This window comes from Gibbsiella dentisursi, assembly GCF_039539505.1.
Classification (GTDB): Bacteria; Pseudomonadota; Gammaproteobacteria; order Enterobacterales; family Enterobacteriaceae; genus Gibbsiella; species Gibbsiella quercinecans.
The window spans coordinates 1,779,948-2,008,253 of sequence record NZ_BAABDG010000002.1 but is presented as its reverse complement, the minus strand read 5'-3'; the positions used below and the strand labels follow the sequence as shown (position 1 = coordinate 2,008,253).

At 56.0% G+C, this 228,306-nt stretch carries 213 protein-coding genes, 4 tRNA genes, 1 other RNA gene, 2 pseudogenes, 1 riboswitch and 1 other annotated feature (1 of these 222 cut by a window edge); of the genes and pseudogenes, 133 read left to right on the top strand and 87 right to left on the bottom strand.

The window, feature by feature from the left end; all coding sequences use genetic code 11:
* The 12 genes from ABFX35_RS09630 to ABFX35_RS09575 all read left to right on the top strand — a co-directional run.
* On the top strand, window positions 1-583 hold the end of the coding sequence (locus ABFX35_RS09630) for an EpsG family protein (protein ID WP_346080545.1). Its footprint begins 671 nt before the window's first position; only the last 583 of its 1,254 coding nucleotides appear in the window; the start codon falls outside the window, past its left edge; its stop codon occupies window positions 581-583.
* Between the two features lie 18 nt (window positions 584-601).
* On the top strand, window positions 602-2,605 hold the full coding sequence (locus ABFX35_RS09625) for a hypothetical protein (RefSeq protein WP_346080543.1): 2,004 nt from the start codon (window positions 602-604) through the stop codon (window positions 2,603-2,605).
* Between the two features lie 321 nt (window positions 2,606-2,926).
* Window positions 2,927-6,688, top strand: a complete 3,762-nt coding sequence (locus tag ABFX35_RS09620; RefSeq protein ID WP_346080541.1) for a nitrate reductase subunit alpha — start codon at window positions 2,927-2,929, stop codon at window positions 6,686-6,688.
* Window positions 6,685-8,229 (top strand): nitrate reductase subunit beta, encoded by a 1,545-nt coding sequence (gene narH, locus ABFX35_RS09615; protein ID WP_279023470.1) that lies wholly within the window; start codon window positions 6,685-6,687, stop codon window positions 8,227-8,229. The genes ABFX35_RS09620 and narH overlap by 4 nt, the downstream gene beginning before the upstream one ends.
* Window positions 8,226-8,948, top strand: a complete 723-nt coding sequence (narJ, locus tag ABFX35_RS09610) for a nitrate reductase molybdenum cofactor assembly chaperone (protein WP_346080539.1) — start codon at window positions 8,226-8,228, stop codon at window positions 8,946-8,948. Before narH ends, narJ begins: the two co-directional genes overlap by 4 nt.
* A 1-nt stretch (window position 8,949) precedes the next feature.
* Complete coding sequence (gene narI, locus ABFX35_RS09605; RefSeq protein ID WP_279023475.1) at window positions 8,950-9,627, top strand: respiratory nitrate reductase subunit gamma; 678 nt, start codon at window positions 8,950-8,952, stop codon at window positions 9,625-9,627.
* Between the two features lie 610 nt (window positions 9,628-10,237).
* A complete protein-coding gene (locus tag ABFX35_RS09600) occupies window positions 10,238-11,449 on the top strand; it encodes an aspartate aminotransferase family protein (RefSeq protein ID WP_279023478.1) in 1,212 nt (403 codons plus the stop codon).
* Window positions 11,450-11,503: 54 nt separating this feature from the next.
* The gene (astA, locus tag ABFX35_RS09595; RefSeq protein WP_346080536.1) at window positions 11,504-12,538 is read left to right on the top strand and encodes an arginine N-succinyltransferase; all 1,035 of its coding nucleotides are present in this window, start codon (window positions 11,504-11,506) and stop codon (window positions 12,536-12,538) included.
* A complete protein-coding gene (gene astD / locus ABFX35_RS09590; RefSeq protein WP_346080534.1) occupies window positions 12,538-14,010 on the top strand; it encodes a succinylglutamate-semialdehyde dehydrogenase in 1,473 nt (490 codons plus the stop codon). Before astA ends, astD begins: the two co-directional genes overlap by 1 nt.
* A 104-nt stretch (window positions 14,011-14,114) precedes the next feature.
* The gene (gene astB / locus ABFX35_RS09585) at window positions 14,115-15,455 is read left to right on the top strand and encodes an N-succinylarginine dihydrolase (protein ID WP_346080533.1); all 1,341 of its coding nucleotides are present in this window, start codon (window positions 14,115-14,117) and stop codon (window positions 15,453-15,455) included.
* A gap of 14 nt (window positions 15,456-15,469) precedes the next feature.
* Window positions 15,470-16,453: a succinylglutamate desuccinylase gene (astE, locus tag ABFX35_RS09580; RefSeq protein WP_279023486.1), complete on the top strand. Its 984-nt coding sequence runs from the start codon at window positions 15,470-15,472 to the stop codon at window positions 16,451-16,453.
* Window positions 16,454-17,035: 582 nt separating this feature from the next.
* Entirely contained in the window at window positions 17,036-18,115 is a 1,080-nt protein-coding gene (locus ABFX35_RS09575) for a porin (RefSeq protein ID WP_346080530.1), read from the top strand.
* Between the two features lie 114 nt (window positions 18,116-18,229).
* Here ABFX35_RS09575 and ABFX35_RS09570 read toward each other — a convergent pair whose 3' ends face one another.
* Entirely contained in the window at window positions 18,230-18,421 is a 192-nt protein-coding gene (locus ABFX35_RS09570; protein ID WP_095848431.1) for a YdfD/YebW family protein, read from the bottom strand.
* A gap of 216 nt (window positions 18,422-18,637) precedes the next feature.
* Here ABFX35_RS09570 and lysM point away from each other — a divergent pair, with 216 nt between their 5' ends.
* The 3 genes from lysM (at window position 18,638) to ABFX35_RS09555 (ending at window position 19,526) form a co-directional block, all read left to right on the top strand.
* Complete coding sequence (gene lysM / locus ABFX35_RS09565; protein ID WP_279023492.1) at window positions 18,638-19,078, top strand: peptidoglycan-binding protein LysM; 441 nt, start codon at window positions 18,638-18,640, stop codon at window positions 19,076-19,078.
* Between the two features lie 120 nt (window positions 19,079-19,198).
* Window positions 19,199-19,339, top strand: coding sequence for a hypothetical protein (locus ABFX35_RS09560; protein ID WP_279023495.1), 141 nt, complete (start codon window positions 19,199-19,201; stop codon window positions 19,337-19,339).
* A 22-nt stretch (window positions 19,340-19,361) separates the two neighbouring features.
* Window positions 19,362-19,526 (top strand): hypothetical protein, encoded by a 165-nt coding sequence (locus tag ABFX35_RS09555; protein ID WP_346080527.1) that lies wholly within the window; start codon window positions 19,362-19,364, stop codon window positions 19,524-19,526.
* 780 nt (window positions 19,527-20,306) lie between these two features.
* On the opposite strand, the gene ABFX35_RS09550 is transcribed toward ABFX35_RS09555, so the two are convergent.
* Both ABFX35_RS09550 and ABFX35_RS09545 read right to left on the bottom strand, forming a co-directional pair.
* Window positions 20,307-20,693, bottom strand: coding sequence for a helix-turn-helix domain-containing protein (locus tag ABFX35_RS09550; RefSeq protein WP_095848433.1), 387 nt, complete (start codon window positions 20,691-20,693; stop codon window positions 20,307-20,309).
* A 480-nt stretch (window positions 20,694-21,173) separates the two neighbouring features.
* Window positions 21,174-21,386 carry a YccJ family protein gene (locus ABFX35_RS09545; RefSeq protein WP_279023501.1) on the bottom strand — a complete coding sequence of 71 codons (213 nt, stop codon included), beginning with the start codon at window positions 21,384-21,386 and terminating at the stop codon, window positions 21,174-21,176.
* Between the two features lie 196 nt (window positions 21,387-21,582).
* Here ABFX35_RS09545 and ABFX35_RS09540 point away from each other — a divergent pair, with 196 nt between their 5' ends.
* Complete coding sequence (locus ABFX35_RS09540; protein WP_095848435.1) at window positions 21,583-21,822, top strand: DUF2766 family protein; 240 nt, start codon at window positions 21,583-21,585, stop codon at window positions 21,820-21,822.
* 37 nt (window positions 21,823-21,859) lie between these two features.
* On the opposite strand, the gene ABFX35_RS09535 is transcribed toward ABFX35_RS09540, so the two are convergent.
* On the bottom strand, window positions 21,860-22,093 hold the full coding sequence (locus ABFX35_RS09535; protein WP_346080524.1) for a YobH family protein: 234 nt from the start codon (window positions 22,091-22,093) through the stop codon (window positions 21,860-21,862).
* 186 nt (window positions 22,094-22,279) lie between these two features.
* Here ABFX35_RS09535 and mgrB point away from each other — a divergent pair, with 186 nt between their 5' ends.
* The 4 genes from mgrB to ABFX35_RS09515 all read left to right on the top strand — a co-directional run bounded on the left by mgrB (window position 22,280) and on the right by ABFX35_RS09515 (window position 24,752).
* Window positions 22,280-22,402 (top strand): PhoP/PhoQ regulatory lipoprotein MgrB, encoded by a 123-nt coding sequence (mgrB, locus tag ABFX35_RS09530; RefSeq protein ID WP_095848437.1) that lies wholly within the window; start codon window positions 22,280-22,282, stop codon window positions 22,400-22,402.
* 97 nt (window positions 22,403-22,499) lie between these two features.
* On the top strand, window positions 22,500-22,772 hold the full coding sequence (locus tag ABFX35_RS09525; protein WP_095848438.1) for a YebO family protein: 273 nt from the start codon (window positions 22,500-22,502) through the stop codon (window positions 22,770-22,772).
* 108 nt (window positions 22,773-22,880) lie between these two features.
* A complete protein-coding gene (locus ABFX35_RS09520; RefSeq protein WP_279023507.1) occupies window positions 22,881-23,195 on the top strand; it encodes a phage protein NinX family protein in 315 nt (104 codons plus the stop codon).
* 189 nt (window positions 23,196-23,384) lie between these two features.
* On the top strand, window positions 23,385-24,752 hold the full coding sequence (locus tag ABFX35_RS09515; RefSeq protein ID WP_346080522.1) for an amino acid permease: 1,368 nt from the start codon (window positions 23,385-23,387) through the stop codon (window positions 24,750-24,752).
* Window positions 24,753-24,802: 50 nt separating this feature from the next.
* Here the strand turns inward: ABFX35_RS09515 and ABFX35_RS09510 are convergent, their stop codons facing one another.
* Window positions 24,803-25,087 carry a hypothetical protein gene (locus ABFX35_RS09510; RefSeq protein WP_346080520.1) on the bottom strand — a complete coding sequence of 95 codons (285 nt, stop codon included), beginning with the start codon at window positions 25,085-25,087 and terminating at the stop codon, window positions 24,803-24,805.
* 206 nt (window positions 25,088-25,293) lie between these two features.
* Here ABFX35_RS09510 and ABFX35_RS09505 point away from each other — a divergent pair, with 206 nt between their 5' ends.
* The 3 genes from ABFX35_RS09505 (at window position 25,294) to cspE (ABFX35_RS09495) (ending at window position 27,147) form a co-directional block, all read left to right on the top strand.
* On the top strand, window positions 25,294-26,292 hold the full coding sequence (locus ABFX35_RS09505) for an MBL fold metallo-hydrolase (RefSeq protein WP_346080518.1): 999 nt from the start codon (window positions 25,294-25,296) through the stop codon (window positions 26,290-26,292).
* Between the two features lie 487 nt (window positions 26,293-26,779).
* Complete coding sequence (locus ABFX35_RS09500; RefSeq protein ID WP_002211058.1) at window positions 26,780-26,896, top strand: DUF2627 domain-containing protein; 117 nt, start codon at window positions 26,780-26,782, stop codon at window positions 26,894-26,896.
* 41 nt (window positions 26,897-26,937) lie between these two features.
* The gene (cspE, locus tag ABFX35_RS09495) at window positions 26,938-27,147 is read left to right on the top strand and encodes a transcription antiterminator/RNA stability regulator CspE (RefSeq protein ID WP_002221949.1); all 210 of its coding nucleotides are present in this window, start codon (window positions 26,938-26,940) and stop codon (window positions 27,145-27,147) included.
* 74 nt (window positions 27,148-27,221) lie between these two features.
* Here the strand turns inward: cspE (ABFX35_RS09495) and pgeF are convergent, their stop codons facing one another.
* Window positions 27,222-27,941, bottom strand: coding sequence for a peptidoglycan editing factor PgeF (pgeF, locus tag ABFX35_RS09490; protein ID WP_346080490.1), 720 nt, complete (start codon window positions 27,939-27,941; stop codon window positions 27,222-27,224).
* Between the two features lie 239 nt (window positions 27,942-28,180).
* On the opposite strand from pgeF, the gene rlmA reads away from it, so the two are divergent.
* Window positions 28,181-28,999: a 23S rRNA (guanine(745)-N(1))-methyltransferase gene (gene rlmA, locus ABFX35_RS09485; protein WP_346080488.1), complete on the top strand. Its 819-nt coding sequence runs from the start codon at window positions 28,181-28,183 to the stop codon at window positions 28,997-28,999.
* Between the two features lie 70 nt (window positions 29,000-29,069).
* Here rlmA and mntP read toward each other — a convergent pair whose 3' ends face one another.
* From mntP to manX, 5 genes are all read right to left on the bottom strand, one after another.
* Window positions 29,070-29,639: a manganese efflux pump MntP gene (mntP, locus tag ABFX35_RS09480; protein WP_346080487.1), complete on the bottom strand. Its 570-nt coding sequence runs from the start codon at window positions 29,637-29,639 to the stop codon at window positions 29,070-29,072.
* An 11-nt stretch (window positions 29,640-29,650) separates the two neighbouring features.
* A riboswitch (yybP-ykoY riboswitch) is annotated at window positions 29,651-29,832 on the bottom strand.
* Window positions 29,833-30,031: 199 nt separating this feature from the next.
* The gene (locus ABFX35_RS09475; protein ID WP_346080485.1) at window positions 30,032-30,502 is read right to left on the bottom strand and encodes a DUF986 family protein; all 471 of its coding nucleotides are present in this window, start codon (window positions 30,500-30,502) and stop codon (window positions 30,032-30,034) included.
* A 51-nt stretch (window positions 30,503-30,553) separates the two neighbouring features.
* Window positions 30,554-31,399 carry a PTS mannose transporter subunit IID gene (locus tag ABFX35_RS09470; RefSeq protein ID WP_095848447.1) on the bottom strand — a complete coding sequence of 282 codons (846 nt, stop codon included), beginning with the start codon at window positions 31,397-31,399 and terminating at the stop codon, window positions 30,554-30,556.
* A 15-nt stretch (window positions 31,400-31,414) separates the two neighbouring features.
* Window positions 31,415-32,215: a PTS mannose/fructose/sorbose transporter subunit IIC gene (locus ABFX35_RS09465; protein WP_279023543.1), complete on the bottom strand. Its 801-nt coding sequence runs from the start codon at window positions 32,213-32,215 to the stop codon at window positions 31,415-31,417.
* 55 nt (window positions 32,216-32,270) lie between these two features.
* Window positions 32,271-33,233, bottom strand: coding sequence for a PTS mannose transporter subunit IIAB (gene manX, locus ABFX35_RS09460; RefSeq protein WP_279023544.1), 963 nt, complete (start codon window positions 33,231-33,233; stop codon window positions 32,271-32,273).
* 555 nt (window positions 33,234-33,788) lie between these two features.
* Here manX and ABFX35_RS09455 point away from each other — a divergent pair.
* On the top strand, window positions 33,789-35,336 hold the full coding sequence (locus ABFX35_RS09455; RefSeq protein WP_279023546.1) for a TerC family protein: 1,548 nt from the start codon (window positions 33,789-33,791) through the stop codon (window positions 35,334-35,336).
* Between the two features lie 74 nt (window positions 35,337-35,410).
* On the opposite strand, the gene ABFX35_RS09450 is transcribed toward ABFX35_RS09455, so the two are convergent.
* The 4 genes from ABFX35_RS09450 to pabB form a co-directional block, all read right to left on the bottom strand.
* Window positions 35,411-37,045: an EAL domain-containing protein gene (locus ABFX35_RS09450; protein WP_279023548.1), complete on the bottom strand. Its 1,635-nt coding sequence runs from the start codon at window positions 37,043-37,045 to the stop codon at window positions 35,411-35,413.
* A gap of 267 nt (window positions 37,046-37,312) precedes the next feature.
* Window positions 37,313-38,677, bottom strand: a complete 1,365-nt coding sequence (sdaA, locus tag ABFX35_RS09445) for an L-serine ammonia-lyase (RefSeq protein ID WP_346080482.1) — start codon at window positions 38,675-38,677, stop codon at window positions 37,313-37,315.
* A gap of 445 nt (window positions 38,678-39,122) precedes the next feature.
* Complete coding sequence (locus ABFX35_RS09440) at window positions 39,123-39,701, bottom strand: CoA pyrophosphatase (protein ID WP_346080480.1); 579 nt, start codon at window positions 39,699-39,701, stop codon at window positions 39,123-39,125.
* Complete coding sequence (gene pabB, locus ABFX35_RS09435; protein ID WP_346080478.1) at window positions 39,698-41,071, bottom strand: aminodeoxychorismate synthase component 1; 1,374 nt, start codon at window positions 41,069-41,071, stop codon at window positions 39,698-39,700. Before pabB ends, ABFX35_RS09440 begins: the two co-directional genes overlap by 4 nt.
* A gap of 168 nt (window positions 41,072-41,239) precedes the next feature.
* Between pabB and ABFX35_RS09430 the strand changes: the two genes are divergently transcribed.
* Window positions 41,240-41,488, top strand: coding sequence for a YoaH family protein (locus ABFX35_RS09430; RefSeq protein ID WP_279023557.1), 249 nt, complete (start codon window positions 41,240-41,242; stop codon window positions 41,486-41,488).
* 65 nt (window positions 41,489-41,553) lie between these two features.
* On the opposite strand, the gene purT is transcribed toward ABFX35_RS09430, so the two are convergent.
* Complete coding sequence (gene purT, locus ABFX35_RS09425) at window positions 41,554-42,732, bottom strand: formate-dependent phosphoribosylglycinamide formyltransferase (RefSeq protein ID WP_279023559.1); 1,179 nt, start codon at window positions 42,730-42,732, stop codon at window positions 41,554-41,556.
* 248 nt (window positions 42,733-42,980) lie between these two features.
* Between purT and cspE (ABFX35_RS09420) the strand changes: the two genes are divergently transcribed.
* From cspE (ABFX35_RS09420) to ABFX35_RS09390, 7 genes are all read left to right on the top strand, one after another.
* Window positions 42,981-43,190: a transcription antiterminator/RNA stability regulator CspE gene (gene cspE, locus ABFX35_RS09420; RefSeq protein ID WP_279023561.1), complete on the top strand. Its 210-nt coding sequence runs from the start codon at window positions 42,981-42,983 to the stop codon at window positions 43,188-43,190.
* A 148-nt stretch (window positions 43,191-43,338) separates the two neighbouring features.
* Complete coding sequence (gene dbpA / locus ABFX35_RS09415; RefSeq protein ID WP_346080475.1) at window positions 43,339-44,721, top strand: ATP-dependent RNA helicase DbpA; 1,383 nt, start codon at window positions 43,339-43,341, stop codon at window positions 44,719-44,721.
* A gap of 86 nt (window positions 44,722-44,807) precedes the next feature.
* On the top strand, window positions 44,808-45,131 hold the full coding sequence (locus ABFX35_RS09410; RefSeq protein WP_279023565.1) for a YebG family protein: 324 nt from the start codon (window positions 44,808-44,810) through the stop codon (window positions 45,129-45,131).
* A gap of 39 nt (window positions 45,132-45,170) precedes the next feature.
* Entirely contained in the window at window positions 45,171-45,479 is a 309-nt protein-coding gene (yqfB, locus tag ABFX35_RS09405; RefSeq protein WP_279023567.1) for a N(4)-acetylcytidine aminohydrolase, read from the top strand.
* 52 nt (window positions 45,480-45,531) lie between these two features.
* Window positions 45,532-45,897 carry a protein YebF gene (gene yebF, locus ABFX35_RS09400; RefSeq protein ID WP_121553897.1) on the top strand — a complete coding sequence of 122 codons (366 nt, stop codon included), beginning with the start codon at window positions 45,532-45,534 and terminating at the stop codon, window positions 45,895-45,897.
* Window positions 45,898-46,058: 161 nt separating this feature from the next.
* Entirely contained in the window at window positions 46,059-46,700 is a 642-nt protein-coding gene (locus ABFX35_RS09395) for a tellurite resistance TerB family protein (protein ID WP_346080472.1), read from the top strand.
* Between the two features lie 71 nt (window positions 46,701-46,771).
* Window positions 46,772-48,811, top strand: a complete 2,040-nt coding sequence (locus ABFX35_RS09390; protein WP_346080470.1) for a S9 family peptidase — start codon at window positions 46,772-46,774, stop codon at window positions 48,809-48,811.
* A gap of 58 nt (window positions 48,812-48,869) precedes the next feature.
* Here ABFX35_RS09390 and exoX read toward each other — a convergent pair whose 3' ends face one another.
* Window positions 48,870-49,538 (bottom strand): exodeoxyribonuclease X, encoded by a 669-nt coding sequence (gene exoX / locus ABFX35_RS09385; RefSeq protein ID WP_346080468.1) that lies wholly within the window; start codon window positions 49,536-49,538, stop codon window positions 48,870-48,872.
* Window positions 49,539-50,158: 620 nt separating this feature from the next.
* Between exoX and pip the strand changes: the two genes are divergently transcribed.
* A complete protein-coding gene (gene pip / locus ABFX35_RS09380; RefSeq protein ID WP_121553901.1) occupies window positions 50,159-51,112 on the top strand; it encodes a prolyl aminopeptidase in 954 nt (317 codons plus the stop codon).
* 37 nt (window positions 51,113-51,149) lie between these two features.
* Here pip and ABFX35_RS09375 read toward each other — a convergent pair whose 3' ends face one another.
* Complete coding sequence (locus ABFX35_RS09375) at window positions 51,150-51,380, bottom strand: DNA polymerase III subunit theta (RefSeq protein ID WP_121553902.1); 231 nt, start codon at window positions 51,378-51,380, stop codon at window positions 51,150-51,152.
* Window positions 51,381-51,785: 405 nt separating this feature from the next.
* Here ABFX35_RS09375 and ftnA point away from each other — a divergent pair, with 405 nt between their 5' ends.
* From ftnA to ABFX35_RS09355, 4 genes are all read left to right on the top strand, one after another.
* Window positions 51,786-52,304 carry a non-heme ferritin gene (gene ftnA, locus ABFX35_RS09370; protein ID WP_095848468.1) on the top strand — a complete coding sequence of 173 codons (519 nt, stop codon included), beginning with the start codon at window positions 51,786-51,788 and terminating at the stop codon, window positions 52,302-52,304.
* 375 nt (window positions 52,305-52,679) lie between these two features.
* Entirely contained in the window at window positions 52,680-53,063 is a 384-nt protein-coding gene (gene copC, locus ABFX35_RS09365; protein ID WP_346080923.1) for a copper homeostasis periplasmic binding protein CopC, read from the top strand.
* 3 nt (window positions 53,064-53,066) lie between these two features.
* A complete protein-coding gene (copD, locus tag ABFX35_RS09360) occupies window positions 53,067-53,948 on the top strand; it encodes a copper homeostasis membrane protein CopD (protein ID WP_346080466.1) in 882 nt (293 codons plus the stop codon).
* 71 nt (window positions 53,949-54,019) lie between these two features.
* A complete protein-coding gene (locus ABFX35_RS09355; RefSeq protein ID WP_279028911.1) occupies window positions 54,020-54,361 on the top strand; it encodes a YebY family protein in 342 nt (113 codons plus the stop codon).
* Between the two features lie 318 nt (window positions 54,362-54,679).
* Here the strand turns inward: ABFX35_RS09355 and ABFX35_RS09350 are convergent.
* Window positions 54,680-55,437, bottom strand: a pseudogene (locus tag ABFX35_RS09350) (tyrosine-type recombinase/integrase); the annotation flags it as partial.
* Between ABFX35_RS09350 and ABFX35_RS09345 the strand changes: the two are divergent.
* From ABFX35_RS09345 to ABFX35_RS09325, 4 genes are all read left to right on the top strand, one after another.
* Window positions 55,328-55,627, top strand: a complete 300-nt coding sequence (locus ABFX35_RS09345; protein WP_346080921.1) for a helix-turn-helix domain-containing protein — start codon at window positions 55,328-55,330, stop codon at window positions 55,625-55,627. The pseudogene ABFX35_RS09350 and the gene ABFX35_RS09345 overlap by 110 nt on opposite strands.
* A 110-nt stretch (window positions 55,628-55,737) precedes the next feature.
* Complete coding sequence (locus ABFX35_RS09340; protein ID WP_279028917.1) at window positions 55,738-56,199, top strand: toxin YdaT family protein; 462 nt, start codon at window positions 55,738-55,740, stop codon at window positions 56,197-56,199.
* A gap of 18 nt (window positions 56,200-56,217) precedes the next feature.
* On the top strand, window positions 56,218-56,460 hold the full coding sequence (locus ABFX35_RS09335) for a cell envelope biogenesis protein OmpA (RefSeq protein ID WP_346080463.1): 243 nt from the start codon (window positions 56,218-56,220) through the stop codon (window positions 56,458-56,460).
* A 190-nt stretch (window positions 56,461-56,650) separates the two neighbouring features.
* Window positions 56,651-57,067, top strand: coding sequence for a tail fiber domain-containing protein (locus ABFX35_RS09325; protein WP_346080919.1), 417 nt, complete (start codon window positions 56,651-56,653; stop codon window positions 57,065-57,067).
* Window positions 57,068-57,287: 220 nt separating this feature from the next.
* On the opposite strand, the gene ABFX35_RS09320 is transcribed toward ABFX35_RS09325, so the two are convergent.
* The 5 genes from ABFX35_RS09320 to ABFX35_RS09305 all read right to left on the bottom strand — a co-directional run bounded on the left by ABFX35_RS09320 (window position 57,288) and on the right by ABFX35_RS09305 (window position 62,833).
* Window positions 57,288-57,560, bottom strand: a complete 273-nt coding sequence (locus ABFX35_RS09320) for a colicin immunity domain-containing protein (protein ID WP_279025407.1) — start codon at window positions 57,558-57,560, stop codon at window positions 57,288-57,290.
* Window positions 57,557-59,704: a colicin-like bacteriocin tRNase domain-containing protein gene (locus ABFX35_RS09315; RefSeq protein WP_346080461.1), complete on the bottom strand. Its 2,148-nt coding sequence runs from the start codon at window positions 59,702-59,704 to the stop codon at window positions 57,557-57,559. The genes ABFX35_RS09320 and ABFX35_RS09315 overlap by 4 nt, the downstream gene beginning before the upstream one ends.
* Before the next feature lie 110 nt (window positions 59,705-59,814).
* Window positions 59,815-60,975: a tail fiber domain-containing protein gene (locus ABFX35_RS09310; RefSeq protein WP_346080459.1), complete on the bottom strand. Its 1,161-nt coding sequence runs from the start codon at window positions 60,973-60,975 to the stop codon at window positions 59,815-59,817.
* A 1,380-nt stretch (window positions 60,976-62,355) separates the two neighbouring features.
* Complete coding sequence (locus ABFX35_RS24160) at window positions 62,356-62,424, bottom strand: DUF1493 family protein (RefSeq protein ID WP_428832185.1); 69 nt, start codon at window positions 62,422-62,424, stop codon at window positions 62,356-62,358.
* 139 nt (window positions 62,425-62,563) lie between these two features.
* Window positions 62,564-62,833, bottom strand: a complete 270-nt coding sequence (locus ABFX35_RS09305; protein WP_279025400.1) for a hypothetical protein — start codon at window positions 62,831-62,833, stop codon at window positions 62,564-62,566.
* 405 nt (window positions 62,834-63,238) lie between these two features.
* On the opposite strand from ABFX35_RS09305, the gene aqpZ reads away from it, so the two are divergent.
* A complete protein-coding gene (aqpZ, locus tag ABFX35_RS09300; RefSeq protein ID WP_279025398.1) occupies window positions 63,239-63,934 on the top strand; it encodes an aquaporin Z in 696 nt (231 codons plus the stop codon).
* 259 nt (window positions 63,935-64,193) lie between these two features.
* The gene (locus tag ABFX35_RS09295) at window positions 64,194-65,135 is read left to right on the top strand and encodes an alpha/beta hydrolase (protein ID WP_346080457.1); all 942 of its coding nucleotides are present in this window, start codon (window positions 64,194-64,196) and stop codon (window positions 65,133-65,135) included.
* 217 nt (window positions 65,136-65,352) lie between these two features.
* Here the strand turns inward: ABFX35_RS09295 and ABFX35_RS09290 are convergent, their stop codons facing one another.
* Window positions 65,353-66,414, bottom strand: a complete 1,062-nt coding sequence (locus tag ABFX35_RS09290) for a glycosyltransferase family 9 protein (RefSeq protein ID WP_346080455.1) — start codon at window positions 66,412-66,414, stop codon at window positions 65,353-65,355.
* A gap of 249 nt (window positions 66,415-66,663) precedes the next feature.
* On the opposite strand from ABFX35_RS09290, the gene ABFX35_RS09285 reads away from it, so the two are divergent.
* Together ABFX35_RS09285 and cho are read left to right on the top strand one after the other, a co-directional pair.
* Window positions 66,664-68,244, top strand: a complete 1,581-nt coding sequence (locus ABFX35_RS09285; RefSeq protein ID WP_346080453.1) for an FAD-NAD(P)-binding protein — start codon at window positions 66,664-66,666, stop codon at window positions 68,242-68,244.
* A gap of 91 nt (window positions 68,245-68,335) precedes the next feature.
* Window positions 68,336-69,208 (top strand): excinuclease Cho, encoded by an 873-nt coding sequence (gene cho / locus ABFX35_RS09280; protein WP_346080452.1) that lies wholly within the window; start codon window positions 68,336-68,338, stop codon window positions 69,206-69,208.
* A 416-nt stretch (window positions 69,209-69,624) separates the two neighbouring features.
* Here cho and cspE (ABFX35_RS09275) read toward each other — a convergent pair whose 3' ends face one another.
* A complete protein-coding gene (gene cspE / locus ABFX35_RS09275) occupies window positions 69,625-69,837 on the bottom strand; it encodes a transcription antiterminator/RNA stability regulator CspE (RefSeq protein WP_121554847.1) in 213 nt (70 codons plus the stop codon).
* A gap of 1,138 nt (window positions 69,838-70,975) precedes the next feature.
* Between cspE (ABFX35_RS09275) and ABFX35_RS09270 the strand changes: the two genes are divergently transcribed.
* Window positions 70,976-71,056: transfer RNA gene (locus tag ABFX35_RS09270), tRNA-His, on the top strand.
* 97 nt (window positions 71,057-71,153) lie between these two features.
* Here ABFX35_RS09270 and ABFX35_RS09265 read toward each other — a convergent pair.
* Complete coding sequence (locus ABFX35_RS09265; RefSeq protein ID WP_165907104.1) at window positions 71,154-71,324, bottom strand: hypothetical protein; 171 nt, start codon at window positions 71,322-71,324, stop codon at window positions 71,154-71,156.
* 257 nt (window positions 71,325-71,581) lie between these two features.
* Between ABFX35_RS09265 and umuD the strand changes: the two genes are divergently transcribed.
* The 6 genes from umuD (at window position 71,582) to ABFX35_RS09235 (ending at window position 77,585) form a co-directional block, all read left to right on the top strand.
* Window positions 71,582-72,004 (top strand): translesion error-prone DNA polymerase V autoproteolytic subunit, encoded by a 423-nt coding sequence (gene umuD / locus ABFX35_RS09260; protein WP_095848480.1) that lies wholly within the window; start codon window positions 71,582-71,584, stop codon window positions 72,002-72,004.
* Window positions 72,005-73,273 (top strand): translesion error-prone DNA polymerase V subunit UmuC, encoded by a 1,269-nt coding sequence (umuC, locus tag ABFX35_RS09255; RefSeq protein ID WP_279025387.1) that lies wholly within the window; start codon window positions 72,005-72,007, stop codon window positions 73,271-73,273.
* A 729-nt stretch (window positions 73,274-74,002) separates the two neighbouring features.
* Complete coding sequence (gene budC, locus ABFX35_RS09250; RefSeq protein WP_095848482.1) at window positions 74,003-74,758, top strand: meso-2,3-butanediol dehydrogenase; 756 nt, start codon at window positions 74,003-74,005, stop codon at window positions 74,756-74,758.
* 254 nt (window positions 74,759-75,012) lie between these two features.
* Complete coding sequence (gene yddG / locus ABFX35_RS09245) at window positions 75,013-75,903, top strand: aromatic amino acid DMT transporter YddG (RefSeq protein ID WP_346080448.1); 891 nt, start codon at window positions 75,013-75,015, stop codon at window positions 75,901-75,903.
* 68 nt (window positions 75,904-75,971) lie between these two features.
* Window positions 75,972-76,244, top strand: coding sequence for a hypothetical protein (locus ABFX35_RS09240; protein ID WP_279025384.1), 273 nt, complete (start codon window positions 75,972-75,974; stop codon window positions 76,242-76,244).
* A 459-nt stretch (window positions 76,245-76,703) separates the two neighbouring features.
* Window positions 76,704-77,585: a nucleoside-specific channel-forming protein Tsx gene (locus tag ABFX35_RS09235; RefSeq protein ID WP_279025382.1), complete on the top strand. Its 882-nt coding sequence runs from the start codon at window positions 76,704-76,706 to the stop codon at window positions 77,583-77,585.
* A gap of 923 nt (window positions 77,586-78,508) precedes the next feature.
* On the opposite strand, the gene hutG is transcribed toward ABFX35_RS09235, so the two are convergent.
* The 3 genes from hutG to hutC form a co-directional block, all read right to left on the bottom strand.
* Entirely contained in the window at window positions 78,509-79,315 is an 807-nt protein-coding gene (hutG, locus tag ABFX35_RS09230; protein ID WP_279025380.1) for an N-formylglutamate deformylase, read from the bottom strand.
* The gene (gene hutI / locus ABFX35_RS09225) at window positions 79,302-80,531 is read right to left on the bottom strand and encodes an imidazolonepropionase (RefSeq protein ID WP_346080446.1); all 1,230 of its coding nucleotides are present in this window, start codon (window positions 80,529-80,531) and stop codon (window positions 79,302-79,304) included. The genes hutG and hutI overlap by 14 nt, the downstream gene beginning before the upstream one ends.
* A 141-nt stretch (window positions 80,532-80,672) precedes the next feature.
* Window positions 80,673-81,389: a histidine utilization transcriptional repressor HutC gene (gene hutC / locus ABFX35_RS09220; RefSeq protein WP_428832184.1), complete on the bottom strand. Its 717-nt coding sequence runs from the start codon at window positions 81,387-81,389 to the stop codon at window positions 80,673-80,675.
* Window positions 81,390-81,570: 181 nt separating this feature from the next.
* Here hutC and ABFX35_RS09215 point away from each other — a divergent pair, with 181 nt between their 5' ends.
* The 10 genes from ABFX35_RS09215 (at window position 81,571) to ABFX35_RS09170 (ending at window position 93,457) form a co-directional block, all read left to right on the top strand.
* Window positions 81,571-82,941: a formimidoylglutamate deiminase gene (locus ABFX35_RS09215; RefSeq protein ID WP_279025374.1), complete on the top strand. Its 1,371-nt coding sequence runs from the start codon at window positions 81,571-81,573 to the stop codon at window positions 82,939-82,941.
* Window positions 82,941-83,510 (top strand): HutD/Ves family protein, encoded by a 570-nt coding sequence (locus tag ABFX35_RS09210; RefSeq protein WP_346080443.1) that lies wholly within the window; start codon window positions 82,941-82,943, stop codon window positions 83,508-83,510. Before ABFX35_RS09215 ends, ABFX35_RS09210 begins: the two co-directional genes overlap by 1 nt.
* A gap of 272 nt (window positions 83,511-83,782) precedes the next feature.
* The gene (locus ABFX35_RS09205; protein WP_279025370.1) at window positions 83,783-84,763 is read left to right on the top strand and encodes an ABC transporter substrate-binding protein; all 981 of its coding nucleotides are present in this window, start codon (window positions 83,783-83,785) and stop codon (window positions 84,761-84,763) included.
* A gap of 17 nt (window positions 84,764-84,780) precedes the next feature.
* Entirely contained in the window at window positions 84,781-85,641 is an 861-nt protein-coding gene (locus tag ABFX35_RS09200; protein WP_095849172.1) for an ABC transporter permease, read from the top strand.
* Window positions 85,638-86,417 (top strand): ABC transporter ATP-binding protein, encoded by a 780-nt coding sequence (locus tag ABFX35_RS09195; RefSeq protein WP_346080440.1) that lies wholly within the window; start codon window positions 85,638-85,640, stop codon window positions 86,415-86,417. The genes ABFX35_RS09200 and ABFX35_RS09195 overlap by 4 nt, the downstream gene beginning before the upstream one ends.
* Window positions 86,418-86,544: 127 nt before the next feature.
* Window positions 86,545-88,101 carry a histidine ammonia-lyase gene (gene hutH / locus ABFX35_RS09190; protein WP_346080438.1) on the top strand — a complete coding sequence of 519 codons (1,557 nt, stop codon included), beginning with the start codon at window positions 86,545-86,547 and terminating at the stop codon, window positions 88,099-88,101.
* Window positions 88,102-88,165: 64 nt separating this feature from the next.
* On the top strand, window positions 88,166-89,854 hold the full coding sequence (hutU, locus tag ABFX35_RS09185) for a urocanate hydratase (protein ID WP_346080436.1): 1,689 nt from the start codon (window positions 88,166-88,168) through the stop codon (window positions 89,852-89,854).
* A gap of 7 nt (window positions 89,855-89,861) precedes the next feature.
* Complete coding sequence (gene hisC, locus ABFX35_RS09180; protein ID WP_346080434.1) at window positions 89,862-90,998, top strand: histidinol-phosphate transaminase; 1,137 nt, start codon at window positions 89,862-89,864, stop codon at window positions 90,996-90,998.
* Between the two features lie 210 nt (window positions 90,999-91,208).
* The gene (locus ABFX35_RS09175; RefSeq protein WP_279029144.1) at window positions 91,209-92,294 is read left to right on the top strand and encodes an iron-containing alcohol dehydrogenase family protein; all 1,086 of its coding nucleotides are present in this window, start codon (window positions 91,209-91,211) and stop codon (window positions 92,292-92,294) included.
* Between the two features lie 161 nt (window positions 92,295-92,455).
* On the top strand, window positions 92,456-93,457 hold the full coding sequence (locus tag ABFX35_RS09170; RefSeq protein WP_121554832.1) for a LacI family DNA-binding transcriptional regulator: 1,002 nt from the start codon (window positions 92,456-92,458) through the stop codon (window positions 93,455-93,457).
* A gap of 32 nt (window positions 93,458-93,489) precedes the next feature.
* Here ABFX35_RS09170 and ABFX35_RS09165 read toward each other — a convergent pair whose 3' ends face one another.
* The 10 genes from ABFX35_RS09165 to ABFX35_RS09120 all read right to left on the bottom strand — a co-directional run bounded on the left by ABFX35_RS09165 (window position 93,490) and on the right by ABFX35_RS09120 (window position 104,866).
* Window positions 93,490-94,932 (bottom strand): glycoside hydrolase family 32 protein, encoded by a 1,443-nt coding sequence (locus ABFX35_RS09165; protein ID WP_346080431.1) that lies wholly within the window; start codon window positions 94,930-94,932, stop codon window positions 93,490-93,492.
* Window positions 94,929-96,188: an MFS transporter gene (locus tag ABFX35_RS09160; RefSeq protein ID WP_279027297.1), complete on the bottom strand. Its 1,260-nt coding sequence runs from the start codon at window positions 96,186-96,188 to the stop codon at window positions 94,929-94,931. The genes ABFX35_RS09165 and ABFX35_RS09160 overlap by 4 nt, the downstream gene beginning before the upstream one ends.
* Before the next feature lie 195 nt (window positions 96,189-96,383).
* Complete coding sequence (locus ABFX35_RS09155) at window positions 96,384-97,166, bottom strand: SDR family NAD(P)-dependent oxidoreductase (RefSeq protein WP_346080429.1); 783 nt, start codon at window positions 97,164-97,166, stop codon at window positions 96,384-96,386.
* 9 nt (window positions 97,167-97,175) lie between these two features.
* Window positions 97,176-98,165: a zinc-dependent alcohol dehydrogenase gene (locus ABFX35_RS09150; protein ID WP_346080427.1), complete on the bottom strand. Its 990-nt coding sequence runs from the start codon at window positions 98,163-98,165 to the stop codon at window positions 97,176-97,178.
* Window positions 98,162-99,499: a hypothetical protein gene (locus tag ABFX35_RS09145; protein WP_346080425.1), complete on the bottom strand. Its 1,338-nt coding sequence runs from the start codon at window positions 99,497-99,499 to the stop codon at window positions 98,162-98,164. The genes ABFX35_RS09150 and ABFX35_RS09145 overlap by 4 nt, the downstream gene beginning before the upstream one ends.
* 22 nt (window positions 99,500-99,521) lie before the next feature.
* Window positions 99,522-100,844 carry a histidinol dehydrogenase gene (gene hisD / locus ABFX35_RS09140; RefSeq protein ID WP_346080423.1) on the bottom strand — a complete coding sequence of 441 codons (1,323 nt, stop codon included), beginning with the start codon at window positions 100,842-100,844 and terminating at the stop codon, window positions 99,522-99,524.
* Window positions 100,845-100,848: 4 nt separating this feature from the next.
* Complete coding sequence (locus ABFX35_RS09135; protein ID WP_279027286.1) at window positions 100,849-101,625, bottom strand: ABC transporter ATP-binding protein; 777 nt, start codon at window positions 101,623-101,625, stop codon at window positions 100,849-100,851.
* A complete protein-coding gene (locus tag ABFX35_RS09130; RefSeq protein ID WP_279027285.1) occupies window positions 101,625-102,497 on the bottom strand; it encodes an ABC transporter permease in 873 nt (290 codons plus the stop codon). Before ABFX35_RS09130 ends, ABFX35_RS09135 begins: the two co-directional genes overlap by 1 nt.
* A gap of 113 nt (window positions 102,498-102,610) precedes the next feature.
* Entirely contained in the window at window positions 102,611-103,612 is a 1,002-nt protein-coding gene (locus ABFX35_RS09125) for an ABC transporter substrate-binding protein (protein WP_279027284.1), read from the bottom strand.
* A 330-nt stretch (window positions 103,613-103,942) separates the two neighbouring features.
* Window positions 103,943-104,866, bottom strand: a complete 924-nt coding sequence (locus ABFX35_RS09120; protein ID WP_279027283.1) for a LysR substrate-binding domain-containing protein — start codon at window positions 104,864-104,866, stop codon at window positions 103,943-103,945.
* Window positions 104,867-105,013: 147 nt separating this feature from the next.
* Between ABFX35_RS09120 and ABFX35_RS09115 the strand changes: the two genes are divergently transcribed.
* The gene (locus ABFX35_RS09115; protein WP_279027281.1) at window positions 105,014-106,327 is read left to right on the top strand and encodes an MFS transporter; all 1,314 of its coding nucleotides are present in this window, start codon (window positions 105,014-105,016) and stop codon (window positions 106,325-106,327) included.
* Window positions 106,328-106,349: 22 nt separating this feature from the next.
* Window positions 106,350-107,540, top strand: a complete 1,191-nt coding sequence (locus ABFX35_RS09110; protein WP_346080419.1) for a M20 aminoacylase family protein — start codon at window positions 106,350-106,352, stop codon at window positions 107,538-107,540.
* 302 nt (window positions 107,541-107,842) lie between these two features.
* Here the strand turns inward: ABFX35_RS09110 and ABFX35_RS09105 are convergent, their stop codons facing one another.
* Window positions 107,843-108,052 carry a hypothetical protein gene (locus ABFX35_RS09105; RefSeq protein ID WP_095848507.1) on the bottom strand — a complete coding sequence of 70 codons (210 nt, stop codon included), beginning with the start codon at window positions 108,050-108,052 and terminating at the stop codon, window positions 107,843-107,845.
* A 320-nt stretch (window positions 108,053-108,372) separates the two neighbouring features.
* Window positions 108,373-108,444, bottom strand: a complete 72-nt coding sequence (locus ABFX35_RS09100) for a hypothetical protein (protein ID WP_279027296.1) — start codon at window positions 108,442-108,444, stop codon at window positions 108,373-108,375.
* A 360-nt stretch (window positions 108,445-108,804) separates the two neighbouring features.
* Here ABFX35_RS09100 and ABFX35_RS09095 point away from each other — a divergent pair, with 360 nt between their 5' ends.
* A complete protein-coding gene (locus ABFX35_RS09095) occupies window positions 108,805-109,197 on the top strand; it encodes an ASCH domain-containing protein (protein WP_346080917.1) in 393 nt (130 codons plus the stop codon).
* A 77-nt stretch (window positions 109,198-109,274) separates the two neighbouring features.
* On the opposite strand, the gene ABFX35_RS09090 is transcribed toward ABFX35_RS09095, so the two are convergent.
* The 4 genes from ABFX35_RS09090 to yebS all read right to left on the bottom strand — a co-directional run bounded on the left by ABFX35_RS09090 (window position 109,275) and on the right by yebS (window position 115,312).
* Window positions 109,275-109,523 carry a YebV family protein gene (locus ABFX35_RS09090; protein ID WP_095848510.1) on the bottom strand — a complete coding sequence of 83 codons (249 nt, stop codon included), beginning with the start codon at window positions 109,521-109,523 and terminating at the stop codon, window positions 109,275-109,277.
* 96 nt (window positions 109,524-109,619) lie between these two features.
* Window positions 109,620-111,056, bottom strand: coding sequence for a 16S rRNA (cytosine(1407)-C(5))-methyltransferase RsmF (gene rsmF / locus ABFX35_RS09085; protein ID WP_346080416.1), 1,437 nt, complete (start codon window positions 111,054-111,056; stop codon window positions 109,620-109,622).
* A 406-nt stretch (window positions 111,057-111,462) separates the two neighbouring features.
* On the bottom strand, window positions 111,463-114,093 hold the full coding sequence (locus ABFX35_RS09080) for a PqiB family protein (RefSeq protein WP_346080415.1): 2,631 nt from the start codon (window positions 114,091-114,093) through the stop codon (window positions 111,463-111,465).
* Window positions 114,062-115,312, bottom strand: coding sequence for a membrane integrity lipid transport subunit YebS (gene yebS / locus ABFX35_RS09075; RefSeq protein WP_346080916.1), 1,251 nt, complete (start codon window positions 115,310-115,312; stop codon window positions 114,062-114,064). Before yebS ends, ABFX35_RS09080 begins: the two co-directional genes overlap by 32 nt.
* 275 nt (window positions 115,313-115,587) lie before the next feature.
* On the opposite strand from yebS, the gene ABFX35_RS09070 reads away from it, so the two are divergent.
* From ABFX35_RS09070 to htpX, 4 genes are all read left to right on the top strand, one after another.
* Window positions 115,588-116,085: a GAF domain-containing protein gene (locus ABFX35_RS09070; RefSeq protein ID WP_279023420.1), complete on the top strand. Its 498-nt coding sequence runs from the start codon at window positions 115,588-115,590 to the stop codon at window positions 116,083-116,085.
* Window positions 116,086-116,180: 95 nt separating this feature from the next.
* Window positions 116,181-116,894 (top strand): RNA chaperone ProQ, encoded by a 714-nt coding sequence (gene proQ, locus ABFX35_RS09065; protein ID WP_346080413.1) that lies wholly within the window; start codon window positions 116,181-116,183, stop codon window positions 116,892-116,894.
* A gap of 19 nt (window positions 116,895-116,913) precedes the next feature.
* A complete protein-coding gene (gene prc, locus ABFX35_RS09060; protein WP_279023416.1) occupies window positions 116,914-118,953 on the top strand; it encodes a carboxy terminal-processing peptidase in 2,040 nt (679 codons plus the stop codon).
* Between the two features lie 319 nt (window positions 118,954-119,272).
* Window positions 119,273-120,151: a protease HtpX gene (gene htpX, locus ABFX35_RS09055; RefSeq protein WP_095848516.1), complete on the top strand. Its 879-nt coding sequence runs from the start codon at window positions 119,273-119,275 to the stop codon at window positions 120,149-120,151.
* A 72-nt stretch (window positions 120,152-120,223) separates the two neighbouring features.
* On the opposite strand, the gene ABFX35_RS09050 is transcribed toward htpX, so the two are convergent.
* Complete coding sequence (locus tag ABFX35_RS09050; protein WP_279023414.1) at window positions 120,224-121,618, bottom strand: MFS transporter; 1,395 nt, start codon at window positions 121,616-121,618, stop codon at window positions 120,224-120,226.
* A 225-nt stretch (window positions 121,619-121,843) separates the two neighbouring features.
* On the opposite strand from ABFX35_RS09050, the gene kdgR reads away from it, so the two are divergent.
* A complete protein-coding gene (gene kdgR / locus ABFX35_RS09045; RefSeq protein WP_279023412.1) occupies window positions 121,844-122,635 on the top strand; it encodes a DNA-binding transcriptional regulator KdgR in 792 nt (263 codons plus the stop codon).
* A 64-nt stretch (window positions 122,636-122,699) separates the two neighbouring features.
* On the opposite strand, the gene ABFX35_RS09040 is transcribed toward kdgR, so the two are convergent.
* From ABFX35_RS09040 to hxpB, 3 genes are all read right to left on the bottom strand, one after another.
* Window positions 122,700-124,091, bottom strand: a complete 1,392-nt coding sequence (locus ABFX35_RS09040) for an L-cystine transporter (protein ID WP_346080409.1) — start codon at window positions 124,089-124,091, stop codon at window positions 122,700-122,702.
* 153 nt (window positions 124,092-124,244) lie between these two features.
* Window positions 124,245-124,793, bottom strand: a complete 549-nt coding sequence (locus ABFX35_RS09035; protein ID WP_095848520.1) for a metal-dependent hydrolase — start codon at window positions 124,791-124,793, stop codon at window positions 124,245-124,247.
* 217 nt (window positions 124,794-125,010) lie between these two features.
* Window positions 125,011-125,676, bottom strand: coding sequence for a hexitol phosphatase HxpB (hxpB, locus tag ABFX35_RS09030; RefSeq protein ID WP_279023406.1), 666 nt, complete (start codon window positions 125,674-125,676; stop codon window positions 125,011-125,013).
* Window positions 125,677-125,857: 181 nt separating this feature from the next.
* Here hxpB and ABFX35_RS09025 point away from each other — a divergent pair, with 181 nt between their 5' ends.
* Entirely contained in the window at window positions 125,858-126,415 is a 558-nt protein-coding gene (locus tag ABFX35_RS09025) for a YniB family protein (RefSeq protein WP_279023404.1), read from the top strand.
* 20 nt (window positions 126,416-126,435) lie between these two features.
* Here the strand turns inward: ABFX35_RS09025 and ABFX35_RS09020 are convergent, their stop codons facing one another.
* From ABFX35_RS09020 to ABFX35_RS09000, 5 genes are all read right to left on the bottom strand, one after another.
* On the bottom strand, window positions 126,436-127,302 hold the full coding sequence (locus tag ABFX35_RS09020; RefSeq protein ID WP_279023402.1) for a fructosamine kinase family protein: 867 nt from the start codon (window positions 127,300-127,302) through the stop codon (window positions 126,436-126,438).
* Window positions 127,303-127,536: 234 nt separating this feature from the next.
* Window positions 127,537-128,379, bottom strand: coding sequence for a metal ABC transporter permease (locus ABFX35_RS09015; RefSeq protein ID WP_346080406.1), 843 nt, complete (start codon window positions 128,377-128,379; stop codon window positions 127,537-127,539).
* Complete coding sequence (locus ABFX35_RS09010; protein ID WP_346080404.1) at window positions 128,379-129,242, bottom strand: metal ABC transporter permease; 864 nt, start codon at window positions 129,240-129,242, stop codon at window positions 128,379-128,381. The genes ABFX35_RS09015 and ABFX35_RS09010 overlap by 1 nt, the downstream gene beginning before the upstream one ends.
* Window positions 129,242-130,135 carry a manganese/iron ABC transporter ATP-binding protein gene (locus ABFX35_RS09005; protein ID WP_279023395.1) on the bottom strand — a complete coding sequence of 298 codons (894 nt, stop codon included), beginning with the start codon at window positions 130,133-130,135 and terminating at the stop codon, window positions 129,242-129,244. Before ABFX35_RS09005 ends, ABFX35_RS09010 begins: the two co-directional genes overlap by 1 nt.
* Window positions 130,132-131,043, bottom strand: coding sequence for a metal ABC transporter substrate-binding protein (locus ABFX35_RS09000; RefSeq protein ID WP_279023393.1), 912 nt, complete (start codon window positions 131,041-131,043; stop codon window positions 130,132-130,134). Before ABFX35_RS09000 ends, ABFX35_RS09005 begins: the two co-directional genes overlap by 4 nt.
* A gap of 329 nt (window positions 131,044-131,372) precedes the next feature.
* Here ABFX35_RS09000 and ABFX35_RS08995 point away from each other — a divergent pair, with 329 nt between their 5' ends.
* The 7 genes from ABFX35_RS08995 (at window position 131,373) to ABFX35_RS08965 (ending at window position 138,473) form a co-directional block, all read left to right on the top strand.
* Window positions 131,373-132,044, top strand: coding sequence for a transglycosylase SLT domain-containing protein (locus ABFX35_RS08995; RefSeq protein WP_279023391.1), 672 nt, complete (start codon window positions 131,373-131,375; stop codon window positions 132,042-132,044).
* A gap of 305 nt (window positions 132,045-132,349) precedes the next feature.
* The gene (locus tag ABFX35_RS08990; protein WP_279023389.1) at window positions 132,350-133,075 is read left to right on the top strand and encodes a gluconate 2-dehydrogenase subunit 3 family protein; all 726 of its coding nucleotides are present in this window, start codon (window positions 132,350-132,352) and stop codon (window positions 133,073-133,075) included.
* Between the two features lie 2 nt (window positions 133,076-133,077).
* Entirely contained in the window at window positions 133,078-134,862 is a 1,785-nt protein-coding gene (locus ABFX35_RS08985; RefSeq protein ID WP_346080402.1) for a GMC family oxidoreductase, read from the top strand.
* 12 nt (window positions 134,863-134,874) lie between these two features.
* A complete protein-coding gene (locus tag ABFX35_RS08980) occupies window positions 134,875-136,212 on the top strand; it encodes a c-type cytochrome (RefSeq protein ID WP_346080914.1) in 1,338 nt (445 codons plus the stop codon).
* Window positions 136,213-136,479: 267 nt separating this feature from the next.
* Window positions 136,480-136,677, top strand: a complete 198-nt coding sequence (locus tag ABFX35_RS08975; protein ID WP_346080400.1) for a hypothetical protein — start codon at window positions 136,480-136,482, stop codon at window positions 136,675-136,677.
* On the top strand, window positions 136,674-136,868 hold the full coding sequence (locus ABFX35_RS08970) for a hypothetical protein (protein ID WP_279023383.1): 195 nt from the start codon (window positions 136,674-136,676) through the stop codon (window positions 136,866-136,868). Before ABFX35_RS08975 ends, ABFX35_RS08970 begins: the two co-directional genes overlap by 4 nt.
* A gap of 321 nt (window positions 136,869-137,189) precedes the next feature.
* On the top strand, window positions 137,190-138,473 hold the full coding sequence (locus ABFX35_RS08965; protein ID WP_279023381.1) for an SLC5/6 family protein: 1,284 nt from the start codon (window positions 137,190-137,192) through the stop codon (window positions 138,471-138,473).
* Window positions 138,474-138,564: 91 nt separating this feature from the next.
* Here ABFX35_RS08965 and ABFX35_RS08960 read toward each other — a convergent pair whose 3' ends face one another.
* A complete protein-coding gene (locus ABFX35_RS08960) occupies window positions 138,565-139,245 on the bottom strand; it encodes a MarC family NAAT transporter (RefSeq protein ID WP_346080397.1) in 681 nt (226 codons plus the stop codon).
* A 281-nt stretch (window positions 139,246-139,526) separates the two neighbouring features.
* On the opposite strand from ABFX35_RS08960, the gene ABFX35_RS08955 reads away from it, so the two are divergent.
* The 9 genes from ABFX35_RS08955 to ihfA all read left to right on the top strand — a co-directional run bounded on the left by ABFX35_RS08955 (window position 139,527) and on the right by ihfA (window position 148,078).
* Window positions 139,527-140,564, top strand: a complete 1,038-nt coding sequence (locus ABFX35_RS08955) for a CAP-Gly protein (RefSeq protein WP_346080395.1) — start codon at window positions 139,527-139,529, stop codon at window positions 140,562-140,564.
* A gap of 349 nt (window positions 140,565-140,913) precedes the next feature.
* A complete protein-coding gene (thrS, locus tag ABFX35_RS08950) occupies window positions 140,914-142,842 on the top strand; it encodes a threonine--tRNA ligase (protein WP_279023374.1) in 1,929 nt (642 codons plus the stop codon).
* Window positions 142,843-142,845: 3 nt separating this feature from the next.
* Window positions 142,846-143,397, top strand: a complete 552-nt coding sequence (infC, locus tag ABFX35_RS08945; protein ID WP_095848536.1) for a translation initiation factor IF-3 — start codon at window positions 142,846-142,848, stop codon at window positions 143,395-143,397.
* A gap of 98 nt (window positions 143,398-143,495) precedes the next feature.
* Window positions 143,496-143,693 (top strand): 50S ribosomal protein L35, encoded by a 198-nt coding sequence (gene rpmI / locus ABFX35_RS08940; RefSeq protein WP_279023373.1) that lies wholly within the window; start codon window positions 143,496-143,498, stop codon window positions 143,691-143,693.
* A 42-nt stretch (window positions 143,694-143,735) separates the two neighbouring features.
* Window positions 143,736-144,092 carry a 50S ribosomal protein L20 gene (gene rplT / locus ABFX35_RS08935; protein WP_004931417.1) on the top strand — a complete coding sequence of 119 codons (357 nt, stop codon included), beginning with the start codon at window positions 143,736-143,738 and terminating at the stop codon, window positions 144,090-144,092.
* Window positions 144,093-144,201: 109 nt separating this feature from the next.
* Window positions 144,202-144,325: a sequence feature (Phe leader region), on the top strand.
* Window positions 144,207-144,251, top strand: coding sequence for a pheST operon leader peptide PheM (pheM, locus tag ABFX35_RS08930; RefSeq protein WP_106120997.1), 45 nt, complete (start codon window positions 144,207-144,209; stop codon window positions 144,249-144,251). It overlaps the preceding feature by 45 nt.
* 66 nt (window positions 144,326-144,391) lie before the next feature.
* Window positions 144,392-145,375 (top strand): phenylalanine--tRNA ligase subunit alpha, encoded by a 984-nt coding sequence (gene pheS, locus ABFX35_RS08925; protein ID WP_346080373.1) that lies wholly within the window; start codon window positions 144,392-144,394, stop codon window positions 145,373-145,375.
* Between the two features lie 14 nt (window positions 145,376-145,389).
* Complete coding sequence (pheT, locus tag ABFX35_RS08920; RefSeq protein ID WP_346080371.1) at window positions 145,390-147,777, top strand: phenylalanine--tRNA ligase subunit beta; 2,388 nt, start codon at window positions 145,390-145,392, stop codon at window positions 147,775-147,777.
* 4 nt (window positions 147,778-147,781) lie between these two features.
* A complete protein-coding gene (gene ihfA / locus ABFX35_RS08915; protein ID WP_095848541.1) occupies window positions 147,782-148,078 on the top strand; it encodes an integration host factor subunit alpha in 297 nt (98 codons plus the stop codon).
* A 208-nt stretch (window positions 148,079-148,286) separates the two neighbouring features.
* Here the strand turns inward: ihfA and ABFX35_RS08910 are convergent, their stop codons facing one another.
* Window positions 148,287-148,427, bottom strand: a complete 141-nt coding sequence (locus tag ABFX35_RS08910; protein ID WP_346080369.1) for a hypothetical protein — start codon at window positions 148,425-148,427, stop codon at window positions 148,287-148,289.
* 233 nt (window positions 148,428-148,660) lie between these two features.
* On the opposite strand from ABFX35_RS08910, the gene ABFX35_RS08905 reads away from it, so the two are divergent.
* Complete coding sequence (locus tag ABFX35_RS08905) at window positions 148,661-149,092, top strand: DUF2502 domain-containing protein (protein WP_346080367.1); 432 nt, start codon at window positions 148,661-148,663, stop codon at window positions 149,090-149,092.
* Window positions 149,093-149,172: 80 nt separating this feature from the next.
* Here ABFX35_RS08905 and ABFX35_RS08900 read toward each other — a convergent pair whose 3' ends face one another.
* A complete protein-coding gene (locus ABFX35_RS08900) occupies window positions 149,173-150,198 on the bottom strand; it encodes a LacI family DNA-binding transcriptional regulator (RefSeq protein ID WP_279023363.1) in 1,026 nt (341 codons plus the stop codon).
* A 464-nt stretch (window positions 150,199-150,662) separates the two neighbouring features.
* Here ABFX35_RS08900 and ABFX35_RS08895 point away from each other — a divergent pair, with 464 nt between their 5' ends.
* The 18 genes from ABFX35_RS08895 to ABFX35_RS08810 all read left to right on the top strand — a co-directional run bounded on the left by ABFX35_RS08895 (window position 150,663) and on the right by ABFX35_RS08810 (window position 170,299).
* Window positions 150,663-151,859 carry an L-talarate/galactarate dehydratase gene (locus ABFX35_RS08895; protein ID WP_279023361.1) on the top strand — a complete coding sequence of 399 codons (1,197 nt, stop codon included), beginning with the start codon at window positions 150,663-150,665 and terminating at the stop codon, window positions 151,857-151,859.
* Between the two features lie 109 nt (window positions 151,860-151,968).
* Window positions 151,969-153,267, top strand: a complete 1,299-nt coding sequence (locus ABFX35_RS08890; protein WP_279023360.1) for an MFS transporter — start codon at window positions 151,969-151,971, stop codon at window positions 153,265-153,267.
* A 267-nt stretch (window positions 153,268-153,534) separates the two neighbouring features.
* A complete protein-coding gene (gene garL / locus ABFX35_RS08885; protein WP_279023358.1) occupies window positions 153,535-154,305 on the top strand; it encodes a 2-dehydro-3-deoxyglucarate aldolase in 771 nt (256 codons plus the stop codon).
* Between the two features lie 56 nt (window positions 154,306-154,361).
* Window positions 154,362-155,252 (top strand): 2-hydroxy-3-oxopropionate reductase, encoded by an 891-nt coding sequence (garR, locus tag ABFX35_RS08880; RefSeq protein WP_346080907.1) that lies wholly within the window; start codon window positions 154,362-154,364, stop codon window positions 155,250-155,252.
* Between the two features lie 173 nt (window positions 155,253-155,425).
* On the top strand, window positions 155,426-156,571 hold the full coding sequence (locus ABFX35_RS08875; RefSeq protein ID WP_346080364.1) for a glycerate kinase: 1,146 nt from the start codon (window positions 155,426-155,428) through the stop codon (window positions 156,569-156,571).
* A 154-nt stretch (window positions 156,572-156,725) separates the two neighbouring features.
* The gene (gene btuC / locus ABFX35_RS08870; RefSeq protein WP_279023354.1) at window positions 156,726-157,730 is read left to right on the top strand and encodes a vitamin B12 ABC transporter permease BtuC; all 1,005 of its coding nucleotides are present in this window, start codon (window positions 156,726-156,728) and stop codon (window positions 157,728-157,730) included.
* Window positions 157,731-157,811: 81 nt separating this feature from the next.
* Window positions 157,812-158,363 (top strand): glutathione peroxidase, encoded by a 552-nt coding sequence (locus tag ABFX35_RS08865; protein WP_279023352.1) that lies wholly within the window; start codon window positions 157,812-157,814, stop codon window positions 158,361-158,363.
* 6 nt (window positions 158,364-158,369) lie between these two features.
* Entirely contained in the window at window positions 158,370-159,125 is a 756-nt protein-coding gene (gene btuD / locus ABFX35_RS08860) for a vitamin B12 ABC transporter ATP-binding protein BtuD (protein ID WP_346080361.1), read from the top strand.
* 387 nt (window positions 159,126-159,512) lie between these two features.
* On the top strand, window positions 159,513-160,673 hold the full coding sequence (arnB, locus tag ABFX35_RS08855) for a UDP-4-amino-4-deoxy-L-arabinose aminotransferase (RefSeq protein WP_346080359.1): 1,161 nt from the start codon (window positions 159,513-159,515) through the stop codon (window positions 160,671-160,673).
* Window positions 160,612-161,640 (top strand): undecaprenyl-phosphate 4-deoxy-4-formamido-L-arabinose transferase, encoded by a 1,029-nt coding sequence (gene arnC, locus ABFX35_RS08850; protein WP_423783631.1) that lies wholly within the window; start codon window positions 160,612-160,614, stop codon window positions 161,638-161,640. The genes arnB and arnC overlap by 62 nt, the downstream gene beginning before the upstream one ends.
* Window positions 161,640-163,625, top strand: a complete 1,986-nt coding sequence (arnA, locus tag ABFX35_RS08845) for a bifunctional UDP-4-amino-4-deoxy-L-arabinose formyltransferase/UDP-glucuronic acid oxidase ArnA (protein WP_346080356.1) — start codon at window positions 161,640-161,642, stop codon at window positions 163,623-163,625. The genes arnC and arnA overlap by 1 nt, the downstream gene beginning before the upstream one ends.
* Window positions 163,622-164,527 (top strand): 4-deoxy-4-formamido-L-arabinose-phosphoundecaprenol deformylase, encoded by a 906-nt coding sequence (gene arnD, locus ABFX35_RS08840; RefSeq protein ID WP_346080354.1) that lies wholly within the window; start codon window positions 163,622-163,624, stop codon window positions 164,525-164,527. Before arnA ends, arnD begins: the two co-directional genes overlap by 4 nt.
* Window positions 164,524-166,188, top strand: coding sequence for a lipid IV(A) 4-amino-4-deoxy-L-arabinosyltransferase (gene arnT, locus ABFX35_RS08835; protein WP_346080352.1), 1,665 nt, complete (start codon window positions 164,524-164,526; stop codon window positions 166,186-166,188). The genes arnD and arnT overlap by 4 nt, the downstream gene beginning before the upstream one ends.
* A complete protein-coding gene (gene arnE, locus ABFX35_RS08830; protein ID WP_279023424.1) occupies window positions 166,185-166,529 on the top strand; it encodes a 4-amino-4-deoxy-L-arabinose-phosphoundecaprenol flippase subunit ArnE in 345 nt (114 codons plus the stop codon). The genes arnT and arnE overlap by 4 nt, the downstream gene beginning before the upstream one ends.
* The gene (gene arnF, locus ABFX35_RS08825; RefSeq protein WP_279023343.1) at window positions 166,526-166,930 is read left to right on the top strand and encodes a 4-amino-4-deoxy-L-arabinose-phosphoundecaprenol flippase subunit ArnF; all 405 of its coding nucleotides are present in this window, start codon (window positions 166,526-166,528) and stop codon (window positions 166,928-166,930) included. The genes arnE and arnF overlap by 4 nt, the downstream gene beginning before the upstream one ends.
* 167 nt (window positions 166,931-167,097) lie before the next feature.
* Window positions 167,098-167,556, top strand: coding sequence for an NlpC/P60 family protein (locus ABFX35_RS08820; protein ID WP_095848559.1), 459 nt, complete (start codon window positions 167,098-167,100; stop codon window positions 167,554-167,556).
* Between the two features lie 329 nt (window positions 167,557-167,885).
* Window positions 167,886-168,590: an EAL domain-containing protein gene (locus tag ABFX35_RS08815; protein ID WP_279023332.1), complete on the top strand. Its 705-nt coding sequence runs from the start codon at window positions 167,886-167,888 to the stop codon at window positions 168,588-168,590.
* Window positions 168,591-168,856: 266 nt separating this feature from the next.
* Complete coding sequence (locus ABFX35_RS08810; RefSeq protein ID WP_279023331.1) at window positions 168,857-170,299, top strand: protein adenylyltransferase SelO; 1,443 nt, start codon at window positions 168,857-168,859, stop codon at window positions 170,297-170,299.
* Between the two features lie 52 nt (window positions 170,300-170,351).
* On the opposite strand, the gene ABFX35_RS08805 is transcribed toward ABFX35_RS08810, so the two are convergent.
* Genes ABFX35_RS08805 through ABFX35_RS08795 form a run of 3 tightly spaced genes read right to left on the bottom strand, consistent with a single transcriptional unit; the run spans window position 170,352 to window position 172,967 of the window.
* Window positions 170,352-171,140, bottom strand: a complete 789-nt coding sequence (locus ABFX35_RS08805; RefSeq protein ID WP_346080349.1) for a heme ABC transporter ATP-binding protein — start codon at window positions 171,138-171,140, stop codon at window positions 170,352-170,354.
* Complete coding sequence (locus ABFX35_RS08800; protein WP_279023329.1) at window positions 171,133-172,137, bottom strand: FecCD family ABC transporter permease; 1,005 nt, start codon at window positions 172,135-172,137, stop codon at window positions 171,133-171,135. Before ABFX35_RS08800 ends, ABFX35_RS08805 begins: the two co-directional genes overlap by 8 nt.
* Window positions 172,137-172,967: a heme/hemin ABC transporter substrate-binding protein gene (locus tag ABFX35_RS08795; protein ID WP_346080346.1), complete on the bottom strand. Its 831-nt coding sequence runs from the start codon at window positions 172,965-172,967 to the stop codon at window positions 172,137-172,139. The genes ABFX35_RS08800 and ABFX35_RS08795 overlap by 1 nt, the downstream gene beginning before the upstream one ends.
* On the opposite strand from ABFX35_RS08795, the gene ABFX35_RS08790 reads away from it, so the two are divergent.
* Window positions 172,966-173,097 carry a hypothetical protein gene (locus ABFX35_RS08790; protein WP_279023326.1) on the top strand — a complete coding sequence of 44 codons (132 nt, stop codon included), beginning with the start codon at window positions 172,966-172,968 and terminating at the stop codon, window positions 173,095-173,097. The genes ABFX35_RS08795 and ABFX35_RS08790 overlap by 2 nt on opposite strands.
* A gap of 117 nt (window positions 173,098-173,214) precedes the next feature.
* Here the strand turns inward: ABFX35_RS08790 and ABFX35_RS08785 are convergent, their stop codons facing one another.
* The 3 genes from ABFX35_RS08785 to ppsR all read right to left on the bottom strand — a co-directional run bounded on the left by ABFX35_RS08785 (window position 173,215) and on the right by ppsR (window position 175,944).
* Window positions 173,215-173,715, bottom strand: coding sequence for a glutathione peroxidase (locus tag ABFX35_RS08785; protein ID WP_279023324.1), 501 nt, complete (start codon window positions 173,713-173,715; stop codon window positions 173,215-173,217).
* Window positions 173,716-173,851: 136 nt separating this feature from the next.
* Window positions 173,852-174,898, bottom strand: coding sequence for a 3-deoxy-7-phosphoheptulonate synthase (locus ABFX35_RS08780; RefSeq protein ID WP_346080344.1), 1,047 nt, complete (start codon window positions 174,896-174,898; stop codon window positions 173,852-173,854).
* Window positions 174,899-175,122: 224 nt separating this feature from the next.
* Complete coding sequence (gene ppsR / locus ABFX35_RS08775; RefSeq protein ID WP_279023320.1) at window positions 175,123-175,944, bottom strand: posphoenolpyruvate synthetase regulatory kinase/phosphorylase PpsR; 822 nt, start codon at window positions 175,942-175,944, stop codon at window positions 175,123-175,125.
* Window positions 175,945-176,389: 445 nt separating this feature from the next.
* Between ppsR and ppsA the strand changes: the two genes are divergently transcribed.
* Entirely contained in the window at window positions 176,390-178,768 is a 2,379-nt protein-coding gene (gene ppsA / locus ABFX35_RS08770) for a phosphoenolpyruvate synthase (protein ID WP_279023318.1), read from the top strand.
* Window positions 178,769-178,874: 106 nt separating this feature from the next.
* Here ppsA and rprA read toward each other — a convergent pair.
* Window positions 178,875-178,984, bottom strand: an RNA gene (rprA, locus tag ABFX35_RS08765) — antisense sRNA RprA.
* Between the two features lie 240 nt (window positions 178,985-179,224).
* Window positions 179,225-180,325: an AI-2E family transporter YdiK gene (gene ydiK, locus ABFX35_RS08760; RefSeq protein ID WP_095848569.1), complete on the bottom strand. Its 1,101-nt coding sequence runs from the start codon at window positions 180,323-180,325 to the stop codon at window positions 179,225-179,227.
* A gap of 466 nt (window positions 180,326-180,791) precedes the next feature.
* On the opposite strand from ydiK, the gene ydiJ reads away from it, so the two are divergent.
* On the top strand, window positions 180,792-183,848 hold the full coding sequence (gene ydiJ / locus ABFX35_RS08755; protein WP_279023315.1) for a D-2-hydroxyglutarate dehydrogenase YdiJ: 3,057 nt from the start codon (window positions 180,792-180,794) through the stop codon (window positions 183,846-183,848).
* The gene (menI, locus tag ABFX35_RS08750; protein WP_279023314.1) at window positions 183,848-184,261 is read left to right on the top strand and encodes a 1,4-dihydroxy-2-naphthoyl-CoA hydrolase; all 414 of its coding nucleotides are present in this window, start codon (window positions 183,848-183,850) and stop codon (window positions 184,259-184,261) included. The genes ydiJ and menI overlap by 1 nt, the downstream gene beginning before the upstream one ends.
* A gap of 37 nt (window positions 184,262-184,298) precedes the next feature.
* Here menI and ABFX35_RS08745 read toward each other — a convergent pair whose 3' ends face one another.
* The gene (locus ABFX35_RS08745; protein WP_346080341.1) at window positions 184,299-184,703 is read right to left on the bottom strand and encodes a hypothetical protein; all 405 of its coding nucleotides are present in this window, start codon (window positions 184,701-184,703) and stop codon (window positions 184,299-184,301) included.
* A 516-nt stretch (window positions 184,704-185,219) separates the two neighbouring features.
* Here ABFX35_RS08745 and sufA point away from each other — a divergent pair.
* The 7 genes and pseudogenes from sufA to ABFX35_RS08710 all read left to right on the top strand — a co-directional run.
* On the top strand, window positions 185,220-185,591 hold the full coding sequence (gene sufA / locus ABFX35_RS08740) for a Fe-S cluster assembly scaffold SufA (protein ID WP_095848573.1): 372 nt from the start codon (window positions 185,220-185,222) through the stop codon (window positions 185,589-185,591).
* A 14-nt stretch (window positions 185,592-185,605) separates the two neighbouring features.
* Window positions 185,606-187,105, top strand: a complete 1,500-nt coding sequence (gene sufB, locus ABFX35_RS08735) for a Fe-S cluster assembly protein SufB (RefSeq protein ID WP_346080339.1) — start codon at window positions 185,606-185,608, stop codon at window positions 187,103-187,105.
* Between the two features lie 137 nt (window positions 187,106-187,242).
* The gene (sufC, locus tag ABFX35_RS08730; protein ID WP_121525896.1) at window positions 187,243-187,989 is read left to right on the top strand and encodes a Fe-S cluster assembly ATPase SufC; all 747 of its coding nucleotides are present in this window, start codon (window positions 187,243-187,245) and stop codon (window positions 187,987-187,989) included.
* The gene (sufD, locus tag ABFX35_RS08725; protein ID WP_346080337.1) at window positions 187,964-189,250 is read left to right on the top strand and encodes a Fe-S cluster assembly protein SufD; all 1,287 of its coding nucleotides are present in this window, start codon (window positions 187,964-187,966) and stop codon (window positions 189,248-189,250) included. The genes sufC and sufD overlap by 26 nt, the downstream gene beginning before the upstream one ends.
* Complete coding sequence (sufS, locus tag ABFX35_RS08720) at window positions 189,247-190,467, top strand: cysteine desulfurase SufS (RefSeq protein ID WP_346080336.1); 1,221 nt, start codon at window positions 189,247-189,249, stop codon at window positions 190,465-190,467. The genes sufD and sufS overlap by 4 nt, the downstream gene beginning before the upstream one ends.
* 93 nt (window positions 190,468-190,560) lie before the next feature.
* A complete protein-coding gene (gene sufE, locus ABFX35_RS08715; RefSeq protein ID WP_279024262.1) occupies window positions 190,561-190,977 on the top strand; it encodes a cysteine desulfuration protein SufE in 417 nt (138 codons plus the stop codon).
* Between the two features lie 313 nt (window positions 190,978-191,290).
* Window positions 191,291-192,223: pseudogene (locus ABFX35_RS08710) on the top strand (L,D-transpeptidase family protein); the annotation flags it as partial.
* Window positions 192,224-192,349: 126 nt separating this feature from the next.
* On the opposite strand, the gene ABFX35_RS08705 reads toward ABFX35_RS08710, so the two are convergent.
* The 6 genes from ABFX35_RS08705 to ABFX35_RS08680 form a co-directional block, all read right to left on the bottom strand.
* Window positions 192,350-192,586 (bottom strand): major outer membrane lipoprotein, encoded by a 237-nt coding sequence (locus tag ABFX35_RS08705; protein ID WP_004943717.1) that lies wholly within the window; start codon window positions 192,584-192,586, stop codon window positions 192,350-192,352.
* Between the two features lie 306 nt (window positions 192,587-192,892).
* Window positions 192,893-194,305 (bottom strand): pyruvate kinase PykF, encoded by a 1,413-nt coding sequence (pykF, locus tag ABFX35_RS08700; RefSeq protein WP_279024260.1) that lies wholly within the window; start codon window positions 194,303-194,305, stop codon window positions 192,893-192,895.
* Window positions 194,306-194,865: 560 nt separating this feature from the next.
* Window positions 194,866-195,165 (bottom strand): cupin domain-containing protein, encoded by a 300-nt coding sequence (locus tag ABFX35_RS08695; RefSeq protein WP_279024258.1) that lies wholly within the window; start codon window positions 195,163-195,165, stop codon window positions 194,866-194,868.
* A 107-nt stretch (window positions 195,166-195,272) separates the two neighbouring features.
* Window positions 195,273-195,349: transfer RNA gene (locus ABFX35_RS08690), tRNA-Val, on the bottom strand.
* A gap of 194 nt (window positions 195,350-195,543) precedes the next feature.
* Window positions 195,544-195,723 (bottom strand): hypothetical protein, encoded by a 180-nt coding sequence (locus tag ABFX35_RS08685; RefSeq protein WP_121552704.1) that lies wholly within the window; start codon window positions 195,721-195,723, stop codon window positions 195,544-195,546.
* Window positions 195,724-195,856: 133 nt separating this feature from the next.
* Entirely contained in the window at window positions 195,857-197,101 is a 1,245-nt protein-coding gene (locus tag ABFX35_RS08680) for an alpha/beta hydrolase-fold protein (RefSeq protein ID WP_346080331.1), read from the bottom strand.
* Window positions 197,102-197,826: 725 nt separating this feature from the next.
* Here ABFX35_RS08680 and ABFX35_RS08675 point away from each other — a divergent pair.
* Both ABFX35_RS08675 and iroC read left to right on the top strand, forming a co-directional pair.
* On the top strand, window positions 197,827-198,942 hold the full coding sequence (locus tag ABFX35_RS08675) for a glycosyltransferase (protein ID WP_346080329.1): 1,116 nt from the start codon (window positions 197,827-197,829) through the stop codon (window positions 198,940-198,942).
* 131 nt (window positions 198,943-199,073) lie between these two features.
* Window positions 199,074-202,769 (top strand): salmochelin/enterobactin export ABC transporter IroC, encoded by a 3,696-nt coding sequence (gene iroC, locus ABFX35_RS08670; RefSeq protein ID WP_346080327.1) that lies wholly within the window; start codon window positions 199,074-199,076, stop codon window positions 202,767-202,769.
* A gap of 97 nt (window positions 202,770-202,866) precedes the next feature.
* Here iroC and ABFX35_RS08665 read toward each other — a convergent pair whose 3' ends face one another.
* From ABFX35_RS08665 to ABFX35_RS08645, 5 genes are all read right to left on the bottom strand, one after another.
* On the bottom strand, window positions 202,867-203,811 hold the full coding sequence (locus tag ABFX35_RS08665; protein ID WP_279024253.1) for an alpha/beta hydrolase: 945 nt from the start codon (window positions 203,809-203,811) through the stop codon (window positions 202,867-202,869).
* Between the two features lie 79 nt (window positions 203,812-203,890).
* A complete protein-coding gene (locus ABFX35_RS08660) occupies window positions 203,891-206,191 on the bottom strand; it encodes a TonB-dependent siderophore receptor (RefSeq protein ID WP_279024252.1) in 2,301 nt (766 codons plus the stop codon).
* 394 nt (window positions 206,192-206,585) lie between these two features.
* Window positions 206,586-206,662, bottom strand: a tRNA-Val gene (locus ABFX35_RS08655).
* 39 nt (window positions 206,663-206,701) lie between these two features.
* A tRNA-Val gene (locus ABFX35_RS08650) sits at window positions 206,702-206,778 on the bottom strand.
* A gap of 195 nt (window positions 206,779-206,973) precedes the next feature.
* Window positions 206,974-208,350, bottom strand: a complete 1,377-nt coding sequence (locus ABFX35_RS08645; protein WP_346080325.1) for an MATE family efflux transporter — start codon at window positions 208,348-208,350, stop codon at window positions 206,974-206,976.
* 236 nt (window positions 208,351-208,586) lie between these two features.
* On the opposite strand from ABFX35_RS08645, the gene ABFX35_RS08640 reads away from it, so the two are divergent.
* On the top strand, window positions 208,587-209,234 hold the full coding sequence (locus ABFX35_RS08640) for a riboflavin synthase subunit alpha (RefSeq protein ID WP_346080324.1): 648 nt from the start codon (window positions 208,587-208,589) through the stop codon (window positions 209,232-209,234).
* Window positions 209,235-209,337: 103 nt separating this feature from the next.
* Here the strand turns inward: ABFX35_RS08640 and cfa are convergent, their stop codons facing one another.
* Together cfa and punC are read right to left on the bottom strand one after the other, a co-directional pair.
* On the bottom strand, window positions 209,338-210,489 hold the full coding sequence (cfa, locus tag ABFX35_RS08635) for a cyclopropane fatty acyl phospholipid synthase (RefSeq protein WP_121552699.1): 1,152 nt from the start codon (window positions 210,487-210,489) through the stop codon (window positions 209,338-209,340).
* A 566-nt stretch (window positions 210,490-211,055) separates the two neighbouring features.
* A complete protein-coding gene (punC, locus tag ABFX35_RS08630) occupies window positions 211,056-212,261 on the bottom strand; it encodes a purine nucleoside transporter PunC (protein ID WP_279024244.1) in 1,206 nt (401 codons plus the stop codon).
* A gap of 122 nt (window positions 212,262-212,383) precedes the next feature.
* Between punC and punR the strand changes: the two genes are divergently transcribed.
* Window positions 212,384-213,325 carry a DNA-binding transcriptional activator PunR gene (gene punR / locus ABFX35_RS08625; protein ID WP_279024243.1) on the top strand — a complete coding sequence of 314 codons (942 nt, stop codon included), beginning with the start codon at window positions 212,384-212,386 and terminating at the stop codon, window positions 213,323-213,325.
* Here punR and purR read toward each other — a convergent pair.
* On the bottom strand, window positions 213,322-214,347 hold the full coding sequence (gene purR / locus ABFX35_RS08620; protein WP_279024241.1) for an HTH-type transcriptional repressor PurR: 1,026 nt from the start codon (window positions 214,345-214,347) through the stop codon (window positions 213,322-213,324). The two genes, punR and purR, sit on opposite strands and share 4 nt — an antisense overlap.
* 528 nt (window positions 214,348-214,875) lie before the next feature.
* Here purR and cydH point away from each other — a divergent pair.
* Window positions 214,876-214,965 (top strand): cytochrome bd-I oxidase subunit CydH, encoded by a 90-nt coding sequence (gene cydH / locus ABFX35_RS08615; protein ID WP_165907102.1) that lies wholly within the window; start codon window positions 214,876-214,878, stop codon window positions 214,963-214,965.
* A 55-nt stretch (window positions 214,966-215,020) separates the two neighbouring features.
* Here the strand turns inward: cydH and sodB are convergent, their stop codons facing one another.
* Together sodB and ABFX35_RS08605 are read right to left on the bottom strand one after the other, a co-directional pair.
* Complete coding sequence (gene sodB, locus ABFX35_RS08610; protein WP_095848600.1) at window positions 215,021-215,599, bottom strand: superoxide dismutase [Fe]; 579 nt, start codon at window positions 215,597-215,599, stop codon at window positions 215,021-215,023.
* Window positions 215,600-215,821: 222 nt separating this feature from the next.
* Window positions 215,822-216,637 carry a C40 family peptidase gene (locus ABFX35_RS08605; RefSeq protein WP_095849178.1) on the bottom strand — a complete coding sequence of 272 codons (816 nt, stop codon included), beginning with the start codon at window positions 216,635-216,637 and terminating at the stop codon, window positions 215,822-215,824.
* Between the two features lie 495 nt (window positions 216,638-217,132).
* Here ABFX35_RS08605 and ABFX35_RS08600 point away from each other — a divergent pair, with 495 nt between their 5' ends.
* Entirely contained in the window at window positions 217,133-217,477 is a 345-nt protein-coding gene (locus tag ABFX35_RS08600; protein WP_095848601.1) for a Grx4 family monothiol glutaredoxin, read from the top strand.
* A gap of 57 nt (window positions 217,478-217,534) precedes the next feature.
* On the opposite strand, the gene rnt is transcribed toward ABFX35_RS08600, so the two are convergent.
* The 3 genes from rnt to ABFX35_RS08585 form a co-directional block, all read right to left on the bottom strand.
* Window positions 217,535-218,215 carry a ribonuclease T gene (gene rnt, locus ABFX35_RS08595; protein WP_346080319.1) on the bottom strand — a complete coding sequence of 227 codons (681 nt, stop codon included), beginning with the start codon at window positions 218,213-218,215 and terminating at the stop codon, window positions 217,535-217,537.
* Window positions 218,216-218,284: 69 nt separating this feature from the next.
* Complete coding sequence (gloA, locus tag ABFX35_RS08590; RefSeq protein ID WP_346080318.1) at window positions 218,285-218,692, bottom strand: lactoylglutathione lyase; 408 nt, start codon at window positions 218,690-218,692, stop codon at window positions 218,285-218,287.
* Between the two features lie 407 nt (window positions 218,693-219,099).
* Window positions 219,100-219,999 (bottom strand): LysR family transcriptional regulator, encoded by a 900-nt coding sequence (locus ABFX35_RS08585; protein ID WP_279024232.1) that lies wholly within the window; start codon window positions 219,997-219,999, stop codon window positions 219,100-219,102.
* 408 nt (window positions 220,000-220,407) lie between these two features.
* Here ABFX35_RS08585 and ABFX35_RS08580 point away from each other — a divergent pair, with 408 nt between their 5' ends.
* From ABFX35_RS08580 to slyA, 6 genes are all read left to right on the top strand, one after another.
* Window positions 220,408-221,091: a nucleoside recognition domain-containing protein gene (locus tag ABFX35_RS08580; RefSeq protein WP_279024231.1), complete on the top strand. Its 684-nt coding sequence runs from the start codon at window positions 220,408-220,410 to the stop codon at window positions 221,089-221,091.
* Window positions 221,084-221,551: a YjiG family protein gene (locus ABFX35_RS08575; protein ID WP_346080317.1), complete on the top strand. Its 468-nt coding sequence runs from the start codon at window positions 221,084-221,086 to the stop codon at window positions 221,549-221,551. The genes ABFX35_RS08580 and ABFX35_RS08575 overlap by 8 nt, the downstream gene beginning before the upstream one ends.
* A gap of 103 nt (window positions 221,552-221,654) precedes the next feature.
* Window positions 221,655-222,758 (top strand): amidohydrolase, encoded by a 1,104-nt coding sequence (locus tag ABFX35_RS08570; protein ID WP_279024227.1) that lies wholly within the window; start codon window positions 221,655-221,657, stop codon window positions 222,756-222,758.
* A gap of 178 nt (window positions 222,759-222,936) precedes the next feature.
* Window positions 222,937-223,176, top strand: coding sequence for a DUF1289 domain-containing protein (locus tag ABFX35_RS08565; protein ID WP_279024225.1), 240 nt, complete (start codon window positions 222,937-222,939; stop codon window positions 223,174-223,176).
* A 100-nt stretch (window positions 223,177-223,276) separates the two neighbouring features.
* Window positions 223,277-224,173 carry an aldo/keto reductase gene (locus tag ABFX35_RS08560; RefSeq protein ID WP_279024223.1) on the top strand — a complete coding sequence of 299 codons (897 nt, stop codon included), beginning with the start codon at window positions 223,277-223,279 and terminating at the stop codon, window positions 224,171-224,173.
* 336 nt (window positions 224,174-224,509) lie between these two features.
* Window positions 224,510-224,944 carry a transcriptional regulator SlyA gene (gene slyA / locus ABFX35_RS08555; RefSeq protein WP_095848610.1) on the top strand — a complete coding sequence of 145 codons (435 nt, stop codon included), beginning with the start codon at window positions 224,510-224,512 and terminating at the stop codon, window positions 224,942-224,944.
* Between the two features lie 295 nt (window positions 224,945-225,239).
* On the opposite strand, the gene ABFX35_RS08550 is transcribed toward slyA, so the two are convergent.
* Window positions 225,240-225,704 carry an outer membrane lipoprotein gene (locus ABFX35_RS08550; RefSeq protein WP_279024221.1) on the bottom strand — a complete coding sequence of 155 codons (465 nt, stop codon included), beginning with the start codon at window positions 225,702-225,704 and terminating at the stop codon, window positions 225,240-225,242.
* Between the two features lie 351 nt (window positions 225,705-226,055).
* Between ABFX35_RS08550 and anmK the strand changes: the two genes are divergently transcribed.
* The 3 genes from anmK to pdxH all read left to right on the top strand — a co-directional run bounded on the left by anmK (window position 226,056) and on the right by pdxH (window position 228,292).
* Window positions 226,056-227,186: an anhydro-N-acetylmuramic acid kinase gene (gene anmK, locus ABFX35_RS08545; RefSeq protein WP_279024219.1), complete on the top strand. Its 1,131-nt coding sequence runs from the start codon at window positions 226,056-226,058 to the stop codon at window positions 227,184-227,186.
* A gap of 64 nt (window positions 227,187-227,250) precedes the next feature.
* Window positions 227,251-227,553, top strand: coding sequence for an MliC family protein (locus ABFX35_RS08540; protein WP_346080312.1), 303 nt, complete (start codon window positions 227,251-227,253; stop codon window positions 227,551-227,553).
* An 85-nt stretch (window positions 227,554-227,638) separates the two neighbouring features.
* Window positions 227,639-228,292, top strand: a complete 654-nt coding sequence (gene pdxH, locus ABFX35_RS08535; RefSeq protein WP_279024216.1) for a pyridoxamine 5'-phosphate oxidase — start codon at window positions 227,639-227,641, stop codon at window positions 228,290-228,292.
* Window positions 228,293-228,306: the final 14 nt, after the last annotated feature.

Below are 228,306 nucleotides of genomic sequence, written 5' to 3'. Positions count from 1 at the left end.
GAACGCCAAATATGCGCTGCCATTTATCCTGTCGCATATTACTATCTCCGGTATTGATAGCTATTCCAGCGTATACACTTCGGGGTTGTATGCCAGTGAATATCTTACCAGTGGCAATGCGAATGGGATGATTAACTTCCTGATTGTCTTATTTCCGGCGTTATTTCTTGGCATATATCTTTTGGCTTACCCTATGCGTAACCAACCTGGCGATATTAGAAATTATGCCGCGTGGTTGGTGGTGTTTATCTTCCTCTCTTCCAGTTCACTTCAGGCGGCCAGTCGTTACGCCAGTGCCGCATCGATTTTTTTGCTTTTTTATTATATTTCCTACCCAGCTTCGTTTATTCGCGGCCGCTTCAATTACTTTTTCCTTTTCCTGATGTTGATGGCAACCGGTTATAACCTGATTGAGAACATCTATGTGCCGCGGCGGCCGATATTGCTTGGGCAGATGTGGGAGTCCCTGTACAACACGCCGTTGTTGAATGTGTTTTATTGCGAAGAGCAGTATGAACGTTACTTAAACCACATCAATCGCGAAAGCGGTGAGTGGATTGGCCATGAAATGGACGGTGCTTAAAACGATAAGGAGCAGACCATGAGCGAAACAGACGTTGTTACGCCGGAAATGTATGGGGCGGGCAACGGCGGCAACGATACCCAGGCATTTATCAACATGTTCAACTTTGCCAATGCCAACAGCAAGGCGGTTATCGCCTGCGGGGTATACCACCTGGATGCGACGAAGGACGGTATCCCGGTGGAGACCAATGTCGATATGAGCCTGGCGACGATCCATTGCCAAACGCATGAAGGGTTGCCTGCTGGGGAAATTTATAATGCCAGTAAAGTAATTTTTTCTTTTCCACAGGATTTTGTCGCGGTCAACGTTACACAAAGCGCGCTGGTCAAAGGGGGCCAGACACTGGCGGGCGGTGCCCTTGGGTTGAAAGGTTATTTGCAATTCGACAGCTCGGATACTTACGTTTACCGTAATGATGCCAATGGATTGGCAACGCAACAGGCTATCGCCAAGTGTGAAACGAATATCATTGATGCTGATGGCCGCCTTAACTGGCCGATTTATATGGGGTTCGCGCAGGCGAAGGATTTCCAACTGCGCTATAAAGCTTTCCTGCATCGCTTGACCTTCAGAGCGCCGAGTTTTAACACCTATGGTGCCCAATTCAAGGCTCTGATTAGTGTGCGCCGCTGCAACGTTACCCTGGAGATGGGCGGATTGTTGGCGTTAGGGCAAATTTATACGGCGTTGCTGATTGAGCAATGCGCCAATACTATCGTCAATAACCAAATCAATCTGCAGCGTCTTGAAAAAGATACCTATTATCTGAACTATTTCATGTTGATTGAGCGCCATGCCAACCTCCAGGTTAACGGCTCGCTACAACAATCCGGCGTGGGCGGTATCGATGGCAATTATTCACGCGGCACACTCCTGCGCGGCGGTTGCTATTATTCTTTTGGCGGCCATGCGGCGATCGCGGATTTTACTGCGCAACAGGTACGCTGGCTGCATCATGCGCATATCAGTGGCTGGGGAGAATTCCATCTACTCGATTGTACCCACGTTCTGCATGAGGCGGGTTACCGAGCGTCGATCGAGATCCGGCCTGATTATGGTTCCAGCTTTGATGGCCGTATCCTGATCCGCAATTTGACGGTGCAAATATCCTCGTTGGCCACGGAATACAAACTGATTAATTGTGCCCGTGTGAAACACACACTGGGCATGCTGGCCAGCGATCCGGATATTGAGGTGGATGGGATATTCATTGATGCGCAACGTCCGCCGCAATCGGCGAATTTTATCGTGGCGCTGGTTGATTATGATGTGGGAGGTGATGGGGGCAAAACGCCGGCCTTTCTTGCCAGTAAGCAGTTGCCGCGCTGTATCTCGCTGCGCAATATTTATGTTCGCTGCAACGTCCCGGTCGTGCTGCGGCCTATTGTACAAAGCGCGGATTACAGCCTGTTGGGCGCGCAACAGATGGCCACGATAACCCGTGGTGGCCAGCCCATTAGGGTTGAGGTGAGCAAGGTGGTAGCCGAAAGCTATTACCGCTATGGCAGTTCGGCCACCGATGGCAACGCTGCCTGGCTGGCCAGTTGGAAGTTTGGCCAGGCGCGAACCAAGCAGATATTCCATCTCTCGGATACGCATTTTCTCACGGTGTGCCATCGAACCCCTTACGATACCACCATTATCTACGATCGCTGTGTGCTGCCAGGCACGTTGGCTGTGGCCGACTGGTTTGAGGAGCCCCAACAAGATGTCACCAGCAGCGATGTGACAGTACGTCATTCACAGGTTATCTCGCCCACCGTAGGCCGGAATGGTGCAGTTTGCGCCGTGCCCGTATCTTATTTGCAGTGTCGCTTTTCCCATAACAGCGAGTACAGTGGCGTATTGCCAACCACCAACACCTATATCGGCGGCGCGGTGGCTAATCAAGTGAAACAGTTCCAGGGCTGTGTTATCGATAATCCCCATAATGCCTTTGAACGGGTTGATGGCACTTTTCAACTGAACGTAGAGAAAAATTACGTAAACAATAAATTTTATCTTAACCGCAACCTTTGAATGATGCGCGCGGGGATATCCCCGCACGCTACCCCTAAATATCCCATGCCGTGTTCCCCGCAGTTCCTCTTGCCGATAATTAATAATTATTTCTTCACTATCAATAAATTAAATAAATACCACCAGATTATTCTTTGGTGGTATTTGCGCCAGTTTCATCGCTTAACGCGTCAGCTTCTCTTGATCGCAATCAACTGGCCTGCGCCAGCCCGTCATTAGGCTGGGTGCCAGATCGAGCAATGTCTATACCCGTGTCTTTCATGCTTCGTTGAAATTCATTGGGTAAACCAATAACGATAAAAGCAGTCAGGAGAAGCCCGGATGAGCAAATTTTTAGACCGGTTTCGCTATTTTAAACAACTGGCCGAGCCGTTCTCTGGTGAGCACGGCCAGACGCTGAACGCCAACCGCGACTGGGAAGACGGTTACCGCAGCCGCTGGCAGCACGACAAAGTGGTGCGTTCTACCCACGGCGTAAACTGTACCGGTTCATGCAGTTGGAAAATCTATGTCAAAAACGGCCTGGTGACCTGGGAAACCCAACAGACCGATTACCCCCGTACCCGCCCCGATTTGCCGAATCATGAACCGCGCGGCTGCCCGCGCGGCGCCAGCTACTCCTGGTATCTTTACAGCGCCAACCGCCTGAAATATCCGCTGATGCGCAAACGCCTGGTTGCACTGTGGCGCGAAGCCAAAGCCCGACACAGCGATCCGGTTGACGCATGGGCTTCCATCGTCAGCGATCCGCAAAAGGCCGCCAGTTATAAAAGTGCGCGCGGCCGCGGTGGCTTTGTGCGCGCCAACTGGCAGGAAGCGAATGAGCTGATCGCCGCCGCCAACGTTTATACCGCCAAAACCTATGGCCCGGATCGCATTATCGGTTTTTCACCCATCCCGGCGATGTCGATGGTTTCTTATGCTGCCGGTGCACGTTATCTGTCGCTGATTGGCGGCGTTTGCCTGAGTTTCTACGATTGGTATTGCGATTTGCCGCCGGCTTCGCCCATGACCTGGGGCGAGCAGACCGACGTGCCCGAATCGGCAGACTGGTACAATTCCTCGTATATCATCGCCTGGGGATCTAACGTGCCGCAGACGCGCACCCCCGACGCGCACTTCTTCACCGAAGTGCGCTACAAAGGCACCAAGACCGTGGCCGTCACGCCGGATTATGCAGAAATCGCCAAGTTGTGCGATCAGTGGCTTAGCCCGAAGCAGGGCACCGACAGCGCAATGGCATTAGCGATGGGCCACGTGATGCTGCGGGAGTTCCACCTGGATCGCGAAGTGGGCTATTTCCGCGATTATGTGCGCCGCTACACCGACATGCCGATGTTGGTTTTGCTGGAAGCGCGCGAGGGCGGTTACTACGCCGCCGGCCGCATGCTGCGCGCCAGCGATCTGGTGGCCGCCCTGGGGCAGGAAAATAACCCGCAATGGAAAACCGTCGCTATCGACAGCCTGAGCGGTGAGCTGGTCGCGCCGCAAGGGGCGATCGGCTTTCGCTGGGGCGAAAAGGGCAAGTGGAACCTGGAACAGCGCGAAGGCGGGCAGCAGCGTGAGATAGTGCTGCAGCTTAGCCTGCTCGGCGCGCACGATGAGGTTGTCGACGTCGGTTTCCCCTACTTTGGCGGCGCGCAAAGCGAACATTTCAACAGCGTGGCGCTTGATGAGATCCTGCTGCACAAACTGCCGATAAAACGCCTGCGGTTGGCGGACGGCAGTGAGGCTCGGGTCGCCAGCGTTTACGATCTCACCCTGGCCAACTATGGCCTGGATCGCGGCCTGAACGATGCCAACTGCGCCACCGATTATGACCAGGTGAAGGCCTATACGCCGGCCTGGGCAGAGCAAATCACCGGCGTATCACGCCACAATATCACCCGTATCGCGCGCGAATTTGCCGAAAACGCCGAGAAAACCCATGGCCGCTCGATGATTATCGTCGGCGCCGGCATCAACCACTGGTACCACATGGATATGACCTACCGTGGGTTGATCAATATGCTGATCTTCTGCGGTTGCGTGGGGCAAAGCGGCGGCGGTTGGGCGCATTACGTCGGCCAGGAGAAGCTGCGCCCGCAAACCGGTTGGCTGCCGCTGGCGTTCGGGCTGGATTGGCAGCGCCCGCCGCGCCATATGAACAGCACTTCATTTTTCTATAACCATTCCAGCCAATGGCGCTATGAAACCGTCGGCCCGCAGGAACTGCTGTCGCCGCTGGCGGACAAAAGCCGTTTCAACTGCAGCCTGATCGATCTCAACGTGCGCGCCGAACGCATGGGCTGGCTGCCTTCCGCGCCGCAGTTGGGCACCAATCCGCTACGTATTGCCGCCCAGGCCGCAGTGGCCGGCCAAACGCCGGTGGATTACACGGTTGCCAGCCTGAAGCAAGGCACACTGCGTTTCGCCGCCGAACAGCCGGATAATCCGCAGAATTTCCCGCGTAACCTGTTCGTTTGGCGTTCCAACCTGTTGGGATCATCCGGCAAGGGGCATGAATACATGCTCAAATACCTGTTGGGCACCGAACACGGTATCCAGGGCAAAGATCTGGGGCAGCAGGGCGGCGTCAAACCGCAGGAAGTGGAGTGGCAGGATCAGGGCGGTGAAGGCAAGCTGGATCTGGTGGTCACGTTGGATTTCCGCATGTCCAGCACCTGTCTGTATTCGGATATCGTCTTGCCGACCGCCACCTGGTACGAAAAAGACGACATGAACACCTCGGACATGCATCCGTTTATCCACCCGTTGTCTGCGGCGGTGGATCCTGCCTGGGAATCCAAGAGCGACTGGGAAATTTATAAAGGCATCGCCAGCAAGTTCTCTGAAGTGTGCGTTGGCCATCTGGGGCAGGAAACCGATGTGGTGACGCTGCCGATCCAGCATGATTCCGCCGCAGAAATGGCGCAGCCGTTCGGCGTGCAGGATTGGAAGCGGGGCGAATGCGATCTGATCCCAGGCCAAACCGCACCACACATCATGCTGGTGGAGCGTGACTACCCGGCGACCTATGAACGCTTCACTGCGCTGGGGCCGCTGCTGGATAAACTGGGCAACGGCGGCAAGGGCATCGGCTGGAACACCCAGCAGGAAGTCGACTTTCTGAAAAAACTCAACTATGTGAAAACCAGCGGCCCGGCGGCCGGCCGGCCGAAGATAGAAAGCGCCATAGACGCGGCAGAAGTGATCCTGTCACTGGCGCCGGAAACCAACGGCCAGGTGGCAGTGAAGGCCTGGCAGGCGCTCAGCAACCTGACCGGGCGCGATCACACCCACCTGGCGCTCAACAAGGAAGACGAGAAAATCCGCTTCCGCGATATTCAGGCCCAGCCGCGCAAGATTATCTCCAGCCCCACCTGGTCCGGCCTGGAAGATGAACACGTTTCGTACAATGCCTGCTATACCAACGTGCATGAGCTGATCCCCTGGCGCACTCTAAGCGGTCGTCAGCAGCTTTATCAAGACCATGAGTGGATGCGGGCGTTCGGGGAGAGCCTGTTGGCTTATCGCCCGCCGATCGACACCCGGGCCGCACAGCCGTTGCTAAACCAAAAGCCTAACGGCAACCCGGAAAAAGCGCTCAACTTCCTGACGCCGCACCAGAAATGGGGGATCCACTCCACCTATAGCGATAACTTGCTGATGCTAACCCTGGCGCGCGGCGGGCCGATTATTTGGCTAAGTGAAGACGACGCCAAATCCCTGGGCATTGTCGACAATGATTGGATCGAAGCCTTTAACGCCAACGGTGCACTGACGGCGCGCGCGGTCGTCAGCCAGCGTATCCCTTCAGGGATGACCATGATGTACCACGCGCAAGAGCGCATCATGAATATCCCCGGCTCGGAAATCACCAGCCAGCGCGGGGGGATCCACAACTCCGTTACCCGCATCAGCCCGAAACCGACTCATATGATCGGCGGCTACGCCCAACTGGCCTATGGCTTTAACTACTACGGCACCGTAGGTTCCAACCGGGATGAGTTTGTAGTAGTGCGCAAGATGAACCGTATTGACTGGCTGGACGGCGAGGGCAACGACAGCGTGCAGGGCAGCCAACAGGAGAAAGCCAAATGAAAATTCGTTCTCAAGTTGGCATGGTGCTGAACCTGGATAAATGCATTGGCTGCCATACCTGCTCGGTCACCTGCAAGAACGTCTGGACCAGCCGTGAAGGGATGGAATACGCCTGGTTCAACAACGTGGAAAGCAAGCCCGGCGTCGGCTACCCGCAGGCCTGGGAAGATCAGGAAAAGTGGAAGGGCGGCTGGATCCGTAAAATCAACGGTAAGCTGGAGCCGCGCATGGGCAACCGCGTCAGCCTGCTGTCCAAGATTTTCGCCAACCCGGACGTGCCGGCGTTGGACGATTACTATGAGCCGTTCGATTACGATTACCAAAATCTGCAGGCGGCGCCGCAGGGCAAACACCAGCCAATCGCCCGCCCGCGTTCGCTGATCACCGGCAAGCGGATGAACAAGATCGAAAATGGGCCGAACTGGGAGGAGATCCTCGGCGGCGAGTTTGAAAAGCGCGCCAAAGATAAAAACTTCGATAGCATGCAAAAGGCGATGTACGGCCAGTTCGAAAACACCTTCATGCTGTATCTGCCGCGCCTGTGTGAGCACTGCCTTAACCCGGCGTGCGTGGCGACCTGCCCCAGCGGCGCCATTTATAAACGCGGTGAAGACGGCATTGTGCTGATCGATCAGGATAAATGCCGTGGCTGGCGTATGTGCCTGACCGGTTGCCCCTACAAAAAAATCTATTTCAACTGGAAAAGCGGCAAATCCGAGAAGTGCATCTTCTGTTACCCGCGTATTGAATCCGGCCAGCCGACGGTATGTTCGGAAACCTGCGTGGGGCGCATCCGCTATCTGGGCGTGCTGTTGTACGACGCCGATCGCATCGAGCAGGCCGCGCTGGCGGAAAACGCGCAGGATCTGTACCGCAGCCAACTGGATATCTTTTTGGATCCCAACGATCCGGCGATCATCGCCCAGGCGCTGCAAGATGGGGTGCCGCAAGGGGTGATCGACGCGGCGCAACAGTCGCCGGTGTACAAAATGGCGGTGGACTGGAAGCTGGCGTTGCCGCTGCACCCGGAATACCGCACCCTGCCGATGGTGTGGTATGTGCCGCCGCTGTCGCCGATCCAGTCCGCTGCGGATGCCGGCGCGCTGGCGCACAGCGGGGTATTGCCGGATGTCGAAAGCCTGCGCATTCCGGTGCAGTACCTGGCCAACCTGCTTACCGCAGGCGACCCAGAGCCGGTGTTGTTGGCATTGAAACGCATGCTGGCGATGCGTCATTACAAACGTGCCGAGAGCGTTGACGGGCAGGTGGACACCCGTGCGCTGGAGCAGGTGGGGCTAACCGAAGCCCAGGCGCAGGAAATGTACCGCTACCTGGCGATCGCCAACTATGAAGACCGTTTCGTGATCCCTTCCAGCCACCGCGAGCTGGCGCGCGAGGCCTTCCCGGAAAGCAAAGGCTGCGGTTTTAGCTTTGGCGATGGTTGCCACGGCAGCGACAGTAAATTCAACCTGTTTAACAGCCGCCGCATTGATGCTATTGACGTGACGGCGAAAACGCCGCGCCGGGAGGACGTATCATGATGGCCCTGCGCGTGATAGCACGCCTGTTGGATTATCCGGATCCGGCGCTGTTCGCGCACCAGTCGGCGTTGATCGCCGCACTGGAAAGCGCTGATGAACTGGCGCCACACCACCGCACGCAACTGAAGGGTTTTATCCAGCGCTTTTGCGCCCGCCCGCTATTGGACGTGCAGGCGGAATACTGCGAACTGTTCGATCGTGGGCGCGCCACCTCGCTGCTGCTGTTTGAACATGTGCACGGGGAATCCCGCGATCGCGGCCAGGCGATGGTCGATCTGATGGCCCAGTATCGGCGGGCCGGGTTGGAAATCAACAGCCGTGAACTGCCGGACTTTTTACCGATGTACCTGGAATATCTGGCCAGCGGCAGCCTGGCGCAGGCGCGCGGCGGGCTACAGGACGTGGCGCCTATTCTGGCACTGCTGGGTGAGCGGCTTAACAGCCGCCAGAGCGCATACAGCGTGCTGTTCGATGCCCTGCTGGCGCTGTCCGGCAGCGGCATACAGGCCGCCGCGTTGCAGCAAAAAGTGGCCGCTGAAGCTCGCGACGATACGCCGCAGGCGCTGGACGCGGTGTGGGAAGAGGAACAGGTCAAGTTCCTTGGGGAGCAAGGGTGCGCATCTGCCCAGCAGGCGGCGCATCAACGCCGCCATGCGCACGCGGTGGCGCCACAGTATCTGGACGTGGCGCAGGCCATGCCGGGTAGAAAAGGGGGCTGACATGCAATTTTTAAATCTTTTCTTCTTCGATATTTACCCGTATCTGGCGGGGGCGGTGTTCCTGATCGGCAGTTGGCTGCGCTATGACTACGGCCAGTACAGCTGGCGCGCCGGCTCCAGCCAGATGCTGGACAAGAAAGGGATGCGGCTGGCTTCCAATCTGTTCCATATCGGCATCATCGGTATCTTTACCGGGCACTTTTTCGGCATGCTGACGCCGCACTGGATGTATGAAGCCTTCTTGCCGATTGCCGTGAAGCAAAAGCTGGCGATGATCGGCGGCGGCGCCTGTGGGGTGATGATGCTGATTGGCGGCGTGATGCTGCTGAAACGCCGGCTGACCAATCCGCGCGTGCGGGCTACCAGCAGCGTGGGCGATATCCTGATTCTAACGTTGCTGGTGGTGCAGGTGGCGCTTGGCCTGTTGACTATTCCGTTTTCAGCCCAGCACATGGACGGCAGCGAGATGCTGAAGTTGGTCGCCTGGGCCCAGGCGGTGGTGACCTTCCATGCCGGGGCGGCGCAGCATCTGGACGGCGTGGCGCTGGTTTTCAAGATCCACATGGTGCTGGGGATGACGCTGTTCATCCTGTTCCCTTTCTGCCGCCTGGTGCATATCTGGAGTGCGCCGGTAGAGTACCTCACCCGCCGCTATCAATTGGTGCGTAACCGCCGCTAAATCATCGGCCCCGTCGTCTGGCGGGGCCGATGGCCTGCCTTTCTGCCGTGTTTCCCGTATTGCCTCTGAATAGTGTAGCTCCTTTGCTCCGTTTTGGTGCGCTGTTGCACCAAAATGGTTTGCTGCGCCGTTGTTGAATAGCGTTGAGAAATTCTTTTCTGCACTGCAACCACGAAAAAATACGTTTTTTTCTGACTGAATAGTTTTTTTTGGTCAATGATGATTTTCCGCCTTATTTTCCCGATTATTCAGTATGAATGCATAAAAAATGCATAATTATGCATTATAACTTGTTGTTTTAAAGGGAAAAATTACGAAGTTGGCGCTTTTTGCCATTCTGGCACGATAGCTGCTCTACACTCTTTATCAATTAATAAGTGTTGTTATGCACACCTTGATATTTATCCGCTTTAGCGCCGGTTTTTAGTGAAATATAGGGCGATATCGCGTTTTTTTATGATGATTTTGTACGCAATTTCCGGCGATGAGGCGAATTATCGCCACGGTGAAAGGGAGCCTGCTACGGGATATTTTTGTTTTATCGCACAATATCCGCTATAGCGCCGGCGCGTACGATCAAATTCAGTATTTCTAAGATGTGAGGTCACGAATGGAACAGCCAATTGCAGTTACCCGCCAGTCTTTTGACGACTGGATGGTGCCGGTTTATGCGCCTGCCGATTTTATCCTGGTACGTGGGGAAGGATCGCAACTTTGGGATCAGCAGGGCAAATCCTACATTGATTTTGCCGGCGGTATTGCGGTCAATGCGCTGGGGCATGCTCACCCGGCCGTCACGGCGGCATTGGCCGAACAGGCGGGGAAACTCTGGCATTTGGGCAATGGCTACACCAATGAGCCGGTGCTGCGCCTGGCAAAAAAACTGATCGACGCCACGTTCGCCGACAAAGTCTTTTTTTGCAACTCCGGTGCGGAAGCCAACGAAGCCGCGTTGAAGCTGGCGCGCAAGTATGCACTGGAACAGGGCAACGCGGCGAAAAACCAAATCGTCGCTTTTAACAATGCATTTCATGGCCGCACGCTGTTTACCGTTTCTGTCGGCGGGCAGCCTAAATATTCGCAGGACTTCGCGCCGCTGCCCGGCGGCATCACTCACGCGCCGTTTAACGATCTGGCGGCGGCGGCCGAAACGATCGGCGATCAGACCTGCGCGGTGATCGTCGAGCCGATCCAGGGCGAGGGCGGCGTGCTGCCGGCAGATCCGGCCTTCCTGCAGGGCCTGCGCGAGCTGTGCGATCGCCATGGCGCACTGTTGATTTTTGATGAAGTGCAAACGGGCGTCGGCCGCACCGGCGATTTGTATGCCTATATGCATTACGGCGTGGTGCCGGATGTGCTGACAACTGCCAAAGCGCTCGGCGCCGGCTTCCCGATTGGCGCGATGCTGACCACCAACAAACTGGCGCCCACCTTTGGCGTGGGCAGCCACGGCACCACCTACGGCGGCAACCCGCTGGCAACGGCGGTGGCGGGCACGGTATTTTCCATCATCAATACCCCACAGGTGTTGGGCGGCGTAAAACAACGCCATGAATGGTTCACCACCGGGCTGAATGCCATTAATCAACAATATGGCATTTTTGCCGAGATCCGCGGTAAAGGGCTGCTGATTGGTTGCGAACTGGCCCCGGCGTTTGCGGGCAAGGCGAAACAGCTCACCAGGCTGGCTAATGAAGAAGGGGTGATTGCGCTGATAGCCGGCCCGAATGTGGTGCGTTTTACCCCTTCGCTGATTATTCCGCAGCAGGATGTGGTTGAAGGTTTAGCGCGTTTTGCCCGTGCCGTGGCACGCCTTTGTTGATGAAAGCGCGGCCGTGCCCAGCCGGGCGGCCGCATGCAAGTTGAGGGTCGCATTATGATGATTATTCGCCCAGTCGCGCGCCGGGATTTAACCGATTTGCTGGCGCTCGCCGGCAAAGGTGGCGTAGGCCTGACTTCCTTGCCGCAAGATGAAGAAACGCTGTCGGCGCGCATCGAACGGGCGCTTCAAACCTGGCAAGGCGAGCTTCCCCGCGCGGAGCAGTGCTACCTGTTCGTGCTGGAAGATACCGAATGTCAGCGGGTGGTGGGGATTAGCGCCCTTGAGGTGGCGGTGGGGCTGACCGAACCCTGGTACAGCTTCCGGGTGGGTACCCAGGTGCATGCCTCAAAGCAATTAGGGGTCTATAAATCGGTGCCGACGCTGTTTTTGAGCAACGACCATACCGGCCATTCGGAGTTGTGCACGCTGTTTCTCGATCCAGACTATCGCCACGGCAGTAACGGCAAGCTGCTTTCCAAGGTACGCTTTATGTTTATGGCCGCCTTTCGCGAGAGTTTTTCACAGAAAGTGATCGCCGAGATGCGCGGCTTTTCTGATGAAAGCGGCCGTTCGCCGTTTTGGGAAAGCATGGGCCGCCATTTCTTCTCGATTGAATTCGCCCAGGCCGACTACCTAAGCGGCACCGGACAAAAAGCGTTTATCGCCGAACTGATGCCAAAGCACCCACTGTATCTGGATTTCCTGGCCGAGGACGCGCAAAAAGCGGTGGGGCAGGTGCACCCGCATACGGCGCCGGCCCGCCGTTTACTGGAGGCGGAAGGGCTGCGCTATCAGGGCTATGTGGATATTTTCGACGGCGGGCCGACGCTCGAAGCCGAGATTGACGAGATCCGCGCGGTGAAAGACAGCCAACGGCTGGAAACCGCGATAGCCGCCGAGCCGGCACGCCCCGATGCGCCGGTTTATCTGGTGAGCAACGATCGCTATCAGGATTATCGCGCCCTGTTGGTGCGGGCCGATCGGGATGGCGATCGGCTGTTGATCGGCACGGATACCGCGGCAATGCTCAGCATCGAGCCTGGTGAGCCAGTGCGGGTGCTCCCCCTTATTCCACAGGAGAAAGCGTAATGTCACACCCTGGGTTGTTAATTAATGGCGCCTGGCTGCCAGGCCACGCCGCTGCATTTGCTAAACATGATCCCGTCAGCGGCCAACGGTTGTGGCAGGCCAACGCTGCGGATGCGGATGACGTCGCCGCGGCGTGCGCTGCGGCCCGCCGCGCATTTCCCGCCTGGGCGCGCACGCCTTTTGAGCAGCGTGAGCAGCGGGTAAAACGCTTTGCCGAACTGTTGGAACAGCATAAATCCGCGTTGGCGGAAGTGATTAGCCGCGAAACCGGCAAGCCACGCTGGGAAACGCTGACCGAAGTTCAGGCGATGGTCGGTAAAGTCGGCATTTCCCTGCGGGCTTACCAGGCCCGCACCGGTGAGAGCCATACGGCAATGCCGGACGGTGCGGCGGTGTTGCGCCATCGCCCGCATGGCGTAATGGCGGTGTTCGGGCCGTACAATTTCCCGGGCCATTTGCCGAACGGGCATATTGTCCCGGCGCTGCTGGCCGGGAATATCGTGGTGTTTAAGCCCAGTGAGTTAACACCGCACACCGCAGAGGAAACGCTCAAACTGTGGCAACAGGCCGGCCTGCCGGATGGGGTGATTAATCTGGTACAGGGCGGGCGAGCAACCGGCGAGGCGCTGGCCGCCAGCCCGGACATCGACGGCCTGTTATTCACCGGCAGCGCGGGCACCGGTTATCACCTGCATCGCCAGTTGGCCGGGCAACCGGAGAAGATCCTGGCGCTGGAAATGGGCGGCAACAACGCGCTGATCGTCGATCAGGCGCTGGATCTGGATGCCGCGGTGAACCTGGCGATCCAGTCGGCGTTTATTTCCGCTGGCCAACGCTGCACCTGCGCCCGACGCATTCTGGTTAAGCGTGGCGCACAGGGGGATGCTTTCATTGCACGCCTGGTGCAGGTGGCGGCGGGGCTGCGTATTGGCCGCTGGGATGACGAACCCCAGCCGTTTATGGGCGGCGTCATCTCGCTGTCGGCGGCTGAACATCTGTTGGCGGCGCAGCAGCGCCTGTTGGCATTGGGCGGTAACGCGCTGTTGGCGATGCGGCAATTGGCCGACAACAGCTCGCTTCTTAGCGCCGGCATCATTGATGTGACCGGGGTGCAGGAACTGCCGGACGAAGAGTATTTCGGGCCGTTGACCACCCTTATCCGTTACGACGATTTTGATCAGGCGCTACAGATTGCCAACCACACGCGCTATGGCCTGTCGGTCGGGTTGGTGTCGCCGGAGCGGGCATTGTTTGAGCGCTTGCTGATTGAAGCGCGCGCCGGCATTGTCAACTGGAACAAACCGTTGACCGGGGCCTCCAGCGCCGCGCCGTTCGGCGGCGTGGGCGCCTCCGGCAACCATCGCCCCAGTGCTTATTACGCGGCGGATTATTGCGCCTGGCCGATGGCTTCGCTGGAAAGCGAGAGCCTGGCGTTGCCGGCCAGTTTACTGCCCGGCGTGTCGTTCGATTGAGACGCCACTGTATTGTTTGCACCGGGCCGGGGGTTCCCCGCCCGAAAGCCATCAAATAAGTCGGCGGCCGGCAGCCTCGGTTGCCGGCGCCGCAGGAGAATAAAATGCCGGGATATGAAGTCAATTTTGATGGGCTGGTGGGCCTGACGCACCATTACGCCGGGTTGTCATATGGCAATGAAGCCTCTGTGCAGCACCAAAACAGCCTGTCCAACCCGAAACTGGCGGCGAAACAAGGGCTGCTGAAAATGAAAGCGTTGGCGGATCTGGGGTTCCGGCAAGCGGTGTTGCCGCCGCAGGAACGGCCGCATATTCCGACGCTGCGCCAACTGGGGTTTGCCGGTTCCGACGAAGCCGTTCTGGCACAGGCGATGCGCACAGCGCCACGGCTGTTATCCGCATTAAGCTCTGCCTCGCCGATGTGGACGGCTAACGCGGCGACGGTTTCGCCTTCCGCAGACAGTGCGGATGGCCGGGTGCATTTCACCGTAGCCAACCTGAACAATAAATTCCACCGGGCGATCGAGGCGGAAACCACCTCGGCGGTGCTGCAAGCGATTTTTCGCGACGAACAGCATTTTGCGCACCATGCCGCTTTGCCGCAGGTGGCGCTGTTTGGCGATGAAGGCGCGGCCAACCATAACCGCCTGGGCGGCGACTATGGCCAGCGAAGCGTGCAGGTGTTCGTCTATGGGCGCCAGGAGTTCGGCGGGGAAGTGGCGCCGGTGCGTTATCCCGCGCGCCAGAGCCGGGAAGCCAGCGAGGCCATCAGCCGCTTGCACCAGTTGGATGAGCGCCATACGGTGTTTATCCAGCAAAACCCCAGCGTGATCGATCAGGGGGTGTTCCATAATGACGTTATCGCCGTCAGTAACCAGCAGGTGCTGTTTCATCATCAGCAGGCCTTTTTGCACCCGGCGCAGGCGCTGGATGAAGTGCGGCGCAAAATGGCGACGCTGGAACAGGAACTGGTGGCGATTGAAGTCCCCACCGAGCGGGTTTCGGTGGCGGATGCGGTGGCGACCTACCTGTTCAACAGCCAGATCCTGACCAAGCCGAACGGCCGCATGCTGATTGTGGTGCCGGAAGAAGCACGCCAGCACAGCGGCGTGTGGGGCTATTTGAATGAAATGGTCGCATCGGGTGGGCCGATTGACGAGATTAACGTGTTTGATTTGCGCGAGAGCATGCGCAACGGCGGCGGCCCGGCCTGCCTGCGGTTACGCGTTGCCTTAACGGAGCAGGAACTGCAGGCGGTGAACCCCGGCGTGCTGATGAACGACCGGCTTTTTGCCGCCCTGAACGCCTGGGTGGATCGCTATTATCGCGATCGCCTAAGCCAGCAGGACCTGGCCGATCCGCAGCTGTTGCGGGAAGGGCGGGAAGCGCTGGATGCGCTGACGGCGATCCTGGGGCTGGGGGCGATTTACGCATTCCAACGTTAAACAAAGGTGTGCATATGCTGGATTTATTAGCCCTGACGCTGGCGGGCGAAACCCCCGCCCAGCCACAAGGGCAGAACCAAAACCTGCGGTGGCGCTGGTTGGGGGAAGGGATACTGGAGCTTTGCCCGCTGCACGGCTACCGCCAGGCAGTGGTCTTGTCGGCAGGCATTCACGGCAATGAAACCGCGCCCATTGAGCTGTTGAACAACCTGGTCAACACGCTGCTGGCCGGGCGCCGGCCGCTGGCGGCGAAGATGCTGATTATGCTTGGCAACCCCGCAGCGATGCGCGCCGGCAAGCGTTATCTGCACAACGATATGAACCGGATGTTTGGCGGGCGCGCCGAGGCGTTCCCCGCCAGCGGCGAAACGGCGCGGGTGCAACTGTTGGAACAGGCGATTGCGGCCTTTTTCGCCGGCGAAAGCGCTGAGCGTTTTCACTATGATTTGCACACCGCGATCCGGGATTCACGATTGCCACGTTTTGGCATTTTGCCTTTCCAGCCAGGGCCATACAGCCATACGCTGCTGGCGGCGCTGGACGCGGCGGCGTTGGATGGTCTGGTGCTGCACAGTGAGCCGGGGGGAACCTTCAGCCACTTTACCTGCGAGCATGCCGGGGCAGCCAGTTGCACGCTGGAGTTGGGCAAGGCGCGCCCGTTTGGGCAAAACGATCTGCAGCAGTTTGCCGCTATTGAACGCGTGCTGCAGGCGGTGACCAGCGGCGAGCCGCTGCCAGCCCGGCAGGGGGCGCCGATACGGGTGTTCCGTGTTGAGACATCGCTGATTAAACGCAGCGCAGCGTTTCGTCTGTATTTGAGCGATGACACCGCCAATTTTACCGAGTTGCCCGAGGGGATGCTGGTGTGCGAACAGCCCCAAGAGGCATATCGGGTGCAACATGCCAAGGCGTGGATCCTGTTCCCCAACCCGAATGTGGCGCTGGGGTTGCGTGCCGGGTTGGTGTTAACCGAGGTTGCGCGCAGTACGCTGTTCTGAGTCTGTGAATAGGCCTTTGTGCTATTAGGGATCGCATCTGCCATTTTATGTCTGGCCGCCGGTGCGATTCCTGTTTCATTTAACCGATAATAACCGCCTAAAATATATCCTTCTCTGTTTCATAAATCGGTAATATCATACCGCCCGACGTGCCTGTTTAAATTAAATATTCGATTAACGCTGACCGGTATTTTCCGCTTTGCCGTTTGGATATATTACGATCAGTTATAGGTAAAACGGATAGCGCCATCACTATAATTTATACTTTCAAGCCCTTAATCCTGAATGAAAAACAACCAAACGCAATGCGTTTTTGCTGCATAATCTATCGCGTAATCATGAAGTAATCATTTATTATTTCATTAATAATCAACATCTTAAATTTTATTTTTCTGGTTTTGTGATACGGCGCCAACAGGTTGCGTATGCTACCGGCGGAATTTTTTTATTTTAACTTTGGAAACATAATGATAATGTCACAGAGCTCTATGTTCAGGGCCCTATAAAAACTACAAGATCATAGCTCAACAATATAAGTTGGGCATGACGTTTGGGTATTAATTCAAAATCTAGGAATGAATAATGATGAAACGCAGTATATTAGCCTTAGCGGTGCTAGGTAGCCTCACGTCTTTTGCGCACGCAACAGAAATTTATAATAAAGATGGCAACAAGCTCGATCTGTATGGCCGGGTCAATGCCAAACACACCTTCACCGATAACAGCAGCAGCGATGGCGACACCAGTTACGTGCGCCTGGGTTTTAAAGGTGAAACCCAGATCACCGACCAACTGACTGGCTACGGGCAGTGGGAATATCATGTTGCCGCCAACCATGCAGAATCTGAAGGCACTACCGGCACCAAAACCCGCCTGGGTTTTGCCGGCCTGAAGTTCGGCGATTACGGCTCCTTTGACTACGGCCGTAACTATGGCGTGGTCTATGACGCCGCCGCCTATACCGATATGCTGCCAGAATTTGGCGGTGACTCACTGAGCAATACCGACAACTTTATGACCGGGCGTTCTAACGGCCTGGCGACCTACCGTAACCGCGATTTCTTCGGTTTGGTTGATGGCCTGAACGTTGCGTTGCAATACCAGGGCAAGAACGACGCAACCAGCCGCCCGGTGAATCGCCAGAACGGTGATGGCTATGGCTTGTCTGCAAACTATCAGGACATTGGCGGCACCGGTATCGGCGTGGTTGCGGCCTATTCGGCGGCCAACCGCACCAGCGCGCAAAAAACACTGGCCTATGGGCAGGGCGATAGCGCCACGGCATGGTCAACCGCCATCAAATACGACGCTAACCAACTCTATCTGGCGGCGATGTATGCGGAAACCCGCAACCTGACGCCAATCAACGTTCGCGGCACCACCGGCTTTGCCAACAAGGCCCAGGATATTGAAATTGTTGCCCAGTACCAGTTCGAAAATGGCCTGCGCCCGTCTCTGGCATACGTACAGTCGAAGGGTAAGGACATTGAGGGCATCGGCGATGCCGATCTGGTGAAATACGTTGAAATCGGCGCAACGTATTACTTCAACAAAAACATGTACACCTATGTTGATTATAAAATCAACCGTCTGAGCGATAACAACCCACTGAATCTTAACAGCGATGATGTGCTGGCTGTCAGCCTGACCTACCGCTTCTAAAGCGCCGGTGTCTAAACGGACCTGCTAATCACGACGGGGCTACGCATGTTGCGCGGCCCTGTATTTTTGTTGAATTGGCGGGCGATAGGGCTCAAGAGGCATCGTCGGTGGGGGTTAGAAAGGCGCGTATTCGTGCGCGGGCAGCCAGAAGCCGTCAATCCAGTCTTCAACCGGGTAACACCCCGCATGGCGCAGGTTCTGTTCTTTCATTGCGAACAGGCATTGGCGCTCATCGCGCAGTACGTCAACCACAATGTCGGCACAGCCGCCATCCAGATAGCATACAAACATCACTAATGCATACATCGCTTTCCTTCCTTACTGACACAGCCAAATGCCGCCAGGATTTGTCGGTTTCCTGAAGAAGCCGTAACGAATCTGGCCAGGGGGCGACGCATTGAGTATAGGTGAAAAATACGCTAACTGCTTAATCGCGCGGGGCTAATTGAAAAAATCACGTGTGCTGCTAAGCTTAACCTGTCTTAAATAGAGGTAACAACACAACCATCAACAGGAGTGAATATGGGACTGTTTAATTTCGTCAAAGAAGCTGGCGAAAAACTTTGGGACACCGTTACCGGTAATGCCGCCGATCAAAGCGCCAAGCTGAAAGAGCATCTGGACAAGAGTGGGCTGCCGGATACCGATAAAGTTGATGTTAAGGTTGTCGATGGTAAAGCGGTGGTGACGGGCGAAGGCATTAGCCAGGAGTTGAAAGAGAAGATCCTGGTAGCCGTCGGCAATGTGGCTGGCATCAGCGGTGTTGAAGACCATGTTGCGGTGGCGCAGGGCGCGGCTGAAAGCCAATTTTACACGGTGAAAAAGGGCGATACCTTGAGCGCCATCGCCAAAGCGGTTTATGGCAACGCGAATCAGTACAATAAAATTTTCGAAGCCAACAAACCAATGTTAACCCACCCGGACAAGATCTATCCAGGCCAGGTTTTGCGTATCCCGCAGTAAGCTCTGCCCGCATAACGTTACCAACCGGTCATAGACCGGTTTTTTTTATTCGCTTGATGACAGATGCGATATACTCCTGCGACACACACGCCGTTGGCGTGATGAATTAAGACAAACTGCGTGAAAAAAACCCGCAATACCCTAAAAGAAACCGATGACCGTGACGCGCTGGGGGATGTTCCGTTTGCCATCACCGTACTGGCAATGGCATCCTGCTCGCTGATCATTTTGGCGCTCATAGTCACGTTGTGGTTGACATAACGTCATGCACACAGGAGAAAACATGGAGCACAATCTCCACGACGAAACGAAACTGCTCGCTATCATTGGGCTACTGGTTGCTGTACTGCTCGTGGTATCGATACTGTTCGGCATCACTTATTTTTCAGATACCCATGCCGCGCATGAAGGCGTTGATGTGCAAAATTGCTACCTTAAGGCGACTTAGTGTTTGGCTAAAATATGCGCTGTCGCTCGGCTAAGCGCAGCGGCAAATATACATTTCACTGCGCATTCGCCTATTTGCTCCTTATTGGTGCAATCGGATGGTTAAATAGCGTGGCGATTTTCGCGCAAATAAAAAGCAATAAAGTAAGGGATACCAATGGCGGGGTGGGGGCTGCGGGCTGCCATTCCGGCGCATTGCTGCACCTTCCCCGTCAGAACGGGCCTGCCAGCGGGCGGGTAACCCGGTTTCGGTGATGTGATGCAGGATATTTGTACTCATGCTGCCGGCGTTATACTGGATAAGTGTGATCTAACATCCATATTTTTAATCCCGTTAGGCGGGTGCGGTTAAATAGTGATCTCCAGCAAGTAATTAACGCCAATAGGCAATTAAGATACTTCTCATGAACTGAATTACCAACACTGTTAGTTGATGCCTGTGAGGTTGTTATGAGCCAAATACTCTACCGTGCAAGATTGTCCCATGTCGTTATTGTAACGGCAGCGTTTTGGGTTTCTATCGCTACTTTATTGGTGGTGGCGCTAAACTAAGCCGGTTGTTTAAAATAATTTATTTGGCGCTGGGCCCATATTCTGTGGCCTGGCGCAATTAATGTGTATTTTATCCCTTCTTTTGGATTTCCCATCCGCCGTTAGCGATCGTCAATACCCGTCATTCCATAATGCATAGAATGCCTTTGTTCGATTTATTTTCTTTTATTTTAACGAGTTATCACGGGTTGGGGCGAGGGCTGCGCGTAGTGGCCTGGGCTAGGTGCACTCACGCGGTTTTCTGATGGATAATATGCAACGGCGGGTCGATATGCAGATCTACACTGAGATCCTGGCGGAAATCATAAGGCGTGATGTTGAAACGCTTCCTGAACATATAGGTAAAGTGCGACTGCGAGCCAAAACCAAAGTCCATGGCAATGTCGAAGATAGAGGCATCACTGCTGCGCAATTGATACACCGCTCCGGCTAAACGGCGCTCACGGATATATTTGCCCAGCGATATCCCGGTGGCTTCCTTGAACAGTTTTTGCATGTGCCACAGTGAGTAACCGGAATACGCAGCCAGTTCTTCCAGGTGAATGACTCGCCCCAGGTGGGTTTCAACCCATTTGCTGAGGGCGCAGACCAATGAGAGGTGGTGTTCTTGAATCATCAGCGCGTCTGTGTGAGATCTACATGATCGTGAAGTATACACAACTTGCGGCAGGGGACAAAAAAACCGGCCGCCGCGCGCCGTTTAATTCAGACAAATCCAGCGGGCCACCCCGGCATTGGGGGGAGCGCGTCCGCGGCCATGCGTAGAGAACCTGTTGTCAGGCTAATGTAAAAAGGGGTACTCTGAATTTGCCCGCTACCGCCTCAAGTGGTTCAGGCCGCAGTGATAACAGCCAAGACAAAAGCTAGCCGTAACAACGTAGCGTTGATGGGGTGATCGCATGTTAATGACAGTGATTATTACTTTGGTTGTGATTGTGGGCGTTGCTGCTTTTATGGCTGCCCCTACGATAATGGCAAATAATGCGGAAGGTGTGGGAGGTGAAAAACAGTGATTTTTGGCCGATTGATATGCCCCTGTGTGGGCTGACGTTCCTTTAAAGCCTGGGCGATGGCCCGGGCTTTCGTTTTCTGTGCGTTACACGTTTTTGCGTTCGACGGTTTCATCGCCCCAATAAAGCTGGTTGGCGTCGGTTTTGGCAAATGCCTTCGCCAACACTTCGTCGCTGCCTTCTTCCCAAATTTTCTGCGCTAATACTTCGTCATCGCCAGCGGCTTCGAAAATCGCTTCGGCGATTTCAACGGAGGTTTCCCGCACGCTAGCCCAGGATTTGATATTGTGGTTTGCCATAAAAAACTCCCTCTTTATGCATCAATGTGGCATGCGATATCGCAATGGATAGGTAAAGTATAGGCCAGTCCGGCAGTTTTTCCCGGCGCTGACGGCGTATTTATGCTGAAAAATCAGGGCTTGCGCGGCCAGGCGGCGGTAAAATCACGCGGTGCATGTTATTCTGTGCCGCCGCTGAATAAGAAGGAAGATTATTATGTCTACGATTTTGAGCAACGATCAGGAATTGGTGTCCGATCTGGTCGCCTGCCAACTGGTTATTAAACAGATACTGGATGTGATCGATGTGATTGCGCCGACGGAAGTCCGGGATAAAATGGCCAATCAACTGAAAAGCGTTGATTTCTCATCCAACCCGGCGGGGGCGGATCCGGTTACCCGGCGGGCGGTTGAAAAGGCCATCGCGCTGATTGAAATGAAATTCGAACGCTCGTGACACTGTAACTCACGCCGCCAGATAAGCCGTGGTGTGATCAGTCCACCACTGTCTCAATTTTTTTCAGCATCGGGCAGGATGGGGTGCCGATCACACCATTCTCGCCGTTGAGATATTGGGCCGTCACCACGTTACGGGCGCTGAGATATTTGCACTGCAGGCCCAGGCCCGCGACGTTTTTTTGGCTGCCGATGAGCACGCCGTAGCCGGAGAACAACAATGCCCCATAGAGCAGTGCCAACAGTACGCACAACTTCAGTAATTTCTTCACGTTCGCTCCTTATTGTCGATTGCAGGCACGATCTAGCCACGGCTGCCCGCGCCAGGCAACAGTAACAGTCTGAAAGATAGGATTTAACGTATCGTTAAAGTTTGTTTAGGTTGGGTGTGTTAGCATTAAGAACCTATTAACACGTTAACAATGAGGCTGCTAATTTTGTTGCGGAAAAAAATCCTCATGATAATTGCCATCCTTGCAGCATGCCTGTTCTTTTATCTGCTTGCGCTGGATAGCTACTGTGATGAAGATGGGAGCTTTGCGCTCGGTATTTGCTCCATTACCCGTTTTATTCCCTGGTGACGGTTCGGCACTATGCTCTCTTTGCAGATGATGTTGGTATCCCCTGGGGAATGCTAAGATGTGTGCTGTCTTTTTTTTGCCGTTGAAAGGGTAGTCCATGTTCGATTTAGGTGTTGGCCCGGCGGGCCTGGTTTCGTTAGCGGTGGGCATTCTGGCGGTGGCCCTGGGGCTATGGCTGTGGTTCCTGGTCAACCGTGCCAGCGTGCGGGCAAATGAGCAGATACGTCTGCTGCAGGAAATTGCGGAACAGCAGCGCCAACAAACGGCCTTGCTGAAACGCTTGGTGCAGGATGCGCCGGGGGAAGAAACCGCCTCGACGGACGAGGCCGCCCCCGGGTTGGATTTTAGCGGTTTTGTGCCCGAGCGCTGATCGCTATGTGTTTTACCTGTATGCCGCCGTGGCCCCACGGCGGCTGTCATAAATCTGTCGTATCGGCGTCGTAAGGTAGTCCAAACTACTACAGGATGGATTAAGCCGATGATTAAATGGCATGAAGAAAGCGACGCTGAGGTTAACCGCAGCATTGCGTTGCTCACCGGGGAAAACCCGGACAAATGGTACCCCTACGGCGGTATTAAAGGTAAAGACTACTGTAAGAACCCCTCTGACGCCTGGCCGATTATCTGCGCCAACAAAATTAGTCTGAACGCCGACAGCCAGGGCAAGCCCGATCGCTGGCTGGCACGCATCGCTACCCAACAGGGCGAATGGCAGGCAGACAGCAATAGCCCATTGCGGGCCGCGATGATTTGCTTCCTGCTAAGCCGCCAGGCCGAAGGCGTTGAATGCTAACGCCGCATAACGGATAACATCCCCCATTTCCGCGCTCATTTCTGCCGAAAACCGCCCCTTTTGCCTGCCAGGGGGCGCTACTCCTTGCTACCTCCGGGGTTAAATGTTAAAAAACCGCCCGCATTCACACGTGCTAACGCGCGATATTCTGCGTTAACTACGCGGGATGTTCAGTCATATGAGGATAAAATGGGCGGCCAGGTTCAGGATACCGTGCTAAAACGCGGTTTAAAAAACAGACATATACAACTTATTGCGCTTGGCGGAGCGATTGGCACCGGGCTATTTCTCGGCATCGCGCAAACCATCAAAATGGCGGGGCCATCGGTACTGTTGGGGTATGCGATAGGGGGCTTTATTGCCTTTTTGATCATGCGGCAACTGGGCGAAATGGTGGTGGAAGAGCCGGTCGCCGGTTCGTTTAGCCATTTTGCCTATAAATACTGGGGCGACTTCGCCGGTTTTCTTTCCGGCTGGAATTACTGGGCGATGTTTATTCTGGTCGGCATGGCGGAACTGACCGCTGTCGGCATTTATGTTCAGTATTGGTGGCCGGAGATCCCCACCTGGGCTTCGGCGGCGCTGTTCTTTGTGCTGATCAACCTGATTAATTTGGTGAATGTACGGATGTACGGTGAAACCGAGTTCTGGTTTGCCATTATCAAGGTGGCGGCGATCGTCGGGATGATTGGCTTTGGCGCTTATCTGCTGGCCAGCGGCAGCGGCGGGCCGGAAGCCAGCGTGCGCAACCTGTGGCAGCAGGGGGGCTTTATGCCGCACGGTATTTCTGGGCTTATCATGGCGATGGCGGTGATTATGTTTTCGTTCGGCGGGCTGGAAATGGTGGGCATCACCGCGGCAGAAGCGGCAGAACCGCGTACCAGTATCCCCAAGGCCACCAACCAGGTGGTTTATCGTATCTTGATTTTCTACATTGGTTCGCTGGTGGTTCTGTTGTCGCTGTATCCGTGGAGTAACGTTGCGGATGGCGGCAGCCCGTTCGTGTTGATCTTCCATGCGCTCAACAGCAACCTGGTGGCGACGGCCCTTAATGTGGTGGTGCTCACCGCGGCGTTATCGGTGTATAACAGCGGCGTATACTGCAATAGCCGCATGCTGTTTGGCCTGGCTAAGCAGGGCAACGCACCGCAGGCGCTGACCCGGGTGAACAAACGCGGTGTGCCGGTGTTGTCGATTGCGCTGTCGGCGTTGGTGACCTCCATCGGCGTGTTAATCAACTACGTGATGCCTGGCAAGGCGTTTGAGCTGCTGATGGCGCTGGTGGTTTCCACGCTGGTGATTAACTGGGTGATGATTTGCCTGGCGCACATGAAATTCCGTGCGGCGAAAAACCGGCAGGGCGTGATCCCAAGCTTTAAGGCGCTGTGGTACCCGTTTGGCAATTATCTGTGCCTGGCGTTCCTTGGCCTGATTCTGGTGATTATGTATTACAGCGAAGGGATCAGGATTTCGGTGCTGTTGATCCCGGTGTGGATCCTGCTGTTGTGGGTCGGGTTCTTGCTGACGCGCCGTGGTAAAGCGGCCGCGGTGAAATAAACGCCGCCTGCGGCAATAACAATGAGGCGCCCTTGGGCGCCTCTGGCGTTTTATCCGCGTGGCATTAAGGCTCCAGCCTTGTGGCTGCGGCCCAAGAGTTTGCGGCACAGCAGGAACAGGGTTGTCATAATATCAATCGCGACAACGCTGGCTATCAGCAGCCCCAGGATCAGAATGCTTAGCATCGCGCCAAACAGCGCCACCAACGGCGCAGGGATACGCGCCCGCCGCAGTTTCATGGCCAAATACATTTTGCCGTATTGAACCTGGGCCAGCAGTTTGCTGCGGATGCCGCCCTTGCGGGCAGATAATTTGCGTGTTGTAGAACGGCCCATAATTTCCCCTTCATTGAATGACCGAAACAAGTAAAACATAACGTTCTTAAGAAATGCTTAACGGGCTCTGGCGGCCCTTATTGCATGACCACAACTGTGACAACAACATAGTGCGAAAGGTCAGTGGCGATAGAGAGTTTGCCCCATTTTGTGATAATTATCTTATCCTTTGGATGAAAATGGCTGTGGGTTACCGGAGAGCGCCGATGAAGATCACTAACCGTTATTACAATGCCAGCAAGGCGCATCATACGCCGCAAGGGTTTCGCAACCTGGAACCCACCCAGCGCCAGGAGGGCGATTTACAGCGCTGGCGGGCCGAGCGCAAAAAGCTTGGCTTGCCCAAGCCGCCGCAAATGGGGTACCAGCAGTTTACTCAACGCTGGTGGCAGCAGGCCAATCTGCAGGGCAGTAACGATAGCGTATGGTGGCTGGGCCATGCTTCGGTATTGATGCGCTTGGGCGGGCGTTATGTGCTGATTGACCCCGTGCTGTCGCAGCGCGCCTCGCCGCTCAGTTTTTATGGCCCGAAACGCAAAACGCCATCGCCGCTGGCGGTGCGAGACTTGCCCGCCGTGGATGTCCTGCTGATCTCCCATAACCATTATGATCATTTGGATCGGCGCACCATCCGCCAACTGGCCCGGCGTTTCCCGCAGGCCACCTGCGTGGTGCCGTTGGGGCTGAAGCGCTGGTTTCGGCGTTATCGTTTTCAGCGTGTTGAAGAATTGGATTGGTGGGACAGCCTGGCATTGGGCGATCTGACCGTGCACGCGGTGCCCGCACGCCATTGGAGCATGCGCACCCTGTGGGATCGCAACCGTTCTTTGTGGTGCGGGTGGGTTATCCACCACCCGGCGTTGCGCTTTTATTTCTCTGGCGACAGCGGTTATTCCGACCGGTTGGCGGAGATCGGCGCGCGCCTGGGGCCGTTTGATCTGGCGGCGTTGCCGATCGGCGCCTATGCGCCGCGTTGGTTCATGCAAACGCAGCATATGGATCCGCAGCAGTCCGTCCAGTTGTACCAGCAACTGAATGCGCCGCGGGCGTTCCCTATTCACTGGGGGGTGTTCGAACTGGCCGATGAGTCGCTGGATGAACCTCCGCAGCAACTGCACCAGGCGCTGAGCGCCGCGGGCATTACGCCGCATGGTTTTCAACCATTGAAAATCGGCGAGCGGATAGATATCGTTGGCTGCCGTTAGCGGCCATGAGGTGCCTGGGCGCCAAGCCGCGTGGCTGCATAGCTATGCAGCGGTGGCGACGGGGCGCGGTGGGCTATCGCCGCTAACGTTTTGGCCTGTGCGCCTGCGCTGCCGTGCTGTTATCAGGCCACCCGGCGCGTGGCGCAGTAAGCTGATGCGGCTCACATTTATTAAAATTGTTATATGGAATATTAGATTTCATATAGATTCAAAATTTTTAACGTTTTAAGCAGTGCGCAGCCGGGTGCGTTCAGCCCGCTGAATTTGACCATTTTGTTAAAATGCAGACGGGGTGCGGAGTGTGGCGGCATACCCATGCCAAGCAGAAAACAGATAAAGCTTCAACATCTTTTAATCTGTTTAAGCTATTGTTGCGACTGACCGTTTCAAATATGTGCGACGTGTCGATCGGCGATTAAAAATGGCTTGCCATCGCATACAGAGTATGTGATAACGCAATTGGGTAAAACGAGGTACAGTTCTGTATATGTGTGGCATTTTCAGTAAAGAAGTTCTGAGTAAAGACGTTAGCGTTGAATACCGCTTCTCTGCCGATCCTTATCTTAGTGCCTCAAGCAGTAACGACTCTAGTTTGTCTATGTAACGCCTACGGGCGGTTTAAACAATCCAAAGGAAATACTCAAGATGGCAAAGATCAAAGGTCAAGTTAAGTGGTTCAACGAGTCTAAAGGTTTCGGTTTCATCACCCCGGCTGACGGCAGCAAAGATGTGTTCGTACACTTCTCTGCAATCCAGGGTAACGGCTTCAAGACCCTGGCTGAAGGCCAGAACGTTGAGTTCGAAATCCAGGATGGCCAGAAAGGTCCATCTGCAGTTAACGTAACTGCTATCTAATCAGCGTCAGCTGTATAAAAAGCCCGCCATGTGCGGGCTTTTTCGTTGTGATAAACCACCGGTTTTTAGCCTGTTTATTTCCCTTGATGCATGATAATACCGGCATATTGATTACGGCCCTTAATCCCCGGATGGTGGGGATCTGCCGCCCGGCGGTGGCTGTTGCGGCGAAAGCTGGTGTATTTGAAACGGTACGGCAATGCCGGATCCTGATTCAGGGTGCAGATAGTGCAACTGCCAGCCTGATCGACGCCGGCAAAGCCCAGATCTTGTAATTTTCTGGCGGCGATCGCCGCCAAATCCAGGTGCCGGTAGCGTGGGCTGATAAGCGGCGCGGGCAACGGCAGCGTCTGTTGGAACTGCTCCACCAGCGCTTCATCAACCTGATAGCAGCAGGCGCCGGCTGCCGGGCCGATAGTCGCCACCCAGTTGGCCGTGCTGTCTGCGCGATTAATGTGTGCGGCCATGCATTCCAGGATGCCGTTCAACAGCCCGCGCCAGCCAGCGTGCACGGCGCCAATCGCCGTGCCGTCACGGCGGCTGAACAACACCGGCAGGCAATCGGCCGTGAGCACGTTGAGCAGGATGCCCGGCTGCGTGGTGTAAAAACCATCGGCTTCGCCGCAGGCCTGGTGCGGCGCGGTAACGTCAACAATGCGTGTTCCGTGCACCTGTTTCTTTTCTGGCATAGTGTGTTGGTAGCGTGCCAAATGTTCGGGGAGCAGGGCGCCCTTGTTGCCAAAACCGTGCTCAATGGTGGGGATTGCGCCAAGCAGCGCAGAGTAATCAGCCATAAAACATTCTTGCCTGCGTCAGGGAACCAGCCCCCAGTGTAATCAGCTTTGTTCGGCGTTGACCAGCGGAATTAGGCCGTACGCAGCAAGAGGCCGTAGCGCCGTTGTTGCCCTGCGTGGCGGGATGAAACGGGATGTCGCCTTGCAACGTCATTACGCCTTCTTTAGACTAGGCACGCTCCGGCTGGAATGCCTGGGGCTTTGCCTAATGCACCTCTCTTTCTGGAATCTTCGTCATCATGTCTTATCAGTGCCCTTTGTGTCATCAACCGCTCCGTTTTGCCGCCCGCCAGTGGCGTTGCGAGAGCAACCATCAGTTTGACTGTGCGAAAGAAGGTTATGTCAACCTGATGCCGGTGCAGCATAAGCGCTCGAAACAGCCGGGCGACAGTGCGGAAATGATGCAGGCGCGCCGGGCCTTTCTCGATGCGGGATTCTACCGCCCGCTGCAGCAACGGGTGGCTGAACTGTTGGATGATGCGTTGAGCAGCAGCGCAAGCGTTCTGTTGGATATTGGCTGCGGTGAAGGGTATTACACGGCGGAGGTGGCTGCACGGCTCGCACAGCGGCGGGCGTTTAGCACTTACGGGCTGGATGTGGCTAAAGTGGCTATCCGCTATGCTGCGAAACGTTATCCTGCCGTTGCGTTCTGTGTGGCATCCAGCCACCGTTTGCCATTTGCGCAAGCCTCTCTGGATGCGGTACTACGCATTTACGCCCCTTGTAAAGCCGAGGAACTGGCGCGGGTGGTAAAACCCGGCGGGGTGGTGGTGACGGTATCGCCCGGTCCGCGCCATCTTTACCAGCTTAAAGAACAGGTTTACCAGCAAACCCAACTTCATGCCGAGGTTGATGAGCAACTGCCTGGTTTTACCTGTGAAAGCAGTGAACAGCTGAGTTACGCGATGGCTTTGCCGGGCGAACAGGCGGCAAATTTATTACAGATGACGCCGTTTGCCTGGCGCGCCTCGCCGGAGGTTCGGCAAAGCCTGGTGAGCCGTGCGGTATTTGATTGTGAGACGGATTTTACGATCAGGTTGCACCGGCGGCAGGGATAGGCGTTTCTTAAGGGAGAGGGGGAATAGCCAGAGGCCTGCGGTTGGCACCCGGGGTTGCTGGGATGCGCTGTCAGGAAAGATAACCCAGGTGCTCCAGCAAAATATTCACGCCGATGCCAATCAATACGACGCCGCCAATGACTTCCGCCCGTTTGCCAAACAGCGGGCCGATAAAGCGGCCAATCATCATGCCCAGCGTCGCCATGATCATGGTGGCGCAACCGATGGCCATCGCGGTGTGCACGATATTAACCTGCAGGAAGGCCAGGCCGACGCCGATCGCCATCGCATCCAGGCTGGTGGCGATGGCTGTCGCTACCAATACCCAAAAGCCGTGGCGGCGCACTTGTGGTTCTTCCTCGGCGCGGTGGCGCATGCCTTCAACGATCATACGCACGCCCAGAATGAACAGCAGGCTAAACGCCACCCAGTGATCCCATTCCATAATATAGCGGCTGGCATACAGACCAATGCCCCAGCCAATCAGCGGGGTAATGGCTTCGATGATGCCAAAGATAAGGCCGGTACGGAGTGCTTCACGGAAACGGGGTTTATGCAGTGTGGCGCCTTTGCCAATTGATGCAGCGAAAGCATCCATGGACATGCCAAAAGCAAGAATAAGCGTTGCGGATAGATTCATTTGAAATAACCTCGGCCGGGAGCCTCCATATACACGTAACCCACCCCCAACCATACGACGGAGTCACGTGCCTATGGTCTCGCCAACCTTTCCTGGCTACCCGCACCACGTTTTAACAACAAAACGAGTATGTTGATACGGGCGTTTCTGGCTGATACAACCCAGAAACCGGCTACTCCCCAATGACGGGCGCAACCTTATCACATTATTTTTGTTTGAGACAACCCTTAATTATACGCGGCATTTTGTGTAATTGAGACTTATTTTCATTAACGCCAAGTCATTCGAAAAATAAGGGTAATTATTACACAAAAAATAAAGGGAAGAAGCGACAGTGTTGCTGATTAATTACACAGGGTACTGCCGCAGTATAGTGATTGTTATTGTGGTTTTTATATTTTTATTTTTTGATTTTCAAGGAAAAAATGATAGATTTTTTCAAGGTCATCTAATTTCGTTACCTGAATTAATAAACGCCGCTGCTCTAAATCAATGGCCAGGATACCGTCTTCAGATAAATTCATCGCCTTAATACGTGGATATTCAATAAAGGCATTAGCATAGAAAAAACCTTGGGGTTTAAACAACAATTTCGGCCAGCGAATATAGAAAATGTAGACGCTAATCAGCGCTAATGAAATTAATAACCACGTGGTTAATGGCGAACCCTGATTGGTGATATTGCGGTAAACCAAAATGGCGAGCAGGCCGACAAAGATCAGGCAATCGATACGGTTACTGCGTTTCAGCGGCACTTTCAGCAGCGTTTGCCCCTTTATCCGTTCCATACCGAACTCATCATACAGCGCGTACAGCAGCATCAATGCGATAAAAACAACCATTGCGGCATCGGTTAACGACATCCCATCCCCATCAAAATAATAGGCCGGGGGCATGCCCCCGGCGGCTAACGATTACAGGCCCAGCAGGCCAATCCAATAACCCAGAATACCGATGACAAAGAAGCCCAGAATGATCCACAGTGCGTTGACCTTTCTGCGCAGCAGCCACATACAGCCAAAGGTCAGCAGCAGCGGAATCAAACCCGGCATCAACTGGTCAAGGATGGTTTGCACCGTGGTCACCGTGGTTTTACCGGTCTGATCGGTAATACTCGAAACCACCAGCGGCACGTTAACGTGCGTCCACTTGTTGACCAGCGCCCCCATCACAAACAGGCCGAGGATCGACGCCCCTTCCGTCAGTTTCTGCAGGAAGCCGCCGCCCATATCATTGACGATATCCGCGCCTTTACGGTAGCCATAGGCCACACCGTAATAACGCACCATCAGGCGCACCACGTTGAACAGCACGAAGAACAGCACCGGCCCGAGCAGGCTGCCGGTCATGGCGATGCCGGCGCCGAGAGCCGCGAATACCGGGCGCATGGTGCCCCAGAAGATAGGGTCGCCAACCCCGGCCAACGGGCCCATCAGGCCCACTTTGATACCGTTGATAGCGGCATCGTCAATCGGCGCGCCGTTGGCCCGTTGTTCTTCCATCGCCAGCGTGACGCCCAGTACTGGCGCCGCCACGTAAGGGTGGGTGTTGAAGAACTCCAGGTGGCGTTTAATCGCCTGCTTGCGATCGTCGTTGTTCTCCGGGTACAGGCGGCGAATGGCCGGCACCATGGAGAAACAGAACCCCAGCGCCTGCATGCGTTCAAAGTTCCACGAACCCTGGAACAGGTTGGAGCGGAGTACTACGCCGCGAATATCGGCCGGCGTGAGTTTCTTTTGCGTTGCAGTTGTATCAACCATGTCTCTCACCTATTCCTAGTCCAGTTCGTTATCAAGATCGTTGGGCTGTGCGGCACCGCCCTGAACAACCTGTGCTTTGTTGTATTTCGGGCTGAGCTGGATATACAAAATGGCCATCACTACGCCGATGACGCCCAATGCAACCAGGTTGAAGTTGGTGAACGCGGCGGTAACGAAACCCGCGTAGAAGAACGGCATCAGGTAGCCGGCGCGCATCATGTTAATGACCATGGCGTAACCGACGACAACGATCATGCCGCCTGCGATGTTCAGGCCGGTGGTGACCACTTCCGGGATGGAGTTAAGCAGCGTGTGGACGCCTTCGGTGCCGACAGAAACGGCAACGATGACCGCCGGGATGGCGATACGCATCGCCTGCAGCATCAGGGCAGAGACGTGCAGCCAACTGATGGCGCGCAGGCTGCCCCGTTCGGCCGCGCTGTCTGCGGCATGCTGGAAGGCAACGGTGATGGTACGCACGATGATGGTAAGTACCTGGCCTGCCGCCGCCAGCGGGATAGCCAGTGCGATACCGGCCCCTACGCTTTGGCCGCCGGCGATAACCAGAATGGTGGATATGATGGATGCCAGAGCGGCATCCGGTGCGACTGCCGCGCCGATATTCATCCAACCGAGGGCAATCATTTCCAACGTACCGCCGATGATGATGCCGGTTTTCATATCACCGAGGATGATGCCGATCAGGGTACAGGCCACCAATGGGCGGTGGAACTGGAATTCGTCCAGAATGGACCCCATACCGGCAATACATGCAACGATAAATACCAGCACAATCTGAAGAGTGGTAATCTCCATTGTACTTCTCCTATGACCAAATCGCTCTGAGTAAAATAATTACTGGCAGATGCTATTAATTGAGTTTATTAATCAGATCCATCATTTTCAGTTGGTTATCGCTTGATACTTTTCTCACTTCTAATTCAATACCGAGATCGTTTAATTTCTTGAACGCCTCAATATCTTTTTCATCGACTGAAACGGCATTATTTACCTGAGTTTTCCCCTGGCGGAATGCCATGCCCCCGATATTGACCGACTTAATCGCCACGCCGGCGTCAACCACCCGGCAAACGTCGGTCGGGTTAGTGAACAGCAGCATGACGCGATCGCCGGCATATTTAGGGTTATTCCAGACGCGGATCATTTTTGCCACGTCCACCACGTGAGCGGTTACGCCGGGAGGGGCAACCTGGGTGAGCAACGTTTTACGCACATGGTCGGCTGCCACTTCATCACTGATCACGATAATGCGGCTGACGTTGGTTTCTTTGGTCCAGCGGGTGGCAACCTGGCCATGGATCAAGCGGTCATCGATACGCGCCAGACCGATTTTCATATGGTCATTCGGGCCAAGCGGCGCCTGTGGTGCAGCGGCCTGCGGCTTGGGTTGCGCCGCGGGTTTGGCCGGCTCATCGGCAGGTTTTTTCAGCGCTTTAACGCCTTCACGCCCGGTTTCCAGCGCCAGGGCAACCAGCTCGTCAAAGCTTGGGTTGTCGTCGCGCGCCATAAACGTTTCCACCAGCATGGGAATATTAACCCCGGTGACAACTTCATAGTGCTCTTTATCTACGGCAATGCGGCTGGCCGCATTGAATGGACTGCCTCCCCATGTGTCAACCAGGAAAAGGACACCGCCGCTGGTATCCAACTCACTGAGTTTACTAGTATATTTTTCTATCAGGGTTTCGGCGTTTTCTCCGGGAACGAAATCGATAAAGGCGACGTTATCCTGCTCGCCTAGTAGCATTTCCGCTGTTTTCAGCAATTGTTCCGCCGCTGTCCCGTGAGTGCCGATGATAATAGCTATTGCCACTCGCTACCTCCTCATTAAACTTCAGGCACGGATTGTGCGTCTTGCCGCCTTCCTGGCAGCGATTCCTCAGTTCAGATACATTATGGTAGAAATATAAAAAAGCGCCCTTAACACTTATTATCGCAGTTTCAAAAACCTGCGCCGGCTGTGGTAGGACACTGGTAATTATTTTAGTAAGTGAAAAAATAAATTTTGTGACGGCGCTCTGCTATTGAGCGCACGGTTTGATTGAAGTGATACATTTGCAGAATTAATCGACAAGTGCCGGCTTGGGAAAACGGGCCGGGATAAAAATCCCGCTTGCCTGCCCAAAATTTCCTGATAAAGTAATTTCTTCTTTCATCACTCAGGAGTGAAGGGCATCAGCCCACCCTATGGACTGTCACCGAAGTTACTGTTTTCCAAGGTTCTACCCGCCACCTGCTGGCGTAAAATCCACGTCACGGCCGCTCGGCTATTCACCGGTAATCTCATTTTCATCCCGTACCGTATCCACCACTGGCGCCGCCATGCATCAGCACGGCTTGGCTATTCTGTCTTTTTCCGGAGTCTGATATGGAATTTTTAATGGACCCCTCAATTTGGGCAGGTTTATTGACGCTCGTCGTCCTGGAAATTGTTCTGGGTATCGACAACCTGGTGTTTATTGCCATTCTGGCCGACAAACTGCCGCCAAAGCAGCGGGATAAAGCGCGCATTATCGGTCTGTCTTTAGCGCTGTTGATGCGCCTTGGTTTGCTGTCCGTGGTGTCGTGGATGGTGACGTTAACGACGCCGCTGTTTAGCGTGGCGAGCTTTAGTTTCTCCGGCCGCGATCTGATTCTGCTGTTTGGCGGTGTGTTTCTGCTGTTCAAGGCCACCATGGAGTTGCACGAACGCTTGGAAGGGCAAGCCCATCAGGATGGCAGCAACCGCGGTTATGCCAAGTTCTGGGCGGTGGTGGTGCAGATCGTGATCCTTGATGCGGTCTTCTCGCTCGATGCGGTGATTACCGCTGTGGGGATGGTCAACGATCTGCCGGTGATGATGGCGGCGGTAGTGATTGCAATGGCGGTGATGCTGTTGGCATCGAAATCGCTGACTAACTTCGTTAACGCTCACCCGACCATTGTGGTGCTGTGCCTGAGCTTCCTGCTAATGATCGGCTTGAGCCTGATTGCCGAAGGTTTTGGCTTGCACATTCCGAAAGGCTATTTGTACGCCGCGATCGGTTTCTCGATCCTTATCGAGCTGTTTAACCAGATTGCCCGCCGTAACTTCATCAAACACCAGGCGCGCCGCCCGATGCGCGAACGCACGGCGGAAGCCATTATGCGCCTGATGGGGCAACGGCGCGCCCAGCAGCAGGAGGTGGAAGATACGCCACTGCCGGTGGAAGAGGCCTTTGCCGAAGAAGAGCGTTACATGATCAGCGGTGTGTTGACGTTGGCTTCCCGCTCGTTGCGTAGCGTGATGACGCCGCGTAGCGAAATTTCCTGGGTGGACTGCGATCGTTCGCCGGACGACGTGCGGGCTCAGTTACTAGATACGCCGCACAGTCTGTTCCCGGTGTGCCGCGATGAACTGGATGAGATCATCGGCGTGGTGCGCGCCAAGGATTTGCTGGTGGTGCTGGAACAGGGCGGTGATATTGCCGAATTTGCTGCGCATACGCCGCCGATCGTGGTGCCGGATTCGATGGATGTGCTCAAGCTGCTGGGCGTGCTGCGCCGGGCCAAGGGCAGCCTGCTGGTGGTCAGCAACGAATTCGGCGTTGTGCAGGGGCTGGTGACGCCGCTGGACGTGTTGGAAGCCATTGCCGGTGAATTCCCAGACGAAGACGAAACCCCGGAGATTGTGGCCGATGGCGACGGTTGGCTGGTGAAAGGCGGTGCGGACCTGCATTCGCTGGAGCAGGTGCTGGATTGCGGCGATCTGGTCAGCCCAACGGCGGATTATGCCTCGCTGGCGGGGTTCTTGTTGTCCTACTGCGGCCAAATGCCGGCGGTGGGTGAAGTGATTGAGTTGAACCAGCTGCGCTTTGAGATCCGTGTGGGTACCGATTACCGCATTGAGCTGGTGCACATCAGCAAAATCCCCTCGCCGGAGCCAGAAGAAGAGTAACGGGTTGGCTGTTTCAGGTAGCCGCCTGTCGTTGTGTACAAGGCCTGGCCCGGTGCCAGGCCTTGTTATTTGCACTAACGGCCATCAGGCGTGCCGAGCGGGGTATCCTGCGGTGCGGCGGCGCTCAGCCAGTCAGCCCGCATATCCTGCGAACGCAAGTGTTCTTCATAGTGTTGCAGCCATAGCGGAAATTCGTTAATCGGCATCGGTTTGGCAAAATAGAAGCCTTGCAACGCATTAACCCCGCGTGTGCGCAGATGCTCCAACTGTTCCTCGGTTTCGACGCCTTCGGCGACCAGCCTGATTTTAAGGGCGTTAGCCAGCGTGATGATGGTATCCGTCACGGTAGCGTTAATGGCATCGGTACCGATCGCGGCGGTAAAGCTGCGATCGATTTTCAGAATATCGGGGTTGAGCTTCTTCAGATAGCTTAGCGAACTGTGTCCGGTGCCGAAATCATCAATCGCCAGCATGATCCCCATTTCCTTCAATGCCTTGATTTGCTCATAGTGATCGGCCGCCAGTTCGGTGCGCTCGGTCAATTCCAATACCAGCGAAGGCATCGGTTGCGCCGGTTGCCAAAGCCGGTTGATATCCTTAAGCAGGTAGTCGGCGTTGAAGTGTTCAGCAGCCACGTTGATACTGATGTAGAACGAAGGCCGCGGTGGGAACAGGGCCAGGTTTTCTACCACGGTGCTTAACAGGTAGCGCGTCAGCGGGATAATCAACCCGTGCTGTTCCGCCAGCGGAATGAAAACATCAGGCGAAACCCAGCCCTGGCGTTTGTTTTGCAACCGCAGCAGTATTTCCACCCCCATGCAGCGCCCGGTTTCCCCATCAATGATTGGCTGGCAATACACAAGAAACTTGCGGTGGGTGATCGCATGGCTAATATAGTAAGACAGGCTCATGCGGTTGGCGCTGATTAAATAGGCCACATAAGCCGCCAGCAGGCTGATCAGCAAGGCCAACGGGATCTGGTGCGGCAGTTTTTCCAGCGCCAGAATTTCGGCGCTGGGGCCAAAGACGGTGATTGAAAACGGGTATTCGCTGGAGCTGGCGGTATAGCGCAAATCATCGGGCTGGTTTTCCCGGCGCATCAGTTCCCGTTGATTGTAACCCAGGCTAAAGTTGGCAACGTTAAGCTCTACGCGGCGGGCGTAGGGCTCCTGTGGCTCCAACAGGAAGCTGGCCAGCAGTTCGATACTGAAGACCTGCAGCACGCCGCGCGAGCGATCGGCCGGATCCGGCAGCCACATCTGTAAAATGGGGGTGCCTTTGGATACCGTCATTGATGAGCGCAACGCCAGTTTGGTTTCATTGTTGGCCATGCCGGGCAAATTGCTGTTAAACGGATATTGGCGCACGCCAAAGATGCTGGAGCAATAAACATTATCATTTTTAACCAGCAGCATGGCGCGCACCCCGGCATTTTGCACCGTACGATAGCGCAGGGTGGGAATAACGTTTTCGCAGCTTTCATTGAGCAGCGGCATTGAACGCAGCGCTTGCTGGTGTGCGGGCATCAGCACCTGATTGAGTTTTGTGACAATTCGCCCAGCCAGCACCTGCTGGCTTTGCTCGATATCCTTAACTTCCTGATAAAAGCGGCTATACAAAGAAACCAGCAGAACAACGACCCCAACAAAACTGGCCAGCAGCCAGCGATAGTAGCGGTATTTTGTCACGGAGAGCTGGGACATTAACATCCGGTAAATCCTTGTTCGCCAATCAGCCTGAGACTACGGTCAGGCAAAATGCCCACGGAATATTTCTCAATTCTAGCCTGTTGCGATGCAAAATTGATGATAACTCAACAAATTAATTTCACTCTTGCCGCAGTTACAGCGCGCAAAGGGTAAAACGGGTGAGCAGGGGAAAATAAAAAGCGCCAGTGACTATGTCACGTATCGGCGCGAATGTCTTGAAATTGGCAGAGGGAACCCCACAGAGCCTGCGGGGAACAAAAGAGGGGATCAGTCGCACTGCACTTTTATCGCCAAACCGCCGCGTGAGGTTTCACGATATTTGGCATTCATGTCTTTCCCGGTTTCGTACATGGTTTCGATAACTTTATCCAGTGATACGCGTGGTTCGCTGGTGCGCCGCATCGCCATACGGGCGGCATTGATTGCCTTCACGGCGGCGATGGCGTTGCGCTCAATGCAGGGCACCTGAACCTGGCCGGCGACCGGATCGCAGGTCAGGCCCAAATTGTGTTCCATGCCGATCTCTGCCGCCACGCAGACCTGCTCCGGGCTGCCGCCCAGCAGTTCGGCCAGCCCGGTCGCCGCCATCGAACAGGCCACGCCCACTTCGCCCTGGCAACCGACTTCTGCCCCAGAGATCGAGGCGTTCATTTTATACAGCACGCCAATTGCCCCGGCGGCCATAAAATAACGGATATAGATGTCCGTGCTGACCGGTGCGATGAAATGGTCGAAATAGGCCAGAACCGCAGGCACAATGCCGCAGGCGCCGTTGGTCGGCGCGGTCACGACGCGCCCGCCGGCGGCGTTTTCTTCGTTTACCGCCAACGCGAACATATTAATCCAGTCGATCACGTTCATTGGATCGCTGGAGTGTTTGTCGGAAGAAACCAGCATCCTGCGCAGCGCCGAGGCCCGGCGTGGCACGCGCAGCGGCCCCGGCAGCACGCCCTCGGTGTTCAGGCCGCGGTCGATACAGGCGCGCATGGTCTGCCAGATGTTGTCGAAGTAGGTTTCAATCTCTTGCCGGTTACGCAGCGAAAGCTCGTTTTTCATCACCATGCCGGACAGCGACAGGCCGGTTTGGCGGCAGTGCTCCAGCATTTCGCGCGCCGAATGGAACGGGTAGGGAACGGATACTTTGCTGAGCGCGGTTTTGCCGAAGTGCTCTTCATCGACGATAAAACCACCGCCGATCGAATAATAGGTTTTGCTGTAAACCCGCTGTTCCCCAGCGAAGGCATGGATTTGCATGCCGTTTTCATGCAGCGGCAGGTTGTCGCTGCGGAACACCATCCCACTATCACGCGGAAAATCCACTTCATGCCGGCCATTGGCCAGCATCAGGCGCTGGCGCTGTTCGACATCGCTGATAAAGCCCGCGATATGATCGATATCCACCGTATCGGGCTGGTTGCCCGCCAGGCCGAGAATAATGGCGATGTCGGTATGGTGGCCTTTGCCGGTTAACGACAGAGAACCGTAAACATCCACCGCGATACGTGTGACGGTGGGCATCAGGCCGCGATTAACCAGATCGTCGGCGAACTGTTTGCCGGCTTTCATTGGCCCCACGGTATGGGAGCTGGATGGCCCAATACCGATTTTGAACATGTCGAAAACGCTAATCACGCGGGAACTCCTTCAAACGGCATGTTGCCAGGGGCTGGCGGGTTAAATCGGCGACAGGGATTTCCGACATTCTATAAGGGCCATACGGCTTGTGTTGCTTTTTTCGCATGAAATAAAATAATCCTTGGTATTGCCAGATAAGCTAACGTCATCTGCGATGAAAGAGGTTTATGGGGTTGCTTTGCCTCATTTTTTATCGCCCGATTGTGTCGGCTCGCATTATCTTTTTTTGTTTATTCTATGAACTTCTTTCTAGTGCTTTGTTCTGCTATATGTTTTTTGAGCGAAATTTATTTATGTAAAGTAGTTGTTTTGCGGCATTTTAGAATGAATCAAGCGGGAAAGGTAGTGGAAAGTGAGCGCAAAAAAGTGATGGCGATCGCTTTCCTGGGGAAAGGTGCATCGCCACGCGGTGCGCGGTGATGAAACCGCCCACGGCCAGGCGCTAGCGGCTAACCTGTTGCGCCAGCCGGCGGATGATCGCGGCGGTTAATCCCCAAATAAACTGGCGTTGATACCAGGAAAGATAAACCCGCTGCCGGCGGTCGCCGCGCTTGATATCCAGCGGATAATAGCGCGTTAACGTCAGCGCCTCCTGCAGCGGGATTTCAAACAGTTCGGCGACTTCCCCTATGTTGGCATGAAAGTGGATATCCGGCGGCACCAGCCCAACCACCGGGGTAACCCGGTAGCCGCTGGTGCTGTCGAATGGCGCCATCTGGCCAAGCACTGTGACGGCCTGCGGGGGAATCGCGACCTCTTCCTGCGCCTCGCGCAGCGCGGTGGCGATGGCGGAACCGTCCGTTGTATCGCTCTTGCCGCCGGGGAAGGCCACCTGGCCAGCATGGTGGCGCAAGATATCGGCGCGGCGGGTGAGCAGCAAGGTCGGCTCCGGGCGGCAGATAATCGGGATCAACACCGCCGCCGGGCGCGAGTGGCGGGATAGGGGCCTGGCCTGCGGCAACTGCAGTTGGAAACGGCGGATAAACTCAACCAATTCGGCTGGATAACAGGGCTGACTCACGAAACGGTAAACTCCCCCAGTTGCGATAAAATACGGCCGACTTTATCCAGGGTTTCCTGATATTCGGCCTGCTCCTGGCTGTCGGCGACAATGCCGCCGCCGGCAGAGCAGTGAATACGGCCATTTTCAGCGATCAGTGTACGGATAGTGATGCTGGTGTCCATGGTGCCGCAGGCGCTGATATAGCCGATACTGCCGCAATACGCATTGCGCCGCTGTGGCTCCAACTCTTCGATAATTTCCATCGCGCGCACCTTCGGCGCGCCGGTAATCGAGCCGCCAGGGAAACAGGCCCGCAGCAGTGCCGTCGGCGGCGTATCGGCCGGCAAAATAGCGGTGATGGTGCTAACCAGGTGATGGACGGCCGGGAACGGCTCCACCACGAACAGCTCCGGCACGCGCACGCTGCCGGGTTGGGCGACGCGGCCAATATCGTTGCGCAGCAGATCGACAATCATCAGGTTCTCGGCCCGATCCTTCTCGGCGTTTGCCAGGCGTTGGGCCTGGCGCGCATCCTCCGCGGCATCGTCCAGCCGCGGTAGCGTGCCTTTGATGGGGCGGGTCTGAATGCGCTGGTTTTCCAGCCACAGAAAGCGCTCCGGCGACACGCTCAAGACCGCATTGTGCGGCAAACGCAGAAAGGCGGAAAATGGCGCGCGGTTACGCGCATTGAGTTGGCGGAATGCCTGCCACTCATTGCCACAGTAGTTGGCAGTGAAACGCTGCGCCAAATTAATTTGGTAGCAGTCGCCGCTGCGCAGGTATTCCTGCACGCGGCGGAACCTGGCGCCATACTGTGTCCGCGACATGTTGGCGCGCCAGGGGCTGGTGAGAGCGAACGGCGGCTGTGGCTGCGCCCGCTGTTGCTGTAGCCATTGCCAGCGTTGTTCGACGTCCCCGTAGCTCAGCAGCACCAGCGTTTTCTGCTGATGATCGGCAACCAGCGCCCAGTCATAAATGCCCACTGCCATATCCGGCAACGCCAGATCCGCCTGCGCCAACTGCGGCAGAGTTTCCACCCGGCGCCCGAGATCATAGCCAAACAGCCCTAGCGCGCCACCTTGAAACGGCAGGCTGTTATCGGGCTGCGGGTGCAAATTGAGCCCGGCCAACTGTTCGTGCAGCAGGGTGAAGGGATCCGCTGCCGAAAGTTGCTGCTGTTCGCCCTGCTGGATCGTGGTGGTTTCGCCGCGCGTGACCAGAGTGATGCGCGGTTCGGCGACCAGAATGTCAAAACGGCTATGGGCATGTTCGGCAAAGCCCGAATGCAGCAGCATGGCCCAGGGCCGCTGCGCCAGCGGCGCAAAGATGTCCAACAGGGCTTCAGGGGTATAAGGCAGTGATTTAAGGCTCGGGGTGTTTCCACTCATTGGGTCAACTAAACCTGGCTAACGGGGCTAAGACATCGTGTGCGCCATTTTGCCACACTCGCCCGGCCCGTGCATGTATTGCCGCCGCCGGGCTGATGGTAATAACAGGCATTGGGGTTCTCGGGCTTAGGGCGTATACTCACCCTCCACTTTAGCGGGGAGAAACGTATGATATCGGGTATGCCGGCTCTGACTCATCAGGAACAACAGGAAGCAGCGGAACGTATCCACCAGTTGATGCAAGAGGGCATGAGCAGTGGCGAAGCCATTGCGCGCGTTGCACAGGAGATCAGAGAACATCATCAGGGCGGCCGTGTGGCGGTGATGTTTGATGATGAAGACGAGATGAACGCAGAAAACGCAGAATCCTCAGACGAAGAGGACGACGAGAATGACGATCCCGAAAGCGCCTATTAAGCCGCGTAGCCTGTAATAGATAGAGTAGGGCTAAAGCCACGCAGCGCATGGCTTTAGCACGGGTGTTAGCCCTGGACCGCCACCGCCGCGGCGGCTTGTTTCGCTAATGCCACCGCCTGTTCCGTATCTTCTGCGGTTGCCAGCGCAACGCCGAGCCGGCGTTTGCCGCCGATCTCCGGTTTGCCAAACAGGCGGATTTGATTAAAGCCGGTCAGGGCCTGTTCCAGGCCGCTAAAGCGCAGATCGCTGCTGGTCAGCTCCGGCAGGATGACTGCGGAAGCTGAAGGGCCGAACTGGCGAATGGCGCTAATCGGCAAGCCTAAAAACGCCCGCACGTGCAGTGCGAACTCGGACAGATCCTGGGAAATCAGCGTGACCATGCCGGTGTCGTGCGGGCGTGGTGAAACTTCGCTGAAGATCACTTCGTCGCCGCAGACAAACAGCTCTACGCCGAACAGGCCAAAGCCCCCCAGCGCCTTAACCACGTTTGCCGCGATCTCCTGCGCGCGGCTCAGGGCCAGTGCGGACATCTGCTGTGGCTGCCAGGATTCACGGTAATCGCCGTCTTCCTGGCGGTGGCCGATCGGCGCACAGAAGTGAATACCGTCGATGGCGCTGACGGTCAACAACGTAATCTCGAAATCGAATTTTACCAGCCCTTCGATAATCACCCGGCCACCGCCGGCGCGCCCGCCTTGCTGAGCGTAGTTCCAGGCGGCCGTCAGTTGCGATTCGTCACGGATCAGGCTCTGGCCCTTGCCGGAAGAGCTCATGACCGGTTTGATAATGCACGGGTAGCCGATCTCGCAGACCCGCTGCCGGAAGGCTTCTTCGCTATCGGCGAAACGGTAACTTGAGGTGGGCAGGCCGAGGGTTTCCGCAGCCAGCCGGCGAATCCCTTCACGGTTCATGGTCAGGCGCGTGGCTTCCGCACACGGCACCACGCGCTGGCCCTGTTGTTCCAGTTCAACCAGCGTGCTGGTGGCAATGGCTTCAATTTCCGGCACGATATAATCTGGGCGTTCCTGTTCGATCAGCGCTTTTAACGCGGCGCCATCAAGCATATTAATCACGTGGCTGCGATGCGCCACGTGCATGGCGGGCGCATTGGCATAGCGATCGACGGCAATCACTTCCAGCCCCAGACGCTGGCATTCAATGGCGACTTCTTTGCCCAGTTCGCCGGCGCCAAGCAGCATGACGCGGGTAGCGGAAGGACACAGGGCGGTTCCAAGAGTTAGCATAGCTTCGTACCTGATTTGAAAATTAAACGGTCTGAAAACAAGCGCGCAGTATATACGAAAACGATTGCGCTGGCAGCAACCGAACCCGTGTCTGCTGGGTTAAGCCGCTGTTTTCATGACAAACGAAAAAATTTGCCCTGTCAGGATGATTATGCGTTAATAATCAGCGGCGAAAGAAGCCCCGCTGATTCAGGGGTTTCACGCTGTTAGTGCCATTAAGGCAGGTTTATCAAGTAAAGGAAAGTCAAATGACTAAGATCACTGGTCACGTAAAATGGTTCAACGAAAGCAAAGGCTTCGGCTTTATCACTCCAGCCGATGGTTCCAAGGATGTTTTCGTTCATTTTTCCGCTATCGTTAGCGATGGTTTCAAAACTCTGGCGGAAGGTCAGCAGGTTGAATTCACCATCCAAGACAGCCCACGTGGCCCGGCTGCAGCCAACGTTGTTGCTATCTAAGCAACGCGCCGCTGCTAAAAAACCCGCTCAGGCGGGTTTTTTTACGGGTGAAATCCGGAATCACCCGCCATCTCTGCTATTATCTGCCCCATATCGGCGCCCGCCACCGTGTTGCGCCGCCTTTTCATCTGCATAAAGAGTTATCGCCGTGAGCACTGTTTCCTTTTCTTCCCTGCCATTGCCGGCCGCACAGCTGGCCAACCTTGCTGAACTGGGGTATTCCGCCATGACCCCGGTGCAGGCCGCCGCGCTGCCTGCCATTTTGCAAGGGCAGGATGTCCGTGCCAAAGCGCAAACCGGCAGCGGAAAAACGGCGGCGTTTGGCATCGGGTTGTTGGATGGCATTAACGTTGCCCAGGTGGCGACCCAGGCGCTGGTCTTGTGCCCAACGCGTGAGCTGGCCGATCAGGTCAGCAAGGAGCTGCGCCGCCTGGCGCGTTTCACCCAGAACGTAAAAATTCTAACGCTGTGCGGTGGTCAACCGATGGGGCCGCAGTTGGATTCGTTGGTGCATGCGCCGCATATCGTGGTTGGCACGCCGGGGCGGGTGCAGGAGCATCTGCGCAAGAAAACGCTGCTGTTGGATGCGCTGAAGCTGTTGGTACTGGATGAAGCCGATCGGATGCTGGATATGGGCTTTAGCGAAGCCATCGATGATGTGATCGGCTATACCCCCGCGCAACGCCAGACGCTGCTGTTTTCAGCCACCTATCCGGCGGAGATTGAGCAAATCAGCGCGCGCGTGCAGCGCAACCCGTTGGTGGTTGAGGTAGAGAACGCGCAGCAAGCCCCGGCCATTGAGCAACGTTTTTATGAAATCCGCCGCGAACAGCGCCCGGCGCTATTGGTTGCCGCCATCCGCCATTATCAGCCTTCTTCCTGCGTGGTGTTCTGCAATACCAAACGCGATTGCCAAAGCGTGTTCGAAGCGCTGGAAGCCCACGGTATCAGCGCGTTGGCGCTGCATGGCGATCTGGAACAGCGCGATCGCGATCAGGTGCTGGTGCGTTTTGCCAACCGCAGCTGCCGCGTATTGGTGGCGACTGACGTCGCGGCTCGCGGGCTGGATATCAAAGAGCTGGAGCTGGTGGTGAACTACGAGCTGGCATTCGATCCGCAGGTGCACGTGCATCGTGTCGGCCGCACCGGCCGCGCCGGCATGAGTGGGGCAGCGATCACCCTGTGTACGCCGCAGGAAATGCCGCGGGCGCATGCCCTGGAAGATTACCTGCAGATAACCCTGGATTGGGCGCCGGCGGCTGAACTGCACGGCGCGCCGGAAACCCCGTTGGAAGCGGAAATGGTGACGCTGTGTATTGACGGCGGGCGCAAGGCAAAAATCCGCCCGGGGGATATTCTGGGCGCCCTCACCGGCGAAGCGGGGCTGACCGCCGCCGACGTCGGCAAAATTGATATGTTCCCGGTGCACGCCTATGTGGCTATTCGCCAGGACAGCGCCCGCCGCGCGGTGCAGCAGCTTAAACAGGGGAAAATCAAAGGCAAAAGCTGCAAGGTCCGGTTGCTAAAATAACCTGTGCCATCGGTAGCCGCTTGTATCCTGACCTGACCTTAATTATACTGTATATAAATACAGTATAATTATCGGGGAGTACGCATATGGCAGTTGAAGTTAAATATGTGGTGGTCAGGAAGGGTGAAGAAAAGATGACTTTCGCAAGCAAGAAAGAGGCGGATGCCTACGACAAAATGCTGGATCTGGCCGATAACCTCGGTGAGCTGTTGCAACAGGCGCCGGTGGCGCTGGATGACGAGCAGCGCGAGGCGCTGAGCTTCTTCCTGGCAGAGCGCAAAGAGGCGATGGCACAAATTCTGCGCGGCGCGCCGGCACAGGCCGCAGCTAAAAAAACCGGTAAGGCCACGGCGGTAAAAGCGGCTGAAACGCCGCAGGCTAATGCTGCGGCGGAAAAACAGGCGGCGTAGTTATTAATGTTGCGGTAATGTAATAAAAAAGGGTCTAGAATGATGCGTGAAATAACCTTCTTCGGCCGTTTTGAAGCGGATATTCTGGCCGACCGCAAGACGATCACCATTCGGGACGCCAGTGAATCCCACTTTCAACCCGGTGAGGTTTTGCGTGTCAGCCGCTATGAGGACGGTGTGTTTTTCTGCCTGATAGAAGTGCTGTCCGTTACGCCGGTGCGCCTGGAAGCGCTCTCCGTGCAGCACGCCGAACAGGAGAACATGCCGCTCAATACGCTGAAGCAGGTTATCAAGGAGATCTATCCGGGAGTGGATGAACTGTTTGTCATTGCCTTTATCAAACGTTGATCCTATGCCAAACCTGTGCCCCCGGATAGCGTTAAGGGTAACCGGAGGGCATATGAATAAAACAGGGTTAGGGTTGGCTGCGGCACTGCTTGCCATGGTGGGTGTGGTTGCCACGGCGCAGGCGCAAGAACAGGAACAGCGCACGGCCAAGATCGGGCAATGCGTCGGTTTAAAGGCCGCCGATGCCGGCGCCCAGGTGAAACGCGATTTCTTGCAAAACCGCATCACGCGGTGGGAAAGTGATAAACGCCTGCTGGGCACGGCTACGCCGGTCGCCTGGGTGAGCCAGGACGCCATCACCGGGAAAGGCGATGTTTGGCAGGTGCCGTTGACTGTGCGTGGCACCAAGCTGGACAAAACTTACCAGGTTACGCTGGATTGCCAAACCGGCGACATCCGCTACAGTGAACCGCAATAACGCGTGCATCTTCCGGCCTGCTGCCGGCAGGCCGGCATACCCCCACACAAGTTTTCATCTTCCATACGTTAATTGACATTCTATCCCCTAATCTGGTGGTTTAGCTGCCGGCTGCCTATGGGCGTGCCTGCCGCGTGACGTTCCCACCCAAGAGGCAAAAGATGAAAAATAACTGGATGCAGCAAATTCAATCCCTGCTGGGGCAAAAGGCTGGCTCTGAAGGCATTGGCAAACTGCTGGCGCCGACAGCGTTGGGCGGCTTGGTCGGGGTGCTGTTGGCAAACAAGTCATCACGCAAACTGGTGGGGAAATTCGGTAAAAATGCCCTGATCATCGGCGGCAGCGCGGCGGTGGGCGCGGTATTGTGGAATAAATATAAGCAGCGCGTGAAAGAAGAACACCAGGGGGAGCCGCAGTTCGGGCTACAAAGCACCCCCGTTGATGCACGTGCCAAACGGCTGGTGCAGGCGCTGGTGTTTGCCGCCAAGAGCGACGGCCATATTGATGCCGATGAAAAGCGCGCTATCGATCACAGCCTGGAGCAACTGCAGGTGGGCGAGCAGGCGCAGGCCTGGGTGCAAGAAGCGATTGAACAACCGCTAAACCCGGAGCTGATCGCCCAAAGCATAAAAAATGAGGACGAAGCGCTGGAGGTTTACTACCTGAGCTGCATGGTGATTGACGTCGATCACTTTATGGAGCGCGGCTACTTGGATGCCCTGGCGCAGGCGCTGAAGATCCCGGTGGATGTGAAACAGGGGATAGAAAACGACGTTAATGAAAAAAAGCGTGAATTGACCTAGGCGCGCCGCTTGTTAAAGCAGTGAGAGTCGTGTCACCCTTACTGTAATATTTGTAAGCGGACGATGACGTAATGATGACACCCCCGAAGGCAGAGAAGCGCCCTTATCCCATCACCACCCACGGCGATACTCGCATAGACGATTACTATTGGCTACGCGATGATGACCGCGCGGACCCGCAGGTGTTGGAGTATCTGCGGGCGGAAAATGCGTTTACCGAAGGCGTTTTGCAGCCGCAGCAGGCGCTGCGGGAAACGCTGTATGGCGAAATGGTGGCGCGTATTCCGCAGCAGGAGCATTCCGTTCCCTATGTAAAGCGCGGTTACCGTTACCAGACGCGCTACGAGCCAGGCAATGAATATGCGCTGTACGTGCGCCAGCCAGCGGCGGAGGCGGAAAGCGGGCAGTGGGATACCCTGATTGACGGCAACCAGCGGGCCGAAGGGCATGAGTTCTACACGCTGGGCGGCCTGGATATCAGCCCGGACAACCGCACCCTGGCGGTGGCGGAAGATTTCCTTTCGCGCCGCCAGTATGCCATCCGCTTCAAGAACCTGAGTGATGCTTCGTGGGCGGACGAGGTGCTGGAAAACACCTCCGGCAGCAGCGAATGGGCGAATGATTCCACGACGATCTATTACGTGCGTAAACATGCGACGACGCTGCTGCCTTATCAGGTTTATCGCCACGTCGTGGGCACCGATCCTAGTCAGGATCAACTGGTGTATGAAGAAACCGACGATACCTTCTACGTTAGCCTGGAAAAAACCACCTCCGAACGGTTTATTCTGATCCACCTTAGCAGCACCACCACCTCGGAAATTCTGCTGCTGGATGCCGATGATGCCAACAGCGCACCGCGAATGTTCCTGCCGCGCCGCAAAGATCACGAATACGCGCTGGATCACTACCGTGGGCGCTTCTACATCCGCTCAAACAAGGACGGTAAGAATTTTGGCCTGTACCAGAGTGAGCAGGCGGATGAGGCCCAGTGGCAAACGCTGATCGCCCCGCGCAGCGAGGTGATGCTGGAGGGCTTCAACCTGTTCCGTGATTGGCTGGTGGTGGAAGAGCGCCAGGCCGGGTTGACGCAGTTGCGCCAGATCCACTGGCAAAGCGGGGAAGAAAAGCGCATTGCCTTTGACGATCCCACCTATGTGACGTGGCTGGCCTATAACCCGGAGCCTGAAACGGCGCTGCTGCGCTATGGTTATTCCTCCATGACCACGCCGACGACCCTGTATGAGCTGAATATGGATAGCGGCGAACGCCGCTTGCTCAAACAGCAGCAGGTGAACAACTTCACGCCGGAAAACTACCGCAGCGAGCGGGTGTGGGTGAAGGCGCGCGATGGCGTTGAGGTGCCGGTTTCCCTGGTTTACCGAGCCGATCTTTTTGCCAAACAGACCAACCCGTTATTGGTTTATGGCTACGGCTCTTACGGCAGCAGTATGGATCCGGCATTTAGCGCCAGCCGCCTGAGCTTGCTGGATCGCGGGTTTGTGTTTGCCCTGGCGCATATTCGTGGCGGCGGTGAGCTGGGCCAGCAGTGGTACGAAGACGGCAAGCTGTTCAACAAGATGAACACCTTCAACGACTTTATCGACGTAACCGAGGCGCTGGTGGCGCAGGGATACGGTGACACCCGGCGCGTATTCGCCATGGGCGGCAGCGCCGGCGGCTTGCTGATGGGCGCCGTGATTAACCAGGCGCCGCAGCTGTTCCACGGTGTGGTGGCGCAGGTGCCGTTTGTTGATGTGGTAACCACCATGCTGGATGAGAGCATTCCGCTCACCACCGGGGAGTATGATGAGTGGGGCAACCCGCAAGATAAAACCTATTACGACTACATCAAACAATATAGCCCGTACGATCAGGTGCAGGCCCAGGCGTATCCGCACCTGCTGGTGACCACCGGTCTGCATGATTCGCAGGTGCAATATTGGGAGCCGGCAAAGTGGGTGGCGAAGCTGCGCGAGCTGAAAACGGACGATCATCAATTGCTGCTATACACCGATATGGATGCCGGGCACGGCGGCAAGTCGGGGCGCTTTAAAGCGTATGAGGATATTGCGCTGGAATATGCGTTTATCCTGGCGCTGGCGGAATAGGGCGCATCAGCGCCAGGCCGGAGGTGATGGGGCGGCGGTGTGGATACTGCCGCCGCTGTTACCCAATCAGGTAGTATTTCAGGGTGTATTGCATGTCTGGGCTGAGATCGCTAATCGATTTCAGCATCCAGCGCAGATACCGCGGATCCTCTTGCGCGACGCGCTCAATATCCTGCCCACGGTATTTGCCGAATTTGAATTTTTTCAGCAAGGTAGGCTGGGCGGTTATCTGCGCCATCTGCGCCGGCGACCAGCCGGAATCTTGCATAATGCGCTGCAGCAGCGCAGCGGTCACGTAGCAATCATACAGGGCGCGGTGCGGGTAGAGCGTGGTGTCTTGCGGCAGTTGCACATCCAGATTCAGTGCGTAGCGCAGATATTGGTTACCGTATTTGATGTCCGGGTATAGATTCCTGGCCAGCTTCATGGTGCAGATCCACTGGCCGTTCATTTCCGGCAGCACGCCGCGATCGAAGGCGGCGTTGTGCGCCACATAGTACTCACTGCCCTGATAGCGGCCAATGGCTACCGCAATGCGCGGTTTGCCGGCCACCATCTGTTCGGTAATGTGGTGGATTGCCATCGCGTCAATGCTGATTGGCCGGTCTGGGCTAACCAGATCGCTCATGGGGTTGGTCAATTGCCCATCGACGATATCGACAGACGCTACTTCCACAATGCCCCCGCTTAGCCCGCAGGTTTCGGTATCTATTACGCGTAACGCCATATGTACTCCAGGGTATCCGAAAGGCGAGCTTAACAGCTGGGCATACCCATGCCAATGCCCGGCCAATTGTCCGGCGCGCGTTACATCGGCAGCGGCGACGATGATCGGCGTTAGCCACAGGGGATTTCAGGCAACAAAAAACCCGCCGAGGCGGGCTTAACTACGAATAGAAGAACGTTTACTTAATCATTCACCGGCAGGATGTGCTTTCTTCGCACGCTTTTCCGCGCGTTTTTCTGCCTGGGTCTTCAACGGCTTTTTCTTCGCATTTTTCTTGCTATCCATTCCCTTACTCATTTTGGCCTCTCTATTACCTATGGTGGGTAGATTGCTTATCTATTAACCCCCTAAAAGAGGCCGGATGCAAGCAGGAATGATCAAAAACCCCCAATGCACTGTTAAACCCGATAATTTTTTTGGCGTTATGGCAAAAGCGCGGGTTGGCGCAATAAACGCCCGGTGGGCCATTTCACGGCAAGGTGAACGACAACCATTGCGCTCATTTTAAGCAAACAGACGCTAACCGGCCGGCAGATATGCAGATTTCCCTGTTTTGTCATTGACCTGCTCTGTTGCATGGGCTTTGATGAAGGCATGAGCCACACAGAGATGGAAGCGCCATGGAACAATTAAGAGGTTTGTATCCACCGTTAGCCGCGTACGACAGCGGTTGGCTTGATACCGGGGATGGTCATCGCATTTACTGGGAACTGAGTGGTAACCCCAACGGCAAGCCGGCGGTATTTATCCACGGCGGGCCGGGCGGTGGTATTTCCCCGCGTCACCGCCAGTTGTTTGACCCCGAACGTTACAAGGTTCTGCTGTTCGATCAGCGTGGTTGTGGGCGTTCCCGGCCGCACGCCAGCCTGGAGAATAACACCACCTGGCACCTGGTGGCCGACATTGAACGCTTGCGTGAGATGGCGGGCGTTGAACAGTGGCTGGTTTTTGGTGGCTCCTGGGGCTCTACGCTGGCGCTGGCCTATGCGCAAACCCATCCGCAGCGCGTGAGTGAAATGGTGTTGCGCGGCATCTTTACACTGCGCAAGCAGGAATTGAGCTGGTATTACCAGGATGGTGCTTCGCGTTTCTTTCCGGACAAATGGGCGCGCGTGCTTTCGATCCTGTCTGACGACGAGCGCAAAGACGTGATTGCCGCTTACCGGCAGCGGCTGACCTCGCCAGATCTGCAGGTGCAGTTGGAAGCGGCAAAACTGTGGAGCGTATGGGAAGGGGAGACGGTGACGCTGTTGCCAAGCGCCGAGTCTGATTCGTTCAGCGAGGACGATTTTGCGCTGGCGTTTGCGCGCATTGAGAACCACTACTTTACCCATCTGGGATTTCTGGAAACGGACGATCAACTGCTGCGCAACGTTCCCCGCATTCGCCATATCCCGGCGGTGATCATCCATGGCCGCTATGATATGGCTTGCCAGTTACAAAACGCCTGGGATCTGGCGCAGGCCTGGCCTGAAGCAGAGCTAAAAATCGTGGAAGGGGCCGGGCACTCCTTTGATGAGCCCGGGATTCTGCACCAACTGATGTTGGCGACCGATCGTTTTGCCGGCAAGTAGCACGCCGCCATAGCCTGCCTTGGTGGGCAGGCTCGGATTATTTTGTTTTCGGCTCGTAGGGCAACTGTGAGAATTTGTGCGATTGCGCCCGGTAGTGGGCCACGCGCTCACGAAAGTAATCCCGCAGGTATTCGGGCTGTTCCCGCTCAACCATTTCCGGGATCACCGGCATGTTATAGCGTTCTTTGAACGCCACACCGGAAGCCGCTAAATCAACGTTGACCTTGTCCATTTCTTCTTTAGACAGTTCCGCCAGGTTGTAACCCATTCTGTTCTCCTTACCGCTAATGCCACCATCAGCGCTGAAAGGTAATCCAGCCGAATCCGCTTGGCAAGTACCACGTTATCGCGCAATAGCTGTTTCGAATGCCTGCACCTGCGGCTCGACGTATGAAGGGTATAGCGCTGTAAATTGCCGCCCATACCAAAACAGGCAATGAAATTTGTTTATTTATTGAAATGGGAATCATTATTATCTTGTTTTTTAAATAAGTGATAATAATTATTATAAGCGTTAATTTGTGGCGGTAATTTATTTTTATCTCATTGAATTGTTTTGATTTTATTTTTAATGATTAACCTTGTGAATAAGGTGTTTTTATTTTGTTTTTTACAGTGCATAATGTGCCGAAATTAAGTTTTCTGCCTGCCGAAAATTAAAATAGGAATAATTATGTTAACGCAAGAAATGGTAAAAAAACTGAATGAGCAACTCAATCTGGAGTTCTATTCAGCCAATCTGTACCTGCAGATGAGCGCCTGGTGCAGCGACAAAGGGTTTGAAGGGGCAGCCGCATTTCTGAAAACCCATTCTCAGGAAGAAATGCAGCATATGCAGCGCCTGTTCGATTACCTGAGCGATACCGGGGCTCTGCCGTTGTTGGGTAGCATTGCCGCGCCGCCGGTTGAGTTTGCTTCACTGGAAGACGTATTCAAGCAAACCTATGAGCATGAACAGCTGATTACCCGCCAGATCAACGAGCTGGCGCATGTTGCAATGACCACCCATGATTATTCCACCTTCAACTTCCTGCAATGGTACGTTGCCGAGCAGCATGAAGAAGAAAAACTGTTCAAATCCGTGCTGGATAAACTGGCGCTGGTGGGCACCAGCGGTAAAGCGCTGTTCTTCGTTGACAAGGATCTCAAACAGATGGGTGCGGCTGGCGCGAGCAGCAACGGCCAAGTGTGATCGCCTGAAGTATGGGCAGCACAGCCTTCTGTTGAAACGCACCCCATTCGGGGTGCGTTTTTTGTTGGTGCGCGTTGAGCGGCGCACTTCCTGCCTCTTGCAATGTTTAAGGGGATAGGGTTATTCCCCTGATTTTATTGTGGTGATGCAGCGAGAAATGCGGTCTGCGGCGCAGATGCCAGTGATGTGCTCGACTCGCCCCATTATCACCGTTATGATTTGGCCCGATACGCTACAGGGATGGTATTGGTCAACTTAGTGAACCCGTCAACACCTTCCTTTACTCGTGGCGCAATTATTGCGGTGGGTTAAGGCCTTCGTTCTGCCATCCGGCTTTACCCCTTGTTGCCTTCATTTGATTAAAGGGATAACACCATTGTGATCGCTAAACTCCGTTCATCTTCTCGTTTGTTTCCCGCGCTGGTTGTTTTACTCGCCGGCTTATTTTCCCAGCAGGTATTGGCGCATGCGCATCTTAACGCTGCGACTCCGGCTGCCGATGCCACTGTCAGCGCAGCGCCAGGCGAGCTGGAACTGCAGTTTTCTGAAGGGATTGAGCCCAACTTCAGCGGCATTAACATCACCCGCGCCGATAATGCCGCGGTAAAAACCGGCAAATTGAAACTGGGTGAGAGTAAAACCCAGGTGAGCGTGCCGATTGATGAGCAGCTCACCGCCGGCAAGTACCACGTTTCCTGGCACGTTGTCTCGGTTGATGGCCATAAGACCAAAGGCCAATACAGCTTTACTGTAAAATAACCGATGGGTTTGGCGGCTCTGTTCGTACTGTGTCGCTTTGTGCACTTTGCGGCGGTGATGCTGATGTTTGGCGCCAGTATATTCACCGCCATATTAGCGCCGCAGCGCTTTTCGCAACGGCTTACCCCTGATGTGCGCCCGTTGCTGGTGGCTTCTGTCTGGGCTGGAGCGCTTTCCGCCGCCTGTATGTTGGCTATCCAGGAGGGCCTGATGGGCGACGGCTGGATGGATGTTTGGCAACCGAGCGTTTGGCTGGCAGTGCTCTCGACCTCTTTCGGCAAGGTTTGGTGCTGGCACCTGGGGCTGGCGGCGTTATCCCTCTTGGCGTTGTTGTTGCCGCCTGTTCGCGGCGCGCAGATCGGTGCGTTGCTTGCCGTTTTGCTGCTGGTGAGCCTGGCATTTATCGGCCATGCGGTGATGCATGATGGCGTGCTGGGTGCAGCACACCGTATTAACCATGCGCTGCACCTGTTGGCAGCGGGCTACTGGTTCGGCTGTTTGCTGCCGCTGCTGTTGTGCCTGCGCTATCTGCATCAGCCGCTTTGGCGTTATGACGCTATCCATGTGTTGATCCGTTTTTCCCGCTGGGGCCATTTGGCCGTGGCGTTGGTTATCCTCACCGGTATCGTCAACGGGCTGTTGATCACCGGCCATTGGCCGCTGAACCCGGATTCAACCTACCAGCGCCTGCTGCTATTTAAGGCCGCAGCCGTGGCGGTGATGGTTGCGATTGCCGCAGGCAACCGCTATGCCCTGGTGCCGTTAATGAAGCGCGACCCCGCGCTAGCGTTGCGTGGGTTGGTATGGGGTTGCTGGGCGGAAGTGGCATTAGGGGCTGTGGCGCTGATGCTGGTCAGTGTGTTTGCCACCTATTCACCGCGGTGACATTACGCCTTGCCCGCTACCGTGGATTACGGGAAAATCAACGAAATAGTAAATCAAATTAGGGTCATAAAATGAAACGAGCATTACTCGGTTTCGCGTTGCTGGCAGCGACCAACGCCGCGTTGGCGGCCGGTGGGCTAGTCAATGTGACTAAGCTGGAATACGGCAAACAGTGGGCATTTACTCGGGAAGAGGTGACGCTGCAGTGCCGGAAAGATGGCGCACTGTTTGTGCTGAACAACAGCACGCTGATGCAATATCCGCTAAATGATATTGCCCAGGCTCAGGTAAAAGCAGGGCAGCAACGTGCCCAGCCGCTGGATGTGATCCTGCTCGATGATGCGAACAACCCTGGCCACAAGATGAGCACAGAACCGTTCCGTGAGCGTGCGCAGCAGCTGTGCGCCCACTGATTTTTTTCAGAAAGAAAGGGTTATGGCTGGGAGCCGCTGTTGCCGGTGAAAATCAGGTGTTTGATTTCTACGGTAAACTATCACGCACCGTGCGCCACGCTGGCAAAAATAGCGGCTTGGGCTACGCTTAAAGTGCATGGCTGAATAAGCCCTGCATTAAATGCCAACTTTTAGCGCACGGCTCTCTCCCAAGAGCCATTTCCCTAGACCGAATATAGGAATCGTATTCGGTCTTTTTTTAAGTTGTTGATTTTGCTGATTTGTTTTCGTGAAACTCGAATTTACTCGAAATTTACTCGAATTTTGATATTCGGTCTTTTACAGCATTACGTACTCTTTCCCCCTCGTATTGAGATATTTCAACGTCATCATTTCTGATGTATGCCCCAGCAGTTTCTGCGCAAAATCCCTTCCTCTCTCCTTCTCATACAGCCGGCCGGCCAAACTTCGGATCTCGTGAAATGTCGGCGGATTTTCCTCGAACGACAAGCCTGAAACCTTCCGCGCCGCAACAAATTTTTTCGTTAGTCCATCAGGGTGCAGTGAGCCATCAGGGCTGTTTTTGCGGATGCCGGCGCTGATCATAAAGTCTGTTGTGCTGGCCAACCTGCAGCGTTCGATCACAGTCCCGAGGCGGAGGCCTACGATTTTCAGCTCCAGATCGAGGGGGAGGGAAATCATGGCGCCAGTTTTACCTTGCTCGACAAGCAATCTGCCGTCTACGACATGACTGAAACGCATCTGTGTCAGATCTTCGCGACGCTGGCCAGAAACCAAGGCCAGATCCATCGCCAAGCCGAACCAAGGCGGCATAGGGGCTGCTGCACCACGAATAGGCTCGTATCGCGCCAATTCCAGCCGTTCGCGCTTCACCACGACTTTTGCGGCGCGCGTGGGCGTTATGGGATTGTTTCGATATGACTTTCAACGATTGCTTCGCGGAATATATCGGAAAGTACCGATCGCATGGTGGCGGCCATTGTTTTTTTGTCCTGGGCGATCCAGAACTCTAGGAGCTCGGCGACGTGTCGAGTCGTGATTTTTGACAGCACCATGCCGCCTAAGCGCTCGCGGATATCCCAGTCTTTGCTTGCTAGCGAGATCGGTTGGAAACGCTCACGCCTTTCCAACTATGAGATCGGCCTACGCTCCCCAAGCTTGGACGAGTGCCGCCTCATTGTTGAAACAATGAATCGCTTGGGCTGTGATTGCACATTGGACAGCCTTTTCCCTCCAGAGCCTGAGCTTAAAAATCAGGAGGACTAACCATGTCATTAACCTTTCAGGATGTTATCAGGGCGGGTGGCCAGCGGCTGAGTTCAGGAAATCAATCTTCATCGCGCCTACGTGGGTCCGTAAAGCCTGATGCTGTTCGCATGGCGGTCGAAGAATGGCAGAGCACGCTGCCTGGCCGGGCGCAGGAAACCATCGCGAAGTTGATCACCGATGAATGGTTCCGGCGCGGTGGGAAAGGCCTTCAACTGGGCGATATCGAACGCAACAACCGGCAGAACATATTTCGTTGGCTGGACAACCCGAACCGTACGGAGAAATACGCAGGCTATGTCCTGCAGTTGACGCCGGTGATCGCCGACGTGATGCCGATCGAGATCACCAGAAAACACGGGCTAAAGCAGGGAAAAACCAGGTTTGAGCTGGTGGCCGATGCCATCAAAGAATGCGCGGACGCCAAACAGGCGGCGTTACTGGGCGCGCCACTGCGCGAGTTGGAGAAAGAAATCCGCGAGGGTATCGAATCGCTAGTAAGGCTGGCACCGCCGGACCGCTGGGCTGCCGTAATGGCCAGCGCCGCGGCGATGTTCAGCGGCAGTATGTAATAACCGGAGCATAAACCAATGGCTAATTTTTCAAGAGAACAAATTGAAGCGCAGATCCGCGATCAACTGGTGCGTGACGGATTTTCTGAGGATGTGGCGCGCTCGGCTGCCGGCCGCGGCGCCGATCATTACCTTTCTCGTCCGAATGCAACGATCGCCAGCAGCCTTGTAATCGCAAAGACGTACGCAAAACCGCTAAAGCGGGTGAAGAGCAAACCGGAGCGCCCGCATGTGCCTGGGCGCCGCATGGGACGCCGCTGATTATGTCCTGGGATAAATTCTTCCGCTGCTATGTCGGTGACTGCGTAGATCTCATGCGGCAAATGCCTGAAAAGGCATTCCACACCTGTGTAACGAACCCCCCGTATTTCGGGCTACGCGATTACGGTGTTGAGGGCCAGATCGGCTTAGAGCCGACGCCGGAGGAGTTTATCCAGCGTCTGGTTGAGGTATTCCGCGAAGGTTCTCCCATGCGGTATCCTGGCGGTTCAGGTCGTCTGGCAAGGCGTATGCGGTCAATGGCAGTTGGGCGAATGCGTCAGACCGAAGAATTAAAGAGGACATTAGGCCGCTTTCAGAGCCGCTTGAAAGAATGCGTCAGGTGAGGGGGTATACGTGGACGCGTCGGGATACAGGGGTTAAGCAGCAGGGTTTTATCGCCCAGGAGATACAAAAGATCTTGCCGTCGGCGGTGTTTGAGTCAGGGACATCGCTGACCATGAGAGACGGAGAGGTTATCGATAATGTGCTGGCGATAGACACAGTGGGAGCAACGGCCGCCTTGCACCATGAGGCAATTTTAGCGCTGATGGATGAAATTGAATCGCTGAAGGTGCGGTTGGGAAAATACGAGTCAATGGCCGGATAAACCGGCCAGTGCTTAACGTTTTTCCTGCCCAATCACTTTATCAGCGGCTACTCGGGACAGGAATCCGGAGCGGCTACCGTACTCTGGATGATAGTGGAAGCTTTACCGGATCCCCCTCGTCAAAGGCGAGGGGGGGAGAAGACAGAATCAGCCTTGCTTACTTAAAATAGCCAACCCCGAAAGGTTGGCTCTCTACTGATTTATGCTTTAGTTCAAAAGATTAGAGAAGATGGTATTTTTCAAGAGTAGATTTGACTTCTTTGACAAGGTCATCAGCATCCAAGTCACTTTCATCTCTGTCTGGATAAGAAGTATAACAATCTGCCAAGCTAAAAAGTTCCGCTGCACAGAGTCCAATAGTTTCGCTATCTTTACTCAATGTGCCATCATCACGCTCCTCTCTCCAAAGATTAAGATACTGGGACTCGTATTCATCAGCTGATATTTTTGATTTCAAGAGGTCTTTTGCAATATCAATTAATTTGATACTCATAGTAAAACTCCTTTCTCTATGTAATTTCTATACTGAGGTGTTCCAGGTTTTAACTTCATTCCTGTTGCGAAAGAACCATCTTTCTTTATTACTACAGCATTATTTGTTTCTGCGTTAAAATATACTTTAGATTCTTTTTCTCTTATATACGTGCCTTTTTCTTTTGTATTTTTATCAGATAGATGAGCTTCAATTGCATCCCGGAACTTGGTTAACGTTTCACTATTTATCTTTGTGTCACTGATACCAAAATCTATGGCATGTTTATACTTCTTCTGGAGTTGTCTGCGCGTGAATTTTCCCGAATCCAACGGGTCACTCAGCATAACGTAAATCGGCTCAACGCCCGTACCGGTCGCATCCGGCTGCCAGTAGATAAAATCCTGCAACGCAGGAATATCCGCCACCGGCAGGGTGGTGGTGACAATGCTGTCAGCCTGCTTAACCTCCGTCCCGGTATGCACCGGCGTCACCGGCACCGGGGAACTGTTGCCGGTATGCGATGGTGCCGCAGGTCCGACTGGCACCGGATTCACCAGTATGGTCCGCGATGGCGCACCCGCCACCGCCGGTACCGTGATTTTATCAAGTCCGGTCGCCTTGTCACGCACGGCACTCAGCACCGGTACCGTGGGGGAGATCCCGCCCGTGCCCGTCTTCACCAGGTTAACCGACTGCTGGCCGTCGCTTTCCGTGGAAATGTACCCCCGCACCGGCAGGTCCACGGTCTTCATCCCCGGTTTAATCTCCGTCTTCATGGCTGTATACAGGCTGGCCTGAGCGGCAAGCATGTCAATGTTGCGCCCGGGAACCTTATCGCTGCCTTCACCGGCCTTCGGGATATCAAGTGCAGCCCGCAGAACCGTAGCAACTATAGCCCATCCGGAAAGAGATTTGCCTATATTGGCAAGCTCGATGACGCCACGCCAGAGCGCACCGGCCTCCCATCCCGCCAGACTGCTGTTGAAAGGAAGCGTCCCCACGCCCGCCGCGGACAGCTGAATCATCCCCGGGGCGCGGTTCAGCGCTATTGAGCCTTCCGCGGACAGCGCCGTGTTTGCCGCTTTCACCATTTCCGGCGTGTAAACCGGCGTCTCCTGGATACCCACTTTTGCAAACAGCGCCTTACGGGCGTCTTCGGCTTTACGTGTTTCTTCGGCTCTGCGTGCTTCCTCTGCTCTGCGAGCCTCTTCAGCCTTGCGAGCTTCTTCGGCTCTGCGAGCTTCTTCTGCCCTGGCCGCATCCGCTTCCCCTCTGGCCCGGTTTTCCGCCTCCTGACGCCGCAGCAGCGGCCCCGCCGGCATATTCATGGTCATGGAAAAATACAGTGGCTCCTCGCCGCTGCCTTCCGGGAACCAGACGATACAGTCGCTGGTATTGGCCCCCATAGTGAACCCCGCCTCACGTACCTCACCGCCGGTCTGCGCCACGTTTCTGACAAAACGGGAGTCCTTACGGGGGGCTTTTGCGGAAAACTCAAACGTGTAGGAGCCCATAGCCCCGGGCAGACGCCCGATGGTGTAATACGCCCCGCGTACCGTGGCTTTCACCACCGGCAGGTCATACGCCGTCGGACCTGCGGATACGGCGGAAATGAACTGCGTCCCGTCATGAACATCGTCCAGAATGCGGGTATGCACCGGCACATTCTCCGGCGCTGTTGCCATCGCAGACAGGTTGCTGTCCGTCAGTGCCTGTGCGGGGAACCAGATAAACGCAGGGTCGTAAGCGTTGTTAGGACCCGGATAGTCTGGAGCCGGCGTCAGCCGCCAGATATCACAGGCGGACATGCCGCCCTTCAGGGGGGTGGACTTCACCTGATTAACGGCGTTCTGCACCACCGCCGGAACGCCTGCCGGCAGCGCCTCATTGTAGCCATCCACTTCGGGTATCCAGCCGTTGCCGGTTATGGGGTCAAAGGGCTTTTCGCCGGGGACATACCACTCTTTCACATTGGGTCTTTTCGGCCAGGTATCCTGCTTCTTCTGGGGGGTCACCACTATTCCCGGCTCACTGTCGCCGGGGCCTGGCGGAATATCATATCCGCGCGTTGGCCAGGCCCAGTGGTCCTCGTACCAGACGACGCCGGGTTCGGGCGGCACCCCGTTATTGTAGTCGTTCTCATTGTAGTTAATATCACTCATAGAAAATCCATTGTACTGACAATCTGACAGAGTCAATGACAGGCTGGGAAAATATAACCTGCATTCCCGAATACGGTATTACGTTCGCTGAAAGCTCCACGGAATACCGCTCACGATTTTTTTAACACTGAAATAACATGTTCCAGAGATGCCAGCCGTGTTTCCATTTCAAGACGGGCTTTACGCTCAGCCTTTCGCAATGAGCACTCTTCTTTGAGGGCTTCAACCAGCAGGGCGACCACGCCGTTGATATTGATACTTCGTGCGTCCGGAAGCACGCTGCCGTCATTGAGTGTCAGTTCGGTCTGCGTGACCAACTGAGGCAGTACGGCCTCGATTTCCTGGGCAATGACCCCGGCTTCCGGAACCCCCTGTTTGAGGTAGGTATAGCCGCTGATTTTTTCCAGCTTATCCAGTGCGCCGGCAATCTTCTCGACGTCGGTTTTCATCCGCGCATCTGAGCTGCTATGCCAACTCCCGTTGGTGTAGGCATGACCGTCATTACGGAATTCATACCAGCCCTGCGCGCCACCATTAGCGACATGCAATCCCAGAAAATGGTGCAGGCCGACACGTTCATAATGGTAAAAGTCTGCAGACATATCCGCCCGGGCCTGAATCCATAGGCCATTAGTTTTCCTGCCCGTATTGTTATCTACGCTGCGGTTACCCGCTGCAGTAATCCACCCCTCGGGATTGCGTTTGGTCAATTGCCCCACAGAAAGCTCGGCGTTGGGTCTGACCTGAAGTTCGTTCTGGTTCCCTTGACGATCCTGATAAGAGAGCAATCCATAATCTTCCTTGCCCGTGACAACCCGCGCGCCCATTCTCATCGAGGTAGTCACATTGCCGCCGGTGAAACTGGTGGTTATCGTTGGTGCATTATACGTTTGCCCATTGATAAGGATGGCCGGGCCGGTGGTCTTGGCTGAAATGCCCGCGTTATGCGACACCAACGCGCCACCGGAAATGTCAACGCCGTTGCGCAGGGAAACCCTACCGGTTGAAAGATTAAAAGACAGCGGCCGCAGCGTATTCCACTGCCCATCCTGCGCCTGCCCGCTAGCCGTGGTCAGGGCATAAAAGTCCTTGCCGTCATTACGCAATATTATGCCGGTATTGCCATAGGCCAGGCGGAAACCGTTTGCCGATTTGGACACCACCTCAGCATCACTGATCACACGTTTGCGCAGCGTAGACAGCGATTTCAGCTCGGTAATATCCTCATTAACGCCGTTAGTCACCTGCGCATTTTTCTTTTCTTCAGCCATGATAATTCCCTCTTTTTAACTTCCTTTTTAACGGTTAAAAGGCATTTGGCACCTCACGGGCTGCTGACAAACAAAAAAGCAGGCTACGTATCGAGGTATGACAAAAGCCGGTGAAAACACACACAAACTGTATGCATGAACAGTACTATGTTCGAGAATGGAAGAAGTGTCAAATGATAACCATTATCATTTGTTGTGTGGAGGGTGATACAAAAAAGAGTAGGGTGATTTACACTCACATTTAATGTGAACGTAGACGCAAATAAGGTGGGTGCTAAATCAAGGACAAATCAAAATCGTATGCTGCATGGAACATTATGACACCGGAGCACCTTTCAGATTTGACCAGTATGTCTGTGGTTTGGCATTGTTCGTTCGAATTATTCCCGAATCGAACCGAGATTTTTAGTAACTATTTGAATGTAAAAGGTGGTTGACGAAGGTATTTGAGGTTGTTTTTTAGGCTGGAAATGTGTTATTGTATTGATATGTAATGGTTTTTTATTTCACTTTCGATTAAAGGAATCGTATTCGCTCTTTTTTTATTTTTTGATTTTAATTGTTTTTTTGGAATTAACTCGAATTTTGATATTTGGTCTTTTACAGTATCACGTACTCTTTTTCCCACGTATCGAGATACTTGCCAGTCATCTTCTCTGATTTATGCCCCCATACTTTCCGTGCAAACTCCTTTCCTTCCTCCTTTTCATACAGTCGTCCTGATTGACTGCGGATCCCGTGGAATGTCGGTGGGCTATTCTGGAACGCGATCCCAGCACTTTTCGTGCGGCGACAGATTTTTTCGTGATGCCATAGGGATGCTGAGCGCCATTCAGGCAGTTTGTCCTGATGCCAGCGCTGATCATAAAGTCTGTCGTATTGGCCAGGCGGCAGCGATCTGTTACGGTGCCAGGCCGGAGGCTAGGCAGATATTGACGGAATTTCTAACATTCGTATCTTGAGGCTACCTGGAACGATCCGGGAATTTTGCGATAGTTTTAGTTTGTTAGCTGAAATTTTTCTGGGGCTGATTGCAGTGGTGAGAGGCCATACGATTTATTATTTTACTGGCTATGATTTTATTTTTGTATAACCATTAAGAACAGCAGAAAATCTATAGCACAGGCCGTAGGCTTGATCATAAGGATAACAAAATCGAACTTGTTCATTCCTTTTTACTATCACTATGCGTTAGCACATGATTTGTCAAAAATTCATCGATAGAGTTTGCTGGTATCAGATAGAAAATGATAATAAAGAACTACAAATATTAATATTTCCATCTTACATCACATTTACGAAAATCAGGAGCGTCGTAGATAGCCATACGCTTATAGTACAGGTGTGTCCAGGGCTATTAGTGCCTTGATATTAGAAGCTCTAATCGTACAACCAGCAGCCGGCTCCGGCAGAATCTATTAGCATTCTAACCGTCAGCGGGATCAACATTAAAGCGTTGACAAGGTAAGTCAGGCACCGAAGTTTTATAACTTTTGATTAATTAACTTTCCCTTAACTATCAAGGAATCGTATTCGGTACTTTTTGCTGATTTCAAAAGATAAAAACCCGCCTAATAGACAAACGTCTTCATTTTATAAGCGCAAGCTCTTGTTGATAGTCAATATAATCTATCCTAAGGCTTCCCCGGTATTTATGCCTGGCGATGAAATAGGGATAGGCGGAATCTCTATGATGGTAAAGGGTAATTTTCCAGCCTTTAAGGAACAGATTATTTTCGATAATGCCGCATTGTGCCTGAATTAAGATATCGCGAATTGAATCCCATGGCAATGCTGGCCGCCTCTCGCTGTAGAGCAGGGTGTATCTGGCAACGTATCGTATAATTTGTTTACGCATGTTGTCTATGGTCCCTAAAGGGAAAATGAGTTTGTTGCCCGAAATCGGCGATAAACAATGGGGCAGTAACGCGCTGAATACTGGGTCAGGCTGGTCAGATGCCAATCTGTGAAAATGATAATCATTATCATAAATGATTTCAACCCTGAATTTTATGTGCCGGCGCTAACGCGTGGCTCTTTTGGCATCTGTCGCGTGTTGGGCGTTGCCCCGGGTTTCCAATCTGATAATACCTGCTCGCTCTTATCTGAATTTACTGCGCAACGTTATTATATCCATACAAAAATAGTGTCTTTCTTGTTGTTATAAATACATAAAATTAGTTTCATTCATGGTTTCGTTGGTTATCATAAGCTCGCGATATATGAGCGCCGTTAATCGTTAACGAACAGAAGGAAGTATGAAATGTTTAGAAAAACCGCTGCTGAATTCTTCGGCACTTTCTGGCTGGTGTTTGGTGGTTGTGGGAGCGCGGTGTTAGCCGCAGCCTTCCCACAACTGGGGATTGGGTTTGCGGGGGTTGCGCTTGCGTTTGGTCTGACAGTTCTGACAATGGCATTTGCCGTGGGGCATATCTCTGGCGGCCATTTCAACCCGGCAGTGACTCTGGGGTTATGGGCCGGTGGGCGGATATCTTTCAAGGATGTTATACCCTACATCATTGCGCAGGTGATTGGTGGTATTGCTGCCGGTGGCGTTCTGTATCTGATTGCCAGCGGTAAATCTGGCTTTGATGTAACGGCCAGTGGTTTTGCATCAAATGGCTTTGGCGAGCACTCTCCCGGTGGATACTCACTGCAGTCTGCCGTTATCATCGAGCTGGTTCTGACGGCATTTTTCCTGATCGTGATCCATGGTGCGACAGACAAACGCGCTCCGGCGGGGTTCGCGCCCATTGCCATTGGTCTGGCGCTGACCCTTATTCACTTGATTAGCATTCCGGTCACTAACACATCGGTAAACCCAGCCCGAAGCACCGCCGTGGCGGTTTATCAGGGAACATGGGCCTTACAGCAACTCTGGGTATTCTGGCTGGTGCCGCTGGTTGGGGGCGTTGTCGGTGGGCTGATTTATCGCTTTCTTTTGCAGCCTAAAGACTAAACCTTGCTCACATTAAACCTATGATTCGCCCCGCCAACAGGCGGGGTTTTTGTTTGCCGCCACCATTTTATTTACCTGCCTCCTTGTTTTGTTTTATGCACGTTAACTTTTTTATGGCACATCAATGATCGTAACATTCGCGGTATTTAATAATTGCGCTGCTTTCATTGGCTTCTATGGTTAACAGATCGATAGTGATAGTTGCCTGTTTGACGAGAGCGGCAGGGAATATAACGGTTCGTAGACTAAGGTGGATTTCATGTTTTCTGATGCTCCAGTCGCCACTCATCAACTACATTCAAGCTATGAAATGGCGGCGCCAGGTCCTTTGGGTGCCCTGCGGGGAACGGCTGTTCTGCCGGCAGAAAAGGGGGCGCCGGTTATCCTGATCATCCCGGGTTCTGGGCCTACCGATCGTGATGGCAATAGCCCACTGGGCATTCGAGCAGCAACCTATAAATTGTTGGCGGAAGGGTTGGCAGCGCAAGGTGTTGCCACTATCCGAATCGATAAGCGCGGTATGTTCGGCAGCCAGGCCGCCGTGCCAGATGCCAACGCGGTAACCGTCAATGATTATGTTGACGATATCAGCGCGTGGGTGAATGTTTCCATGGCACAAACTGGCGCATCCTGCATTTGGCTGTTGGGGCACAGTGAAGGGGGGCTGGTGGCGCTGGTTGCTGTCGGAAAAATAAAAAATATTTGTGGGCTTGTGCTCCTTGCCACGCCGGCCCGGCCATTGGGTGAGGTTTTGGCCGCACAGCTACGGTCCAACCCTCATAATGCGCCGTTGATGGATACGGCTGTAAACGTGATCAACCAGCTTTCGGCTGGCCATCGTGTCGATGCCCAGAATATACCGCCATTGCTTATGCCGCTTTTTAAGCCCGCCGTGCAGGGGTTCCTAATCAGTGCTTTTTCATTGAACCCCATTAAGCTGGCTGGCAAGGTCGATAAGCCGGTTTTGATTCTGCAAGGGGAGCGCGATATTCAGGTGCCCGCCACGGCTGAACTACTTAGGCAGGTTTTTCCCCAGGCAACGCTGGCCATGCTGCCCGACACGAATCACATTTTTAAACCGGTCACGACGGATGACAAAGCCGTTAATCTGGCGACTTATACTATGGCCGATCTGCCTCTGGCGCCAGGCGTGGTGAGCGCTATCACGGATTTCGTAAAGTCCCACGGCTCATCAAAATGATTGATGGTGTGGCGCCGTTGCTGTCAGGTGGGGCGTTATCATGTGCTGTTGGCCATAAAAAATCCCGCTGGGCAGAGCACAGCGGGAAAACCGGGTAGGGCATCAATGGAATGGCAGATAATTGGATCTCGTTATCTGCAAGCACTGTACACCTTGTAATATCAATGGCAGTTAAACCATGCCGGAATTAACCCATATGCTGTTAATGCCGGCGGCGTTAATGCGCTAATTGGGTGAGTTTTTCATCCAGCGCTTGTATCAGCGTGGTTACAGGCAGATCGCGAATCGCCGGGCACGCGGTAACAATTTGTGTGGCGTGCGAATAATTTGGCGCCCATATTTTATAGCCGACTAATCCGCTGTCTTTCAGGCTGCGGGTATTGTAAACCGCCAGCAGTGGCGTATTAAAAGCACATGCGATATGCACAATCGACGTGTCGGGGCTTATCACCAGATCGGCGTTCCGCACGATCTCGATGGCGGTATTAATGGTACTGTTAGCCAGATATTCCGCTGTGGGAATTTGCAAGGATTGCAGTTTGTCGCTATGCCCAATTAAAAGGATGCGGTATTCCTGATGGTGTTGGCGTATATGCGCGATCAGGCATTGCACCTGTTCGCGGGAAAAGTCTTTGTCTTCTGCGCCGGTGAACGGATTGATGGCGATAAGCCGGCGATCCGCCGGCAGCGTTAATGCCGCGACAAGGGCCGCCGCTGCAGGATCACGCCCCAAATGATAGTGGAAGGGCGCAGGCGGCAAATTGAATAACGCCAACACTTGCCGGTGCCGTTCTGTAATATGTTGCTCGCTATTGCGCCAGTTTAACTTCGGGGAATAAATCGTCGAATTTGGCTTGTTAAAGCCAATGACATGGCGCGGCGCAAGCAGAAATAGCAGGCGTAGCCGTTCGTAGTCCACAACGTCATCGAAATCGATCACAACGTCAAAATATTGCGCCCGCAATGAACGCAATGACATCCGCTTTTCGTATAGATACGTTTGCTGAACCGCATCACAGAATGCCAGCATAGATTTGCAGACATTGCCTGTCAGCACCGAGACGTGATAGCCGTTGTCGGCCAGTTGTTTCGCCGTACCGGTGGTGACCACCATATCGCCGATTTTATCGTCCACGCGCAGCAGCAGAACCCGTTTAACCTTATCGGGTTCCCAGCGGGGTGGGCGGTACGTGATATTAAGCCAGGTGTTGAGCGTGTGCAGTTTAAGACGGCGCAAAATGGTGTTTTTAGCGCGGTTGAAACGTTTTAAAAACTGCATGGTTAGGGCGGCTCCAGTCCGCAAACAGATAGCAGCGATGTGACCATTAAGCAAAAAATACAGAGCAGCCTGCTCCGTACCAATCCGGCCAGGGTATCCGTTAACGCCACGCTAACGGCAAGAATCCCAGGTGCTTACCGCAGCGCATGTTAACTTACTTTTTAAGGGGGAGAAAGCTACCCTTTATGGAGCTGGGCGTGAGGGCCATACACCCTGATTAATGGATGCCAAAAATAACTGGAGCGCGCTATGAAACGCATTGCGATTGTGGGGACTGGCCCAACTGGGATTTATACGTTCTTTTCGCTCTTAAAAAGCGAAATGCCCCTGGCGATAACCCTCTTCGAGCAGGCAGAGCAGGCGGGCGTGGGGATGCCTTATAGCGATGAGGATAATAGCCGGCTGATGCTGGCGAATATCGCCAGTATCGAGATCCCGCCGATCACCGCCAGCTATCTGGCATGGCTGCGCCTGCAAGACGAAAAACAACTGGCGCGTTTCGGCGTTGATAAATCAAGCCTGCATCAGCGCCAGTTTTTGCCGCGGATTTTGCTTGGGCAATATTTCAGAGATCAATTCCAGATACTGCTGAAGCAGGCATCGGCGCGCGGTTTTGCGGTCACATTACATGAGTCGTGCAAAGTGACGGATATTGAAGCCTTGCCCGCAGGTGTGAAGCTGTGCGCTGGCGGCGCGCCTGTCGCCAATTTTTTTGATCTGGTGGTGATTGCCACCGGGCATGTTTGGCCTGAAAAGGAAGCCTCGACGCGCAGCTATTTTCCCAGCCCCTGGTCCGGGCTGGTGGAAACGGCGATTCCCGCCTGCCGCATTGGCATCATGGGAACATCGCTCAGTGCGATTGATGCGGCCATGGCCGTGGTGGCGCAGCATGGGCAGTTTGTTGACGACGTCGAGGGCAAACTGTGTTTCGATCTTGCCCCGGAAAGCCAGGCGTTGAGCATCACGCTGATGTCACGCTCGGGGATACTGCCGGAAGCCGATTTTTACTGCCCGATACCTTATCAGCCTCTGCACATAGCAACCGAGCAGGCGATTAAACAAGAAATCGCTGCCGGGCCAGAGGGGCTGTTGGATCGCGTGTTTATGCTCATGGTTGAAGAGGTCCAGTTTGCCGATCCCGCATGGAGTGAGCGGGTCTCGCTCGCGGCGCTGGATGCTGACAGCTTCGCCGATGCTTATTTCAGCGATCGCGCACGCTATGATCCGTTTCGCTGGGCTGAATACAACCTGGCCGAAGTTGAGCGCAACAAGCGCGGGAAGCGCACCGTGCCCTGGCGTTATGCGATCCTGCGGCTGCATGAAGCCGTGCAGGCCATCGTGCCGCACCTTGGGGAACAGGATCACCAACGCTTCACGGCCGGGCTGGCCAAGGTTTTCATTGATAACTATGCGGCAATCCCGCCGGAATCTATACGCCGGCTGTTGGCGCTGCGCGCAGCCGGAGTGATTGGCCTGCTGGAGCTTGGGTATGATTATCAACAGGAGGTGCGGGACAAAAACACACTGATCCGCGTTGATGGCGCAGAACATCTCTTTGATTTATTCATTGATGCCCGTGGCCAGCGGCCGCTCAAAACCAACGAATTGCCGTTTCCGGGGTTAAGGCGGCAACTGATGGCGTCGGGCGAGGATATTCCCGCCGTCGGCGACGATTACACCTTGCTATCGCCGGATATCGCGCGCGGGCGTATTGCTTTTGGCGCATTGCCATACCTGATGCATGACCGGCCTTTTGTGCAGGGCATTACCGCAAGCGCGGACATCGGTGCGGCAATTGCACGCGCAGCCTTATCTCGTTGGCGGCGCTGAATTGGTCAGCGGGCCATGGTTTTGCCTGTCGCCATGTAAAACGTTATTTAATGGCGCTATACTGTATGAAAAACCAGTGCAGGAGAAATCATTGGCCAGATATCAAAGCGCGCCTCGGTTGGCATTTGAAGCTGCGGCAATTTATCAATATCCAGAGCATCTGCGCCAATGGTTGGCGGGTTTGCCCTCGTTGCCAGGGGTTTATCTGTTCCACGGCGAGAGTGAAACCATGCCGCTCTATATTGGTAAAAGCGTGAATATCCGTAGCCGGGTGCTTTCACATTTGCGCGCCCCGGATGAAGCCGCGATGCTGCGCCAGGCACGGCGGATCACCTTCGTCAGAACCGCCGGTGAAATCGGCGCCTTGCTGTTGGAGGCGCAGATGATCAAAAAGCAGCAGCCGCTGTTTAATAAGCGCCTGCGCCGCAACAAACAGCTTTGTGCTTTGCAGCTTAATGCCGATAAGCCTGAAGTGGTGTATGCCAAAGAGGTGGATTTCGCCCGTAAAACGGGGTTGTTCGGGCTTTTTGCTAACCGGCGTGCGGCGCTGCAGGCGCTACAATCCATCGCCGATCGGCATCAACTCTGTTATGGGCTATTGGGGCTTGAGCCGTTGAGCCGGGGGCGCCCCTGTTTTCGCTCTGCGTTGAAGCGCTGCGCCGGCGCCTGCTGTGGCAAGGAGAGCCTGGCCGCGCATCGCCAGCGGCTGCTTGCTGCGCTTGAGGAAAGCCGCGTGGTGTGTTGGCCGTGGCAGGGCCCGATCGCTTTGCGTGAGCAGGGGCCGGATAGGGTGCAGTACCACATTATTCACCATTGGCTCTGGCTCGGTGCCGTAGACGATCTGGGCGATGCACCGGCGTTAATGGTCGCTGCGCCTGGTTTTGACAGCGACGGCTATAAAATTCTCTGTAAACCCGTGATGAGTGGGCAGTATGAGATTATAGATCTTTACGAACAGGCATGACGCCCTAGAGTCTTTATTTGGGCGTAATTCCTATTCGTATCTGTCTGGTTGGGCATTAGCCGGCTCGTTAGCTAAAAACGGTGAGGATGATGCAGTGGGCTCTGCTGAGGAACGTAACAGGTTAGAGTTCAAAAAATATGAGATTTATGAGTATAAAAAAATCATTAAATTATAGGTATCTGGCTAAAACAAAGGCGAAGAGATAAACATGGGTTGCCCTGGGGCATTTTACCGGTACTGATGGTTTTCTTTGGTCTTGTGTATCTATACACAAAATCATTCAAGTTGCAGTTATGTTGGCTTTTGCTATTTTTTACATATAAAAAAACCCGCAGCAGCGGGTTTTTATCACTATGGCTTAACTGCTCAGGCTATTGCCGTCATCGCTATTGTAAGCCTTTGCGAATTATCTGGCATTAAATCGCACAGACATTGCCGGCAGAAGGGCCTTTTGCACCATTCTCGATAGAGAATTCCACTTTTTGCCCTTCATCCAGAGTTTTGAAGTCATTACTTTGGATAGCTGAAAAATGTACGAATACATCTTTACTGCCATCTTCTGGCGAAATAAAACCAAAACCTTTACCAGCGTCAAACCATTTTACTAAACCAGTCATTTTATTAGACATAGATACTTCCTTTAATTTTTAGCCACTTAAGGTGGCAAACATGGCCTGTATTCAGATAATTACTTATTGGGCACTTAGGAGAAGGCTCATGAAGAAGGGCATCTATGGATAAACTCTTGAACTGAGAACTGCTTTACTAAAACTGCTTTCATAAGGTCTGTGTTCCAAACCGATGACGCATCATATCCTTGTCCTGCTTTATTAAGCAAGTGTTAATTTTTCTTATCTGATTTTTAAATGTTTTATTGGTGTTCATTGGCTCTTCGGCTTTGGGTTTTTCATGAGGTTTAGATTTTTATCGAATGCGAAACGCATATTTCTCAGCCTGATCAACTCTTGTGAAATCGTTTTTATCCGAGCGTTATCATCATGGCCGCATCCTAGGGCATAAGGCGCAGGAGAGCCGCGGTGCCATTGTGCCCCGGCCTGCGGTAACAAAGAAGCTGAACGGTCTGGAAACGGTGCCTGGTCATGAGCTTGCGCCGTTTGCAAATGTGCTTGAAGAGCGATCAGGAAAGGGTAGAATGTTACGCATTTCCAATGCGGAGACTACCCTGTTTCTGGTTGTATTAAACATTCTTGTGGCGCTTAGCGTGCATCTGACAATCTGCTTTGGAAGCTGTGTTTCATGAGTATGAACGTTAAGGGGGGGCATATGAACAACCCGCTTTTCATCGGCATTTTAGTGGTGCTCTGGATTTTGGACGTCTATCTTAAAAACCCGTTATAGTCCTTCCAGGGCTTCACCCTGGGGGGCTGCAACGGAGTCGCATCGTTTGGCTACCCGCCTAAAGCGCCCTTTGCCCGGAACCAAAGTCATCGCTGCAACGGCAAAATCACTGCGTCATGTTTCTTCGCTTTATCCCCGCTTGCTGGCTTGTTTAAAATATTACTCCGGCGTGTTTGGTATATATTTCCCCGTGCTGATAGTCGCGTGATATTTTTATTTATCTTAAATGACGTATTTATTTAACCGCCAATTTCCTATGGGCTATCTTCTGCGCGCATCAATGTGCGATTGCCGCTGGCGTGAGCGTACATCCCCAAGCGTTATGAACCGGTTCAACCAAGGGCGGGGCGGAACCCACGTGTTTAATCGGGTTGAACGATGAGGCTCTGGCCGATATGATCGCTCTATCCGCCATTAGCTCAACGTGGCAAGAGCATTGCTTCGTGACAGGAAGTAAGAGCCGGGGTTCGAGACCTCGATGGCGGACCAAATACGGCCGCAGGGCGCATATGAGTATGCCCCTGTGCGAATAGCCCTGGCGCCCCGGCCACCGCCGGGGTTTCGCGTTTCTGGGGCCGGCGTGCTGCTACTTTTTCTGTGATTTTTTGGCTTCGTGCTTTTCCATATTGGCCTTTGCCTCTTCTTTGGCCTTTTCCGCCAAATGCGCGATTTCCTCTTCGCTGACGAGCTCACCGGCATTGTGAACCTTGGCAAAGCCTTCATTGATCTTGGTGTCTTGCGGTTTTTTATCGTCCATTATCTGTAACCTATTTCGGTAGTTTCACGTCAGGGTAGTTAACCATAAAACGCCCGGTAAAAGTTTGATTAAGGCTGCGGCACGACCGATTCCTGTGCAGGAAGGCCGTGCGGCAAGCGCCTGGCGCTGTTTTTAGCCCGTCACTTCACACTAACTTTCTTTACCGATCAGTAGGCTAGCGTGCTTTGGCATAGCGGCCTCTCCCATTGCTAAAAATTTCCCTTTATACTGTATAAAAAAACAGTAAAGGTGAGCATGTGAGATTATTTTACCCAACGGCAAACCCCGGCAAACTCGAACTTCCGTTGTTCTCTGACAAAGTGCCGGCAGGCTTCCCCAGCCCGGCGGCGGATTATGTCGGCGCACGGATAGATCTGAACGAGTACTGCATCAGCCACCCCAACGCGACCTACTTTTTGTACGCCACAGGGGATTCGATGCTCGAAGCGGGCATCACCGAAGGCTCCATGCTGGTGGTCGATCGCAGCATCAGCGCGGGGCACGGCGATATCGTGATCGCGAGTGTTGCCGGGGAGTTCACCGTAAAACGGCTGTGCCTGCACCCTCGCCGCCAGTTGGAGCCGATGAACCCCAAATACCAACCGATAGCCCTGCGGGAAGGCCATGACGAGGTTGAGATATTCGGCGTTGTTGTCTCTGTTATCACCAGGCTCAAGTAAATGTACGCATTGGCTGATGTGAGCAATTTCTATGCGAGCTGTGAAATGCTGTGGCGCCCCGATTTGCGTGGCCGGCCGGTAGTTGTGCTGTCGAATAACGATGGTTGCGTTGTCGCCAGAAGTGCAGAGGCCAAAGCCTGCGGCGTAAAAATGGCGGTGCCTTATTTCCAGATTAAGCAACGCTTTGAACGCGCTGGCGGTATCGCATTCAGCAGCAATTATGAGCTCTATGCGGATATGTCTACGCGCGTTATGGCCATCCTGGAAGAGATGGCGCCGCACATCGAAATCTACAGCATTGATGAAAGCTTTCTCGATCTGACCGGCGTGCGCAACTGTACCGATCTGGCAACGTTTGGGCACCAGGTCAGAAGCCGGGTGAAAAAAGAAACCGGGTTAACGATCGGTGTCGGGATAGCGCAAACCAAAACGCTGGCCAAGCTGGCTAACTTTGCCGCCAAGCGGTGGCAGAAGACCAATGGCGTGGTCGATCTCTCTAACCCGGCGCGGCAACGGAGGTTAATGGCGATAGTGCCGGCGGCGGAAGTGTGGGGCATCGGCCGGCGGTTGGCGAAAAAACTCAGCGTCATGGGGATTGAAACAGCGCTGCAATTGGCCGATGCCAGTACAGCGATGATCCGCAAGCATTTCAGCGTGGTGCTTGAGCGCACGGTGCGTGAACTGCGTGGCCAGCCGTGCCTGGCACTGGAAGAGTTTGCGCCGACCAAGCAGCAGATCGTCTGTAGCCGTAGCTTTGGCGATCCGATAACGCTGTATGAGCATATGCACCAGGCCATCTGCCTGCATGCCAGCCGGGCGGCGGAAAAATTGCGGGCGGAACACCAGTATTGCCGTCATGTGAGCGCATGGATCAAAACCAGCCCCTTTGCGAATCATCGCGCCTATTACGGCAATGCGGCCAGCATACCGCTCCATACCCCCTCGCAGGATACCCGCGACATTATCACCGCGGCTATGCGCTGCCTGGATAAGATCTGGCAGCCAGGGCATCGTTACCAAAAATGCGGGGTGATACTGCAAGACTTTTTCAGCCAGGGCGTGGCCCAGTTGGGATTGTTCGATGAATACCCGCCGCGGCCTAACAGTGGGCCGCTGATGAGCGTGTTGGATCAGATCAATCAGTCAGGCGGGGCGAAGGTGTGGTTTGCCGGGCAGGGGGCGCAGCAGGTGTGGGCGATGAAGCGTGAACTGCTCTCGCCGGCTTACACAACAAGGCTGGCCGATCTGCCGCGTGCGCGGGTGTATTAACCTGGCGCGGGGGAATGGGGCGCAACCATATACCTGGTTTCTTATATAATTCCCCGAAAAAAATACTTAACAATATTAACTAATAAGTTAATTTACAGCTGTTACGTTAAAAGTGGTAAGCCAGCGAAAATGGGCATAGGCAACGGCGCTACACGATTTCACTCTGCAAATAGGTAGGGAACAACCAGTGGATAGGTTCGTGTGGTAATAAAGTCGCCAAAAGCAGAAAAAAATCCCGCCGATCTGTTGTGATACGGCGGGTTGCCAATTCGGCCAACACCAGGGAAAATATAAGTGAATCTAATTAATTTATACCCGCAAACGGGGTCCAATAGTTTGCTATACATCAATAAAACTTAATTTTTATCATGAAAACGTGGGGGAGTTAGCACATAAATTGTGTATTGATGACGATAACCATGAGAATAACAATCAGTTATTGCGCTGCACACGGCGTGAGAAAGCTATTCCACAACGCACCATCATCCAATAATTCTTAATGCTTTGCCTACGCGGTTTCTATGATAAATAAAATCGAACAAGATCGGCCGTTTGTGTAAATAAACAGCATTTGGTTGCTAATGTTGATTACTTAATAAGCATAAATACCGAATTAGTATCAAATTTCGCACGTTTTGACTGGTCGTCTCTACCCCTGCGGGCTATCCTCGTTCTAGTTTTGTATTTGTACGAATTATTAAGCAATATTTATATTCATGAGGAGGTTCTATGCGTTTTGATAATAAAGTCGTCGTGATTACCGGTGCGGGTAACGGCATGGGGGAAGCGGCAGCTCGCCGTTTCTCCGCTGAAGGCGCTATTGTCGTACTGGCCGACTGGGCAAAAGACGCCGTCGATGCCGTTGCGGCATCGCTGCCAAAGGGCAAAGCGCATGCGGTACACGTTGATGTTTCCGATCCTGCGGCCGTTGAAAAAATGATGAATGACGTTGCAGAGAAACTCGGCCGTATTGACGTGTTGCTGAACAATGCCGGTGTTCACGTTGCCGGTAGCGTGCTGGAAACCAGCGTTGCCGATTGGCGCCGCATTGCCGGTGTGGATATCGACGGCGTGGTCTTCTGTTCCAAATTCGCGCTGCCGCACCTGCTGAAAACCAAAGGCAGTATCGTGAATACTGCATCGGTTTCCGGCCTGGGCGGTGACTGGGGCGCAGCCTATTACTGTGCAGCGAAAGGCGCAGTGGTTAACCTGACCCGCGCCATGGCGCTGGATCACGGCGCAGACGGCGTGCGTGTGAACTCTGTGTGCCCAAGCCTGGTGAAAACCAACATGACCAATGGCTGGCCGCAGGAGATCCGCGACAAATTCAACGAACGTATCCCGTTGGGCCGTGCGGCAGAACCCGAAGAAATCGCCGCGGTCATGGCATTCCTGGCCAGCGATGACGCCAGCTTTATCAACGGCGCCAACGTGCCGGTCGATGGCGGGGCAACCGCCTCTGACGGCCAGCCAAAAATCGTTTAACACTGTAGTGGAAGGCAATGCATCATTGCCTGCGTAACGCATGGCGTTACGCCAATAGGGCACAGTTCGCTGTGCCCTTTTTTATACCTGCTGCCGGCTAACCGTAGACACCTCATGATCCCTGTTTGCTGCAACGATGCCCCCGCAGCCTACCGCGTCTCTCGGTGCAGCCATCAGCGCCGTGCCTTTTCTTTTCTCGTGCCGCACCGTAAAGTGAAAAAACGGATAAAAATAATCGATTGGAAGGCCTGAACATGTTTTCTTTTTTGGCCCGGCATAAAGCCACGTTGCTGGGCCTGTTGGCCATTGTGCTATGGAGCAGCATCACCGGCCTGATCCGCCTCGTCAGTGAAGGTCTGGGGCCGATCGGCGGCGCGGCGATGATCTACAGCGTCAGTACGCTGTTTTTATTGGCGGTGATGGGCTGGCCCAAACTGCGCCAATTCCCCAGGGTGTATCTGATAGCGGGCAGCGTGCTGTTCGTGGCTTATGAAATCTGCCTGTCGTTGGCGCTTGGCTATGCCAACAGCCGCACTCAGGCAATAGAACTGGGTATGATCAACTACCTGTGGCCTTGCTTCACTGTGCTGATGGCGATTGTGTTTAATGGGCAACGCGCCACCTGGTGGGTGATCCCGGGCATGCTGCTGTCGCTGGCGGGCATTGGCTGGATCATGAACGGCGGGAACGCAGGGTCGTTGGCGCAGTTGCTGCACAACGTGCGCAGCAACCCGCTCAGCTACGGCCTGGTGTTCAGCGGCGCGCTGCTTTGGGCCGCCTATTGCAACGTCACCCGGAAAAGCGCCCAGGGTCATAATGGCGTGGTGCTGTTTATGTTGCTGACGGCGGCGTCGCTGTGGGTGAAATATGCCTTCAGCAACGAAACCGGCATGCAATTTTCCCCCGCCGTCACGGCGGCGCTGCTGTGCGTGGGGGGGGCGATGGGGGCGGGTTATGCCGCCTGGAACGTAGGGATCCTGCGCGGCAATATGGCGTTGCTGGCGGCCGCCTCTTATTTTACCCCGGTGCTTTCGTCGGTGCTTGCTGCCATCGTGCTCAGCACTGTGCTCAGCATCAATTTCTGGCAGGGGGTGGCGATGGTAACCTTAGGCTCGTTGGTGTGCTGGTGGGCGACTCGCAGGTAACTAAATTGAGCACCAGGGGCGATTTCCCGCTAAGCTGTAAGTAGCCATTATACATGGAGATGTTGCTCATGAGAGACGATATTCAATTTACTCTACAGCCCAGCAGTGACGCACAGTCTTATGGCCGTGGCGACACTGTTCGCCTGACGACGGCGAATTTGCGGCACGAATACCAGCTTGACGTCAGTATCTTATTCCGTGAAGGCAATGTATTTCATGGCTCGGTCATCGCTGCGGCGCCCCGGCTGGATATCCCATTGAAAGCATGGGAAATTAACCCGGGCGAAGAGGTGGTGTTCCGTAAAGAGAACATCGCCAAAGCGTTGCCAGGCGCGCGTTAGCTTTTATGCCAGACTATCGCCGCTGCTAGATTACCGCTAGCTCATCAGCAATGCTGATGGGTTAACCCGGCGTTGGTTTCTTTAGTTCAGCCAGGTGCCTGCTCACACCAAAACCGCACTGCCGGCCGGCAACTGCGGTTTTTTTTATCCCTACCGCCAGCAGGTCAATAACCCCAAGTTGCCAGTAAATATGGCATATATCTTGCTTTAAAAATTCTTATCATGACTAAAATCACAAGAAATATGATTTTTCATGAAACAAAAATTGACAAATGTGAAGGCAATCGATTACCTATTCGCGGAATGCGTAACTGGATCACAGACTGTTGCACTTTGTGGTTCTTATAATGCGCGCGTGATTCGGTGGCATCGTTAGCCGAACGCGATACCGGGTGTCGTTGGTAGGTTTGTCATCTTTCTAACGGGCAGATAATAGCCCTTTAAGCATGTGGTAATAAAATGAAAAAAATAGCTCTCGCAGCAGGTGTACTGCTCGCGTCGTCGTACAGCGCATCATCAATGGCTGATAGCAAAGACAGTGAATATGTTTCGGATTGGTGGCACCAGAGTGTCAACGTCGTGGGGAGCTACCATACCCGCTTCGGGCCGCAGTTGAACAATGACGTTTACCTGGAATACGAAGCGTTTGCCAAACATGAATGGCTGGATTTTTACGGCTATGTCGACGTGCCGAAGTTCTTCGGCGTTGGCAACACGCCGGATCGGGGTATCTGGGATAAAGGCTCACCGATGTTCATGGAAATCGAACCGCGCTTTTCCATTGATAAACTGACCGGTGCCGATCTCAGCTTCGGGCCGTTCAAAGAATGGTACATCGCTAACAACTATATCTACGATATGGGGCGTAATAAGGCTTCCCGCCAGAGCACGTGGTATATGGGGTTGGGCACCGATATCGATACCGGCCTGCCGATGAGCCTGTCACTGAACGTGTATGCCAAATATCAATGGCAAAACTACGGCGCGGCCAATGAAAACAGCTGGGACGGTTACCGCGTCAAAGTAAAATACTTTGTGCCGATTACCGAACTGTGGGGCGGCAACCTGAGCTACATCGGCTTTACCAACTTCGATTTTGGTTCCGATCTGGGTAAGGACAGCAACTGGGTGGACGGCACCGGCAAACAGGTTCGCACCAACGATTCTATCGCCTCCAGCCATATTCTGTCGTTGAACTATGCGCATTGGCATTATTCCGTGGTGGCGCGTTACTTCCATCACGGCGGCCAGTGGCAGGATGGGGCGGATATCGGTTTGCAACAAAGCCCGATCAAATCCACCGGCTGGGGTTACTACCTGGTGGCGGGCTACAACTTCTAACGCGTCAGCCAAGCTGAAACGGTAAAAAATGCCCCTTTATTCGGCTGGATAAAGGGGCATTGCCGTTATGGTGCCACGGGGCTGCGTGCTTAGCGGTGATGGCCGTGGTGTGGCGCCGGGTGGCTATGCCCGTGGTCGAACCGGTTGGGAGCATGGCCGCCGTGGTGGTGAAGCGGGGCACAGCCCGTTAAAAAGATCATAACCGTCACTATTACTGATTTATAAATCATATTTTTCATAACGCTATTACCGTAGAGTCGTGGTATCTGCAACGGCGGGTATCATCCACTATTTCATTAATCGTTTCCCGTATTTCCCACTCTTTGTTGATATATTGTTTATATTAACGGCAGGTTATTCTGTGAGGTATTTGGATATGCTTGACAAATCGGCACTCTATTATTAGATGCACCAGGTTAGAAACGGCTTGGGTAAATAAACTACAGCGTTTTCCAGAGCGTTAAAATATAAGTGCGACGGTTTGTTTAACGCCGAGTGGCGAGCCTGCGTCTGAGCACGCGGCATTGGAGCACGTGGCGGAGACGGCAGAGGCCAGGTGACGGATACGAAAAAATATCCCGCCGACAGCGGCGGGAACTCACAGAAATATTATCTTGGATGATAAGAAAGATAAGTTTGAGATGCGAAAAAAACGGGGTAACTCTTTTTAGTTACCGGTGCCAAAAGTACTGGATTGGCTTTTTCACTGCAAGAAATATCTGAATTTAAATTCCCCTTCCGGGTATTTACTTTGGCAGGCTGTAAATATTGTTAATGCTTTGCGCTCGTTGCTTTGGCCTTGTTACCACGCTGCGTATAATACGCTGCCATTATCCGGTGCCATGGAACTTTTCTGTAAATACTCCCTATGTTGCAGGGGGGCTGGTTATTTGGCCCATCCCTGGGCCGCGCCTGGCGGTAGTTTAGCGGTACTGCTGTTCACCCCAGGCCAGTAAGGTTTCAATCAACGGCTTGAGCAGGCCTTGCAACTGCGCGGCGCGCGGCGCGTCATAGGCGAAGGGAGGCTGTTCGTGCATATAGTTCACCTGCGCCAGTTCCAACTGCACGGCATGCTGATTTTCGGCCGGTTGGCCATAGGCGCGGGTAATGTAGCCGCCTTTAAAACGCCCGTTCAGCACATGGGTGTATTGCTGTTGCTGCTGGCAGCAGGCCAGCAGGCGATCGCTCAGCGTGCCGGCACAGCTCGCGCCGCTGTTGGTGCCCAGGTTGAGATCCGGCAACGTGCCGTCAAACAGGCGGGGAATGACGGAGGCGATTGAATGCGCGTCAAAAAGCAGCGCATAGCCGTGTTTAGCCTTCAACCGTGCCAGCTCATCCTGTAGCTGCTGGTGGTAGGGCCGCCAGATGTGTTGCAGGTAGCCAGCGCGTTCTTCCGCCGACGGCGCTTGCCCGGCGGCGAAGCTTGGCCGCCCATCGAACAGCACGTCGGGATACAGGCCGGTGGTGGCGGTGGTGTAGAGCGGTTTGTCGTCGGCGGGGCGGTTGAGATCGATAACAAAGCGTGAATAGTTGCCAACCAGGATGCTGGCGCCCATGGCGGCGGCAAAATCATACAGCCGTGGAATATGCCAGTCGGTATCTGGCAGCAGGCGGGCGTCATCGCTCAAGCCGGCGTCTACCGCCGGGGTGAGCCGGGTGCCGGCGTGCGGTATGCTGATCAGCAACGGCAGGCTACCGGCCTGGAAATCAAAAGGATCATGGATGCTCATTGCGTACTTCTCCTCGGAAAATCACCGTACAAGGCAGTTGCCCGCCCAGCCAATAGGCCAGTTCAGCCGGCGTTGATAACGGCCAATGAATAAAATCCGCCACCTTGCCGGTTTCCAGCGAACCGTGGCTTTGCTGTAGCCCCAACGCTTTGGCCGCGTGCAGCGTAACCCCCGCCAGCGCCTCTTCCGGCGTCAGGTGGAACAGCGTGCAGGCCATGTTGATCATCAGGCGCAGCGACAACGCTGGCGAAGTGCCGGGGTTGGCGTCGCTGGCGATCGCCATCGTCACCCCGTGCTGGCGGAACAGTTCGACCGGCGGGCGCTGCGTTTCACGCAGCAGGTAATAGGCGCCCGGCAGCAGCACGGCCACGGTACCGGCCGCGGCCATGGCGGCGGCGTCCTGGGCCGTGGCGTATTCCAAGTGATCGGCGGAAAGCGCATGGTGTTTGGCGGCCAGCGCGCTGCCGCCGAGCGATGAAAGCTGTTCGGCGTGCAGTTTTACCGGCAGCCCGGCCCGCTCGGCGGCGGCAAAGACGGCTTCCACCTGCGCCGGGGAAAACGCCAAATGTTCACAGAAAGCATCCACGGCGTCGGCCAGGCCGGCTTCGGCCGCCTGTGGGATAATGGTGTTGCAGACCAGGCTGATATAATCGTCGGGCCGGCCGGCATATTCCGGCGGTAGGGCGTGTGCGGCCAGGCAGGTGGTTTTGACGTCGACCGGCAGGCGTTCGCCCAGTTTGCGCGCCACGCGCAGCATTTTCAGCTCGCTCTCCGGCGTCAGGCCATAGCCGGACTTAATCTCCACGCAGGTAACGCCTTCCGCCAGTAATGGCCGCAGACGAAACAGCGCCTGTTCCAGCAGCGTCTCTTCGCTCGTGGCGCGGGTGGCATGCACCGTGGCGGCAATGCCGCCGCCCTGTGCGGCAATCTCGGCATAGCTCACGCCGTTGAGCCGTTGCTCATACTCGCTGCTACGGTTACCGCCAAACACCAGATGGGTATGGCAGTCAATAAAGCCTGGCGTAATGATGCCGCCGTTGAAGGCCACCGTATTATCCGCCGTGAACGCCGGCAATGCCGCATGCTCCCCCAGCCAGACGATCTTCCCGCCGCGCACCGCTATTGCGCCATTTTTGATGGTGTGATAACGGCCATCGCGCAGGGTAACAATATCCGCCCCGTACCACAGGCTGTCGCAGTGAGTCTCAGCGGTCATGTGCTTTCCTACTCCCATATTGTTGTATATACAATTAAACACAAGCTAGCGCATTGCCGGCAAGGCGGCAACCATAACGCGTGAAATTTATGCAATAACCAGGGTAGGGGAGCCGGGGGTGAACGTTCACCCCCGAAAGGATTACCGTTCGTTGGTGAAACGGCCGAACAGCTGGTAACGGCTGCCTGGGTACAGCAGCCTGGCCGATGTGACCACCGTTTTCCCCGACCAGGTGCGGCGGTGGATCAGCAGGCAAGGCTCATGCTCCGCCAACTGCAGCAGTTCGCGCTCATGCCGGGTGGGCACCACGGCTTCGACGATATGCTCGCCGGCGGTGAGCGGCGCAGCCTGCATCAGATAGGTATAGGGGGTAACGCGGTCAAAATCCTGGATCATGTAATCCGGCGCGGCCAGCGGGTTGACGCAGCGGTTTTCAACCTGCACCGGCATGTCGTTTTCGTAATGCACAATCTGGGAATAAAACACCTGTTGCCCAGGCTGAATATCCAGCGCCGCGGCTTCTTCTTCACTGGCGGGGCGGGCGATAAATTCGACGATGTGGCTGCGGTGGCGGTGACCACGGGCGGCGATTTCGTCGGCAATGTTATGCACTTCCAGCAGCGCCGTGTGCGCCTTGGCTTCGGCGACGAAAGTGCCAACGCCCTGCATACGGATCAGGAACCCTTCGCTGGTCAGTTCCCGCAGCGCCCGGTTGATGGTCATGCGGCTAACGCCAAGCTCCGCCACCAGTTCGCTTTCCGAGGGAACGCGTTGATGCGGTTGCCAATGGCCCGAACGAATTTGGTTCACGATGGCCTGCTTCACCCGTTGATAAATCGGGGCAGGGGTATCGCTCATTGCAGCAGCCAGTTGTAGCAGGGTTTGTTGATCCACCACGGGCGTTAACCTCATCAAATAAAAAAAGCATAACACCAGTTTACTGTTGATGCTGGTGTATGTATATGTATATACAACCAAGGGCGGTTTTGTCAGCACTTATTTTGGGCCGGCCGCCACTTTTTAACGTTGGGGAACCGCTATGCCTGCATATTTTGCTTCGCGCGCTTTGCTTGCCGATGGCTGGGCGCATGATGTCCGCTTGAACGTCGACAATGTCGGCTACCTAAGCCACGTGGAAGTGGGCGCCGCTCCAGATGGTTGCACCCGCCTGGCGGGCGATGTGGTGCCGGGAATGGCCAATCTGCACTCCCACGCGTTCCAGCGTGCGATGGCCGGGTTGGCGGAAGTGGCGGGTAACCCGCAGGACAGCTTCTGGACCTGGCGTGATTTGATGTACCGCCTGGTGCAGCGCCTGGAACCGGAGCAAATAGCGGCCATCGCCGGCCAACTGTATATCGAAATGCTAAAGGGCGGCTATACCCAGGTGGCTGAGTTCCATTACCTGCACCATAGCCCGGGGGGCAAGCCTTACGCCGATGCCGGGGAAATGACCGGCCAACTAAGCCAGGCGGCGGCCCAGGCGGGGATTGGCCTGACGATGTTGCCGGTATTATACAGCTACGCCGGTTTCGGCGCCCAGCCGGCCCAGCCAGGGCAACTGCGGTTTATTCAGGATACCGACAGCTACCTGGCCCAGCAACGCACCATCGCCCGCCAATTGGCCGGGCAACCTCTGCAGAATCAGGGGCTGTGTTTCCATTCGCTGCGCGCGGTGACGCTGCAGCAAATGCAACAGGTGCTGGCCGCGTGCGATAGCGCCTTGCCGGTGCATATCCACGTTGCCGAACAGCAAAAAGAGGTGAATGACTGCCTGGCCTGGTGCGGCCAGCGCCCGGTGGCCTGGCTGTATGACCATCTGCCGGTGGATGAACGCTGGTGCCTGGTGCATGCCACGCATCTCGATCGCGATGAACTGGTGCGCCTGGCGCAAAGCCGGGCCGTCGCCGGGCTGTGCCCCACCACTGAAGCCAACCTGGGGGATGGCATTTTTCCCGGCGATAGCTATTTGCACCACGGCGGCCACTGGGGCATCGGTTCCGACAGCCACGTCTCACTTAACGTGGTTGAGGAACTGCGCTGGTTTGAATACGGCCAGCGGTTGCGCGATCAGCGCCGCAACCGCCTGGTCACCGCCCGGCAGCCGGTGGTGGGCAACCTACTTTATCAGCAGGCGCTGCAAGGGGGCGCGCAGGCCTGCGGCGTGGCGATCGGTCAGTTGGCGGTCGGCTACCGGGCCGACTGGCTGGTGCTCGACGGCAATGATCCTTACCTGGCCGCCGCCGCGGATGAGGCAATCCTTAACCGTTGGCTGTTTGCCGGCGGCCGCGAGCAGATCCGCGACGTATTTGTCGCGGGCAAGCAAGTGATTAGCCAGGGGCGTCATGCGTTGGAACAACAAAGCGCCGCGGCCTTGCAGCAGGTGCTGAAAACGCTGCGTCAGGAGGTGTGATGAGCCTGCACCGTTTTTCCTTTGCCACGCTGCCGGTCAGCCGCTGGCGCAACGGCGGCGGTGAAACCCGCGAGATCGTCAGCCAACCGGCGGGGGCGGATTTCAACTGGCGCGCCAGCATCGCCACGATCGCGCAAAGCGGTCCCTTTTCGCTGTTCCCCGGTATTGATCGCTCAATTACGCTGCTGGCAGGCGATGGCGTGCGCCTGTTCAGCGAAGGGCTGATCGATCACCCATTGGCCCATGTCGGCGAGCCGTTTGCCTTCCCCGGCGACGTCGCGCTGCATGCCACCTTGCTTGGCGGCGCCAGCCAGGATTTCAATATCATGGTGCGGCGCGGCCGCTGGGCGGCTAACGTCCAACGCCTGGCCGGGCCGGTTCAACTTCCGGCCGGCCATGACGGGGTGCTGTACGTGCTCTGCGGCCGCTGGCAGTGGGCGCAGCAGCAAACGGCGGTACTGGCCGCCGGTGAAGGCGGCTGGTGGCGGCAGGTAGCGGCGCCGGCCCGGTTTGTACCGCAGGGGAACGAACCGGCGCTCGCCCTGTGGGCCGATATTTACCCGTGCTGAAGGTATTTGCCTCCCTGGCCCGCGCCGGTGACAGGCTGTTTTCCCGTATTCCGGCCGGCGTGCTTCATCGTGGTGCGCACTTTGCACCATCGCGATCCGTTCCGGCCGCCGATGAGCCATGGCCGGCCAGTAACACCAGTATGTGAGGCCGTTTGCGTTTTTGGCGCGCATCTTGCTTGCTGTATAAACGCACTTGTATAGACAAGAATATACAGATGTATTTTCCCGCCCGTCCGGGTGGGTTTATCGGCACAGCACAACAGGAGCGCAGTATGAGCAAGACTTTTTCCGTAAGAACGGCAATCAGGAAATTTTCAGCGCTGGGAGCGGCTATCGGGTTTTCCGGGTTGTTGGTGACTGCGGCGCAGGCTGCCAATACGCCAGTGGCCATCGGCATCTCCGGCTGGACTGGGTTTGCCCCGTTGACGTTGGCGGATAAGGCCGGGATCTTCAAGAAAAACGGCGTGGATGTGGATCTGAAAATGATCCCGCAAAAAGATCGCCACCTGGCGATTGCATCCGGCGCCGTGCAGTGTGCGGCGACCACGGTGGAAACCTATGTCGCCTGGAACGCCAACGGCGTGCCGCTGACCCAAATCGTGCAGTTGGATAAATCCTATGGCGCCGATGGCCTGGCGGTACGTAATGGCATCAACAGCGTGGCGGAGCTGAAAGGCAAAACTATCGGTGTGGATGCCCCGGGCACCTCGTCTTACTTTGCGCTGGCCTGGATCCTGGATAAAAACAACATGACGCTCAAAGACGTCAAGCTGGCCACGTTGTCGCCGCAGGCGGCGGCCCAGGCGTTCAACGCCGGGCAGAACGACGCGGCGATGACCTATGAACCGTACCTGTCGACGGTGCGCCAGAACCCGGCGCAGGGCAAGATCCTGGTCACCACGCTGGATTACCCGATGGTGATGGATACCCTCGGTTGTACGCCGGACTTCCTGAAAAAGAACCCGCAGGCGGCGAAAGCGATCGTCAAAAGCTACTTCGACGCGCTGGATATGATCAAGGCCGAGCCGGATAAATCGTATGAAATCATGGGCGCCGCGGTGAAATCGAGCGGCAAACAGTTCGCCGAATCCGCCAGCTATCTGCGTTGGCAGGATCGCGAACAGAACCGCAAGTTCTTTGCCGGCGAGCTGGCTGATTTCAGTAAAGAAGCGGCGGCGCTGCTGTTGGAAATGCGGGTGATCCGCAAGGTGCCGGATATCAACACGCTGTATGACGCCAGCTACGTGCAATGATTATGGGGAAGACTGATATGAATTCAACCGTCAGCCAGCAGGCCGTAGAACGTGAACCACAGGCACTGCCGCCGGCCAAACCGCACTGGCATAACCCGATGATGGTGCCGCTGCGGCCCGTCGCGACGCGGTTGCGCTGGTTTCTTGGCCTGGCGTTCTTCGTACTGTTCGTTGCGGTATGGGGGCTGACGACCTTCGCCGGCGTGGTGTCGCCCACCTTCCTGGCCGATCCGCTCACCATGGTGCACGAAGGCATCCTGCTGTTCACCGAATATAACTTTTCGCTGGATATCGGCATGACGGTGTTCCGCGTGCTGAGCGGTTTCCTGCTGGCGGCGGTGATCGCCGTGCCGCTGGGCATCCTGATGGGATCGTACAAGCTGATCGAAGCCTTTCTGGAGCCGTTCGTCTCGTTTTGCCGCTATCTGCCGGCTTCGGCGTTTATCCCACTGCTGATCCTGTGGGCCGGCATCGGCGAAATGCAGAAAATCCTGGTGATTTTCATCGGCTCGTTTTTCCAGATTGTGCTGATGGTGGCCGTGGTGGTGGGTTCCGCCCGCCGCGATCTGGTCGAAGCCGCCTATACGCTGGGCGCGTCTAACCGCAGCGTGGTGCGCCGGGTGCTGATCCCCGGCGCCGCGCCGGAGATTGCCGAACTGTTGCGCCTGGTGCTGGGCTGGGCCTGGACCTACGTTATTGTGGCCGAGCTTATCGGCTCTTCCAGCGGTATCGGCCATATGATTGTCGACAGCCAGGCGTTGCTAAATACCGGGCAGATTATCTTCGGCATTATCGTCATCGGCTGTATTGGCTTGCTGTCCGATCTGTTATTCAAGGCGGCTAACCAGCGCCTGTTTGTCTGGAGCTCACTGCGATGAACAGTAAACTCAATGTCAGGAACGTATCGCGCATCTTCGCCGGCCCGCACGGCGAGCAGACCCAGGCGCTGCTGCCGATTAATTACCAGGTGCAGGAGAATGACTTCATCACCATTCTTGGCCCCTCTGGCTGCGGCAAATCCACTTTGCTGCGCATCATCGCCGGGCTGGACAGCCCAACCCAGGGCGAAGTGTGGCTGGACGGCCAGTTGGTCGAAGGGCCGGGCGCCGATCGCGGCATGGTGTTCCAAAGCTATACGCTGTTCCCCTGGCTGACCGTGGAGCAGAACATCCGCTTTGGCCTGCAGGAGCGCGGTGTGGGCCTGGCCCAGCAGAAAGAACGCAGCGACTACTTCATCAACAAAGTCGGGCTGCGCGGTTTTGAGCACCACTATCCGCGCCAACTGTCCGGCGGCATGCAGCAGCGCACGGCAATCGCCCGCGCGCTGGCCAACGATCCGAAAATTCTGTTAATGGACGAGCCGTTCGGCGCGCTGGACAACCAGACGCGGGTGATGATGCAGGAACTGTTGCTCAATATTTGGGAAGCGTCCCGCAAGACAGTGCTGTTCGTCACCCATGATATCGACGAAGCGATCTTCATGGCTAACAAGGTGGCTATCTTCAGCGCGCGGCCGGGGCGGATCAAAACCGAAGTGCCGGTCAACTTCCCACACCCGCGTGATTACACCCTGAAAACGTCGCCGGCGTTTATGGCCATCAAGGCGCGGGTCACGGAAGAGATCCGCAGCGAAACGCTGCAAAGCATGCATTAAGGCCCAACAGGCCAACGGGGTGGCGCCCGGCAGTGCGTTAACGCGCACGCAGGCGCCGCCAGCCGCATCAACAAGCCCGATTCGTCGGGATAGTTTTTACGTGTACTTGTATATACAGGAATAGACTATGTTGCCAACCAAACAAGAAGTAAGCGTGGTTGAACTACACCCAGGGCAGGTTGAGCTGGATACGTTGCGCGCCATCTATCGCGGCGGCGTCAAACTGGCATTGGCGGAAAGCGCCCGCGGCGCAGTCGAGCTGGCGGCGCAGGCGGTAACGCAGATCCTCGAGCAGGGCAAAGTGGTGTACGGCATTAACACCGGCTTTGGCAAGCTGGCGCAAACGCGCATCCCGGCGCAGCGGTTATCAGAACTGCAGCGCAACCTGGTGCTTTCGCACAGCGTTGGCGTGGGCAACATGCTGCCGGACAACGTGGCGCGCCTGATCATGGCGACCAAGATCATCAGCCTGGCACGCGGCCACTCCGGCATTCGCATCGCCGTTATTGATGCGCTGCTGGCACTGTTCAACGCCGGCGTGATGCCGTGCATCCCGGAAAAAGGCTCGGTGGGCGCCTCGGGAGATTTGGCGCCGCTGGCCCACCTGGCGCAGATGCTGATCGGCGTGGGGGAAGTGACCGTTGACGGCCAGCGTTGCAGCGCCGTCGAAGGGCTTGCCAGGGTCGGGCTGGAACCGTTTGAGCTGGGGCCGAAAGAGGGGCTGGCGCTGCTCAACGGCACCCAGGTGTCCACCTCGTTGGCGCTGCGCGGGCTGTTCGAAGCTGAACAGGTGTTCGCCGCCGGGCTGGTGGCTGGCGCACTGTCGCTGGAAGCGATCAAAGGTTCGGTTAAACCGTTTGATCCGCGTATTCATCAGGCGCGCGGCCAGGCCGGGCAGATTGCCGTGGCGCAGGCGGTCAGCGCATTGCTGGCCGACAGCAGCATCGTATGTTCGCACGCGGATTGCGGCCGGGTGCAGGATCCGTACTCCATCCGCTGTGTGCCGCAGGTGATGGGGGCGTGCCTGGACAATCTGCTGCACGCGGCCCGGGTGCTGCGCATTGAGGCGAACGCCGCTTCGGACAACCCGCTGGTGTTCACCGATAACGGCGATGTGATCTCCGGCGGTAACTTCCACGCCGAACCGGTGGCGTTCGCCGCCGACATTATCGCGCTGGCGGTGGCGGAAATCGGCGCCATTTCCGAGCGCCGGCTGGCGCTGCTGCTGGATACCGGGCTGTCCGGCCTGCCGCCGTTCCTGGTGAAGGAAGGCGGCATCAACTCCGGCTTTATGATTGCACAGGTCACCGCCGCGGCGTTGGCCTCCGAGAACAAATCGTTGGCGCACCCGGGCAGCGTCGACAGCCTGCCGACTTCCGCCAACCAGGAAGACCACGTCTCTATGGCGACCTATGCCGCCCGTCGCTTGGGGGATATGTGCTTCAACACCGCCGTGGTGGTGGGCGTTGAAGCGATGGCCGCCGCGCAGGGGATCGATTTCCACCGGCCATTACGCAGCTCCGCGTTGCTGGAACAGCAACTGGCGGCGATCCGCGAGCAGGTGCCTTTCCTCGAACAGGATCGCCTGATGGCGCCGGACGTGGAAGCTATGCGCCATTGGGCTACCGCCGGGCAGTGGCCGCAGGCCGTCAGCGCGATTCTGCCAAGCTACGGCGCGCTGTAATTTTCTTGTACCGCCGGCCAGGCGCTGGCGGTGAAGTCATTGACTCACTCGTTAAGGATTTACCATGAACGATACGATCAAAAATGCCGTGGCACGGGAAGTGCGTGCGCCGCAGGGCACCGAACTGCATTGCAAAAACTGGCTGATCGAAGCCGCCTACCGCATGATCCAGAACAACCTGGATCCCGACGTCGCCGAGCGCCCGCAGGATTTGGTGGTGTACGGCGGCATCGGTAAAGCAGCGCGCAACTGGCCGTGCTTTGAAGCGATCCTGGCCAGCCTACGGGCGCTTAACCCGGACGAAACGCTGCTGGTGCAATCCGGCAAGCCGGTCGGCGTGTTCAAAACCCACAGCGATGCGCCGCGCGTGCTGATCGCCAACTCCAACCTGGTGCCGCACTGGGCCAACTGGGCGCATTTTCATGAGCTGGATAAGGCCGGGCTGATGATGTATGGCCAGATGACCGCCGGCTCCTGGATCTATATCGGCGCGCAGGGCATCGTGCAGGGCACCTACGAAACCTTTGCCGAAGCGGGGCGCCAGCATTACGGCGGCGATCTGCGCGGCAAGTGGATCCTGACCGCCGGTTTGGGCGGCATGGGCGGCGCGCAGCCACTGGCTGGGGTGCTGGCCGGCGCCAGCGTGCTGGCGATCGAGTGCCAGGAATCACGTATCGATTTCCGTCTGCGTACCCGTTACCTCGATCATAAATGCGACGATCTGGACGAAGCGCTGGCGCTGATTGAACAGGCCTGCGCCAAGGGCGAAGCCATTTCGGTGGGGCTGCTGGGCAATGCGGCGGAAATTCTGCCGCTGCTGGCGCAGCGCGCGGCCAACGGCGGCCTGCGCCCGCACATCGTGACCGATCAAACCTCCGCCCACGATCCGCTCAATGGCTATCTGCCGGCCGGCTGGAGCGTCGAGCGCTGGCAAGCGGCCCGCAACAGCGATCCGCAAAGCGTGGTGAGTGCGGCGCGCCAGTCGATGGCGGTGCACGTTAAGGCGATGCTGGCGTTCCATGAGATGGGCGTACCGACCGTGGACTACGGCAACAATATTCGCCAGGTCGCATTGGAGGAAGGGGTGAGCAACGCGTTTGATTTCCCTGGATTTGTGCCGGCCTATATTCGCCCGCTGTTCTGCGAAGGGAAAGGCCCGTTCCGCTGGGTGGCGCTGTCTGGCGATCCCGAGGATATCTACAAAACCGACGCCAAGCTGAAAGAATTGTTTCCGGATAACGTTCACCTGCATAACTGGCTGGATATGGCCCGGCAGCGTATTGCCTTCCAGGGGCTGCCTTCACGTATCTGCTGGCTGGGGCTGGGCGAACGCCATCTGGCGGGGCTGGCCTTCAACGAAATGGTACGCACGGGCGAGCTGAAAGCGCCGATCGTCATCGGCCGCGATCACCTGGACTGTGGCTCGGTGGCATCCCCCAATCGTGAAACCGAAGCGATGCGCGACGGTTCCGATGCGGTGTCTGACTGGCCGTTGCTCAATGCCTTGTTGAGCACCGCGGGCGGGGCAACCTGGGTCAGCCTGCATCACGGCGGCGGCGTCGGCATGGGCTTCTCCCAGCATGCCGGGATGGTGATTGTCTGCGACGGCAGCGAAGACGCGGATAAACGCTTGGCCCGCGTGTTGTGGAACGATCCGGCCACCGGCGTCATGCGCCATGCGGACGCCGGTTACGACAGCGCCGTTGCCTGTGCCGAACAACATCAGCTGAATTTGCCGCTGCTTAACCTGTGAGGTGAGAATGGAGACGCTTTCAGCCACGGCGCAGGCGGTGCGCCGCCTGGCCCGCCAGCAGGCCAGCGCGCTCGGCGTTTATAACGCCGGGCTTTCCAGCGACGCCGTGCGTGAACGTTACGGTGTCACTGATGTCGCGCGCTTGGCGAGCAATGAAAACCCGCTCGGCGCCAGCCCCCAGGTGCAACTGGCGTTACACGTGTCGAGCCGCGACAGCGGGGTGTATCCGGATCCCAACAGCCTGGCGCTGCGGGCGGAAATCGCCGGGCAAACCGGCGTGCCGTCTGCGCAGATCGTGGTGGGCAACGGTTCGGAAAACATCCTCGAGATGCTGTGCCTAGCCTTTATCAATCCGGGCGATCGGGTGGTGACGCTGCTGCCGTCATTCGGCCTGCATGAGATATACCCGCGCATGATGGGCGCTGAAGTCACTATGGTGCCGGTCAGTGGGGCGTTGGAGTTCGATCTGGCCGCCTGGCGCCAGGCGCTGCAGCAACCGGCCAAAATGGTGGTGTTCAGCAACCCGTCGAACCCGGTGGGCTGCATGCTGGGGCGCGACGCGTTCCTGCAACTGATTGACGCGGTGCCGCAGGACTGCCTGTTGGTGATCGACGAAGCCTATTATGAGTACTGCGCACACGAGGCGGACTACCCGGACAGCCTGTCACTGTTGCCGCAGCAGCCCCGGCCGTGGATCGTACTGCGCACCTGCTCGAAGGCCTATGGGCTGGCGGGGTTGCGCGTGGGCTACGGCATGGCCTGCGATGCCGAGCTGATCGGGTTGCTGGACCGGGTGCGCACGCCGTTTAATATCAACCGTTCGGCGCAAAGCGCGGCGTTGGCGGCACTGCGCGATCGCGATCATGTGGCCTACAGCGTGGCCTGGGTCAGCACCGCGCGCAGCGCCATGGCGGCCAAACTGCGCGACATGGGGCTGAAAGTGGCGCCCTCATACGCCAACTTCCTGTTTTTTGACTGCGGCCATCCCAGCACGGAAATCGCAGAAGCGCTGCTGGCGCACGGCATTATCGTCAAACCCTGGCGTGAGCCCGGTTATCAGCAGTTCCTGCGTGTCTCGATCGGCAGCGCGGAAGATAACCGGCGCTTTCTGGCGGCGCTGGCGCAGGTGCTGGCCGCCGTCTAGCGCCAGATCAAAATGGCGTAAGGTTAACGCAGCATGGCCGGCCGGTTGTGATAGGCTGGTGGTGCCGGTGGGCGTCGCGCATGCGGCGATCGCCGAGGCGGGAAGGTACAGTATGATTATCGTTCGCGCGTGGGCGCCGCCAGGCCGGCGCCGCGTGCAGCACGCAAGCCCTATTGGCTTGCGGCCACAGGTTGGCTGGAGGGAAGTCGCATGTCTGTAACACAAATCGCTTTTCCGGCGCGCATCGTGCGCGGCGCCGGGGCGTTGGAAGAGATTGGAACACTGTGCGCGGATTACGGTTCGCGCGCCATGCTGATTGGCGGCGAACGGGCGCTGGCGGTGACGGAGGCGACCATCGGTAATTGCCTGCGGGCCGCGGCGGTGGAGTTGGTGGCCAGCGAACATTTCGGCGGCGAGTGCACTGAGCAAAACATTAACCGCCTGGCGGCGCAGGCCCGGGCTGAAAAAGCACAGGTGCTGATTATCGCCGGCGGCGGTAAAGCACAGGACACCGGCAAAGCGGTCGGTAATCTTTGCGCCTTGCCAGTGATTACCGTTCCCACCATTGCCGCCACCTGTGCGGCGGTAACGCCGCTGACCGTGCGCTATTACCCCGACGGGCATTTCCGCGACATGCTGCACCTGGCGAATTCGCCGGTGGCGGTGGTGATCGACAGCCAACTGCTGGCCCAGGCGCCGACGCGCTGGCTGGCGGCCGGGCTGGGGGATACTCTGGCCAAATGGTATGAATACCGCGCTATCAGCCGTAACGGCGCAGTGGGCGGGATGGCGCTGGCGGCGCAGGCCAATAGCCGTATCTGCTACCAATTGATTGAAACCTACGGCGCCGCGGCTAGCCAGGCGGCGGAGCGCGGGGAAACCACGCCGGAGCTGGAACAGGTGCTGGACGCCATCTTCCTGTTTGCCGGGTTGACATCGCTGATGGGCAGCGGTGCCCATGCCGCCGCGGCGCACGCGCTGTTTGAAGGTTTCACCGTCTGTGACAAAACCCGCGATTTCGGCCACGGCCTGTTGGTGGGGTACGGCAACCTGTGCCTGCTGGCGATCGAACAACGCAGCGACGAAGAGTTGCTGGAGGCGCTGAAACTGGCGCAAGCCTGTAATATCCCGCTGCACATGGCGCAGATCGCCGACGATCTGACCGCAGACGAGATCGACGCCATTGTGGCTGCGGCGGTGGATGCGCCGGATATGGCCAATATGCCGCAGCCGGTCACGTCGGTACAGGTGGCCCAGGCCATCCAGCGGGTGCACGCGCTGGCGCAGCGGCTGTAGCGTTAGCGCTTTACCCAGCTAGAGCTGCGGGCCGATTTGTGGGATTATTTCGCCCTTGATACGCGAAATAATGCGTGTTGCCGGCAGGCGGCGATGTAGTTGATCGTCAGCAGGCCGGTAACGCGCCATAGCGCGCGTGTATCCCACTTGGAGAAGGGTGAATGGCCTCGCTGAAAGACGTTGCAAAACTGGCTGGTGTGTCGTTGATGACGGTTTCTCGTGCGATCAACGAACCCGATAAGCTGCGCCCCGAAACCTATCAACGTGTGAAGCAGGCCATCGATCGGCTCGAGTATGTGCCGGATCTCTCCGCCCGGCGCATCCGCGGCGATCGCAGCCGGGTGCAAACTATCGGCGTGCTGGCATTGGATACCGCCACCACGCCGTTTTCCGTTGAAATCATCCTGTCGATTGAAAAAACCGCGCGCGAACACGGTTGGAACAGCTTTGTCGTCAACCTGTTTGCCGACGACAGCGCAGAAAAAACCATTGATTTGCTACTGGCGCACCGGCCGGATGGGGTGATCTTTACCACCATGGGGCTGCGGCAGGTGACGGTGCCGCCGAAACTGCTGGATAAACGCCTGGTGCTGGCCAACTGTACCAGCCCTGGCAACGCTATCGCCAGCTACATTCCCGATGATGAACAAGGCCAGTATGACGCGATGAAAGCGCTGATCGCCAAAGGCTATCGCGCGCCGTTGTGCATCCATCTGCCGGAAGGCATCCCGGCCGCCGGGCTACGCCGCCGCGGGCTGGAGCGTGCCTGGCGCGAGGCCGGCGGTGACGTTGCCCAGCTTAAGCAATACCATTTGGATCTTAGCGAAGGCGATGGGCACTATCTCGACAGCCTGGCGCTGTTGGCGCGCCATTTTTCGCCGGGCAAGCGTGATTGCGACGTGGTGGTGTGCGGCAACGATCGGGTGGCGTTTTTGGTCTACCAGACGCTGTTGGCGCAAGGCTGGCAGATCCCGCAGCAGGTTGGGGTGTTGGGCTATGACAATATGGTCGGCATTGGCGAGCTGTTCCAACCGCCGCTGACTACGGTGCAGTTGCCGCATTATGAGTTGGGCCGCCAGGCGGCTTTGCATCTGATCAATCAGCTTGAGCACCGGCAAACCGTGAAGGTGGCTTGCCCGCTGTTATTGCGGGCGTCGCTGTGATGGGGTTCCCGCCCATGAGGGCGGGAAAGGGATTATTCCCAGATGCTGCCGAGCGCCCAGGCGTGCAGTTCGCCGAAGGCCGCCGCGCCGCTTTCGGCAAACATACTGATGGTGCGCTCACCGTCGGCCGGGTAAATGCGGCTGGTCAGGCAGGCGCGGCCCTGATTGACGAACACCTCGACGGAAGAGCGATCGATAAACACCTGCAGCTGCATGTTTCCCGCCGGTGGCAGCGGTACGCTGCGGCAGCCGCACAGCCCCGGATCATCGCTAAACCGTTCCAGAACCAGCCGCTGCGCCTGGTTATCGATATACAACCGGGCGGCGTTGCCAATGGTGACACCGTAACGTTCCGCGTCGCTCGCCGCGGTGTCCACCGTCAGCGCCAGCTCCTGAAGCGCGGCGCCCAGCACCAGGCGCTGGTTACGCAACTGCGCAGCGCCGAATGACTGAGTTTCGCCGCGCAGCGCACGCAATTCCCGCGCTGGGTTCATTAACACGTTGCCATCCGTATCCAGCGAAAGTTCGCGCGGCAGGGTAAGCGCGCCGGCCCAGCCGTGGGCTTTGCTCGGCATCGGCGATTCCCACATATCCATCCAGCCGAACAGCATGCGGCGCCCATCGGCCGCGGTGAAAGACTGCGGCGCATAGAAATCGTGCCCGGCGTCCAGCTCGCGGAACGGCTGGTTGGGGGTGAATGCCTGCCCCGGTTGCCAATCGCCCAGCAGGTAGCCGCTCTGGAAACGGTTACGGTTATGGTAGCCCTGCGGGGCCAGCCCCTGCGGCGAAAACATCAGCAGGTGGCGTTCGCCCAGCGCGAGGAAGTCGGGGCATTCCCACATATATCCTTCAGCGGTGGTTTGCGCGCGCGCCAGCACGCGCTCGAATGTCCAGGCACGCAGATCGTGCGAGCGGTAAAGGCGAACCTGGCCCAGTTGGTTTTCCTTGGCGCCGACCACCATCCACCATTGGCCGTCCTGTTGCCAGACTTTCGGATCGCGAAAGTGCTGGATACCCTCTGGCGGCAACAGCACCGGGCCATGTTTGACGAAGTGCACGCCGTCGCTGCTGGTGGCCAGGCACTGAACTTCGCGCACCTGGTCGTCATCGCCCGCTTTGCCCAGCCAGACGTGGCCGGTGTAGATCAGCGTCAGCACGCCGCGATCGTCCACCGCGCAGCCGGAGAAACAGCCGTCTTTATCGAACTCATCGCCCGGCGCCAGTGCGATCGGTTGATGTTGCCAGTGCACCAAATCGTGGCTGGTGGCATGGCCCCAGTGCATCGGCCCCCAGTTCGCATCAAAAGGGTGGTGCTGATAAAACGCGTGGTACACGCCGTTGATGCAGATCAGGCCGTTGGGATCGTTAATCCAGCCGGCCTGCGCCGCCAGGTGAAAACGTGGATAATAATCATCCTGGCGTTGAGCATGCAGGGCTTCAACGGCATGATCGGCGGACAGTAAGGCATTTTTCATTGCATCGACTCGCTTGATTTTATCGTGGGTTGAAAGTGTGCATCCTTCCCGGCGTTTTCGCCGCGCAGCAGGAAACAGGAAAGCAGGGTGGTAAAGGCGACCATACAGCCCATCAGCAGATAGGTGGCGGCAAAGCCGATATGGTCATAGCCGTGGCCGGCCAGCGGCGACAGGAAGCTGGCCATCACCTGGGTGATGAACTGGAAGCCCACCAGATACAACGTGGAAGACAACCGGCTATCGAAGCGGGTGGCGATGTATTTGAACAGCGCGATCAGCAGGATCGGCAATTCAACGGCGTGTAACAGCTTCATGGCGGAAATCATCAGTGCGCCGCTGGCCAGCCCCGAACCGAACATCCGCAGCGCCATGACGGCGCCAGCCAGCAGCAGGCCCTGTTTAGCGCCGATGCGGTTCACCAGGAACGGCGCCAGAAACATCCCGCCGGCTTCCAGGAACACCTGCAGCGAATTGAGGAAGCCGTACATTTCGTTGCCCTGTTGGTGGGTTGGGAACTGTGAGGCGAAATAGACCGAGAACTGCTGATCGAACACGTTGTACACGCTGATGCCGAGCACAAACACCACCAACGCCCAAAATCCCGGCAGGCGCAGCAGCGCCAGCGCGTCGTTGAGCTGCAGATTTTCCGGCTTGCCGTATTCCAACCCGGCCATGGCATTGGGTTTTAGCTCACGCACCTGGCTGAGCAGCAGCAGAAACGCGACTGCCGAAGCTGAAGCCAGCCAAAAGTTGATGTTGGGGTTAATGTTGAAAATGAATCCGGCGAAGAAGGTGGCGCAGGCCCAGCCGAGCGAGCCCCACATGCGGGCGCGGCCAAATTCAAAGCCGACGATACGGCTGACGCGTTCGGTATAGGATTCCAGCGCGCCGATGCCGGCAAAAAAGGTGGCGCCGATAAACAGCCCGCCGATCAGCGCGCCCAGCAGCAGGTTCATGGCCAGCAGCGGCGCGTAAACGTAAATAAAAAATGGCCCGGTGAGCAGCAGCATCACGCCCAGGTACTGCAGCAGATGTTTGCGTAGGCCAAGCTTGTCTTGAATAAAGCCGTACAGCGGCTGGGCACAAAGGGCAACCAGCGAAATGGCCGAGAAAATCAAACCGGTTTCGGCGCCTTTCAGCCCGATTTTTTGGTTAAGCCAGATGGAAATCAGTGAAAAACTGGACGACCAGGTAAAAAAGAAAAAAAACAGCAGGCCGCTCAGGAGCACATAGTACTTTTTGGTTTCGCGGTTCATGGTGATGTTGCCCTGATGAGTGAGATTGGCTCTATTGTTAACGTTAACTTTTAACGAGATAAAGATACCATCGCGGCTGATTGCGATGTTAATCACAAAAGTTAACGTTAACATTTTTGCGATGTGATCGAAATCACGTGTTGATCATGGGCATCGCTTATCCCTCGTGGCGAGAGATAAGCGCAGGGGTGGGGTTTAGATGCTGGCCAGGTAGCCGCCGTCAACGTAAAGGATCTGCCCGGTAATATAGGCGGCTGCCGGGCTGGCGAGGAAGATAGCGGCGCCGGTGAGATCCTGCAGTTCGCCAAAGCGCCCAATCGGGATCTTGCTTTGCATGGCGCTGCACCAGTCGCTGTCCTGGTAAAACACTTCGGTCATGGCGGTTTGGAAATAGCCGGGGCCGATGCCGTTCACCCGGATGCCGTGGGGCGCCCATTCGCTGGCCAGCGCGCGTGTCATGCCCGCCAGCCCGGATTTCGATGCGCCATAAGCGGTGGCGCCCGGCACGCCAACGGCGGTGGTCAGCGAACACAGGTTGATGATGCTGCCGCTGCCCTGCGCCATCATTAAGCGTGCGGCGGCCTGCGCACAGAAAAACGCCCCCTTTAGATTGGTATTGAGGATGTTGTCCCACAGCGCTTCGTCAACCTCCAGCGACGGGCGTACCTGTTCAATACCGGCGTTGTTGATCAAAATATCCAACGGTTTGTCGGCCAGGCTGGCGAACGCCGCGCGGATCGACGCCGGATCCTGCACGTCCAGTTGCACCATCTGCGGGTGTTCGCCCCAATTGTTCAACTGTTGCGCCACCGCTTGCAGTGCGGCACGCTGGCGGCCGGCGACGATCACCTGCGCGCCGGCCTGGGCGAGCCCGATGGCCAGCGCCTGGCCGATGCCGCGCGTCGCCCCGGTTACCAGCGCCCGTTTGCCCTGCAGTGAAAACGGCGCCAGCCCAGGCGGTAAAGTTGCGTTTTGCATAGTTTCTCCTTAAGGCACCACGATGGTTTTCAACGCGGCGGCATCGCCGGCCAGCAACGCTTGATAAGCCTGCGGCAGCGCGTCGAGGGCGATCGGTGGCGACAGCCACTGCGCCAGTTTATCGGCAAGCTGCGGCAGCAGCGCGATCGCCTGTTGCTGCTCGTCGGCAAATACGCTGCATCCCACCAACGTGAGTTCACGTTCTACCAAGCGGTTGGCGTCAATCGGCGCCTGACCGTGGAACAGGCCGACCATGGCGATGCGCCCGGCGGGGGCGATATGTTCAATCAACTGATTGAGTACGCCGGCTGAGCCGGTGGCTTCCACGGCAAAAGCAACGGCCTGCGGCAGCGGGCGCCCTAATTCCAGCGCTTGCAGCGGCAGAACGCGCTGCAGCAACGCCAGGCGTTGCGGGTTGCGCTCGGCCAATAACAGCGGGCAGGCGCGCAGATGGTGCAGCAGCAGCGCGACCAGCCCGCCGATGGTGCCGCCGCCGGCGACCCATACCGGCGCGCCGGGCGGTGGGTTAAGTTGGTTTACCACCCGCAATGCGACCCCCAGCGGTTCGCAGAGGGCAGCGATCGGCGCCGGCAGCGTTGCCGGCACCTTCAGCAAGCTGGATGCCGGCAACAGGGCCAGTTCGGCAAAGCCGCCGTCACACACTTCGCCGACGAAGCCGAGCCGCGGGCACAGGTTGCTGCGCCCGGCCTGGCAAGCGGGGCAAACGCCGCAGCAGGCGCGGGAATCCGCCACCACGCGATCGCCCACCGCCAGCCCGCGCACCGCGCTGCCGATCGCCAGCACTTCACCACAAAACTCATGCCCCGGCGTTACCGGCAGTTGGGCGATCCACTGGCCGGTGCGGAAGTTGTGCAGATCGGAGCCGCAAATGCCGGCCGCCAGCACCCGCAGGCACACCCCGTCGGCGGGTGGGGCGGCGGGCGGGGGGATCTGTTCGATGCGCAGATCGCCAATGCCATAAAAACGGGCGGCTTTCATGCTTCACCGCCGTTCGCCGGATCGATAAGTTTGAACCAGCGGCTGGCGATATCCTCCCCGGCCAGCGGTTCGCTGCCCAGCATCACGGCGATGGCGAACCCCAGCGCCGAGCTGGTGGCATTGTGGCCGCCGCCGCCGCCGCCGCCGCCGCCGGCGCGCAGATCCAACACCAGCGTTGGGCAGCAGAACAGCGCCAGCCGCATCAGCCGTTGCCAGTTGGCCGGCAGCCAACCGCGGGCGTTGAGCTCGGCCAATAATGGCCGCCAGTAGCCTTCACCTTTGCTTTGCAGGAAGGGCGCGCGCAGCGGCGTCAACTGCCAGTTGTGTTCCACCAGCAGGCGGTCGCCTTGCAACTGCACGTTGATTTGGTAACGCTCATCACAGCGCTGGGGTTCATACAGCCAGAACGGATGGGCGAAGATGTTGTGAAACGTGGCCTTGATCTCCGCCAGCAGCGCCGGGATATGGCGCCCGGCGAAGGCGGGATCGAAACTCACCAGTTGCGGCTCCGGGTGTTCGGTTTCATACCACACGTTGGCGTTGTGCGCGTCGCCGTGGGCGGTGACGACGCCGTGCTGCGCCAGCCTTGCCGGTGCCAGCAGCTCGCCGGCCTGCAACAGCAATTCCCCCAGCGTATGCGGGTAAAGTATGCCGTTTATCTGCCAGCGCAGGTTTTTCAACTGCGCCCACGGCAGCGTGAGCTGCGCCAACGTGAATGTTTGGCCGACATAGAACTGCGCCGCCCGGCCACCGAAGCCGGGCGCGGCACCAGGGCTGACCAGCCGGTGGTGGAACAACTGGTGGATCGGCTCCCGTGCTACTGCGCCAGGCTCGCCGGCCTGCAGCGTCGGCAGGGTCAGCGCCAGGATTTCCCGATCGGCGCGTTGCTGGGCGGCAATCACCGGCGCGGCGGCGTCCCAGCGTTGATGCAGTTCGATCTCGCGGCAAACGTCCGCCAGGCGCCGATCGTGGCGCAGGCGGTACAGCAGGATCTGCCGCCCCGGTTCACCGCAGGCGTACAGCGGCACGTCGACGCGAAAGCCGCTGTCGCGCAGCAACTCGGCGTTGTAATACTCCTCGATGGTGTGATCTTCGCCTTCCTCATGGTGATACTTGAAGAACAGCCCGCGCCCGTCGGCCAGCGTCAGCGTGCCGTTTAGCGAGTTCAGGCTGTACTGATCGCGGTTGATGGCCAACTGGGTTACCGTCGCGCCGGTAATCTCCCCGACCAACTGGCGCAGTTTGGCGGCGGCCTGCTGCCATTCACCGGCGTGCGTCAGGGCGCGCGCCTGGGCCGCCAGCGGTTCACGCTGGGGAATGGGACTATCGGTCATCACAACCTCCCGGGGTTTGGGGTTAACGGCCGAGCAGGGTTTTGCGTAACGGAGATACCGCCAGCGCATGGCCGGTAAAACCTTCGTACACGGCAAAATCGTGCGCCTTATCCGCCAGGGAATCATAACCGCTGCGGGTAACGTAACCGACGGAAATGCGTTTCATATAGTCGAACACCGAAAGCGGCCCGGCCACTTTGGCCGCGGCGTTGGTGGGCAGCACCGCGTTCGGCCCTAGCACAAAGTTGCCCAGGGTTACCGGCGTATAGTTGCCGAGCAAAATCTCGCCGGCGTTACGGATTGTCGCCATCACCGCCAGCGGTTCTTCCGCCAGAATTTCCAGGTGCTCCGGCGCATACTGGTTGACGAACTCCACGGCGGTGGCGAAGTCGCGGGTTAACACCACGCCGCCGTGTTCGCCGCACAGCACCGCCTGGGAAAAGCCGGCGCGTTTTTCATCCAATTGCGCCCAGTAGCCGGGCAGGGCGGTGATGGCCTGTTCCGCTACCTGGCGGCTGGAGGTGACTAGCCAGGCGGAGGAGTCCGGGCCGTGTTCCGATTCGATGATCAGATCCAACGCGGCCAGGGCGCCGTTGGCGGTTTCATCCGCCAGGATAATGCTCTCGCTCGGGCCGGCGGGCACGCCGGGATCGATATGTTGCGCCAACAGGCGTTTGGCAGCAACCAGCCACGGGCTGCCGGGGCCGACGATTTTCAGGCACTTGGGCACCGTTTCCGTACCGTAGGCCACGGCTGCCACGCCCTGGGCGCCGCCGCACTTATAAATATCCTTGATGCCGACCAGGCGGGCCGCCACCAGCGTGGCGTCGTCCACCTTGCCGTCCGGGCCGGGTGGGGTGATCACCACCGGGCGCGGCACGCCGGCCACCACCGCAGGAATGGTGGTCATCAGCAGCACGCTGGGGAAAGAACCTTTACCGCGCGGCACATAGCAGGCTACGGAGTCGATCGGCACCATCCGGTCGCCGGCAAAGGCGCCGGGCTGCATCTCCTTCAACCACATTTCTTCGGGCTTTTGCGCCTGGTGGAAGGCGCGGATATTTTCCGCCGCAAAGGAAATGGATTCGATCACTTTGGGATCCAGCCGGGCAAACGCGGCTTCAAATTCGCTCTCTTCGGCGCGGATCGCCATTTGTTCAACCTGCACGCCGTCGAATTCGCGGGCAAAGCGCCGCAGCGCCGCATCGCCTTCGCTGCGCACGGCGGCGATAATCGGTTGAACCCGTTCGATGAAGAACGACAGATCCGCCTCGGTGCGTTTAAACAACGCCTCCGGCAACTGTTGGCAATCGCTAAGATCGTGAAAGGTCACTGTCTGTGTCATGCGTTTACTCCTGGGCAAATTCGTGTTGGGAAGCCTGTTCCCTGATGGATTTCAGAACCTGGCGTTGCAGCTCGATGTAGCGCATGTCGGCGCTGATCTCTTCACTGCGTGGGCGCGGCAGGTCAACCTGGAAGGTGGTGTTGATGTTGCCGGGCCCCATCACCACGATGCGATCCGACAGGTACACGGCCTCTTCAATATCGTGGGTGACGAACATCACCGTCAGGCGGTGGGTCTCCCAGATGCGCGTCAGCAACAGCTGCATCTGGTGGCGCGTCATGGCATCCAGCGCGCCGAAAGGCTCATCCATCAGCAGGATTTTCGGCCGGTATGACAGCGCCCGGGCGATCGCCACCCGCTGTTTCATCCCGCCGGAAAGCTCGTTGGGGTAGGCGTCGGCAAACGGCGTCAGGTTCACCAGCGCCAGATGGTTATCGGCGATCTCCCGGCATTCTGCCCGGGCATAGCCGGCCGCCTTGAGCGCGAATTCGATGTTTTGCCGCGCCGTCAGCCACGGCAGTAACGTGTAGGACTGGAACACCACGCCGCGATCGATGCCCGGCCCGCGGATATCCTCGCCGTCGACGCGCACGCTGCCGTCGTCAAAATCCTCCAGCCCGGCGGCGATGGAAAGCAGGGTGCTTTTGCCGCAGCCAGAGCTGCCGACCACGGAAACGAACTCGTTGTTGCCCAGCGTCAGATCGATGTTATGCAATACCTGGCGCGTGCCCTTGCCGACCCGGAAGCTTTTGTTCAGGCCGCTGATGGTTAAGGTAGCCATTATTTGCGCCTCGCGTTGTAACGGAACAGAACGCGCTCGGCGGCGCGCATCGCCTGATCGGTAACCAGGCCAAGCAGGCCGAGCAACAGGATGTAGCCGATGATGGTGTCGGTCTGGAAGAAACGCTGCGACACCACGATGCGATAACCCAACCCGGAGGTGGAGGCAACCAGTTCGGCCAGCACCAGCCAGGTCCATGCCCAGCCCAGGCTAATGCGCAGTGCGTCCCAGATTTCCGGCAGTGCGCCGGGCAGCACGATTTTGAACAGAATGTTGCGATCCGGCATGCCGAGCGTGCGCCCCAGGCCGACAAAATCACCCGGAACGCGTTTTACCGCATCGATCACCATCAACACCTGTTGGAAGAAGGTGCCGATCCAGATAATCAGGAATTTCTGGAAGTCATCGGTGCCGGTCCACAGGATGGTCAACGGCACAAAGGCGACGACCGGCATGTAGCGGATGAAGTCCACCAGCGGCTCGGTGATCGCCTTGAAAAAACCGTAGCAGCCGGCCAGTACGCCGATCACGATCGACATCACTGATGAGATCAGAAAGGCGATGGAAATACGATACAGGCTGCTGCGGATATCGCTCCACAGCGTGCCGTCCTGCGCCAGGCTGATCATGCGCTGCCAAACGTTGCCCAGCGTCGGCATAAAGATTGCCGGCACCGCGCCGCTGCGGGTTGCCAGCCACCAACTGAGCAGCAGCAGGGCGAATACCGCCACCGCAATGCTGACGAACAGTTTGCGCGAGGGCGTTTTGCCGATCACAAACAGGCCGGCTGAGCGGCGTTTTTTATGATTGGGTTGATGGGGTGGGCGCGTTTGGGCGCGCGTCTCCGGCGCATCCAATTTCACTGAACTCATCGGTGTTTCCTCTGGTGTTATCTCGCACCCTGTCGGCCCGGTATGCTGCCGGCAGGGTGGGTGTTGCACGGGCACGCGAAAACCCCTCGCCAGAAACGAGGGGCAAAACGGCCTTACAGGCCGTTAACAAACTTCGGTTCGATAATTTGTTCTGGCGTGACCGGCTTGCTTACCAGTTTGGCTTCCGTGGCCGCTTTCAGCACGTGGGCAAAGGTCACTTTGGCGAAATGTTCGCTCAATACCTGTTTATTTTCCGCCAGCGTGTAGTACTTCACGCCGTCGAAGGCGGTTTCCAGGTCTGCCGGGCTGGCGCCCACCTGTTTGGCGATGATTGCCCGGCCTTCGGCGGTGTTTTGCTGATAGCGCTGCAGGGCGGCATCCCAGCTTTTTATCATCGCGGCTACCTGGCCCGGTTTGTTTTTGATGGCGTCATCACGCACCACCAGGACGTCGCTGATCAGGCCCGGATCGGATTCACCGCTGTAGAGCAGTTTTACGTTGGGATCCTGTTTTTTCGCCATGCTCAGGTAGGGCTCGTAGGTGACGGCGGCGGTCACGCGCTTGGCGATCAAGGCGCTGCCGGCGGAATCGGCCGGCATAGGCACCGGCACGATATCACTCCACTGCATGTTGGCCGAGGCGAGGGCGCTATGCAGCAGAATGTCGCTGGTGGTGCCCTCTTCATAGGCAACCTGTTTGCCCTTCAGATCGGTCAGGGCGTTGATGCCCGCGCCGACAATCAGCGCATCGGCGGTTTGGCTCTGGTCGAGCAGCAGCACGATTTTCACCGGCAAACCGGCGGAAACCATCCCCATCGCGGTATGCGTGGCGATATTGGCCGCATCGATTTGGCCGCTGGCCAGCGCGGCGTTAATGTCTTTGTCTTCGGCAAAGTTGATGATCTCAACCTTTTCCAGCCCTTGCTGTTTAAATAAATCCAGTTGGTTGGCTACGTGCCATTGGCCATAGCCCAGCCAGGGCTCAATGCCCATTTTAAAGGTACCGGGCTCCGGTTTGGGCAGCGGGGCGTCGGCGGCGAGTGCCTGGGCCGACAGCATCCCGATACAGCAGGCGGCGGCGAGCATTTTTTTCAACGTTGTTATTGGTTGCTTCATTAGAACCCTCATCTTTCGCACTGGTGAGTTGATGTCCTCATCGGTAATGTCCGTCCATGTATATACAAGCCAAAGCAAGTTAAAGGCCAATCGCGGCGGATCGGCGAGGATATTTATCAGCTAGCTGATTTATAAAAACTTTGATTTAGTTATGGGTTGCGCGAACGGCGGTTTTGCCTTGGCTTAGCGGCGCTTGCACCACCACTGAGCCCAACTTTGGCGCGGGTGGGCAATGATGGGGCGCCGTGTGGGCACCCGAATGTTTAGCGTTGGTTGAGTGAACGCAGATGACCATTGCGGCGCAGGGTCATCCCGGTGAAGGCGTGAAGATCAATGCGTCTGATAGCGGCCATTCCCGGATCTGCCGGCAATGGAACGGCAGGTCTGATAAAGACCGTCAATCAGGCCGCCATTGCGGCTGCGCAGATGGATCATGCCGAAGGCCGGACTCCAGTAGTCCGACTCCAGCGGAATACGCACGATCGCTTCAGACAACGGTCGATTTTGGGGCGGCAGCGGACAAAGGTTGAACACCGAATAACCGAGGCCGGCGGCCACCATATTGTATGCCATCTCGCGCGAACTCACCGTATAGGCGACCTGAGGTTTGATCCCATGATGATCGAAAAGTCCCGCGTAATAGCGCCGGGCACCGTCGAAATCGAGCAGAATGTATGGCTCTTCTTCCAACTCTGATAAATGGATTGTGTTTTTCCCGGCGAGCGGATGGGCCGGGTGCAGGCCGACGTGAAGGGGAGGTTTGAACAACTCGACGAACGCCAGCGAGGGGTGGAGATCGTCATTGAAGGTAAAAGCCGCCGCGAGTTTGTCGGAACGAACCGCTTCTGAAAGTGCTTTCGAACCGTGCTCAACGAGCTGGATATGTCCGTTCAAAACAGAACGGGAGAACTGAGCGAGCAGCGCCGGCATGATAAGTGGCCCCGCGCTGGCAAGCACCCCCAGAGAAATATCGCGCTCCCAATCCAGGGGGATATGCGCCGCCGCCTGTTCAAACCCCCGATAGGCGCTGAGAAACTCTTCGGCGAGCGCGGCGAATCGTTCCCCGTCGCGGGTCAGTTTCATTCCCTTGGCCGGTTCGCTGCGGAACAGGCTGATATGCAGCTTGGCTTCGATAAGGCGAATGGCTTCACGGATCGAGGACACGGAAACCGACATGCTTTCGGAAGCTTTAGCGAGCGAACCGGTCTGTTTTACCGCGACAACATAATGCAGGTGTTTGATCGAATAGGACACGTTTTCACCTGAATATTTATGATGACAGTTTGGTTAAAACATACATTTTATGTACGTATTGTTCAATATTAATGCATTTTTTCAAATTAACTATTTTCGCTAGTCTGACCTGGAAGACAAAAATCACATGTAATCCGGGGGACAGGTATGGAAAGAACGACGGCGGCGGTTTCCGCCCGCGAGCAGCATGAAACAGAGGCTAACGCGCCGGGGAGGACGGCGAGTATTGGGGCGGTCACACTTGGAAACGCGCTTGAGTTTTATGACTTTACCATTTACAGCATTTTTGCCGCCGTTATTGCCAGACAGTTTTTTCCGGCGGAAACGCCGTTGGGCAGCCTGCTGCTTTCGGTGGCGGTGTTCGGCGTCGGATTTCTGACGCGCCCGCTGGGGGGGATCCTGATCGGCGCCTATGCCGATCGAAAAGGACGGAAAGCGGCAATGACCCTGACCATCTCCCTGATGGCTTTGAGTTCGGCTTTGCTCGCCGTTATTCCGCCTTATGCGTCGATTGGCATCGCGGCGCCTTGTCTGGTGGTGCTGGCGCGTCTTATTCAGGGATTTTCCGCCGGCGGCGAAATGGGGCCGGCCACCACCTACCTGCTGGAGCGCGCGCCCGCCAACAAACGCGGCCTGTATACCAGTTGGCAGTCTGCCAGTCAGGGATTGGCTTTCCTGTTCGCCGGGCTGATGGGTTTTCTTATGACGCAGATTTTACCGCAAGAGAGTCTGGAGTCATGGGGGTGGCGCGTGCCCTTCCTGTTGGGCGTTCTGATTGCCCCAGTCGGCATCTATATCCGTAATCGGCTGCCCGAGACGCTCAATAGCGGGCAGGCGCACCGCTCGACAAAAGCCGTGCTCGCCGATTTGTTCGCTGGTCATGGCCGTACCGTGGTGCTTGCCGGTCTCGCTATCGCCGGCGGCGCCGTCACCATGTATATTTCGAGCTATATGACCACCTACGCGCTGACGACCCTCAAGCTGCCGATGGGCGTTGCCATGCTGGCGACCTTCGTCACCGGTGCCACCATGGCGGTAATGAGTCTGGTCGGCGGCTGGCTCTCCGACCGCTTCGGCCGCAAGGTGGTGATGATTATTCCGCGCGCGCTGCTGGTGCTGACGGCGTATCCCGCCTTCCTGCTGATCACGCATCATCAGACGGGAACCATGCTGTTGCTGATGGTCGCGCTGCTGGTGACGCTGCATTCAATCAATGCCGGCGTAATGCTGGGCATGATCCCCGAGTCTTTCCCAAGCCATGTGCGCAGCCTTGGCCTCTCGTTTTCCTACGCCGTGGCCGTCACCATTTTCGGCGGAACGGCGCAGTTTGTGGTCACCTGGCTGATTGGCATTACGGGTAATCCGATGACGCCGGCCTGGTATCTGGTCATCGCCAATGCGGTCGCCGTCGTTGCCATGCTGATGATGCGTGAGACGCGGCATGTCCGGCTTAATGATTAAATCGAGTAGGGGAATGGAAATAATGAAGAACACGATATTTGATGAAATCAGCGAATACCTGCCTGAATTAATCGCCCTGCGGCAGGATATTCACCAGCATCCCGAGGCGGCGTTCGAAGAGGAAAGAACATCCGGGATTATCGCCAGAAAGCTTGAAAGCTGGGGCATCGAGGTGACACGCGGGCTTGCCGGCACCGGACTGGTCGGCACCATCGTCGGCAACCGGCCGGGGAAACGCCGTATCGGGCTCCGGGCGGATATGGATGCGCTTAACCTGCAGGAAACGACCGGCTTACCGTATTCCTCTGCATACGAAGGGAAAATGCACGCCTGCGGTCATGACGGCCACACGGCGATGTTGCTGGGCGCGGCGCGCTATCTTGCCGAACATCCCGACTTCGCCGGGAGGGTTCATCTTATCTTTCAACCGGCGGAAGAGGAAGGCGGCGGCGGGCGTGTGATGATCGAAGAAGGGCTGTTTGAGCGCTTTCCCTGCGATGCCGTCTACGGATTGCACAACGAGCCGGGATTGCCGGTCGGCCGGTTCGGCATCCGGCCCGGCCCGATGCTGGCCAGCGTGGATACCTGGACCGTCAAATTCAAGGGCACTGGCGGGCACGGCGCGGTTCCTCATCGTGCCACCGATCCCAGCATGCCGCTGGCGCATTTCCTGCTGGGGCTGCAAACCATTATTGGCCGTAACGTGCCAGCCCGTGAGACAGCGGTTCTTAGCGCCGGTTATATTTCGGCGGGGCATGAGCGTTCCGCGAATGTCATTCCCAGCGAGATCGTCGTACGCGGAACCGCCCGCTCCTATGAGGCGTCGGTCAGGGATACGCTGGAACAGCGGCTGACCGAACTGGCGCTAAACCTGGCGGCCGCGCACCAATGTACGGCGGAGGTCTGCTATGAACGGGGATATCCCGCACTGGTCAACGCCGCGCCGCAAACGGAACTCGCCGCTGCCGCCGCCGTATGCACGGTGGGTGAGAAGGGCGTCGATGCGGCTTATCCGCCGATTACCGCCGGCGAGGACTTCGCCTATATGCTGAAGGCCCGGCCGGGCGCGTTTATGCTGATTGGCAACGGCGTTAAGCCCGACGGCAGCTATCATCATGTGCATACGCCGCTGTTTGATTTCAATGATGAGATCCTGCCGCTCGGCATCGGGTATTGGATCAATATCGTGAAGCTGGAACTGGGCGCGGAATAAGTGGTTTCGCAACCCCAACCATCCTCTTCTCTGGCTGTCTTTTATACACAACGCTCAGGGTTCATCACCCGGGATTTTTTGAACCTTCGCTGGGGCGTGGCGGCGGTAGAGGGCGCAGGAATAGGCACGATATCTGTCGTGACCAAATTAAACGGCAAGTGATGAGAGAAAAATGCTGTTAATTATGCAAAAATCCGACGATTCTTATTAACGGCGCGGCCTGCGAGTGCGATAATGTGCACAGAAAGCCGGGCTTGCATACCTCGGGTTTCTAACGGATCGCCAGCCTTCGGGTTGGCGATTCATTTTTTATCCTTCAGCATATTAATTGCCGCACCGATCAAAATGCGCGATTCAATATCCCGGTTGTTGTCCCGCTGTTGCTCCAGGTGTTTTGCCAAGGTTTCTACCGATAAAACTTCACCCCGATGGCGCAGTTCCATCACGCTTTCACCAATCAAGCGGGCGACTTCATCCCATACGGGTTTGATCTCCTGCTCCGAGAAATTCATGGGTTACCTCGGTTGGGTGATTTTTGCTCAATGTAGCAATTGTACACCCATGTCGCTACTCCAGGTGGCTAATCGGGCCGAAAACAGGAAGTATAAAAATTAATTCGTCAGTATTTCTTCTGGTTATTCACCTGATAATGAAGGTACCGAATAATCAAGGGAGGGAAGCGCAATGAACCTGGTGGACCAACTGGCTGAATATTACCGCCTGAGCCAACACGCTGAAGTACAGAATGGGTTGTGCCGCTGGTGGCTGCCGCAGGGGGAAGCGCGTATTGCCTACCTGCGCGAGCTGCTTGAGCCGCAGCTCGCACGCAACCTTAGCCGAAAGCGATTGCCGCCCAGCGCAACAGCAACAACCCCAGGCAAATCAACACCAGAATGATAAACATTTTCCAGTGTTTTAGCCGCATACGTTTGGTGACCACCTGAACCTCCTTATTCGCTTAGGCGCTAATATACCAGATACATGCAATGATAATGATGATAACCGCCACCGCGATCACTTTTAATAAATCACTGAAGGTATCATCGGGATCTTTATCGGAATTCTTCATATTTCCACCTGGTGCGGCGCTGCGGCTTACGTGTGTAGCCAACCAGTATGCCTGCGTAATACTCCCGGGCAATAGCCGACGGGTAAAATAGGGTAAATCCGTATTGGCGGTGGGAGGGATTGCCAATTCTGCTTCCTCACGTTGAGAGGGCGTATTATTCTGTTGCCTCTCTAATGCAATCACGCAGGGTAAATGATGTCAACAGCGGTACCGAAGAAGTATGAAAATGCCGAGCGTTGGGCTTTTGGCGATACCGAGCAACTGGCGGATGAGTTAGTCGCGCTGGTGCTCAATGGGCAGAAAACGGCCACCTGTTCAGCACTGGATGAAGACGGTATCCCGGTGGTGGGCGACGCTTTCGTCGTTGTCGACGGCAAGGGGGAGCCGGTGTGTGCGGTGGAACTGACCGCGGTCGATCTGAAAACCTACGATCAGGTGGACGAAGCCCATGCCTACGCGGAAGGCGAAGGCGACCGTTCGCTGGCGCACTGGCGCCGGGAGCATAAACGCTTCTTCGAAGAGTACGAGATGTTTTCACCGGACATGTCGCTGATCCTGATGCACTTCAACGTGGTGGAGCGGTTCTGATCGCTGGCTGTGCCGGGGCAATAAAAAAACGCGCAGTGCCGTTGCGGATCACAGCGCGCTCCTTGTCTTTCCAGCCATTATTTCAGTTTCATCACCCAGGCATCGGCCTGGCTATCGTAGTGGTGCTTATACAGCAAAGATTGTTTCCCATTGAGCACGGCAGGGATACTGGTGTGCTCATCCCAGCCATCCAACTGCATGCATAAATCAGGATCTGATTTACAGGGAATGCTCAACGTGCTGTCTCCCTCCGCCTGCCCATTGGCGGGGGAAAGATGCGCATCGTCAATCTCGAAGGTGCCGATTTTTACTACGGTTTTGCCCATAGGAACTCCTTACTCTGTGGGGAGGGAGGTACGACCAGTCCTTTATGAGCATAGTCAACAGAGCAAAAAATGCCACCGTGGGCGCCGAAGTCCGCGCTATGGGTGAAAATCCAGCGCGCCGTCGCGCACCAGTTCACGCGGCAGATTGTTTTTGATGCGGCTACCGATGCGTTTAGCGATTCCTAGCGGCTGATGCTGATAAGTGACGATGCACTCATCGGTTGCCGGTAAGTCGGTGGGATACAGATCGCGCCCGTGATACCACTCCTGTGCCAGCTCCGCGTTCAGCTCAAAGGCCTGCCGGCCACGGCCATCGCCCAGCGCAATCACGGCTTCGTGCTGCCAGCGGTAACCTTTCGGGAAGCGTTCGGCCAGCTTTAGGCCAATGCGGGAAAAACGTACCTGGCCGAAAAGCGGCTCCAGCTCGGCGGGGAACAGCCAAATTTCCTTATCCCGTTCCCACAGGCGGCTATTTTCATCCCATGCCAGCCCGGCCGCAGCGGCGCTCTGGCACAACTGGGCGGCTGCCTTGGCCGCGAGGGGGGTGAAGGGGAATTTGCCGACCTTGTAGCTGGGTTTAGGCAGCGCCGGGGCGGAGCCGTTTTTGCGCAGGCGCGCAACGAAGAAGCCTTCGCTGTCGTAAATCTGCGGGAAGACGTGCAGGAACCCTTCCGCCGTCAGCGCTTTTTCAGCGCCGGGGAACAGATCTCCCAGCGGTTCGACGCTTACCGCTTCGGGGTAGGCGGTCAGCAGGCCGTTCACCACCTGCTGGTTTTCCTGTTCGTTCAAGGTGCAGGTGGAGTAAATCAGCACGCCGCCGGGCTTCAATGCGTGAAATGCGCTATCGATCAGCTCGCGCTGGGTGGCGGCGATGCTGGCCACGCTTTCCGGCGACCAGTTGCTCATGGCGACCGGATCTTTGCGCACCACGCCTTCACCGGAGCACGGGGCATCCAGCAGGATGGCATCGAAGCTTTCCGGCAAGGCGGCGCCGAACACTCGCCCGTCGAAATGGGTCAAGGCGACGTTTTTCACCCCGCAGCGGCTGATATTGGCGTGCAGCACTTTCACCCGGCTGGCGGAGTATTCGTTGGCGACGACGCCGCCGGCATTGTGCATCAGCGCGGCGATTTGCGTGGTTTTTGAGCCGGGCGCGGCAGCCATGTCTAGCACTCGGCCCGGTGCCGTTTCTGTGGCGAACAGCGCGCTGGGCGGCAGCATGGAGCTGGCTTCCTGGATATAGAACAGGCCGCTCAGGTGCTCGGCCGCGTTGCCCAGCCGCAGCTCTTCATCGGCGCGGCTGATCCAAAACCCTTCGGCGCACCATGGGATCGGCTCCAGTTGCCAGCCGTAGCCCTGCACCAGCGCCAGGAAGTCCGCCACGCTGATTTTAAGCGTATTCACCCGCAGGCTGCGGCGCAGCGGGCGTTGGCAGGCGGCGATGAACGCCTCCATCGACAGTTCGGCCGGCATAATGGCGCGTGTTGATGCAAGAAATTCGGGCGGTAGCAATACGGAGGCGGGTTTGGCCACGGGAAACTCTCTGGGCTGTAAAAATGAAAGGCGGGATTTTAGCATGAAAATGCCGGGCGGGGGATTGCCCTCACCCCAACCCTCTCCCAGCGGGAGAGGGAGCCGATCGCGCGCGCTGTGAAACGTGTGGCTATATTCAGCAAGCGCTGGGGGTGAAGCGAGCACCAGACGATCCCCCCTCCCTGTGGGAGAAGGCCAGGGTGAGGGTACAGGAGTTAAAGCGAACACCTGTCGGTTCCCTCTCTCTGTGGGAGAGGGCTAGGGTGAGGGTACAGGAATTAAAGCGAACACCGGCCGGTTCCCTCTCCCTGTGGGAGAGGGGCAGGGTGAGAGTACAGGAGTTAAAGCGAACACTGGCCGGTTCCCTCTCCCTATGGGAGAGGGCTAGGGTGAGGGGGCCGTGAGGTTAATTCTGTGGGATCGCCGTGCCCCAGGAACGCCAATCCTTCGGCTCTTCGGCATTGAGCAGGAAATGTTTCCCCGGCCCAGCCTTAGGCGCCAGTGGAATGCTTGGCGGTGTGGCAAAAGCAATCCCGCCGCGGATAAACTGCTGGAAGGTACCGCTTTTTATAATCCCACCGGTAAGGCCAAACTGCAGGTTGTAACCGGAAGCCTGCCAGAACACGCTGTTGTTGCGCACCAGGTTCTGATATTTCTTACTGATCCGCAGCGCCACATGCACGCGATCCGACATCGCCCCCAGATAGAATCCGGTAACCGTCCCCACCTCAATCCCGCGGAAAAGCACCGGCGTGCCGATTTGCAGCGAGCCGGTGTCGCTGGCATCCAGCACCACGTTCAGGCCGTCCAGGTAACGTGAATCGGTGATGCTGGCTTCTTGCAGCTCAAACTCACGCCGCGTGCCGCCCTGGCCTGGCTCAATATTGATATAGGGCTGCAACAACGTATCCAGGTTATTGACCCCGGCCGCGGAAATTTCGGGGGAGACGACCGAGAAACGGGTGCCGGCGCGGGCAAAGGTAGCGACGTATTCCGGATACAGCACCGCCTTGGCCAACACTTCGCTCCGCTGTGGCGAGAGCTGCAATGATTCCACCTGGCCGATATCAATGCCGAGATAGCGGATCGGCATTCCCGAAGACAGCTTGCTGGCATTGTAGGTCTTCAGCGTGATTTGGCTGCCGACGGCGCGTGCCGCGGTTTCATTGCCGTACAGCACGCGTTTGGCGCCTTTGTCCAGCGTTACCCCTTGCAGGTTATCGAAGCTGATGGCGCCCTTGAGCGCCCGGTTCAGTGGCGAAGCCTGCACCGTCAGGCCGCTGCCGTTCAACTGCACCCTGGCGCCGCCTTCGGCCCAGAAAATGCTTTGCTCGGTAAGCAGCTTGCGGTATTCCGGGCTAATGTAGACATCCACCTCGAACTCATTGGCCTTGGGGCGCACATTGACGATCTCGCCAACCTGAAACTTGCGGTACAGCACGATCGAACCGGCCTGTACGTCCGGCAGGCTGGTCGCCGTCAGCGTCAGGGTAGGCAGCGGCGCATCGCCGGTGATGCCGGCTGCGGCCTTATCGGCATTGGCATACAGCGGGTACTGGCGGGCGGGTTCGCCTTTGCCGCCGGGAATGATGAGCACTCCGCCGTCAAGCCACTCCTGGGCGCTGGCGCCTTGCACGTTCACCCCGTCCAGGCCGAGTTTAATATCAACACGGCTGTTGACGACAAACTTGCTGTCTTTATGCAGCAGATCGCGATATTGGGCGTCGATCGCCGCCTGGAAGACCACGCCGCTGCCTGTCAGGGTGCGGCCGACGATCTGGCCCACTTTGATACCATGGATCAGCAGTGGCTGGCCGGCGTCGATACCGTAGCTTTGCGGCGCAGACAGCGTAACGGTGAGCACACCCGGTTGCTGCAACAGCGTTTCATTGTTATCCAGTACGTTGAAATGCTGCTGTGGCTCACCTTCACCGGGGATCAGCTCCAGCGTATTACCGGTCAGTAGTTGGCTTAGCCGGGCATCGTTGAGGCTGATTTTCGGGCTGTGCATCACAATACGAGTACCGCTACGCATCAGATCGACCACAGAAGGATCGACCGTCAGTTCACCGCTGACCTTGTTGTCCTGTTGCAGCGTCAGTTTGGTCAGCGTACCCACCTGCAGGCCTTGGTACATCAGCGGCGTATGGTTTTCATTCAACCCGTTGCCGCTCGGCAGATCGAGCGTGATGCTCACCCCGCGCTGGCTGTGGGCCAGATCCGGGTACAGCGTGAAGTTTTGATCGGCCTTGGCTGGGGTGCCCGGTGCCGGCGAATCGAAAGCCACCGCGCCATTAATCAAGGCCGCCAGGCTTTCCATTTGCACCGACGCCCCCGCGAGGCTGACATCGCCCTTAAAGCCGGAGACGTTCCAGAAACGGCTTTCGGATTTCACCAGGTGGGTAAAGCGGCGGTCAATCAGTACGTCGATCGTCACGCCTTTATTGCCTTCGGCGACGGTGTAGTCGTAAACGCTGCCGACCGGGAGCTTGCGGTAATAGACCAGCGAGCCGGAGGTGAGAGAGCCAAGATCGTCGGCATGCAGGTGGATCATTAACTCGCCGGTATTCGGGCGGTATTTGGGCTGGGTATCAAGCGCGCTGAAGTGGTCTTGCGGTTTGCCGCTGCCGGGCAGCATGCCGATATAGTTACCGCCCACCAGGGCATCCAGGCCGGAAACCCCGGCCAACGACGCTTTCGGCGTGACCAGCCAGAACTGCGTGCCTTCACGCAGCGAGTCCGCCAGTTCGTTTTTAACGCTGGCTTCAACCAAAATGGTGCGCAGATCTTTGCTCAGGCTGATGGATTGCACGGTGCCGACGTCCACCCCTTGATAGCGCACCGGCGTGCGGCCGGCAACGATGCCCGCCGCCGACTGGAATTCAATGGTGACGGTGGTGCCGCGCTCCAGGTAGTTGCTGTAAAGCAGCCAGCCTGCGATCAATAAAGCAATAAACGGCAGTAGCCAGAATGGCGAGATGCGGTGTTTCTTGGTGACCCGTGCTTCAATCGGTGTATTCGGCATTTCCTGTGGCATGCGCATCCCAAATCAGTCGGCTATCCAGCCATTTAACGGCAAGGAGGGTTAAGATAACTGCAGAACCGAAGTAAAAGGCTGCAGGCCCCATAGTAAAAGACAATAGCTGGTCGCGGTTAACCAGCGACATCATCAACGCGATGACGAATAAATCGAGCATGGACCAACGCCCAATCCAGGTCACCAGGCGCAGCAAGCGGATCCGGGTTTTCAGGTTGTGCGCGGCTTTAAGGTGGATGCTGAGCAGCAGGGTAATCAGCACGATCACTTTGGTGAACGGTACCAGTATGCTGGCGATAAAGACAATCCCGGCAATAGGCACGTTGCCGGAGGTCGCCAGCGACACCACGCCCGAAAAAATCGTGTCCTCAAGGCGCTCGCCATTGGCATAAATCACCGAAATGGGCAACAGGTTGGCCGGCAGCAGCAGGATCATGGCCGCGATCAGCGCCGCCCAAGTTTTCTGCAGGCTATAGGGTTGGCGCCGGCACAGTGGGGTATGGCAACGCGGGCAGCGCCCCTGCGCATCGGCGGTGCCGGTAAAATGGCATGCCAGGCAAACCTGCAGGGTTTCCGGTGAGCCTTCCCGGCGTTTCTTTTGCGGATAGTAACGCGCCCAAAGCTGCTCCAGGTTCATGTGGATCAGCGTCAGAATGCTAAGCAGCGTGAGCGACAGGTAGGCCACCAATCCATTGCCGAACTGAATATCGGCATATTCCTTCACCTTGATAGCGGCGACGGCCATACCTATCAGGTAGACATCCAGCATGATCCATTCTTTCAGCCGGGCCAGCATCAGCAGCACCGGGCGTAGGTTCATGCCAAAGGTATGGCCAATGCGCAGGTAGAGCAGGGAAAGCACCAGCGTTAGCGGGGCGCCGAGGGTACAAAAAGCCACCATGCTGGCGGTGAGCGGGTTGCCCTGGCTGCTCATCTGCCAGATGCCTTGCAGCAGGCTGGCGTTGATACTGGTGCCGAGCAGGTGAATGTTGATCAGCGGTTCGGTAAAGGCGAACGGCATCAGCAGCAGCATCGCCACCGCGATGGCGGTCAGGCGCTTCATCGACCAGTCGCGGCCACGCAGGGTTTTGGCGTTACAGCGCGGGCAAAATGCCGCCTGGTTCGCCGCCAGCCGTGGTACGCAGAACAGCAGATCGCATTCGCTACAGCGTTGATAGCGCGGCTTAAGCGGCTGGCTGGTGATTGCGTGTATTTCCATCATGGAAAATGGCTCTACGGGTTGGTGATGATAAACCGCCGATAACGGTGCATATTGATTACGGCGCGGGCCTGGCATTGCTTGTTCAGCGTAGCCGGAAGTTACGCCGCCTGCCGCGATTAATGGTAAAAAAGTGTCACCTCTGCCGCAGCCAAACATACCCTGAAGCAGAGGGTTTTGTGAAGCAACGGATGATTGGCCTTGTGACGATACGCATTTAATGCTTATTTATACGGGTTATGCTTCGGTTATCTACAGAGTGTTATGGTTAATAAATGAACAAAGAACAAAGCTATGCAGAATTAGCGCGCGATTTGGCGGCGTTGCTGGATGGAGAACGCAATTTTATTGCCGCCCTGGCGAACGCCAGCGCGTTGATTAATGAACGCCTGGATGACGTCAACTGGGTGGGTTTTTATCTGATGGATGGCGCTCAACTGGTGCTGGGGCCATTTCAGGGCAAGATCGCCTGTGTGCGTATTCCCGTGGGTAAAGGTGTGTGTGGAACGGCCGTGGCGGAAAACCGGGTGCAGCGCGTTGATGATGTGCATGCTTTCCCCGGGCATATCGCCTGCGACGCGGCCAGCAACGCAGAAATTGTCCTGCCGCTGGTGGTTGGCGGGCAAATTATCGGCGTTCTGGACATCGATAGCACAGTTTATCAACGCTTCGACGAACAGGATGAGTTAGGGCTGAAGGCAGTGGTGGCGGGGCTTTGCGCGCAATTGGAGCAGTGTGATAGTGAGAAATATGTCACTACAACGGTAAGTTGATCGACAGTTAACGTGGCAATTACCGATGGCGTCATTATAATGACGCCTGTTCATGCCTGCGCTGGTTGGCAAACCCGTTGTAATCAGGAAATTTCATGGAAAATCAACCTAAGTTGAACTCTAGTAAAGAAGTCATTGCTTTTCTTGCCGAGCGTTTTCCGCTCTGCTTTAGTGCCGAAGGCGAAGCTCGTCCGCTGAAAATCGGTATTTTTCAGGATCTGGTAGAGCGTGTGCAGGGCGAAGAAAATCTGAGCAAGACACAATTGCGCTCTGCTTTGCGCCTGTATACCTCAAGCTGGCGCTACCTGTACGGTGTCAAAGTAGGCGCTCAGCGCGTTGATCTTGACGGTAACCCTTGTGGTGAGCTGGAACAGCAGCACGTCGATCATGCCCGCCAACAGCTTGAAGAAGCTAAAGCGCGTGTTCAGGCACAGCGTGCCGAGCAAAATGCCAAGAAGCGTGAGGCCGCTGGCGTCGCTGCTACTGATGCGCCACGCCGCCCACGCGCTGCCGGCAAACCACCGGTTGCACGCCGTGAAGCCGGTGCTGCGCCGGAAGGCCGCAAGCCGCCGCGCCCACAAGCCCGCCCGCAACAAACACGCCAACCTCGTGCGGCAAAAGAGGAACGTCAGCCTCGCCCAGTGCCAGTTACGGATATATCGAAACTGCAAATTGGTCAGGAAATCAAAGTCAGAGCTGGCAAGAACGCTATGGATGCCACCGTGCTTGAAGTCGCTAAAGACGGCGTACGTGTGCAGCTATCTTCCGGTCTGGCGATGATTGTGCGCGCAGAACACTTGCAGTTCTGATACGGAGGCCAACTAAGGCATGAACAAATTTGTCAGATTGACCGCAGTGGCTGGCCTGCTGTGGGCTGGCGTCAGTTTTGGTGCGGATACCGCCAACATCCGCATTGATCAACTGCCGCAGCTTCACCAGGAACCCCAGCATGCGACAGTGAGTGAGCGCGTGACTTCGCGCTTCACCCGCTCTCATTACCGCCAATTTTCCCTTGATGCAGAGTTTTCAGGCAAGATCTTCGATCGCTACCTGAATATGCTGGATTACAACCACAACGTGCTGCTGGCATCCGACGTGGCGCAGTTCGCTGATAAGCGCAGCCAGATCGGTGAAGAGCTGAAAAGCGGCAAGCTGGACACTGCCTACGCGCTGTACAATCTGGCGCAGAAACGCCGTTTCGAGCGCTACAGCTATGCGTTAACGCTGCTGGATAAACCGGTGGCATTCACCGGCAACGACACGATCGATATCGATCGCAGTAAAGCCCCGTGGCCAAAAGACAAAGCCGAGCTGGATCGCCTGTGGGATGCGAAGGTCAAGTACGACCGCCTCAACCTGAAGCTGGCGGGCAAAAACGATAAAGAAATTCGCGAAACGCTGACCAAACGCTATCAGGCAGCCATCAAGCGCCTGACGCAGAGCAACAGCGAAGACGTTTTCCAATTGATCATGAATGCGTTCGCGCATGAAATCGATCCGCATACCAACTATCTGTCGCCGCGCAACACCGAGCAGTTCAATACCGAGATGAGCCTGTCGTTGGAAGGCATCGGCGCGGTGCTGCAGATGGATGACGACTACACCCTGATCAACTCCATGGTGCCGGGCGGCCCGGCGGCCAAGAGCAAGGCAATCACCGTGGGCGATCGCATTGTCGGCGTTGGCCAGACCGGCAAGCCGATTGTGGATGTGATTGGCTGGCGGCTGGACGACGTGGTTTCCCTGATCAAAGGGCCGAAGGGCAGCAAGGTGCGCCTGGAGATCCTGCCGGCCGGTAAGGGTACTAAAACGCGCGTGGTAACCTTGACCCGTGAGCGTATCCGCCTGGAAGATCGCGCGGTGAAAATGACCATCAAAACCGTGGGCAAAGACAAAGTTGCGGTGATGGATATCCCGGGCTTCTACGTTGGCCTGACCGACGATGTGAAAGTACAACTGCAGAAGATGGCTAAGCAAAACGTGAAAAGCCTGGTGATCGATCTGCGTTCCAACGGCGGGGGGGCGTTGACAGAAGCGGTTTCGCTTTCCGGCCTGTTTATCCCAAGCGGCCCGGTGGTGCAGGTGCGTGACAACAACGGCAAAATCCGTGAAGACGCTGATACCGATGATGTCATCTACTATAAAGGCCCGCTGGTGGTGCTGGTCGATCGCTTCAGCGCTTCGGCTTCCGAAATTTTCGCCGCCGCCATGCAGGACTACGGCCGCGCGTTGATCGTTGGCGAGCCGACCTTCGGTAAAGGCACCGTGCAGCAGTACCGTTCGCTCAATCGCATCTACGATCAGATGCTGCGCCCGGAATGGCCGGCGTTGGGTTCGGTGCAGTACACCATCCAGAAGTTTTATCGCATTAACGGCGGCAGCACCCAGCGCAAAGGGGTGACGCCGGATATCCTGATGCCGACGGGTATCGATCCGGCTGAAACGGGCGAAAGCTTTGAAGATAACGCCATGCCGTGGGATAGCATCAATGCGGCAAGCTACACCCGCTTTGGTGATTTGAAGCCGTTTGAGCCGGAACTGCTGAAAGACCATGAGCAGCGTATCGCTAAGGATCCGGAGTTCCAGTACATTGCCCAGGATATTGCGCGTTACAAAGCGTTGAAAGACAAACGCAACATCGTTTCTCTGAACTATGCGCAGCGTGAAAAAGAGAACCACGATGACGACGCAACCCGGCTGCAACGGATTAACGATCGCCTGGCGCGCGCCGGCAAGAAACCGTTGAAGTCGCTTGAGGATCTGCCGAAGGATTACCAGGAGCCCGATCCTTACCTGGATGAAACCGTGCATATCGCGCTTGATCTGTGGCAACTGGAAAAACAGCCGCAACCACAGCCGGCGAAATAACCTAAAATATAACGCTCCTTCGGGGGCGTTTTTCTTTCTATTTAGGCTGTTATGCACGGCCATTTTAGCCACGTAGCGTGTTACCTTGCCGCCATCATTCCTTCCAATAATGGTTTAGTGCGATCTAATTCGCTAAATCTTACGTCTTAATGCAACAACCGTTTACAATTAGCAATCTCCAACGAAAACGCAAATTTTGTAAAGTTTCGTATTTTTAGTAGGTTAATCGCAGGTGGCTCTTGAAATTGTGACAGATGCCCATACGATCAAGGGTATCTTTGGCAGCATTTGTTAACATTTACGAGGAAGCAAACATTTTATGATGCGTATAGCTCTGTTCCTGCTCACCAACCTGGCGGTGATGTTGGTTTTCGGACTGGTGCTCAGTCTGACAGGAATCCAATCCAGTAGCGTTCAGGGCCTGATGATCATGGCCGGCCTGTTTGGCTTTGGCGGTGCGTTTGTTTCACTGCTGATGTCCAAATGGATGGCGCTGCGCTCCGTGGGCGGAGAAGTGATTGAACAGCCGCGTAATGAAACGGAACGTTGGCTGGTTGACGTGGTCGGCCGCCAGGCGCAGCAGGCGGGTATCGCCATGCCGCAGGTCGCTATCTATCACGCACCGGATATCAACGCCTTTGCCACCGGCGCACGCCGTGACGCATCGCTGGTTGCCGTTAGCTCTGGGCTGCTGCAAAACATGAGCCGCGATGAGGCCGAGGCGGTGATTGCGCATGAAATCAGCCACATTGCCAATGGCGACATGGTGACCATGACGCTAATCCAGGGTGTGGTGAACACCTTCGTGATCTTTATTTCGCGCCTGATTGCGCAGGTGGCCGCCGGCTTCCTGGGCAACCGTGACGGCGAGGGGGAAGGCAACGGCAACCCGATGATTTATTTCGGCGTATCGATGGTGCTTGAACTGGTGTTCGGTATTCTGGCGAGCATCATTACCATGTGGTTCTCGCGCTACCGCGAATTCCATGCCGACGCCGGCTCTGCCAAACTGGTGGGCCGCGAGAAAATGATCGCCGCGCTGCAACGCCTGAAAACCAGCTATGAACCGCAGGAAGCGGGCAGCATGATGGCATTTTGCATCAACGGTAAATCCAAGTCGTTCAGCGAACTGTTCATGTCGCACCCGCCGCTGGATAAACGTATTGAAGCGCTGCGCTCCGGCCAATATCTGAAGTAACGTCAGTCGGTTTGGCTTGCAGAAAAACCGCTCGCTCAGGCGAGCGGTTTTTTTTGGCCGGCGCACGCCGCGTCAGCGATGATCACCCTGGGTGCCCGCCTGTGCGGCGCGCGGCTGGGTGATCCGCAGGCTACTGACCACGGCGGCCACGGCGGCAAAGATACCGGCCAGCACCAGCGATGCGTGGGTGCCTGAATGGGGGAACAGATTGAACATCAGCGCCACCAGCGCGGCGCCGGAGGTCTGCCCCAGCAAACGCGCGGTGCCGAGCATGCCGCTGGCGCCGCCGCTGCGGTTAGGCGGTGCGGAGGAAATGATCGTGTGGTTATTTGGCGACTGAAACAGGCCAAAGCCCGCGCCGCACAGTACCATACGCCAAATGATATCGACGTTGGTCGGTTGCGCTGGCAGCAGCGCCAGCAAGAATAGCCCGAGGGCAAAGACACAAAGGCCAATGCCGCCTAACAACCCCGCATGAATATGCTCTATCAGGCGCCCGGCAATGGGCGCGACCACGATAATCGCCAGTGGCCATGGCGTCAGCAGCAGGCCGGTTTCAACCTCGGTGCGCCCCAGAGCGATTTGCATGAAGAAGGGCAGCGAAACCATCGCCAGCATCTGGGCGGCAAACGAACAGATGGAGGTGCCCATCGACAGCGAGAAAATCGGGATGCGCAGCAGATCCACCGGCAGCAATGGATACGCCTGGCTGAGCTGGCGGCGCACGAAGAAATAGCCGATAACCAGCAGCAGTGCCAATTCACCGGCGATCAGCCGCAGGCTCATGCCCTGGGCATAGCCGCTGATGGCGCTGATCAGCAGCCCGAAGGTTAATGCATTCATCAGGGCGCTGATCAGGTCAAAACGTTTATTGTTGCTCTTCTGGCTGTTGGCCGGCAGGAATCGCAGGCCCAGCAGCAGCGCCAGGATACCGATGGGCAGGTTAACGGCGAACAGCCACTGCCAACTGGCCACCGAGAGGATCGCCGAGGCGATCGTCGGGCCTGCCGCGGAGGAGAACGCGACAATCAGCGAGTTGATGGCGATACCGCGCCCCAGGATCTTTTGCGGGTAGATGATACGGATCAGCGCGGTGTTGACGCTCATGATGGCGGCGGCGCCAAACCCCTGCAGCACGCGGGCGATGGTCAGAGTGAGCAATGAGTCCGCCAGAGCGCAAAACAGCGAGGTGATGCTAAAGACCAACAGCCCGGTTTGATAAACGCGGCGGTAGCCAATCATATCGCCCAGAGAGGCCAGCGAAAGCAGTGAGATGACGATTGCCAATTGATAGGCATTCACCACCCAAATCGAGGCCGCTGGGCTGGCGTTAAGATCGCGGGCGATCGTCGGCAATGCAACGTTGGCGATGGCGCCGTCCAATACGGAAACGGTAATGCCGAGTGCGATGCACAGGATCGCGCCATAGCGCTGGGGAAGGGGAAGTCCATCGGTACAAGAACCCATATCAGTCCTGAGGTGGTTAATCCGGGGGGAAAGTTAACATGCTAATCATAATCGCCGATGAAATCACTCTTCTATAACGCGCTAATTGTAAATAGCAATGATGAGCGCCGTTATATTGGCCGCATAGGTGATGGTTGCCGGCAGCCTGATTGCTGGCGGCGGGCGATGCCCCTATACTGCACCCTGGTTTAACTTGATAAAACAGAACGTTCGTAAGGAAAAACGATGGCCAATGCACAGCCAGACAAACAACCCGACGCGGTGTCATCGGTGCTGAAAGTGTTCGGTATCCTGCAGGCGCTCGGCGACGCACGCGAACTCGGTATTACCGAGCTTGCCCAACGGGTGATGATGTCCAAGAGCACGGTCTACCGTTTTTTGCAAACCATGAAGGGGCTGGGTTATGTGGCGCAGGAAGAAGACACAGAAAAGTACTCGCTGACGCTCAAACTGTTCGAGTTGGGGGCCTTATCGCTGCAGAACGTTGATTTGATCCGCATTGCGGATGTTCAGATGCGTGACCTGTCAAAACATACCCGCGAAACTATTCACGTCGGGGCATTGGATGACGACAGCATCGTGTATATCCATAAAATTGACGCGCTGTATAACCTGCAAATGTATTCGCGCATTGGCCGCCGTAACCCGCTATACAGCACGGCGATAGGCAAGGTGCTTTTGGCCTGGCGCAGCCGGGAGGAGGCGAGCGCCATCCTTGCTGACGTGGTCTTTACGCGTAGCACGCCAAACACCCTGGGCAGCGTTGCCGAGCTGCTGCCGGCGCTGGAACAGGTGCGGCAACAGGGGTTTGCCGAAGATAACGAAGAGCAGGAAATCGGCCTGCGCTGTATTGCGGTGCCGATTTTTGATCGCTTCGGCGTGGTGATTGCCGGCCTGAGCATTTCATTCCCGACCATTCGGTTTTCAGAACAGGTTAAAGCGGATTACATTGCGCGGTTGCAGGCGGCAGGGCGGAAAATTTCTGAACAAATGGGCTACGGGGATTATCCGTTTTAGGCATGGCGCCAGTGAACGCGGAATCTCGCCTCTCCCCATCGGGAGAGGCGATTAAGCGGCAGGTTTAGCGATGGGCCAGCTCGACGTCGTCTTCGCTGTTCATCACGGTTTTGTCCGTTTGCTTCATCAACTGGCTGGTCACGGTGCCCGCCGTCATCGAGCCGCTGACATTCAGCGCGGTGCGGCCCATATCGATCAGCGGTTCCACGGAAATCAGCAGGGCGACCAGGGTGACCGGCAGGCCGAGCGCCGGCAGGACGATGAGCGCGGCGAAGGTTGCGCCGCCGCCCACACCGGCAACGCCGGCGGAACTGATGGTTACAATCCCTACCAGCGTGGCGATCCAAATCGGATCCAGCGGGTTGATGCCGACGGTCGGCGCGACCATCACCGCCAGCATGGCCGGGTACAGGCCTGCACAGCCATTTTGGCCGATGGTGGCGCCAAAGGAGGCCGAGAAGCTGGCGATGGATTCAGGCACGCCCAGGCGGCGGGTTTGGGCTTCCACATTCAGCGGGATGCTGGCGGCGCTGGAACGGCTGGTGAAGGCAAAGGTCAGTACCGGCCACACTTTGCGGAAGAACCTGGCCGGGTTCACGCCGGTGAGTGACAGCAGCAGGGCGTGCACGGCGAACATAATGGCAAGGCCCAGATAGGAAGCGACCACAAAGCTGCCGAGCTTGATGATGTCCTGAATGTTAGAACCGGCCACCACTTTGGTCATCAACGCCAGCACGCCGTAGGGGGTGAGTTTCATCACCATGCGTACCAGCTTCATCACCCAGGATTGCAGGGTGTCGATAGCGGTCAGCACGCGCTGGCCTTTGGCCGCGTCATCTTTCAACAGTTGCAACGCCGCCACGCCCAGAAACGCGGCGAAGATGACTACGCTGATGATGGAGGTTGGGTTGGCGCCGGTCAGATCGGCAAACGGGTTTTTCGGTACGAACGACAACACCAACTGCGGCACGCTCAGATCGGCCACTTTGCCCACATAATTGGTTTCAATCGCCGACAGGCGAGCGCTTTCCTGTGCTCCTTGCACCAGCCCTTCAGCGGTCAGGCCGAACAGATTGGTGACCAGCACGCCGACCAGCGCGGCAATCAGCGTAGTAAATAGCAGGGTGCCAATGGTTAGCACGCTGATTTTCCCAAGCGAAGAGGCATTATGCAGCTTGGCGACCGCGCTCAGAATCGAGGCGAATACCAGCGGCATGACAATCATCTGCAGCAGTTGTACATAGCCGTTACCGACAATGTTAAACCAACTGATAGAGGCCTTCAGTACCGGACTGCCCGCACCGTATACCCATTGCAGGCCCAGGCCAAACAGTACGCCGATAACCAGACCCACCAAGACCTTTTTCGCCAGGCTCCATTGCTTATGGCGGGTTTGCGCCAACAGCAGCAGCAGGGCGACAAAAACCAGTACGTTGACAACGAGTGGTAGATTCATCCCGATTCTCCATAATATTTACTTATTTCAATATAGCTACGCACCAAACTGTAGCAAGCCGCGTATCCTAACAGTTAGGTGTTGGCGCAGCTTATACTGGAATGGAATTAAATATAATATTTTGCTATTTCCAGGGCGGGGGCGCGTGCAGCGTTAAAACCTGAAGTTTTTTATCTGTTCGACATACGATTGAACCGGGAAGGTATAGCCGCCCTGCCAATAAAGCGCAAAAGCCACCAGGCACAGGCACAGCGCACGCTCCAGTTGATTCCCTTTTTGCGAATTCAACAGCGGCAGGCAAAAACGCCAGCGGCAGGGCCACAGCAATGGCACGCCTGCGGGCGTGAGCATATCGGCCAGCAGGTGGCTGAAATAGCCGATAATCATGGCATGCAGGGCGTCGGCTGGGATAAACCAACCGCGGGGGATATTCATGTGGAAAAGCGCGATGCCGCCGAGGATAGCCAACAGGCTGTGGGTAAAACCGCGGTGGCCGAAGGCGCGGGCAATCGGCGCCGAAACCCAGCGCAACCGCTGCCCCAGCACCGAGTTGGGGTGATCGATATCCGGCAGCAGCGACGTCAGCAAGGCGCCAGGAATGATGTGCCACCAGTCGCCGCTGGCGATATCAGGCGTCACCTCTGCCTTCTTCGCCAGGATCGCGCAAGCGACAGAGAAAATAAGGTGCCCTTCCGCGGTCATGCAATGGTTATTCCGGATGTTGAGCTGGTAATTTATCCAGTATAATGTATATTCACCGGCAGTAAAACCCGTGACGCTGTAACTAATCGTGTATTTTTAGCTGATTTTATAACGGCTTGGTGTTTTTTTGGCTGAAATAGCCTAGCGAATGAGCGATGCATGGCGGGCAGCACCACGTTGGCGCATTGGCCGTATGGTGCTTGCACGGGGGATGAGGTTAAGACAGGTGCTCAGCGGTGAGTTCGGTGAGGGCGTTCAGTTTGCTGTCGGCCAACGCCCAGCGGGCATCATGGCGGTTTTCCTCTGCGGGAACCACGATGGAGCGCATACGCGCCGCCTTAGTGGCAATCATGCCGTTGAAGGAGTCCTCCAGCGTCACGCAGCGCAGGGGATCGGTGCCCAGGCGCTCTGCGGCCAGCAGGTAGACCTGTGGATGCGGCTTGCTGTACGGCAGGTATTCGGCAGAAACCAGCTGATCGAAGTAGTTTTCCAAATCGAACATTTTCAGCACCTGCTGCTGCATATGCAGCGGGGATGCGGAAGCCAGCCCGATATTCAGATCCAGGCTGCGGCACAGCGCCAATGCCTGGCGCACGCCGGGCAACAACGGGCGCTTTTCGTTAACCAGCTCAATCACGCGCTCGATGATCCGTTTGGTCACTTCTTCTTGTGACGCCCCTTGCCATGGCATCGCCTGGTACCACAGTTTTACCACCAGATCGATACGTAAACCCAGGGTATCTGGCAGTTTGTGGCGCTCGGACAGATCCAGCCCCAGAGCGGAGAAGGTATCCAGTTCAGCCTGCAACCACAGCGGTTCAGAATCAATCAATAGACCGTCCATGTCGAAAATAGCGGTATCAATACGGTGCGAATAAGCCATTAAAGGTCAACTCCTGTGGGCTTGGTGGTGGGGCTGCTACTCTACCACCACGGCCCGCCAGACTAAACTTTTTGCCCGCTTCCGCGCCATGATCCTGCTATAAATCAAGAAAACGGTGGGCGCGGTTTGCCAACTGCGGGTAAACTTAGCCTCTCGACTGCGTCGCTAACAAGGGGAAGGAATGACGTATCAACAGGCAGGGCGTATCGCCATTGTGAAACGCATTTTGGGGTGGGTGGTTTTTATCCCGGCACTGCTCTCAACGCTGATTTCACTGCTGAGCTTTGTTTATCAGCACAGCGAAAAAACCAAGGGCATCAATGCGGTTATGCTGGATTTTGTTCACGTCATGGTGGATATGGTGCGCTTTAATACGCCGTTTCTGAATATTTTCTGGTACAACTCGCCGGTGCCGGACGTTGATAAAAGCGTATTCAGCGGTGCCAACCTGATGTTTTTTATCATCTACTTTTTGATCTTCGTCGGGTTGGCCTTGCAGGCTTCCGGCGCGCGCATGTCGCGCCAGGTGAAGTTTATCCGTGAGGGGCTGGAAGACCAAATGATCCTGGAGCAGGCGAAGGGCAGCGAAGGGCATACGCGTGAACAACTTGAAGCGCGTATTACGCTGCCGCACCACACCATTTTCCTGCAATACTTCCCGCTGTATATCCTGCCGGTGGTGGTGGCGCTGGTGGCTTATTTTGTGCTGAAACTGCTGGGCCAACTGGCCGCCGGGTAAGCACTGGGCGCGTCGGTACGTTATGCGCCGTTGTGCAGCAAGGCTTCCACCGCCCGTTGTGCCGCCACCAGGTGTTGGCCGCCAAACAGGTTGCTGCGGTTGAGCTGATAATACAGCTGGTACAGGGGCTGGCGTTCAATAAACGCCGCCGGCAGCGGCCATACGCTCTGATAACCGTCATAAATCTGAGCGGGCAGATCCGGGTATAACGGCAGCATCGCCAGATCGCATTCGCGATCGCCCCAGTAGCAAGCAGGATCAAACAGCAACGGGCCTTGCGCCGCCAGGGCGCAGTTGGCAGGCCAAAGATCGCCATGCAGCAGCGAGGGCTGGGGCTGATGGTTTTGCAGGCGCTGGTAGATGATGTCGACAATCTGGTCGATATCGCCGAAGGTCATGCCCTTTTCCGCAGCGAGCTGTAACTGCCAACCGATCCGTTGTTCCGCATAGAACTGCGCCCAGCGGCGCTGCCAGGCGTTGGGCTGCGGTGTGGTGGAAAGATCGTTATCGAAATCCAGGCCGAACTGCGGCTGCTCGCTCCACTGATGCAGGTGGGCCAACTGCTGGCCCAGGCAGTAGGCGCCGTGGGCATTCAGCGGTTTTAGCGCATGGTATTCCAGCAGAAGAAAACTGTAGTCGCGCCCACTGCCCACGCCATAGACCTGCGGCACATTCACGGTATTGCTGCGCGCCAGCAGGGCGAGCTGATCGGCCTCGGCGGTGAAAACCGGCAACAGCTCACGGGTGTCGCACTTCACAAACACCTCATGTTCACCATAGCCGACGCGCCACGCCGGGTGAATTTCCCCACCGGGGAGTTCGGTTCGTTCACGGATCTCTGCACTGCCAAGGTGTTCGCCTAACAGACGGCTAATAGCTTGCCACATGGTCTTCCCCTCCGTGTTGCCTGCTGTTTCATTAGCTTAACGTCTTTAACTGCGGTGAGAATACGAAGCGGCGCACAGACTGAGATCATCGGTAGTCTTATTTGGCCCCACGCCGTATTAGCACTGAATATATACGTGATTGGTTAAATTAAGTACAGTCCTGGCTCGCAATATTGCCCGTTAATCGTGGGGGCGTGAAAACCGGCGGCGCGGGGCCACCGGAACGCGGAAGCGTTAACTGGCTGGGTGACGTTGTAACCTACTTAAGCGATCGTAGAGTAGGGTAATGACAAACAGCACCGCCTGCACGATAACAATGCACGGGCCGGTCGCGCCATCGATATGGAAGCTGATTAACGTGCCAAGCACACAGGAGAAGACGGAAACCACCGTGGCGACGATCAGCATGCGATCAAAGCTGCGGCAGAGCAGGAAGGCGATAATGCCGGGTGCAATCAGCATAGCAATCACCAAAATAACCCCCACTGCCTGCAGCGAGGCGACAATGGTCAGCGCCAGCAGGCAAAGCAGGCCATAGTGCAGCAGCTTCACTGGCAGCCCGATAACGCGTGCATGGTTGGGATCGAAGCAATACAGCATGAAGTCCTTGCGCTTCAACAGCACCACCGCCAGCGTAATTCCGGCGATCAGTAGCGTCTGCTGCAACTCACCGTCGGTAATGCCCAGCATGTTGCCAAACAGGATATGCGCCAGATGCTGATCGGTATCGATACGGGCAAATAGCACCAGGCCCAGCGCGAACATGCCGGAAAACACAATGCCCATCACCGTGTCTTCTTTCACCCGGCTGTTTTCCTTCAGGTAGCCGGTGGCCACCGCGCAGAAAATGCCGGAAAGAAAGGCGCCGATCGCCAGCGGAATACCCAGCACAAACGCCAACACGATACCGGGCAACACCGCATGCGAAATGGCATCGCCCATCAGCGACCAGCCTTTCAGCACCAGATAGCAAGACAACACGGCGCACACCACGCCGGTGACAATGGCGGCAACGATCGCCCGCAGCATAAAGGGATAGGCGAAAGGCTCGCTGAGCAGTTGATAGAGCGTCTCCATCAGTTGTCCTCCGCATGTTCAGCGCGCGCCACGCGGCGCCGGTTGGCCAGCAGGCCATGCTTGGGCGCCAGCACGAACGCCAGCAGGAACACCAGCGTTTGCAGCATCACAATCACGCCGCCGGTGGCGCCATCCAGGAAGAAGCTGATATAGGCGCCAATGCCGCTGGTGAGCGTGCCAATCAGAATCGCGATGGCGACCAAGCGGCTGAAGCGATCGGTCAGCAGATAGGCGGTGGCTCCCGGCGTGATCACCATGGCGATCACCAGTATCGCCCCGACGGTTTGCAAGGCGGCGACGGTGCAGGCGCTGAGCAGGGTGAAAAACAGAATTTTCAGGCGCAGCGGAGAAAGACCGATCGAGACGGCATGATTTTCATCAAAGAACACGGCCAGCAGATCTTTCCACAGCAGGCACAGGATCACCAGGGAAACCCCGATGATGATCTCGACCTGCAGCACATCTTCATCGGCAATGCCGAGAATATTACCAAAGATGATTGACTGCACATTTACCGAGGTGGGGTTAAGGGAGATGATCAACAGCCCCACGGCGAAGAAGGTGGAAAAAATAAAGCCGATGATCGCATCTTCCCGTAAACGGGTGACATGGCGCACCAGCGTCATCGCCAGCGCGGCCAGCATGCCGGTAAAAAACGCGCCGGCGGCATAGGGCAGCCCAAGGGCATAAGCACCCGCCACGCCAGGCACCACCGAGTGGGACAAGGCATCGCCCATCAGCGACCAGCCTTTCAGCATCAGGTAGGCGGAAAGAAAGGCGCAGGCTGCGCCGACTATTGCACTGACCCAGATGGCCTTCATCATGTAGTTATAATGAAAGGGTTGTAGCAGCAGTTCCATCATCAGGGCTGTTTCTCCGTTGATTGGCGCTGGGTTGGCGGATCGCTCTTGGTGTGGCCATAAAATACCGCCGGGCGTTCATCATCGGTCAGCACCGTGACGCTGCGCGCATCGTTATCGTCATGCAGCTCGGCGCCGGAGAGGTTGATGTGGCGTAAAACGCCGCCAAACGCCTGCTCGAGATTGCTTTGGGTGAAGGTGGTTTCCGTTGGGCCGGCGGCCAGCACGGTGCGGTTGATCAGGATCACCCGATCGCAAAACTCCGGCACGCTGCCCAGGTTATGGGTGGATACCAGAATCAGGTGGCCTTCATCCCGCAGCGCGCGCAGCAGATCAATGATGGCATTTTCGGTTTTGACATCCACGCCGGTGAACGGCTCGTCCAATAACAGCACCGAACCTTGCTGGGCCATGGCGCGCGCCAGGAATACGCGTTTCTTTTGGCCGCCTGAAAGCTCACCGATCTGGCGTTGGCGCAGTTCGCTTAAACCCACGCGCGCCAACGCGTTATCAACGCGCAGCCGATCTTCCCTGGCGGCGATACGCAGAAAATTCATTTTGCCGTAGCGGCCCATCATCACCACGTCTTCCACCAACACCGGGAAGTTCCAGTCAACGTCTTCGGTTTGCGGCACATAGGCGATGGTGTTTTTCTTCAACGCCTGCGCCACCGGGCGATTATTGAGCCGCACACTGCCGCGGGTGGGGTGCACCAGCCCCATGATGCTTTTGAACAGCGTGGATTTACCGCTGCCGTTTACCCCCACCAGGGCGCAGATGGTGCCGCCGGCCAGCGTAAAGCTGGCATCAAAAATCGCGGTGTGGCCATTGTTATAGGTGACGGTAACGTTATCAACGTGCAGTTCCGGCCGAATGAAGGCCCCCTCTGTCTTCATTGGTTGAATCCTTTGGCAATGGTTTGCACGGTCACGTTCAGCAGATCTATGTACGTCGGCACTGGGCCGTCGGCAGCGGACAGTGAATCGACATACAGCACGCCGCCATAGTTGGCACCGGTCTCTTTTGCCACCTGCCGGGCGGGCTTGTCGGAAATGGTGCTTTCGCTGAATACCACAGGGATATTATTGGCGCGCACGGCATCAATCACCCGGCGCACCTGCTGCGGCGAACCCTGTTCATCGGCGTTGATCGGCCACAGATAAACTTCTTGCAACTGGTAGTCTTTCGCCAGGTAGCTAAATGCGCCTTCACTGGTCACCAACCAGCGTTGGCCGGCAGGGATGCGCGCCAGGCGCTCACGCAATGGGGCGTCCAGGGCGGCGATTTTGGCGGCGTAGGTCTTGGCATTGCGATTGTAGGTTTCCGCGTTGGCAGGATCATATTGCACTAACGCTTTGCGGATGTTTTCGATATAAATCTGGGCATTGCTCGGCGACATCCAGGCGTGTGGATTGGGGTTGCCGTTATACGGCCCTTCGCGGATTGGCAGCGGGGTGATGCCATCGGTCACCACAACGGCCGGTACCTGTTTGATGTTATCAAAGAAGCGCTGGAACCAACGTTCCAGATTCATGCCGTTCCATAGGATCAGATCGGCATGCTGCGCTTTAACGATATCACGCGGGGTGGGCTGATAATCGTGGATCTCCGCCCCTGGCTTGGTGATGGATTCCACGATCGCGGCATCACCCGCCACGTTTTGCGCAATATCCTGAATGATGGTGAACGTGGTGACGACACGCAGCTTCTTTTCGGCGAACGCGCCGTGGCTGGCGAAAAGGGCACTACACAGCAGGGAAAGCAGCACCAGAGGGCGCAAGAGGGATGGGGATTTCAAAAACATGATGACTCCTTTCGTCTCAAATGAAAATGATTATCAATATCAATTGAGCTGAAGTCAAGAGCCTGTTTGAATGTTGCTTTTGGGTTAATAACAAGCACTCATCGGCGAATTTATACCATGTTATGTATCAGGGTGTAACTATTTAAGTCTTCAGCGGGCTGGGTATCGCCGGCGAATAATGCAATGCCGCCGCAAAACAGGCGCCTGCTGATTGACTCGTAAATCCTCCCTTGGTATATGAATAGCGTGAGATTAGTCTAATAAATTAATACTGGCATTCTTATTAGCCGGATATGCTGCGCAACTTATTGAAAGGGGTGACGAATTCTGTGAATTTAAAAATAGGCTGCCTGGTGGCGATCATGGTATTAGCGGGGTGTGCGCAAGGCCCGCGAACGGCGGATAATAATTCAGGCAGCGGCAAGCCGCGTAACGGCTGGCTACAGCCACCACAGAGCGGGGCAAATAACCATACCGGCACGCCCGTTGCTTATAATGATTACATCCGCCAGGCGGCAAACAGCTATGGCGTTGATGAAACCTTAATTAAGGCGATTATTCAGGTTGAATCCGGGTTTAACCCGAACGTGGTCAGCACATCCAATGCGGTGGGGCTGATGCAGTTGAAGGCATCAACCGCCGGCCGTGATGCTTACCGTATGAAAGGTAAAAACGGCCAGCCAAGCTCGCGTGAACTGAAAGATCCCGCGGTTAATATTGATCTGGGAACCGCCTATATCAATATTATTCAAAACCAACAGCTTGCCGGCATCAACAACCCGCAGACGCTGCGCTACGCCACCATCGTTTCCTATGTCAACGGCACCGGCGCGATGCTGCGTACCTTTGCCCAGGATAAGCGGGTGGCGGTGAACCGCATCAACCAGATGAGCCCGGAAGCGTTTTATCAGCATATTCAGCGCAACCATCCCGCGCCGCAGGCGCCACGCTATTTATGGAAAGTGAACACCGCTTACCAGGCAATGGCGATGCAGCAGTAAAACGCCAAACCTGCCATGCTAAAACCGGCCATTCAGGCCGGTTTTGTTTTTTCGCCCCCCGAGCGGGCGCTGTTCAAAAGCCGGGCTAATCCCACACCATTAGTGAAAAAATCGCACTAAAAGCTAAATTTACCTTAATAGAGAAAACTTTACGTTCATTCAATAAGTTACCGGTAACTTTATTGTTAACGTTCACATCCCTGCATCCAATAAATAGATAAAAAAGTTACAAAGTGTGTTTAAAAGCCGCATAAGAAACAAGGTTGAGGTTAAATAGTTGTGATTATCTTTGGATGGAATGTGATATGTCGGACAATATAACTCATAATTCACGGCGCGATTTTTTATTAAAATCGATGACCTTAATCCCCGCAGCAGTGATCGGCAGTGGCAGCGTAGGGGCGCTGGTGGCCCCTGTGCCAGCGCAAGCAGCCAACGCCACGCCAACCAGGAATGACTATCAGCCTACGTTCTTTACCCCGGAAGAATGGGCCTTTATTCAGGCCGCCGTGGCCCGCCTGATCCCGGCAGACGATCGCGGCGCCGGCGCGTTGGAAGCCGGCGTGCCGGAGTTTATCGATCGTCAGATGAATACCCCCTATGCCACCGGTGCTATCTGGTATATGCAAGGCCCGTTTCATCCGGAGGCGCCGAAAGAGCTGGGCTATCAACTGCCGCTGGTGCCGCGCCAAATCTACAATCTGGGCATCGCCGATGCGCAAACCTATAGCAAAAAAACCGCCGGCAAAGCCTTTAATGAACTGGACGGCGCACAGCAGGATGCGCTGCTAAGCCAATTCGAATCCGGCACGGCGCAGTTTGAGCAAGTGCCGTCCGCGCTGTTTTTCTCTTACCTGCTGCAAAACACCCGTGAAGGCTTCTTCAGCGATCCTATCCATGGCGGCAATAAAGGCATGGTGGGTTGGACGCTGATTAATTTTCCGGGTGCGCGCGCCGACTTTATGGACTGGGTTGAGCGAGGGGAACGTTATCCTTTCCCACCGGTATCCATTCGTGGGGAGAGGGGGTAACGATGGCCAATTTAATGAAGAAAAAGGACGTGGTGATCGTTGGCTTCGGCTGGGTTGGCGCCATCATGGCGAAAGAACTGACCGAAGCCGGCCTGAACGTGGTGGCGCTGGAGCGCGGCCCAATGCGCGATACCTACCCGGACGGCTCCTACCCGCAGGTGATCGACGAGTTAACCTATAACATTCGCCGCAAACTGTTCCAGGATCTGTCGAAGAGCACGGTGACCATTCGCCACAACACTAGCCAAACCGCCATGCCGTATCGCCAACTGGCGGCCTTTTTGCCGGGCACCGGCGTGGGCGGCGCGGGTTTGCACTGGTCCGGCGTGCATTTTCGCGTTGATCCGATTGAGCTGCGGATGCGCAGCCACTATGAAGAACGTTACGGCAAGCAGTTTATCCCGCCGGACATGACCATTCAGGACTTCGGCGTCAGCTACGACGAACTGGAGCCGTTTTACGACAAGGCGGAAAAGGTGTTCGGTACCTCCGGCACCGCGTGGACGGTGAAGGGCAAACTGGTTGGCCAAGGCAAGGGCGGCAACGCGTTTGCGCCGGATCGCTCTGACGACTTCCCGCTGCCGGCGCAAAAAAACACCTTCTCGGCGCAACTGTTTGAAAAAGCGGCGCTGGAAGTGGGCTACCACCCGTATAACCTGCCTTCGGCGAACACGTCTGATTCCTATACCAACCCCTACGGCGCGCAGATGGGGCCGTGCAACTTCTGCGGCTATTGCAGCGGCTACGCCTGTTACATGTATTCCAAGGCTTCGCCGAACGTCAATATCCTGCCGGCGTTGCGCAGGGAAAAACGTTTCGAACTGCGCCCCAATTCCTATGTTCTGAAGGTCAACCTGACCGACGATAAAACCCGCGCCACCGGCGTTAACTACATTGATGCCCAGGGGCGTGAGGTTGAACAACCGGCGGATTTGGTGATCCTGGGCGCATTCCAGTTCCACAACGTGCACCTGATGCTGCTGTCTGGCATCGGCAAACCGTACGATCCGTTGACGGGCGAAGGTGTGGTCGGGCGCAATTTCGCCTACCAGAACATGACCACCATCAAAGCGTTCTTTGATAAAGACACCTTCACTAACCCATTCATCGGCGCCGGCGGTAACGGCGTCGGGGTGGACGATTTCAACGCGGATAACTTCGATCACGCGCAGGCCGGTTTTGTGGGCGGCTCGCCGATGTGGGTCAACCAGGCGGGCACCAAACCGATTTCCGGCTTGCCGACCCCACCGGGTACCCCAGCGTGGGGCAGCAAATGGAAAGCGGCGGTGGCGGATGCCTATACCCATCACCTGTCGATGGATGCGCACGGCGCGCACCAGTCCTATCGCCAGAACTACCTGGATCTGGATCCCAACTATAAAAACATCTACGGCCAACCGCTGCTGCGCATGACGTTCGACTGGCAAGAGAACGACATCCGCATGGCTCAGTTCATGTATGAAAAAATGGCGCCGATCGCCAAAGCGATGAAGCCGAAACTGATCACCGGCAGCCCGAAGAACGCCAACAGCCATTTCGATACCACCAGCTACCAGACCACCCACATGAACGGCGGGGCGGTTATGGGGGAAGATCCGAAGACCAGTGCGGTGAACCGTTATCTGCAAAGTTGGGATGTGCACAACGTTTTCTCCATCGGCGCATCCGCATTCCCGCAGGGACTGGGCTATAACCCAACCGGCACCGTAGCGGCACTGGCATATTGGTCTGCGCGTGCGATCCGCGAACAGTATCTGAAGAACCCAGGCCCACTGGTTCAGGCATAAGGACGGCTGATGATGAAAGTTTTTGCACCCGCACTGCTGGCCAGTGCGTTAAGTTTTTCAGTCTGGGCGCAAGACGCCACGGTCAGCAGTGAACTGATCCAGCGCGGCGAATATCTGGCGCGCGCCGGCGACTGCGTGGCCTGCCATACCAATGGCAGCAGCGGTAAGACGTTTGCCGGCGGCCTGGCGATGGCGACCCCGATCGGCACGATCTATTCCACCAACATCACGCCGGATAAAAAAACCGGTATCGGCGATTACAGCTTTGAAGATTTTGACAACGCGGTGCGTAAAGGCGTTGCCAAAAATGGCAGCACGCTATACCCGGCGATGCCTTATCCATCTTTTGCCCTGGTGAAAGAAGACGATATGCGCGCGATGTATGCCTATTTCATGCATGGCGTGGCGCCGGTGGAACAGGCGAACCGGGGATCCGATATTCCATGGCCGCTGTCTATGCGCTGGCCGTTGAGTATCTGGCGCGGTATTTTTGCGCCTGCGCCGGCGGATTTTGTTGCTGATGCCAATGTCGATCCGGTGATCGAACGCGGCCGTTACCTGGTGGAAGGGCTGGGGCACTGTGGCGCCTGCCATACGCCGCGCAGCATCACCATGCAAGAGAAGGCGCTGAGCAATCAAGACGGGGATGAGTACCTTGCCGGCAGCAATGCGCCTATCGACGGTTGGGTGGCTTCCAGTCTGCGTGGCGAGCAGCGTGATGGCCTCGGCAGTTGGAGTGAAGACGAACTGCGCGAGTTCCTGAAAACCGGGCGCAACGATAAGTCGATCGTGTTTGGCGGCATGAGCGATGTGGTTGAGCACAGCCTGCAATACTTGAGCGATGACGACATCACCGCCATCGCCCGTTATCTGAAAACGCTGGCGCCGAAGGGCGGAGAGTCACAGACTGTGCCGGTTGAGGATAGCGCGGCCAGGGAACTGTGGCGCGGCAATGACAGCAAGCCGGGCGCCGCGGTGTACGTGGATAACTGCGCCGCCTGCCACCGTACCGATGGCATGGGGTACTCGCGCGCCTTCCCGGCGCTGAAAGGGAATGCGGTGGTGCAGACGGACGATGCGACGTCGTTGATTCATATTGTGCTGACCGGCAACACCACGCCGGCGGTGCAGGGCGCCGTCTCCAATATCACCATGCCGCCGTTTGGCTGGCGTTTGAACGATAATCAGGTAGCAGATGTGGTGAACTTTATCCGCAGCAGTTGGGGCAACAAGGCCAAACCGATTACCGCTTCAGAGGTTGCCAAAGTGCGTAACGATCGTTCCATGATCGCTGACGCCAAAGCCATGGGCAGCGCCCAGGTGCAGGACCATCCCGAGGCGGCCAGGTAACGGCGCTTATCTCTGGATAAACGTCTCATCCAGCCGCCAGTATGATGCCAGTCAGTTCATCCTGACTGGCATTTTTTTGTCGCTGCCATAGCGCCAGCCGGGCAAAGGCGAGCCAGTCCTTCGTCTTACGTGGAATTTGCAATTTTTTACTCAACCATAATTGATAATGATTATCGTTTACAATATAATAATCTTATTGGTTGCGCGGGTATGTCTGCTGGCCCGCCGCAATGGCGTTGAGCACGTTGCCGTATTGCTGGAGGTAGGATGGTCGATCACTCGAAAAGGCACAGAAAAAAATTGCTGAAGGCGCTTGGCAACCTATCGCTAAACCCGCTTGTGCAGAACGAGCCGCATCAGCAGGGCAGCGTTGAATACGCGACTTTCAGCGCCGGAAGTGCGCGTGTATTGGTGCATATCATTGGTTTCGCCAACCCGGTAACCCGTAATGGAGGGGCATCATGAATAACCCCGCAGTAACATCGCTGATTATCCTGGCTTATATTATGCTGATCGTGCCGGTGCTTTCCTTGCTGGATTCGCAACTGACGCTGACCCGCATCGGCACGGATCGGTTGCTGAGAAAAACGGTGCAAACCGTTGTTATCATCGTGCTGACGCTGTTTTTCTTCTGGCTGATGGCGTTGTTTAAATAGCCGTTTTTCCGCACCCGGCGGCCTGTTCAGGCCCGCCAGCCTGGTGACGCCCCGTCGCCTGGTTTTTCTTTGTGTTTGCCTTCCCACCCCGCGTTATCGCCGTTTCCGGCCGGGTATTCCTATCTGTTTTTTTGATTATTAAGTGCCCGGTTAACCGCCGGAACATAGACCCCGCAACCATTTTTATTTATGCTTTGCCGTCCTTTCATCATGCGCAAGAATCAATTAATTCTCTAACGCACTGTTTTCAATAAATTTTACGGATAAGGATATTCCATTGAGCGCAATCGTTGTCGCTATAGATTAAGGTAAGCTGTCCTAATGAGTACAATTTCCTCCGATTCCGACACGCTGGCGGCGTCCAAGCCCGGCAAGTGGAATAAAACCGACACCGTATGGATGTTCGGCCTGTATGCCACGGCAGTGGGGGCGGGCACGCTGTTTCTGCCGGTCAATGCCGGGTTAAATGGCCCGCTGGTGTTGGTGCTAATGGCGCTGTTCGCGTTCCCGTTGACGTATCTGCCACACCGCGCGCTGTGCCGCTTTGTGCTTTCCGGCTCCAGCCGCGACGGCAATATCCATGATGTGGTGGTCGAGCATTTCGGCGTGCTGGCCGGCAAACTGATCATGGTGCTGTATTTTCTGGCCTTTTTCCCGATCGTTTTGGTTTACAGCATTTCGATCACCAACGCGCTGGATAACTTCTTGATTCACCAGTTTCATATCACGCCGTTGCCGCGCGTCTGGCTGAGCTTGGCGGTGATTATCGTGCTGAACCTGGTGTTGCTGCGGGGCAAAGATACCATTGTTGCTGCGATGGGTATGCTGGTATTCCCGCTGTTGATATTCCTGATGGGCCTGGCCTTGTACCTGGTGCCGACCTGGCAGACGGCGAATTTCGTTGATGGCCTGGTGAACACCCGTTTTGATAGCCCTGACCTGTGGCACTCTCTGTGGCTGGCGGTGCCGGTGATGGTGTTTTCATTTAGCCATGCGCCGATCATCTCTTCGTTTGCGTCAACGCAAAAAAGCCTGTACGGCGAACGTGCCGAACGCCGCTGCGCCCGCATCATGCGCTACAGCTACGTGTTGATCTGCGTTACCGTGTTGTTTTTCGTTTTTAGCTGCGTGCTCAGTTTATCCCACCAGGAAATGGCGCAGGCGAAAGAACAGAACATCACGGTGCTGACCACCCTGGCGAACAAGTTCTCCAACCCGCTGATTGCCTATCTGGCGCCGTTGATGGCGATGCTGGCAATGGCGAAATCGTATCTCGGCACTTCGCTGGGGGTCACGGAAGGGGCCACCAGCCTGATTGACGGCCTGACGCGTGCGCTGGGCAAGCCCTTGAGTTCGCGCGTCACTCATCGGCTTTCCGGCGTGCTGCTGTTCTTGCTGACCTGGGGGGCGACCGTATGGAACCCCAGCGCGCTGCATATTATTGAAACCATCAGCGGCCCGTTGATTGCGGTAATTTTATTTATTTTGCCGATGTATGCCGTGCGCGCAGTGCCTGCCATGCACCGTTACCGGGCGTTGAGCAATATCTTCGTGTTGGTGATGGGCGTTATTGCGCTGTCCGCGCTGATTTATGGTTTGATCTGATCCCGGCGGCGTGCGGGCCACCGCGCGCCGTTTATTGATTTCGCCGTGTACACCGCTGGCTGACGCAAGTGGCCCGCTTGGTTCCGCCAGGCTATTGGGGATAGGTGGCAATAATCTCCAAAATGCCGTTGATAACAAACTGCACCCCCATACACACCAGCAAGAAGCCCATCAGGCGTGAAATCGCCTCAATACCGCTTTGGCCGACCAGCTTCATGATGGCGCCGGAGCTGCTCAGGCATGCCCACAGAATCAACGATACCGACAGGAATGTGACCACCGGCGCGACCATCAGCACCCAATGCGCAAACCCCAGGGTGTTTTCTTTGATGCTGGAAGCCGTGCTGATGATCATCGCGATGGTCCCCGGCCCGGCCGTGCTCGGCATTGCCAGCGGCACAAAGGCGATATTGGCCGAGGTTTTTTTACGCAGTTCGGTATTTTTGCTTTCCACTTCCGGCGTTTCATCGGCTTTTTGCTGTGGGAATAGCATGCGGAAACCGATAAACGCCACGATAAGCCCGCCGGCGATGCGCAGGCCGGGGATGGAAATGCCAAAGGTTTTCATCACGAATTGCCCGGCATAAAACGCCACCATCATGATGAAAAAGACATAGATTGACGCCATGCGCGATTGCTGCTGGCGTTCTTCACGGGTCATATTGCCGGATAACCCCAGCAGCAGCGCCACCGTAGTCAGTGGGTTGGCCAAGGGCAACAACAACACCAGGCCAAGGCTGACGGCCTGGAACAATTGTAAAATGCTCGACATCAAAACAGCTCCCTCATGCTAAATCGCACAATACTTAAAGAATGCAGGTTAGCCGTTGTTAAACGGCAGGCAAAATACTATTTGCCGCCTGCGTTGTTTTTGCCGCTACCGGCGCTGGCTGAGGGCGAGGTAGCGGGCGGTAAAAATATATTAGCAATGAGCATGTAATTAAATTTTCTTATTTATTTTTGCTATTTCCCTCCTGGTTTTTTCAACCAATCCTATACTAATAAAGAATTATGGCGGTTCTGCATAATCGAAAACTTAAAAGGAGTTTTACTATGGAAGTGGCAAATGAATTTGCAACGGTAAAAAAAATCTCATGGGGGAGCGTGATTGGCGGCGTGATCACCGTACTGGCGGTGTCGCTGTTGCTGTCAACGTTGGGCACCAGCCTGGGTTTTTCTATGGTTGAGCCAACATCTGACGATCCGGTTAACGGTGCAGGCACCGCGGTGGCGGTATGGTCTGCGGTTTCAATTATCATCAGCCTGGCGGCCGGTGCTTTTATCGCTGGCCGTTTGGCGGCGAATGACGGCCTGATCCACGGTTTCCTGGTGTGGGCGACGGCGCTGATTGTGGCCGCCGTATTGGGCGGGTTGCTGGTGGGGTCTGCCGTGAAGGCAACCGGCAATGCGCTCGGTGCGATTGCATCCACCTCCGGCAGTCTGCTTTCCGGCGCCGGCTCGGCCATCGGCAAAGGGGCTGCCGGGCTGGCGGATGCCGGCGGCAAAGCCTTTGATCAGTTGGGCATCGACACCACGCTGCAGCCGCAGCAGGTGCAGGGCGATGTGGTGGCCGCGCTGAAAAAAAGCGGTATCCCTTCGCTGCAGCCGGAATTCATGCAGCAGCAACTGAATGCGGCTAAAAACGATGTGGCCGATGCGGTGAAGGCGCTGGCGCTTCAGCCGGACAACAGTGACGCGATTATTCAGGATTTGCTGGCCAAGCTGAAAATGCACGGTACCGCGATTTCACAGGATGTGGATGAAGACGCGGTGAAAAAAGCGCTGGTGGAGAATACCGATATGACTCCGCAGCAGGTGGAACAGACGGTTAAAAACCTGATTGAAGCGAAAAACAAAACGGCGCAGATAGTCAATCAGCGTTTAAACGACGCCGATGCGAAAATCAACCAGGCCAAACAGGAATACACCGAGCTGAAACAAAAGGCGCGTGAACAGGCGGCCATTGCTGCTGATGCGTTGGCCCATGCTGCACTGTGGTCGTTCTTTGCCCTGTTGATTGGTGCAGTAATCAGTGCGCTGGCAGGGCTGTGGGGGGTTAAGACTAACGCCCGCCGCGTAGTGGTAAGATAACCACATAGACTGGCCCGTTTGCGCGTCTCGATGAAGGGATAAGAGGCCGGTTCTTCACAAGGTGAAGTGGCAGCCAGGAAAGACTGGCCAGCCCCGGCAGCGATGCCGGGGTTTTTCTTGTTTCGCTCGGCAGCGGTGAGGCCGTTTATTTATCCAGAAGAAATTTAGTGATACTATCCACTTAGCCAAATGCGGCTGTGAAGGTATGCTTGCCACGCTGTGTACCAAGTTAGAAACCAATCTGGCAATTGTGGGCGAGATCTGCACTCTAACTGACTAAATCCAAACCCAATTTTCGTACTGCATGTGATCTGTCGTGTGGGTCACCACTGTAGATAAGGAATTTTTAATGCCTGTTATTACCCTTCCTGATGGAAGTCAACGTCACTACGATCATGCCGTTTCCCCTCTGGATGTTGCCCTTGATATCGGCCCCGGCCTGGCGAAAGCCTGTATTGCCGGGCGGGTGAACGGTGAGCTGGTTGACGCCGGCGATCTGATTGAATCCGATGCGCAACTGGCGATCATCACCGCCAAAGATCCTGAAGGCCTGGAAATTCTGCGCCACTCCTGTGCGCACCTGTTGGGCCACGCCATCAAACAACTGTGGCCGGATACCAAAATGGCCATTGGCCCGGTAATCGACAACGGTTTTTACTATGACGTTGATATCGACCATACCCTGACGCAGGAAGACCTGGATCTGCTGGAAAAGCGGATGCATGAGTTGGCCAATAAAGACTACGACGTCATCAAGAAAAAGGTCACTTGGCAAGAAGCGCGTGACGCCTTTGTGGCGCGCGGCGAAAGCTACAAAGTGGCGATCCTGGATGAAAATATCAGCCATGACGACCACCCGGGCCTGTATCACCACGAAGAATACATTGATATGTGCCGTGGGCCGCACGTGCCGAACATGCGTTTCTGCCACCATTTCAAACTGCAGAAAACCTCCGGCGCCTACTGGCGTGGCGACAGCAAAAACAAAATGCTGCAGCGTATTTATGGCACGGCCTGGGCAGATAAAAAGCAGCTTAATGCTTACCTGCAGCGCCTGGAAGAGGCTGCCAAACGCGATCACCGCAAAATCGGCAAGCAGCTTGACCTGTACCACATGCAGGAAGAAGCGCCGGGCATGGTGTTCTGGCACAACGACGGCTGGACGATTTTCCGCGAGCTGGAAGCCTTTGTGCGCATGAAGCTCAAGGAATACCAATATCAGGAAGTAAAAGGGCCATTTATGATGGACCGTGTGCTGTGGGAAAAAACCGGCCACTGGGACAACTATAAAGACGCCATGTTCACCACCTCGTCGGAAAACCGCGAGTACTGCATCAAACCGATGAACTGCCCGGGCCACGTACAGATCTTCAACCAGGGCCTGAAGTCCTACCGCGATCTGCCGCTGCGCATGGGCGAGTTCGGCAGCTGCCACCGCAACGAACCTTCGGGTTCCCTGCATGGGCTGATGCGTGTACGCGGTTTTACCCAGGATGATGCACATATTTTCTGTACTGAAGACCAGGTGCGCGCTGAAGTCAACGATTGCATCAAGATGGTCTATGACATGTACAGCGTCTTTGGCTTTGAAAAGATTGCGGTGAAGTTGTCCACCCGTCCGGAGAAGCGCATCGGTACTGACGAAATGTGGACCCGCGCGGAAGACGATCTGGCCGCAGCGCTGACCGAAAACGGCATTCCGTTTGAATATCAGCCGGGTGAGGGTGCCTTTTATGGGCCAAAAATTGAATTTACTCTGCATGATTGTTTGGATCGCGCCTGGCAATGTGGTACCGTGCAGCTCGATTTCTTCTTACCGGGCCGTTTAGGCGCGTCGTACGTTGGCGAAAACAACGATCGCGTGGTGCCGGTAATGATTCACCGTGCTATTTTAGGCTCCATGGAGCGTTTCATCGGTATCCTTACCGAAGAATACGCCGGGTTCTACCCAACCTGGATTGCCCCGGTACAGGTGGTGGTGATGAATATCACCGACAGCCAATCAGAATACGTCGAGCTATTGACCAAAAAACTGCAAGATGCAGGCATTCGGGTCAAAGCAGACTTGAGAAATGAGAAGATTGGCTTTAAAATTCGCGAACATACTTTACGTCGGGTGCCATATATGTTGGTCTGCGGTGATAAAGAAGTCGAAGCAGGCAAAGTTGCCGTTCGTACTCGCCGTGGGAAAGACTTGGGTAGCCAAGACGTAAACGCATTTGTAGACAAGCTGCTAACAGAAATCCGCAGCCGTAGTCTTCATCAACTGGAGGAATAAAGTATTAAAGGCGGAAAACGAGTTCAAACGGCGCGTCCTAATCGCATTAACAGAGAAATTCGCGCGCAAGAAGTTCGCCTAACCGGCGTCGATGGCGAGCAGATTGGTATTGTCAGTCTGAATGAAGCTCTTGAAAAAGCTGAGGAAGCGGGCGTTGATTTAGTCGAAATCAGCCCAAATGCCGAACCGCCAGTTTGCCGAATTATGGATTACGGCAAATTCCTCTACGAGAAGAGCAAGTCGACGAAAGAACAGAAGAAGAAGCAAAAAGTTATTCAGGTCAAGGAAATCAAATTCCGTCCTGGTACCGATGATGGCGACTATCAGGTCAAACTACGCAACCTGATTCGCTTTCTGGAAGATGGCGATAAAGCCAAAATCACCCTGCGTTTCCGTGGGCGTGAAATGGCGCACCAGCAGATCGGCATGGAAGTGCTTAACCGCGTCCGTAAAGATCTGTGTGAAGATATCGATCTGGCAGTGGTCGAATCCTTCCCTACGAAGATCGAAGGCCGCCAGATGATCATGGTGCTCGCACCCAAGAAGAAACAGTAAGGCTTCCAAGTAATCAGGCCCGCGCAACGCTTGCGCTGTGTGGGCTTTATTCGCCTCACTGATTCGTTGTTTAACAATGCGAAGTGGATTTAATTAAAATGCCAAAGATTAAAACTGTACGTGGTGCAGCCAAGCGCTTCAAAAAAACCGGCAGCGGTGGTTTTAAGCGTAAACATGCTAACCTGCGTCATATTCTGACCAAAAAAGCAACCAAGCGTAAACGTCACCTGCGTCCGAAAGGCATGGTAGCGCATAGCGATCTGGTACTGGTTGTTGCGTGCTTGCCGTACGCATAAGCCCTTTTTTTGAATCAAGAATAAGACTTTAGGAGAGAGCATATGGCTCGCGTAAAACGTGGTGTAATTGCACGCGCACGTCACAAGAAAATTATGAAGCAGGCGAAAGGCTACTACGGTGCCCGTTCGCGCGTATATCGTGTTGCCTTCCAGGCAGTAATCAAAGCAGGTCAGTATGCTTACCGTGACCGTCGTCAACGTAAGCGTCAGTTCCGTCAGCTGTGGATTGCACGTATTAACGCAGCTGCTCGTCAGAACGGCTTGTCTTACAGCAAATTCATTAACGGCCTGAAAAAAGCCTCTATTGAAATTGACCGTAAGATCCTGGCTGACATCGCGGTATTCGACAAAGTGGCCTTCGGCGCGCTGGTTGAAAAAGCGAAAGCAGCTCTGGCGTAAGTCAGTGGAAGAGGGAGCTTGCTCCCTCTTTTATCCTGTATTTTTAACTTATAAACTTCTGTTTCCTGGCGCTTTATCACATCACGCCACGTAAACCAGAAAGGTAATGCAAGCATGAACGCTGCCATTTTCCGCTTCTTTTTTTACTTTAGCGCCTGAATCCAGGGGGCTTGCGCGTAAGAAAAGAAACGGAAAGTAGCGCCTAAGCCTCCCTAAGCGGAGGCTTTTTTGTTTCTGGCTATCAAATAAATTACTCAATCACTACTTAGCGGCCATAGCGGCCCAAGAAGAGGAACACAATGCCACATCTCGCAGAGCTGGTTGCCAATGCCAAGGCAGCCGTAGAAGATGCCCAGGATGTAGCCGCGTTGGATTTGGTGCGCGTCGAATATTTAGGCAAAAAAGGTCATTTCACCTTGCAGATGCAGTCGCTGCGCGATCTGCAGGCGGAAGAACGCCCGGCCGCAGGGGCCGTGATCAACCAGGCCAAACAACAGGTGCAAGAAGCGCTCAATGCACGTAAAAGCGCGCTGGAATCCGCCGCACTGAATGCCCGCCTGGCAGAAGAGACCATTGACGTCTCCTTGCCGGGGCGCCGCCTGGAAAACGGCGGCCTGCACCCGGTGACCCGTACTATCGATCGTATTGAAACCTTCTTTGGCGAGTTGGGCTTTTCCGTGGCGACCGGCCCGGAAATTGAAGATGACTACCATAACTTTGACGCGCTGAACATTCCAGGCCACCACCCGGCGCGCGCCGATCACGATACCTTCTGGTTTGACGCCAAGCGCCTGCTGCGTACACAAACCTCCGGCGTGCAGATCCGTACCATGAAAGATCAGCAGCCGCCGATCCGCATCATCGCGCCGGGCCGCGTTTACCGCAACGACTACGATCAAACCCACACGCCAATGTTCCACCAGATGGAAGGGCTGATCGTGGATAAGAACATCAGTTTCACTAACCTGAAAGGCACGTTGCATGATTTCCTGAAGAACTTCTTTGAGGAAGATCTGCAGATCCGTTTCCGCCCTTCCTATTTCCCGTTTACCGAGCCTTCCGCCGAAGTGGACGTCATGGGCAAGAACGGTAAGTGGCTGGAAGTGCTGGGTTGCGGCATGGTGCACCCGAACGTACTGCGTAATGTCGGTATCGATCCAGAAGTGTACTCCGGCTTTGCCTTCGGCATGGGGATGGAGCGTCTGACCATGCTGCGCTACGGCGTAACCGATTTGCGCGCATTCTTCGAAAACGATTTGCGTTTCCTCAAACAGTTTAAGTAAGGCGGGAATATCACATGAAATTCAGTGAACTTTGGTTGCGCGAGTGGGTAAACCCGGCCATCAGCAGCGAAGCATTAGCAGAACAAATTACCATGGCCGGCCTGGAAGTGGACGACGTAGAGCCGGTTGCCGGCGCATTCAACGGCGTTGTCGTTGGCCAGGTGATGGAGTGCGCGCAGCACCCGAACGCCGATAAGCTGCGGGTGACGAAAGTCAACGTCGGCGGCGATCGCCTGCTGGACATCGTCTGCGGCGCGCCGAATTGCCGCCAGGGCCTGAAGGTGGCGGTGGCTACCGTTGGCGCGCTACTGCCGGGCGATTTCAAAATCAAACCCGCCAAGCTGCGCGGCGAACCGTCTGAAGGGATGCTGTGCTCGTTCTCGGAGCTGGGCATTTCCGACGATCATGACGGTATCATCGAACTGCCGGCAGACGCGCCGGTCGGTAGCGATGTCCGTGAATACCTCAAGCTTGACGATGTGGCCATTGATATCAGCGTCACGCCAAACCGCGCCGACTGCCTGGGCATTATCGGCGTCGCACGTGACGTTGGCGTATTGAATCAGGTTGCGCTGACCGCGCCGGACATGAGCCCGGTGGCCGCCACCATCAACGACACGCTGCCTATTCAGGTTGAAGCGCCGCAGGCGTGCCCGCGTTACCTGGGCCGTGTGGTGAAAGGCATCAACGTTAATGCGCCAACGCCGCTGTGGATGCGCGAGAAACTGCGCCGTTGCGGTATTCGCTCTATTGACGCGGTGGTGGATGTCACCAACTACGTGTTGCTGGAATTGGGCCAGCCGATGCACGCCTTTGATTTGAACCGTATTGACGGCGGGATCGTGGTGCGTATGGCGCAGGAAGGCGAAGCGCTAACCTTGCTGGACGGCAACGAAGCCAAATTGAATGCCGATACCCTGGTGATCGCCGATCGGCAAAAAGCGCTGGCCATGGCCGGCATTTTCGGCGGCGAACACTCCGGTGTGAACGCTGAAACGCAAGACGTGCTGCTGGAGTGCGCTTTCTTCAATCCGTTGGCCATTACCGGCCGCGCTCGCCGCCACGGGCTGCATACCGATGCCTCCCACCGTTATGAACGCGGGGTGGATCCGGCGTTGCAGCACCAGGCCATGGAACGCGCCACGCGCCTGCTGATCGACATCTGCGGCGGCCAGCCGGGGCCGGTGATTGACGTCACCGCCGAGAGCGAACTGCCAAAACGCGCCACTATCACCCTGCGCCGCGAGAAGTTAGATCGCCTGATTGGCCATGTGGTGCCGAGCGAGCAGGTGAGCGATATTCTGCGCCGTCTGGGCTGCCAGGTGACAGAGCAGGGGAATGACTGGCTGGCGGTTGCGCCAAGCTGGCGCTTCGATATGGAAATCGAAGAAGATTTGGTGGAAGAAGTTGCGCGCGTTTACGGCTATGACAACATTCCAAACGTGCCGGTACGTGCCGATCTGGTGATGACCCACCATCGTGAAGCGGATCTGGCGCTGAAACGCGTCAAAACGCTGCTGGTGGATCGCGGCTTCCAGGAAGCGATTACCTACAGCTTTGTCGATCCGAAAGTGCAGGCATTGTTGCACCCGGCTGAAGAAGCGCTGATTCTGCCAAGCCCCATCTCGGTTGATATGTCGGCGATGCGTTTGTCGCTGTTGAGCGGCCTGCTGTCTGCCGTGGTATACAACCAGAACCGCCAGCAGGGCCGTGTGCGCCTGTTTGAAAGCGGCCTGCGCTTTGTGCCTGATACTTCGGCAGATCTGGGTATCCGTCAGGATGTCATGCTGGCTGGCGTGATCGCCGGTTCCACCCACGAAGAACATTGGGATCTGGCGCGCAGAGCGGTAGACTTCTATGATTTGAAAGGGGATCTGGAATCTGTGCTTGAATTAACGGGTAAATTATCCGAAATTCAGTTCAGAGCAGAAGCGAATCCTGCCCTGCACCCGGGGCAAAGCGCCGCGATTTATTTGCACGGTGAGCGTGTCGGTTTCATTGGTGTTGTGCATCCGGAACTTGAGCGTAAACTGGAACTTAATGGCCGCACCGTGGTGTTTGAGCTGGAGTGGAACAAGGTTTCAACCCGCGTGGTGCCTCAGGCGAGGGAGGTTTCTCGCTTCCCGGCAAACCGCCGTGATATCGCCGTTGTGGTCGCTGAAAACGTGCCCGCAGAAGATATTTTGGCAGAGTGTAAGAAAGTTGGCGTAAATCATATAGTTGGCGTAAACTTGTTTGATGTGTACCGTGGTAAGGGCGTGGCAGAGGGTTATAAGAGCCTGGCTATCAGTCTGATATTGCAGGATACCGCTCGTACACTGGAAGAAGAGGAGATAGCCGCTACCGTTGCAAAATGTGTAGAGGCTTTAAAACAGCGATTCCAAGCATCCTTGAGGGATTGAACCTATGGCGCTTACTAAAGCTGAAATGTCAGAACACCTGTTTGAGAAGCTTGGGCTTAGCAAACGGGACGCCAAAGACTTGGTGGAACTGTTCTTTGAAGAGGTCCGTCGGGCCCTTGAGAACGGAGAACAGGTAAAACTGTCAGGTTTTGGTAACTTTGATTTACGGGACAAGAACCAACGTCCGGGGCGTAACCCGAAAACTGGCGAGGACATTCCGATTACGGCGCGCCGTGTGGTTACTTTCCGTCCAGGGCAAAAGTTGAAAAGCCGTGTGGAGAACGCCAATCCAAAAGGCTAATTGCTATAAAACCAAAAAGGTCGCTTTTGCGGCCTTTTTTCTTTTCTAATATATATTTCAGTTTATTCCTAAAAAAACAGATATAAATTAGCAGCGGGCTTTAGCATAAAGTGGTTAATTAAAATTGGTGAGCTTTTTTGCGGATTATTCTTATATATGTTTATTATTTCCTATAAATAAAAAAGGGGCCGTAGCCCCTTATAATAACTTAGCGATCAAAATGGTGACCGTGGCCGCCGCCGCCGCCGCCATGGCCGCCGCCAGGCCCGCCCCACGGTGGGAAGATACAGCCACTCAGCGCTGTTGCCAGCACTGTCACGGTCAGGAACAATCCAATACGTTTCAACATAATATTATCTCTGGGTTGTGGGGATGAACTGATTATAAATAGATTAAATAATCACAGTACATCAGTGAATCGTTAATCGTTGTTAGCAGCTATATTAATTAAATAATAAAGAATTGATTGTAAGTATTTTGTAAGTTATGTGAAAGCAAACTGAAAATGAGCACAAATGAGATAGTCGATAAATAATTGCCTTGATATAACCTCTTCAGCGTCAAATAACGTGAGAGTTAAATATGAAAAAGATCCTATTACTGGTGTGTTTACCGCTGATGCTGCCGCTGGCAGCCAGCGCTGATGTCTCTATCGACATTAATGTGCCGGGGGTATCCTTGCATCTGGGGGATCAGGATAACCGCGGCTATTACTGGGACGGTTATGATTGGCGTCCCCCACAGTGGTGGCATGCGCATCAGGGCCACGGTATCGGCGAGCGCAACGGGCACGGCATGTACTGGGATGGCGGCCGCTGGCAGGCTCAGCCGCCGCACCGCCAAAATAACGGCCCGCAAGGCGGCAACCCGTTCCGCGGCGAGCGCGGGCATGACAACGGTGGCGATCGTCGTGATAACCACGGCAATGGCAATGATAGAGGCCATGGCAACGATCGCGGCCACGATAATGGGCAGCAACAGTACCCGCAGAAAAACAACGGCCCACATAACTAAAAACCAAGCGCTGCTGGTTTTGCCGTCACCCTCGCGTGGCAGGCAAGGCCAGCAGGCTTGCTCAATGGGAAGCGGGGCGTTTAGGTTGACTCGCGTTCTATCAATTCAAAACCAATATCAGTCACCACTTCATTCGTTTCTTTTCCTTCTATCTTGTCTGTCAACATATTGGCGGCATCAATCCCTATGCGCCATCGATCTATTCTCACGGTGGAAATTGACGGAATATTGTGGCGGGCAAAGTCCAGATCGCCGAAACCCATAATGGCGATATCCTGCGGAACGCGTAGCCCCCGGCTATTCGCTTCGATGATGGCGCCCTGCGCCAGGGTATCGGAACTACAAATCATGGCATCAAAGCTATTTTCAGCATCAAACAGATGACAAAACCCTTCGCGGCCCAAAGACAAGGTCGCCGGCAGCGGAACCGTTACCGCCGCAACCGGGTTGACTTGCTTCTTCGCTAATATATCGGTAATGCCCTTTTGGCGGATAAGCGCACGCTGATCTTCAGTCCATATCAGACCAAATTTCCGGTATCCCTTTTCATACAGGTAGCTGGCTATCTGATTACCAATTTTTTCATGAGAAAACCCTACCAGCATGTCTAATGGCGTTGGGGTGAGATCCCATATTTCAACCACCGGGATCTCGGAAGATAAGATAATGCGCTTCATTTGCTGCGAGTGCTGGATGCCCGTTAACACGATCCCATCCGGGCGGCGGGACAAAATGGCGGAAACGATCTCGGTTTCCTGTGCTTCGGTATACCCGCCGACGCACAATAACATGTGATATCCGCGTTTTGCCAACTGGTCGCTGACGGCCTGAACGGTATCGACAAACATGTTGTTATTGATCTGCGGAACCACCACGGCAACCAGTTTACTGCGCCTTGATGCCAGCCCTCCGGCCAATAAGTTAGGAATATAACCCGTTACGGCAATGGCTTTTTTTACTTTTTCAACGGTTGTCGCACGAACCAGATGAGGATTATTGAGCGCTCTGCTGACCGTCATGGGGGATAGACCGGCTTCCCGGGCGACATCCTCCAGCGTTGGGGATTTGGTTTTACCGTACTTTTGCGGAGCATTCTTCGCCTTCATACCAGTCCTTGAACAACGACAAAATAGGTTACAGAGCAATATATTATAGTAAAAAGGCGGGCTTACCCAACAACCATGGCGGTACGCTCAGCCCAGGGGGGGGGTGGCGTTTGTCGCCGTTTTGATCCCGTCCACCCCGAGTCGCAGAGCGATGCCTGGCGCCAGGCGCTGTTTAGCCGTATCCCAACCGACCACGTTATTTCTGCACATTGATCGGCGTGCGAAGGCCTATCTTTATTTTTTGATTAAATGATTGCGCTATCATTTTAAAAATAAATCGTTGTTTATCGGTAACTTGTTTTTATTTAACATCATTTTAACTTGTTATTTTATAAGTTTTTTGTGATCGGTGGCGCACAAGTGCGATCTGATCATGGCGCACAAAATTTGTTCGGAGTAGAAATGTTAGCGCAATCATTATTGCTGGAGTGAAATTCCAGATACGCCAATCAGGAGAAATGAAGATGACAACCAGTGCGAACTCAGATGCTGTTTCCTATGCCCGGGTTTCCAATGTACGAACTGCTGCAGAGACGGGGGACCGCATCGAATGGGTCAAGGTTTCGTTGGCGCTTTTACCGCTGGCGACGCCGGTCAGCGATGCAAAAGTCCTGACCGGTCGACAAAAGCCACTGACGGAAGTGGCGATTATTTTTGCCGAAATTCGTACCCGCGATGGGTTTGAAGGTATTGGCTTTAGCTACTCCAAACGTGCCGGTGGCCAGGGGATTTATGCGCATGCCAAAGAGATCGCCGATAACCTGCTGAATGAAGATCCTAATGATATCGATAAGATCTATACCAAATTGCTGTGGGCCGGCGCTTCCGTTGGCCGCAGCGGTATGGCGGTGCAGGCCATTTCGCCTTTTGACATTGCCCTGTGGGATATGAAAGCGAAACGCGCGCAGTTGCCGCTGGCAAAATTATTGGGCGCACATCGCGATTCGGTGCAGTGCTATAACACCTCCGGCGGGTTCCTGCATACGCCGCTGGATCAGGTGATAAAAAATGTGGCTATCTCACGCGCAAGTGGTATCGGCGGCATCAAAATTAAAGTCGGCCAGCCTGACACCGCAGAAGATCTGAAGCGTTTAACCGCGGTGCGCAAAGAGCTGGGCGATGATTTTCCGTTAATGGTTGATGCGAATCAGCAGTGGGATCGGGAAACCGCTATGCGCATTGGGCGTAAAATGGAGGCGTTCAATTTAATCTGGATTGAAGAACCGCTGGATGCTTACGATGTGGAAGGCCATGCTGCATTAGCCACCGCGCTGGATACCCCGATCGCCACGGGTGAAATGCTGACCAGCTTCCGTGAGCATGAACAATTGATTCTGGGTAATGCCAGTGATTTTGTGCAACCCGATGCGCCGCGGGTCGGTGGTATTTCACCTTTCCTTAAAATTATGGATTTAGCCGCCAAAAACGGGCGTAAATTAGCACCGCATTTTGCCATGGAAATTCATTTACATCTCGCCGCCGCTTATCCTATTGAGCCGTGGCTGGAACATTTCGAATGGCTTAATCCATTATTTAATGAACAGCTCGAATTACGCGATGGCCGCATGCTGGTATCCGATCGTTACGGACTTGGCTTTACGCTGAGTGAACAGGCTAACGCGTGGACCGTTGCGCAATGTGAGTTTGGCAAACGCCCCTGATTCGCTATTTTCGATGACTGATGCGCGATTTTTTAATGCGTCGGTCATCTCACATCTTCTAAATGAAAAAATCATATTTTAAAACCCTACATGATTTTAGGAGTTGTCAATGAACGAAAAACCGGAAAAAAGAACAAATGTAAGATCTATTATATTATTTTTCTTATTTGCAGCGACCGTTTTTAATTATGCCGATAGGGCAACGCTCTCCGTTGTCGCACCGTTTATGAGTAAGGAGCTGAACTTTGACCCTGAAATGATGGGCGTTGCTTTCTCCGCATTTGGTATTTCATATGTGATTATGCAAATACCGGGCGGCTGGCTGTTGGATAAATATGGCTCCAGAATCGTCTATGGTGGTGCGCTGATTGGCTGGTCGATGGTCACGATGCTGCAAGGGACGATCTATTTATACGCTTCACCGTTAATGGTGCTAATTATACTCCGGTTGCTGATGGGCGCTATTGAGGCACCGGCGTTTCCAGCCAACAGCCGGCTCAGCGTACAATGGTTTCCTAACAGTGAACGCGGATTTGTCACCTCGGTTTACCAGGCGGCGCAATATATCTCTCTGGCACTGATCACGCCGTTGATGACCATCATATTGCACACCTGGAGCTGGCATTATGTCTTTTATTATATCGGCATGATTGGTGTCGTTCTCGGCGTATTATGGCTGGTGTATATCAGGGATCCGCTGCGGCATAAAAAGGTCAATCAGGCCGAGATTGCCTATATCAAAGCGGGCGGCGGTATGCCGGAGCTGGGGGCTGAAGCTAAAAAAGAAAAAGTCAGCTTTGCGCAAATAAAAAAAGTGTGTATCAACAGAATGATGATCGGTGTCTATATCGGCCAATTCTGCCTGACCTCTATCACCTGGTTCTTCCTGACCTGGTTCCCGACCTATCTCTATCAGGACAAGGGAATGTCAATCCTGAAGGTGGGTATGATCGCATCGGTTCCAGCCATCGCGGGTTTTATTGGCGGGATCAGCGGTGGGGTCTTCTCCGATTTCTTGCTCAAAAAAGGATACAGCCTGACCGTCGCCAGAAAACTTCCCATTATATGCGGTATGTTGTTGTCATGTACCATTATTACGGCTAACTATACCGACTCAGAAGTTATCGTAATAGCGGCAATGAGCCTGGCGTTTTTTGCCAAAGGGTTTGGTAATCTTGGTTGGTGCGTTTTGAGTGATACTTCACCTAAAGAGGTGCTTGGCGTTGCCGGTGGCGTATTTAATATGTGCGGTAACCTGGCGAGTATTGTAACGCCGCTGGCCATCGGTTTTATTTTGTCGTGGACGCACTCTTTTGACTTCGCGATTCTTTATGTTGGCTCAATGGGGTTGGTCGGGCTCTGCTCCTATTTGTTTGTGGTGGGGCGGTTGGCGCGTTTGGAAATATAGTATTCATTATTTTCGCTGTTGCCTGTTGGCCGTTAATTAAAAATTCACTGTGGCTTATTGTGATCTTTCAAAGCCTGTTGTGCCGTGCCGCGTATTGCTTTTGGATAATATTTTTATATTCCCCATGAATATACGGTGTGTTTATCGTTATCAACTTTATCTCTCATGGTTGATATAGAGAAGTAGGCTCCAGAAGAGATTGGTTAAGCATTCATCGGTGCGGGGAATTGCATCACTCTGCGTAGTTTATTCATTGTCGAGGTTAAAATGGCTAATGTGATATTCCCAAATAAATTTAAACAACAACTGCAAAACGGCGAGCGTTTATATGGCTGTTGGTGCGCGCTCGCGAATCCGATTACCACAGAAGTGCTGGGGTTGGCCGGTTTTGACTGGTTACTGCTGGATGGTGAGCACGCGCCAAATGATATCGGCACCTTCATTCCCCAATTGATGGCGCTGAAAGGCAGCGCCAGTGCGCCGGTGGTCAGGGCACCGACCAATGAGCCGGTGATCATCAAACGCCTGCTGGATATTGGTTTCTACAACTTTCTGATCCCGTTTGTAGAAACCCAGGCCGAAGCGGAACAGGCCGTGGCTGCAACGCGCTACCCGCCTCACGGCATCCGCGGTGTTTCGGTATCCCACCGTTGTAACCACTACGGCACGGTTCCCGATTATTTCACGCAGATCGATAGCAACATTAGCGTGCTGGTGCAGATTGAGAGCCAGCGTGGGGTAGACAACATTGATGCTATCGCCGGCGTTGAGGGCGTCGACGGCATTTTCGTTGGGCCGGGCGATCTTTCTGCCGCACTCGGGCACCTGGGGGATCCGGCGCATCCCGAGGTTCAGCAGGTCATTCAGCACATTTTCGCCAGAGCAAAAGCGCAGGGCAAACCTGCCGGCATCCTGGCCCCGGTTGAAGCCGATGCCCGCCGCTATTTGTTGTGGGGCGCCACTTTCGTCGCGGTTGGGAGCGATCTCGGGTTATTTAGAAATGCCACGCAGAAACTGAGCGATACGTTTAAACCGTAAACCTGCGTTCGCTTGCTGCCGGTATGGACCACTAATCGATAGATGAGGAATCGATGATGAAAATAGGATTTATTGGCTTGGGCATCATGGGTAAACCCATGAGTAAAAACTTGATTAAAGCCGGTTATTCACTGGTGGTTGCCGACAAAAACGCGGCATCCATCGATGAGCTGACGGCGCTGGGCGCCGCCAGCGCGGCAACCCCGAAAGCGGTGGCGGCGCAGTGCGACGTGATTATCACCATGCTGCCTAACTCGCCGCAGGTGAAAGAGATCGCTCTTGGCGAGAACGGCGTGATTGATGGCGCCAGGGCAGGCGCGATCTTTATCGATATGAGTTCGATTGCCCCGTTGGCCAGCCGTGAAATCGCCGCCGCACTGCATGCGAAAGGTATCCTGATGCTGGATGCGCCGGTCAGCGGCGGCGAACCCAAAGCCATAGACGGCACGCTGTCGGTGATGGTGGGGGGAGACAAAGCGTTGTTTGACCAATGCCACGGCTTGCTGAGCGCGATGGCCGGTTCGGTGGTACATACCGGCGATATTGGGGCCGGCAATGTCACAAAACTGGCCAACCAGGTGATTGTGGCATTAAATATCGCCGCGATGGCTGAGGCGCTGGTGCTGGCAACGAAAGCCGGCGTCGATCCCGAACTGGTGTTTCAGGCTATCTGCGGCGGCCTGGCGGGCAGCACGGTACTGGAGGCCAAAGCGCCAATGGTGTTAAACCGCAACTTCAAGCCAGGGTTTCGTATCGATCTGCACATTAAAGATCTGGCTAACGCCCTGGATACCTCCCATAGCGTAGGTGCCCAATTGCCGTTAACGTCGGCCGTGATGGAAATGATGCAGGCGCTGCGGGTGGATGGGTTGGGAACGGCGGATCACGCGGCGCTGGCCTGCTATTACGAGAAACTGGCGAAGGTTGACGTGAAACCGTTTGATTAATCGCGCTATTGGCAGGCTTAGTGATCCACGGGGCGAACGGGGAAGGTAAGCGGTGCTGCCTTGTCTGAACGCCCGATCCTTCTGCCGTGCGATTTGCGATTAATGTTTCGTCATGGGGGCTGAGTTTTCAGCACCCAATTTCAACCTGTGAAACAGCGCCTGTGGAGTGATGGATGAAAATAGTCATTGCACCCGATTCCTATAAAGAAAGCCTGAGTGCGCTGGGCGTTGCCCACGCTATCGAGCGCGGTTTCCGCGCGATATTTCCTTTAGCGACCTATGTCAGTATCCCGCTTGCCGATGGCGGCGAAGGCACCGTGGAAGCGATGATTAGCGCCACCGGTGGTACGAAGGTGAAAGAAAACGTGAAAGGCCCGTTGGGTACGGACGTTGCGGCATTTTGGGGGCTTTCCGGCGATGGCAAGACCGCGTTTATTGAGATGGCGGCCGCTAGCGGCCTTGAGCAGATACCGCCCGCGCTAAGAGATCCACTTAGAACGACATCATTTGGTACTGGGCAGTTAATCCGTGCGGCTTTAGCATCCGGGGTTAATCATATCATCATCGGTATTGGCGGCAGCGCGACGAATGACGGCGGTGCCGGTATGATTCAGGCGTTGGGCGGCAGGCTGCTCGATCGGGCTGGTAACGACATTGGCTGGGGCGGTGGCAGCCTTAGCGAGATCGCCGCCATCGATATGCGGCGGTTTGAGCCAAGGGTGAAACAGTGCCGTATCGACGTCGCTTGTGATGTTACCAACCCATTAACCGGCCCTAATGGCGCCTCCTGGGTGTTCGGCCCCCAGAAAGGTGCAACACCCGCGGTGGTCGAACTGCTTGATAACAATCTCCGGCATTATGCCGGGGTCATTAAGCATCAACTCAACATCGAGGTCGACGGCATTGCCGGCGCGGGTGCTGCGGGGGGGATGGGTGCCGCCCTGTTGGCATTTTGCGGGGCCAGTCTCAGGAAAGGCATTGAAATCGTCACCGAAGCCCTGGAGCTGGAACGCCATATCAAAGACTGTGATCTGGTCGTGACTGGGGAAGGGCGGATTGATGGGCAAAGCATTAACGGCAAGGTGCCGATCGGGGTGGCCGCTATCGCGAAAAAACACCGGAAACCGGTTATCGGCATTGCGGGGAGCCTGTCTTGCGATGTTGATGTGGTCTATCAACAGGGTATTGATGCGGTATTCAGTGTGATTTATGAAATTTGTTCGCTTGAACAAGCGATGCTAAATGCATCGGATAATGTGACAAAAACGGCGCGCAACGTTGCGGCGGCCCTGCGCTGTATGAAGGGCGTTCGCCTTTAATCGCTAGCGATTCGGCGGGAACCGCAGTGTGCCGTTTCCGCCGGCCCGCAGCGCTCATGGGGTTGGCATTGCGTGTTGCAGGCGAACATCCTACTATTTGGCATCGGTCATTCACTCTTGCACTGTTTTATCGCCGCCGGGAACCTGTTTGTTTATGCCAACCAAGCCCACCTTCATCGATCTTCTGCAACAGCAACGTTCCCGCGATCAAAATCATCTGTCTCTGCTGGCGTTCGGCACCCTGGTTATTTTCGTTGTCAGCCTGTGCGCCGGCGATAGTTGGATCTGGCCGTCGCAGTGGCTGAGTGATTCGGCGCAATTATTTGTTTGGCAACTGCGCATGCCGCGTGCGCTGGGGGTGTTGGCCGTGGGGGCCAGCCTGGCGGTGAGCGGCGCGGTGATGCAGGCGCTGTTCGAAAACCCGCTGGCGGAGCCGGGGCTGCTTGGTGTCGCCAACGGGGCCGGGGTGGCGCTGGTGCTCACCGTGTTGTTGGGGCATGGGCTGTTGCCGGTTGCGCTGATGAGCCTGAATGCGATTATCGGGGCGCTGCTGATAACCTTCCTGCTGTTGGCGTTTGCCCGCCGCCGCGTGACCAACGCACGTTTGCTGCTGGTGGGGGTGGCGCTCGGCATCGTGTGTTCCGCGATCATGACCTGGGCGGTTTACATCAGCACCAGTCTGGATCTGCGTCAACTGATGTACTGGATGATGGGCAGCTTTGGCGGCGTGGACTGGCGGCAAAAATGGCTGATTTTGGCGCTCTTGCCCGTGCTGCTGTGGCTCTGCTGGCAGGGCAACGTGCTTAATGTGATGGCGCTGGGCGAGGTGCAGGCGCGGCAACTCGGGTTGTCGTTATACCTGTGGCGCAATCTGTTGGTGTTGGCGGTCGGCTGGCTGGTTGGCATCAGCGTGGCGTTGGCTGGTGTGATAGGCTTTGTTGGCCTGGTGATCCCGCACATATTGCGCCTGATTGGGCTGACCGATCAGCGCTACCTTTTGCCCGGTTGCGCCCTGGCCGGCGCCGGCGTTTTGCTGGCGGCAGACGTGACCGCGCGGGTTACTCTGGCTGCGGCCGAATTGCCGATCGGCGTGGTCACCGCTACCCTGGGCGCGCCGCTTTTTATCTGGTTACTGCTGCGGGTAAAAAGCGTAAGGTAATGGCATCGATGCGGTACGCATTGGCCGCTGCGCCGTGCGCCGCGTATCTTCACCTGCAAATAACAGAAAGGATGGGTTCCGATGAGTCAGTCAATAAACGCGATACCACTGCAAACGATTGATAACCGTGCAACCACGCTGGCGGAGTATCAAGGCGACGTTTTACTGGTGGTCAATGTGGCCTCACAATGCGGCCTGACCGACCAGTATGAAGGCCTGGAAGCACTGTATGAAAGCTATCGCGATCGCGGTTTTGCGGTGCTGGGCTTTCCGTCCAATGAATTTCTCGGGCAGGAGCCCGGCAGCAACGAAGAGATTCTGGCGTTTTGCCGCGGCACGTTTGGCGTGCAGTTCCCCATGTTCAGCAAGATTGAAGTCAACGGCGCAAATCGCCATCCGTTGTATCAGGCGTTGATTGCCGCCAAACAGGAAGCCGTTGCGCCAGCGGGCAGCGAGTTCAAGGCGCGCCGGATCAGCAAGGGGCAGGGGCCAAAGCAGCCTGGCGATATTCTGTGGAATTTTGAGAAATTCCTGATTGGGCGCGACGGCAGTGTGCTGGCGCGTTTCGCCCCGGATATGAAGCCGCAAGATCCCGCCATTGTCACCGCCATCGAACAGGCGCTGGCGCAGTAATTCACGATGTTGGCGCTTAATCAGGTCAGCGTTGATCAACGCCTATTCCCGTTGTCTGCCCGGGTGGCGCCAGGCAGGCAAATACACCTGATTGGCCCCAATGGCGCCGGTAAAAGCACTCTGTTGGCGCGGGTGGCGGGGTTGTTGCCCGGTGGCGGCCAGGTGCTGCTGGATGGGCAGCCGCTCAGCCACTATTCGGCTGAGCAACTGGCGCGTCGGCGCGCTTATTTGGGCCAGCAACAGCCGCCGGCGGCATTCATGCCGGTTTTTCAATATCTGGCGCTGCATCAGCCGCCGGGGTGTGCCGCCGCCGTTGTGGAAGATACTCTGGGGTATCTGTGCCGGCAGTTAAAGCTGGCGGATAAGTTGCCGCGAATGCTCGCCCAGCTTTCCGGCGGCGAGTGGCAACGGGTGCGCCTGGTTGCCGCATTGTTGCAGGTTTGGCCGGCGGTCAACCCATTAAGCCGGCTGTTGTTGCTGGATGAGCCGGGCAATAGCCTGGATGTGGCGCAGAAAGCCGCATTGGATCGGTTATTGCGCGAGCTGTGCCAACAGGGGCGCAGCGTGCTGGTCTGTGCGCACGATCTGAACCAGACATTACAGCAGGCCGACCAGGTGTGGTTGTTGCGTGCCGGGCGGGTGGTGGCGCAAGGGCCAAGCCATGACGTGATGGTGCCGGCGTTATTATCGCCAGTGTATGAAATTGGTTTTCATTTACAAATGGTTGGCGAGCAGCGTTGGCTGATGACGCGCGATGCTTAAAACTTAAGTTGCCTATGATTTGCAATATAAATAGAAGTTAAACAAAACGAATATAAATGAAATCGAATTTGTAGAATATGAATTTTTCTTCAAGACTTTCTGGTTTTTACACCCAAAAAGGGCAAAGCACTGGTGCTTAAAGTGACTTTTATTAAGAATACATTAAGATGAGAAAATAAGTTAATATTGTATTTATATTTTTTGTTTTTAATCTAATCATATACATAGATTAACATCGTTACAGTTCTAATCACGGTGGTTAACTATGCTTACAGAAATTCACCTTTCATAAAATATTATTGGCTTGTTCCTTTATCGTTTAATCTTCATTAAATAATAGCGACCTATAATTGCCCTATCGCAAACTCGATATGCTTAGGGTTAACTATGGCTCAGGAACAATTTTTGCCATTCTCTCGTCCATCCATGGGTGAAGAAGAAATAACGGCGGTTGAAAAGGTATTACGCTCCGGCTGGATCACCACCGGCCCGCAAAACCAGCGTTTGGAAACGGATTTTTGTGCCGCCTTTGGCTGTAAATACGCGATTGCCATTAACTCAGCCACGGCGGGCATGCATGTCACGCTGATGGCGTTGGGCATCGGGCCGGGTGATGAAGTCATCACGCCTTCAATGACCTGGGTTTCTACGCCGAATATGATCGAGCTGCTCGGCGCCACGCCCGTGATGGTTGATGTGGATCGCGATACGCTGATGGTCAGCGCAGCAACGGTTGAAGCCGCCATCACGCCGAAAACCAAGGCGATTGTGCCGGTGCATTATGCCGGCGCGCCGCTGGATATCGCCGCGCTGCGCGACGTGGCGCAGCGGCACAATATTCCGCTGATTGAAGATGCGGCCCATGCGGCTGGTGCCCGCTATCGCGGTGAGTGGGTGGGCGCGCGCGGCACGGTGATTTTCTCTTTCCATGCGATAAAAAACATGACCTGTGCCGAAGGCGGCCTGATCGCCACCGATGATGAGGCACTGGCGGCGCGCCTGCGCAGCCTGAAATTCCACGGCCTGGGTGTCGATGCGTTCGATCGCCAACAGCTAGGGCGTAAACCCCAGGCGGAAGTGATCGAGCCGGGTTATAAATACAATCTTTCCGACGTGCATGCGGCCATCGCCGTGGTGCAACTACAGCGTTTGCCGCAGATTAACGCCCGCCGCAAATCACTGGCGGCGCGTTACCTGGCGATGCTGCAGGATTCCCCCTTTCAACCGCTCGGCCTGCCGGATTATCCGCACGACCATGCCTGGCATCTGTTTATCGTGCGCGTCGATCCCGAACGTTGCGGGCTGGATCGCGATCGGCTGATGCAGCGCCTGCAAGAGCAGGGCATTGGCACTGGCCTGCATTTCCGCGCGGCGCACACGCAGAAATTCTATCGCGAACGCTATCCGCAGCTTTCATTGCCGCATACCGAATGGAACTCGGCGCGGCTGTGCTCTTTACCGCTATTTCCGGATATGCGCGATGAAGATGTCGATCGCGTCGTTAACGCCTTGTTTTCAATTGTGGAGTCAGAACGTGCCGCGGGTTGAACCTATTAATAACGTATCGGTGGTGATCCCGGTCTACAACGAACAGCAAAGCCTGCCGGCGTTGATTGAACGTATCACCGCCGCCTGTCAGCAGTTGCGCCAGGCCTATGAAATCATTTTGGTGGATGACGGCAGCAGCGATGACTCCGCCGAGATATTAACCGAAGCCGCCGAGCGCCCGGGCAGCCATATCGTCGCCGTGCTGTTGAACCGCAACTACGGCCAGCACTCGGCGATCATGGCGGGGTTTAATCAGGCGCACGGCGATCTGGTCATCACCCTGGATGCCGATCTGCAAAACCCGCCGGAAGAGATCCCGCGGCTGGTGAGCGTGGCCGAAGAAGGCTATGACGTGGTCGGCACGGTGCGCGCCAACCGACAGGATTCCTGGTTCCGCAAGAGCGCGTCGCGCGTCATCAATATGATGATCCAGCGCGCCACCGGCAAATCGATGGGCGATTACGGCTGCATGCTGCGTGCTTACCGCCGCCACATCGTCGAGGCAATGCTGCATTGCCATGAGCGCAGCACTTTTATCCCGATCCTGGCCAATACCTTCGCCCGCCGCACGACGGAAATCGACGTCGAGCACGCAGAGCGTGAATTCGGCGATTCGAAATACAGCCTGATGAAGCTGATTAACCTGATGTATGACCTGATCACCTGCCTGACGACCACGCCGCTGCGCCTGCTCAGCGTAGTGGGCAGCGTCATCGCGCTGTCCGGTTTCACGCTGGCGATCGTGCTGATCGCCATGCGACTGATCTTGGGCACCCAGTGGGGGGCCGAAGGGGTATTCATGCTGTTTGCCGTGCTGTTTACCTTCGTCGGCGCCCAGTTTGTCGGTATGGGGCTACTCGGTGAGTACATCGGGCGTATCTACAACGATGTGCGCGCCCGCCCACGTTATTTTGTTCAGAAAGTGGTTGGCGCCAAGCCAAACCACCACATTCAGGAAGAAGAGTAATGAAAACTATCGTATTTGCTTACCATGATATCGGCTGCGCCGGTTTGAAAGCGCTGACGGAGGCCGGCTATGACGTGCAGGCCGTGTTCACCCATACCGATGCGCCGGGTGAAAACCATTTCTTTTCTTCCGTGGCGCGGTTGGGCGCAGAACTGAATCTGCCGGTTTATGCGCCGGAGGATGTCAATCACCCTTTGTGGGTTGAGCGTATTCGCGAGCTGCAGCCGGATGTGATCTTCTCGTTCTACTACCGCAACATGCTCAGCGAAGAGATCCTAGCGCTGGCGCCGCAGGGGGGCTTCAACCTGCATGGATCGCTGTTGCCGCGCTACCGTGGGCGGGCGCCGGTCAACTGGGTGCTGGTGAACGGCGAAACCGAAACCGGGGTAACGCTGCATAAAATGGTTAAGCGCCCGGATGCCGGCGACATCGTTGCCCAGCATAAGGTCACGATTAGCGAGGATGACACGGCGTTAACCCTGCACGGCAAACTGCGGGAAGCCGCGCAAAGCCTACTGAACGACACCTTGCCGCAGCTGAAAAGCGGCAGCGTAACCTTCACCCCGCAAAACGAGGCCGAAGCCAGCTATTACGGCCGCCGCACCGCCGCCGACGGCGAGATCCCGTGGCATAAATCTGCGCGGGAAATCAACAACCTGGTGCGCGCGGTAACCGATCCTTACCCGGGCGCGTTCAGTTACCTGGGCCAGCAGAAAGTGGTTGTCTGGCAGGGGCGCGCGCTGAATACGCCGCATGACAAACAGCCGGGCACCGTGCTGGCCACCGCACCGCTGACCATCGCCTGTGGCGAAGGCGCGCTGGAAATCGTCGCCGGCCAGAGCGAGGCGGGGCTGTATGTGCACGGCGCTCGCCTGGCAGAGGAAATGGGCATCGTCACCGATGTGCGCCTGGGCGCTAAGCCGACCAGCGCGGTTAAACGCCGGACCCGGGTGTTGATTCTGGGGGTGAACGGCTTTATCGGCAACCACCTGACCGAACGCCTGTTGCGCGACGGCAACTACGATATCTATGGGCTGGATATCAGCTCCGACGCCATTTGTCGCTTCCTTGACGATCCGCACTTCCACTTTGTTGAAGGGGACATCAGCATCCACTCCGAGTGGATTGAATATCACATTAAAAAATGCGACGTGGTGCTGCCGCTGGTGGCCATCGCAACGCCAATCGAATACACCCGCAACCCGCTGCGCGTGTTCGAACTGGATTTCGAAGAGAACCTGAAAATCGTGCGCGACTGCGTGAAGTACCACAAGCGCATTATTTTCCCCTCCACCTCCGAAGTTTACGGCATGTGCGACGATCAGCAGTTTGACGAAGACTGTTCGCGCTTAATCGTCGGGCCGATCAGCAAGCAACGCTGGATCTACTCGGTCTCCAAACAGCTGCTGGACCGGGTGATCTGGGCTTACGGCGTGCAACAGGGGCTGAAATTTACCCTGTTCCGTCCGTTCAACTGGATGGGGCCGCGGCTCGATAGCCTGGATGCCGCCCGCATCGGCTCTTCCCGCGCGATTACCCAGTTGATCCTCAACCTGGTGGAAGGCTCGCCGATCAAGCTGGTGGATGGCGGGGAGCAGAAACGCTGCTTTACCGACATTAACGACGGCATCGAAGCGCTGTTCCGCATTATCGAAAACCGCGACGGCCAGTGTGACGGCCAGATTATCAATATCGGCAACCCGACCAACGAAGCCAGCATCCGCGAACTGGCGGAAATGCTGCTGGAATGCTTCAACCAGCACCCGCTGCGCGATCGCTTCCCGCCGTTCGCCGGTTTTAACGCGGTGGAAAGCAGCAGCTACTATGGCAAAGGCTATCAGGACGTTGAGCACCGCACGCCGAGCATCAGGAACGCGCAACGCCTGCTGGATTGGCAGCCGACCATCAAAATGCGCCAGACGGTAGCCGAAACGCTGGATTACTTTCTGCAAACCAACGTTCAGGAAAAGGGCGTTAGCCAATGATAAAAGTCGGCCTGCGGGTAGATGTCGACACATATAGCGGCACCCGTGACGGTGTGCCGCGCCTGTTGGAGTTGTTCGAACAGTACGGGGTCACGGCCAGCTTTTTTTTCAGCGTTGGGCCAGACAACATGGGGCGCCACTTGTGGCGCCTGCTGCGGCCGGCGTTCCTGCGCAAAATGCTGCGTTCACAGGCCGCTTCGCTGTATGGCTGGGATATCCTGCTGGCCGGCACCGCATGGCCGGGGCGCAACATCGCCCGCGCCTTTGGCCCACTGATGAAGCAAACGGCGCGCGCCGGGCATGAAGTGGGGCTGCATGCCTGGGATCACCAGGGCTGGCAGGCCAAGGTGGCGCGCTGGTCCGAGGCCGAACTGGCGCGCCAGATTCAGTTGGGCGTCGGAACTTTGCGCGCCTGCATTGAGCAGCCGGTAAAGTGCTCTGCGGTGGCCGGCTGGCGTGCGGATCAACGCGTGTTGTCGGTGAAGCAGCGCTTTGGCTTCCATTACAACAGTGATTGCCGCGGCACGCACCCGTTCCGGCCACTGTTGGCGGATGGGCGCATTGGCACGGTGCAGATCCCGGTGACGTTGCCGACGTTCGATGAGGTGATTGGCCATGAGGTCAGCCTGGCGGATTACAACGACTACATTTTGCAGCGTATGTTGCACAGCAGCGCTGTGCCGGTATACACCATTCACACGGAGGTGGAAGGTATGTCGCAGAGCGCGATGTTCGAACGATTATTGCAACAGGCGGAACGCCTGGCTATCCAATTTTGCCCGCTGGGCGCGCTGTTGCCTGTTGATACCACGGCGCTGCCGTTAGGGCAGATCGTGCGGGCGCCGTTCCCCGGCCGAGAGGGCTGGTTGGGCTGTCAAACCGAAGTGAAGGGTACTCCATGAAGGCGATCAAGGGCGCGTGGGCCGCGATACTGGCCGTTTTTTTTACCCTGGTTTACCTGATCCCGCTCAACGGGCGTTTGCTCTGGCAGCCGGATGAAACCCGCTATGCCGAAATCAGCCGCGAGATGTTGCAGCGCGGGGATTGGCTGGTGCCGCATTTGCTCGGCCTGCGCTATTTTGAAAAACCGGTGGCGGGCTACTGGTTCAACAATGTCAGCCAATGGCTGTTTGGCGACACGCTCTTTGCCGTGCGCTTTGGCGCGGCGTTCAGCACCGGCATAACGGCCTGCTTGGTTTTCACGCTGGCGTGGCTGATGTGGCGCAACGCGCGCCGGGCTAGCCTTGCCGCACTGATTTTCCTTTCTATGACCCTGGTTTTCAGCATTGGCTCCTACAGCGTGCTGGATCCGATGATTACGCTCTGGCTGACGGCCGCGATGGTCTGTTATTACCTGGCGCTGCAGGCGACGTCGCGTAAGGCCCGGCTGGGGGCTTACGTTTTACTGGGCCTGGCCTGCGGTATGGGGTTTATGACCAAAGGGTTCCTGGCGCTGGCCGTGCCGGTGATCGCTGCATTGCCGATCGCCATCCAGCAGCGGCGGTTTAAGCAACTGCTGTGCTACGGCCCGATCGCGGTCTGTGCCGCCGTGCTGATTAGCCTGCCGTGGGCGTGGGCGGTGGCCCTGCGCGAGCCGGATTATTGGCACTATTTCTTCTGGGTTGAGCACATTCAACGTTTTGCTGAAGACAACGCCCAGCATAAAGCGCCGTTCTGGTATTACATCCCGATCTTACTGGCTGGCGTGTTGCCGTGGCTTGCGCTGTTGCCGGGCGCGTTGGCCGCGGGCTGGCGTGAACGCGTTCAGCATCCGCAACGGTTTTTCCTGTTGAGCTGGAGCATCATGCCGCTGCTATTTTTCAGCATTGCCAAGGGGAAGCTGCCGACCTACATCCTGCCGTGCATGGCGCCGCTGGCGCTGTTGATCGCCGCTTATGCCGAAGACTGCGCCAGCGCCTTGCGTTACCGGGTGTTTAAAGCCAATGCCGTGTTGAATGGCCTTTTTGGCCTGCTCGGGGCGCTGGCGCTGGTGGCCATCGCCCTGGGGGTGCTGCCGGAGGTGCGGTTATTTTCCCCCGATGAATGGCCGAAAGTGATTATCGGGATGATTGCCTTTGGCGGCTGGTTGCTGTTTGCGCTGCTTTCATTGGGGGATCATGGCCGGCGCTGGCCTTTGGCCGCCGGTTGCCCGCTGCTGTTGTGCCTGCTGGTCGGCAGCGCTATCCCGCAGCAGGTGATTGACTCGAAACAGCCGCAGAACTTCATCGCCGCCAATCGGCCGGCGCTTGGCAATAGCCGCTATGTGTTGACCAATAGCGTCGGCATCGCCGCCGGGTTGGCGTGGGAGCTTAAGCGCAGTGATATCACCCTGTATCGCGAAAAAGGGGAAGTGGAGTACGGCCTGGCGTATCCGGATGCCGCAGACCGTTTCATCAGCGAAGCGGATTTCCCTCGCTGGCTGGCCCAGGCGCGTAGCCAGGGGAATGTGGCGCTGGTGCTGCATCTGCCGCGCGGTGACTCAGTGCCGGAAGGGCTGCCGAAGCCGGAGCAGCAGGTGGTGATGAACCGTTTGGTGCTGTTATGGTATGCGCAACGGCCATGATGGGCTATATGCTGATAATTATGGTTAGCCTGCTGACCTGCGCTGGGCAACTGTGCCAGAAACGGGCGGCGCAAAGCTGGCAACTGCCGCCGGCGCAGCGCAACGGCGCCACGCTGCGCTGGCTGTTGCTAGCGCTGGCGTTGCTGGCCGCCGGTATGGCGCTATGGCTGAACGTGCTGCAACGGCTGCCCCTTAGCCTGGCATACCCCATCCTTAGCTTCAATTTTGTGTTGGTGACGCTGGCCGCGCGTTGGCTGTTCGGCGAGGTGGCTTCGTTGCGCCACTGGTGTGGCGTGGCGGCGATTATGCTGGGGATCATGTTGATGAGCGTGGGCGCATGAAAGGCAAAGGGTATCTGTGGGGCATCGCCAGCGTGCTGCTGGTGACGGCGGCGCAATTGCTGATGAAATGGGGAATGGGGCAGATCCCGCTGCTGGGCTATGCGGATATCAGCGTACTCACCATCTGGCTTTATCAATGGCAGTTGCTGGCGGTGGCCGGTGGGGTGTTGGGCTATGCGCTGTCGATGGTATGCTGGTTCTTTACCTTGCGCTATTTGCCGCTGAACCGGGCCTATCCGCTGCTGAGCCTGAGCTATGCGCTGGTTTATGTCTGCGCCGTGTTGCTGCCCTGGTTTCACGAATCCGCGACGCTGCTCAAGACGCTGGGCATGCTGTTTATTCTGCTCGGCGTTGGGTTAATTAGCAGCCACCGTGGCAATAGCGCCGCCAAAAGCCGGTGAAAATCTGACCCGGTTCGATTATCTCTTTCACAATGCTTGCCTTTTTCTTATGGCAGGGGATAAATTAACGCCAAATAGCGCTTTCCCTTGCGGGCAGCGGCCGGGCGGCGATCGTTATCCCATTAGCCGGCGCTGGCGCAACGTATTCACTGTAAGGATATTAACGGATGCGTGTTTGGTTTTTATTCGCCTGCCTGATTCTTGCCGGTTGCAGCAGCCATGCGCCACCGCCCAGTGGCAAACTGGCCGACTCGATCGTGGTGGTCGCCCAGTTGAATGAACAGTTACGCCAATGGTATGGCACACCCTATCGCTACGGTGGGCTGGATCATGCCGGTGTGGATTGCTCTGGTTTCGTTTACCGCACGTTCCGCGATCGCTTCGACATGCAACTGCCGCGTTCGACAGAAGAACAAACCGCGCTAGGCACGCGCATTTCGCGCGATGAATTGATGCCGGGCGATCTGGTGTTTTTCAAAACCGGCTCCGGTGAAAACGGTCTGCACGTAGGTATTTATGATACCAACGATCAGTTTATTCATGCCTCCACCAGCCGCGGCGTGATCCGCTCTTCGCTGGATAATGTTTACTGGCGAAAAGTGTACTGGCAGGCCCGCCGCATTTAGCCGGGCGTTTGCCCGGCTCGCAACGTCTTTATTCCCCCTGTTTTTATCATCCTATGCACCTTAACCGGAAGTTTTCCACTGTGTGATTATTATCATCCCAATGATTTTTCATTGAATTATCGCGTAGCAGTGACAGCGATTTTATGTCACTTTTATACGGGAATTCTTAAAAAATAAAAAATCATTAACTAATTCATTGGGTTTGAGCAACCTTATAGGGTAATATCTGACACACTTAATAGTTAATATCTATTGAATTATATTAATTGATCATTAAAGACGATCATATATAATGATTGCTGATAATGTGTCGTGACGGGGTGGGAAAATTGAAAATTCTTTCCGTTGAAGAGGTTAGGTTCGTTTTTGAGCCTATTGTCTTCCCTTCAGGAGACTTTTTTGCCTTTGAAGTATTAACAAGATGCGACAATGGCCCCCTGGGGAGCTCCTTGACGTATTACGATTTGGATACAGACACCCGCCGGCAGATATTTATCAAACAGATTCAATACATAAGCCAGCATGCAGATCTTTTTGTTGCCAAAGGCGTGCTGATTTCCGTCAACGTTGATGCTGACTGCGCAACATTGATACTGGGTTCGCGCCGAATTTTCAAGCTGATCAAAAAGATGCCCTTCGTTAGGTTGGAAATCAATGAGTTTTTCCCGGGCATTAACGAAGGGGTGGGCAACAGGCTAATCGCACAGTTGTACAAGCACTTCACGCTCTGGCTGGATGATTTTGGTAAAGGCGCTGCCGGTATTCAAGCCATACGCCATCGGGTTTATGAGTTTGTGAAGGTGGATAAAGACTTCTTCTGGAAATATCACAATCGGCCAATATTCCCGCTTGCGCTTGCCAAAATAAAAAAATATGCCGGTAACAAAGTGATTATTGAAGGCGTTGAGTCAACGCAGTATTTAGCGCAGGCGCAGCAAAGCGGGGAGTATTTAATGCAAGGCTATTTATGGCACTGCTATACGCAGCATGATATCGCCAATTCGTTGATCCCTTCACGGCAGCATAACGCGTAATGCCGCCATTCTCCTTGCAGTTACTCTGTGTTAATCCTTTCTTCCAGGTGTTATACACGTCATGTTTCAAGCTGCCTCTTTGTTGGCTGCGTTCAGAAACCCCGGTCACAAAGTTATCTATGCTGCCGGGGATTTTCTCACTTGCCGCCTCGATGCATCTTGCATGATTTTGTGTATACACTTATGGCTATTACGTTGATTTTATATCGCCCTGCGTGGGTGCCTGGCGCTTCACGGCGGGCGATAAATAGCTGAACGGGGGGCCTATGCCGCAGTTTGATAACAGTTATTACACCCAGTTGCCCGGTTTCTATACGGCATTAGCACCGACTCCGTTGAAAAATGCGCGCCTGCTGTATCATAGCCAACCTCTGGCGCGTGAACTGGGGCTGGCTGAAAGCGAGTTTAGCGCAGAGAAAAGCCCTCAATGGGCCGGTGAAACTCTGTTGCCGGGAATGCAACCGCTGGCGCAGGTCTACAGCGGCCACCAGTTTGGCGTATGGGCCGGCCAGTTGGGCGACGGCCGGGGGATTTTGCTCGGCGAACAAATCTTGCCCGATGGGCGCCGCATGGACTGGCACCTGAAGGGGGCCGGCTTAACCCCGTATTCGCGCATGGGGGATGGGCGGGCCGTGCTGCGCTCGGTGATCCGTGAGTTTCTGGCTTCGGAAGCGCTGCACCATTTGGGGATCCCGACCACCCGCGCACTGACGGTGGTCACCAGCGAACAGCCGGTGTTTCGCGAACGGCCGGAGCGGGGCGCCATGCTAATGCGGATGGCGGAAAGCCATGTGCGCTTCGGGCATTTTGAGCATTTTTACTACCGCAAACAGCCGCAGCAGGTAAAACAGTTGGCGGACTATGTGATAGCGCACCACTGGCCGCAGTTGGCCGGCACGGCGAACCCTTACCCGGTGTGGTTTACTGATGTGGTGGAGCGCACCGCGCGCCTGATCGCGCACTGGCAGTGCATTGGCTTTGCGCACGGCGTGATGAACACGGACAACATGTCGATTCTCGGCATTACCATCGACTTCGGCCCTTATGGGTTTCTGGATGATTACCGGCCGGATTACATCTGCAACCATTCCGATCATCAAGGGCGCTATGCATTTGACAACCAGCCGGCGGTGGCGTTGTGGAACCTGCACCGCCTGGCGCAGGCGCTGTCCGGCTTGATGAGCACCGAGCAACTGCAAACCGCGCTGGCGGCCTATGAGCCTGCGCTGATGCGGGCATACGGCACGCAGATGCGCGCCAAACTGGGCTTCTTTACCGAAGCCAAACAGGATAACGATCTGCTGACCGGGCTGCTGGGCCTGATGGCGCAGGAAGGGCGCGACTATACCCGCACCTTCTCTTTACTGAGTGAGGTGCAGCAAGGGCAGGCGCAATCACCGTTGCGCGATGAGTTTATCGACCGTGCGGCGTTTGACGGTTGGTATCAACGCTATCGCCAGCGGTTGCAGCAGGAAGGCGTCAGCGATGCTGAACGCCGGCGGGCGATGAAGGCGGCCAATCCGAGGCTGATCTTGCGCAACTACCTGGCACAGCAGGCGATTGAGGCGGCGGAGCAGGATGATGCTGGCGCGCTGGCCCGGCTACATCAGGCACTGCTGGCGCCATTCGCCGACGATCCGCAGTATGACGATCTTGCCGCCTTGCCGCCGGAATGGGGAAAACGCCTGGAAGTGTCCTGTTCAAGCTGATGAACGGCCTCATGGCGGGGCTGAATGCCGCCGCCGTGAGGCACCGCGCGTGTCACTGGCGCAGGTAGACCTGCGGCAGGCACATTTCCGGGTGGGCGCCAACGCCAAGATCCGCCTGATACCAGCGAGTGAGAACGTCGGCCTGCAACACCTGTGCCGGGGTGCCGGCGGCAACCAGGCGGCCCTGGTGCAACAACAAAATGCGGTCGGCATACAGTGCGGCCAGGTTCAGATCGTGCAGCACGCAGCATACCGCCATCGGCTGGCTGCGCGTCAAGCCGCGCAACAGGCGCAGACTATGCTGCTGGTGATACAGATCCAACGCCGAGGTGGGCTCATCCAGGAACAGCCAGGCCGGCGTCGGCTCCGGCTGCCAGAGCTGCGCCAGCACCCGCGCCAACTGCACCCGCTGTTGCTCCCCGCCGGAAAGCTGGCGATAGTCACGCTGCGCCAGGCTGAGGCAGTCGGTGTGCCGCAACGCTTGTTGCACCGCCTGTTGCATGTTGCGCTGGCCGTAGGGCGCACGCCCCATCGCCACCACTTCTTCCACGCTGAACTGAAACGCCAAACTGCTGTGCTGGCGCATAACCGCTCGCACTTTGGCCAGTTGCTGTGGCTGCCACTGCGCCAACGGCTGGCCAAGCAGGCGACATTCCCCACCGCTGGGCCTCAGGTAGCCGGTCAGCAGGCGCAGCAGGGTTGATTTGCCGGCGCCATTCGGGCCAATGATGGCCACTATTTCACCGCTGGCGATCGTCAACGACACGTCATCAATCAGCCGCCGACCGCCCAGGTTGTAACAGAGCTGGCGTGCTGCCAGCAGCGTTGTGCTTTCAGCCACCGGTACGCTCCCGCTGGCGCATCACCAGCCATAAAAAGTAAGGGCCGCCGAGCAAACTGGTCACCAACCCAACCGGCATTTCCGCTGGGGCGACCAGGGTGCGTGCCAGCGTATCGCCCACCAATAGCAGGCAGGCGCCGCCCAACGCAGAAGCCGGCAGCAGCCAGCGATGATCGCCGCCCAGATGCATCCGGATCAGGTGCGGCACCACCAGGCCGATAAAGCCGATCACGCCGCTCATTGCCACGGCGGCGCCGGTCAGCAGGGCGCTGAGCAGCAGCAGATGCAGCTTGGTGCGCTGCACATCAACGCCAAGATAGTGGGCTTCTTCATCGCCCAACTGCAGCAGGTTGAGTTTTCTGGCCTGTTGCAGCGTCAGCAGTGAGGCCGGCAAGATAAGCGATGCCGCAACGGTTAATGTCGGCCACTGTGATTGGTTCAGGCTGCCCATCATCCACAGTGAGAACTGACGCAATTGCTGATCGCTGCTGATATAAGACAACACGCCGACGGCCGCCATGCACAGGGCATTGATGGCGATACCGGCCAGCAACAGACGGGACAAGTTGCCGTGGCCGCTGCGGCTGATGCCGAAGATGACAACCGACACCATCAGGCAGCCGAAGAATGCCGCCGCCATATGGCTATAGAGAGCGATGACTGGCGGCAAGGCGAGCGGCATCACGATGACCATCGCCACCATTAAAGCGCCGCCGCTGCTGATGCCCAGCAGGGTGGGATCGGCCAGCGGATTACGAAACAAGCCCTGCATCACCGTGCCGGCGACGGCCAGTGCGCAGCCGATCACCACTGCTAACAACACGCGCGGCAGGCGGATGTTCAGCCAGATTTGCCAAACGGTGTCGCTAAACGGCATTTGCCACAGGGTGCGAAAAGAGAGCGACAGTGCTCCCATATTCGCCGCCCCCAGCACCAAAACGCTGAGCAACAGCAGCAGACTGCTGATGGCTACGCGCGGAGTTACACGGTAACGCATTATTTTTGCTCCGCCGCATTACGCAGTTTTTGCAATGCGGCCGGCGTTTCCAGACCAAAGCCCAACAAGGCCATATCATCAATAACCAAAACCCGGTGGTTTTTCCCCGCCGGGGTGAGCGCCAGGCCCGGCAGTTGCCACAGTTTTTCCATACCACCGATGGAACTCACGCCGTCGGTGGTGATCAATAACAGGTCCGGCTGGCTGGCGATCACGCCTTCCTGTGACAGCGGGCGATAGCGGGTAAAGCCCTGCATAGCGTTTTTCAGGCCAGCGGCGTTAATAACGGCATCTGCGGCCGTGTGCTGGCCGGCGGCCATTGGCGAAATGCCGCCGTGGCTCATCACGAACAATACTTTGACGGGTAATGGCGTCTTGGCGACGGCGGCCAACTGCTGACGATAGCGCTCGGTAAGCTGTTGGCCTTGAGCCGCACGGTTGACCGCAGCGGCGATCACACTGATTTTTTGCGGCACGGCATCCAGCGTGCTGTCACCGGGCACGCGCACCACTTTAACGCCGCTTTGTTCCACCTGTTGCAGCGCTAACGCCGGCTCTGCCAACTCGCTAGCTAGCACCAGCGTTGGCTTGAGGGCAAGAATACCTTCCGCATTCAACTGGCGCATGTAGCCCACGTCTGGTAACTGCGTGACGGCGGTAGGGTGCAGGCTGGTGCTGTCGCGGGCCACAACTTCATCGCCTGCGCCTAATGCGAAGGCGATTTCTGTGACGTCGCCCCCGATTGAAACAATGCGCTCAGCGGCGGCGGCGGTGAGCGGTAATGCCAGTGCGATGCAAAGCGCCAGGCGGCGTGTCAGTGAAGATTTCATGTGGCAATTTCCTTGGGTTGCAAATATGGCGAACGGTTCGCGCCACGCTATTGTTCTGGTTGGCCAGCAGCAAGCCAGCGCCAGACACCGCGATTTTACCGGTGATAATGTGACGCTGGCAAAATGGTAATTAATATCAAACTGATAATTATTATCATGTGAACAAAGGGCGACAGCAAGGGAAATTTGCGCCGGTGAACGGGCCGTTAGCCGTTGTGTGGCGAGCGTTGCGGGGAAAATAATCCGCTCACAGCGAGCGGGAGGATGCCAGCAGGGTTTCTATATGATCGAACAGCCGTTCGGGTTTGGTGACCGGTGCGAAACGTTTAACCCGCTGGCCGTCGGCGCTAAGCAGGAACTTGGTGAAATTCCATTTTATCCGCTGGCTGCCGAGCAGCCCGGGCGCACGGCGTTTAAGTTCGCTAAACAACGGATGGGCCGCCGGGCCGTTGACGTTGATCTTGCTGAACAGCGGAAAAGTAACCCCATAGTTGAGCGTGCAAAAATTGGCGATTTCCAGCGGATCGCCCGGTTCCTGGGCGCCAAACTGGTTGCACGGGAACCCCATCACCACCAGGCCGCGTGAACGATAATACTGCCACAGGTTTTCCAGCCCTTGGTATTGCGGGGTAAAGCCGCATTTGCTGGCGGTGTTTACGATGAGATAGGCGTTGGCCGGGAAGTCCGCCAGCGTGGTGGTCTTGCCTTGCAACGTATTGCAGGGAATGGATAACAGCGATTGATTCATAGGGGCTCCGTAGCCTGCCGCATGGGCGTTCCCGTGCGGGGAATGCCATGATAAAACAAAGACCGCATTGCCCGCTGTCGCTGGGCAATGCACGTCATTATAACAAAGTTAACCCTCCATTTGCTTGATTTGCCGATTAAAAGCGGCTGTCTACGGCATCCGCCAGCATCGCCAACAGCCGCTCACTATCCGCCCAGCCGAGGCAGGGATCGGTAATCGACTGGCCATAGGTTAACGGTTGGTCAGCATCGACGTGCTGTGCGCCTTCCTGCAGGAAACTTTCCGCCATAATGCCGGCGATGCTATCGCCGCCGTTGCGGATTTGCCCGCAGATGCTTTGCGCCACCTCCAGTTGCCGCTGGTGCTGTTTCTGGCTGTTGCCGTGGCTGAAATCGACTACCACGCGTTCCGGCAGGCCAACGTCGCCCAGCGCCTGGCAGGCGGCGGCGATATCATGCGGGTGGTAATTGGGGGATTGGCCGCCGCGCAAAATGATATGGCCGTGCGGGTTACCGTGGGTTTGGTAGATGGCTACCTGCCCGTGTTCGTCCTGCGCCAGTTGCATATGGCCGGCGCGCGCGGCGCGGATGGCGTCTATGGCGATGCGCGTATTGCCGTCGGTGCCGTTTTTGAAACCCACCGGGCAGGGCAACGCCGACGCCATTTCCCGGTGGGTCTGGCTTTCGGTGGTGCGTGCGCCAATCGCCGCCCAACTGATCAGATCGGCGATGTAGTTGCCGGTGACGCTATCAAGGAACTCGGTCGCGGCGGGTAAGCCGAGCTGATTAACCGCCAGCAGCAGCCGGCGGGCGGTTTCGACGCCGCGGTTTACCTGATAGCTGCCGTCCAGATCGGGATCGGCTATCAGTCCTTTCCATCCCACCACGGTGCGCGGTTTCTCAAAATAGACGCGCATCACAATTTCCAGCCGATCCTGATAGCGTGTGCGCAGTGCGCTCAAGCGCGCCGCGTAGTCGGTGGCGGCTTCAACATCGTGGATGGAACAGGGGCCGATGATCACCAACAGGCGTTTATCCTCGCCTGACAGGATTTTTGCAATACGATTTCGTGACGTTGTCACGTTATCAATAAGGTTTTTAGTTGCAGGCAGCCTATTGGCCAAGGTTTGCGGGGTAACCAGGCTACCGATACGCGTCCTGCGCGGTTGATCTGTGTTATGCATGATTTTCGGCTCTAAAAGTGGCTCTTCAACGGCAGGGAATGCCGGAAGTCATGACGCTCACGATAGCGCAATAGTGGCTGAATTCAACCGTGTAAACAGTGTTATTTTAAGTGATAGGCGGCTAATGCAATAAAATACGCTGGATAAGGAGAAAATGGCAGAAGTTAACGCTGGGATGTATGTTGGTGCGCCGCCGCACAGGGCGCGGCGGCGCGGGGCACGGTTTAGTACATGCGGCGGCTCATCCCCAGAATATCCAGGATACGGGTGGAGATCTCTTCCACAGAATAGTTGGTGGTGTTGAGGTAATTGATCTGGTTCTTGCGAAACAGCGCCTCCACTTCGGCGATTTCCATCCGGCATTGGCGCAGCGACGCGTAGCGGCTATTTTCCCGCCGTTCTTCGCGGATGGCCGCCAGCCTTTCCGGGTTGATGGTCAGGCCGAAGAGCTTATGCTGAAACGGTTTTAGTGCCGCCGGCAATTGCAGATTGTCCATATCGTCGGCGATGAACGGGTAGTTGGCTGCGCGAATGCCGAACTGCATCGCCAGATAGAGGCTGGTGGGCGTTTTACCGCAGCGTGAAACCCCCAGTAGGATCACCTGGGCCTGATCCAGGTTGCGTAATGAGATGCCGTCATCGTGCGCCAGCGTATAGTCGATGGCGGCGATACGCGCGTCGTACTTGCCGAGGTTGCTCTCGGTCAGCCCGTGGGTGCGGTTAGGCACCGGCGTTGGCTCCACCCCCAGTTCGCTCTGCAGCGGCGCGACCAGCGCCTGAACGATATCCTGGCAAAAGCCTTCGCTTTGGGTAATCACATTGCGCACGGCGGGTGAAATGATGGAGTAAAACACCAATGGGCGCACCTGGGTCTGGTAGTAAATGTCATTGATTTGCTGGCAAACGGCGCGGGCGCGAGCCTCCGTTTCGACAAACGGCAGCGTAAAGGGCGAGGCTTTGACCGGGAATTGCGAAAGGACCGCATGGCCCAGCACTTCTGCGGTGATCGCCGTGCCGTCCGAAATATAAAAAACGCTTCTTTCCACCAGTGGCTCCTTAGCTAATAACGTTAACCTTATGGCCGCGCTGGGCTGCACGCCGTAATGCATAATGGGCTTTGGCTTGACCTGGGTAAAGAGGGCAGCGCGAAGTTTGCGATTATACCGATTCGCCCGCTAACGAGCCAATGACGATAAAACGAATTGACAGCGTTTCACCCGTACCCTATGGATTAACCTTCATGATTTAAAGGTCTTTGCGGTATCGGCGATTTCTTTAATTTAATTGCTTGAAAAAATAAAATTTTATTATTTAGTTATCCCTTATTTCAGCCGTCTGGCGTATTAGGTCATTCTCCTAAAAGTGTTTTTTTTCATCTGATTGATCGATTCACCTTTCCATTTGTTAGGGATTAATGTGCTAGGCTGAATTTACTCTGTTGTTGAGAGCAAGAACGCTAATACCCTACTGATAGCAATAAGGATTGTCTCGATGTCCAACAATGGCTCTGATTTGCGTAATGTGCTTTGGTACAACCAGCTAGGTATGAATGACGTTAACCGCGTCGGCGGTAAAAACGCCTCGCTCGGTGAAATGATCACCAACCTTTCCGATTTGGGTGTCGCCGTGCCAAATGGTTTTGCCACCACCGCACAGGCATTCAATGATTTTTTGGAACAAAGCGGCGTTAACCAGCGCATTTACCAACTGCTGGATCAAACCAACGTTGATGATGTAAATCAATTGGCCGCTGCCGGTGCAAAAATCCGTCAGTGGATAATTGATACGCCTTTCCATCCTGAATTTGAGCGTGAAATCACCCAGGCCTATCAGCAACTGGCCGACGGCCAGGCGGAAGCCTCGTTTGCCGTGCGCTCTTCCGCCACTGCGGAAGACATGCCGGACGCGTCTTTTGCCGGCCAGCAGGAAACCTTCCTCAACGTTCAGGGCATCGATGCCGTGATGGTGGCGATCAAGCATGTGTTTGCTTCATTGTTTAACGATCGCGCGATTTCATACCGGGTGCATCAGGGCTATGACCACCGTGGCGTGGCGCTGTCCGCCGGCGTGCAGCGCATGGTGCGTTCCGATCTGGCTTCGTCCGGCGTAATGTTTACCATTGATACCGAATCAGGTTTCGATCAGGTGGTGTTTATCACCTCGGCATACGGCCTGGGCGAAATGGTGGTGCAGGGCGCGGTGAACCCGGACGAATTCTATGTGCACAAGCCCACGCTGCTGAACGGCAAGCCGGCCATTGTGCGCCGCAATATGGGTTCCAAGAAAATCCGCATGGTGTATGCGCCTTCGCAGGAGCATGGTAAGCAGGTGCGCATTGAGGATGTCGAGGAAGCGCAGCGCAACCAGTTCTCATTGACGGATGATGAAGTGCAGGCGTTGGCGCACCAGGCGCTGCTGATTGAAAAACACTACGGCCGCCCGATGGACATCGAGTGGGCCAAAGACGGCCATACCGGCAAACTGCTGATTGTGCAGGCGCGCCCAGAGACGGTGCGCTCCAATGAGCAGGTCATGGAGCGTTACCAATTGAACGGCAGCGGCAATGTGCTGGTCGAAGGGCGCGCCATCGGCCACCGCATCGGCGCCGGGCCGGTGAAAGTGATCCACAATATCAATGAAATGGATCGTATTCTGCCGGGCGATGTGTTGGTCACCGACATGACCGACCCGGATTGGGAGCCGATCATGAAGAAAGCCTCGGCGATCGTGACCAACCGCGGTGGCCGGACCTGCCACGCGGCGATCATTGCGCGTGAGCTGGGCATTCCGGCGGTGGTGGGTTGCGGCTCGGCGACGGACGTGCTGAAGGACGGCCAGAAAGTCACCGTTTCCTGCGCCGAAGGCGATACCGGCTATGTCTACAGCGATCTGCTGGATTTCGACGTGCAAAGCGCCGAGATTAACGAACTGCCTGCGCTGCCTTTGAAGATCATGATGAACGTCGGCAACCCGGACCGGGCTTTCGATTTCGCGCGCTTGCCGAACGATGGCGTGGGCCTTGCGCGGCTGGAGTTTATCATCAACCGCATGATTGGCGTCCACCCGAAAGCGCTGCTGGAGTTCGATCAGCAAACGCCGGCATTGCAAAATGAAATCAAAGCGTTGATGCACGGCTATGACGATCCGGTCGAGTTTTACGTTGGCCGCCTGACGGAAGGGATCTCTACGCTGGGTGCCGCCTTCTGGCCGAAACGCGTTATCGTGCGCCTGTCAGACTTTAAATCGAATGAGTACGCCAACCTGGTTGGCGGTGATAAGTACGAACCGCACGAAGAGAACCCGATGCTGGGCTTCCGCGGCGCCGGCCGTTATGTTGCCGACAGCTTCCGCGCGTGTTTCGCGCTGGAATGCGAGGCGGTGAAGCGGGTGCGTAATGAGATGGGGCTGACCAACGTCGAAATCATGGTGCCTTTTGTGCGTACCGTGGCACAGGCGCAAGCGGTAGTTGAGGAGCTGGCGCGCCAGGGCCTGAAACGCGGCGAGGACGGTTTGAAAGTGATCATGATGTGTGAAATCCCCTCCAATGCGCTGCTGGCGGACCAGTTCCTGGAGCACTTTGACGGCTTCTCGATCGGCTCCAACGACATGACCCAGTTGGCGCTGGGGCTGGATCGTGATTCCGGCGTGGTGTCCGAGCTGTTTGACGAACGCAACGACGCGGTGAAAGCGCTGTTGTCTATGGCTATCCAGGCCGCCAAACGCCAGGGAAAATATGTCGGCATCTGCGGCCAGGGGCCATCCGACCATGAAGATTTTGCCGAATGGTTGATGGAGCAAGGCATTGATAGCCTTTCGCTGAATCCGGATACGGTAGTACAAACCTGGCTGAATTTGGCAAATAAGAAATGATAGCCAGGCATAATTGAGTTAACTGATAAAAAGCCGTAAGTAATATTGCGGCTTTTTTTTAAGCCACGCGTTAAATATGACAAAACGTAAATTGACGCGCAAAAAATAAAAAAAAAGCCCATCGTAGGCGACGGGCAAAGACTACACACAGCAATTTACATGTATGGCATTACACAGTGAATTTGTGCTAAGCATATGCCAGTAATATTAGGCAGTTATGCGCGCTTCGTCATTAAGAATCCTCCTAATAGATTGAGCGCTATTACAGGTTATCTGGCGGAGAGTTTATTGGCGTAATGGGCGGTTTTTTTAATTTCACAGCGTGATTAAGTGGGGATGCGTGTTGTTTTCGATATTGTTTTAATTTATTAGCCTAGGCCAGCGGGAGCGCGGGCTGATTAATAAATTGCCCGGCTAACCGGGCAATTTTGGCAATCGCGGCGCGGAATACAGCCGTTATTCTTTCTCCATGTCCTTGGCCACATCTTCCAGCGCATTAGTGGGTTTCGGCGCTTCATCGATCCAGGCGCTAAGCAGGCGGAAAGAGACCGCCAGCACCACCGGCCCGATAAACAGCCCGATCATGCCGAAGGCCAACAGGCCGCCGATGACGCCGGAGAGGATCAACAGCATCGGCAGATTGGCGCCCATGCGGATCAGCACCGGCCGCAGGAAGTTATCCAGCGTGCCCACCACGCATGCCCAGACCAGCAGCACCGTTCCCCAGGTGGTATCGCCGCTCCAGTACAGCCAGATGATGGCTGGAATCAGCACCAGCAATGGCCCCAACTGCGCCACGCAGCAGATAAACATCAGCACAGTGAGCAGGGTGGCCGCCGGAATTCCGGTAACCGCCAGGCCAATGCCGCCTAATACCGACTGCACCAGTGCCGTGACCACCACGCCCAGCGCAACGGCGCGGATTGCCTGGCCGGCCAGCACCACGGAGGCATCGCCACGGTCTGCCGCCAGGCGTATGGCAAAGCGGCGGATGCCAGCGCCTACTTGTTCCCCACGGGCATACAGCAGCACACTGAACAACAACATCAGGCCGCAGTGCAGCAGGAAGCGGCCGATGTGTGCCGCCTGCGCGACGAACCAGGTGGCGGTCTGGCCGAAATAGGGTTGAACCTTGGCCAGCAACGCCGTACCGCCGGTGTTCACCAGGGTATGATAGCTGTTGTAAACCTTGTTGCCGATCATCGGGATATCCTGCAGCCAGGCCAGATCGGGAATATGGAATTGCCCTGGCTTGCTGGCCCAGGCAACGATGGGAGCGCTATTGTCCACAATGCTGCTAACCAGCAAAGAGATGGGCAGCACAAACAGCAGGATCAGCAGCAGCGTCATCGCGGCGACGGCCAGCGAGCGCCGGCCCCAGAACAACCTTTGCAGTTTAATCAGTAACGGCCAGGTTGCGATAACCACCATGCCGGCCCAGGCAAAACCCAGGATAAAGGGTTGGATCACCCAAAAACAAGCCAGGATCAAAATGGCGATAAACAACACGCCGAAAATGATGGTGGCCAAATCGTACCGGTCTCGCGGGAGTGTCATGAAAGCGTTCTCATCCTATTTACGTTAGTTCCTTCAGCCGATTAATCATGATGCATTTTTCACGGATTTCACAGTATTGCGCACGATAATTAATTAGCGGCCGCCATGCATAGCGATCTGCCGGCCACGGCGGCCCGTTGGCAGTAAATGGCCGCGACAGTGGCGCCCGGCAGGAGTAAATTAATGCGGCGGAGTGTGCAGTCCACACCACATCATTCCTTGTTAACACATTGATTTTGTTTTAATAAGAAGGCTGCAAGGGGGCTTCGGGGCCGGAAATGGCAGAACGGATCAACTTGTGGTAAAACGGAGAGGTATCAACATATTGAAATGGAAATAAAAAAAACACTAACGTCTTCCATTCCAATGTGCGGCTTTTAACGATAACTAAAAGCAGGGTAGGCTTGGCAACGGGCCTGGGTTAGCGTACATCACGCATTAAAGACAGACAGAGTATAAAAAGCGAATGATCCCACAGATTTCTCAGGCACCCGGCATTGTTCAACGGGTGCTCGATTTTTTGGATGCACTGGAACAAAACGGCTTTAGCGGCGATACCGCCACCAGTTATGCAGACCGCTTGACGATGGCGACGGACAACAGCATCTATCAGCTGTTGCCCGACGCAGTGATCTTCCCGCGCTCTACCGCCGACGTGGTGTTGATTGCCCGCCTGGCTGCAGATGAGCGCTTCAGCAGTTTGATCTTCAGCCCGCGCGGCGGTGGTACCGGCACTAACGGGCAGGCGCTGAACAGCGGCATCATCGTTGATATGTCGCGCTACATGAACCGCATCCTGGATATCAATATCGAACAGGGGTGGGTGCGGGTTGAGGCGGGGGTGATCAAAGATCAACTTAATCAATACCTGAAGCCGCTGGGCTACTTTTTCGCACCGGAACTTTCGACCAGCAACCGGGCAACGCTGGGCGGCATGATCAATACCGATGCGTCTGGCCAGGGTTCGCTGGTGTATGGCAAAACTTCAGACCATGTGCTGGGGCTGCGCGCGGTGCTGCTGGGCGGTGAGATGCTTGATACGCGCCCAATGCCCACCCGCCTGGCGGAAGCGTTGGCGGCTGAAGAAACCACCGAAGGGCGCATTTACCATACGGTGCTAAACCGCTGCCGCGATCAGCGGGCATTGATCCTGGAAAAATTCCCGAAACTTAACCGCTTTCTGACCGGTTATGACTTGCGCCATGTGTTTAGCGACGATCTGCAAACCTTCGATCTGACGCGCATCCTGACCGGCGCCGAAGGCACGCTGGCGTTTATCACCGAAGCAAAACTTAACATCACCCGGCTACCCAAGGTGCGCCGGCTGGTGAACGTGAAATACGACTCTTTCGATTCCGCATTGCGCAACGCGCCGTTCATGGTGGAAGCCAAGGCGCTGTCGGTGGAGACCATCGATTCCAAGGTGCTGAATCTGGCGCGGGAAGATATTGTCTGGCATTCGGTAAAAGAATTGATTACCGACGTGCCGAACAAAGACATGCTCGGTTTGAACATCGTCGAGTTTGCCGGCGACGACAACGCGCTGATTGAGCAACAGTTAGAAGGGCTGTGCCAGCGCCTGGATGATCTGATGGCGGCGCAACAGGGCGGTGTGATTGGCTACCAGATTTGTGGCGATCTGGCCGGCATCGAGCGTATTTATAACATGCGCAAAAAGTCGGTCGGGCTGCTGGGTAACGCCAAGGGGCAGGCGAAGCCGATCCCGTTTGCCGAAGATACCTGCGTGCCGCCGCAGCATTTGGCCGACTACATCGCCGAGTTCCGCCAACTGTTGGACGACCATCACCTGAGCTACGGGATGTTCGGCCACGTTGACGCCGGTGTGCTGCACGTGCGCCCGGCGCTGGACATGTGCGATCCGCAGCAAGAGATGTTGATGAAGCAAATCTCCGATCAGGTGGTGGCGCTGACGGCCAAATACGGCGGCCTGCTGTGGGGCGAACACGGCAAGGGGTTCCGCGCCGAATACAGCCCGGCCTTTTTCGGCGAAACGCTGTATGAAGAACTGCGGCGCATCAAAGCGGCGTTCGATCCGCACAACCGCCTCAACCCAGGGAAAATCTGCCCGCCTTTCGGGGTAGAGGCACCGATGATGAAGGTGGACGCGGAAAAGCGCGGCACGCTCGATCGCCGCATTCCGCTTGCGGTACGCACCTCGTTCCGTGGTGCGATGGAGTGCAACGGCAACGGTTTGTGCTTTAATTTCGACGTGCGCAGCCCAATGTGCCCCTCAATGAAAATCACCGGCAGCCGTATTCATTCGCCTAAAGGGCGTGCGGCGCTGGTGCGTGAATGGCTGCGGCTGCTCAGCGAGCAGGGCACCGATCCGGTGGCGCTGGAGAAACAGTTGCCACAGCAGCGTTTGAGTTTCCGGGCGCTTATCGAGAAAACGCGCAACACCTGGTATGCCAACAAAGGGGAGTATGACTTCTCTCATGAGGTGAAAGAGGCGATGTCCGGTTGCCTGGCCTGTAAAGCCTGCTCCACCCAGTGCCCGATCAAAATTGACGTGCCGGGTTTCCGTTCGCGTTTTCTGCAGTTGTACCATACCCGTTACCTGCGGCCGCTGCGCGACTACATGGTCGCCGGGGTGGAAAGCTACACGCCGCTGATGGCCAGGGCGCCGAAGGCGTTCAACTTTATGTTCCGGCAGCCGTGGGTGCGGGAACTGAGCCGCAACACGCTGGGGATGGTTGACCTGCCGATGCTCTCAAGCCCCACGCTGCGCCAGCAGCTTTCCGGCCACAGCGCCACGGCGGTCACGCTGGAGCAGCTTGAAGCGCTGGATGAACGCCAGCGCCAGGATTACGTGCTGGTGGTGCAGGATCCGTTTACCAGCTATTACGATGCCAACGTGGTCGCCGACTTTGTTCGGCTGGTGGAAAAACTGGGCTACCGACCGGTATTGTTGCCGTTTTCGCCGAACGGTAAGGCGCAGCATATTAAAGGCTTCCTGGTGCGTTTTGCCAAAACCGCGCGCAAAACGGCCGATTTCCTCAACCGTGTGGCGAAGCTGGGCGTGCCGATGGTCGGGGTCGATCCGGCGCTGGTGCTGTGCTACCGCGATGAGTACCGGGAAATTCTTGGCGACGCGCGTGGAGATTTCAAGGTGCAGTTGGTGCACGAATGGCTGCAGCCTGTGTTGGCCGAGCGTGCCGAACAGCCGCTTGGCGGTGAGTCGTGGTATCTGTTCGGCCACTGCACGGAAAGCACCGCGCTGCCAACCAGCACCCAGCAGTGGATCGCGATTTTCGCCCGCTTTGGCGCCCGCCTGGAGAACATCAACGTAGGCTGCTGCGGCATGGCCGGCACCTACGGGCACGAAAGCAAAAATTTGCAGAATTCACTCGGTATCTATGAGCTATCCTGGCATCAGGCGATGCAGCGTTTGCCACGCCAGCGCTGTCTGGCTACCGGCTACTCTTGTCGCAGCCAGGTAAAACGCATTGAAGGAAACGGCGTGCGCCACCCATTACAGGCACTGTTGGAGATGATCGCGTAATGCTATGGAAACGTCAGACAACGCTGGAGCAATTGAACAAAACCAGCGAAGGTTGCATGGTCGCCCACGTGGGCATTGAGTTTACCAAGCTGGGGCCGGATACGCTGGAGGCCACCATGCCGGTCGACAGCCGAACCACTCAGCCCTTTGGCCTGCTGCACGGCGGGGCTTCCGTGGTGCTGGCCGAATCGATGGGCTCCATCGCTGGCTATCTGTGCACCGAAGGGGATCAACAGGTGGTAGGGTTGGAAATCAACGCCAACCATATTCGCGCCGTGTTTGACGGGCAGGTACGTGGCGTGTGCCGCGCGCTGCACGTTGGCCGCCGCCACCAGGTTTGGCAAATCGAGATCTTCGACAAGCGCGACCGTCTGTGTTGCACCTCCCGCCTGACGACAGCGGTGCTGGGCTAGCACCAGGCCCGCGCGCCAGTGTGCCGCGCAACGGGTGCTACAGCTGGAACGGCACCCGTTTAACGAAATCCTTTTGAAAGGCGTTGGCTTTGTCCCAGGTGCCTTCAATGGCGTACTGATGGCAAATCAACTGCAGGGTATGGCGGGCAAAGTGGTAGCTCTGTACGCGGAACAACTGGCAGCGATCCGGGTTATTGATCTCTATAATCAACCGGTTATGCAATTTGCTCAGCGCGTGCAGATAGCTTTCGTCATCGCCGTTTTCCTGGCACAGATTGGCCATGTTCAGGCTGACGCTATTGTAGCGCTTGAGGTGTTCGATATCGCATCCCGGCCGTTTCAGTGCGGCTTCCGCCATGTAGAAATCGATCGTGGCGTCACGCACGCTGAATTTGTATTGATCAATCTTGTTCAGCAGCCACGCATTTATTGAAAGAGTCATTGGCCCCACGCTTAATGCAGTTAAATGATAATCATTATCATATTTGTTGATGCGATAACGATCAATTCCCTGGCAATAATATTTTCCGCAAATAGGGGTGTATTTTTGTATCAGCGACCCAATTTATTGGCTAACGACTAAACTTAATAGAGATGAGGCGCGTTATTACCACAAGATAAATAAGGATATTATCGCGCCCGAACACAGAAATAGGTATTTTCTATGAATGTTCAGTATTATCTGCCCGCGAGGGGATATCGGGTTTATAGCCTGGCGGATGACGCGGCATAAATAGAGAATAGTGCTGGAAAGTCATGGGGATGAAAACGCGCGCGGGTGATGGTTATGCCGTGGGCCACGCGGTTGCCGGGCCGTTTTAATGCCGGCCAGCGTCAAAAAACGCATTTTTTGTCGCATACCCCTGTAAAACAAACGGTTGAAGTGATTATTGTTATCACTAACATAGTAAGTAAGCCAGATTGGCATGATAAAAAAACAAGGTAAGAGGTAGGCCATATGCAAACGGAAAGTGTTGGCACGTTTTCGCTGGATGAAAATGTCTGGCAGGGCATTGCACTAAGCGACAGCGCGGCAAAGCAAATCAGCAAACTCATGCAGCAGGATCCGCAGGTGAAAGGGCTGCAACTGAGCGTGAAACAATCTGGCTGCGCCGGATTCGGCTACGTGCTGGATTTGACCCAAGCTCCGGCGGAAGACGACCTCTTGTTTGAACGTGACGGCGCGAAACTCTACGTGCCGCTGAAAGCAATGCCGTTTATCGATGGCACCACGGTGGATTTTGTCCGTGAAGGGCTGAATCAGATATTCAAATTTAATAATCCCAAAGCGCAACATTCCTGCGGGTGTGGCGAAAGCTTTGGCGTTTAAGCGATGTAACTAACATGACACGAAGCAATGTAGACCTTCCTAACGATGTACAGGCTTGGGTCGGTGACGGGCGTTACAAAGAAGGGTTCTTCACCCAATTGGCAACCGATGAACTGGCCAATGGCATCAACGAAGATGTGGTGCGGGCGATTTCGGCCAAACGTAATGAACCGGAGTGGATGCTGGAATTCCGCCTGGAGGCGTACCGTGCATGGTTGCAAATGGAAGAACCGCACTGGCTCAAGGCGCACTACGATAAGCTTGATTACCAGGATTACAGCTATTTTTCGGCGCCGTCATGCGGCAATTGTGACGATGCCTGCGGTTCGCAACCAGGCGCCGAACAGCAAACCGGCGCAGCGATGGCGGAAAAAAGCTATCTGACGCAGGAAGTGGAAAACGCGTTCAACCAACTGGGCGTGCCGGTACGCGAAGGCAGCGAAGTGGCGGTGGATGCGATTTTCGACTCGGTTTCCGTTGCCACCACCTACCGCGAAAAACTGGCCGAAAGCGGGGTGATCTTCTGCTCGTTCGGCGAAGCGATCCAGGAGCACCCGGATCTGGTGCGCAAATACCTGGGCCGCGTGGTGCCGCACAACGATAACTTTTTTGCCGCGCTCAACGCGGCGGTGGCCTCGGACGGCACTTTCGTCTACGTGCCGAAAGGGGTGCGCTGTCCGATGGAGCTGTCCACCTATTTCCGCATCAACGCGGCGAAGACCGGCCAGTTCGAACGCACCATCCTGATCGCCGATGAAGGCAGCTACGTCAGCTACATTGAAGGCTGTTCTGCGCCGGTACGCGACAGCTACCAACTGCACGCGGCGGTGGTTGAAGTCATTCTGCATAAAGATGCCGAAGTGAAATACTCCACCGTGCAAAACTGGTTCTCCGGCGGCGAAAGCAAAGGCGGGATCCTCAACTTCGTGACCAAACGCGCGCTGTGCGAAGGGGCGAACTCGAAGATGTCCTGGACCCAGTCGGAAACCGGTTCGGCCATCACCTGGAAGTACCCAAGCGTGATCCTGCAGGGGGATAACTCGATCGGCGAGTTCTTCTCTGTGGCCCTGACCAGCGGCCATCAGCAGGCGGATACCGGCACCAAGATGATCCACATCGGCAAAAACACCAAGTCCACCATCATTGCGAAGGGGATTTCCGCCGGGCACAGCGAAAATACTTATCGTGGGCTGGTGAAAATCCTGCCGGGCGCGGAAAACGCGCGCAATTTCACCCAGTGCGACTCGATGCTGATCGGGCCGGACAGCGGTGCGCACACCTTCCCGTATGTGGAGGTGCGCAACAACAGCGCACAACTGGAGCACGAGGCCACCACCTCGAAAATCGGCGACGATCAGCTGTTTTACTGCCTGCAGCGCGGCATCAGCGAAGACGATGCGATCTCAATGATCGTCAACGGCTTCTGTAAAGATGTTTTCTCCGAGCTGCCGTTGGAATTTGCCGTCGAGGCGCAGAAATTACTGGCGATCAGTCTGGAACACAGCGTGGGTTAACCCAGCATCGCGCGTTTATTTGAGTTGCACGTGCCAGAGCTTCACGGCTCATATGCAGCATACCCACCCCGTGTTGCTTCGCCATATCGGCAGGGCAAACGGGAGTCAGCACCATGGCGCGTCTTTAAGGACACAGAATGTTAAGCATCAAAAATTTAAAAGTCAGCGTGGAAGGCAATGAAATCCTCAAAGGGGTGAACCTGGAGGTGAAACCAGGAGAAGTGCACGCCATTATGGGCCCCAACGGCTCAGGGAAAAGTACGCTCTCGGCGACGCTTGCCGGGCGTGAAGAATACGAAGTGGTTGACGGCGAGGTGACATTTAAAGGCAAACCGCTGCTGGAACTGGATCCGGAAGATCGCGCGGGTGAAGGGGTGTTCCTGGCGTTTCAGTACCCGGTGGAGATCCCCGGCGTCAGCAACCATTTCTTCCTGCAGACCTCGGTCAATGCGGTGCGTAAATACCGCGAGCAAGAACCGCTGGATCGCTTCGATTTCGCCGACTTTATTGAAGACAAAATCAAGCTGCTGAACATGCCGGCCGATCTGCTGACCCGCTCGGTCAACGTCGGCTTTTCCGGCGGGGAGAAAAAGCGCAACGACATCCTGCAAATGGCGGCGCTGGAACCAGATTTGTGCATTCTGGATGAAACCGACTCCGGCCTGGATATCGACGCGTTGAAAATCGTCTCTAACGGCGTTAACTCGCTGCGCGACGGCAAGCGCGCGTTTATCATTGTTACCCACTACCAGCGTATTCTGGATTACATCAAGCCCGACTACGTTCACGTGTTGTCGCAGGGGCGTATCGTCAAATCCGGCGACTTCTCGCTGGTGAAACAGTTGGAGGAGCAGGGCTATGGCTGGCTTACCGACCAACAATAATTCACAGGCGCTGCGCCAGCTTTACAGCCTGTTCGAAGCCCGTGGCGGCGAACATTCCGCCCATGCGCTGGCCCACTGGCAGCAGGCGCTGCGTCTGGGCTGGCCGACGCGTAAACAGGAAAACTGGAAATACACCCCGCTGGAGGGGCTGCTTGAACAGCAGTTCCTGGAGCCGCAGCCGCAGCAGGTTAGCCCTGCCGTGCGCGACGCGCTGGCGCTGGCGATTGACGCCTACCGCCTGGTGTTCGTCGATGGGCGTTTTAGCCCGGCGTTGAGCGACAGCGATCTGGGCGGCTATCAGTTTGAGCTGGCCGACTACGGCACGCTGCGCGCCTTGCCGGAGCCGATCCAACCCGAGATCTTTCTGCACCTGACGGAAAGCCTGGCGCAGCAGACCGGCATGATCCGTCTGCCGGCCGGCAAAGCCCCGGCGCGGCCGTTATACCTGCTGCACATCAGCAGCGGGCGCGCGGCGGAAGGCGAGGTGAACACCGTGCATCACCGCCATCACCTGGACGTGGGCTGCGGTGCCGAGGCCGAAGTCATTGAGCACTACGTTAGCCTGGACGGTGCGGCGCACTTTACCGGGGCGCGCCTGACGGCCAACGTGGCCGATAACGCTGGGCTGCGCCACATCAAGCTGGCGTTTGAAAGCCAACCCAGTTACCACTTTGCCCATAACGATCTGGTGCTGGGCCGCGACGCGCGGGTGAAAAGCGATAGCTTCCTGCTCGGTGCCGGCCTGACGCGCCACAACACCAGCGCCCAGCTTAACGGCGAAGGGGCGACGCTTGCCATTAACAGCCTGGTGCTGCCGGTTGGCCAGGAAGTGTGCGATACCCGTACCTACCTGGAACATAATAAGGGCTATTGTGAAAGCCGCCAGTTGCACAAGACCGTGGTCAGCGATCGCGCACGTGCGGTGTTTAACGGCATGATCAAAGTGGCTCAGCATGCGCTGAAGACCGATGGACAGATGACCAACCATAATCTGCTGTTGGGGAAAACGGCCGAGGTCGACACCAAACCCCAGTTGGAAATCTATGCCGATGACGTTAAGTGCAGCCATGGCGCCACCGTTGGCCGTATCGACGCCGAACAACTGTTCTATTTGCGCTCGCGCGGCATCAGCGAGCACGCGGCGCAGCAGATGATTATCTTTGCCTTCGCCGCTGAACTGACCGAAGGCATCGAAAACGAAGCAATCCGTGAGCGGGTGTTGGCGCAAATCGCCCCACGCCTGCCAGGGGAGGCAAAATGAGTTATCCGATCGAACGCGTTCGCAGTGATTTTCCCATTCTGACGCGCCAGGTGAACGATCAGCCATTGGTCTACCTTGACAGCGCCGCCAGCGCGCAAAAGCCGCAGGCGGTGATCGATCGCGAGCTGGATTTTTATCGCCATGGCTATGCCGCCGTGCACCGTGGTATTCATACCATGAGCGCCGAGGCCACGAGCGAGATGGAGGCGGTGCGCGAGCAGGTGGCACGCTTTATCAATGCCGCCTCGGCGGAAGAGATTGTCTTCGTGCGCGGCACCACCGAGGGCATCAACCTGGTGGCCAACAGCTTTGGCGGCCATCTGCTCCAGCCGGGCGACAGTATCATCATCACCGAGATGGAACACCATGCCAACATTGTGCCGTGGCAGATGCTGGCCCAGGCGCGGGGCGTCAAGCTGCGCGTTTGGCCGTTGCAACAGGACGGTACGCTGGACGTTGCGCAATTGCCGGCGTTGATCGACGATACCACCAAACTGTTGGCCATCACGCAGGTGTCCAACGTGTTGGGCACCGTTAACCCGCTGCAGCAAATTATTCCGCAGGCCAAAGCGGCCGGGCTGAAAGTGCTGGTAGACGGTGCGCAGGCGGTTATGCATCAGGCTGTCGACGTGCAAGCGCTGGATTGCGATTTCTATGTATTCTCCGGCCATAAGCTGTATGGGCCTTCCGGCATCGGCGTGTTGTACGGCAAGCAGCAACTGCTGCAGCAAATGCCGCCGTGGGAAGGCGGCGGGGCGATGATCCAGCAGGTCAGCCTGACCAACGGCACCACCTATGCCGAGCCGCCGTGGCGCTTTGAGGCCGGTTCGCCTAATACCGCCGGCATCATGGGGCTGGGAGCGGCAATCGCCTATGTCAGCGAACTGGGCCTGGAGGCTATCCAGCGCTACGAGCAGGCGCTGATGCATTACGCCCATGAGGCACTGCAGCAGGTGCCGCAGTTGACGGTCTATGGCCCGGCGGATCGCGCTGGGGTGATTGCTTTCAACCTGGGGAAACACCACGCCTATGACGTCGGCAGTTTCCTCGATCGCTATGGCATTGCTATTCGTACCGGCCACCACTGCGCCATGCCGCTGATGGATTTTTATCACGTCGCGAGCATGTGCCGCGCTTCGCTGGCGCTGTATAATACGCGTGAAGATGTGGATCGGTTGGTTGCCGGTCTGCAGCGTATCCATACTTTGCTGGGGTAAGCCCCAGCAAAAGCCAGCCAGTTTCCTTTTTTCTCTCAAGGATCGGCGTAAACATTACGCCGTGGCTGGCCAGATATTACGAGAAGGAGTTCCATGGCTACTTTGCCGGACAAAGAAAAGCTGGTGCGCAATTTTTCCCGTTGCCTGAACTGGGAAGAAAAGTACCTGTATGTGATTGAGTTGGGCGCTAAGCTGCCGGCGCTTGATGAGGTCGATCGCCAGCCGCAAAACCTGATTTCAGGCTGCCAAAGCCAGGTGTGGATCGTCATGCAACTGGACGAGCAGGGGAATGTGGCGTTCAAGGGCGATAGCGACGCCGCCATCGTTAAGGGGCTGCTGGCCGTGGTGTTCAGCCTTTATCATGGTATGGGGCCGAGTGCCATCGTTGAGTTTGACGTTCGCCCGTTCTTCAGCCAACTGGCGTTGAGCCAGCACCTAACGCCTTCCCGCTCCCAGGGGCTGGAAGCGATGATTCGCGCTATTCGCGCCAAGGCGGCGTTGCTCGCCTGATTGCCCGTGCGCATTGGTGGCAACGCCGGTGCGCACCTGCCTTCTCTATGCCAAGACCATTCTGCTAAATCACTTCTGTTTCAGTCACTTACCACCGCTATCGGCTGGCCGGCTTGCGCTTTATGCATGTTATAACACCTTGATTTCTAGGGGACTTATTGCCTTTGGAAGCCAGGTTGCTACTATTAGTGCATGCCTCATGATGCGCGCTGAACGTTCAACGTACGGCGTTTAATCAGGGCGTTGTCTGATTTACCTGTCACCGGGCGCCAGAGTAGCCTCGAAGCCGAACCGTCACTATATAGGGAAAAGCATGAAACGTGCGTTGACTTTAATGAGCCTGTTATTCGCCACCGCGCTGGCCGGCGTTTCCGCCGCCAAAGCGACCGAATATCCGTTGCCACCGGCAAACAGCCGCCTGATTGGGGAGAATACGACTTACGTGGTGCCGAACGATGGCCGTTCGCTGGAAATGATTGCCGCCGATTATAAAATTGGCCTGCTGGGGATGCTGGAAGCCAACCCAGGCACCGATCCTTATCTGCCGAAAACCGGCTCCGTGCTGACGATCCCGACTCAGATGCTGCTGCCGGACACCCCACGCGAAGGTATCGTGGTCAATCTGGCGGAACTGCGGCTGTATTATTATCCCAAGGGTGAGGACAAGGTGATTGTCTACCCGATCGGCATTGGTCAGGTTGGGATGCATACGCCGCTGCAAGTGACGCATATCAGCCAGAAGATCCCGAACCCAACCTGGACGCCGACCGCCAATATCCGCAAGCGCTATGCCGCGCAGGGGGAAATATTGCCGGCGGTGGTGCCGGCAGGGCCGGAGAACCCGATGGGGCTGTTCGCCATGCGCCTGGCGATGGGCAAGGGCCAGTATCTGATCCACGGCACCAACGCTAACTTTGGCATTGGCATGCGCGTCAGCTCGGGCTGCATTCGCCTGCGCCCGGAGGATATCGAAGCGCTATTCAACCGTGTTCCGCAGGGCACCCGGGTGCAAATCATTAACGAACCGGTGAAAGTGGCGGTGGAACCCGACGGCAAACGTTACGTTGAAGTGCATCAACCGCTGTCGAGGAGCGAAAAAGACGATCCGCAAACCATGCCAATTGCGCTCTCAAGCAGCAAGCAGGCGTTTGTGAACGATCCGCAGACCGATAAAACCGAGTTTGACAGCGCCATGACGCGCCGTTCGGGGATGCCGGTGCTGGTGAGCAGCGGCAGTGCTGCAACGCCGTTTAGCGGCTTTTAAGGCGGTTTTGGGCCGGTTCCGGCGCGTTGCCGGTCTGGCCCGTTTCACCAACGGCAGGCAAAAAAAAACGGTGCACAATGTGCACCGTTTTCAATTACCAAAGCTATCTTACTTTTTGTAAGCGTGAGCCTGGTTGTCCAGACGCTGGTTAGCACGTGCTGCGTCGTCTTTAGCTGCTTGAACGTCAGAACGGATTGCGTTCACGTCGTTGCTCAGTTGGTCAACTTTAGCGTTCAGAGTCTGAACGTCAGAAGACAGCTGATCGATTTTAGCATTGCTAGAGCAGCCTGCCAGCAGAGTGGAACCCAGGATTACAGCGCCCAGTACCAGTTTAGTACGATTCATTATAACACCCTCTAGATTGAGTTAATCTCCATGTAGCGTTACAAGTATTACACAAACTTTTTTCGAAAGAGAATAATTTTTTTGTGTTGAGGCCCTTTATTTTGATCGTTCGCTCAAACTTGCATCTTGTTTTACAAAATAGTTAAAAAAGCGAGCTAAAACAGCCGGATTCTATCAGACAGCTCCGATTTGTTGTTTGCTAAATAATAAGCATCTGCAGCGGTTTTTTAGGCAGGATAGTTTACAGTAGTTAAAAAAAACGCCGCAATGCGGCGTTTAACGTAACGTGTTTTTGTCACTTTTCGATTAAAGCACGTGTACAGAGGCAGTATTGGTGGTGCCGCTTGGTACCAGCGCGCCAGAAACCATCACTACAACGTCGCCTTTTTGTGCCAAGCCGCTGGCCACAGCCGCTTCTTTACCGATACGGTAGAAGTCGTCGGTGGAAGCGATTTCTTTCACTACCTGAGGGATAACGCCTTTGCTCAGGATCAGCTGGCGGGCAGTCACTTCGTTGGTGGTCAATGCCAGGATCATCGCGCCCGGGAAGTATTTACGCACGGATTTGGCTGATTTGCCGCCGCTGGTGGCAACAACGATCAACGGTGCTTCCAGTTTTTCCGCCGTTTCAACCGCGCCGCGGCAAACGGCTTCGGTGATGCGCAGTTTGCGGCTGTCGTTCAGGGCGTCGATGCGGCTTTGCATCACGCGGTCGGTGCGTTCGCAGATGGTGGCCATAATGGTCACTGCTTCCAGCGGGTATTTACCTTTTGCAGACTCGCCAGACAGCATTACTGCGTCGGTGCCATCGAGGATGGCGTTGGCAACGTCGCCGGCTTCCGCACGGGTAGGGCGCGGGTTTTTGATCATGGAATCGAGCATTTGGGTAGCGGTGATCACCACTTTGCGTGCGTGGTTGCATTTCTCGATCATCATCTTCTGTGCGAAGATCACTTCTTCAACCGGGATTTCAACGCCCAGGTCGCCACGCGCTACCATGATGCCGTCAGAAGCTTCGAGGATTTCGTCGAAGTTGTTCAGGCCTTCCTGGTTTTCGATTTTGGAGATGATCTGAATGTGTTCGCCGCCGTGCGCTTTCAGGTGCTCACGGATTTCCAGTACGTCGGAACGTTTACGGATGAAAGACGCAGCAACGAAGTCTACGCCTTGTTCGCAGCCGAAGATCAAATCGCGTTTGTCTTTTTCCGCCAGCGCCGGCAGTTGGATGGAAACGCCCGGCAGGTTAACGCCTTTGTTTTCGCCAAGATCGCCGTTGTTCAGCACTTTACAAACTACTTCGTTTTCGGTCACGTTCAGCACTTCCATGCCGATCAGGCCATCATCAACCAGCACGGTGTTACCGATACGCAGATCGGCAGCGAAGCCCTGGTAGGTAACGGCAACGCGTTCGTTGTTGCCGATAACGCTCTGATCGGTGGTGAAGGTGAAGGTCTGGCCGGCAACCAGTGACGCGTCGGTACCGCCTTCGAGCTTCATGGTGCGGATTTCAGGGCCTTTGGTATCCAGCAGGATGCCGGCGTTTTTACCGGTTTTGGCCATTACGGCGCGCATGTTTTTGATACGGTTACCGTGTTCTTCGTAATCGCCGTGGGAGAAGTTCAGGCGCATTACGTTCATACCTGCGTTCAGCAGGTTGGTCAGCATTTCTTCTGATTCGGTTTTTGGGCCGATTGTACAAACAATTTTGGTCTTTTTCATGACGATGTTTTCTACAAGTTGTGATGGATTAGAGAAACAGTAAACCGATGGGTAAGCCACCGGGATGGAATAAGAATTGTGCCTGACGTTGCAAAATATATACCCAAAATAATTCGAGTTGCAGGAAGGCGGCAACGCAGCGAATCCCCAGGAGCTTACTCCAGTAAGTGACTGGGGTGAGCGAGGAAAGCCAACACACCTGCAACTTGAAGTATGAAGGGTATAGTTAAGGATAGGTGACAGCGATAGCAACCGGATGGAAAATTTTGGTCCGCGTATGGGAGACAGGACACCGCAAAAAGTGACGTAATCAGCGCATGTTGTTTTTGTATTTTCGCGAATCAAGGGCTGAAACCATTCAACTAAAAGACGCTGGCATTATAAAGCTATCGCCGCGTGAAACAAAATAAAAAACCGATGAGTGGCGTAGCTTTAGCCAAAGCGCCAGGAAAAACGCACCGGAACAACTTACGTTGTTGCGCAAAGAAACGCACTATGTGCAGGCTGTTTGCGCAGCGTTTACATCCTGTTCACCTGGCCGCTATTACCCGGCACGTCAATCAGGCGGAAATTTCCCATAGCCTGCCGCTAACCAGGCAAAAACAGCCGCTGGGCGTATTGGCCGGAATAGTGACCGATTCGCCGGCAATCACGATAAAAACGTCATTACCTACCGTAAACTCAAACTCACCGGCGACCACCCTGGTCTGCACCGGATGGGGACGCTTGAGCAGTTGGCCAAACGCGCCCGCCGTGTAATCCAGCTGTTTTGCCGCGGAGCCATCGCTGAGTATGCCGGTACATTGTTTCAGGCCGTTGCCCAGATCGTCGAGCGGCGTTTTTGCAGTAAATGTCAGCATGCAATGTTCCTGGTAGCAGGGTATCTGCGGGAATGCGGCCCGCGATGCCGAAACATGGCGGTAAAGCTGTGGCGTATTGGCGCTGTGCGGGAAGATAGGCATAGACTTGGTGCGTCCGAGTGGGCTCGAACCACCGACCCCCACCATGTCAAGGTGGTGCTCTAACCAACTGAGCTACGGACGCACGCGACTGAAACAATGCTGATATTGTGACCCGCTGATTGCTAAGGCTTTATTTGCCCGCCAACAACAGAGGAAGGATTATGGACTAACGCTATGGGCATGGCAAGCCGTGGCGGGCCGTTTGCACGGAAGTTATACGAAAGCACTGCGGGCGGCAGGGCAACAACGCCGCTGGCCACCCGTAGGTGAGGGGGATTACATAAACATAAAGCGATCGGCCAGGGGGACCGAACGCGCAACACGCGGTTGCAACGAGTGCATCACATGATTTTCCAGATCTTCCGCACCGGTGGTTTTGCTGATGGCGGTATCGCTGTCTTCTTTTTCCATCAAAAAACCGGTCAGCAATTCAAGAAAACGGTTAACTTTTTGCATTTCCCACCCCATCGTCACTCTAGCTAATGAGGCCATACTACGGCGCCGGGCGTATGATGGGAAAAAACTAAAAAACATATCTTAAGACAGAAAAAGCATATCGCACCGGTGCATGAAAATTTCTTCGATATGATTAGAGCATTGTGGCCAACCCGTCGATAAGGGCGCCGCGCCACCAGGCATAGTCGTGGCCGCCGGTATAGATCGCAAGCTGGCTCTCAACGCCAGCGGCGCATAGCCGTTGGTGCAATTGCTCGACATGCGGAACCATCGCCCCTTCCAGTGCCCCCACGCACAGTCTGATCCGCACCGTCTGCGGCGGGCTGGACAATACCCGTTCGCTCACCCACGAGGTATCGCTTTCTTTAAACATGATCGGGCGCCGGCTGTTGTCCGGCATCCACCACATGGAGGGGGAGGTGCTGATTATGGCGCCGAAAACGTCAGGCGCATGCACGGCGGCCATCAGAGCGGTTACGCCGCCCAGGCTCTGCCCGCACAGCACGGTCTGAGAACGGCCGGCCCAGACTCTGTCTGGGTGTGCGGTGCGTACCTGCGGTATCAGATGCTCGGCAATGTCGATCACCAGTTGGTTATCGCCGCCCAGGATGGCTGCGCGATCCCGCTCATCATTGTTGTCAATGCCCAGCACCGCCAGGGGGCGGATACGGCCGCTGGCGATGGCGGCGTCGAGAGCGCCCAGGGCACCGACGTGATCAAACCATGTTTCGGCATCGGGCAATACCAGCAAACCTAAAGGCGTCGAGCTGGCTACGTCGGGGATATAGAGGCGCACACGGCGCTGTTGCCCGGCAACCACGGGATAAGACGCGGTGAGTGTGCCGCGGTGGGGGGCGGGTGCGGCCGCCCACTCGCGCTGCTCGGGGGCCTGATCGAGGGCCAGAACAGAGACCCACGTCTCCCCACGCACGTTGATGCTGGCCGTTTTACAGAAAGGATCGGCTTGCCCGATAAGCGGCGTGAAGCGCCCGCCAAGTTGTGAAATCAGCTCGGGTGAGGTTTCCTGCGGAATCTCCGTAATGCTGTATGAACCGCGGTAGCTGGCCGGCAAGCGCAGTTGCAGCGCCCAGATGTCGCTGGCGGGGATATGGGTCATCATCCCCCTGGCGACGTGGCTTTTATCCGTCACACGGTTCAGGCAGAGATAAACCCCCTGTAAGGCTTTTTCCGAGCGCCAGAGAAAGGTGACGTCACGCTCGTCGTGATTACCGGCGGCCGTAGTCACCAGAGGAACATCGACGGCTTCCACATCATGCCAGAACTGAGTCACATCCAGCGACGTCGGGTTCGCCAGCTGTGCCAGTAAGCGTTCTGTTGCACTGAGCTTAAGGGGGGGGAAAGCGGTGACATTCTTCATTCTTGGCATTCCATGAAATATACCGGGTTTATTAATTTGGCCAATAAAATAATTTCAACGTTATATTAAAGTGTGTAAGAACGCGTGTCACGATAAAACATCGCTGCTTGTTTTATTATTAATAAGCCGGGGAAATTAAATGGTTAATTAGGGTATGGTAAAATTCCTATTATCGATTTAATTTCAACTCGCCGTATAATTATATGCTAACGTAATGAACAGAGCTCGCCAATGTAGGCGAAGACGGGCTCTGGGTAAGTAATCTCGCAAAACATTCATTAATGCGTGGTTATTTTGGAACGCAGCTATGCCTATCGCGGGTTTCTTTTCCATAACCTGATGCGATTCTGTGTACTCTATTGTTTTTATGTGAAATTCTGTATGAGTTTCGACGTTTTCTTTTACCCGCAATGTTTGGGGTAATTTCTGAATATAATGACAATGTATTTTGTGTCACTATTTTAGAAGGCGGGATAAATTAACCACTATTGTTCGCCGGGAAATGAAAAACATTATTCGGTAGGGGCGTAGTTCGCTGGGTAAGTAATAGTTTGCGTGGTTACGGTTGCTGGGTCGTCGATAATTCACCCCCATGACATTTCAACGGGGACTCAGCGCCGGTTGGCTGAATATTCGCTTGACTGGAAATCCATAGGCGCCTTAGCAGTCGGGGGCCTGCGCGACTTTCAGGATTTCACTGTGTCAGGCCGGAGATGGATTTTCTCATGCGTATTCTCTTTGTTGGCCCACCTTTATACGGTTTGTTGTATCCCGTGTTCTCTCTTGCCCAGGCTTTTCGTGTTCATGGGCATGAAGTGTTGATCGCGAGCGCAGGCAAATTTGCGCAAAAGGCGGCGGAGGCCGGCCTGGTCGCGTTCGATGCCGCGCCCGGCTTTGATTCGGAGGCCGACTATCGGCGGCGGGAAGATCTGCGTAAAAAAAACCATGCCGGCACCAAAATGGGTAACTTCTCGTTCTTCAGTGAAGAGATGGCCGATCGCCTGGTTGAACAGGCTGGGGCATGGCAGCCCGATCTTATCATCTATCCACCGCTTGGCGTGGTCGGCCCGCTCATTGCGGCCAAGTATCATATCCCGGTTGTCATGCAATCCGTCGGGTTCGCCCATACGCCCTGGCATATCAAAGGGGTGACGCGCTCGTTGGCCGATGCCTATAACCGCCACGGCATCACGGCGCCGCCGCGCGATCTCGCCTGGATCGATGTCACACCGCCGAGCATGAGCATACTGGAAAATGACGGCGAGCCCGTCATTTCAATGCGATATGTCCCCTATAACGGCGGCGCCGTCTGGCAAGACTGGTGGGTCAGGTCGCCCGGCCGTAAGCGTTTGTTGGTCAGCCTGGGTACCGTCAAGCCGATGGTTGACGGGCTGGATCTGATCTCGTGGGTTATGGATTCGGCCGATGAGGTGGATGCGGAGATTATCCTGCAGCTTTCAGCCAATGCGCGTTCTGATTTGCGCCGGCTACCGCCCAATGTTCGGCTGGTCGACTGGATACCGATGGGCCTGTTTCTCAATGGCGCCGATGGGTTTATTCATCACGGCGGGGCGGGCAACACCCTCACGGCGCTGCATGCCGGCATTCCGCAAATCGTGTTCGGTGAGGGCGCCGATCGGCCGGTCAACGCCCGGGCTGTGGTGGATCGCGGCTGCGGCATCATCCCCGGCAAAAACGGCTTATCGAGCGATCTGATCAATACATTCCTGAGTAATGCCTCACTGCGTACCGCATCAGCACAGGTGGCGGCCGAAATGGCGGCGCAGGCCAGCCCGGCGCAGGTCGCTGAACAACTTGTCGCCAAACTGAGGTACGGCTGATTAGCGCCAGCCTGTGACGCTATTGCATTGCGTCAGTGATGGCTCTGTCTTCACGCGGAAAAGAACCCGGAGGCGGCCTGCGCTGGCGCAGTTTTAATCGGATTTATGCTCTGGCAGATAAAGGAGGCTTGATGCCCACTGCTCATTCTTCAAAGGCCACTGATTCCTGGATTGTCCGTCTTGCCAGCGTGTGCTGGGAACGAAAGACGTTAAGCATCATTGTGATACTGGCTTCGGTATCGACGATTGTCCTCGCCGCGTTGGCGCCTTTACTCACTCGTCAGGCGGTTAACGATGCGCTGGCCGGCAACCCGGCACGCTTGCCGTGGCTCGCCGGTGGCTTGCTGGTGATTGCGCTGTTTGATTTCATCGGTAACTATGTGCGGCGCGGATATGCGGGCGAACTTTCGCTGTGGGTTCAGCACACGCTGCGCGGAAGAGCCTTCGACAGTATTCAGAACCTTGATGGCGCGGGGCAAGACGCCTTGCGGACCGGGCAGGTCATTTCGCGCACCAATAGCGATTTGCAGCAGATGCACATTCTGTTGCAGATGTGCCCGGTGCCATTGGCCGTCCTCACTTATTATATCGCCGGCCTGGCGGTCATGCTGTGGATGTCGCCGGCGATGACGCTCATCGTGGTGGTGGTGCTGGCCGGCCTTGCTATTACGGCGCTGCGTGCGCGTCGTCGTGTTTTTGCCCAGACCGGCCAGGCCTCGGATCGGCTTGCCAACCTGACAGAACACATGCGTGAGGTGCTGACACAGATCTCCATCGTTAAATCCTGTGTGGCAGAGCTGCGCGAGATGCAATGGCTGGATCGCCAGTCGCGGCAGATAGTCCGCGTGCGCATTGGCGCGGCAATTTCCCAGGCGATGCCGGGCGCCACCATGCTGGCGCTTCCGGTGCTCGGCCAAATCGTGCTGCTAGGGTTCGGCGGGTGGTCGGTCATGGCGGGCCGGATCGATCTGGGGACGTTCGTGGCCTTTGCCAGCTTCCTCGCCATGTTGACTGGCCCGACCCGGGTATTTGCCTCGTTTCTGGTCATTGCTCAACGAACCCAGGCTTCGGTAGAGCGCGTTTTCTCTCTCATTGATACCCGACCGCAAATGCAGGACGGCGATCAGGCCGTCGCCGGCAAGGTTGTCGGCCTGGAACTGGACGGTGTTGGGTTCCACTACGGCAACGGCGTGGACGTATTGCATGACGTGTCGTTTTCCATGCGTGCGGGAGAAACCGTCGCGATCGTCGGCGCTTCCGGTTCGGGTAAATCAACCCTGTTGATGCTGCTTGCGCGCTTCTACGATGCCACCGCCGGGCGGCTGTGGCTCAACACGGCGCAGGGCAGGCAGAGCATTGCCGATCTCAAGCTGGCCGCGCTGCGCCGGCAGGTCGGCGTGGTGTTTGAAGACACCTTTTTGTTTGCCGGCACCGTTGCCGAAAATATTGCCTATGGCCATCCGCAGGCCAGCGAAGATGACATCCGTCGCGCTGCCGATGCGGCCGGCGCCACGGGCTTTATTTCAGCGCTGCCAAAGGGGTTCAACACGCCGCTGGCCGAGCGTGCGGCAAACCTCTCCGGAGGGCAACGCCAGCGCCTGGCGCTTGCCCGCGCGTTGCTCACCGCGCCGGAGTTGTTGATCCTGGACGATACCACTTCGGCGGTGGATGCCGGTACGGAAGCGGAAATCAATACCGCGCTGGCACGCTATGCCGATGACGAGCACATGCTGCTGGTGATCGCACGGCGCCGTTCGACGTTGCAACTGGCCGATAAGATTGTGGTGCTGGAGGCGGGGCGCGTTGCGGATATCGGCACACAGGCGGAGCTTGAGCAACGTTGCCCGGCATTCCGTGCGCTGATGTCCGGCACGGGGGATTTTCTGGAACAACCGGCGGATTCGGCCAACGTGCTCTGGCCTGAGCCGAGCGCCTCGCCGGTGGGCACTGAGCGCGATGAACCGCGCGCGGCCGGGGCCGGCCTGGGGTTCCGCGAGCGCATGTGCCGCGTGCCCGAAAAGGCGGTGCGGTTGGCGCAGGCCGGCAAAGGGCGGCGGGTGGTATCGCTGTTGGCCCCTGTCGCATGGCTGTTTGTGGCCGCCGCGATACTGATCGCCGTGGATTCAGCCGCGAGCGTCGGGGTGCTGGTGCTGCTGCAGCGCGGTATCGATAGCGGCGTCGCCATGGGCCATCTGACCGCCATCGCGGTTTGTGCCGCTTTTGCCCTGTTGTTGGTGATCGTCAGTTGGTGCTGCTACTCATTGCAGACCGTGGTTTCGGCGCGTGCGGCAGAAACCGTGCAGCACACCGTGCGGTTACGCAGCTTTGGCCATCTGTTGCGGCTGGGCCTGCCTTACCATGAGCAGCACGCCGATATGCGGCTCACCCGCATGACCGTTGATGTCGACGCGCTGGCGCGTTTTCTGCAAAACGGCCTTGCCGGCGCGGCGACCAGCCTGGTCACCATGCTCGCTATTGCGGTCACGATGTTCTGGCTCGATCCGGTGCTGGCTCTGGCGGCGTTAGGCGCGGTGCCGGTGATCGCCGCGGCGACGCTGATTTACCGCCGTTTGAGTTCACCCGCCTATGCCAAGGCGCGGATTGAGATCGGCAAGGTAAATAGCACCTTGCAAGAGAAAGTGTCTGGGCTGCGGGTGGTGCAATCGCATGGGCAGCAGGACGTGGAGGCCGCCAAACTGCGGACGCTGTCGGATCGCTTCCGCGCTACCCGCGTGCGTGCGCAAAAATACCTTGCCGTTTATTTTCCCTTCCTGACGTTTTGTACCGAGGCTTCTTACGCTGTCGTCCTGCTGGTGGGCGCATCCCGCGTTGCCGAAGGTGAGATGACCGCCGGCGTGCTGGCGGCATTCTTCCTGTTGCTGGGGCAGTTCTATGGGCCGGTGCAGCAATTGTCCGGCATTGTCGATGCCTATCAGCAAGCGACTGCCAGCACCAAGCATATTGATGAACTGTTGGCCACCGAGGGCGCGGAGGACGTGCAGCCTGCGGATCCGCCGTCGCACGCGCCGCTGAAGGGTGAACTGGCGCTGGAAAATGTTACCTTCCGCTATCCCGGTAGCCGTGAGCTGGCCCTGGATACGTTAAGCCTGTCGATACCGCAAGGTTCGGTGGTGGCCGTGGTTGGGCCAAGCGGTGCCGGCAAGTCGACCCTGGTGAAACTGCTGGCGGGCCTTTATTCCCCAACTAGCGGTAAGATCCGCATTGGCGAATGTGCGGTTGACGAGATGTTGCTTGCCGACTATCGCTCCCGGGTGGGGCTGGTTGAGCAGGATGTGGCATTGTTCAGTGGCGATATCGCCGGCAATATTCGCTATGCGCGCCCAGAGAGCAGCAATGAGGCGGTGGAAGACGCGGCGTGCCGGGCCGGGCTGTTGGCAACGGTGCGCGCGCTACCGCAAGGGTTCCGCACCCCGGTGAATAACGGCGGGGCGGGCTTATCGGCAGGGCAGCGCCAGCTCATCGGGTTGGCGCGAGCGCAGCTTGCCAATGCCCATGTCCTGCTGCTTGACGAAGCCACGGCGCGTCTGGACCGTTCGGCCGAGGAGGCGCTGATGACGTCTTTGGCCGCAGGCGCCCGTAACCATGGGCAAACGGCACTGGTGGTTGCTCATCGGCTCACCACCGCCTGCCGATGCGATCTGATCGCAGTGCTGGAAGGGGGCCGCATCGCTGAATACGGCACGCATGCGGCGCTGCTGGCGGCGGATGGCCTCTATGCGCGGCTGTGGCGTGATAGCGCCGGCGCCGCTACGGAACCCCGGGTGGAACAGATCTTTGATGAGGGGGCAGAGGAGCTATTGTCCTGACGATGGCGAATGAAACCGGCGCGGGGGTTTTGCGGTGGCAACGCCCCCTCGCCGTCAGCGTTATTCAGAGGAGAAGACCAGCAGGCCGGGCTGATGCTTACGGGCACTGCGCCGGCGCGTTGCCTGCGGCATTTTTTGCCATATCCAGCAACGCCTGCTCAAAACCAACGTTAAACATCTGGCCATGTGATAATTCGGGATACGGCCTGTATGTCACGGGCAGCCCTGCCTGCTGAAGGGATGACGCCGTGGCGCGCACTTTATTGAGCACATCCGGAGGCGGGGCCTCTGGGTTTTTACCGGGAGCGCCGTTTCCTTCGCTTAAATACAGCGGCTTATCACAGAATTTTCGCTTATCTATCGCTGCCAACTGTTGCAGTAACCCGACATAATCACGGTTCAGCGACGGGCTGGCGGCGTAGTAGCGGTTAAAAAACGCAGAGGATAAATACGCCTCCAGCACAAAAACACCGCCCAAAGAATGCCCCCAGATACCGCGTTTACGCCGGTCGATATTCAGCCCTTTTTCTGCCTGCGGAGCCAGGGTCGTTTCCAGCAGATGGCGAAAGATTAGGCCGCCGCCGGCCATTCTGCCGCGCACATTTTGCCGATCGCCCGCGTTATTGTCTTTAAGCGGCGGCGTGTAGTCATACGCTCTGGCGTGCAAATCGAACGGCAGCGCCGTCTGGTAGCCGATGACGACCAGAACAGGGGGGCTTTGTGCCGCCAACTGCTTCAGCAATGCATCCGATAACCTGTCCATGACGGCGTTGCCGTCCAGCATATAAAGAACGGGAAATCCGGCGGCCGGCGGCGGGCTATTGGGTACTCCCGTCCACACGTTGTAATGCCGTTTGCCGTCGGCGGAATCGAACCTGCTGACAGAGAAATGATAAAAAGAAGAGCCTTTATCCGCGATATTGGGCCCCAAAGGGGACATATCCGGCCTGGAATAACTTTTTCCTGCGTACAGGCAGGTGAATAACGCGGCCAGGCATAGCGCGCTATGCCTGTTTTTGCTGCAAGATAATCGGTGATTCATGGGTATTCTCTTCATCTGCCCGCTGATAAAAACGATTTCAGGCTGCGGAAAGGATCATCGCAGCCTGAAAAGCGTTTTATCAGAAATGCATGCCCACCTGCATATAGTAAGTCCGGCCTGATTCGTTGTAAGTATTAGCGCCTGCGCCCCACAAGTACGCACCCGTCGTGGCGTTTCCGGTACTCTGTGCGTTGCCCTCGCGGAAGTGGCGTTTATCGAACAGATTATCGATACCGGCGGTGACATCCATGTATTTATTCACGTTATAGGTCGCACTCATGCCGAACAGGGCGTAAGGCGACACTTGGCGGGTTTCGCTACCTGATGTAGCTTCGCCCTTATAATTCAGTTTCTTCGGTTTCTGACGGCCATACCATGTCATGGTTCCCTGAACTGACAGGTCGTTGGTAGCCTGCCAGTCAACGATAGAGTTAATGGTAAATTTGGGAATAATCGACAGGTAATCGCCGGTGGTTTTGTTTTTGTTTTCGATGTTGTACGTGAAGTTGTTTTTCATCGTCACTGATTCAGCGATCGGGAAGTTTAAGGTACCTTCCAGCCCCTGAACCACCGCTTTAGGCACGTTTTCCCACTTGTAAATATCCGATGTGCCGTTGGCGTATTCCGCCGCGTAGCCTGCTTCGACTTTATCGTGGTAGTCGTTGCGATACCAGGTCAGGCCGGCCTGAATGTCATCATGATGATATTCGATACCGATCTCTTTATTGACGCTGGTTTCGGCTTTTAAGTCGCTGTTCCCCTGCAGGTAGCAACTGCCGGCGCTGGCATAGCAACCCTGCCCGCTGCTGTACAGAAGATAGTTGGGGTTGGTCTGGTACAGGTTCGGGGCTTTCCAGGCCCGGGCGATACCGAGTTTCAGCGTAAAATCGTTGCCCAACTCCTGCGAGAGATTCAACGCCGGGCTGAAGTTGCTGCCGGTAATATCCTGATAGTTGAAACGTAACCCGGGCGTCAGACGGGTTGAATCCGTCAGATCAATATTGTCTTCCATGTAAACGCCGTAAATATCGGCTGAACTGTATTTATCACGTCCGGAGCTGGAAATGCCGGTAACGCTACCGCCAGCCGTGGTGGTTTCGGTATTTGAAGCCGGATCTTTCATGGCCTGATGATTCATTTCCGCGCCGAAGGTCACGGTCTGGCTGACCCACAGATCAAGCGGAATATTGATCTCCGAATGGAGGTTGGTGTCATACAGCGTAATGGTGGAAAAGCCTTCATTAGAGGGGCTGAATATGCCCGCGATCCCCCCGGACAGGCCTTCATTGAGCCGGGTATTGCGTGTTTTTTCAAACTGAACGTAGTTATTCGTGGTCACGCCGTTGTCCCAGGCGCCGGTATATTTCAGGCTGAGCGTTTGGCGATAGATGATATTGGTTTCTTTACCGTAGTATTCCTTCACCAATGTATTGGTATTGGTGTTTTGTGTGTCGCCGGCATACAGGTTGCCCTGGCGGCTATAGCCCATATCAAGTTCGAGTGCCTGCTGCGGCATAAATTCCCAGCGTAGGGCGGAATGGATATCTTTATTAATGAAACCTTCCCGTCCCGACGGATAGGTGCCCGCGTAAGTGCCTGTGCGTGGCGTCGTGTGGCTTTCGTTGATGTCCTGCGCATCCGCCTGGGTTTTATTCCAGTTACCGTAGAGGCGCAGGGTGAGATTATCCGTCAGGGCGCCGTTTAAACTGGCGTTAAAGCGCCGGGTAGCTCCTTCAGATTTGTGTTCCGGCACGTTGTAATAGCTATTGAAACTGCCGTGCCATTCTTTGGTTGCCGGTTTGGTAATGATATTGACCACGCCGCCCATGGCGCCATTACCGTATAGCGCAGCGGCCGGGCCGCGGATAACTTCGATACGGTCTATCATTTCAGGCGGCACCCAGTTGGTATCGCCACGGGTATCGCGTTCGTCGCTCCAGCCATAGCGCACTGAGTTACGGCTGCTAACCGGCATACCGTCAACCAGAATAAGGGTGTTTTCCGGCCCCATGCCGCGAATATCGATTTGGCGGTTATTACCGCGCTGGCCGCTGTTGGAATTACCGGTAAGGTTTACGCCGGGCATGGTACGGATAATTTCAGCAACATCACGCTGGATAGGGTGTTTTTTGATCGCTTCGCTATCAATGATCGACACCCCCGGCGCCTGTAGCGTTTGCTCTCTGGCGGTGACCACCATGGTATTTTCGCTGCTGCTTTTTTCATCGGCATTAACGGCGTTTTTCTTTTGATTGGTGTTGCTGCCCGGGCCTTGTTTCTGCGCTGGTCCGGTATTTGTTTCGTCTGCCAGTGCCTGCGCGATCCCAAGACTGCAAGCAATGAACGAAGCCAGCAGCGAATATTTATACGCAATTTTCATGATGGTATTAATTACCTGCCTGTTAATCGTGATAATGAAAAACATAACTATAATGAGAGTGATTCCTAATTACAATTGAGATTGTACTTATCGGCAGGATAAACGGTGGTGCGGCAGGCGGCCTGGCTGTCACTGATTATACGGCGCGGGAAGGCAATATATTGGGGGGCGGGGCGTTAGCGTCGTCTTTTTTCTCTCGTCTTGAGCATGAACATAAAATGCTGTGCAATTTATGTGGTGAAAGTCCCGTGGTTAATTTTGCAGAGTATTGCTGAAGTCGTTGTGGAATTAAATCGGTTGAATAGGGGGAATTAGCCAAACTGCATGGCGAAGGCCAGGGCGCGTTTTATTATTCTGATAATCGAGGATAGAGGAGAGAACGACAGAAGAGAAATGGTGCGTCCGAGTGGACTCGAACCACCGACCCCCACCATGTCAAGGTGGTGCTCTAACCAACTGAGCTACGGACGCACTGTAAGCAAATTTTCGTCACCGTGGTGAACAGAACGTTGGTGCGTCCGAGTGGACTCGAACCACCGACCCCCACCATGTCAAGGTGGTGCTCTAACCAACTGAGCTACGGACGCATCTTTTTTCTGCCTGTCATGGCTGACAGCGGGGACGAATATTAACGAGCTACCCGCACGCTGGCAAGGGGAAAAATGCAATTTTATCCGCTTATTCATCCGATTGCTGCACGAGTGTGCAGCATGCCGTTTTTTTCTGCATTTGGCGCTGAAATTAACGGCGGGCAGCGCAGTGCTGCCCACCGGGAGAAACCATTAACGTGCAGAGCGGTGCAGAATCAAGCTGGCGGACTGTTTTTGCAGCCAGCGCATGCGCAACGCCATCAGGATAGCCGCAAAGGTCAGGCCGATGATAAAGCCAATCCAAAAACCGCTCGGCCCCATCGCCGGCACCAGAATATCGGTTAACGCCAGTAAATAACCGCTCGGCAGGCCCAGCAACCAATAGGCGGTAAAGGTAATAAAGAAAATCGAGCGGGTGTCTTTGTAACCGCGCAGGATACCGCTGCCAATCACCTGGATCGAGTCGGAAATCTGGTAAAGCGCCGCCAGCAGCATCAAATGCGAGGCCATCATAACCACGGCGGGGTTGTCGTTATACAGTAAGGCAATGGGTTCGCGCAGAATGGCGGTAAACAGCGCGGTGGCGGTAGCCATAGCGATACCCACGCCGATGGACGCATTGGCGGCAATGCGCGCGCCCTCGACGGAGCCTTCCCCCAGGCTATGGCCCACGCGGATGGTCGCCGCCACGCCCAACGACAACGGCAGTACGAACATCAAGGCGCTGAAGTTGAGCGCAATCTGGTGGCCCGCCACGGCGACAATGCCCAACGGCGAAACCAACAGCGCCACAACGGCAAACAGCGTGACTTCGAAGAAAATCGCCAACGCCACCGGCGTGCCAATGCCAATCAGGCGTTTTATCGTCGCCCAGTCTGGCCCCCGGTGTTGGGTCGGCAACAGTTTGATGTCGCGTTGTGACGGCGCGCGTTTGACATACCAGCGCATCATCAGGAACATCAGCCAGTAGACGCTGCCGGTCGCGACGCCGCAGCCGATCCCGCCCAATTCCGGGAAGCCGAATTTGCCGAAAATCAGCACGTAGTTAATTGGGATGTTTATCAGCAGGCCGATAAAGCCAATGATCATCCCCGGTTTGGTTTTTGACAGCCCCTCACACTGATTACGCAGCACCTGGAAGAACAGAAAGCCCGGCGCGCCCCACATAATGGTATGCAGGTAGCCAACGGCTTTTCTTTCCAGTTCCGGATCGATGTTATGCATCATATCGATGACGAATTTGCTGTTGTACAGCACGGCGATAATCAGCACGGAAACCGCAGAAGCCAACCAAAACCCCTGATTGACCTGGTGCGCAATCCGTTCACGCCGCCCGGCACCGTTGAGTTGAGCGATAACCGGCGTTAAGGCCAGCACCAGGCCATGGCCGAAGAGAATGGCCGGCAGCCAGATAGAGGTGCCTACCGCAACCGCGGCCATGTCGGTGGCGCTGTAGGAACCAGCCATGATGGTATCCACTACGCCCATGGCGGTTTGTGAAACTTGCGCAATAATGACGGGAATGGCGAGGGCTAATAAACTACGCGCTTCCTTGAGGTATTTCTGCACGCATACACCTTTGGGGTTATTTATAATAGAGGCAGAGGGCGCCGTGAAGGCGAACAATGAAAGTTGTGAAACATTTTCACAAATATTGTACCTGCTCGGCGTTATGAATCAATCATTGTCATTACCACGGGCCAATGCCTTAACGATTTTTACCGCCGCGGATTTGGTTTTTTTTGCCAAGTGGGGCAAACTTGCTCCAGCGTTGTTGCACACATTGACTGAATAAAGAGGCAAACATGTTTACCGGCATAGTACAAGGCACTGCTCCGTTGGTTGCTATTGATGAAAAACCCAACTTCCGTACCCATGTGATTGATATGCCGGCAGACTTGCTGCCTGGGCTGGAGCTGGGCGCTTCGGTGGCGCACAACGGTTGCTGCCTGACGGTGACCGCGATAGAGGGCAGCCGCGTTAGCTTTGACTTGATCAAAGAAACGCTGCGCCTGACCAACCTTGGGGCGTTGGCGCTCGGTGAGCAAGTGAATGTCGAGCGAGCGGCCAAATTCAGCGATGAGATTGGCGGCCATTTGATGTCCGGCCATATTATCTGCACGGCGGAAATCGCTAAAATCCATACTTCGGAAAATAACCGCCAGATTTGGTTCCAGATCCCTGACGCTGCGCTGATGAAATATGTATTACACAAAGGTTTTATCGGCATTGACGGTATTAGCCTGACGATTGGCGAAGTGATTAATAACCGTTTTTGCGTGCACTTGATTCCTGAAACCCTTGAGCGCACCACCCTGGGTAAAAAACGTCTGGGCGATCGGGTGAATATTGAAATTGATCCGCAAACGCAGGCGGTGGTGGATACCGTTGAGCGGGTGCTCGCCAGCCGAAATGCGGCGGCGGCCGTGGAAGAGGTGGTTGCCAAGCTGTAATGGTGATTATCGCCAGCAATGGAGGTGCTCATGCTGGCGTATTCGCTAACCCGCTCCCTGTCCGGGGGCGGAAGGGAGCAAGGGTTATGCGCAGGCGCCTGGGTTAGCGGGCAACGCGAATGCCGCCAGCAACGCCTTTCGGGCTGAACACCACCTGCCACAGCTGAATATCGCGCGCGCGGAACGCACCGGCACAGGCGTTCAAATAATAACTGAACATCCGTTCGAAACGCTCGGAATAACGTGCGGCTAATTGCGGCCATGCCTGTTGGAAGCGTTCGTACCAGGCCATGAGCGTGCGGTCGTAATCCGCGCCAATATTATGCCAATCTTCCATCACAAAATGCCCTTCGCTGGCATGCGCGATTTGCGTAACCGAAGGAAGGCAGCCGTTCGGGAAAATATATTTGTTGATCCAGGGATCGACATTCATATCGGTGCGGTTTGAGCCAATGGTGTGCAGCAGGAATAAACCATCGGGCTTTAAGTTGCGCTCAACCACGTTGAAATAGGTACGGTAGTTTTTCGGGCCAACGTGTTCGAACATGCCGACGGAAACGATACGATCAAACTGTTGCTGCAGATCGCGGTAGTCCTGCAGCAGAATTTTCACGTCTAGCCCGGCACAGCGTGCCTGCGCCAATTTCTGTTGTTCGGCGGAGATGGTCACGCCGACCACGGAAACGCCAAAGTTTTTGGCGGCATAGGCGGAAAGCCCGCCCCAGCCGCAGCCAATATCCAGCAGGCGCATACCGGGCTGAAGTTGCAGCTTTTCACAGATCAACTGCAGTTTGGCTTCCTGCGCCTGTTCGAGGGTTTTGGCGTCTTTCCAGTACGCGCAGGAATACTGCATGTAGGGATCGAGCATCAGGGTGAACAGATCGTTACCCAGATCGTAATGTTCTTTCCCGACGATCCAGGCGCGCTTTTTCGATTGCAGGTTAACCAGGCGCGCAGTGGCGATACGCAGCGTGTCTTTCAGGTGGTGGGGGAGTTTCCTTTCCAAACCGGCATTGATAACGCGCTGGAAAAAGACATCCAACCGTTCGCACTCCCACCAGCCGTCCATGTAGCTTTCCCCCAGGCCGAGGGAACCTTCCTGGAGGACACGTTTAAAAAAATCAGGGTTTTTAACCTTGATATCGAAAGGTCGTGAGCCATTTATTGCAATACCGGCCATGCTGAGCATTTCATGGGCGATACGATACCATTGGTTATCCTGGATGCTCAGATCTTCTATACACGATGAACTCATAGCTTCTCCATTACCTTTCTTCTGACTTATGGCCCGCTTGAAATAGCTTAGCCAATTTTGCGGGCACATACGTAAACCTACGGAAAAAACCGCGGCGTCTGATATCCGACATGAGCAGAGGAAAACTTTAAGGAGACGCCCGGCGCAAGTGGGCGCAGGGGACACTCATCTTAAAAAACTGTGACGCAATACGCGAGCGCAGTAACTGCTAATAATAAAAGTTATGCAATAGCGTTATGCCCTTCATACTTCAGGTTGGCGGGAGGTGTTGGCTTTTAAACGCCGGGAGATGAATGCGAGAGAGGCAACCTCTCACCGCCGGCCAGCCGCTGGCGGGCGATGCGTCCCGGCGAATTTTTCACCGCAAAACAACGTGACTCACCCCTTCGGCACCCGCGCTGTTTAAGAGCGCGTTGGCGCTTTTATCCTACAACTTGAATTATTTAGGGGATAGCGAACTTATTCGCAATAAAGTATAGGCGCGCCAGGGCGGTTACTCAACTGTAAATCGCACCTGGCAAAAGTATTATCGAGTGATTATTAATAGTGATTATTAATAATGTTAATTATGAAAAAGAGTCGGCGCTAGCGCCCGTGGCACGCTCGCCTGGCTGCGGCTTATCGCGCTGGATAAAATAACCGAGCATCGCCAGCAACACGGTTGAAGCCATCACCGTCACGGTGGCAATCAGTGGGTTTGCAATAAAGGCCGAGACCAGCATGCTGGCAATGAAGCACAGCCCCAACTGCAGTGTGTTTTGCAACGCAGCTGCTTTACCGGTGCCGGTTGGGAAAGGCATCAGCGCGTTGGCAACCACGATCGGGTAAGTGGCTCCGTTCACCAGTGCCATCAGGCAGAAGGGTACCAGCAGGCTGGTCAACGTAGGCTGCGTGAGGGTTGCCACCAGATACAACGCGATCATACTCACGCCATAGGCTATCAGCAGCCATGGTAACAGCGCATTGCCGTTCACGCGTTTGAGCGCGCTGCGGCAACCATATCCCCCCAGTAAGAAAGCCAGAGTCTGGGGTATATAGCTTAAGCCAATGTCGCTTGGCGTGTAGCCCATAGCGCTGAGAATAAACGGCGAACCGGTCAACCAGGCAAAGAAGCCGGCGGAGCAGGCGGCAAACACCATCACATTGCCGCTGAAAATGGGCGAGCGCAGCAGTTGCAGAAAGCTGACTGGCGCCGCGTTATCGCCGCAGGCTTGCGGTAAGCGGCGTTTATCCTTCAGCGCCAGGGTCGGTGCCAGCAACACGACGGTGACGGCCAGTAAAACGGCGAAGATCGCCCGCCAGCCGATGTGGCTTAGCAGCCAGGCGCCCAGCAACGGCGCCAGGGCCGGCGATAATGCTACCAGCGGCATAATGGTGGCGAAAATCTGGTTGGCCTGGCTGCCCCGGTAGCGATCCACCACCAGCGCCTGCCAACTCACCGCGGCTGCACACACGCCGATAGCCTGAATGAAGCGCAGGCACCACAGTTGCAGCGCCGTTTGTACCCACAGCATGCCCAGGCAACCCAGGCCAAATAGCGTCAGGCCGATTAACAACACCGGTTTGCGCCCCAGTTTGTCGGACAGCGGCCCCCACAGCAGTTGAGCAAAGGCAAAGCCGGCTAAAAAAATACTCAGGCTGGCGCTGATCGCACCAGCGGAAATTTGCAGCTCTTGTTGCATGACGCCAAAGGCCGGCAGATACATATCCGTCGCCAGGTAGCCCAGCATACTTAGGCCGGAAAGGTAAAAAAGTAGTCCAAAATTACGCATTTAATGCTCTCGTTGGTTCTTTATGCTAGAGGTTTTGCAGCGGCGTCAGTCTAACCGGCTGGATCTTCGCTTGTGAAACGCTAATATTTGCAAGGTGCTATGAAAAAATTTGAAGGCAAAATATGTGGTCTGAATACTCACTTGAGGTGGTGGATGCCGTTGCGCGTACCGGCAGCTTTAGCGCTGCGGCGCAGGAACTGCACCGGGTGCCTTCTGCGGTCAGCTATACGGTGCGCCAACTGGAACAATGGCTGGCGGTGCCACTGTTTGAACGGCGCCATCGCGATGTTGAATTGACCCCGGCTGGTGCGCTGTTTGTGCAGGAAGCGCGCGTGGTTATAAAAAATATGCTCGATACGCGCCGCCGTTGCCAACAGGTGGCAAACGGCTGGCGCGGGCAGTTGAAAATCGCGCTGGATATCATCGTTAAACCCCAGCGCAGCCGCCAATTGATCCTGGATTTTTATCGTCACTTTCCGGATGTGGAGCTGATGCTGTATCCCGAGGTGTTCAACGGCGTGTGGGACGCACTGGCCGACGGGCGGGTGGATATGGCGATTGGCGCCACCCGTGCCGTGCCGGTGGGCGGTGGTTTTAGTTTCCGCGATATGGGGTTTATGAACTGGCTGTGCGTGGTCAGCCCCGATCACCCATTGGCGCAATACGTCGGGCCGCTGCAGGATGATCAACTGCGCCAGTTCCCGGCGCTGATGCTGGAGGATACCTCGCGCAACCTGCCCAAACGCGTGACCTGGGCGCTGAATAATCAGCGGCGGCTGGTTGTGCCGGATTGGGTATCGGCGATCGACTGCCTGCGCAGTGGATTATGCATGGGCATGGTGCCTGCCCACCGCGGGCGGCCTTTGATCGCCCGCGGCGAACTGCATGAACTGCAACTGGAAGAGGCCTATCCGCCCAGTGCTTGCTGCCTGACCTGGCAGCAGCAGGCATTGGCGCCGGCGATGGCCTGGCTATTAGAGTATCTTGGCGATAGCGAAACGCTGAATCAGGAGTGGCTTAGCGAGCATACGCCGGGGGATGCATGCCCCGGCGCGTATGCTTAACGGCGGTAGTCGATAAACGGGCCGTCGGCCACGGAGCGGCGCTCAACCAGCTTAGGGTGCACTTCAATCACTTGCGATGTTTCACGCTTGCTGATAATGCGGTCAAGCAACATGGCGAACGCCATCTCGCCCAGGCGCTCTTTTGGCTGGTGAATGGTCGTCAACGCCGGGCTAAAGTAGCGCGCATTGCGCACGTTGTCATAGCCAATGACGGAAATGTCTTGCGGCACCCGCAGGCCAAGTTCGTCCGCGGCGCAGATCGCCCCCATCGCCATAATGTCGCCCCCGCAAAACACAGCGGTCGGGCGGTGTTTCTGCGACAGTATCTGGTGCATGGCCTGGTAGCCGGATTCCGGCTCGAAATCCCCTTGCACAATCCACTCTTCACGCACCGCGATATTGGCTTCCTGCAGCGCTTTCAGGAAGCCCTGGTGGCGGCCGCCGCCGGTGTTGCGCGACAGCTGGCCGGGGATAATGCCAATGTCGCGGTGCCCACGCTCGATCAGGTAACGGCCGGCCAGATAGCCGCCTTCAAAGGCGTTGTCCAGAATGGTGTCGGTGAAGTCGCCACGCGCCGAGCCCCAGTCCATCACCACCATGGGAATATTACGGTAGTCTTCCAGCATGCCCAGCAGCTGCTCCGGGTATTCTGAACACATCACCAACAGGCCATCGACGCGCTTTTGCGCCAGCATCGCCAGGTAAGCGCGCTGTTTGTCCAGGTTATTATGGGAGTTGCACAAAATCAGCGTGTAGCCTTTGCTGTAACAGCTGTTTTCGACGGCTTCGATCACTTCGGCAAAGTAGGGAGCTTCGCTGGAGGTCGCCAGCAGGCCGATGGACTTGGTGTGGTTGACCTTCAGGCTACGGGCCACGGCGCTTGGGGAATAATGCAGTTCCTTGATGGCTGCCCATACGGCCGCTTTGGTTTCTTCGGCGACGAAACGGGTTTTATTGATGACGTGGGAAACGGTGGTGGTGGAAACGCCCGCGCGTTTGGCCACATCTTTTATCGTTGCCATGTAAAGAATGACTCCTGGATTCGCATGTTACAGCATGTAAGCGCATTGTTAATCGTTTGCGTGCATATAACTCTCCTCAAAAAAGCGAAAACTGAGTTTTTAATGTGGAAGTCGTCAGCGCTTGGTGAGTGAGGGCTCTTTTGCCGGTGCACAGCAGTGAACTGCGAATTTTGGCCTATCTTGAGAAAAAGTGAAAGGGCTAATCAACATTAATCATGTTCCGCCGCCAGGCCGGGCAGGTTTTTGCCGGCCCGGCAATAACGGCGCGTGCCGCGGATGGCGCTCGCTGCGTCGCGGCGTTGTCATTGCACAAGATTTTATCGGCAAACTGTGGGAGAATCATTGACGTATTAATATACCCTTCATACTTCGAGCCGCAGGTGCGTTGGCTTTCCTCGCTCACCCCAGTCACTTACTCCAGTAAGCTCCTGGGGACTCGCTGCGTTGCCGCCTGCCTGCAACTCGAATTATTTTGGGTATATAATGGCTTTTATGCTCGAACCAGCCAATCTGATAAGGAGTTTGTTGATGGATACCGATCTGAAGTTATCGCTGTTTACGACGGTGTGTGCGCTGGCGATGATTATTATCTTTAGCTTTACCGCTGTGATGCACTGATCCCCTGACATAAAAAAAGGCGCAGCCTGGCTGCGCCTTTTGCTTTCCTGCCATCTTACGCCAGGTTTTCTGCCACAAATGCCCAGTTGACCAACGCCCAGAAGTTTTCCAGGTAGTTGGGGCGAGCATTGCGATAATCGATATAGTAGGCGTGTTCCCACACATCCACAGTCAGCAGCGGTTTGTCATCACCAGTCAGCGGGGTCGCTGCGTTGGAGGTGTTGACGATAGCCAGGCTACCATCTGCTTTTTTCACCAGCCAGGTCCAGCCGGAGCCGAAGTTGCCGATGGCAGATTTGGTGAACGCCTCTTTGAACTGGGCGAAAGAGCCGAAGGATTGGTTGATGGCATCCGCTACCGCGCCGCTAGGTTCACCGCCGCCTTGTGGCGACAGGCAGTGCCAATAGAAGGTGTGGTTCCATACCTGTGCGGCGTTGTTGAACACGCCGCCGCTGGCGGTTTTGATGATATCAACCAGGGATTTCCCTTCAAACTCGCTGCCTTTCACCAAATTGTTCAGATTAACCACGTAGGTGTTATGGTGCTTGCCATAGTGGTATTCCAGCGTTTCGGCGGAAATGTGCGGCTCGAGGGCGTTCTTTGCATACGGTAATGCAGGTAATTCAAACGACATTGCTTTCTCCTTTTTATTTACAACGACTGCTTCGGCGGCGGCCGTAGTACTGGGTGCCGCCGCCGTAAAAGAGAGTTGTTATATTTTTTGTGTGGATATTAATCTTAACAACTTTGCCGGTGAAAAAAAGGTTTAAAGTGTGCTAACTGTCTGATTGATTAAAGCATCGGCAGGATCGGGATAACAATACGGCAGGCTGAAGCCGCCGGCCGTAGGAGGGGATTAGCGGATGGTGCTTGGCGTAACGACGCGGCGTGCGCCGATATAATGGTTTTGCCAGTAGTCGTTATCCAACTGGCTGATGCGGATCTCTTCGCCGGTACGTGGCGACTGAATAAATTTGCCATTGCCCAAATAAACACCAACGTGATCGGCTGCGCCGCGGTTATTGATGCGGAAGAACACTAAATCGCCGCGTTCCAGCTCGCTGCGACTGATCGGCGCGGCATCGCGTAGGTGATACATTTCATTGGCGGTACGCGGCATTTTTATCTTCACCACGTCTTTATAGGCGTAATAAATTAGGCCGCTGCAGTCAAAGCCGGTCATTGGCGATGCGCCCCCCCAGCGGTAGGGTTTCCCCATTTGATCCAACAGTTTTGCCATCGCGGTTTGTTTGGCATGCTGATAACGTTTTTTGTGGGCGGGGCTAAGTTTGAGCGGTTTTTCAGCGCCAAGCAGTTTGGCGGTGGCGATGCCGGCTTCACGGTGCCGGCCGTAGCCTTTTTTATAGCCCTTTTTCGGCGGCGTGACTTTTATTTTTGTTACGCGTTGCGTTTTGCTAACGCTTTTACGCAGGCGGGCGGTCTTTTTTTCGCTGTGCTGGGTTAATTCATGCTTTACTGTTTTTTGCGGGGCGGCCACTTTGGCTTTTTTACCGGCTTTGTCCTGCTTCTTTTTCTTGCGATCGTCAGCTCGGGCATCATTAACGTGGCTTTTTCGCTGCTCGGCAGAAACGCGAGCCTGCGGCGCAGCATGCGCCAGGTTGAAGAAGAGCATAGTAAAGAGCATCACAAAGAGCGTAAACAGTGAACGCATTTTGATATTACCAACCTTGGTCCCGAAGCTTGCCACAAAAGGATTACAGTATTCCCGATAATCGTCATATAAAACAGAGCAGAACCTAAAAATAATAATGCATATTGTGAGAAAAAGTTAATAGCCTTTAATACCCTTCATACTTCGCGCTGCAGGTGCGTTGATTTTGTACGTTAGGCCGCCCCCCTATGCGGCTGCGCGCAGTTGGCGCTTTTTCCGGCAATGCAAATTATTTGCTAAGGTAAGGCTAAAATGTGTCATTAGCATGTATAAAAAAACAACGGCAGGCTGCAGTAAAAATATAGTAGTGAAACGGGCTGATTAAAAATGTTATTCTGCGCGCATATTTCTACCGGAATGGCGCGGCCCGTGCAGCACGAGCGGCGCCTGGATAATACCCTTGTTAAAGATGGTGTTTTCTTGCCCCGGTTCCAGCCGCTACAATAGTGAATGTGATGTAAGTTGTAGCCATTACGTGGCTTGAGGAAGCAATAAATGACGACGATTGAAAAAATTCAACAGCAGATTGCCGGCAATCCGATTCTGTTGTACATGAAAGGCTCGCCGAAACTGCCAAGCTGCGGTTTTTCCGCGCAGGCCGTCCAGGCGCTGTCTGCCTGTGGCGAACGTTTCGCCTATGTTGATATCCTGCAAAACCCGGATATCCGCGCTGAATTGCCGAAATATGCCAACTGGCCGACTTTTCCCCAGCTCTGGGTTGACGGCGAATTGGTTGGCGGCTGTGACATCATCATCGAAATGTACCAGCGCGGCGAGTTGCAGCAACTGATCAAAGAAACCGCAGAGAAGTACAAAGAACAGGAAAACCAGCAGCCTTAATGGCGTTGGCAGTAAAAAACAGGGCGGCCAATTGGCCGCCCTGTGTGTTTTAACGCGTTAGCAATCCTCGGCGACGGCCATTGGCCAACCGCCAAGGCGCTTCCAGCGGTTAACCAATTCGCAAAACAGCAGGGCGGTTTGCTCTGTGTCGTACAAGGCAGAGTGGGCCTGGCTGCTGTCAAACGGCATGCCTGCGGCAATACAAGCCTTGGCCAGCACGGTTTGCCCCAGCACCAAACCGCTGAGCGCCGCCGTATCGAAGGTCGCAAACGGGTGGAACGGGTTGCGCTTAAGCCCGGCGCGTTCAGCCGCCGCCATCAGGAAGCTGTGATCAAAGGTCGCATTATGCGCCACGATGATCGCCCTGTTGCAGCCCTGATCTTTGATGCCTTTACGCACGGCTTTAAAAATAGCATGCAGCGCATCGTATTCACTCACCGCGCCACGCAGCGGATTGTGTGGATCGATCCCGTTAAACGCCAGCGCTTCGGGCTGCAGGTTGGCGCCTTCGAACGGTTCAACGTGGAAGTGTAGGGTTTCATCCTGCTGTAGCCAGCCGTTTTCATCCATTTTCAGCGTGACGGCGGCGATTTCCAGCAATGCATCGGTTTTGGCGTTGAAGCCTGCGGTTTCAACGTCAATCACTACGGGGTAAAAACCCCGAAAACGGCCACTCAGGGCGTTAAGATCACTTTTTTCTGCCATTAGTTTCTTATCTTCATCGAATACAGCGCGCATTATTGCAAATTTTGCGCCGTGATGCAGGGGATAAAAAGAAGGGCGCTGAGCGCGCCCTGGAGGAATTAATCAGTTGCCGAGGCCATGGCCTGCATGTTTGTTTTCGATCAACTCGATTTTATAGCCGTCCGGATCTTCAACAAAGGCAATCACCGTGGTGCCGCCTTTGACGGGGCCAGCTTCTCGTGTGACCTTGCCGCCGGCAGCGCGGATGCTGTTGCAGGTTGCTGCCACGTCATCGACGCCCAGCGCCAGATGCCCGAACGCGCTGCCCATCTCATAGCTGTCAACGCCCCAGTTGTAAGTCAGTTCAATGACAGCACCTTCACTTTCATCGGTATAGCCTACAAACGCCAGCGAATATTTGTATTCCGGATTTTCGCTGGTACGCAGCAAGCGCATCCCTAATACCTTGGTGTAAAAGTCGATGGCGCGTTGCAGGTCCCCGACGCGGATCATGGTATGGAGTAAGCGCATAATATCCTCTGATGATGGCTAATTAGGCCGCCGAGCTTAACCGCGAGCGGCTTGGAAAGACTTAGGCTGTGTCCCGCAATAGGTCGTGATGCCGTCGTTGCGACCAAAGCCCGTCATCAAGGCTTCGGGCGCAGGGCATAGTGGGCCTATGTTCAAGCCCGATAACGCAGAGGACGGGCTTTGGGGGCACGACCCTCCGGGCTGGTGCCATTGGGCCGCGCTCCTGCGTTGCTCGCCGTTTATTTGGGCCCGCCAAACCACACGGCTTGCGCCTTGACGCGCAGCCCAATGACCGCCAGCGGCATTCGCGCACTATTGCGGGACACAGCCTAGTATAGCCTTGCGCCAGAAGGGAATTCAATGCAGGCCGCCCTGCGGATAACCGCCGTTGTGAAATCAAGCATCAGTTACACCTCGTTTTGCAAAAAGCGCAGCAGCAGTTGCCACAGATGTTGCGCCGCCGGTGTAAAACGACGATCCGAATTGCGCAGCAGGTGGCATTGCGATTCGCGCGCAATGGGATGATCGATCGGCACCGCAACCAGCGAATGGTCTTTCAAATGAATGCCAGCCGCCCGCGCCGTCATAAAGGAAACGCCCAGCCCGGATGCGCTCAGGGTCAGCGCGGTGGAAAACAGGTTGCAGCGGTAAGCGGGGGTGAACAGCATCCCTTTGCTTTGGAACATGGCGTTCATATGCCGTTGCAGACCGAACACGTCGCTGAGGGCAATCAGCCGGTGCTCCATCAATGTTTCAATAGTCACGCTACGGTGTTGTGCGATGACATGTTCCGGGTTGACGATGGCGCAAATCGGCCCCCACGGGAAACTGTGCCGTTTCAGCTCCGGATTGCCGATCGGCCCGAACGCCAGCGCCATATCGGCCTCGCCGCGGATGATTTCGGTCATCATGGCCTGCATGCTGCCGGACAAAATATCGACAAACACATCGGGGTAGGCGGCGGAGAATACGGTTAACACATGATGCACGAAGTCTTCGATCAGACCAGGGCCCACGTGGAGAATGACCGAACCGCCTTGCATGTAACGCAGATCTTTCAGGTGGCGCTCCAGCTTTTCACGCCGCAGGCGGGTCTGATAGAAATCTTCCGCCAGCAGCTTGCCCGCTTCCGTCAAGACTACGTTGCGCCCCCGCCGCTCCAGCAGCGGCAACTGTAGCGAACGCTCAAGGATAGCGATTTGCCGGCTGATCACCGAAGGGTTGACGCCCAGAATGTCGGCCGCCCGGCGGATCCCGCCCTGGATGCCGACTTCGTAAAGATAGCTTATCTGCTTTTCGTGGAACAACGGGCTTCAGCCTCCGCGTAACCGTTGCTTTCAGGGCAACAATAAAGTGTTTAAAACCACATTTATATTACCTACGCATATGGACATAATCAAAAAAACGCACAAATGACCAACAACCTGCAGTATAAGGTCATATTGCACCAGGATGGTGCTTCATTGTGGGACGATGCGCGTTATTATGGTGCGGTTATCGTGCCTGCCACCCTTAATTATAATAAATATAGGGGATGGCGTAACCGCTAATAAACGACGTTGCATGTTTTCTTCTTTCTATTTTTTTGGGATAGCATGAGCAACGCACGGCTTATTATGGAATAACCTGCCGCATTATTTATAAAGTACAGGTGATGATTTTTTGTTAAATCGGCATTCGGCCTTTTTAATTTTACATCAGGAGATAGGGTAAGTATGGCAGATATAAATTCGGCAGAAGAGAAGGTAACTTCTGCAAACGATGAGTGGCGTGTGGGAAAAGGGGCCTATCTGGCGCTGATTCTGGTCGTTTTATTATTTTCCGGCTTGTTTTTTAAAGTCGATGGCATGAAGTGGCTGGGCGCGTTTGACTTCACCACGCTCGGCGGCGCATTCGGCACCATGAAGGATCCCACTACCAATACCTTCCTCGGCGCCGGCGGCGTCAGTGCCAAAGCGGGCTTTCTGTTCGCGTTGTCGTTAACGCCGACGGTGATGCTGGCGTTGGGATTGCTGGAGATTTTTACCCACTATGGGGCGATCCGCGCAGCGCACCGCTTGCTCACCCCGCTGCTGAAACCGATACTTGGCATCCCCGGCTATACCGGGCTGGCGTTAATTACCGATTTGCAAAGTACCGATGCCGGTGCGGCGTTAAGCAAAGAGCTGTATGACAATAAGCAGGTCACTAAAAAAGATGTGGTGATCATGGGCGCCTGGCAATATTCGGGCGCAGGCTTGATCAATAACTATTTCGCCATTGGCTCTGCATTGTTTGCCTCTTTAACGTTGCCGGTGATTCTTCCGCTGGTGGTGATGTTTGTATTGAAATTCGTCGGCGCGGCATTTGTACGGGTTATTTTAAATACGGTGTATAAAAAGGACTTCGACAATGAGTAATGCAACAAAGGTCACTAATAACCCGTTTGATATTTTCGTGATTGGTGCGCGCAAAGGCTTCAATATCGCCATCAATAACTTATTGCCCAACGTTCTGATGGCCTATGTTATTTCGGAAATGCTGAATCTGCTCGGCGTAATGGGCATCATCGGCAAACTCTTTGCGCCGTTGATGGGGCTGCTGGGGTTGCCCGGCGAGGCGGTTACCGTGCTGCTGACGGCCTGGCTTTCGTCATCGGCAGGCACCGGGGTGGCGGTGAGCTTGCTAACAAAAGGCACGCTGGATGTCATGCACATTACCATCCTGGCGCCGGCGATTTTCCTGATGGGCTCGCAGTTGCAGTATATGGGGCGGTTACTCGGGGTGGCCGACGTGCCGAAGAAATATTGGCCGCTGTTGATGCTGACCAGCATCTTAAATTCAGTGATAGCAATGATTATTATGCGGATTTTTGCCTAGTTAGCGCCGTAAGGCACACTAGCATCGCCGCCTGCGGCGCTCGCATGGGTTGGGCGCCGCAGGATCACGGTTCCTGTTTACCAGCAAGTAGGAGAGTTAACGCGTGTCCAAAACAGTAGAGCACTACCGCCATCTGCACCAGATCCCCGAGTTGGCTTTTGAAGAATTCAAAACCTCGGCTTATATCGCACAAAAGCTGGAAGAGGCCGGTTTTACCCTGACGCGAAATGTGAATGGCACCACCGGCATTATCGCCGAGTTGGACAGCGGTCTGCCGGGGCCGGTATTGGCGCTGCGGGCGGATATGGATGCTCTGGGGCACATTATTGACGGCCAACCTTGTGCGCGCCATACCTGCGGCCATGACGGCCATTCATCGGTGATGTTGGCGGCCGCACAGGAAATTATCGCCGAGGACACAGTGAAACGCGGCAAGCTGAAGATCATCTTCCAGCCGGCCGAAGAGGTGGGCGCCGGCGCACTGGCGATGACAGAAAATGGCGCACTCGACGATGTGGAAATGATCCTGGGCTTCCACCTGCGCCCGTTGGAAGAGTGCCCGATGGGGCAGGCGGTTGCGGCCATGTATTATTCCGCTTCGGCAACGGTGGAAGCGGTATTCACCGGGGTGCCGGCGCACGCGGCGCGTCCGCACCTGGGGGTGAACGCCCTGGATGCCGCGGCGGCGGCGGTGCAGGCGGTCAATGCCATTCATTTGGCGCCGAATCTGACCTATAGCGCCAAGGCGACGCGCTTTATCAGCGACGCCGGCGTTACCAATGCCATTCCCGGTGAAGCACGCGTCTGCTGGGATTTGCGCTCCCAGTTCAATGAACCGATGGAAACGTTGAAAACCAAAGTGCAGCGGGCGATCAACCACAGCGCCGCCGCGTTTGGCGCAACGGTTGCGATCCAAATCCTTAAAGAGATGCCAGCCGCCGAAATCAGTAGTGAAATGACGGCATTGATCGCCGAATCAATCACTGACGTGCTGGGGCCACAGGGGCTGGTGGCGGAAAAAACCACGCCGGGCAGTGAAGATTTCTTCCATTATCCGCTGCGGATTGCCAATGTGAAGGCCGGGTTTTGGGGCCTGGGCGTTAATCTGACGCCGGGGTTGCATCATCCGGAGATGAAATTTGAACTGTCCGCGCTGGAAACCGGCGTGCAGGTATTTAAAGCCTGTGTGAAAAAAGTGCTTGGTTGATTCCCCTGCGCCGGGGGCAACGTTCCCCGGCGCGCTTTCCTCTCTCTTGCCTGGTATTTCCGCTTTGCATTATTTTTTCAGCCGGCGGTAAAGCCACTTGCCAGCGTTGCCGAATACGTCTTCAATTAACATGAGGTATGTACCTCACCGGGCCAGCGCCTGGCAAACAGGAGGATGTGTGGCGCAGCAACTTGAGTTTTTCGATATCCCCAGCCCATGCCGCGGTATTTGTCAAACCGACGAGCGTGGCTTTTGCCGTGGCTGCATGCGCAGCCGTGAAGAACGCTTTGGCTGGCTGCAAATGAACGATGCGCAAAAGCGCGACGTGCTGCGTCTGTGCCGCCAACGCTTCCTGCGCCAGCAGCGCGCCGCGAAACAGCCGGATGAACCGCAGCCAGAACAACCCTCTTTATTTTAACTTTCAGCCTGTTGGCATGCTGCTTGCAGCGCTGTGTTTTGCTTTCCCTACGCGAGCCGGCTTGTGTATGCTGTGCAAAACGTTGTCATGGAGTGTGCAGATGCTGAACCGTATCCAACTCGCGCCGCAGGGGCCTCAATTATCACGGATGATCTGCGGATACTGGCGGTTGCTGGCGTGGGGGATGTCGCCGCAACAACGGCTGGCTTTTATTGAGCAGCATCTTGAATTGGGCATCACCACCGTCGATCATGCCGACATTTATGGCGATTACGGCTGCGAAAAGGCCTTTGGCGAAGCCATTCGTCTCAAACCGGCGCTGCGCCAGGCCATGGAGCTGGTGACCAAGTGTGGTATTGTGACAACCGCCAGGCCAGGCAACCCCATTGGCCACTACGATACCAGCCGGCAGCATATTGTGCGCAGCGCCGAGCAATCCTTGGTTAACCTGCATACCGATTACCTTGATGTTTTATTGATCCACCGCCCGGATCCGTTGATGGATGCCGATGAACTGGCCGAGGCCTTTGTCGCGCTGCATCAAAGCGGCAAGGTGCGCTATTTTGGCGTCTCTAATTTTACTCCGGCGCAGTTTACTCTGTTGCAATCCCGGCTGCCGTTCTCGCTGGTGACCAACCAGGTAGAGATCTCACCGATCCATCAGGCCAACATTCAGGATGGTGTGCTGGATCAGTGCCAGCAGTTGCGTATCCGGCCGATGGCGTGGTCTTGCCTGGGCGGCGGGCGCCTGCTTAGCGCGCCGGAATATCACCACCTGCGTAAAGAATTACGCTTGGTTGCTGAAGAAATCGGCGCGCAAACGCTGGAACAAGTGGTCTATTGTTGGGTGATGCGCCTGCCTTGCGCGCCATTACCGATCATCGGCTCCGGCAAGATAGAACGTGTGCGTTCAGCGCTGCTGGCACAGGATCTGGTGATGAACCGCCAGCAGTGGTTCCGCATTCGCAAAGCGGCCCTGGGCTATGATGTGCCGTAGTGGGGTAGCGGTACGCTAAAAATAACGAGAATTAATTGCACCGCCGACTAAAAGCTTGCGGCCTAATAATATCAAAATGTTATTTGGGCACGGTAATAATGCCGTAAGCAGGGCTGGAAACCACCGGTATGTGGCTGGATTAAGTAAAATGACGGGTGCGATGGGGAGAATTTATTCGCCATAGCGGTGCGTTAAGCGGACAGAGCAATTATTTATATGTAGAATGGTATAAGCTGACTAAATAAGTGGCTATATTATGTAAATTAATATTCGTTGCTAATCATAGGCTGCACTCTGGGAGCAGGATGTGAATATACTTTTTATAAAGGAGGAAAAGTGGAGTCAACATTAGGTTCGGACTTGGCGCGCTTGGTTCGTGTTTGGCGTGCATTGATTGACCATCGGCTTAAACCGTTGGAACTGACACAAACACACTGGATTACGCTGCATAATATCAATCGGTTGCCGCCGGAGCAGTCGCAAATTCAGTTGGCAAAGGCAATTGGTATTGAGCAACCTTCTCTGGTGCGGACATTGGATCAGTTGGAAGAGAAAGGGCTGATTACCCGCCACACCTGCGCGAACGATCGGCGTGCCAAACGCATCAAGTTGACAGAGACCGCAGAACCCATAATTCGGGAACTGGACAATGTTATCACGTCTACACGGCGTAAAATCTTGAATGGAATCTCTGACGAAGAAGTACAACTGCTAATAAAACTGATTGGACAACTGGAAAGAAACATCACGGAACTCCAGGACAAACAATAATATAGTGATGTGATTGAATGAGAATAATTTACAGCACCAGATACCGAAACGGAGGCTTTTAGCCTCCGTTTTATCTTATTGACCGATAGCGTCTTATAGCAATGTATATAACGCATCGCATAAAGCGGTGATAATAAGTGGTAAATACGGCTGCGATCGTGCATACCCCGGCTTGCCGCCCGGCAGGCGAAGGCCTGCTTGCCTTCATGTCGCGCCGCTTGGGCCAGCGCAAAAAAAACCAGCCAGAGTTCACTGGCTGGTATCGTTTAGTTTTTTTAGCCGCGCATCGCCACGCTTACAGCGGGGATACCGTCAGCGTATTGCCGCTGCGTGCCATACGTACGCGCTGGCCAGGGCTAAATTTGGTATTACCGGCCTTCTGAACCACAACAATGTTTTCTTTGTTGTCGGTTTTGATCTCCAATTCATAACCGGATGTCCGGCCCGCAAGTTCACCAACGCTGTTACCTGCCACGCCGCCGGCGACTGCGCCCGCTGCGGTTGCCAACGTCCGCCCGGTGCCACCGCCTATCGTGTTGCCCAGCAGGCCGCCCAGAACGGCACCGCCCACGGCACCGATGGTGTTGGAGCTTTCATCGCCCTGGATTTTCACCGGACGAACGGATACCAGCGTACCGTAAGTTACGGTCTGAATCTGTTTTGCCTGGGAGGAAGAATAGACATCGCCTGACATGGATTCATTGGCACAACCCGCCAGCGTAACTGCAGCGATGGCAACCACGATAAGACGTTTGATCATATAAAACTCCTGAGTTTAATAGTCCGTAACCTGACCAGACCATCCAGGCCAGATTCAGAGAACATAATAGGTCAAAGTATGGCCTAAAGCTACGCGGCTCACCCTGCCATTCTGCTTTGCAGCTTAACGCTGCGCGATTCAACCAATAATAAACGGCTGTTTATGTTTATCATAAGATTATCGGCTATTGCAGAGCAACGAGTTAGTACCGTTAAGACTGCCCGGCAAGGGGGGGAAGTCAATGCACGGAATTAGGAAAATCATAATAATTCATAGCGTTAATTAAAAAATTCTGGTTTAGTGAGCGGGATGGCAACGTATTTTCCCCGTGATGGGTTAAAGGATGTGGTTATGAAGTCAGGCCGCTATATAGGGGTTATGTCTGGCACCAGCCTGGACGGCATTGATGTCGTACTGGCCGCGATAGACGGGCGAATGGTGGCGCAGCAAGCCAGCTACAGCCACCCGATACCGATAGCGTTAAAGAAGGCTATTCTCGGCATGTGCCAGGGGCAACCAACAACGCTGTCGGCGGTGGGGCATCTGGATGCTCAGCTGGGCAACCTGTTTGGCGAGGCGGTGCTGGGGCTGCTGCGGCAAACCGGCGTGCCGGCGCATGAGGTGACCGCTATCGGCTGTCATGGGCAGACCGTGTGGCATGAGCCGGAAGGCGACATGCGCTTTTCCATGCAGCTTGGGGACAATAACCGGGTGGCGGCGCTGACCAACATTACCACCGTGGGGGATTTCCGCCGCCGCGACATGGCTTACGGCGGGCAGGGCGCGCCGCTGGTGCCGGCGTTTCACCAGGCGCTGCTGGCGCACCCGGATGAGCGGCGCATGGTGCTGAATATTGGCGGCATCGCTAACCTTTCTCTGTTGTTGCCGGGCCTGCCGGTGCGTGGTTTCGATACCGGGCCGGGCAATATGCTGTTGGATGCCTGGGTTTGGCGCCACCGCGCCAAACCGTACGATAAAGACGCCGCCTGGGCTCTGCAAGGGCGCGTCAGCCTGCCTCTGCTGCAACAAATGTGCGGCGATCCTTATTTCGCGCTGCCGGCGCCGAAAAGCACCGGGCGTGAACATTTCAATATCGGCTGGCTGGAACAGCAGATGTCCACGATGCCGGCCATCGCCCCCGTGGATGTGATGGCCACACTGGTTGAACTGACGGTGGTGACGATCTGTGAGCAGGTGTTGTTGGCCGGCGGCTGCGATCGGCTGCTGGTTTGCGGCGGCGGGGCGCGTAATCCGCTGTTGATGGCGCGGCTGTCTGCGCTGTTGCCGGGAACGGAAGTCAGCCCGACCGACAGGTTTGGCGTTAGCGGCGACGATATGGAAGCGCTGGCCTTCGCCTGGTTGGCGTTCCGCACGCTTTCCGGCCAGCCCGGCAATCTGCCGTCGGTCACCGGCGCCAGCCGCGAAACCTTACTGGGTGGGATTTATCCGGTTTTCCCTTCGGGCGGTAACCCGCGGTGTTAGGATAAAAGCGATTCCCCCACTATCAGGCCGGCGCATAGCGTGGTATGCCCGGCAGGAGCGAGCGATGAAAAAAATCATGATAACCGCCGGCACCCTAGCGTTGGCGGGTTGCAGCTACTTTTTACCGCAAAAAGGGCAGGTTTTGCATTACCAGTGCGGCACGACACCGTTGACGGTCACCCTGGCAGCCAAGGACAGAACCGCCAACTTCCTGCTGGACGGTGAACAACTGCACCTGAAACAGGTGCTGGCGGCATCCGGCGCCAGGTACAGCGACGGCAAATATACCTTCTGGTCCAAGGTCCAACATGCGCAGGTGGCGCGTAACGACAACGTTATCATCAGCGACTGCGTGCTGGTCAACTAAGCGGCAACCCCGCCCGCGTTATTGAGATTCCGTGGCGGTGGGCGCAGAATGGGGCCACGAATTCTCTGGTTGGTTGATACACCAAATGACTGAAAATACAGATTTTGATATCGCGGATCTCCGCCGCGAATACACCCGCGGCGGCCTGCGCCGCGGCGATTTGACCACAAACCCGTTGGATCTGTTCGAGCGCTGGCTGAAACAGGCTTGCGAAGCGCGGTTGGCCGATCCCACCGCCATGTGCGTGGCCACGGTTGATGAAACTGGCCAGCCTTACCAGCGTATCGTGTTGCTCAAACATTTTGATGACAACGGGCTGGTGTTCTATACCAACCTGGGTAGCCGCAAAGCGCAGCAGTTGGCCCACAATCCGAAAATCAGCCTGCATTTTCCCTGGCATATGCTGGAGCGCCAGGTGAGCTTCTTGGGCACGGCGCAGCGCCTGTCGCCGTTGGAAGTGATGAAATACTTCCACAGCCGGCCGAAGGACAGCCAGATCGGCGCCTGGGTTTCCCGCCAGTCATCGCGTATTTCCGCCCGCGGCGTGCTGGAAAGCAAATTCCTCGAAATAAAGCAAAAGTTCCAACAGGGCGAAGTGCCGCTGCCCAGTTTCTGGGGCGGCTACCGCGTCAGTTTCGATTCCGTCGAGTTCTGGCAAGGGGGCGAACACCGTCTGCACGACCGTTTTCTGTACCAACGCGAAGGCAATGAGTGGAAAATCGACCGCTTGGCGCCGTAGGTATGGAAATATCC

What these genes read in the sequence shown, in the direction of transcription:
- ABFX35_RS09625 (WP_346080543.1), top strand. Translation starts at nt 602, where the DNA reads ATGAGCGAAACAGACGTTGTTACGCCGGAAATGTATGGGGCGGGCAAC.
- ABFX35_RS09620 (WP_346080541.1), top strand. Translation starts at nt 2,927, where the DNA reads ATGAGCAAATTTTTAGACCGGTTTCGCTATTTTAAACAACTGGCCGAG.
- narH (WP_279023470.1), top strand. Translation starts at nt 6,685, where the DNA reads ATGAAAATTCGTTCTCAAGTTGGCATGGTGCTGAACCTGGATAAATGC.
- narJ (WP_346080539.1), top strand. Translation starts at nt 8,226, where the DNA reads ATGATGGCCCTGCGCGTGATAGCACGCCTGTTGGATTATCCGGATCCG.
- narI (WP_279023475.1), top strand. Translation starts at nt 8,950, where the DNA reads ATGCAATTTTTAAATCTTTTCTTCTTCGATATTTACCCGTATCTGGCG.
- ABFX35_RS09600 (WP_279023478.1), top strand. Translation starts at nt 10,238, where the DNA reads ATGGAACAGCCAATTGCAGTTACCCGCCAGTCTTTTGACGACTGGATG.
- astA (WP_346080536.1), top strand. Translation starts at nt 11,504, where the DNA reads ATGATGATTATTCGCCCAGTCGCGCGCCGGGATTTAACCGATTTGCTG.
- astD (WP_346080534.1), top strand. Translation starts at nt 12,538, where the DNA reads ATGTCACACCCTGGGTTGTTAATTAATGGCGCCTGGCTGCCAGGCCAC.
- astB (WP_346080533.1), top strand. Translation starts at nt 14,115, where the DNA reads ATGCCGGGATATGAAGTCAATTTTGATGGGCTGGTGGGCCTGACGCAC.
- astE (WP_279023486.1), top strand. Translation starts at nt 15,470, where the DNA reads ATGCTGGATTTATTAGCCCTGACGCTGGCGGGCGAAACCCCCGCCCAG.
- ABFX35_RS09575 (WP_346080530.1), top strand. Translation starts at nt 17,036, where the DNA reads ATGATGAAACGCAGTATATTAGCCTTAGCGGTGCTAGGTAGCCTCACG.
- ABFX35_RS09570 (WP_095848431.1), bottom strand. Translation starts at nt 18,421, where the DNA reads ATGTATGCATTAGTGATGTTTGTATGCTATCTGGATGGCGGCTGTGCC.
- lysM (WP_279023492.1), top strand. Translation starts at nt 18,638, where the DNA reads ATGGGACTGTTTAATTTCGTCAAAGAAGCTGGCGAAAAACTTTGGGAC.
- ABFX35_RS09555 (WP_346080527.1), top strand. Translation starts at nt 19,362, where the DNA reads ATGGAGCACAATCTCCACGACGAAACGAAACTGCTCGCTATCATTGGG.
- ABFX35_RS09550 (WP_095848433.1), bottom strand. Translation starts at nt 20,693, where the DNA reads ATGATTCAAGAACACCACCTCTCATTGGTCTGCGCCCTCAGCAAATGG.
- ABFX35_RS09545 (WP_279023501.1), bottom strand. Translation starts at nt 21,386, where the DNA reads ATGGCAAACCACAATATCAAATCCTGGGCTAGCGTGCGGGAAACCTCC.
- ABFX35_RS09540 (WP_095848435.1), top strand. Translation starts at nt 21,583, where the DNA reads ATGTCTACGATTTTGAGCAACGATCAGGAATTGGTGTCCGATCTGGTC.
- mgrB (WP_095848437.1), top strand. Translation starts at nt 22,280, where the DNA reads ATGATAATTGCCATCCTTGCAGCATGCCTGTTCTTTTATCTGCTTGCG.
- ABFX35_RS09525 (WP_095848438.1), top strand. Translation starts at nt 22,500, where the DNA reads ATGTTCGATTTAGGTGTTGGCCCGGCGGGCCTGGTTTCGTTAGCGGTG.
- ABFX35_RS09520 (WP_279023507.1), top strand. Translation starts at nt 22,881, where the DNA reads ATGATTAAATGGCATGAAGAAAGCGACGCTGAGGTTAACCGCAGCATT.
- ABFX35_RS09515 (WP_346080522.1), top strand. Translation starts at nt 23,385, where the DNA reads ATGGGCGGCCAGGTTCAGGATACCGTGCTAAAACGCGGTTTAAAAAAC.
- ABFX35_RS09510 (WP_346080520.1), bottom strand. Translation starts at nt 25,087, where the DNA reads ATGGGCCGTTCTACAACACGCAAATTATCTGCCCGCAAGGGCGGCATC.
- ABFX35_RS09505 (WP_346080518.1), top strand. Translation starts at nt 25,294, where the DNA reads ATGAAGATCACTAACCGTTATTACAATGCCAGCAAGGCGCATCATACG.
- ABFX35_RS09500 (WP_002211058.1), top strand. Translation starts at nt 26,780, where the DNA reads ATGTGTGGCATTTTCAGTAAAGAAGTTCTGAGTAAAGACGTTAGCGTT.
- cspE (WP_002221949.1), top strand. Translation starts at nt 26,938, where the DNA reads ATGGCAAAGATCAAAGGTCAAGTTAAGTGGTTCAACGAGTCTAAAGGT.
- pgeF (WP_346080490.1), bottom strand. Translation starts at nt 27,941, where the DNA reads ATGGCTGATTACTCTGCGCTGCTTGGCGCAATCCCCACCATTGAGCAC.
- rlmA (WP_346080488.1), top strand. Translation starts at nt 28,181, where the DNA reads ATGTCTTATCAGTGCCCTTTGTGTCATCAACCGCTCCGTTTTGCCGCC.
- mntP (WP_346080487.1), bottom strand. Translation starts at nt 29,639, where the DNA reads ATGAATCTATCCGCAACGCTTATTCTTGCTTTTGGCATGTCCATGGAT.
- ABFX35_RS09475 (WP_346080485.1), bottom strand. Translation starts at nt 30,502, where the DNA reads ATGTCGTTAACCGATGCCGCAATGGTTGTTTTTATCGCATTGATGCTG.
- ABFX35_RS09470 (WP_095848447.1), bottom strand. Translation starts at nt 31,399, where the DNA reads ATGGTTGATACAACTGCAACGCAAAAGAAACTCACGCCGGCCGATATT.
- ABFX35_RS09465 (WP_279023543.1), bottom strand. Translation starts at nt 32,215, where the DNA reads ATGGAGATTACCACTCTTCAGATTGTGCTGGTATTTATCGTTGCATGT.
- ABFX35_RS09455 (WP_279023546.1), top strand. Translation starts at nt 33,789, where the DNA reads ATGGAATTTTTAATGGACCCCTCAATTTGGGCAGGTTTATTGACGCTC.
- ABFX35_RS09450 (WP_279023548.1), bottom strand. Translation starts at nt 37,045, where the DNA reads ATGTTAATGTCCCAGCTCTCCGTGACAAAATACCGCTACTATCGCTGG.
- pabB (WP_346080478.1), bottom strand. Translation starts at nt 41,071, where the DNA reads ATGAGTGGAAACACCCCGAGCCTTAAATCACTGCCTTATACCCCTGAA.
- ABFX35_RS09430 (WP_279023557.1), top strand. Translation starts at nt 41,240, where the DNA reads ATGATATCGGGTATGCCGGCTCTGACTCATCAGGAACAACAGGAAGCA.
- purT (WP_279023559.1), bottom strand. Translation starts at nt 42,732, where the DNA reads ATGCTAACTCTTGGAACCGCCCTGTGTCCTTCCGCTACCCGCGTCATG.
- cspE (WP_279023561.1), top strand. Translation starts at nt 42,981, where the DNA reads ATGACTAAGATCACTGGTCACGTAAAATGGTTCAACGAAAGCAAAGGC.
- ABFX35_RS09410 (WP_279023565.1), top strand. Translation starts at nt 44,808, where the DNA reads ATGGCAGTTGAAGTTAAATATGTGGTGGTCAGGAAGGGTGAAGAAAAG.
- yqfB (WP_279023567.1), top strand. Translation starts at nt 45,171, where the DNA reads ATGATGCGTGAAATAACCTTCTTCGGCCGTTTTGAAGCGGATATTCTG.
- yebF (WP_121553897.1), top strand. Translation starts at nt 45,532, where the DNA reads ATGAATAAAACAGGGTTAGGGTTGGCTGCGGCACTGCTTGCCATGGTG.
- ABFX35_RS09395 (WP_346080472.1), top strand. Translation starts at nt 46,059, where the DNA reads ATGAAAAATAACTGGATGCAGCAAATTCAATCCCTGCTGGGGCAAAAG.
- ABFX35_RS09390 (WP_346080470.1), top strand. Translation starts at nt 46,772, where the DNA reads ATGATGACACCCCCGAAGGCAGAGAAGCGCCCTTATCCCATCACCACC.
- exoX (WP_346080468.1), bottom strand. Translation starts at nt 49,538, where the DNA reads ATGGCGTTACGCGTAATAGATACCGAAACCTGCGGGCTAAGCGGGGGC.
- pip (WP_121553901.1), top strand. Translation starts at nt 50,159, where the DNA reads ATGGAACAATTAAGAGGTTTGTATCCACCGTTAGCCGCGTACGACAGC.
- ABFX35_RS09375 (WP_121553902.1), bottom strand. Translation starts at nt 51,380, where the DNA reads ATGGGTTACAACCTGGCGGAACTGTCTAAAGAAGAAATGGACAAGGTC.
- ftnA (WP_095848468.1), top strand. Translation starts at nt 51,786, where the DNA reads ATGTTAACGCAAGAAATGGTAAAAAAACTGAATGAGCAACTCAATCTG.
- copD (WP_346080466.1), top strand. Translation starts at nt 53,067, where the DNA reads ATGGGTTTGGCGGCTCTGTTCGTACTGTGTCGCTTTGTGCACTTTGCG.
- ABFX35_RS09355 (WP_279028911.1), top strand. Translation starts at nt 54,020, where the DNA reads ATGAAACGAGCATTACTCGGTTTCGCGTTGCTGGCAGCGACCAACGCC.
- ABFX35_RS09345 (WP_346080921.1), top strand. Translation starts at nt 55,328, where the DNA reads ATGGTGGCGGCCATTGTTTTTTTGTCCTGGGCGATCCAGAACTCTAGG.
- ABFX35_RS09340 (WP_279028917.1), top strand. Translation starts at nt 55,738, where the DNA reads ATGGCGGTCGAAGAATGGCAGAGCACGCTGCCTGGCCGGGCGCAGGAA.
- ABFX35_RS09335 (WP_346080463.1), top strand. Translation starts at nt 56,218, where the DNA reads ATGGCTAATTTTTCAAGAGAACAAATTGAAGCGCAGATCCGCGATCAA.
- ABFX35_RS09320 (WP_279025407.1), bottom strand. Translation starts at nt 57,560, where the DNA reads ATGAGTATCAAATTAATTGATATTGCAAAAGACCTCTTGAAATCAAAA.
- ABFX35_RS09315 (WP_346080461.1), bottom strand. Translation starts at nt 59,704, where the DNA reads ATGAGTGATATTAACTACAATGAGAACGACTACAATAACGGGGTGCCG.
- ABFX35_RS09310 (WP_346080459.1), bottom strand. Translation starts at nt 60,975, where the DNA reads ATGGCTGAAGAAAAGAAAAATGCGCAGGTGACTAACGGCGTTAATGAG.
- ABFX35_RS09305 (WP_279025400.1), bottom strand. Translation starts at nt 62,833, where the DNA reads ATGCGTAAACAAATTATACGATACGTTGCCAGATACACCCTGCTCTAC.
- aqpZ (WP_279025398.1), top strand. Translation starts at nt 63,239, where the DNA reads ATGTTTAGAAAAACCGCTGCTGAATTCTTCGGCACTTTCTGGCTGGTG.
- ABFX35_RS09295 (WP_346080457.1), top strand. Translation starts at nt 64,194, where the DNA reads ATGTTTTCTGATGCTCCAGTCGCCACTCATCAACTACATTCAAGCTAT.
- ABFX35_RS09290 (WP_346080455.1), bottom strand. Translation starts at nt 66,414, where the DNA reads ATGCAGTTTTTAAAACGTTTCAACCGCGCTAAAAACACCATTTTGCGC.
- ABFX35_RS09285 (WP_346080453.1), top strand. Translation starts at nt 66,664, where the DNA reads ATGAAACGCATTGCGATTGTGGGGACTGGCCCAACTGGGATTTATACG.
- cspE (WP_121554847.1), bottom strand. Translation starts at nt 69,837, where the DNA reads ATGTCTAATAAAATGACTGGTTTAGTAAAATGGTTTGACGCTGGTAAA.
- ABFX35_RS09265 (WP_165907104.1), bottom strand. Translation starts at nt 71,324, where the DNA reads ATGGACGATAAAAAACCGCAAGACACCAAGATCAATGAAGGCTTTGCC.
- umuC (WP_279025387.1), top strand. Translation starts at nt 72,005, where the DNA reads ATGTACGCATTGGCTGATGTGAGCAATTTCTATGCGAGCTGTGAAATG.
- budC (WP_095848482.1), top strand. Translation starts at nt 74,003, where the DNA reads ATGCGTTTTGATAATAAAGTCGTCGTGATTACCGGTGCGGGTAACGGC.
- yddG (WP_346080448.1), top strand. Translation starts at nt 75,013, where the DNA reads ATGTTTTCTTTTTTGGCCCGGCATAAAGCCACGTTGCTGGGCCTGTTG.
- ABFX35_RS09240 (WP_279025384.1), top strand. Translation starts at nt 75,972, where the DNA reads ATGAGAGACGATATTCAATTTACTCTACAGCCCAGCAGTGACGCACAG.
- ABFX35_RS09235 (WP_279025382.1), top strand. Translation starts at nt 76,704, where the DNA reads ATGAAAAAAATAGCTCTCGCAGCAGGTGTACTGCTCGCGTCGTCGTAC.
- hutG (WP_279025380.1), bottom strand. Translation starts at nt 79,315, where the DNA reads ATGAGCATCCATGATCCTTTTGATTTCCAGGCCGGTAGCCTGCCGTTG.
- hutI (WP_346080446.1), bottom strand. Translation starts at nt 80,531, where the DNA reads ATGACCGCTGAGACTCACTGCGACAGCCTGTGGTACGGGGCGGATATT.
- hutC (WP_428832184.1), bottom strand. Translation starts at nt 81,389, where the DNA reads ATGAGCGATACCCCTGCCCCGATTTATCAACGGGTGAAGCAGGCCATC.
- ABFX35_RS09215 (WP_279025374.1), top strand. Translation starts at nt 81,571, where the DNA reads ATGCCTGCATATTTTGCTTCGCGCGCTTTGCTTGCCGATGGCTGGGCG.
- ABFX35_RS09210 (WP_346080443.1), top strand. Translation starts at nt 82,941, where the DNA reads ATGAGCCTGCACCGTTTTTCCTTTGCCACGCTGCCGGTCAGCCGCTGG.
- ABFX35_RS09205 (WP_279025370.1), top strand. Translation starts at nt 83,783, where the DNA reads ATGAGCAAGACTTTTTCCGTAAGAACGGCAATCAGGAAATTTTCAGCG.
- ABFX35_RS09200 (WP_095849172.1), top strand. Translation starts at nt 84,781, where the DNA reads ATGAATTCAACCGTCAGCCAGCAGGCCGTAGAACGTGAACCACAGGCA.
- ABFX35_RS09195 (WP_346080440.1), top strand. Translation starts at nt 85,638, where the DNA reads ATGAACAGTAAACTCAATGTCAGGAACGTATCGCGCATCTTCGCCGGC.
- hutH (WP_346080438.1), top strand. Translation starts at nt 86,545, where the DNA reads ATGTTGCCAACCAAACAAGAAGTAAGCGTGGTTGAACTACACCCAGGG.
- hutU (WP_346080436.1), top strand. Translation starts at nt 88,166, where the DNA reads ATGAACGATACGATCAAAAATGCCGTGGCACGGGAAGTGCGTGCGCCG.
- hisC (WP_346080434.1), top strand. Translation starts at nt 89,862, where the DNA reads ATGGAGACGCTTTCAGCCACGGCGCAGGCGGTGCGCCGCCTGGCCCGC.
- ABFX35_RS09175 (WP_279029144.1), top strand. Translation starts at nt 91,209, where the DNA reads ATGTCTGTAACACAAATCGCTTTTCCGGCGCGCATCGTGCGCGGCGCC.
- ABFX35_RS09170 (WP_121554832.1), top strand. Translation starts at nt 92,456, where the DNA reads ATGGCCTCGCTGAAAGACGTTGCAAAACTGGCTGGTGTGTCGTTGATG.
- ABFX35_RS09165 (WP_346080431.1), bottom strand. Translation starts at nt 94,932, where the DNA reads ATGAAAAATGCCTTACTGTCCGCCGATCATGCCGTTGAAGCCCTGCAT.
- ABFX35_RS09160 (WP_279027297.1), bottom strand. Translation starts at nt 96,188, where the DNA reads ATGAACCGCGAAACCAAAAAGTACTATGTGCTCCTGAGCGGCCTGCTG.
- ABFX35_RS09155 (WP_346080429.1), bottom strand. Translation starts at nt 97,166, where the DNA reads ATGCAAAACGCAACTTTACCGCCTGGGCTGGCGCCGTTTTCACTGCAG.
- ABFX35_RS09150 (WP_346080427.1), bottom strand. Translation starts at nt 98,165, where the DNA reads ATGAAAGCCGCCCGTTTTTATGGCATTGGCGATCTGCGCATCGAACAG.
- ABFX35_RS09145 (WP_346080425.1), bottom strand. Translation starts at nt 99,499, where the DNA reads ATGACCGATAGTCCCATTCCCCAGCGTGAACCGCTGGCGGCCCAGGCG.
- hisD (WP_346080423.1), bottom strand. Translation starts at nt 100,844, where the DNA reads ATGACACAGACAGTGACCTTTCACGATCTTAGCGATTGCCAACAGTTG.
- ABFX35_RS09135 (WP_279027286.1), bottom strand. Translation starts at nt 101,625, where the DNA reads ATGGCTACCTTAACCATCAGCGGCCTGAACAAAAGCTTCCGGGTCGGC.
- ABFX35_RS09130 (WP_279027285.1), bottom strand. Translation starts at nt 102,497, where the DNA reads ATGAGTTCAGTGAAATTGGATGCGCCGGAGACGCGCGCCCAAACGCGC.
- ABFX35_RS09125 (WP_279027284.1), bottom strand. Translation starts at nt 103,612, where the DNA reads ATGAAGCAACCAATAACAACGTTGAAAAAAATGCTCGCCGCCGCCTGC.
- ABFX35_RS09115 (WP_279027281.1), top strand. Translation starts at nt 105,014, where the DNA reads ATGGAAAGAACGACGGCGGCGGTTTCCGCCCGCGAGCAGCATGAAACA.
- ABFX35_RS09110 (WP_346080419.1), top strand. Translation starts at nt 106,350, where the DNA reads ATGAAGAACACGATATTTGATGAAATCAGCGAATACCTGCCTGAATTA.
- ABFX35_RS09105 (WP_095848507.1), bottom strand. Translation starts at nt 108,052, where the DNA reads ATGAATTTCTCGGAGCAGGAGATCAAACCCGTATGGGATGAAGTCGCC.
- ABFX35_RS09095 (WP_346080917.1), top strand. Translation starts at nt 108,805, where the DNA reads ATGTCAACAGCGGTACCGAAGAAGTATGAAAATGCCGAGCGTTGGGCT.
- ABFX35_RS09090 (WP_095848510.1), bottom strand. Translation starts at nt 109,523, where the DNA reads ATGGGCAAAACCGTAGTAAAAATCGGCACCTTCGAGATTGACGATGCG.
- ABFX35_RS09080 (WP_346080415.1), bottom strand. Translation starts at nt 114,093, where the DNA reads ATGCCACAGGAAATGCCGAATACACCGATTGAAGCACGGGTCACCAAG.
- yebS (WP_346080916.1), bottom strand. Translation starts at nt 115,312, where the DNA reads ATGGAAATACACGCAATCACCAGCCAGCCGCTTAAGCCGCGCTATCAA.
- ABFX35_RS09070 (WP_279023420.1), top strand. Translation starts at nt 115,588, where the DNA reads ATGAACAAAGAACAAAGCTATGCAGAATTAGCGCGCGATTTGGCGGCG.
- proQ (WP_346080413.1), top strand. Translation starts at nt 116,181, where the DNA reads ATGGAAAATCAACCTAAGTTGAACTCTAGTAAAGAAGTCATTGCTTTT.
- prc (WP_279023416.1), top strand. Translation starts at nt 116,914, where the DNA reads ATGAACAAATTTGTCAGATTGACCGCAGTGGCTGGCCTGCTGTGGGCT.
- htpX (WP_095848516.1), top strand. Translation starts at nt 119,273, where the DNA reads ATGATGCGTATAGCTCTGTTCCTGCTCACCAACCTGGCGGTGATGTTG.
- ABFX35_RS09050 (WP_279023414.1), bottom strand. Translation starts at nt 121,618, where the DNA reads ATGGGTTCTTGTACCGATGGACTTCCCCTTCCCCAGCGCTATGGCGCG.
- kdgR (WP_279023412.1), top strand. Translation starts at nt 121,844, where the DNA reads ATGGCCAATGCACAGCCAGACAAACAACCCGACGCGGTGTCATCGGTG.
- ABFX35_RS09040 (WP_346080409.1), bottom strand. Translation starts at nt 124,091, where the DNA reads ATGAATCTACCACTCGTTGTCAACGTACTGGTTTTTGTCGCCCTGCTG.
- ABFX35_RS09035 (WP_095848520.1), bottom strand. Translation starts at nt 124,793, where the DNA reads ATGACCGCGGAAGGGCACCTTATTTTCTCTGTCGCTTGCGCGATCCTG.
- hxpB (WP_279023406.1), bottom strand. Translation starts at nt 125,676, where the DNA reads ATGGCTTATTCGCACCGTATTGATACCGCTATTTTCGACATGGACGGT.
- ABFX35_RS09025 (WP_279023404.1), top strand. Translation starts at nt 125,858, where the DNA reads ATGACGTATCAACAGGCAGGGCGTATCGCCATTGTGAAACGCATTTTG.
- ABFX35_RS09020 (WP_279023402.1), bottom strand. Translation starts at nt 127,302, where the DNA reads ATGTGGCAAGCTATTAGCCGTCTGTTAGGCGAACACCTTGGCAGTGCA.
- ABFX35_RS09015 (WP_346080406.1), bottom strand. Translation starts at nt 128,379, where the DNA reads ATGGAGACGCTCTATCAACTGCTCAGCGAGCCTTTCGCCTATCCCTTT.
- ABFX35_RS09010 (WP_346080404.1), bottom strand. Translation starts at nt 129,242, where the DNA reads ATGATGGAACTGCTGCTACAACCCTTTCATTATAACTACATGATGAAG.
- ABFX35_RS09005 (WP_279023395.1), bottom strand. Translation starts at nt 130,135, where the DNA reads ATGAAGACAGAGGGGGCCTTCATTCGGCCGGAACTGCACGTTGATAAC.
- ABFX35_RS09000 (WP_279023393.1), bottom strand. Translation starts at nt 131,043, where the DNA reads ATGTTTTTGAAATCCCCATCCCTCTTGCGCCCTCTGGTGCTGCTTTCC.
- ABFX35_RS08990 (WP_279023389.1), top strand. Translation starts at nt 132,350, where the DNA reads ATGTCGGACAATATAACTCATAATTCACGGCGCGATTTTTTATTAAAA.
- ABFX35_RS08985 (WP_346080402.1), top strand. Translation starts at nt 133,078, where the DNA reads ATGGCCAATTTAATGAAGAAAAAGGACGTGGTGATCGTTGGCTTCGGC.
- ABFX35_RS08980 (WP_346080914.1), top strand. Translation starts at nt 134,875, where the DNA reads ATGAAAGTTTTTGCACCCGCACTGCTGGCCAGTGCGTTAAGTTTTTCA.
- ABFX35_RS08975 (WP_346080400.1), top strand. Translation starts at nt 136,480, where the DNA reads ATGGTCGATCACTCGAAAAGGCACAGAAAAAAATTGCTGAAGGCGCTT.
- ABFX35_RS08970 (WP_279023383.1), top strand. Translation starts at nt 136,674, where the DNA reads ATGAATAACCCCGCAGTAACATCGCTGATTATCCTGGCTTATATTATG.
- ABFX35_RS08965 (WP_279023381.1), top strand. Translation starts at nt 137,190, where the DNA reads ATGAGTACAATTTCCTCCGATTCCGACACGCTGGCGGCGTCCAAGCCC.
- ABFX35_RS08960 (WP_346080397.1), bottom strand. Translation starts at nt 139,245, where the DNA reads ATGTCGAGCATTTTACAATTGTTCCAGGCCGTCAGCCTTGGCCTGGTG.
- ABFX35_RS08955 (WP_346080395.1), top strand. Translation starts at nt 139,527, where the DNA reads ATGGAAGTGGCAAATGAATTTGCAACGGTAAAAAAAATCTCATGGGGG.
- thrS (WP_279023374.1), top strand. Translation starts at nt 140,914, where the DNA reads ATGCCTGTTATTACCCTTCCTGATGGAAGTCAACGTCACTACGATCAT.
- rpmI (WP_279023373.1), top strand. Translation starts at nt 143,496, where the DNA reads ATGCCAAAGATTAAAACTGTACGTGGTGCAGCCAAGCGCTTCAAAAAA.
- rplT (WP_004931417.1), top strand. Translation starts at nt 143,736, where the DNA reads ATGGCTCGCGTAAAACGTGGTGTAATTGCACGCGCACGTCACAAGAAA.
- pheS (WP_346080373.1), top strand. Translation starts at nt 144,392, where the DNA reads ATGCCACATCTCGCAGAGCTGGTTGCCAATGCCAAGGCAGCCGTAGAA.
- pheT (WP_346080371.1), top strand. Translation starts at nt 145,390, where the DNA reads ATGAAATTCAGTGAACTTTGGTTGCGCGAGTGGGTAAACCCGGCCATC.
- ihfA (WP_095848541.1), top strand. Translation starts at nt 147,782, where the DNA reads ATGGCGCTTACTAAAGCTGAAATGTCAGAACACCTGTTTGAGAAGCTT.
- ABFX35_RS08910 (WP_346080369.1), bottom strand. Translation starts at nt 148,427, where the DNA reads ATGTTGAAACGTATTGGATTGTTCCTGACCGTGACAGTGCTGGCAACA.
- ABFX35_RS08905 (WP_346080367.1), top strand. Translation starts at nt 148,661, where the DNA reads ATGAAAAAGATCCTATTACTGGTGTGTTTACCGCTGATGCTGCCGCTG.
- ABFX35_RS08900 (WP_279023363.1), bottom strand. Translation starts at nt 150,198, where the DNA reads ATGAAGGCGAAGAATGCTCCGCAAAAGTACGGTAAAACCAAATCCCCA.
- ABFX35_RS08895 (WP_279023361.1), top strand. Translation starts at nt 150,663, where the DNA reads ATGACAACCAGTGCGAACTCAGATGCTGTTTCCTATGCCCGGGTTTCC.
- ABFX35_RS08890 (WP_279023360.1), top strand. Translation starts at nt 151,969, where the DNA reads ATGAACGAAAAACCGGAAAAAAGAACAAATGTAAGATCTATTATATTA.
- garL (WP_279023358.1), top strand. Translation starts at nt 153,535, where the DNA reads ATGGCTAATGTGATATTCCCAAATAAATTTAAACAACAACTGCAAAAC.
- garR (WP_346080907.1), top strand. Translation starts at nt 154,362, where the DNA reads ATGAAAATAGGATTTATTGGCTTGGGCATCATGGGTAAACCCATGAGT.
- ABFX35_RS08875 (WP_346080364.1), top strand. Translation starts at nt 155,426, where the DNA reads ATGAAAATAGTCATTGCACCCGATTCCTATAAAGAAAGCCTGAGTGCG.
- btuC (WP_279023354.1), top strand. Translation starts at nt 156,726, where the DNA reads ATGCCAACCAAGCCCACCTTCATCGATCTTCTGCAACAGCAACGTTCC.
- ABFX35_RS08865 (WP_279023352.1), top strand. Translation starts at nt 157,812, where the DNA reads ATGAGTCAGTCAATAAACGCGATACCACTGCAAACGATTGATAACCGT.
- btuD (WP_346080361.1), top strand. Translation starts at nt 158,370, where the DNA reads ATGTTGGCGCTTAATCAGGTCAGCGTTGATCAACGCCTATTCCCGTTG.
- arnB (WP_346080359.1), top strand. Translation starts at nt 159,513, where the DNA reads ATGGCTCAGGAACAATTTTTGCCATTCTCTCGTCCATCCATGGGTGAA.
- arnC (WP_423783631.1), top strand. Translation starts at nt 160,612, where the DNA reads ATGTCGATCGCGTCGTTAACGCCTTGTTTTCAATTGTGGAGTCAGAAC.
- arnA (WP_346080356.1), top strand. Translation starts at nt 161,640, where the DNA reads ATGAAAACTATCGTATTTGCTTACCATGATATCGGCTGCGCCGGTTTG.
- arnD (WP_346080354.1), top strand. Translation starts at nt 163,622, where the DNA reads ATGATAAAAGTCGGCCTGCGGGTAGATGTCGACACATATAGCGGCACC.
- arnT (WP_346080352.1), top strand. Translation starts at nt 164,524, where the DNA reads ATGAAGGCGATCAAGGGCGCGTGGGCCGCGATACTGGCCGTTTTTTTT.
- arnE (WP_279023424.1), top strand. Translation starts at nt 166,185, where the DNA reads ATGATGGGCTATATGCTGATAATTATGGTTAGCCTGCTGACCTGCGCT.
- arnF (WP_279023343.1), top strand. Translation starts at nt 166,526, where the DNA reads ATGAAAGGCAAAGGGTATCTGTGGGGCATCGCCAGCGTGCTGCTGGTG.
- ABFX35_RS08820 (WP_095848559.1), top strand. Translation starts at nt 167,098, where the DNA reads ATGCGTGTTTGGTTTTTATTCGCCTGCCTGATTCTTGCCGGTTGCAGC.
- ABFX35_RS08810 (WP_279023331.1), top strand. Translation starts at nt 168,857, where the DNA reads ATGCCGCAGTTTGATAACAGTTATTACACCCAGTTGCCCGGTTTCTAT.
- ABFX35_RS08800 (WP_279023329.1), bottom strand. Translation starts at nt 172,137, where the DNA reads ATGCGTTACCGTGTAACTCCGCGCGTAGCCATCAGCAGTCTGCTGCTG.
- ABFX35_RS08790 (WP_279023326.1), top strand. Translation starts at nt 172,966, where the DNA reads ATGTGGCAATTTCCTTGGGTTGCAAATATGGCGAACGGTTCGCGCCAC.
- ABFX35_RS08795 (WP_346080346.1), bottom strand. Translation starts at nt 172,967, where the DNA reads ATGAAATCTTCACTGACACGCCGCCTGGCGCTTTGCATCGCACTGGCA.
- ABFX35_RS08785 (WP_279023324.1), bottom strand. Translation starts at nt 173,715, where the DNA reads ATGAATCAATCGCTGTTATCCATTCCCTGCAATACGTTGCAAGGCAAG.
- ABFX35_RS08780 (WP_346080344.1), bottom strand. Translation starts at nt 174,898, where the DNA reads ATGCATAACACAGATCAACCGCGCAGGACGCGTATCGGTAGCCTGGTT.
- ppsA (WP_279023318.1), top strand. Translation starts at nt 176,390, where the DNA reads ATGTCCAACAATGGCTCTGATTTGCGTAATGTGCTTTGGTACAACCAG.
- ydiK (WP_095848569.1), bottom strand. Translation starts at nt 180,325, where the DNA reads ATGACACTCCCGCGAGACCGGTACGATTTGGCCACCATCATTTTCGGC.
- ydiJ (WP_279023315.1), top strand. Translation starts at nt 180,792, where the DNA reads ATGATCCCACAGATTTCTCAGGCACCCGGCATTGTTCAACGGGTGCTC.
- menI (WP_279023314.1), top strand. Translation starts at nt 183,848, where the DNA reads ATGCTATGGAAACGTCAGACAACGCTGGAGCAATTGAACAAAACCAGC.
- ABFX35_RS08745 (WP_346080341.1), bottom strand. Translation starts at nt 184,703, where the DNA reads ATGACTCTTTCAATAAATGCGTGGCTGCTGAACAAGATTGATCAATAC.
- sufA (WP_095848573.1), top strand. Translation starts at nt 185,220, where the DNA reads ATGCAAACGGAAAGTGTTGGCACGTTTTCGCTGGATGAAAATGTCTGG.
- sufB (WP_346080339.1), top strand. Translation starts at nt 185,606, where the DNA reads ATGACACGAAGCAATGTAGACCTTCCTAACGATGTACAGGCTTGGGTC.
- sufC (WP_121525896.1), top strand. Translation starts at nt 187,243, where the DNA reads ATGTTAAGCATCAAAAATTTAAAAGTCAGCGTGGAAGGCAATGAAATC.
- sufD (WP_346080337.1), top strand. Translation starts at nt 187,964, where the DNA reads ATGGCTGGCTTACCGACCAACAATAATTCACAGGCGCTGCGCCAGCTT.
- sufS (WP_346080336.1), top strand. Translation starts at nt 189,247, where the DNA reads ATGAGTTATCCGATCGAACGCGTTCGCAGTGATTTTCCCATTCTGACG.
- sufE (WP_279024262.1), top strand. Translation starts at nt 190,561, where the DNA reads ATGGCTACTTTGCCGGACAAAGAAAAGCTGGTGCGCAATTTTTCCCGT.
- ABFX35_RS08705 (WP_004943717.1), bottom strand. Translation starts at nt 192,586, where the DNA reads ATGAATCGTACTAAACTGGTACTGGGCGCTGTAATCCTGGGTTCCACT.
- pykF (WP_279024260.1), bottom strand. Translation starts at nt 194,305, where the DNA reads ATGAAAAAGACCAAAATTGTTTGTACAATCGGCCCAAAAACCGAATCA.
- ABFX35_RS08695 (WP_279024258.1), bottom strand. Translation starts at nt 195,165, where the DNA reads ATGCTGACATTTACTGCAAAAACGCCGCTCGACGATCTGGGCAACGGC.
- ABFX35_RS08685 (WP_121552704.1), bottom strand. Translation starts at nt 195,723, where the DNA reads ATGCAAAAAGTTAACCGTTTTCTTGAATTGCTGACCGGTTTTTTGATG.
- ABFX35_RS08680 (WP_346080331.1), bottom strand. Translation starts at nt 197,101, where the DNA reads ATGAAGAATGTCACCGCTTTCCCCCCCCTTAAGCTCAGTGCAACAGAA.
- ABFX35_RS08675 (WP_346080329.1), top strand. Translation starts at nt 197,827, where the DNA reads ATGCGTATTCTCTTTGTTGGCCCACCTTTATACGGTTTGTTGTATCCC.
- iroC (WP_346080327.1), top strand. Translation starts at nt 199,074, where the DNA reads ATGCCCACTGCTCATTCTTCAAAGGCCACTGATTCCTGGATTGTCCGT.
- ABFX35_RS08665 (WP_279024253.1), bottom strand. Translation starts at nt 203,811, where the DNA reads ATGAATCACCGATTATCTTGCAGCAAAAACAGGCATAGCGCGCTATGC.
- ABFX35_RS08660 (WP_279024252.1), bottom strand. Translation starts at nt 206,191, where the DNA reads ATGAAAATTGCGTATAAATATTCGCTGCTGGCTTCGTTCATTGCTTGC.
- ABFX35_RS08640 (WP_346080324.1), top strand. Translation starts at nt 208,587, where the DNA reads ATGTTTACCGGCATAGTACAAGGCACTGCTCCGTTGGTTGCTATTGAT.
- cfa (WP_121552699.1), bottom strand. Translation starts at nt 210,489, where the DNA reads ATGAGTTCATCGTGTATAGAAGATCTGAGCATCCAGGATAACCAATGG.
- punC (WP_279024244.1), bottom strand. Translation starts at nt 212,261, where the DNA reads ATGCGTAATTTTGGACTACTTTTTTACCTTTCCGGCCTAAGTATGCTG.
- punR (WP_279024243.1), top strand. Translation starts at nt 212,384, where the DNA reads ATGTGGTCTGAATACTCACTTGAGGTGGTGGATGCCGTTGCGCGTACC.
- purR (WP_279024241.1), bottom strand. Translation starts at nt 214,347, where the DNA reads ATGGCAACGATAAAAGATGTGGCCAAACGCGCGGGCGTTTCCACCACC.
- cydH (WP_165907102.1), top strand. Translation starts at nt 214,876, where the DNA reads ATGGATACCGATCTGAAGTTATCGCTGTTTACGACGGTGTGTGCGCTG.
- sodB (WP_095848600.1), bottom strand. Translation starts at nt 215,599, where the DNA reads ATGTCGTTTGAATTACCTGCATTACCGTATGCAAAGAACGCCCTCGAG.
- ABFX35_RS08605 (WP_095849178.1), bottom strand. Translation starts at nt 216,637, where the DNA reads ATGCGTTCACTGTTTACGCTCTTTGTGATGCTCTTTACTATGCTCTTC.
- ABFX35_RS08600 (WP_095848601.1), top strand. Translation starts at nt 217,133, where the DNA reads ATGACGACGATTGAAAAAATTCAACAGCAGATTGCCGGCAATCCGATT.
- rnt (WP_346080319.1), bottom strand. Translation starts at nt 218,215, where the DNA reads ATGCGCGCTGTATTCGATGAAGATAAGAAACTAATGGCAGAAAAAAGT.
- gloA (WP_346080318.1), bottom strand. Translation starts at nt 218,692, where the DNA reads ATGCGCTTACTCCATACCATGATCCGCGTCGGGGACCTGCAACGCGCC.
- ABFX35_RS08580 (WP_279024231.1), top strand. Translation starts at nt 220,408, where the DNA reads ATGGCAGATATAAATTCGGCAGAAGAGAAGGTAACTTCTGCAAACGAT.
- ABFX35_RS08575 (WP_346080317.1), top strand. Translation starts at nt 221,084, where the DNA reads ATGAGTAATGCAACAAAGGTCACTAATAACCCGTTTGATATTTTCGTG.
- ABFX35_RS08560 (WP_279024223.1), top strand. Translation starts at nt 223,277, where the DNA reads ATGCTGAACCGTATCCAACTCGCGCCGCAGGGGCCTCAATTATCACGG.
- ABFX35_RS08550 (WP_279024221.1), bottom strand. Translation starts at nt 225,704, where the DNA reads ATGATCAAACGTCTTATCGTGGTTGCCATCGCTGCAGTTACGCTGGCG.
- anmK (WP_279024219.1), top strand. Translation starts at nt 226,056, where the DNA reads ATGAAGTCAGGCCGCTATATAGGGGTTATGTCTGGCACCAGCCTGGAC.
- ABFX35_RS08540 (WP_346080312.1), top strand. Translation starts at nt 227,251, where the DNA reads ATGAAAAAAATCATGATAACCGCCGGCACCCTAGCGTTGGCGGGTTGC.
- pdxH (WP_279024216.1), top strand. Translation starts at nt 227,639, where the DNA reads ATGACTGAAAATACAGATTTTGATATCGCGGATCTCCGCCGCGAATAC.